Raw genomic sequence first — 230,686 nt, 5'->3', positions numbered from 1 at the left:
GCGGCCTGCACAACGGCTTCAAGGAAACGCTCTACGCTTCGGTCTTCTATCACCTTTCGAAGCGCACCGAGCTGTATCTGGCCGGCGACTACATGAAGCTGCACGGCGGCTACACGGTCGGCTCGACGTTTGGCGCGTCCAATCAGCTCGAACTGACCACGGGCGTGCGCACGCGCTTCTAAGGCAGTCTGATTCCACGCTTGGCCCGGCCGCGCGCCGGGCTTTTTTCTATTTCTTCATGTCATTGCACCGGCTTCGGTCTGCGCAATTAGTCCGCATTCACGCACGCGACGGCAGGCGCGGTGTAGTCCGATGGGTAATCCGAATACGGCCCGCTGAGCAGCCGCAGGCGCTGCGTCGCCAGCACCTCGGCCTGGTCCTGCTCGCGGCGCGTCAACACCGCCGGTTCGCCGGCGGGCCGCGCTTCGTTCACGCTGCACAGCAAGTGTTTTCCGCTCGCTAGCTGGACCGTGGTCTGGTAAGCCGCGCCGGGCAGGGTCGCCACGCCGCAAATGCTCCATAACGCAGCGGCTATGCCGGCTGCGTACCTGAGTGGCACGAATTTCATGGCGCGCTCCTCAATGGCAATGGCCTATGTTCTGCCAAAGCCACCGCGCGCGCCAGCGCAAATGGCACGACCCGCAGCGCGACCTGCGTTTTCGCCGGATGGAGCGAGATATCAGTAGAAAGACCAATTGTTGACGTGAAATGGCGTGCGATGCATGGTTTTTGACACTATCTAACATTATACTTTCATATTAAATGTTAAACTTGCCCCCATATCTCAACAAGGCAAAGGACAAGTCAATGCTGAAGAAGCTTGCAGGAACGACGGCGATTGCTGCTGCGATGGCCGTGGCGTCGCTGCCCGCCGTAGCGGGTGACATGAACAATGCCGTGGGCGGCGCGCTTGGCGGCGTGGCCGGTGCGGCGGTGGGCAACGCCGTGGGCGGCAGCACGGGCGCGGTGATCGGCGGCGCCGTGGGCGGCGGCGCGGGCGCAGCGGTAACGTCGAACCATCGCGAGCGCACGGGCGCCGTGGTGGGCGGCGCGCTGGGCGGCGGCGCAGGCGCGGCAGCGGGCAACGCGATGGGCGGTACGACGGGCGCGCTCGTGGGCGCGGCGGCGGGTGGCGCCGGTGGCGCTGCGCTGGGGGGCAACATCTCGCGCAACAACTCGTACTCCAACGACTACCATCACGACAACAGCTACAAGCACAAGAACAAGAAGCACAAGAAGCATTACGACTAATCGGTGCTTCGCCCTTGCGCGGCGGGGGCTTCTCCCAGGCCTTCCGGCCTTACCCTTCCCGCCGCGTCCTGATCCGCTGCAGCGTCACGTTCTGCGGGCTCCCCGCCCACACCGCCAGCGCGGAATAATTATCGGCATTCGATGCGCTGCCCGAATGGCGCATCGCCTCGTGCTCGATCAGCAGCGCCCAGTCGTCGACGCTATGGACGATGCGCAGCCGGTCTTCGAGCGCATCCTCCGCGACGGTCTGCCAGAGGCCATCGGTGCATAGCAGAAACACGTCGCCGTCTTCCAGCGCATGCGGCTCGCTGATCGCGGGCGCCATCGGCCCGCGCATGCCCAGTGCCATATGCAGCCATCCAGGATTGACGCCGTCGCTCGGCAGCCCCGCGTCCAGCAACTGCTGTCGCACGCTGTGGTCGCGCGTGCGCTCGATCAGCGCGCCGCGCGCGAAGCGGTATAGCCGGCTGTCGCCAAGGTGCGCCCATTGGGCGAGGTTGCGCCGCCGGTCGATGAGCAGCACGATCACCGTCGCGCTCATGCGGCCGCGTTCGTGCTCGCGCTGCTGGCCCGCGCGGATCGCGCCGTGCGCGTCCTCGATGCAGGCATGCAGGATGTGCGCGAGCGTGGGCGTGCGAGTGGAATCGCTGTGTTGTGCACGCTCCAGAATGCGCTCGACCGCGCAGCGCGCGGCAATCTCGCTGCCGGGCTCGCCCGAGACGCCGTCGCTCACGACGAAGCACGCGTAGTCGTCGGAGATCGTATAGCCGAGTGCGTCCTGATTGCTTTCGCGCGAGCCCGCGCGCGAGAACTGGGCGCACGAGAGGTTCATGCGTCGCTCGCGCGAGCCGGGCGGCGTCGCGCGTGATAGCTCCTTACTTCCTCGTCGTAGGCGCGCAGGAAGGACCGGCCGAACACCGCGCTGAAGTCGTCCTCGACGGCGAGCATGGTCTCGTGATGCAGGCGTTCGTAACGGTTCCACAAACGTAGCTTGCGCAGCACCGGCAGGAACGCTTCGTAGCGGCTCGGCGCATTGCGAGCGGCCAGGCGTTCGGGCGAGAAGCGCAGCAGCACGTCATTGAGCGCGGCGCGCATGCCCGCGACCATGGCGATCTGGTGCGCCTGCAAGTCGTGGAACGCGTCTTCGACGGCGCCAGGCGGCGTCATGAAGCCGGGAAACGGCAGGCCGAACATCTGGCGCAGCGCCGCGCTGCCATCGGGCAGCAGCTTGAGCGGGTTGTTTTCGCGGTCGAGCAATACGGTCATGTCGGCCTTCACTTCGCGCTTGAGAATGCTGCGCGAGGAGAGCAGTTCGACCGTGCCGTTCGCGAACAGCGCCAGCAATTGCCCGGCCGTATACAACTGCTCGGTTTGCCAGTCGCAAGTGGCCTTGTCGAGGCCCGCGCCGCGCAGGAAAGCGGAAAGCAGCGCATCGGCGGAATCGGGTGCGGCCGAAGGCGTGGGCGCACCGGCGCGGGTTGTGGTGCTTGCTGCCTGGGTTGGCGCGGATGCCGGGTCGTATGCGCGTGTCAGCGGTGGCCGTAGCGGGAATTCGCGCTCCGGCTCGCTCTCTGAAGATTTAGTTGCGTGCGCATCTATATTGAGGGTGTGCGCGGCTGCTTGTTCTCGGGCCGGCGTTGGCGCGGATTTTTGCGTCGATGTCGGGGGCGGCGTAGGTGCCAGTGTTTGTGCCGATGCGTGGCCCGTTTCGTCACGGCTCGGTCGCGCGAACAGCGCGAGCGGATCGGTCGGGATCGGCGCGTTTTCCCTGACGTTTTCCTTGACGTTTCCGTTGAGTGGCGCGCGGCCTTCGCTTTCCCGCTCGCGCGAGGGCGTTGCAATGCGTCGCTCGACCGGCGCCGGCGGCGCGGTCTGCGCCACGTCCTCCACGCCGGCTTCGCCATCATGGGCGCGCAGCACATAAGGCCCGATGCGGATCGCATCGCCGGACGCCAGCGCATGTTCCTCGGTGTACTCGAGCGGCGTGTCGTTGATCTCCACCACCGAGACGCTGCTCAAGTTCTTCAGCACGCAATGCTCGCCGTCGATCTGCAGCAGCGCTTGCAGCCGCGAGACCTGGCGCGTTTCATCGGGCAGCACCATCTGGTTATCGGCATTGCGTCCGATCGTGCCGCCCGGCGCATGAAACATCACGCTGGTCTCGGTGCGGACCGGCTCCCCTGCATATTCGATGACGGTCAATTGCATGATGCTGACTGACTCACTCAATAACGGACAAAAGATGCTTGCGGCGCGCCGCTGTGTCACGGCAGCCTGTCACGATGGCGCGACCTTGCGGCGAGCCGCATCGAAGGCGGGGCCCCAGACGGGATGACCCTTCTCCGCGGCGGACAGCTCGAAGTGCGGGTCGATGCGCAAGATGGCCTCGAACTCGGCGCGGCACTGCGCGACGCGGTTCGTCACGCAATAGCTGAATGCCATCAGCTTGTGCGCTTCAATCTGGGTGGCGCGGTCGCCGTCCTCCACAGCGTTGCTGTTGCGCAGCAGCTGGATGGTGCGCGAGTAGTCGCCCGCGAGATACGCATCGTTTGCGGACGCAACGGTATTCGCGGCGGCCCGTTGCGCGGGCGAGAGGCTGCTGCAGCCGCCCGTTGCAACAAGCATTGCAGCAAGCGCCAGTAAAAATACGCCGCCAAGGGCGGCCGGCGTGCCATTCGCACGTAATAAATTCCAGCGTATCGGCCAATTCATCGTCGGCAGTCCGGTATTTAATTCTGGATTCAAGCGCGCAGTGTAAATACTACGGCATGAAAAATTTATTTGTAGAGCGCGTATTCGGAGATCGTTGCGGTAAGGAATCGTACGAACTATAGTCTAGTCACCTGATTTTTCCTCATATGAATTATTACTCGTGAGACAGCGTCGGCGATAGATTAATTTAATTCCGCGAAACAGCAAAAGGCATGGCGTCGTGGCCCCGTGGCTCGTTATCCGGCACGCATGGGTCAGGGTGGGTATTCCTGGAGCAGCACTCTTAGCCCCTGTTTGCAGGCATGAACCGGGGACGGGGCGTGTTCGTGCCTGTGCATGAGCAACGTGTTTTCGCGCTGAATCAGAGGACTGGCACGGTATGTACGGAGCGCAAATTAAGCGCGTGCTTCAACCGCGCGCGGGGATTTATTTTGCCTTTTTATTATTATGGGGGTGTGCATCGACCGAGAAGGATTTGCCGGTTCCCTATTCGGTCACGTTTCAGGTGGCGGCCGACGTCAATCGCGATTCTCAAAATCGCCCCGCGCCTATCGCGCTGCAAACTTTTCAGCTGAAATCCGGTAATAATTTCGGCCGAGCCGATTATTTCTCGCTGCAAAGCAAACCCGAAGACGCGCTCGGCGCGGAACTGGCGGGCACGGACCGCATCGTTCTGCGTCCGGGGGAGTCGCGCACGATTCACTACCCGGGCGGCGAAGCAGTGCGGGCGCTCGGCGTGGTGGCGGGCTACCGCAAGCTGGAGAAGCGCCGCTGGAAGGTCGTGGTGGCGTTGCCGCCGCCCGCGAGCACCAACCTGTTCAAGTTCTGGCAGGGCAAGCCCTCCGAAATGCGTTACGTGATCGCGGTGCAGGGCGACGGACTCGTCGCCACACCCCATTCCGGTGAGGCTCCATGAACGACCGCATGAATGCTCCTGTTGTGCCCGTCGCGGGCGGCGCCGGCCAGCGCGACCGCGTGGTGTGGTCCGAGGGCATGTTCCTGCGGCCCCAGCATTTCCAGCAACTCGAACGCTACTTCGAGCGCTACGTGCACCTGCGCTGCGCGCCGCTGCAGTGCTATTCATGGGGCTTCGCGTCGCTGCGCATCGACGAGGAGGCGCTCGCGCACGGCAAGGTGATGCTGCGCGCCGCGAGCGGCATGCTGCCCGATGGCACGCCGTTCGATTTTTCGCATCTCGACGAGGCGCCCGAGGCGCTGGAAGTGGGCGCCGACGTGCGCGATACCACGGTCGTGCTGGCGCTGCCGGCGCCGCGCAGCAGCAGCGCGCAGGTGACGTTCGGCGGCGGTGCGGCGGCGCTCGCGCGCTATGTAGCCCATGAGGCCGAGATCGCCGACGTCAACGAGGTGTGCCTCGAACCCGCGCTCGTGCAATTAGGACGCCTGAAGCTCAAGCTCGCGCTCGCGAGCAGCGTGGACGACGACTGGCACGCGATGGGCGTGCTGCTTGTGATCGAGCGGCGCGCCGACCGCCAACTGGTGATCGACGAGACCTATATTCCGCCGCTGCTCGACGCGCACGCGCATCCGCAGCTAGCTGGCTATGTGCAGGAGCTCGACCGGCTGCTCGCGCAGCGCAGCGAGCTGCTTGCCGGGCGGCTCGCGCAGGCTGGGCGCGGCGGCGTTTCCGAGGTCGCCGACTTCCTGCTGCTGCAACTCGTGAATCGCTATCTGGCGGTGACTTCGCACACCGCGCAAACGCCAGGCGTTCACCCCGAGCTGCTATTTCGCGACTGGCTCAAGCTCGCCTGCGACTTCGCGACGTTTACGGCGGCCTCGCGCCGGCCCGAGGTGCTGCCGGCCTATCGTCACGACGACTTGCGCGCGAGCTTCGGCGAGTTGTTCGCCGAACTGCGGCGCTCGCTCGCCACCGTGCTCGACCAGAACGCCGTGCAGATCGCGCTCACCGACGCGGGCAACGGCGTGCAGGTGGCCGTGATTGCCGACACCTCGCTGCTGCGCGACGCGGGCTTCGTGCTGGCGGTGCGCGCCGATGTGCCCGCCGAAAGCGTGCGCACGCGCTTTCCCGCCCAGGTCAAGCTCGGGCCGGTCGAGCGCATCCGCGATCTGGTTCAGTTGCAGTTGCCGGGCATTCCGGTGCGCGCGCTGCCGGTCGCGCCGCATGAGATTCCGTATCACGCCGGCCATAGCTACTTCGAGATCGACAAGGGCGGCGACCTGTGGCGGCAACTCGAACGCTCGGGTGGTCTCGCGCTGCATCTGGCCGGCGAGTTTCCGGGCCTCGCGATGGAGTTCTGGGCGATCCGTGGCGTGCGCACAGGCGGCGTGCGCATGGGCGAGATGCGCGCAGGTGACACGCGATGAATCCGCTCAACGATCCCTTCGCCGCGCAACGCGAGGCCGGCCATGGCGCCTTCATGGCCGCGCCGCCGGATCTCGCCCGGGCAACCGGCGACGAGCCGTGGCGCGCCGACGCGCCGGCCGGCGAGGCGCGCGGGTTCGCGGGCGACGCACTGGCGGCCTCCGCCGCATCGGCGGCCTCTGCCGAGGGCGGCAATCCGCTCGTGGCCGCCGCCAACGCATTGCTGAACCTGATTCCGCAGATTCGCTACACCGTGCACCATCCGAACCCGGCCTGGCTGCGCGAACATCTCGCCAACGAGATCCGCCAGTTCGAAGAGCGTGCGCGCGACGCGGGGGCGTCGCCGGAGCAGATCGGCGCGGCGCGTTACTGCCTGTGCACGGCGCTCGACGAGGCGGCGGCGCTCACGCCGTGGGGCGGGGCCGGCGACTGGTCGTCGAACAGTTTGCTCGTGGCGTTTCACAACGAGACGTGGGGCGGAGAAAAATTCTTCGAACTCCTGAACCGTTTGATGCAGCAGCCGCGCGAGCAGCTGAATCTGCTCGAACTGCTTTATTACTGCCTCGTGCTGGGCTTCGAAGGGCGCTATCGCGTGCTCGACAATGGCCGCGCCCAGCTCGACGATCTGCGTCACTCGCTCGCGCGCACGATCCGCAGCGTGCGCGGCGACTATGACGCCGCGCTTTCGGCGCACTGGCGCGACGAGATCGCGCGCGAGGACCCGCATCGCTTCGCCGTGCCGCTCTGGGCCTGCGCCGCGCTCGCCTTGCTGGTGGGCTTCGGCGTCTACCTCGGGCTCGATCTCGCGCTGGCGGGGCGCTCCGACAAGGCGTTCGCGATGATCGGCCGGCTGCAGATCCCGAGCGTGCGCCTGCAAGCCGCCGAGCCCGCGGCGGTCCACCCGATGCCGCCGCCGCGCCTCGCGGGCTTCCTTGCGCCGGAGATTACCGAGGGGCTCGTGGAAGTGCGCGACGCCGCCGACCGCAGCGTGATCGTGCTGCGCGGCGACGGGCTGTTCGAATCGGGCTCCGCCACCGTGATCGACCGCTACCAGCCGACGCTCGCGCGCGTGGCGGCCGCGTTGGCGCGCGTTCCGGGCGCGATTGTCGTGGCCGGCTATACCGACAACGTGCCGGTGCACAGCGCGCGTTTTCCGTCGAACTGGAACCTCTCGGTCGAGCGCGCCCAGGCCGTGGCGGCCATTCTTGCCGCGCGACTTGGCGATGCCGCCCGCGTGCGCGCCGAAGGACGCGGCGCCGCCGATCCCGTCGCGCCGAACGACAGCGCCGCGAACCGCGCCCGCAATCGGCGCGTGGAAATTACCTTGCTCACCGCGCCGCCGAAGCTCGCGACGCCGGACATGGGCGTTGCGGGAGGTGCGCCATGAGCGGCGTCGGGCGTTCGGCATGGCACGCGCTGCGCGCGCTCCTGAGTGCGCGCGTGTGGGCCGTCATCGGCCTGGTGGCGTTCGCGGCGCTGATCTGGCTCGTGGGGCCGCTGATCTCGGTGGGCACGTATCGCCCGCTCGACAGCGCGCTCGCACGCGTGCTCTTCATCGCGCTGATCTTCGCGGTGTGGGCCGCGCGCGTGGGGTATCGGCATTGGCGCGCCGCGCAGCTGAATGCGCAATTGCTGAGCCAGTTGCGCGAGCCCGTTGAAAGCCGCCACGCGCGCGAAGAGGAAGCGCCGCATGCGCAGGAGTTGCGCAGCCGCTTCGACGAGGCCGCCAGGCTCTTGCGCAGCGCGCGCCTCGGGAGCGCGCAGAAGGGCGCACTGCAGGGTGCGCAGTCGGGCGCGCAGAACGTTCAAGGTTTGCGCGGCCGCATCGGCCGCTGGTTCGAAGGCCTCACGCGCCAGTATCTTTATCAGTTGCCGTGGTACGTCTTCATCGGCGCGCCCGGCTCGGGCAAGACCACGGCGCTGGTGAACTCGGGCCTCACGTTTCCGCTCGCCGAGCAGTTCGGCAAGGCGGCCATCCGCGGCGTGGGCGGCACGCGCCATTGCGACTGGTGGTTCACCAACGAAGCCGTCCTGATCGATACGGCGGGCCGCTACGCTACGCACGAAAGCAATCGCGCGCTCGATCAGGACGAATGGTCGGGTTTTCTCGCGCTGCTCAAGAAGTACCGCGTGCGCCAGCCGCTGAACGGTGCGCTGCTGACCATCAGCGTATCGGATCTGCTGGGCGCCTCCGAGGTCGAGCGCACCGGACATGCGATGGCGCTGCGCAAGCGCCTGCAGGAGTTGCGCACCGAACTGGGCATCCAGTTCCCCGTGTACGTGCTCGTGACCAAGGCGGACCTGCTCTCGGGCTTCACCGACTACTTCGCGCGCCTGAACCGCACCGAGCGCGCGCAGGTGTGGGGCTTCACGATCCCGCTGGCCGAGACCGAAGCGCGAGACTTCAGCCTGCGCCCCGTGTTCGACCGCGAATACCGGCTGCTGCACCGCCGCCTGAACGACGCGCTGCCCGAGCTCTTCACCGCCGAGCCCGATGCGCGCCGGCGCGAGCTCATCTATTCGCTGCCGCAGCAATTCATCGGCTTGCACGAAGTGCTCGGGCAATTCGTCGAGCAGGTGTTCTCGACCTCGCGCTTCGACGCCATGCCGCTCCTGCGCGGCGTCTATTTCACGAGCGGCACGCAAGAGGGGACCGTGTTCGACCGCGTGATGGGCGGCATCAAGCGCTTTCTCAAGATCGACGGCGCGCCGCCCGCGCCGCATGTGGCCGGGTCGGCGGCGAGCGGGCGCAGCTTCTTCCTCAAGGACCTGCTTCAGGAATTGATCTTCAAGGAAGCGCGCCTCGCCGGCACCGATATGCGCTGGTATCAGCGCCAGCGAATGTTTGCGCTCGCCGCCTACGCGGCGCTCGCGCTGCTGCTGGCCGGCGCGCTGGCGGCGTGGGTGGGCAGCTACGCGCGCAATCGTGCGTATCTGGCGTCGGTCGAGGCGCGCGTGCCGCAAATCGACCGCGCGCTGCAAGGCGTGACGATCACCGACGCCGACAACATCGCGCGTGTGCTGCCGATGCTAGACGCGATGCGCAACATCGGGCACGTGGAAGGCGTCGACCCGGCCAACGCGCCGCTTGCGTATCGCTGGGGGCTGTTCCAGGGCGACAAGGTGCAGTCGGCCGCCGAGAACGTCTATCACCGCGCGCTCGACGAGCTGCTGCTGCCGCTGGCCGCGCGGCGGCTCGAAACGGCGGTGCACGACGCGCCGCCCGACGACCCCGCCTATGTGTACGCGGCGCTCAAGGCGTATCTGATGCTCTACGACAGCGCCCATTACGATCCCGACTTCGTGCAGGCGGTGCTGGACCTGGAGATTGCCTCCGCGCCCGGCGTTCAGCTGACGCCCGCGCAGCGCAACGACCTGCGCGCGCACATGGCGGCGCTGTTCTCGGGCCGCGTGGTGGTCTCGCCGTTCGCGCAGAACGAGCAGATGGTGGCCGCCGCGCGCGACAAGCTGTTGCGGCTCACCTTCGCGCAGCGTCTGTACGCCCAGCTTGCGCGCACGCTGCGCCCGGCGGCGGCTGCTTACGACGTGAACGTGACGCAGATGGCGGGCCCCTCGGGCGCCTTGGTGTTCAGGCGCGCGAGCGGCGCGAGCCTGAACGAGGGCGTGCCGGGTCTTTATACCTGGGACGGCTACTGGAAGGTGTTCGACAAGCGGCTCGCGGCGGCGGTGGAAGCGTTTGGCCGCGACGAAACCTGGGTGCTCGGGCTGCGCGCCCAGGAGGCCGCGACGCCCGCTGCCGCAAGCGCCCAGGCGAAGGACGTGCGCGCGCTCTATCTCGACGACTACATGCGTCGCTGGGACGCCTTGCTTGGCGATCTGCGCCTGCAGGGCACGGCGTCAATCGCGCAGGTCACGCAGATTGCGCGCGTGCTGTCCGCGCCGGACTCGCCGCTCACGCGTCTGGCCAACGCCGCCGCGCGGCAGACCACGCTCACGCAAAGCGCCAGCGGGCCAGGCGGGCTCGCGGCGGGCGCACAGGACAAGGTGAACCAGGCGCGCGAATCGCTCGCGCAGATCTTCGGCCAGCCGCAGGGCGGCAGCGATGCATCGGGCGCGGACGCGCGGCCCGAAGCGGTGGTCGATGCACACTTCGCGGGCCTGCGCGAGTTCGGCGGCGCGGGCAGCGGCAGCGAAGGCAGCGGTGGCGGCAGCGGCGGCGCGAATCCCGCGATGGCCGCGGTGCTCAAGTCGATCGACAACCTCTATACGTGGCTCACCGCCGCCGATGCCGCGCTGCGCGGTGGCGGGACGCCGCCTCAATCGGACAGTGCCGACCAGATCCGCGCCGAGGCCGGCCGCATGCCCGCGCCGTTCCGGCAGATGCTGGGCGACCTCGCAAACGCCGCGCAGGGCACCGTCACGCACAACGTCGACCAGAACCTCGCGCAGAGCGCGTCCGTCAACATCGGTGACTTCTGCCGCCAGGCCATCGCGGGGCGCTATCCGTTCGCGCGGGGCTCGTCGCGCGACGTCGCGCCCGGCGACTTCGCGCGCCTGTTCGCGCAGGGCGGCATGATGGACGAGTTCTTCCAGAAGAACCTGCAAAACCGCGTGGATACGAGCGTGCAGCCGTGGCGCTTCATCGGCGGTGCGGGGGCATCGGGCGTTTCGGGAGATAGCGCGCTGCTTGCCTCGTTCGAAAAAGCTGCCGTGATACGCGATGCGTTTTTCGCGGGCGGCGCGCGCACGCCCACCATCAAGCTGGAAATCAAGCCGCTCGACATGGACCCCGACATCTCCGAATGGACGCTCGATGTGGACGGCCAGCAGGTGCGCTATGCGCACGGTCCGCAGGCGCCCGTGACGGTGCAGTGGCCGGGGCCGCGCGGCATGAACCAGGTGCGGCTGCAGGTCGTCGATCAGTCGGGCGCGACCGACGGCATCGTGACCGAGGGGCCGTGGGCGCTCATGAGATTGTTCGATGGGGCCGCCTCAGGTCGCGCCGCGCCGGGACGCGGCCAGGGCCCCGAGCAGATGGTGGCCGGTTTCAACGTCGATCATCACGCGCTCGCCATGCAGGTGAGCGCGGACAGCGTGCGCAATCCCTTGCGTCTCGCGCAACTGGAGTCGTTTTCGTGTCCGGGGAAATCATGAACGGCGCGCTCCTTGGCGCTGAATTCGCGTTGCCCGCCTGGTACGGCAAGCTGCCGGGCGCAGGCGACTTCGTGGGCCGCCGCATGCAGGGCGCGCTCGCACGCACATGGGAGCAATGGCTTTCGCAGGGGATGGCGGCGGGCGGCGCCACGCTCGATGCGCACGCGCCGCTCTGGAGCTTCGCCATTCCCGCCGGCAGCGGCGAGGGCTGGGTGCAGCTCGGCTGCGTCGCGCCGAGTCGCGACCGCGTCGGGCGGCGCTATCCGCTCGTGGTCGCGCAGCCGTTCGCGCCGCAGCGGTATGGGCGCGAGAGCGGCGAGCGCGAGCGCGCCGATCTGCGCATCCGCTTGATGGGGGCGATCGTGCGCGACGCGATACGCGGCGCGTTGGGGCCGGAGGACTTCGATCTGGCGTTGGCCCAGGGCCTGCGCGACGACGCAGCGCTCGCAGGCAGCGATGCGCCGGGCGTTGAAGGCGGCTGGCCGAATTTGTGGGAATACTTCGACCCGCACGGCATGACGAGCTTCTGGTGGACCGCTGCCGATGGCGGCGCGCCGCGCACCGACGTCCACACGGGCGGGCTCGATGCCGCGCTGTTTCAGCGGCTCTTCGGCGAGCCGCAGGGAGGACTGGCATGACCGACCCGCACTACGCCGAAGCCGCGCCGAACGCCGCGCGCGCGGGCTCGCAAGGCAGCTCAAAAAACGGTTCGAAAAGCGGTTCGCACGGGGGCGCGCAAGCGGGCTCGGCGCCCGGCAGCGACGGCGTGCGGCCCTTGCCGAACGGCCATCGGCTGGCCGGCTTCGAGCTCGACTCGGTGCTGGGCACGGGCGGCTTCGGCATCGTCTATCGCGCGTTCGATCGCACCTTGCAGCGCGCGGTCGCGGTCAAGGAGTACATGCCCGCGATGCTCGCGTCGCGCGCGGGCGACTTCACGGTCGCGCTGCGCGCCGCGCGCTTCTCGCAGGCCTTCGATGCAGGGCGCGCCGCGTTCCTGAACGAAGCGCGCCTGCTCGCGCAATTCGATCACCCGGGCCTCGTGAAGGTGCTGCACTTCTGGGAAAGCCACGGCACCGCTTACATGGTGATGCCGTACTACGAGGGCCAGACGCTCGAACAGTTGCATCAGCGCGGCCAGCGCATGAGCGAGCCCGCGCTGCTGCGCATGCTGGCGGCGGTGCTGGGTGCGCTCGACGTGCTGCATCGCGCGCAGTGCTTTCATCGAGACATCTCGCTCGACAACATTCTCATCCTGCCCAACGGCAACCCGGTGCTGCTCGACTTCGGCGCGGCGCGCAAGCTGATCGGCGACATGGTCGACGAGACCGCGATGATGCTCAAGCCAGGCTACGCGCCGATCGAGCAATACACCGACGACCCCGCGTTCCGGCAGGGGCCCTGGACCGATATCTATGCGCTGGGCGCGCTCGCGCATGTGCTGATGACGGGGGAGCTGCCGCCGGCGGCGGTGGTGCGCAGCATTCAGGACCAGTATCGGCCGCTGGCGGGGCGCGCGGCGGCCAACGAAGGCGAACACGAACAGGAGCACTACAGCGAACGCGTGCGGGCCGCCATCGACCATGCGCTCGCGCTGCGGATCGAAGACCGGCCCGAGTCGGTGGCGGCGTTTGCCCAGTCGCTTGGCCTGCACGAGCCTACGCCGGGAGTGTTCGTGCCTGCCGGGTATGAAGCGATGCAGCGCGCGGCGACGCCCGATCTGCCGGCGCCCGCCGCCGAAAAGCCCGCGCAAACCGTGGCGAATGCGCAGCCAGAGGCGAGGGTGGTAGAGCAACGCGATGACGTGGAGGCACCGGTGGCGGCACCGGTGCCGGAGGCAAGCCCGCGCGTAGTCGAACCGGACAAGCCACGGCCGCCATCCGCCGATAACGCTACTGCTTCGGCTGCCGCGCAACCAGACGATTCGGCATCCGAATCGTTAGCGCCGCGTTTTGCATGGCGGTCGATGCGCATCCCCGCGCTTGTCTTGCTGCTCGTTTTGGCGGTGGGCATTCTGGCGCTGCGCTATGCGATTCACACGCCGCAAGACTCGACGCAGACGGCAGCGACCTCCAGCGCGCCTGCGGTTCCAGTTGCACCGGCGAGCCACCCGGCTACCCTCGCGCGGGCGGCCCCCGCCGCCAACCCGCCCGCGCAGGCGCAACCCGGCGCGGCAGTTTCCGCAGCGGCCGCAGCGGCCACGCCAGCTTCCGTCATGCCGCCCGCCGCGCCGGCCCTGACTACGGACACCACGGTGGTGGAGGTTCACGCCGGCAAGGACAAGCCCGCCAATGCCACGGATAACACCGTCGACAACGCCACCAGTCAATCCGCCGCCGCATCCTCGCAAACGGCTCAAGCCGCGGACTCCACGCAGGCCGCGCCTTCGGAGCCGCAGGTCGCCCAGGTGCCGTCGCGGCCAGCCATTGCGCCCACCGTGCGCACACCTGCGCCGATGCGCCCCGTGCGCGTGCACTTCCAGGTCCTGCCGTGGGGCGAGGTCTATGTCGATGGGGTGAGGCGCGGCGTGAGCCCGCCGTTCCATACAGCAAGCCTTTCGCCGGGCACGCATCGCATCGAGATCCGCAACGGCTCGCTCGCGCCCTACGTGCGGACCGTGACGCTCGACGCGGGCAGCCCGCCGCTCGAAATCAGCTACAAGTTCGAGTAATGCGTCAAGGAGACCGAACGATGATCGACACCCTGCTCGCACCGATCAGCGCCGACGCGCCGTGCGGACCGGACCTCGAATACGACGCGGACTTTCTGGAGCTGCAGCGTTGCGCCACGGCGAAGCCCGAAGAGCAGTACGGCGACGTGGTCATCGCTGCGCAGTCGCCTGCGTGGCGCGAGGTGGAGCGCCTCGCGCTCGCGCTGCTGGCGCGCACGAAGGACTTGCGCATCGTCGTGCCGCTCACCTGGGCGTGGATCGACAGCCGCGGCCTGCAAGGCTATGCGGATGGATTGCGGCTTGCGTCGGCGCTGCTCGACGCGTACTGGGAGCCGCTGCATCCGGCGCTGCGTTTCGACGACGAGGCCGATCCGCTGCCGCGCTTCAATGCGCTGGCGGAACTGGCCGGCCCACAGGGCTGCGTGCGCGCGGCGCGCGAGCAGTCGCTCATCGGGACGCTGAGCGTGAGCGCGGCGGCAGAACTGTTGCAGCAAGGCGAAGGTGTGATGTCCAGCGAAAGCGGCAGCGATGCCGGCAACGGCGTGGGTAGCTACGCCGGTGGACGCGCCCGCCTTCTGCGCGAATTGCGCGAGGCGCACGCTGCGGACAGCCCCGCGCTGCTGGCCGCGCTCGCGGTGCGGGAGCAACTGGAGGGCTTGCGGCGCAGGACGAGCGAGAGGCTCGGCGAGGCGTGGGCGATCGACAGGAGCGCATTCGAACGGCAGCTAGCCGCGCTGGCTGCCGAGCTGCCTCAGGCCATGGCGGAAGCCGCGGGGCAAGGCACGCCCGTAAACGTGGGGCAAAACGCGGAGCAAAACGCAGAGCAAAGCGTACTACCGCAGCAGCGCGCAGCGGGACCACCCGCCGCGAATGGCACGAATGGCACGAATGGCACGAATGGCACGAATGGCACGGCATGGCGCGACGCCGAGATTTCGAGCCGCGCCGACATCGATTTCGGCCTCGAAAAAATGTGCCGCTACCTCGAGTTGCACGAGCCGAGCCACCCGGCGCCCATTTTTCTGCGCCGGGCGCAGCGCCTGCTCTCGCTGAACTTCTACGAGATCTTTCGCGACATTGCGCCGGAAAGCGTGCGGGAGCTCGACCACCTGAGCGGGAACCGCAATGAATCGCCGCAGTGAAGCGCCCGGTTCAATCGTATTGCTGGATTGTGGATTAAAGCGCACGGATTGCGCGGGAGTTGACTCACATGTCTCGTAACAAGTCATTGGACGGCGGCCAGAAGTTCATCGCGCGCAATCGCGCGCCGCGCGTGCAGATCGAATACGACGTCGAGCTTTACGGCGCGGAGCAGAAGGTGCAGTTGCCCTTCGTGATGGGCGTGCTGGCCGACCTCGCGGGCAACCGCAGCGAGGCGCTGCCAGATCTCGCCGAGCGCCGCTTCATGGAGATCGACGTCGACAACTTCGACGACCGCATGAAGTCGATCGCGCCAGCGCTCGCGTTTCAGGTGCCCAACACGCTCACGGGCGACGGCACGATGAGCGTCGAGCTGGCGTTTCGCAGCATCGACGACTTCGCGCCCGCCGCGCTCGCGCGCAACGTAGAGCCGCTGCGACGCTTGCTGGAAGCGCGCACTCAGCTTGCGAACCTGCTCTCGTACATGGACGGCAAGCGCGGCGCGGAGGAGTTGATCGCGCGGGCGCTGGGCGACCCGGCGCTGCTCGCTGAGCTGTCCGAGCCCAAGGCGCTCGGCGCGCCGCCGGCACGCAACGCCAGCGAGGAGGACGACCATGAGCCGAAGTGAAACGCAAGGCGCACTGTGCAGCGCCGCCACCACGCTGCCGGCGGCTACGCTGAGCGGCGGGGAGTTCTCGGTGCTGCTGGAGCGCGAGATCAGTCCCAAGACCGAGCTCGCGCGCGTGGCCGTGCAAACCGCGGTGCAGACGCTCGCGCGCGAGGCGCTCGAACAGAGCCGCACGGTGACTCTATCGTCGGATGCCTACGAAGGCGTGCGGCAGATGATTGCCGCGATCGACGAGAAGCTGTCCACGCAGATCAACGCGATGCTCCATCACCCCGATTTCCAGCGCCTGGAGTCCGCGTGGCGCGGGCTGCACTATCTCGTGAACAACACCGAAACCGACGAGATGCTCAAGATTCGCGTGCTGCCCGCGAGCAAGCAGGAAGTCGCGCGCATGCTCAAGCGCCACAAGGGCATTGCCTGGGACCAGAGCCCGCTCTTCAAGAAGGTTTATGAAGAGGAGTATGGACAATTGGGCGGCGAGCCGTTCGGCTGCCTCGTGGGCGATTACTACTTCGACCACAGCCCGCCCGATGTCGAAATGCTGCAATCGATCTCGAAGATCGCGGCGGCGGCGCATGCGCCGTTCATCGGCGGGGTGTCGTCGTCGCTGATGCAGATGGACTCGTGGCAGGAGCTTTCGAACCCGCGCGATCTCACGAAGATTTTCCAGAACACCGAGTACGCCGCGTGGCGCAGCCTGCGCGAATCGGACGATTCGCGCTACGTCGGGCTCGCGATGCCGCGTTTTCTCGCGCGCCTGCCCTATGGCGCGCGCACCGATCCCGTCGACGAATTCGAGTTCGAAGAAGAAACCGATGGCGCGCGCCACGACCATTACACATGGGCCAACGCGGCCTATGCGATGGCGGCCAACATCAACCGCTCGTTCAAGCTCTATGGCTGGTGCTCGGCAATACGCGGCGTGGAGTCGGGCGGGGCCGTGGAGAACCTGCCGTGTCACACGTTCCCCACCGACGATGGCGGCGTCGACCTGAAGTGCCCGACCGAGATCGCGATCAGCGACCGCCGCGAGGCGGAGCTCGCGAAGAACGGGCTGATTCCGCTCATTCATCGCAAGAACTCCGACGTGGCCGCTTTCATCGGTGTGCAGTCGCTGTATCAAAGTGCCGAGTATCACGACCCCGACGCCACCGCGAACGCGCGGCTTTCGGGCCGGCTGCCGTATCTGTTCGCGTGCAGCCGCTTCGCGCACTACCTCAAGTGCATCGTGCGCGACAAGGTGGGCTCGTTCCGCGAGCGCCCTGACATGGAGCGCTGGCTCAACGACTGGATCATGAACTATGTGGACGGCGACCCGGCGAACTCTTCGCAGGACACCAAGGCGCGCAAGCCGCTGGCCGAGGCGCGCGTGGTGGTGGACGCCGTGGCTGACAACCCCGGCTATTACTCCGCGCGGTTTTTCCTGCGGCCGCATTATCAGTTGGAGGGCTTGACGGTGTCGCTGCGGCTGGTGTCCCGATTGCCGGCCTTGCAGGTATCGGGCAGTTGATGAGGATGGTTGATCAATCCGCGAGAGCAAACAGGAGAAACACAATGGGCGTGGCGATGTTCATGAAGGTGGATGGCGCAACGGGCGAATCCGCCGACAAGCAGCATGGCGGCTGGAGTGACATCCAGTCGTTTTCCTGGGGCGCGACGCAACCGGCGGCCATGGCCACGGGCGGGGGCGGCAATGCGGGCAAGGCGAACTTCGACGACCTCGTGGTGATGGCCTTCATGGACAAGGCCACGCCCGCCATCATCAAGCATTGCGCGAGCGGCAAGCATTTATCGAAGGTGGAGATATCGTCGTGCAAGACCGGCGGCGAGCAGATCGAGTTCTCGCGCGTCACGCTGGAGGAGGTGATCGTGACCACGGCGCGCGTGGTGGGCGCGGAAACGAACGACGCCACCGACCGGCTGATGATGCAATACGGCTTTCAGGCCGCGCGCGTGAAAAAGCAGTACTGGGAGCAGAACGCGAACGGCGGCAAGGGGCCCGAAGTGACGATGGGCTGGGACATCAAGAAGAACACGGAAATGTGAGGCCCGCATGGCGAGTGATTCCGCTTATCGGGACTTCGTGCGCGAAGCCCGCGCGGGCCATGCGGTCGAACCCCGGCGCACGGCGCGGCCCATGCTGTTCGACCGCTTGCGCGACGACGGCCACGGCACAGGCGCGCTGCTCGAAGCGGTGCTGCGCGACCTGTCGTGGCTTTTGAACACGGCCTGCGCCCTCGACGAGCACGATGCGCGCCGTTACGCCGAAGCGGGCCGCTCGGTGCTCAACTTCGGCGTGCCGGCATTCGCGGGCACGCCGCTTTCGGGCATCGATACGCAGTACCTGGAAAATGCGCTGCGTGAGGCCATCGTGTGCTTCGAGCCGCGCCTGCAAAGCGAGAGCGTCGAGGTGCGGTGTGTGAGCGACCCACGGCGCGCGAGCCGGCACAACGTGCTGACCTTCGAGATCGCGGGGCGGCTCGCGTGCGTGGAGCCGCCGATTGCGATGCTGCTGCAAACCGAGCTGGATCTGGATTCGGGCTTCGCGCTGCTGCGCCCGCTGAACCGGTCCGGCGATGCAGACTCCACCAGCGGCCGCGCGCGGCGCTGAACCAACGTCACGCTATGGACGCACGCTTTCTTGACTACTACAACCGCGAGCTGGCTTATATGCGCGAACTGGGAGCGGAGTTCGCGCGCCAGTATCCGAAGGTTGCGGGCGGACTCGGCATGCACGGCATCGACGTCGCGGACCCGTTCGTCGAGCGCCTGCTCGAGGGCTTCTGCTTTCTCACCGCGCGCGTGCAGTTGAAGATGGACGCCGAGTTTCCGCGCTTTTCCGAGCGGCTGCTCGATGTCGTGTATCCCGATCATCTCGCGCCCACGCCCGCGATGGCGATCGTCCAGTTCGAGGCCGATCCGGCCCAGGGCACGCTGGGCCAGGGCTTCACCGTGCCGGCGGGGACCAGCCTCATGGCGGCCGCGCCGCGCGGCATGGGTACGGCCTGCGAGTTTCGCACCGCGCAGCCAGTCACGCTGTGGCCGCTCGTGCTGCGCGCCGTCGATCTGATGCCGGTGCCGGCGGGCGCTGGCGAGGGCAGGGGCGCGAGACGCGCCTTGCGCGTCGTGCTGGGCGCGCAAGGCGGGGCGAGTCTGAATCGCTTGCCCGTCGACCAGCTGACGTTTTTCCTTGGCGGACCCGAGCGGCAGGCCATGCGGCTGCTCGAACTCGTGTGCGCGCGCACGCTCGGCGTCGTGCTGCGCGATGGCGCCAATCCTGCTGAATCCGCTGAATCCGATCGTGGCGCGGAAAGCCGTCGGCTCGCCTCGCTCGGGCCAGAGGCCGTTGTTCACGAAGGCTTCGACGCGGACCAGGCGCTCTTTCCACCCGGCTCGCGCGGCTTCGAGGGCTACCGGATCCTGCGCGAGCACTTCGCGTTTGGCGCGCGCAATCTATTTTTCAGCGTGCGCGGCCTGCGCCAGGCGTTCGAGGCCTCGCGTGGCGAGTGCATCGAGATGCTCTTGCTCATCGACGGCGACGACGCCGATCTCGAACGCAGCATCGACGCCACCCATCTCGCCCTCAACTGCACGCCGGCGATCAATCTGTTTCCGAAGCGCACGGAGCGCATACCTGTGACGCCCGGCGCGAGCGAATACCGGCTGATGGTCGACCGCACGCGCGCGCTCGACTACGAAATTTTCTCGGTGAAGCGCGTGATCGGTCATCGTGCCGGCGAGGGCAGCAATGGAAACGCCCAGGGAGAGACTGCGTTTCTTCCGCTCTACATGGCGAATGCCAGCGATGCCGAGGAATCTGGGGCGTACTTTTCCGTGCGGCGCGAAACGCGGCTTGTGGGTACTCAGGCGCGGCGCGGCGGCATGCGTTCGAACTATGCGGGCACGGACGTTTACGTGTCGCTCGTCGACCGCAGGCACGCGCCGTTCGACGAGCGCATCGAACTGCTTTCCGCCGACACGCTGTGTACGAACCGCGACTTGCCGCTGCACCTCGCGGCCGCGGGCGTGACCGATCTCACGCTGAAAATATCCGCACCGGTGAGCCGCGTGCACATCGTGCGCGGCCCTTCGACGCCGCGCCCGCCGCTCGCGCAAGATGAGGCCAACTGGCGGCTGATCGCGCATCTGGGGCTCAACTACCAGCCGCTCGCCGATATCGACGACGAGGCCGGCGCACAGCGGCTGCGCGAGCAACTGGAGATCTACGCGGACCCGGCGGATGCGCCGCTCGCGCGCCGCATCCGCGGCATCCGGCGGCTCGCGTGCGAACCGGTATTCAGGCGCTTGCCGGTGGCCGGGCCGCTCGTCTATGGGCGCGGCGTGCGCGTGGAGATGACGGTGGACGACCACGCCTTCGCAGGCGACAGTCCTTACGCGCTTGGCGCGGCGCTGGAGCAATTCTTCGCGCGGCATGCGTCGATTAACGCGTTCGTCGAGTTCGCGCTGTATTCGGCGCAGCGCGGGGAAATCGCCGAATGGCCCGCGCGCGTGGGACGCAGGCCTGCGATATGAACGATCGATCAGGATATCAAAATATGGGCCGCGAGAATGACCGCGCCCGCTACCTGGCGTTCTGGCGCCGGCTGCGCGCCGCGCCGGCGGAGCACGACCTGTTTCACCTGCTGCGCTGGATCGATGCGCTCGCGAGCGCGCCCGCGCGGCTCGGCGCGGCGCAACACCCCGGCGCGGAGCCGGTGCGGCTCGGGCAGATTCCTTCGCTTGCCTTCGCGCCTTCGATGGTGTCCGGCATTGCCGATGCGCCAGGCGAGACGGCGCCGCCGCGCGTGCTCGTCCAGGGCTTCGGGCTGTTCGGTCCCAATGGCGCGCTGCCGCAGCACGTGACCGAGTACGCATTCGAGCGTGCGCACAGCGTGGGCGATGCATCGATGAGCGCATTCGCCGACGTCTTTCATCATCGCCTGCTCGTGCTGTTCTATCGCGCCTGGGCCGATGCGCAGCCGGTCGTCGGTCTGGACTGGCCCGGTGCCTCGCGCTTCGACGGCTATGTCGCGAGCCTGATCGGCGCGCGTGCCACGGAGCCCGCGTTGCCAGCGCGCGAAGCGCCTGGCCGTCATGCGAAGTACTTCCACGCGGGCCACTGGGTGCGCCAGACGCGCAATCCCGAGGGGCTCGCGCAGATGCTGCACCACGACTTCGGCGTGCCGGTGCGCATTGTCGAGCATGTCGTTCGCTGGGTCGCGCTCGACGCACGGCAACGTAGCGCGATCGGTGCGCGAGGCACGCCGGGCGCATCCGGTACGCCAGGCGCAACCGGTACGCCAGGCGCAACCGGCATGCGCGGCGTGGCGCAGGGCGGGCGGCGGGGGCGCGGCGCGCGCGCGGCGCTCGGCGAAGGTGCGGTGCTCGGGCGCGCAGTGCGCGACGCGCAAGGCAGCTTTCGCATCGTGCTCGGGCCGCTGCCGCTCGCGCGCTACCAGTCGTTCCTGCCCGGCGGTGCGGATGCCGCGAGACTCGTGCATTGGGTGCGCGAGTACGTGGGCGCCGAGTTCGACTGGGACCTGCAACTCGAACTGGCCGCGCCCGAGGTGCCGCGCGCAGCGCCCGGCGGAGCGGGGCGGCTCGGCTTCTCGACCTGGCTCGGACAGCGGCTGAGCGAGGAACCCGCGCGCGAGCTCGTGATCGATCTGGCCGCGCGCGCTGTGGATGCTGCGCGCACTGACACCCGTGAGCCGCCCGTCTTCGCGCGCGCGCAAGGAGGCTGACGCGTGGCGCGCATCTTTACGCTCGACAGCCCGCTCGGCGACGAGCTCAAGTTCTATCGCCTGAGTGGCCAGGAGGAACTCGGGCATCCGTTCGAATGGCGCATCGAGGCTCTGGCCGCGAGCCATAGCGTGTCGCTGCGCGATCTGCTCGGCAAGCCGGTGACGGTGCGCGTCGAGTTGGCGGAGGGCGGGCAACGCTATCTGAACGGCATCGTCGCGCGCGCCACGCTGATCGGGCGGCACGCCGAGCGCTACTACGCATACGAACTGATCGTGCGGCCCTGGCTGTGGCTCGCGAGCCGCAGCGCCGACTGCCGCATCTTCCAGGAAAAGAGTGTGCCGCAGATCGTGCAGCAGGTGCTCGCACCCTATGGCTATCCCATCGAAAGCCTGCTCACCGAGACCTACGCGCCGCGCGAGTACTGCGTCCAGTACAACGAGACCGACCTCGACTTCGTGTCGCGGCTGATGGAGACGGAGGGCATCTACTATTTCTTCCGGCACGAGGCCGGCACGCATACGCTGGTGCTCTGCGATGCAACGGCCTCACATGGCGACCTGCCCGGCTTCGCGACGATTCCGTTCATCGCCAGCGACCGTGCCGCGATTGCCGACGAAGAGCATATCGACCGCTGGCAGCCCGTGCAGGAAGTGAGCGCGGGACGCCGCGAGGCGAGCGACTACGACTACACGAAGCCGCTTGCCGATCTGGGCGTGCAGCGCGCTCAACCGCGCGGCCACGATCACGACCACTATGCCGTATTCGAGTGGCCGGGCGGCTACCGCGACGATGCGCACGGCGAGCATCGCAACCGCGTGCGGCTGGAGGAACTGCAGGGCGTCTACGACCGCGCGCAGGCGCATACCGACGTGCGCGCATGTGCGCCGGGCTATCTGTTCGAGCTTGCACGCTGCCCGCGCGCGGATCAGAACCGCAAGTATCTGATCGTCCGTTGCGCCTGGCGCTTTCAGGAGAACCCCTACGCGAGCCATACGGGCAACGAGCCCGTTCTGCACGAGACGGATTTGCTCGCGCAGCCCGACAGCCTGCCATACCGCTCGCCGTGCGCCACGCCGCGGCCTCACACGAACGGGCCGCAAACGGCGGTCGTGGTCGGGCCGCCCGGCGAGGAAATCTGGACCGACCAGTACGGCCGCGTGAAGCTGCAATTCCACTGGGACCGCTACGGGAAGAATGATCAGGATTCCTCATGCTGGGTGCGCGTGTCGAGCCCATGGGCCGGCGGCGGCTTTGGCGGTGTGCAGATTCCGCGTGTGGGCGACGAGGTGATCGTCGATTTTCTGAACGGCGACCCCGATTATCCAATCGTGACCGGGCGCTGCTACAACGCCGCGCGCATGCCGCCCTGGGGCCTGCCGATGAGCGCGACGCAAAGCGGGTTGCTCTCGCGTTCTACGCCGGGCGGCACAATCGAGCATGCGAACGCGCTGCGCTTCGAGGATCGCAAGGGCTCGGAGCAACTGTGGATGCACGCGGAGCGCAATCTCGACATGGAGGCGGAGGTCGATCATTCCGTTTCGGTGGGCCGCGACCGCACCCGCAGTGTGGGGCGCGACGAGACGGTGCAGGTGAGCAACAACCGCAACAAGCAGATCGGCAACAACGAGACCGTGGGCGTCAAGCAGCACCGCACGGCGCAGATCGGCGGCAACGAAACCACGAGCGTGGGCGGCGACCATAGCGTGACCGTGACGGGCAACAGCACGCATGCCGTCACCAATGGCAATCACAGCTTCACCGTGGCCACCGGCACTCACACCGTAGTGGTGCAGCAGACCAGCGCGCATACGGTGGCGGCAGGCTCGCGCATTGTGAATGTGAATACCGGCGACTACAGCGCGACCGCCGCAAAGGCGGTGCGACTGCATGCGATAGGCGAGGGCATGCACATTACCGGCGACACCGGCGGCGTCGCGATCAAGGGCAGCGATTCGGGCGTGGACGTGAACGGACTCGAAAACGGTGTCGGCATCACGGGCGATGGCGCGGGCCGGGGAGTGAACATCACCGGGACCGGCAAGGGCGTCATCATCACCGGCGCGCCTTTCACGGCAGTCTATGGCATCACCAACGTGGATGTCTCGGCGCCGACGATCAACGTGGGCGACGCGGACGTCAAGCAGGTCAATATCAACGCGAAGACGATCGTGATCTCGACGGACGGCGCGAGCATCACGCTCGACTCGTCCGGCATCACGATTCAGGGGACCATCGCGCACATCAACTAGTTGCGGTTCGCCTCGTAGATGCAACTAACTGTCAAGCGCCGCCGCCGACTGCAACGCGATAAGGGTGGTGCTGCACTAGCTGCATCGCTCCGCGAAGGCAGGCAAGCAGAGAAACGGAGAGGATCTCATGGATATTCAAGAAAATTACGCAGATCACGCCGAAGACGCGGCGGCAACGGAAGCCGTGCAAATCGACCCGGACACCATCGACACCGCCACGCGCTCGAAGCTGCGCGCCTTGTTCGAAGCGGGCATGGCGCCCGCTCCGGCAGCGCCCGCGCGAGCGCCTGCCGCGCAGGGCTTGCTCGTCGGCGAGGTGATCGATACGCATCACCCGGATTGTCCGGGCCGGGTGCGCGTGCGCTGGTTCGATGCGCACGGCGAGATGGTGGAGTGCTGGCTTGCCTGCCTGCGTGGACAACGGCCGCGCAGGGGCGATCGTGTACTGGTGGAGCAGCCGGTGAACTGGGCCGAGCCGCTCGTGACGGGTGTTTTCGCACCGGGCGCGGCGGAGCCCGTCACGCCGGCTTTGGAGGAGGACCAGGACACGCACGCGAGCCACGCCATCCAACTCGCGCCCGACCAATGCGTGCAGATCGACGATGTCCAGGGCAAGCCGCTCGTTCGGATTCTCGCTTCGGGCGCGGGGCCGGTGGTGCGGCTCATGAGCCCGGACATCAACCTGGAGGCCGCGGGCAAACTCAGCCTGCGCGCGCAGACGCTGGAACTGGAAGCCGGGCGCGGCGGCGTCGACATCCGCACCGAGTCCGATACGGTCGTGCGAAGCCGCTTTATCCGGCTGAACTGACGCGCGAGCACGCCAGCAATGCAGCGCGAATTTGCCGCCACGGACGCCGCGCTCGGGGACTTCATCGAGCAGCCCGACTATCCGACGCTCGTGCTCGGCGCAACCGATCTCGACATCGTGCTCGCGTTCAAGATGCTTCAGGAGCGCGACCGGCGCGACGCGCAGCGCATCTATCTGCTGTTTCCGTTCGCATGCGATGCGCCAGGCCGCTATTTGCAGCAGTGCATGGATTCGCTTGCCGCGCAGATCGCCGCAGAGAACGACGCGCGCGTGAAAGCGGGCGAGCCGCCTTGGGGCGCACTCCCGCTGCTTTGCACCGACCCGGGCCAGCCCCACGCGAGCCGCCTCAAGGCGGCGGTGGAGCATGTGCGCGGGCTGGTGGAGGTGGGCGTCGATATCGTTTGGGCACTCATGCCGTCGACAGTTGCGGACGCAACCAGTTATCGGGAAGCAGTTTGGCCGCTGCTTGCGCTCGATGGCTTCGAAGCGTGGATGGAAGGGCATCGATTCTGCTTGCGCGAGGATCCTGCGCGGCGCTTTCTTCTGACGCCTGAGCAGGGCGAGAAGGCTCGTCATGTGCTTGCGCTCGACCTCGACTTCTCGCCGGAAAAAACCGCCGATACGCTGGTGGGCGCGCTCAACGATGCGGCCCGTCCGCTCGCGGAGCGGATGCAGGCGGCCATGCAACTGGCCGCGCTCGATCTCGCGCATGGCCGCCTCGACCAGGCGCTCGAGAAATATCGCTTGCTGCATGGCTGGCATCGCGAGCAGCGCAATCCGCTCGGGCAGGCGCTGGCGCTGGGGGGAATCGGCGATGTCGCGACACGCAGCGGCCAGCATGCCGATGCGAGCCGCTGGTATGCGCACGCACTCGACGCCGCGGCCGATAGCGGCAACCTGAGTGTCGCGCTGAATTTGCTCATGGCGTCCGGACAATCGCGGCTGAGCCTGAAACAGCCCGCGCACGCGGTCGAGTATTTCGAGCTCGCGAGCCGCACGGCGGACAAGCTGATGTTCCCGCATGCAGCCGTCGATGCGTTGGAGAAACTCGGCGTGGCGTTGCTGGGCGCGCGCAAGACCGTCGAGGCCGCGCGTGCGTGGACCGATGCGAAGGCGTTGTGCGAGCGTTTCGGCTGCGAGCATCAGCGCCATTCGGTGCTCGAGCGGCTGGCTGCGTTATACGCGCAGGCTGGGTTGAAGACGCAAGCCATGGCATACGAAATGGAAAAAGATCGGATTCCTGTGCATCGGGAGATGGAGCGGGAGGGACGGCGCTAGATGAGCACCCCGCCAGGCAATCCGAGCAATCCGACCAGAGCGGCCAGAGCGGCCAGTGCTGCAACCGAGGCCAGCGCACCGCCCGCGCCACCCGGCCCGCTGATCGCCCCGACCGGCAACACTTCGGTCGATGCACTCGCGAGTGCGGTCAATAGCGGTGCACAGCCGTTTCAGGATCTCGGTAATCCCCAGGCGAGCACGCTGGACCGCATATCGGATGTCGTAAACGGCGCGGTGGGCAGCCTTGGCGCGTTCGATCAGCTGCTCAATACCGGCATGGCGCTGATTCCGGGCGCGAATCTGATGCCGGGCATGCCTGCGGCGTTCATCGGCGTGCCTCATTTGGGCGTGCCGCATGCGCACGCGCATCCTCCGAGCAATGGCGTGCCGCTGCCTAGCGTCGGCGAGACCATCGGCAGCGGTTGCCTGAGCGTGCTGTATGGCGGCATGCCCGCCGCACGCGTGCTGGACGTGGGGATGGCGCCCACCTGCGGCGGCTTCGCACCGGTGTTCGAGATCAGCACCGGTTCGAGCAACACCTTCATTGGCGGCGCGCGCGCGGCACGCATGGCAATCGATCTCACGCGCCACTGCAATCCGCTCGGGATGAGCGGCAAGGGGCATGTTGCCGAGGAGGCGGGGAAGGCGAGCGGGTTCAGGCGCGCAATGAATATTGCCGGAACGGCGGCGCCCGTAGTGGCAGGCGGGGCGACGGCGGCGGACCAGGCAATCGGCGGCCGCACGGTGGACGCTGCGGTGACCGCGGCCCAGACGGCGGCGGATGCCATGGCGATGGCGTTGAGCAATCTGATGGGCAAGGACCCTGGCGTGGAGCCGGGAATGGGCACGCTGCTCCTCGGCGACGGGAGCGTGCTGATCGGCGGCTTTCCAATGCCCGACGCGCTGGCGATGCTGATGCTGGGATGGGGGCTGCGCAAGAAAACCAAGCCGAAGGACGAAGGCGAAGGGCCGAAGAGAACGCACGAAGAACCGTGCAAGGATGGTCACCCGGTCGATGTCGTCACGGGCGCGGCGGAAAACGAGTTCGTCGACTACAGCACGCGCGTCGCACCCACGTTCAAATGGGAGCGCTATTACTGCAGCGCCTGGAGCGATCAGGACGGCGCCCTCGGCTACGGCTTTCGTCACGTCTTCCAGCATGAGCTGCGCCTGCGGCGCACGCGTGCGGTGTACGTGGATAGTCTTTATCGGCAATATCCGATTCGCCGCGACGACATGGGGCGCTACGCGGGCGTGTTCGCTGGCTGCGAACTGGAGCAGCAGAGCGCGAACCGCTTCGTGATGCGGCATGGCGCATCGGGCGAATTCACGTTCGAACGCGCGGACGAATCGCAACGTTCGGCGCGGCTCGTGCGTCATGTCAACGAGGGAGTCGAGAGCACGCTTCGCTATGCGAGCGATGGGGCATTGCGTCAAATCGAGCTGGCAGCGCAGCGCGGCGGGCAACGCAGATTGATCGACTTCGTTTATGACGCGCACAACCATGTCACCGAGGTGAACATGATCGACGCCCAGGGCGCCGTGTCATGCATTGCCCGGTATCGCTACGATCGCTCCGGATGCCTCGTGGCATCCACCAATGCGCCTGGCGCAACGATGACGCACGACTACGACAGCGGGCGCCGGATGATCCGGGAAACGGACGCGAATGGTTATGCGTTTTCCTACCGCTACGACGATCGTGGGCGTTGCGTCGAGAGTGCGGGGCAGGATGGGTTGTGGCGCGTCCTGCTCGATTATCAGCCGGGCCGCACCATCGTCACGCGGGCCGACGGCGGGAAATGGACGTTCCTGTACAACGCGGCACAAACGGTGACGCGCATTCTGGATCCGTACGGGGGCGTAACCGAGCGTGTGCTGGGCGACGATGGGCGAGTCGCTTGCGAGGTCGATTCGGGCGGGCGCGTCATGAGCTGGCTCTATGACAGGCGAGGGGCCAACACGGGGCGTCTGGATCAGTGGGCGAACCGATGGCCGACGCGACAAGATGCGCCCGCGCTGCCCAATGCGAGAGCGCTTGAAGTACCGGTGACGCCGTTGGGGCAGCAGTGGGGGCAGGACAATCCCGAGGACATGCCGGACCGGATGCTGTTGCCGCCGGAAATCGAGGCGCTCGCGGTTGCCGTTGCCGCGCCGGCCCGCTCCCTTGGCATACCGAAAGATCAGCATGACGCAGTAGGTCGCGTGGTCGAGCGCACGGACGAGCTTGGGAACGCCGAACACCTCCACCGTGACGCTGCGGGCAATCTGGTGCGGCTGCGCGACAAGGATGGGCGCGACTACCACTACACCATTGCGTCGTGGAACTTGCGCGAGAGCGAGACGGACCCGATGGGCCATACCGTCCGATACCGGTATACGGCCAAAGCGGGGATTGCCGCCATCATCGACGCGAATGGCAATGAGAGCGCATACACCTACGACCTGAAAGGCAGGGTCGCCAGTGTAGCGAGACACGGTCGGCTGCGTGAGACGTATCAGTACGACGCCGGCGACCGGCTAATCGAGAAGCACGACGGGCAAGGCAATCTGCTGCTTCAATTCGAAGTCGGCGAGCAGGGCCTGCATAGCAAGCGAATGCTCGCGAGTGGCGAGACGCACTTTTACGAATACGACGCCCGTGGAAATTTCACGAAGGCATCGACCGACAAGTTCGATATCTTGATCGATTACGACGAAGACGGACGGCGCACCGCGGACAAGCGCGATGGATCAGGCGTCGATCATGAGTACTTCGAAGACAGGTTGGCTAGTACGACGTGGTTTGATCGCTTCGTGGTTCGCTACGACCTGGTTGCTCTCGGCGAAACGCTGATCCGCACGCCGGAGGGCGGCAGGCACCGGCTTCTGCGCTCGAACGACGGCCGGATCTATTTGAGTCTTGGAAACGGCTTGAACCTGTTGTGCAGCTTCGATGCTGCGGGCCGCTGCACGGGGCGGCTCGTATGGCGCGATGGTCCGGGCGCGGCGGCGCGCGGGGCGCGGGGCGTGCGCTATCAGTACAGCGCGGCGGGCGAACTGCAACGCGTGATCGATACCGAAGCGGGGACAACCGAGTATCAATACGACGCGGCTCATCGCCTGATTGGAGAGACGCGCGAAGGATGGCCAGTACGCCGCTATCAATATGACGCCGCAGGCAATTTGCTACTGGCTCCAGACGGCTCGTCGATGCGCCATGCCGAAGGCAACCGGCTTTCGGATACGTCGTCCGCGGTGTTTCACTATAACGAGCGCAATCACCTCGCGCACGAGATTGCAGCGGATGGCCGCCGCACCACCTGGCGCTATAACAGTCTGGACTTGCTGGTGCAGGTCGAATGGAGCGATCGACCGGAGCTGTGGACCGCCGAGTATGACGGCTTGAGCCGGCGCACCGCCACGAGAATGGGCGACGCGTGTACGCAATACTATTGGGACGGCGACCGGCCAGGCGCGGAAGTGGGACCGGACGGGCGGGTTCGCCTTTATCTATACGTGAACGAAACCGCGCTGCTGCCGTTCATGTTCATCGACTATGCCGGCCTGGACGCCGATCCGAAATCCGGCAGTGCCTATTTCGTGCTGTGCAATCAGGCGGGATTGCCGGAGCGGATCGTCGATTGCGATGGGCAAACGGCATGGCTTGCGGCGGATATCGATCCCTACGGGATGAGCCGGGTTGCGGCGGGAAATTCCATCGACTACGCGCTGCGATGGCCCGGACACTATTACGACCGGGACACGTCGCTGCACGACAACCGGTTCCGCTCCTATCATCCGGGGCTGGGACGGTACTTGCAGTCCGACCCGGCCGGGCAGTCGGGCGGAATCAATCTCTACGCGTATGTGGCGAATCCTCTGGTTCAGGTCGACGTGCTGGGGCTGCGTTGTGTCAACGCGGATCATCCGAACGATTGCGATGGAAAGGGACCTGATCATGAGTATGTGGGGCACCCGGGAGAGTATCCGGCGGACATCAAGCCGGTCGTGGACCCGAGATCGAACGAGCCCGTGGACGTGGAATGGCCGAAAATTCCGTGTTTCCATCCATTCGACAAAGATGCTTACAAAGGCTTGTCCGAAAGCGCCCAGCGCAAGTACCTGGAAAACTATGCGAAGCAATTAAGCGGCCAGGAGCGCGGAATCAACGGCATGACGGCGGATGAATTCAAGGCCGCGCGCGATGCATTCGAAGCAACATTCCAGGCGCAGAAGGCAGCCGGCAAAAAGAAGCCAAGCGGAAGAAATCCTAAAGGCAAAGCAGCGCAACGGGCCTACCGGAAGTTATACGAAGCTCCGATTCAGGCCAGCCTTCTTGAAGACATAATGAAGAAAAACCCGAGCCTCACCGAAGCACAAGCCTTGAAGCAAGCAAAGGCACGCACCAGAGAAATCATGGACACGCTTGCGGCGCTACATAATCCCGACATGGTCGCCGGAGGGTGGCACCACTACGAGCCGGTAGGCATGGGTGACTCTCCCGTGAACTCGTCGATTGGATCGGGCTGGAACAGCGACGGTCGCGCGGATGCCCTTGAACAGTGGGCGCAGACCGCAATTGATATCGGGAGGGGCGGCTATCTCATGAACATTAAACTGAAACTATGCCGTGGCCTGGGAAAAAAATGATAGGGTTGTAACGACATGACAGACGAGCTATTTGACGCATTTATCCAGACGTTCGGCCGCGGGAAGACTCGCCAGCAGGTTCCCGAGTCCGCATTGAGCCGGTACCGGGGCGTACTGCCCGACCGTTTGCTGGAGATCTGGCGCGAAGAAGGGTGGTCCTCGTATGGAGACGGTCTGGTCTGGATCGTCGACCCGCAAGCATACGAGGGCATCGTCGATATGTGGCTGCGCAATACGCCGGTTGCAGGCATCGACAAATACCACGTCATTGCGAGAACTGCATTTGGCGATCTTTTTCTGTGGGGCGAGGTCACGGGACCCACGATCACTCTTTCATGTCCGCTGCACATGCTGGTTTTCCTGCCGGGCAGAGTCGAAAAAAGGGTTGAGAACCCCGATCGGGCATTGCGTATTTTCTTCGCAACGCTTTCGCGAGCAGGCTGCGACCGGGACAATTTGTTCAAGCGCGCGCTCAAGCGTTTGGGGCCGCTGGGACCGGAGGAGATGTATGGCTTCGAGCCCGCTCTGATCGTGGGTGGAGAGATATCCATCGATCATCTCGTGAAGGTCGATTTGAACGTTCATCTGTCGATACTTCGGCAACTCGGCGCACCGCGGGTCGGGGGTTTTTGATTTTCCGGAAAACGAACGATGCTGCCTGATGCCACCCGTGCCCCACGCATTGCCATTCCGCGTGCAATCCGGATGCTCGGGTTTGTCAGCCTTTTCATGGATCTTTCCTCCGAACTGATTCATGCGCTGCTGCCGATATTTCTCGTCACCACGATGGGCATGAGCGTCAGCGCGCTAGGCGTGCTCGAAGGGGCCGCCGAGGCGAGCGCGATGATCGTCAAGATCTTTTCGGGGCCGATAAGCGACTGGCTGGGCAAACGCAAGGCGCTGCTGTTGCTTGGCTACGGGATGGCCGCGTTGTCCAAGCCGCTTTTCCCGCTCGCCAGCACGCCATTGATGGTCGCGACCGCGCGGATCATCGACCGCGTGGGTAAAGGCATTCGCGGCGCGCCGCGTGACGCGCTCATTGCCGATATCGCACCGCCGGAGATTCGCGGCGCCTGCTTTGGGTTAAGGCAGTCGATGGACACGGTCGGCGCGTTTGCCGGGCCGCTTGCCGCCATTGTCCTGATGTTCTGGTTCTCCGATCACATTCGCACGGTTCTCTGGTTTGCCGTATTGCCGGCGTTTGTCTCGGTGGGATTGATCGCATTCGGCATCGAGGAGCCGGCGGGCGAGGGCGCCGCCCATGCGTTCCGGTCTCCATTGCACTGGCGCGCACTGCAAGCGTTTTCCGGACGCTACTGGTTCGTGGTAGCACTCGGCGCCGCTTTCACGCTGCCGCGCTTCAGCGAAGCGTTCCTGGTGCTGCGCGCGCAGCAGACAGGGTTGAATATCGCATGGATTCCCGGTGTGATGGTCATCATGAGCCTGACCTATTCGCTTTCAGCGTACCCCGTGGGAGCGCTATCGGATCGCATCGACCGGCGGGTTCTGCTGGCCTGCGGGCTCGTGCTCTTGATTGCGGCGGATCTGATCCTCGGTATGAGCGCGTCGATTGTCACGGTGCTCATCGGGGTTGCCCTATGGGGGCTGCACATGGGATTCACGCAAGGCATTCTCGCCGCGATGGTCGCGGAAACGGCGCCGCCGGCGCTGCGCGGCAGCGCTTTCGGCGTGTTCAATCTCGTGAGTGGTGTCTGCTTGCTGCTCGCGAGTGTCATTGCCGGATGGCTGTGGGACCGGCACGGCGCTACGGCCACATTTTGGGGCGGCGCGGCTCTTGCGGTCGTCCCCGTGGTGATGTGCCGCTTCGCGCCACGTCTTGGGAGGCACGATCGCTAGGTCTGTTTCCAATGTGAACAGACCCTGTGCCATGGCCGCCGCCGCGCACGCTGACTCCGCCCGTTCCATTGCACCGCGTTTCGCGGTGATGTCGTCCCCCGCCTGGATTGCGAAAGGCGCGCCATTGAACGCGGCAGCCCGCCGCTTGCGAACGAAGATTAGTATACCCCCCCATACTATTTTGCTAATATGCACACGTCGCATAACTGGAGCAAAGGCATGAGCCCGATCCGCGAGAAGCAGAAACTCCTTAATCGGGTGCGCCGCATCAAGGGGCAGATGGAGGCCATCGAGCGCGCGCTGGAGGAAGAGCGCGGGTGCATGGACGTGCTGCAACTGATCACGAGCAGCCGGGGCGCGATGAACGGGCTTCTCGCCGTGGTGCTGGAGGACCATATCCGCACTCACCTGGTCGACGCGGAGCCCGATGACGAACACGGCAGCGGTAAGGAGCAGCTAATCGAAGTGGTACACAGCTACTTCAAGTGAGACAACCATGAGCAATTTTGAAGACGCCGCATTCGGGGCGGGGCACGACCATATCTTTCTGGGCGCCGCTCACAAGGACAACGAGCGCAGAACCTGGATGGTGATCGCGCTATGCAGCGCGATGATGGTGGCGGAGATCGTCGGCGGCAGCATGTTCGGCTCGCTGGCGCTCGTTGCCGATGGCCTGCATATGTCGACGCATGCGGGTGCGATGCTGATTGCAGCGCTGGCGTACACCTATGCACGCAGGCACGCGAGCGATGACCGTTTCGTGTTCGGCACCGGCAAGCTGGGCGACCTCGCGGGCTTTACCAGCGCCATCGTGCTCGCCATGATCGCGCTGCTAATTGGATACGAAGCCATTTCGCGTTTTCTCGCGCCCGTGCCGATTCAGTTCGGCCAGGCGATTCCTATTGCGGTGCTGGGGTTGCTGGTCAATCTGGCGAGCGTCTGGCTGCTGAGCGGCGATCATCATGGCCATAGCCACGGTCACGGCCATGGTCATAGCCATGGCCACGGTCACGACGATGGACACGATCATGAAGAAGAGGGGCATCGCATCGTCGGTGGCGCAGGGGCATTCGCCGTGTCGATCTTCGAAGACGGCGTGCCGCCTGTATTCCGGATTACGCTGGAAGCCTCGGCTGCGAAGCTGACTGCCGATGCGGTTTCGGTCACGACGATTCGCCCCGACGGCGTGCGCCAGACCTTTGCATTCGCGGACCGTGGCGCTTATCTGGAATCGGTGGACGACATTCCCGAGCCGCATGCATTCGTGGCCGTTGTCGGTCTGCCCGATGGCGAGCACCGGATCGAGTTCGAAGAACACGAGCACGGGCACGACGAGGCCCACGCCGCGTTGCATCGCGATCACAACATTCGCTCGGCCTACATTCACGTCATTGCGGATGCTGCGGTTTCGGTGCTGGCGATCGTCGGCCTGCTGCTGGCCCGCACTTTCGGCTGGGTCTGGATGGATCCGCTTGCGGGCGTGATTGGCGCACTCGTGATTGCGAACTGGTCATGGGGCTTGATGCGCGATACGGGAGCCATTCTGCTCGACATGAACGCGGACCGGCGCCTGGCTGAAAACGTTCGCGGCGTCGTGGAGAAGCATGGCGACGCCGTGCTCGATCTTCACGTCTGGCGCGTGGGTCCGGGGCACATGAGCGCGGTGATATCGGTGGCTACCGGTGATGCGCAGCGCAGTCCGGGTTTTTATCGTGCGGCGCTAAAGCGTTTCAAAGGTCTTTCACACATTACGGTCGAGATCAATCAGGTTCGGTCGGTGTCGTGAGCGAGGGCGGTCGGCGCGCTCGACCGCCAGAAATGCTCATGCCGCATTCAACGCACCACCATCGACATGAACGCGCTCGCCGATCGCGAACTGTGGCGGCGTCGAGTAGGTGAAGTTCCGGTAGCTGCCATCGGCCATGCGCACCTGAACCTGGTACGTGGTGGCCTTGCGCACCTCGTGTTCGATGCCGTTGCCTGCGAGCCCGCCGCCAATCGCGCCCGCGATGGTGGCAATCGTGCGGCCGCGTCCCCCGCCGATCTGGTTGCCTAGCAGCCCGCCCGCGACGGCCCCGCCCACCGCGCCGATTCCCGTAGTGGGCTCGGGCGCCTGAATCGCATTGATGGCAACGACCGAGCCTGAGTTCGGATCCACGGCCTCGCTTCTGGGTTCGCTTCTGGGTTCGCTTCTCACCGGGTAGGCGTTGGCATTTGCATAGTGAGGCGCGGCCGGGGCGGCGTGGTAATGATGAACGGGCTCGCGCCGCACGGGCTCTTGCGCGATGGCCGGCTGATTAACGGGCTGATGGGTGATCGTCTGCACGCCGCCCGACGCCGCGGTGCCGGCTTGCGCGGCAACGGCGGGCGCGGCAACGGGTGCCGTGCTCGCATGCGTGGTGGGCAGCCATCCCGTCATGGCGGCGATGCCGGTGGCGCTCGCGAGAATCACAGCGACGGCTGCCCCCGCGACGAGAGGATGAATGCGGGCGCGCGGCGACGTATCAGGACCCGGGATCGTGTTCATGTGCAAGCTCCGTTGAGCATGGGGTGCAAGGGGTGGCGGCACGCTCGTGTGCCGCCTGCATCCTCAACGGCGCAATGAACGGCGCGGATTACGCAACACTTGTGAGTTATGCAAGCAAATGTTGCGGATGCGAGCGACGAGCGCGATGGGCAATGATTCCAGAGGCCCGGATAGATCCTGAACGGCGCCGGAATATGCCGCCAACGGCACACGTTTACACCACGTATCGTGTGCCGCTCAACGCAGTCATGCCATCGCGCAGGCAGGGGTATTCGCGCGCCTGCGAAATGTGAAGCGCGCATGGCAATGGCGCGATGTCCGGCAAGCGCGAGGTCTCGACGCAAGGGAGGCGGCCGTGCATGCCACTCACAGAATTGCCATCATCGCCATCGTGGTCGCGTCCGGCATGACACCGCACGCGAGTTGGGCCCAGCAAACCGTCAACGCAACCCTGCTATCGGATTCGATCCAGCTCGAAACGCACAGCGTGAAGGCAGGGCGCCTCACGCTCGATATCAGGAATGACGCCAGCAACACCATGGCGCACGAACTCGTCGTGCTCAAGACGAATCTCCCGGACGATGCGCTGCCCGTCGGCATGGGGCAGGTGCTGGAGCACAAGCTGAAAAAGATCGGGGAAGTCGAGGATATCGCGCCGGGCAAGAGCAAGCGCGCGTCGCTCACGCTTGCGCCTGGCCATTACGCGCTGATTTGCAACAAGCCAGGGCACTATGCAATGGGGATGCATACGGCGCTTGTCGTGACGCCGTGAATCTCCCGGCGAATCTCAATGATTTCGTGTCAGGAGTGCAATCATGAAACAGGCTGATGTGCCGCTCGGCGCGCTGTTGGCGGCTGTGGTGCTGGCGAGCGTTGCAGCGTGTGGAGGTTCATCCCACAGCATGCAATCGATGCAGTATCAGGTTAGCGCACTGGTTTCCGATGGCGCCGTCGCGGCGGCGCACGTAGACGCCAACCTGAAAAATCCGTGGGGCGTCGCCTTCAATCCCAAGGGCTTTGCCTGGGTCGCCGATAACGGTACCCAGCGCGCGACACTCTACGACGGCAATGGCGTGCCGCAGTCTCTCGTGGTCACGATTCCCGCTGGCAAGAGCGGCGACGCCGATCCAACGGGCATCGTGTTCAATGGAACGACGGACTTCGTGGTGACCCAAGGGGCAAAATCGGGCCCTGCGGCGTTTATCTTCGTGGGCGAGGGCGGGACCATGACGGCGTGGTCGCCCACGGTGAACCCGACATCGGCTATCACGGTGTTCGACAGCGGCGGCAGCGCAGTCTACAAGGGGCTCGCCATGGCCAGCAATAACGGCGCGAACTTCTTGTACGCCACCGACTTTCACAACAACAGGATCGACGTGTTCGACCGGACCTTCACGAAGGTCACGCTGGCCGGCACATTTCAGGATCCCACATTACCGGCTGGATTCGCGCCATTTGGCATCCAGGTGATCGATTCGAAGCTGTTCGTTTCGTACGCGAAGCAGGATGCAGCCGCGCACGACGACGTTGCGGGCGCGGGCATGGGCTTGATCGACGTGTTCAGCCCGTCGGGGCAATTCATTCAGCGCTTCGCTACCGGTGGGGTGCTGAATGCGCCGTGGGGCATGGCATTGTCGCCCGGGGATTTCGGCCGCTTCAGTCATGCCGTTTTGATCGGCAACTTTGGTGACGGCATGATTCATGCGTTCGACCCGACCACTGGAGTCATGCTCGGGTCCCTGGAGCAGCATGAAGGTACGCCGATCGTCGAGCCGGGGCTGTGGGGCATGGCATTCGGCAATGGCCTCGACAGTCAACCCGCCAACACGCTGTTTTTCGCGGCCGGACTCAACGACGAAGCCGACGGACTCTACGGCCGCATCGATGTCGGCAAGTGAACGCCGTCGCCGGACAAGCTTGCCTGCTCCAGCATCGGGCGCTGGAGCAGGCAAGCTTGCAGTGCGTTCGCTCAATCCATGACCAGCCGTCCTTGCGGATTGGTAACGAGCAGCGAGCCTCGTCCGTTCACGTTAGCCCAGCACATACCGCGCGCCGCACGAAACGCGATGCGCGCACCTTTCATGCGCCCGCCGAACCCCATGTATGAATCGAATGCAGACAACAAACGCGAGGTTTCTATTTGACACCTCCTTCATGCACGCGTGGTGTCGGCCGCCAGAGCGAATCGCGCCGGCATCGAGCCTGCATGACCTCGCGCGCCTCGCGTGCTGCGTAAACGAAACGAGGTGTCGAATATTCCGCGCGCAACCGGCGTTGCGCCATTGAAACCGGAATGGAAACAAATGTAATCATCTGTTAGCGGCCCTCGCAAACTGCTGTTTTAGCGTCAGTGCCCCGTTTTCGCTTTGGTACGATCCCGCCTTTCGTTTATCGCGCCGATCTTCGCGCAGTTCTTCATTCAGTCACCGTGAATCCCCCGCCTGGATCGTTTTTTCGTGACCTCTGCGCGCGATGGCTCAAGCGTGGTCAGTCGCTTGCCGCTCGCGCCGGCGTAAAAGCTCGCGGCGTGTTTGCCGCCGCGTTGCACGGCCTGCGCCACCCGACGCGCCGTGGCGTTGTGCTGGCGCTCGCCGCCGTGCCTTTGCTGCTGCTCGCGTATGTGCTCGCGCTCATCCCGCTCACGCCGAACATCGGCGATATTCGCAAGGCCCGCGTCGATCGTCCCGCACTGATCGTGTCCGCCGATGGCGATCGCCTCGCCGAGTTCAAGCCCGTCAATCGCGAATGGGTGACGCTCGCGCAAATCTCGCCATACGTGGTGCAGGCGCTGATCGCGACCGAGGACCGCCGTTTCTATCAGCATCACGGCATTGACATCCTGCGTGTGGCGCCTGCGGCGCTGCATACGTTCTCCGGCACGCGGCAGGGCGGCTCGACCATCACGCAGCAGCTCGCGCGCAATCTGTACCCCGATGAAGTGGGCCGCGCGCCCACCTTGACGCGCAAGCTCAAGGAAGCCATTACCGCGCTCAAGATCGAATCCGTCTACAGCAAGGACCAGATTCTCGAGACGTACCTGAACACCGTGCCATTTCTCTACAACGCCTATGGCGTGGAAATGGCCGCACGCACGTACTTCGGCAAGTCTGCCGCACAGCTCAATATTCTGGAAAGCGCAACACTGGTTGGCATGCTGAAGGCCAATAGCGCCTATAACCCGGTGCTCAATCCCGAGCGCGCGCTGGAGCGGCGCAATACGGTGCTCGGGCAGATGGTGAAGTTCGGCAAGCTCAAGCCGTCCGACTGCGCATGGCTCAAGCGTCAGCCGCTTGGTGTGAACTTCGAAATCCAGTCTGAACCCACGGGCGCCGCGCCGCATTTCGCGGCGCAATTGCGCCGCTGGCTGATCGGCTGGGCCGACCGCAACGGCTACGATATTTACTCCGATGGGCTAGTTGTGCGGACAACCATCGATTCACGGCTTCAGGACATGGCCAACCAGGCGCTTGCCTGGCAGACGAGCCAGTTGCAATCGATCGCCAACGCCGCCTGGAATACGCGCACGGGATGCTGGCCGGGCAATGGCCTGTTCCAGTCGTTCATCAGGCAGACCCCGGAATACCGCAGTGCGCGCGACGCGGGGCTCTCCGATCCGGCGGCGATCAGAAAGCTCGCGATGGACGGCCCGTTCGTCGATGCGTTGTGCCACAGCAAGACGCAGATTCAGGCCGGGTTTCTAGCGATTGACCCGCGCAACGGCGACATCAAGGCGTGGGTCGGGAGCCGCGACTTCCGCGACGAGCCGTTCGATCACGTGCAGCAGGCGCGGCGTCAACCGGGCTCGACGTTCAAGCCGTTTGTCTACGGCGCGGCGTTTGCCGATGGCGCGCAGCCGGGCGACACGATCGTCGATCGCAATGTGACCATTGCGTCGAAGGGCAATGCGGTGTGGCGGCCGACCGACGCCGAGCCGCCCACCGGCCGGCCGATGTCGCTGCGCGACGCGCTGGCTTTGTCGCGCAACCGCGTAACGGCGCAGCTCATGCAGCGCGAAGGCCCTGCGAAGGTCGTGGCGTTGGCGCGCGCGATGGGCGTGCGCGAAAGCCCGCTCGATGCGGTGCCGTCGCTTGCGCTGGGCACGAGCCCGGTCACGCTCAAGGAAATGGTGTCGGCGTACTGCACGATCGAAAATCGTGGCGCGTATATCGAGCCGCGCATGGTGACGCGCATCGAGGACCGCGAGGGCAACGTGCTCGCCGATTTCCCGGCAGCGCGGCCGGAGCGGGCGCTGCCCGCCAGCGCGGCACTGAAGCTCGTGGATGTGATGCGCGATGTCGTGGACCGAGGCACCGGTACCGATATTCGGAGCCACTTCGGCATTCGCGCGGACGTGGCCGGCAAGACCGGCACCACCCAGGACAATACGGATAGCTGGTTCATCCTGATCCATCCCGAACTGGTTGCGGGAGCATGGGTGGGATTCGACGACGCGCGCGTGACGCTGCGCAACGATTATTGGGGTGAAGGCGCGCATAGCGCGTTGCCGATGGTGGGGGCGTTCTACGACATGGCGCTACGTGCGCAGGTGGTCGATTCGCACGCGCAGCTTGCGCCGCCGCGCAAGGTAGCGCGCGAGAGCAGGCCACGGCCGCGACATCATTTCCTGTTCTGGAGTTTCTGAGGTTCTTCGCGCGACCAACGCGCCTTCACCGACTCCAGCAGCCATTGCGCGAGCCGCTGTGCGCCCTCCGGCACCGATTCGAGGCGGTTGAGCTGACACCGGATGCGCCTCGGCTGTGCGATGACGATCATTTTGTGGAATGTCAGAGGAGGGAGACATTTCACGGGCATTTACGCGCCCTGAGTTTTAGTTCGGCCGATTTTCGGATTTTTCGTGTTCCAGGCGAAAAATAGCTCGTAAAGGATAAGCGTCTGCCGACAACGCAAGTTGCCGCCATTCCTTGTCCTTTGGAGGCCGGAGCCGATGAGAGACGCAACAACGGGGCGCGATGTCGCGCGCCTGGGCGATACCACAGACCACGGCGGCGAAGTCATTCAGGCCGCGCCCAACCTCACACACCAGGGCATACCCGTCGCGCTCGACGGCCACCTTGTGCGCTGCCCGAAGTGCGGTGGCGACTTTGCAATTGTCGCGACGGGCGGGCGCACGCACGGCGGCGTACCGGTGGCGTTCATCGGTGACACCACAACGTGCGGCGCGACATTGCAGAAGGGAACCTGAGCATGTGGTTCCCCAGGAAGTACAACACCCCCGTACGCATGCACGGCCACGCATTGCCCGTACGGGAAATCACCCTGCAACACCGCAGGCGGGAACAGGATTACCGCGAGGATGTCCTGCTGCCGCGACGCATTACAGGCCATGAAGCTATCGGCCAGCTTTTCGAATATCGCATCGAAGCGGTCAGATCCGTTCCCCACCCGGAGTGGTTTGCAACCGACGAATTCGAAGTCGATCTCGATGCCATCAAGGGCTCGGCCATCACGCTGACGTTCAAGGATGTTTTCACACGGACACGTGACTGGCGTGAGCCCCGTGACCGTGAACGCACGGGCCTGCGCGAAATCACCGGTATGGTCGCAGAGGCCGGAATTCTGGACATCGAAGGAAACGATGTCGTCTATGAATTCGTATTGCGCCCGCAATGGTGGTGCGCGACGCTGCGCAAGAACTCGCGCATCTTCATCCACACGGATATCACCAATATCCTCTGCACCATCCTTAAGTCGTACAGCCACGATATCGATTTTCGCTGCGGCGAGCACCCAACTCCCCGGCGCGATTTCATCCGGCAGGCATGGGAGACGGACTGGGACTTCTGCATGCGCCTGTGCGAGGAATTCGGCTATCTGATCTGGTTCGAACACCGTGAAGGCCGCCATTTCCTTGTCATTGCCGACAGTATCCGTGCCTGCAAGGCGCAGACCCCGCCCTACGCGACATTGTCTTACCGTCCCAAAGGCGGGCATCTCGACAGGGAATATGTCACGCATCTGTCCTGGCGCACGTCGGTTGCGCTTAACAGGGTCGTGGTCCACGACCACAGTTATATTTCGCCGCGACTGAGCGCGAACAGCGCGCCGTATCGCGAGCAGCACAGCATCAGGCATGGAGACGGACAAGAGTACGTCTTCGACTGTGAACGAATCGAATCCTACGAGCCGGCGGAGTACGCACAGCCGGAGACCACCCACTACCGCACAGAGCCGGTGGAAAGTCCGGGACCCCAGGAAGCGAAGGTTTGGCGCGAGGAAGCGCAGCATCTCGCCCGCGTGAAGCTCGAAGCCGCACGCTGCGGGCGCATGCGTGCGAAGGGCCGCGGCGCGCTGCGCGGCATCGAAGCCGGCAGGACGTTCACGTTGACGGATCACCCACACGCCGGAGCGAACGACACGTATTTCGTGCTGGATTGCCGGATCGATATCCGCAACACCCAGGGACGGTCGTCGAAGCTGGACGGCGCAGCAGCGAAGTATGAGTTTGAAGCGCAGTTCGAACTGCACCCGACGCGCGAGCCGTATCGCATGCCGCAGGTCACGCCGCGTCCACGCATCGACGGGTACGAACATGCGGTGATTGTCGGATGGGAACAGCATCCGATGACGGTCGATGCCTATAACCGTGTGCGCATCCAGTACGCGTGGGACCGCGAGGGCAACCATCACGGGAATACGTCCATCTGGGTGCGCCTCGCGCTGCCCTGGCAGGGGGACGGCATGGGCGTCGTCATGCACGGGCGGCCCGGTCAGGAAGTGCTGGTCGCGTACGTCAACGGCGATCCTGACCGCCCTGTCGTTGCGGCGTTCGTGCCGAATCAGGACAACATGCCGCCGTGGAAACTGCCGGATAATCGTGCGCTCACCGGCATCGTGAGCCGCACGCTCGGCAACGGCGGCGCATCAAACCATCTTGCACTGGACGACACGGACAATCGTCAGCAGGCGCAACTGGCATCGGATCATGGCAAGAGCAGCCTGAGTCTGGGCTATGTCACGCGCATCGCAGGCAATGAGGGGCGGCAGGATGCGCGCGGCGAAGGCTTCGAACTGCGCACGGACATGCGGGGCGCGGTGCGCGCAGGGTTGGGCCTGATTATCACAACCATCGCGAAGCTTGGCGCAGCGGGCAAGATACTGGACATGCGTGAGACCATCGCCCGCCTCACGCGTGCGCGCGACATTCACGAGCGCCTGGCGCAGCAGGCGCAGCGACATGGCGCGCAGGACGCTGGCAGCGATCAGTCCGGCGTGACTGCGAACATGCAGCGCGACAACGCCGAATTGCGCGGCAAGCCTTCGGTCAGCACGCGCCCGGGCGGGGACGATTTCCCCGAGTTCGAAGCGCCGCACCTGACGATTTCGAGCGGGGCGGGTATTCAGACAGCGGCGGCAGGCAGCACGCACATCGCGAGCGACGAAAACACCGCGCTCACCGCGGGCGGGCATGTTTCCATCGCCACGGGCAAATCGTTCTTTGCATCGGTGCGCGAGACCATCGCGTTCTACGCGCAGAAAGCCATATCGCTTGTCACGCCGGGGTCTGTGCGTATCACGTCACAGACCGACACCCTGGACATGATCGCCCGGAAGGTCATCACGATCCTGAGCGAGCAGGACGAAATCTGGCTTACAGCAAGACGCCTTGTGTTCAACGGTGGTGGCTCGCAACTAGTGATCGGCTCGGAAGGCGTAATCGGGAAGACGAATGGGGCATTTCTTGTTCATGCGGCTTCTCACGCTACGGATGATCCGCAGGACGTACCAGTCAAAACGCCGATTACGAATATCGCCGACGCAAAAGTCGTCGACCACTACGTCTTGCCTGACGATGGTTCCGGCCTGCCGATAGCGCACCAACGCTACCGGATCACGCTTCAGGATGGACAACTAATCGAAGGAACCTCCAGCGAGAAAGGCGAAACTCCATTGGTATTAGGCGATGAAATGCAGATCGCAGAAATTGAACTCTTGCGAAAGGATGGCTCGTTATTGTCGGCTTACCGTCCCATGCTGGCAAAGACAGTGAAGACCGCTTTTAATTCTTCAGGGAGCACACAGTCATGAGCAACGACCGCAACGCAGACAACGCGGTAGTTCAGAAAGTAGGTCCGTACACACTGGAAAAGGTGAAGCCAGGGGTAACTTCCGCCGGAATTGAACCGACCTATGCCACGTGCACGCCGGAAAGATGGGGCATGCGCTACTCCGACCGTGACCCTGAGCGAAAGGGACAGCTTATGTATCCGCTCGCGCGCGACTACGCGAAAGCGATGCATTCCCTGCTGCTCAATCAAATTCAGTGGGGTGGCGCCTATTTCGGGCCGACCGATATAGCGCCTGCGCTTAAACTGACGTGGCCAATAGATAAAGAGCAATTCAAGAATTTCCACACCCTGATCAAACCTGTTATGACTGGCCCGCTGACTAATCCGGCTGGTGGATTTGGAATTCCATCTGAAACAGTACCACAAATTATTTCGTATCGACCTGAGAATTCTCTTGAGCGGGGTTCGTTCTCGCCTTCCGCGTGGACCATGCAATTAAATCTTTCATCACTGGAAGATACATTCAAGATAAAGCAGGTGGCGACCGATGTTGCGGGGCGCGTTAGCCAAACTAAAGAAATCGCTGAATTCGCTGATACGATTTACCACGAATCCCGCATTGTCAGCAAAATTTCTGGATTTACGCACTGATCGCCCGGCACCCTGATAACTTCGAGGATATTCCGAATATTTCAAAGTGGCCGGATCTTACGAGCGGAACGCAGGCGAAATCATCCGAACTCGCTCGCGCGGCCGTCCGCCTGGCGGCGCAGCAACCGGTACCGGAAGATACGGCAGCGCTCATTAGCCTCAAGCGGATGGCTGTTGGCATGTATCTGCAAACGTTGGTGTTATGGCGAAAGACGCCCTATATTCCGCCCTATCTTGCGGACATGGCTGCTTTGGAAGCTGAATACCAGCGTGCGCGCACGGTGGCCAAGAATCTTTTGCAACACGTAGGTTTGGGAGGAACTCCAATTGATATCGATGCAATGGTGGAAACGCCGTCTGGCTGCCGACGCGACTACAGCGGGAGACCCTGGGAGAATGATGCATTCTTCTGTGGCGACATGGCTACAGCCTACTGGAAAGCGAAGATGGGTTTGCTTCTCAAGACTTTCCCGGAAGACCAGTGTAGCCGCGCTTACGAGTTTGATTATGGCCACAGTGACCGCTGCGAGTTTTCCTCCAGTCGCACGAGCGGAGGTCAATAACATGACGTATTCACAACAAAAACCGATGACACCGGAGCAACAGGAAGCGCTTCTCCGGTATACAAAAATTGGGCTTCGTTGGGTTCGTGGAGAAATCTCGCTTGATAATGTCATCAAAAATATGGGGATTCCCCAATTTCACTCCGACCAAGATGGAAAAATAGAATACGCGTGGTTTCCAGAAAAAGTAATGTCGGTGAGCTTTATATTTGATACGCGAAATTCTACGGATGGAACGCCATGCGTGAGCGAATTCAACATCCAAATTGAGGATGACGTCTCAACGAATATTCTCTACCAGAACTTCGATGAGATAGGAATGAAACGTATTGAGCGTGGAGAGCGCATCGATAATTTTCGCGTCGAACAAAGCGATTTCGTTGGATATCCATATCTTTTCGACATCTTTGGCGGCACGCCGATTAATACGGTTGTTTTTGGCTATCGCCTGCCATTGGCGGATGACTCCCCCTACGATATTGAGGCCAACATTCGATATCTTGCCGAACTAGCAAGTGAAAAAGGACCGTGGGATATACGCAATGTTCGCAGGGCAGTGGATTTGCGCGAGGTCGAAATCTTTCGTCACTATCTAACGCTTGAGGAGCTGGATAATCGCAAAAGCGCAAGTCCGTGGACCACGCAATGACAAAACGGTTGGAGCCGGTTGGAACATAAAATCGAACGTATTCGCCCCGTACGTCATTCATGCGTTTGCGTTTCATGCTCGCGTATCCATACCTGGCAGGGCGGGCGCGTCGTTACGCTTTCCGCGTAGGGGATGCACCATAACGCAATCCGCATCAATAGCGCGGATCAATCCGTCCACGGCCGCGACATCATTTCCTCTTCTTGAGCTTCTGAGGTCTTTTGGCGCGATTAACGCGCCTTCACCGACTCCAGCAGCCATTGCGCGAGCCGCTGTGCGCCGTCCGGCATTTCGGCATCGGCGCGCCAGCAGAGGTAGTAGTGCCGACCATCGTCGAGTTCGTGGTCGAACAGCTTGCGCAACGCACCCGACGCAAGCTCGCGCGAGACCAGCGGCGCGCGCATGAGCGCCGCGCCCAGATCGGCGAGCGTGGCACTCAAGGTCAGCTGGCCGTCTTCGAAGAGCGGTCCCTCGGTGCGCGCGACGTGGCGCACGCCCATGCTTTGCAGCCAGTTCGCCCACGTGCTGCGGTCCTCATCGTGAACGAGCGGCACGCCCGCGAGATCGGCGGGCTTGCGCAGCGGTCCATAGCGCTGCAAAAAGCGCGGCGTGCAGACCGGCACAACCGCGCCCGACATGAGCGGCGTGCTCGTATAACCGATCCAGTCGCCAGTGCCGAAGCGGATCGATAAATCGGCGGCGTCGCTGCGGTAATTGCGGTGATTCGCGTAGAGCACTGTCACGTCCACGTCTTCATTCGCCGCGAGAAAGTCATGCAGCCGGGGAATGAACCAGCCCATGCCAAAGAGCGGAATCAGACTGATCGTGATCTGCCGCCGCGACGAGCGCTCGCGCACGAAGCCCGTGGCGCTGCGCAGCACCGAAAACGCCGCACTGATCGAGCGATAGTAGTCGCGGCCTTCGTCGGTGAGCACGAGCGCGCGGCCACGGCGAATCGTCAGCGGCGTTTGCACGAACGATTCGAGCAATTGCAGTTGATGGCTCACCGCCGAGGCCGTGATGTCGAGCTCGCGCGCGGCGGCCGCGACCGAGCCATGACGCGCGAACGACTCGAATGCGCGCACCGCCCGCAGCGGCGGATCATCGGCAATTCGCTGAATTTTATTCATGTGTCGAATTATATCGAAAGGTGCGCGGAACGGATGGAATCCAGTTTACCGTTGTAAAACAGGGATTTAATCGAAGTTATAGGGCGCCGGCATATTGATCGAACCAAACGTAATTTAGACCACGGAACACAACAGACTAATCTTTTTCACTATTCAAGGTTGCGCGCCATAGACCCCGGGATGGGCAGGCATGCGCCTCAATAGCGCCTCAACACACGGGCTTATCAGGATCGGTCGACATGAAAAAGAAAGCTATGCTGTTGCCGGCCGCCGCGCTTGCGGCGTCGCTTTTCACGGGCGTCGCGCACGCCCAGGACGAACAGGTGGTGCTGATCGGGCTTGCCGCGCCGCTGACCGGCGCGTCGGCGCGCATCGGCAGGGATCTGGAAAACGGCGCGCAGCTCGCCGTCGACGACGCCAATGCGAAACATCCGACCATTGCGGGCAAGTCCGTGGTCTACAAGCTCGTGAGCGCCGACGATCAGTCGGACCCGCGCACGGCTGTCACGGTCGCGCAGCAACTCGTCGACCGCCACGTGGTTGGCGTGGTCGGCCACTGGAACACCGGCTGCAGCGTGCCGGCCGCGCGCGTCTATCACGATGCGGGCATCGCGCAGATCGCGCCAGCCTCGACGGGCCATCAATACACGCAGCAAGGCTTCGATACCGCGTTTCGCATCATGGGCCACGACGACGATGGCGGCGCGTACACCGGCGCGTATGCCGTGAAAACGCTGAAGGCGCAGCGCGTTGCCGTGATCGACGATCAGACCGCATTTGGCGCAGGGCTCGCGAACCAGTTCATCAAGGGTGTGCAGGCCAACGGTGGCACGGTGGTCGATCATCAGTATGTGACCGACAAGACGCTCGATTTCAGCGGCGTGCTCACGGCCATCAAGGCGAAGCGTCCCGACCTGATCTTCTTCGGCGGCCTCGATGCCCAGGCTGCGCCGCTCGCGCGCCGCATGCGCCAGTTGCATATCCAGGCGCCGCTGCTCGGCGCGGGCGGCTTCGTGAGCCAGACCTTCCTCACGCTGTCCGGGCCCGCGGGCGACGGCGTGACGGCGCTGGAGCCGGGCCGTCCGCTCGATCGCATGCCGGGCGGCGCGGCGTTCGATGCGCAATACCGTGCGCGCTGGCACGCGCCGATCGAACTGCACGCACCGTTCGCCTATGACGCGGCGGCGACGCTGATCGCCGCTACCCAGCAGGCCAATTCTGTTGCACCGAAAAAGATTGTCGCGGCGCTGCATGCGATTCATCGTGATGGCGTGACCGGCACGATTGGCTTCGATGCGCAAGGCAATCTCGTGGATCCCGCCTATACGATCTATCAGGTGAAGAATGGCAAATGGGCCGTGGTGGATGTGCTTGGCGGCGGCGCGGCCACGAAGACGCTCGCGAAGGCCGCTGCCCGCTGAACGCGATGATGTGACGATGTGACGACGTAACGAGGAGACAAAGATGACACAGCAACAACGCGAAAGCGTCGCGGACGAGACTGGCGTGAACGGCGAGACACTCGGCATTCTTGCGCGCCGGCGCATCGAAGCGGAAATCATCAAGCCGATCTACGAGATCCTCAAGCGCGATTTCGGTATCGAGCGCGCCCAGGCCGTGATTGCCGAAGCCGTGCGCGGCGCGGCGATCGATGCGGGCCGCCAGTTCGCGGCGCGCGAACCGAACGGCACGAGCATCGCGTCGTTCGTCACGCTGCAGGTGCTCTGGGAAAAGGACGATGCGCTCGAAGTGGAAACCCTGCGCGCCGACGACGAAGCCTACGATTACAACGTGCATCGCTGCGCCTACGCGGAGATGTATCACGCGATGGGCCTCGGCGAGATCGGCCACCTGCTGAGCTGCGCGCGCGATGCCGAATTCATCTCGGGCTACGATCCGCGCGTCGAACTCACGCGCACGAGCACCATCATGCAGGGCGGCAAGCGCTGCGATTTCCGCTACCGCATGCACGATGCGAAGCCGGCCGAAGCCGCTCAATCCGCCAGTTCGGCCGAGGAGCGTTCCGATGACTGAACGCTCGCAACATAGGGCATCGGAGCTGGGCGCGTTGCGTGTGAATGGCGCGCGGCTGTGGGATTCGCTCGAACGCATGGCGCAAATTGGCGCGACGCAGAAGGGCGGCGTGTGCCGCCTTGCGCTCACCGGGCTCGACCGCGAAGGGCGCGACCTGTTCGTGCAGTGGGCGCGCGAGGCGGGCTGCACGATTCGCGTCGACAAGATGGGCAACGTGTTCGCGCGCCGCGCGGGCCGCAATCCCGATGCCGCGCCCGTGCTGACCGGCTCGCATGCCGACACCCAGCCGACCGGCGGCCGCTACGACGGCATCTATGGCGTGCTGGGCGGGCTCGAAGTGATCCGTGCGCTCAACGACGCCGGCGTGCAGACCGAGTACCCCATCGAAGCGGTGATCTGGACCAACGAGGAAGGCTCGCGCTTTGCGCCGGCGATGATCGCGTCGGGCGTCTATGCGGGCGTGTATGCGCTCGAATACGGGCTCTCGCGCACCGACGCATCGGGTACGACGATAGGCGAGGCGCTCGAGCAGATCGGTTATGCGGGCGATGAGCCGGTGGGCGGCACGCCGGTGCACGCCGCGTATGAACTGCATATCGAGCAGGGCGCGATTCTCGAGCGCAGCGGCACGACCATTGGCGTCGTGACGGCCGGCCAGGGGCAGCGCTGGTACGAGATCGAACTCGTGGGCGTGGACGCGCACGCGGGCACTACGCCGATGGACCTGCGCCGCGACGCGCTGGCCGGGGCGGCGCGCATGATCACGTTCGTCGAGTCGCTGGGGCGCAAGTATGCGCCGTATGGGCGCGCCACGGTCGGCATGATCGAGGCGAAGCCCAACTCGCGCAACACGGTGCCGGGGCGCTGCTTTTTCACGGTGGAGTTTCGTCATCCGGACTCGGGCGTGCTAGCCGAGCTCGATGCGCAATTGCGCGCCGAGCTTGCGCGCGTGGCGCAGGAAGCACAGCTTGGCCACACGATCACGCAGATCTTCGACTACGCGCCGGTACCGTTCGCACCCGCGTGCATCGACGCCGTTCGGCGTGCGGCGGTGACGCTGGGTTTGCCGCATGCCGATATCGTCTCGGGCGCGGGCCACGATGCGTGCTATCTCGCGCGCGTCGCGCCCACGGGCATGATCTTCGTGCCGTGCATCGACGGACTCAGTCACAACGAAGGCGAGGCGATCACGCCTGAATGGGCCGAGGCCGGCGCGAACGTGCTGCTGCAGGTGGTGATGGAGAGTGCGTTGGCGGGCGGTTGAGTGGTTGCTCGCGCGGGCGGGGTAGCAGGCTGTCGCGTGCGCGCTTACGCGATTGATGTCATCAGTGCGTGCCATCTTTGCGGTGTTTTGCGGAGCGCTGCATATTCAACGTTCTCGCCACCTGCATGGACCATCCTGCCGGGGGGAAGCCCCCCGGCAGGATAAGGTTAGCAAGGGGTTTAAGGCTTCACGATATGCCAAATACCCTTGACCCCGTCACCGTTCATTTGACCAGGTTGCTTGTCGTTTGCAAAGCGATACAGCGGGCGTCCCTTGTAGGTCCACTGATGCTTGCCCGAGCCGGAGTCGATGAACCCCCAGTCGCCGCCCGGTTTGTCGTATGAATCCGCAACGGCTGCCGGCCACAGCGAGGCGCAGGCACCCACGCAGGCGCTCTTGCCCGGCACCGTATCCTTGTCGAATGCGTAGAGCGTCATCCCGTTGTCGTCGACCACCATCCCGTTCGAAATTTTTGGCGTCTCGGCGTATGTCGACACAACCGGCAAAGTACAAGCCAGGATGCACAACAGAGTTTTGTTCATGTTTTTACTCCTTTTATAGGCGCGGCGCGCGGCATCACCGCGCGACCACGCAGTATGAAAGCCGCAAGCGGGGCACTGCTGCAAGAGAAGGTTCCTCCCTGACTGCGGCAAGTGATAAACGGTTGCCGGCGCGAACTATTCCATGCATCGGGCGAATCTTTTTCGCGGCTGGCAAAAGACGATCACCCGCTCGACGATGACCCGCTCGCCACTGGGCGGCCTTTTCCGAACCCATCGAAATCATTCATACCTCGCATGAAGGAATAGCGTTGGCTGCGGCTTTTTGAAGCCACTACCGTTCTCCCACGGCGCATGCATCGCGCGACCTCGATGGGAGAACAACAGATGGCCATTGAATCGTCCGTTCTGGACGAGTGGTATCCGGTAGCGGTAATAGAGGATGTCGAACCCGGCGTCACGTACCCGACGCGCCTGCTCGGCACGCCGGTCAACTACGCGCTCGACGACATGGGCGCCGTGCGCGCAACGCGCACGGACACGGGCAGCCCTTGCCAGGTACGCCAGCGGCTGCATACCGTGTGGCTCTCGCTGGGCGAACCGCCAGCGGACACGTTTGCGCTCCCCGAATTCGACGAACCCGGCCGGCGCATTCTGGGCGCAGGCTCGTTCGCCGTACATGCGTCCGGGCTGCGCGTGATCGAGAATTTTCTCGACATGGCGCATTTTCCCTATGTGCACACGGGACTGCTGGGCGAAGAGCCGCATACCGAGGTCGCGCCTTACCGCGTCGAACACGAAAGCGGCGAACTATTCGCGCGCGACTGCCGCTTTTATCAGCCGATGAGCGCGGCTTCCGCGCAAACGGGCATCGACGCTCACTATGTGTACCGCGTCGCGCGTCCGTTCACGGCGATGCTGTACAAGACCAGCCCGCAGCAGCCTGCGCGGCGCGACGTCATTTGCCTGTTCGTGCAGCCGGTCGACGAGAGCCGCTGCATCGCCCATACGGTGCTGGTCTATCTCGACGACTCCACCTCGGACAGCGGCCTGAGGCTCTTTCAGCAAACCATCTTCGGGCAGGACCTGATGATCCTGTCCAATCACGTGCCGCGCACGCTGCCGCTCGATCTCGCGTTCGAAATGCCCACGCGCGCCGATGCCATGTCGGTCGCCTACCGGCGCTGGCTGCGCGAGCGCGGTGTTGCTTACGGCACGTTCAGCGCGACCGGCGCTTTGGGCATCTCTTCATCCGCTGGGCATTGAACTTCGATCATGGATCAAACGATAACCTTGCTCCCGCGCGGCTGGCACATGGTGGGCCGCGCCGCCGACGTGCCGTTGCGGCACGTCTTTCACACCCAGTTGCACGGCGTGGAGCTTGCGCTCTGGCGTGCCGACAACGGCACGCTCAACGCCTGGGAAAACCGCTGTCCCCATCGCAGCGTGCGCTTCACGCTGGGCACGAACACCGGCGCGACCTTGCGCTGCCAATACCACGGCTGGCAATACCGCGCGGGCGACGGGCGCTGCACGCATATTCCCGCATCCTTGCAGGGGCAGCCTCCGGCGAGCCTGTGCGCGCGCACGTTCGCCGTTGCGGAGAAAGACAACGGGCTATGGGTCAACTTCGATCCAGCAGCGAAAGACGTCGTGACCGATAGCCTCGATCATGTCGCCGCGCGTGGCGCTGCGCAGCCTGCCGTTCAATGCGCCGCTCCAGGCCGTGGCGGACGCGCTCGCCGCCTACGCGCTTGCGGATGGTGAAGCCGTGCACGCGAGCGTTTCCGTGCGCCGGAGCGGCGAGCGCGTCGGCATTGCGTGGCAGAACGCCGATGGTGCGCATTCGGTCCAGTTCTGGCTGCAACTGGCCAGCGATGCGCGAACGATCGTGCACGGCAACGCGGCTTTCACCGCAACGGCGCAGATCGATCTACCGCGCTTTCACAACCGTTTGCTGAATGCGCTGCGCCGCACGGTGGAGCGCAACACGCACGCGACGGCATCGTTGCGCGAGCAACGTGTTATTCCGATCACGGTGCGTGCGGGCGCGCGGGGTGCTGTAAAGCGCCGGCTGAGCGCAACGGTGCTGAGGCGCGAGGTAACCGCGCAGGACATCGTCGCGTTCGAGTTGAGCGTGCCCGATATCGCCTCGTTGCCGATGGAGCCCGGCGCGCACATCGACGTACAGACGCCCGCGGGCTGCGTGCGCCAATACTCGCTCGTCAACGCACCGGGCGAGCGCGACCGCTTCGTGATCGGCGTGAAGCGCGAACCCGTCTCTCGCGGCGGATCGCGCTCGCTGCACGATGTGCTGGAGGTGGGCGCGCAGATTCTCGTTTCGCCGCCCAAGGCGTATTTCCGCCTCGTGGGGGGAACGCCTGCCGTGCTGATAGCGGGCGGCATCGGCATCACGCCGATTCTCGCTATGGCGGGCGCATTGCAGCATGCGGGTGTGCCGTACCGGCTGCACGATTTCGTGCGTAGCCGCGAGCACATGGCGTTTGCGAGCCGGCTTGCCGAACTGACTGCGCGGCGCATCGTCGGCAATCTGCCGCTGCAGGTGCTCCAGCCGCCCGTGGAAATGGCGCCGTTCATCGTATCGGCGGTCTGGCACGCGCGCCGCCATACGTCGGGCGCGCATCGATGGCTGCGCGGGGAAATCGCGGCGGCAGCCGGACAATTGACTCAGCAATTGGCCGCCGCCGCATGAAGCCTGGGCCCGCCGCTCACCACAACGCCATGCGTTGCACCACGCGATCGCGAATCACGAAGCGATGCAGCAGCGCGGCCGCGACATGCAGGCAGATCAGCGCGAACAAGGCCCACGCGAGAACGCTGTGAACGTCGCCCATGGCATGCCCGAAGGACGACCCCGCAGGCGAGAGCGCGGGCAGCGGCGCCACGCCGAACAGCGTCAGCGGCCAGGCCCGCGACGACGCATTGATCCAGCCGAGCACCGGCACGGCCACCAGCAACGCGTAAAGTGCAATATGCGTGAGCGTGGAAATGGTGCGCAGCGGCTGCGAGAGTTCGCTTGCGGGCGGGGGCGGGCGATGCGTGGCGCGCCAGAGGATACGCAGCGCCATGGCGGCGACCAGCGTGGTGCCGACGATCAGGTGCGCCGCAATCAGACCGACCGGCTGGGTATCGCGGTGAACGTCGGGCATCGTCCAGCCCAGCACGAACTGTGCGCCCACGAGCGCCACGACGAGCCAGTGAAGAAGACGCGCGGGCGCATCGTATCGTAATGGGGTATGCATGGAGACCTCGACGCAAGAGAGTGAATTCGAGCACGGATTGTAGCCGCCGACCGTTAACTAAAGATTAAGAGGGGACGAACCGTTAGTAAGAAGTTAATCTTTTCGTCAGAAAACACTGCTACGCTCGGTTAACCGGCGAATGGCGAACGAACCGCGGACGAACCAGATGGGCACTCGAAGGGGCATGTAATGTTTTTGCAACCCTGGTTTTTGCAACCTTGGCTTTTGCAGCTTTGCCTTTCTGCCGGGCGACGGCGCGCCTGGGAGGCGTCATGGTAGCGGCCGCCGCTTCTGTCGATATCGCTTCGGTTGCGCTTCTGCCGGGGCATGTCGCGCTGCTGACCATTACTCACATGGTTGCGCAATGCCTTGCGATCCTGTGCGGCCTTGGCGCCATCTTCGGCATTGTCTATACGGTGGTGGCAAGCTGGCTGATAGGCCGCTTTTTTGCGCGCGACGTGGCTGCGCCGCAGCGCTTTCCCGCCGTCACCATCGTCAAGCCGCTGCACGGCGACGAATGGCAACTCGAAGCGCATCTCGCCAGTTTCTTCGAGCAGGATTATCCGGGGCCGGTGCAGTATCTTTTTGGCGTTCATGATGCGCACGATGCAGCGCTCCTGGCCGTCGAAAGGCTGCGGGTTCGCTATCCCGGCGCGCATATCACCGTGGTGGCCGATGCGCGCCTGTACGGGCCCAACCGAAAGATCGCGAATCTCGTGAACATGCTCGAAAAGGCCGAGCACGAGGTGCTGTGTTTCGCCGACAGCGATGTCTGCGTCGAGCGGAATTATTTGCGCCATATCGTCGGGACGCTGCAGCAACCGGGCGTGGGGCTCGTGACGACGGTTTATCGCGGCCGCCATGCGACGGGATTCTGGCCGCGCCTTGCCGCCGCGCTGACCAATTATCATTTTCTGCCTGGCGTGGTCACGGGGCTCGCGCTCGGGCGCGCCCGGCCGTGTTTCGGCCAGTCCATCGCCATGACTCGCGAGATGCTCGCGCGCATTGGCGGACTGGCCCAGTTCGCGCATCACCTTGCGGAGGACCATGCGGTGGGCGAGGCCGTGCGGCGCGCGGGCGCCACCGTCGCCATTCCGCCCATTGTGGTGGAGCACGCTTGCGCGGAGAATACGTTTTCCAGGGTGTTCGCGCACGAATTGCGCTGGAGCCGCACCATCCGAGCGGCGGACCGCTCGGGGCATCTGGGCGCGGTGCTCATGCATCCGTTGCCGCTCGCGCTGCTTGCGGTGGCGATGTCGGGCGGCGCGATCCCCGCCTGGGCGCTGGCCGGTGTTGCGTTGTGCGCCCGCGCGCTGCTGGTCTGGAGGACCGATCGCGCCACCGGGAAAAAGTGCAGCGGGCTGTTGTGCCTGCCGCTTTGGGATGCGGCCCAGTTCGCGATTTATGCGGCGAGCTTTTGCTCGTCGGGCGTGGTGTGGCGCGGGACGCGTTTTCGCGTCGACGCGAACGGGATGCTGTCACCCGTTCAAGACAAATGAGTAGATCAACGATATCAGCGGATGAAACACCTTGGGCGTATTGCTGCGCTGTGCGGTCTCGCGGTTGCCGCGTGGCTCGTATGGCGCGACCATCCCGCAGCCGTGCTGCAACTCCTGCAAGGCGCAGGCATGGGCCTCGTGCTGGCCGCCTTGCTGCATATCGTGCCGATGGCCGCGAACGCCTGGGACTGGCGCACCCTGATTCGCAGGGCGCAGCGACCGTCGTTCGCGACCATGCTTCGGTTCGTGTGGATTCGCGAGTCCATCAACAATCTATTGCCAGTCGCGCGCATCGGCGGGGAAATCGTCTCGTTCCGCCTGCTCGGGCGCGCCGGCGTGCGTCCCGCGACGGCGGCGGCGAGCCTCGTCGTCGACATGCAGCTCACCTTGATCAGCCAGCTCGTCTTTGGGCTGATCGCCGCCGGCTATCTGCTCGAACATTCGAATTCCGATGCCGCGCGCGTGGCAGGGCGGCTGGCGTGGGGCATCGCCGTAATCGCGCCGGTGCTGGTGCTGTTCGCACTCGTTCAGCATGCGCGGCCATTCGAGCGGGCCGCTCACGTCATCAACCGGGTCACGAGCGGCAAGGTGGTCGATCTGGTGGGCAAGTCGGTGCGCGTCGACCAGTCGGTCAAGCTGATCTGGCGGCAGACGGGTGTGGTCGTCGGCTATCTGCTCATCTGGCAGACGCTGCAGTGCGCGGGCTACGCACTTGAGATCTGGGGCGCGCTGCACGTGCTCGGCGCGCAGGCGAGCTTTGCTCAGGCGTTCGTGATCGAGGCGCTGATTCAGCTTGTCAGTAGTGCTGCGTTTCTGGTGCCGGGCGGCCTGGGGGTGCAGGAGGGCGGCTTCGTGCTGATTGGCGGGCTGCTTGGTTTCGACGCGCCCACGTGTCTCGCGCTCGCCGGCGCGCGGCGCGTGCGCGATCTGCTGTTTTATGTGCCTGGTTTGCTCGCCTGGCAGGCCGCGGAGTATGCGCTGCCATCGCGCCGGGCAGAGGGCGTGCAGTAATCAGCAAACCCTGGGGCGGGAATACGCATCCGATCTCGCGCGTATGTGCGCTATCCCACGCCCACGCCCGCCAGCGCCACGATCTGGCGAATCGACACCGCGCCGTAGCCTGCCGCCGTTGCGATTGCGCCAGGCGTGGGCGGCCTGACGTTTTTCAAACCGGACACTCCCGCGAGCATTCCTCCCTACACTGTTATGTGTATCCCGCGTCGGCCGCTGGCAGGGCAATTCGCGTGCCAGTGGGTATCGGCGCAAGATAATGGAACAGGAAAGGGACATTGCGATATGAACTGGACAACCCACGAAGTCACGAATGTCGTGCCGGAACTGAAAAATTACAACCTCTACAGCACCGATATCGCGCTGCAGGAGGCGGTCCAGCGCGGCGGCGGCGCAGCCTATGAAGAGGAATTGACACGCCATGGCGCGCTGCTCGGCAGCGAAGAAATGGTGCAAATGGCTGATGACGCCAACCACTTCAAACCCGAACTCCATACCTTCGATCGCCAGGGTAATCGCATCGACCGTGTGGAATTCCACCCCGCCTGGCACGGCTTCATGAAAATGGCGCGCGAGTATGACCTGGTCTCGCGGCCATTCAGCGATTTGCGGCCGGGCGCATGGGCGGCGTATGCGGCGGGATTTTCGATGCATGGCCAGATCGAGGCGGGATCGCAATGCCCGAACTCGATGACTTTCGCATGCATTCCGGTGCTTCAGAAGGAGCCCGAACTATTCGTTCAGCTTGCGCCGAAGCTCTATTCGCGCAGCTACGACGCCCGCGATATTCCGTTCGAGCAAAAATCGTCGATGCTGGTCGGCATGGGCATGACGGAGAAGCAGGGCGGCTCCGACTTGCGCGCCAATAGCACGCGCGCCACGCCGCTGCGCGGCCAGGGGCGCGGCGCGGAGTACGAGATTACGGGCCACAAGTGGTTCTTCTCCGCGCCCATGTGCGATGCGCACCTCGTGCTCGCGCGCACGGAGAACGGCCTTTCGTGCTTCTTCGTGCCGCGCTGGCGTCCTGACGGCAGCAAGAACGCCATTCATATCCAGCGCTTGAAGGAAAAGGTCGGCAACCGCTCGAACTCCAGCAGCGAGGTCGAATTCCTGGGGGCCTGGGGGCGCATGGTTGGCGAGGAAGGGCGCGGCATCCCGACCATCATCGAAATGGCGTCCTATACGCGCCTGAATTGCGTCATGGGCAGCACCGGCACGATCCGCCAGGCGCTCGTGCAGTCGATTCACCATGCACGCGGTCGCCAGGCATTCGGCAAATACCTCGTCGACCAGCCGCTGATGCGCAACGTGCTGGCCGACCTGGCGCTGGAAAGCGAGGCCGCGACGCAATTGATGATGCGCCTCACCGAAGCGTTCGCGCGCGCGGAAGACTCGCCGCTTCAGCGCGCCTACAAGCGGATCGTGACGCCGGCGTCCAAGTACTGGATTGCCAAGCGCAGCATCGAGCTGACCGGTGAAGCGATGGAAGTGTTCGGCGGCAATGGCTATATGGACGAAGGTCCGATGGGGCGCCTGTATCGCGAGGCGCCGGTCATCTCGATCTGGGAGGGATCCGGCAACGTGATGGCGCTCGACATGCTGCGTGCGATCGGCCGCGAGCCGGACGCGCTCGAAGCGCTGATGGGCGATCTGGCCTCGGTGTGCAGCGGCGACGCGCGTTTGCGCCCGAGCCTCGAAGCCATTGCGCGCGCGTTCCGGCAAGACGGCGATACGCTCGAATTCCTCGCACGGCGCGAGGCGCAACGTCTGATTCTGCTGGTGCAGGCGCGTTTGCTGCGCGAATTCGCGCCCGCTCCGGTGGCGGACGCGTTCATCGCCAGCCGCTTCGACGACCAGTGGGGCCGCGTGTTCGGCACGCTGCCCGCCGGCGTGGAGGTGGACGCGATTCTGGAGCGCGCGCTTCCGCTCGCGTGACCGCTCGGGTTGCACCAGTTGGCCGATGCGTTTTCGCCGAGCGCATCGGCACCCTGCGCGTCGCGGTGATGGCGCCAGGGCGGGCCGCTGCCATTGGCGCGCCGGCCCGCCGGTTCGCGTCTACGAACTGACCCGTTCAGCGCCGGAAGCCGCCGTGAAAGCCGCCGCCGAATCGGCCGCCCATGCCGCCTCCACTCCATCCCCCGCGCGAGCCGAAACCGCCGCCGAAGCGCTGCTCGCCGAGCGAGCGCGCGCCTTGCTGGCGATTGAGGTCGTTGCCCAGGTCGCCGCCCGGTTGTGCCGATTGCCAGCCGTTTGACGTGTGCTGTTGCCAGCCGTTGTCGGCGGTGTGCCGGTAAACGTTGCCGTCGTGGCCCGCATAAACGTCACCGTTGTTCCAGGCGACTGAGTTGCCGTTGTTGTGGTTCGTCACGTAACCCCGGCTTCCTGCCTCATGCTGGCCGGTTTGGATATTGCCCGCCACGCCGAACTCCGCGGCGCCCGAACGCCCGGTGTTCGGGTTGTAGCCCCCGACCTCGCGCCCGCCCGCGTAGTTGCCGTTGTACTGATTGCCGACGACGCCGCCCCGGCCCGCTGCCTGGCGCCCGGTCACCGGGTTGCCGTAAGCGCCCTGGTGCCCCGCCGCGTAATTGCCCGAGTACGGATTGAACGCGCCGCCCGCGGCACCCCGATAGTGGGCGCCGGTTACCGGGTTGTAGCCCGCGCCTGCTGCGCCGCGCCACTGCGTGCCGGTCCAGCCGTTCCATCCCGACGCATGGGTCACGGTGCCTTGCCCCCAGCGGCCGTAGAAGTTCGTCTGGTTGATATTGACGCTGCCCCAGCCCCCGCCGCCCCAGTAGCCGCCCCAATACGGCCCCCAGTAAGGCGATGCGCAGCCCCAGATCGCGCCGGCGGCGAAGCCGAATGCGAATCCTTCCGCTGCGCCCAGCGCGAAGCCGGCGCCGTAGCCATAGGTGGCGGGATAGCCGTAGTAGACGTCGCCCACATACGCCGGATAGACATAGCCGGTGCCGTAAACCACAGTGCCGTCCGGGCTGATCACCACCCCCATGTAACCAGGTGTGTAGCCCACCACGACCGTATCGGGCGTGTACGAATAGATCTGCACGTACGTCACATAATGAATCGGACTGCTGACCGGTATCGTGTAGATGACGCCCGGCACCGAAGTCGCAACCGTCCAGGGCCCGAGCGCCGAGCCCGAAACGAACCACACGCCATTGGACACGGCGTAGAAGTTCGACGCATCGACTTCGATCACGGGCGTGGCCGTGTTGACGGCGTAGTTAAGCGAGGTGCCCGATACCGGCTGGAAGCGGGGCGCGCCGTCGTAATTCACTGTCAGCCTGGCCTGCGAACGCGATACCGTTGCTGTCTGCGGAATCGTCGCGGCTATTTCGGCCTCTTTCGCTTCCGGGGTGTTGGGCACGGAGACCAGCACGTTGGCCTTCGGGTCGTGCGTCGATATCTTCGCGAAGTCGGGTGGCAGGTCGCTGCCGGCCACCCAGCGCCATGGACCGCTCGTGGAGGCCGCGCGGAACCAGCGGCCCGAAATCAGCAGGTAATACGTATTCGTGGACGGATAGACGAAGACGGCGTGATCGGTATTGGTGATCGTCAGCAGGTTGGTTCCCGCGACCGGCGAGATCTGCGCGGCGCCCTGGGTCACGACCAGCTCGGTGGGCTGCGTGGCGAGCATCAAGGCCGGCGCCGGCACGACCGGCTTGCCGTCCGACGGCAGCATGGCGTCGGCGGCCGTGTGTTTTTCGCTCGTTTGCGCCGCCGCAAGCAGCGCCTGCTGCGGACCAGCCACTTGCTGCCATGGCCCGCTCAGGCCCTGCGCCGTGTACCAGTAACCCGCGGCATGCACGTAGACCGCGCCGTTTGCATCGCGCATCAGCAACGCGCGGCTGTTGATCGCGCGCGAGAAGCCGGTGCCGGCGATCGGGCGCCAGGCCGGTGCGCCATCGACGAGGACCAGCACCGTAGGCGTGTCCTTGAAGACGATCTGCGGCACGTCGTTCTTGACCGCAATGCGCATGGAGCGATCGAGCCCTTGCGACGCGGCGTAGCTCGTTTGCAGCTGGTCGAGCGAAACGGTCATGCCGCTGGAGGGAATGTGGGCGACCAGGGCACCCTTGACGCGCCCGGCCAGGCTCGTGTCCGTCGGCACCTCGACCGAGGCGATCTGGATTTGCGTCAACTGCACAAGACCGGCGGCCTTGTCGATATCGGCCTGCGCCGAGAAGTGGGCGATGCCGTAGGTGGGGGTGCCGTTCGACGCGCCAACGGCAATCGCCGCGCGGCCTGCGATGCGGTTGCCGGTCCATTGCTCGATTTGCGGCTGGAACATCTCGACGCGTTCGGTGCCGTTCTCCAGCATGCGCGGCCAGCCGCGCTGATCGGCGGATTGCGCCTGGGTTGCCGGCGCGTCGGCCGCACGGGCGGCAGGCGCATTCCACATCAGCGCAGTGATCGACAGCATCGCGGCCACAACTGTGGCGCATGCGGGTTTTACACGGTGTGGCTCAACTACTCGACTCGCTCGTGGTGACATCAACGGGTGCTCCTGAGCTGGCATCGCAATAGCGGCAGGGGCAAGCGCAACTGCCGATTGTCGTTGGGTTGTGAGACGTGGCGGCGGCCGGGTTGCCGCCTCCACGTCGGGCGGGAGGTAACGGCGGGTCAACGCTTAGAAGCGATGGCGGATCCCCGTGGTCACCACAACCTGGCTGCGGCTCGTGGAAGGCGCGCCGGTACCGTTGATTTGCGCCGCATTCGTGCCTTCCGCATTGTTGGCGCCGATCTGGAAGACGCTCTGCGCGTAGAGGTCCGTGCGCTTGGACAGCGAGTAGTCAGCCTGAAGACCGAACTGGTTCCAATGCGCCGAGCGATTGTCCGAGGCGCCGCTTCCCGGCGTGTTGCGCAGACCTTGCGTATAGGTATAGGCCGCGCCCACGTAGAAGGCCGGCGTCAGGTTGTAGCGAGCGTTGACTTCATAATTGTTGTAGCGCACCGACGCATCCGCGAGCTTGTCCTGCAAGCGGGTCTGCGTGAACACGGTGCCGACGATCATCGGGCCGAACGCATAGCTCGCGCCGAGACCCCAGGTGCGCTGATTCTGGACGCCGGGCAGATTGGCCGTCGTGAACGCCGGCAGATTCTGCACCGCGCCGTTAGCGTTACTGGAGTCGAGGCCCTGAAGCTGCAGGTAGGCCGCGCCCAGACGCAAGCCGCCATTGGCGTAACCCATGCCCGCGCTATAGGCGCGGTTGTCGGCAAAGCCCGCACTGTTGGAGAAGCCATACAGGGCGCTCGCCGAGAAGCCAGCGTAGTTCGCACTCTGATACTTGATCGTATTGCTGAGGCTGAACGAGCCATTGAGGTTGTCGTCGTCGCCCGGGTGAGCGAAGTAGGTGCCGCCCCACGTACCGGTTGCCGACATCGGCGCGACGTAATCGACCATGGAATCGTACTGGCGGCCCAGTGTCACCGTGCCGTATTGGCTCGAAAGGCCGACATAGGCCTGGCGGTTGAACAGCGAGCTGTTCACGGTGCTGCCGTTCGTCACGTTGAAGCCGCTTTCGAGGTTGAAGACCGTCTTCAGGCCGCCGCCGAGATCCTCGACGCCACGCAGGCCCCAGCGGCTTTGCTGGATGTTACCGCCAGTCATGCCGAACACGGCTTTGCCACCGGTCAGGCCGTTCGGCGACATCGGCGAGGAAGTGCTCGCCTCGTTGCTCACGTAAGTCAAACCTGCATCGATGAGGCCGTATAGCGTGACGTTGCTTTGAGCATGGGCGCTGCCAGCGGCTGCGGCGACTGTGGCGGCAAGAATATAGGTCTTTTTCATGGATCGCTCTTATCTGAACTACGACTGACGAATGGGAAATAAGCACATAGCGCGTTTGTGCGGGAACGGACTATACATATCCCTTGAAATGACAGCCACGGAGCGTCGATGATTTTTTCTCTGCGCTAATTTAAAGAGATGAATATTGGTGATAGGCACATCCGGAGGGGCTGACGTAGCAGCGCACAGACATCTAATTCTAAAAGACATTTTTTCAAAACGAGCGCGTCTGCCGGGAGTGCGCTCTCAACGCCTTTACCTCAAGATTGAGAATCGATGCTTGAGGGTTTTGACTTAAATCACTACCTGTAATGTGTTTGCATGATTCTGATTTTTTGCGGCACCTGATTCCGGCTAATTCGATGAATGAAATACGAATTCCTGTCAAAGATTCCGGAAAATATTTATATATCTAGCAACAAACGGCCGCCCGGTTGACTCGCGTTGATGTGCGCTGCCGGGACGGCCGTGGCGGCTGCGCATGTCTTGCACAGGCGTTGCGGACGCTCACTGCTCCTGTATGGCTTGAGGCGTGTTGCGGAAGCTGATCGCCATGCGGTTGTAGGTGTTCATCAGGCCGATGGCGATCGTGAGGTCCACGAGCTCGCGCTCCTCGAATACCGCGCGAACTTCCTCGTATGCCGCGTCCGGAACGCCGGTCTGGGCGACGAGCGTGACCGACTCGGCCCAGGCAAGCGCCGCGCGCTCGCGCGGATCGAATAGATGGCCGGCTTCCCTCCAGGTCTGCACCAGCGCCAGCTTTTCCACTTTCACACCTTTTTTCAGCAGGTCGCGTGTGTGCATGTCGAGGCAATAGGCGCAGTTGTTGATCTGCGAGATGCGCAAGTACACCAGATCGACGAGAACGGGCGAGAGCCCGCTTTGCATGAGGTAGCCATAGACGCCGCCAAGCGCCTTGGCGCCTGCGGGCGCGATCTGGTTGTAATCGAGACGTTTGCTCATGAGTGTTCTCCTGTGTTTGCTGGGCTGGCTTACTTGACCGGCGTGGTCAGAACCTTGTCTCCGGTATCGACGACGAACACTGCAAGCAGCTTCGCTGGGGCGGTCGTGCTCGCATTGCGGCTGACGCGGTGAATGGCGCCCGGTGTTTCGAAGAAGTTTTCGCCGGCGTGATAGACGCGCTTGGGGCCGTCGTCCACTTGCGACTCGATCGCGCCCGAAACGACATACGCATAAATAAATGCCGACCTGGCATGCTCGTGCGGCGGCGAGGCGCCGCCAGGGGCATAGTCGACCACCACGGCCGTCAACGACTTGCCGGGCAGGTTGGGAAGGGCGTGCTCGAAATTGGGCGTGACGGCTGCACCGCCGTCATGCGCGATGGCGGGCGCGGCGACGCTGAGGGCAAGCGCCGCGCAGGCCGCGCCGAGTGCGATTCGAATCTTCATGACAGGTTTTCTCCTTGTGACCAGAGCTATTGTGGCGGGATGCTGGGCCACAAGAAAGCACCAGAAATGAACATTCTTTATGTACCATGAGCGCATGTCCCAGCCGCTCAAAATCGAACTCGACCGGTCTGCGAAGACGCCTTTGGCCGAGCAGATCCGCACCGCAATCAGTGCTGCCATCGAGGGCGGCGTGCTCGCGCCCGGCGCCCGTCTGCCTTCGTGGCTCGATCTTGCCGCGCAGCTGGGCGTGGCGCGGGGCACGGTGCGCCTCGCCTACGAGCGGCTCTCCGACGCTCAACTGATCGTCGCTTCCCGGGCCGCTGGAACGCGCGTGGCGGACCGGCCGCCCGCCGCGCCAGTCGTGCACGAGCGCAGCGATCCGGGCTCGTTCATGGAAATGTATCGGGAACTCACCTCCGGCCCGGCTATCTTCCAGATGGGCGTGCCTGCCCAGGAAACGCTTCCCGCGCGGCTCTTCACCAAGGTACGCTCGTTCGCGCTGCGCGCGGAGTCGAGCGCCTCGGTTGGCTATCCCGACCCGCGTGGCGAGCCGGAATTGCGGCGGGAAATCGCCGCGTATCTGGCCATTGCGCGCGGCATGACCTGTTCGCCCGCGCAGATCATCGTCACGAGCGGGTTCAGCGGTGGTCTCGGGCTGGCGCTGCGCGGGCTCGCCCTCGATGGACATAAAGCCTGGTTCGAAGACCCCGGTTTTCCGTTCACGCGGCATGGCCTGGAACTCGCGAGGCTCGAGCTTGCCCCGGTGCCGGTGGACATGGAAGGCATCGACGTCGATTACGGCATGAGGCATGCATCCGACGCGGCGCTTGCCGTCGTGACACCTGGGCAGCAGGCGCCGCTCGGGCCCACGCTGTCTCTGGCAAGACGGCTGCAACTGCTCGATTGGGCAGCGAAGCAGGGCGCATGGATCGTTGAGGATGACTATCTAAGTGAACTGCAACTGAATGCGCGCGCGGCGCCCGCGCTCGCGTCGCTCGATCGCAGCCAGCACGTCATCCATATCGGCTCCTTCAGCAAGACGCTCAGCCCGGCCTTGCGGCTGGGATTCGTCGTCGCGCCCATGCTGCTCGCGTCGCGGTTCGCGGAGGTGGCGGCCTGTCTCGCGCCGGCACCGTGGCCCTCGGTGCAGCTCGCAACGGCGCAGTACATGCGCGAGGGCCACTACTTGCGCCATCTGCGCCGCCTGAAGCGGCTCTATTGCACGCAGCGCGATAGCTTGCTCGCATGCCTCGAAGAACGCGGCTTCGAGACCCGGGCTGCGGGCCTCGCGGTGCTCGTGCGTCTGCCCGACGGCGCGCCTGATGTGTCCATCTTCAGAGAATCGCTGGCTTTCGGATTGGGTCCCGCACCGTTGTCGCCCTGGTATATGTCGCCGGCGAGTGCGCGATCCGGCCTGCTGCTGGGTATTGCGACATCGCCGGAGCGCAACCTCGCCCGAAACTGCGATCGGCTGCTGGACGTGATCCGACGGCACGCGTGAGTGGCAGCGTAGACGCCATTGGCCGGTGTGCCGTGCTACTCTGCGCGCATATTTTTGTAAGCCGTCCGCAGGGCGATGCATTTTTTATTGCAAGGAATTCATGGAGTCCACGTTGATGAAACCCTTCGAGTCGATCGATGGGAACCGGCCGCGCATGCACCAACGCGCACGCATGGCGTGTCCTGCTGCGTCGATAGCGCTCGCGTTTGCCTGGCTGGCCCTTCCGACCCAGGCGCAAGCGCAGGAATTCTCACTGTTTGGCGGCGGTTCGCGTGCCAGCGACATCAATACCTATACGTGGGCCTTCAACTATCAAGAGGGGCTCGGCAAGTACTTCGCGGCAAGCTTCACGTGGCTCAACGAAGGACACATCCGAATCACCATCGCGATGGCCAACTGGTTCAGCTCTGGGCGCGGATGCCGGTCGGCAGCCCGCAGTTCGTGGTGCAGGCCGGCATTGGGCCGTATCGCTACTTCGATACGACTACCGCCGACCAGGGCGGCAGCTATTCGGACGTGCACGGCTGGGGCGTGGTGTACAGCCTGCGCGGGTCCTGGTACGCATCCAACCGATGGGTCACGCAATTGCAGTTGAACCGTGTGCACGTGCAGCGCGGCCCGGACTCCACCGGCGTGATGCTCGGTGTCGGTTATCAGCTCGACGCGCCCGATACGCCGGGGCCGCGCGACTGGGCGGTCGGCTCGACAAAGAAAACGACCCATAACGAAGTTGCCGTGTACCTCGGCAAAACCATCGTCAACTCGACCAGCTCGCCGGGCGCATTTGGCGGTGCCATCGAATATCGGCGGGGCCTCGCAAAGTATGTGGACTGGACGGTCGGCTACATCCACGAAGGCAGCAGCGCGGTCGCCCGCCGCGACGGCATTGCCAGCCAGCTTTGGCTCACGCGTGCGTTCCTCAACGACGCCGTGACGCTGGGTGTGGGCGCAGGTGCGTACTATGCGATCGATGAGCACGAGAACAGCCGCTCGCCGGGGCCGGGCGCGGGGACATTCTCTGGGATCGTCACGATTGCCGGCTCGTATCGTTTCAGCCAGCACTGGGATGCGCGGCTGGAGTGGAATCGCGTGGTGACGAGCTATAACCGCGACACCGACATCATTTTGGGCGGTATCGGCTATCGGTGGTGACCCTGTGGGCCGACACGGGCTGTCTGGCTCGTTGCGGCCCGAATTACCGGTTCAACGATGCGCCTTTAAATAACTTTCATCGTTTATACAACATGTTCGTTAGTGCACTCACTGCTTTCATTCGACTCTGTTAGCCTTTTCTGCAGGACCAATTCGGGCTGATCCGCGCCCCGAAACGCGCGATTGTCGAATCGAAGACAGGAGGGCTTATCCATGTTGCACTGGCTTTCAAACTTGATCGCCCATCATGCCGCAACGCCGGAGAAGCAGGCCGAACGGGCGCTGGGCGAATTGCGCATGGCGCTGTTTCAGGCCGAGCAGAGGGTATTGGATGCGCAATTGCAGGCCGAATATTATCGTTTGCGCATTGCGTTCTGCGAAGAGGTCTTGAAGACGGGGATCGAACAGGTTTCGGATCACCGCAAGGGACAACATGAGTCCGTCACGCAGGAATTGCGGCCGAATTTAAAGCTGACGACCTCCCAGCAGGCATAAACGAACGAATATCCTTTTCCGACTTTACCAGTCTCCCGGGGCAATGCCACTGTAAAAAAATTCATACTTACCCTGGCCGCCTCGGCGGCCGCTTGCGCCGTCTGGTCCGCCACCGTCCATCCAAACGACCGGGAACTGGTCGTGGCATCGAGCGCCACGGACACTCCGTTCGCGTTTGAAAACAAGGACAAGCAGAGTGTTGACTTCGACATCGACATTATCGATGTGATCGCCAGGCAGCAGCATTTGAAACTGCGTATTGTAAATACGCAGTTCACCAGCATCTTCGCGTCGACCGACGATGACGGCATGAATTTCGTCCATCTCCGGCGTCATGATCAGCGATAAGCGCAAACAGAGTCGAATCTAGGGGGCGGCGCTCACCCTGAACAATGTGATTTCGTTGCTCAAGGATACGCCGGTGATCTCGGCGATCGGTTCTGGGCGAGATGATCTATGCCGCGCGAACCGATCACGTCGCGCCCTGAAGCACACTTGACTATCTTTGACTCTCTTCCGGAACCGTCCTTGATACGATCTCGAATTGACGAGACTCGTGAGCCACGAGTTCGATTCGAAGGGGATGGAACGATGAAGCGGTTCGCGATGACAATCCTGCTGACCATTGCGGTCATACTACTCGTGACGCTCATGGTCGTGCTCAAGACCGCGCCACCTCATGACATTCCGACTGTCGGCAGCACGTCGGTGCCAAGTGATTTGATATGCTAATCATCTGCGCCGCTCAATTGAGCTGATACGAGAACGTCGCATTCACGCGCGGGCTGCGCGACGCGCTTTCTACGGGCGCATCGGCCAGCGCCTTCGCCACCGAGAGATCGAGGCTGTAGTACTTGCCGTCCGTGATCCGGAACCCCGCCGAAGCCGATGAAAGCCGCGAAGGCGAGGGCGTGCCCGCATGCAGGTACACGCGCGCCATGTCGAACGAAACATACGGCGTGATCGACTGCAGCCATACCTTGCCCAGCCTGAATGGATGATTGAGCTCGAGCACGAAGGCCCAGCCCGAATCACCCGATGCCTCGCCGGGCTGATAGCCCGCCGCGAAGCGCTGCGCGCCGAACGAGATCTGCTCGGAAGTCGGCAGCGTGTTCGGGCTGTATTGCCCGGTTGCGGCGACGGACGTGCCAAAGCCCATCGGCCAGTCGTTGCTCTGCGAATACGAGGCATCGGTGCGCACGAAATTCAGCGACACCGGATTTTGCAGCGAGAGACCGGGAATATTCGTTTGGGCCGACTTCGACGCGCCGAGAATGTCGAAGGCCTTCGCCACCACGAGGCTCGCCTTGCGCACCTGGCCCGGCTTCACCTCGGTGTAATCGGCTTGCAGCTGCAGCACGCGCACCTGTGAACTCAGGTCGTATTGCAGTCCGTTGAGGGTGTTGCGGTAGCGGTCCTCGTCGTGTGCTGCGTAGGCGCTCGCGGTGCCGATGAGGCTGCGTGTATTGCCCAGCAGCAGCGGATACGAGAGCGAGCCCGTGAGCTTGTCGCTGATGACGGTGCGCTCCACGTAAGCCGGCAGGCCCGGGTTGTCGACCGGGTTGCCGCGATAGTGCGAGGCGTCGAGCTTCGCGGCGAGGCCATCGCTCGCGATCGGCACGGCCGCGTGTGCGGCGAGGTACGTGACGTTGTCGCGTCCTTTGGGCAACAGTGCGGAGAAGCTCAACTGCTCGCCAAACGGCGTGAGGCCGTTTTCGGTGAGCGTGAGGAGGCCCTGCACGCCGGGGTGATTGAAGTCGATGCCGGTGCTCACGTCCCAGGGCTTTTGCGTGGCGTCGAGTTCGAGCGTGGTGGCGCCGTCGGTGGTCGTGGGCGGTGGCACGTTCGCCTTCACCTTGAGGCCCGGCAGCATGCCGAGCACGTTGATGTGGCGCTGGAACGTGGCGGTGCGCAGCGGCCGGTCTTCGGCGATGTGCGCAGCGATCGCGCGCATCCTGCCCTCGAGCGCGCCGGGCTTGCCTGTGATCTTCACGTCTTTCACGTAGCCTTCCACGACCGTGATGCGCACCACGCCGCCCGCGAAGTCCTGCGCGGGCACGAATGCGAACGAGAGCGCATAGCCCCGGTCCTGATAGAGCTTCGTCACGCCATTGGCGGTTTCGATGAGCTGGCCGATCGTGATGTCGTGATTCGCGAGCGGCGCGAAGCGGCGGGCGACCTCGTCGAACGGAATCGATTTCACGCCCTCGACCTTGGCGCGTTGATTTGGGGCAGGGCATCCAGGGGATTGCCGCCCTGCAAACCACCCGCCGATACCGGCCGGTTCTGCTGTGCGAGCGCGACTCTCGTCAAGCCCGCGCTCGCGATGATCCCCGCCGTGGCGAGCACGGCCCATGGTGCGCCTTTCATTGAACTACCCTCGACTTGTCGGGCGGCGCACGCCGGTTGCCTCGGTCCTCCGGCGTGTCCGTCTCTTTATGCCGCCTTTGTGGCGGTCTTTATGCGGCTCCTGATTGCCTGTATTTTTTATTACGGCATGCAAACGACAATATGAAGCCGGCGGGGAAGATTATTTTTTCGCGCCGAGCAGGCTGCCAGTAAGTGACGTGAGGCTATTGAGCGGGGCGGCCGTATTGCTGCCGGAGCTGTCGTCCGTCAACGAAATGAGTGAAAGGCCCGGCGCGGCGCCACCTGTGCTCGATGTGCCGGAAGTGCTCGCGGTCCTGACGCCGGCGCCGACACCCACGCCTGCTCCAACGCCGACGGCCGCGCTGCCGCCATTGGTTCCGCCCGTTCCACCTGTCGCGCCGCTCAGGATGCCCGTGACCGCTGCGAGCGGTGAACCTGCGCCGTTCGTGCTGCCGCCGGACAGCAGATTCCCGGCGCTGGCGACGGTCTTGCCCGTGTCGGCGACGAGGTTGCCTGCGCCCGCCGTGACCGGATTCGCGCCGCCGGTTTGCGCCACCAGTGCGCCACTTTTCTGTAGCTCACCGCCGAGTGTTTGCAGCAGACCCGAAGTTGGTGCACCAACGCCTGTTGTATTCCCTACCGTTTGCGTGGTGGCAGCAAGTGTCGAGGTGATGGGCGTGATGGTCGCGCTCATTTGTGCCGTGGATTGCTGCACCGGGCCCTGCGTGAATGTGTTCGTGAGCGAGTTGCCCGTGCCGGTGACGGTGGTGCCAACCGTACCGACCGTGCCGCCGACGGGCGTGGTAACGGCGGCGAGGGGCGCAAGCGGGCCGCTGCCGACGCTCGTAACGAGCTGGCCTGTGCTGGTGACGGCCTTGCCTGCATCGCTCACGACACCGCCGGTGCTAGCGAGCGTGGTGCCTGCCGGGTTGCTGCTCGCACCGATCTGGCCAAGCCCCTGGGATATGCCGTCGCCGAGTGTGGAGATCGCGCCGCCCACATTCTGAACGACACCGCCTGCGGCCTGAGTGGTTTGCGGGTTCGTGCCGGGCAGCGTTTGCGCAGCGATGGTGCTGCCGACGCCCGAGACAGTCGAGCCGGCGTCGCTAACGACGTTGCCCACTGGCTGCACGAGCTGGCCCACGGCATTGGCAGCGACGGCCTGGCCGCCGTTGTTTCCACCATTGTTGCTGGCGCTATTGCCGTTGCCGCCCACGCCGCCATTGTCCCCGGTGGTCGTGCCACCGCTGCCTGACGAGGTGCCCGCTGAAGTGCCTCCATCCGACCCGCCGCCGTTGGTGCCTCCGCCCGCGCCACCCGTCGTCTGCAAGGCGCCGCCGCTGCCGGTTCCGCTGCTGAGCGAGCCCGAGCCGCCGCATGCGCTCAGCGACAGCAGAGCGGCGGTGGTCGCGGCTATGGCCGTCAAGCGGGCGGCTTGTGCAATGCGCTTTTGGTCCATGGTGTGTCCTCCTCTCCGATAGGTATGGCCCCGATCTGTGCGCTGTTGTTTAGCGCGGCACGCATGGCAATTGCCGCGATTCAATTAACGTATTTTTATCGAGCGCTCATGTTGCGTTTTTATAGTTCACCGAAGCACAACTCTCAATAAATAATCGGCGATTTGACAATATTTAAAAATAACCGCTATCGAGTGCCAAATTAGAAAGGATCTGGAAAGAAGTCCGGCCATTAAAAAGCTGGAGGGGAATTGATTGAACGATATTTTTCAGCCGTTCCAATAGCGGCTGGAATCGCATTCCGGAATTAAACGGCCTTTTACGACTGAACAGTCAAAAGCTCATAGCGCCGGCTATTGCGCCGTTCTCACTTCTTGTCACGCTCGTTCCAGTTCATCCGATGTCGCTCCACAGTCTCGCGATGGCGTTCATCGTCTTCGGCATGCAGATAAAGGCTGGTGGTGTTGAGCGATACATGGCCGAGATTGTCGCGGATCGTGCGCAGGTCCACGCCGCCGTCCGCCTGGTGCGAACCGGCGGTGTGCCTGAGCCAGTGCGCCGAGGCGCGGTCGAGTTCGTCGGCGCGATCGGAGAATTCCGGGCCCTTGTCGCGCAGCCACCCGGCAGCGCCCCCGAAAATGCCCTTGATGGCGTCGTGAACCGCCGAGCGCGACAGGCAGCGAGCCGTGCCCTTGAACGGAAGAATGAGCGGCAGTTCCTCGGCGCGCGTGGGCAGCGCAGACAGCCCATTCGCGACCCGGTACCTACGCAGCTCGGCAATCAATTCGGGCGAAGCGGGGACGATGCGCGCCTTGTCGCCTTTGCCCACGGTTTCCAGCCACCACTGCTCCTGGCCGTCGGCGCCGAGGCGCCGGAAGAAGTCGCCCATCCGCCCACCCGCGACTTCCGAAATGCGCATGCCCTGGAGATAGAACAGCGTAGTGAGCCAGCGGCAGCGCGCGTGATATTTGCGTTCGGCTTCGGACTCCAGCGGCAGTTGCTCGACCCACACCTTGACTTCGTCCCACAGCGATGTGGACAGATAGCGCGTCACACGTGGCGCCGAACGCTTCGCGCGCTGCCGCAGCAGCGCCATGGGATTGCCGCGCAGGTAGCCCGCGTTGACGAGCCAGGTGAACATCGCGTTGAGGATGATGAGCGCCTGACGCTGGCTGGCCGGCGAAAGCGGGCCGTTGAACGGACGCCAGCGTTCGTCGCTGCGCGCATATTTGCCGCCGTTCGCAGAAACCCAGCGGCTGGCCGGCTGCGGGTCGGCGAGGAACGTCTTGTATAGCAGCAGATCCTCGTGCGTGAGCGAGGAAAACGGCTTGCCCAGCTGCACGACGGCCCAAAGCAGCAAACGCTCGGCTTCCTTGCGATAGTTGTCGAACGTGGTTTTGGTATCCGCATAGTTCGAGAGCCACGCGCGCAAGGCATCCAGATCGTTGTCCGCCGAAAGCTGGCTGTTTCCGGCAACGCCACGGTTGCTGCCGTCGCGGCCATCGAGCGCGGACGGCACAATGAGCGATTCGACAGGCTGAATGGTGGCGAGATCGGTGTTTTTCACGGCTGGAAGGCTCCGGCTGGGTATGCGCAGGCTGCTAATTTGGCTGATACTACTATACACGACATTATAGTACTAATGTCGTGTATAGTGCTAAAGTAGCAAAATATATAGCGTATTACGTTGTAAATTTAACGACCCTGGCCAAACTGAGCCTTTCTGCCATTCCGGAACGCGTTCTCGCGCGATCTGATGCGGCGGCTCCGGGCGGTCCCGTCAGACCGGCTGGCGATGCCGCGATCGTGGTATCGCCAGCGCCACCAGTGTGGCACCCCCTGCGGTCTGGGGCGGCCCCGAACAGGTGGGCATACGCCCGCGCCGCACCCCAGGCCACGCCAAGCTCCCAGAGGGTCGCGCCACCGGGAACGACGAACCGTCGCCCCGTATGTGCTATCATTTTTTGATAGCACATGGATATCACTTTTTGCTATCATTGGGCATGAAGACGAAACACGCCCGCACCCTCGCCGCGATCTATACAAAACCGACCCCGGGTGGCATCGTGTTTTCGGACATTGAAGCGCTCGTCGTCGCCCTGGGCGGCGAAATCCACGAAGGCGCGGGGTCGCGCGTCGCCTTCGCGCTGAACGGCCAGCGCCGCTACCATCACCGCCCGCACCCGGGCAAAGAGGCGAAGCGGTATCAGGTGGAAGACTTGCGCGACTGGTTCAGCGAAATGGGGATCAAGCCATGAGCAATGCAATGACCTACAAGGGCTATTTCGCCCGCATCGACTTCGACGGGCGCGACAACATTTTCGTCGGACATGTCCTCGGCGTGGACGACCGGATCAGCTTTCACGGCTCGACCGTTGACGAGCTCACCGTCGATTTTCATGCGGCGGTCGATCATTACCTGACGGACTGCGAGCAGGCCGGCCGCAAGCCGCAAAAACCCGCGTCGGGCAAACTCATGCTCCGCATTGATCCTGACGTGCATGCCCGCGTGGGCATTGCGGCGGCTGTCTCCGGCGAGAGCGTCAACCAGTGGTCAGAGGAAGTGCTGGGCCGCGCCGCGCGCGAAGTGCTGGAGCGCGCCGCGCACGCCTGAAATCCGGTTCGCCCTGACGAAACGGCTGGCGCCGTGCGCGCCCAGGCAGTTGGGCGCGGCCCCTGCGGAGGTCGGCGTACGCCGGACACTCACCGGGCGCGCGTGGCTGATCTGGCCCGCGGGCGCGCCTTGGGCTGGGGCGCCACCGTGGCCGCAGTCGGGAGCGGCTCAAAGAGCGCCTCCAGATCGTCTTCCGAGAACTTGACGGCCCCCGCGGCATCCTCGGACAGGATCGCGTCGGCGAGCGCGGCCTTCCGTTCCTGCATGGCGACGATTTTTTCTTCCACGCTGCCGGCCGTGATCAGCTTGCAGACGAACACGGGCTTGTCCTGTCCGAGACGGTGTGCGCGGTCGGTGGCCTGGTTCTCGACGGCGGGATTCCACCACGGATCGTAGTGAATCACGGTGTCGGCCGCAGTCAGGTTCAGGCCAACGCCTCCAGCCTTGAGGCTGATCAGGAAGAGCGGGACTTCGCCCCGCTGGAAGCGCGTGACCGGGGTGACGCGATCGGTGGTGTCACCCGTCAGCATCACATAGGGAATGCCGGCCTCGTTGAGCGTGGCGGTGATCAGATCCAGCATGCCGGTGAACTGCGAAAACAGCAGGATGCGCCGCCCTTCCTCGATCAGTTCGGGCAACATCCCGAGCAGCAGTTCCAGTTTGGCCGATTCGCGGATCTGGCCTGCCTGGCCGAGCTTGACGAGCCGCGGGTCGCAGCAGACCTGGCGCAGCTTCAGGAGTGCCTCCAGCACGATGATGTGGCTACGGGCGAGGCCCTTTGCGGTGACGGCCGCGCGGACCTTTTCCTGCATCGCGGCGCGCACGGTTTCATAGAGGTCGCGCTGCGCGCCGTCGAGTTCGACGGTGCGCACGATCGTGGTTTTGGGCGGCAGTTCGGTGGCCACCTCGTCCTTGCGACGGCGCAGCATGAACGGGCGAATACGCCGCGCAAGCAGGTCGCGGCGCACGTGGTCACCGCTTTTCTCGATCGGAGTACGCCAGCGGCGCGTAAAGTCCTGGCGGGTGCCCAGGAAACCGGGCAGCAGGAAATCGAACTGGGCCCATAGCTCGCCAAGGTGATTTTCAAGCGGCGTGCCGGTGAGGCACAGCCGGTGCCGGGCCTGCAGCGCGCGGATCGTGGTGGCGGCTCTCGTCGCAGCGTTCTTCACGTACTGCGCTTCGTCGAGAATCAGCAGGTGCCAGGCGTGCTGCACGAGCATCGCCTGGTCGCGCCACAGCAGCGCATAGGTGGTAAGAATCAGGTCGTGCTGGCCAATTTCATCGAAGCGCTCATGGCGCTGGGGACCGTGGAGGTCGAGCACGCGCAGGTCCGGCGTGAAACGCCGCGCTTCCTCGCACCAGTTGTGCCTGAGCGTGGTGGGCACGACGATCAATGCGGGCCGGTCAAGCCGGCCGGCTTCCTTTTCGGCGAGGATGTGTGCGAGTGTCTGGATCGTCTTGCCAAGGCCCATGTCGTCGGCAAGGACACCCGACAGGTTGTGTTCGCGCAGAAACTGCATCCAGCTGAGCCCCTGGCGCTGGTAGGTGCGCAGTTCGGCCTGCAGCCCGCGCGGCACGCGTGCATCACCCACACCGGGCCCCGCCATCAGGCGCCGGGCAAGTTGCCGGACCGACGCGTCGCCATGGAATTGCCATCGCCCGGTCTGCTCCAGTGCGTCGAGCCTGGCCGCGTCCCATTCCGACAGGCGCAGGCCGCCCTCGCCGACGTGATCGAACAGATCGATCAGCACGCGCACGACAGGCTTCAGGCGCTCTGCGCGCAGGCGCAAGCGCTCGTTCCGTTCGGTCTTCAGCTCGACCGCTTCATCGTCGGCGATGGCATCGAGCCCGCCAGAAAGCCACCGCGGATCGCGCCGGAACAGGTCAGCCAGCAGCGGTTCAAGGCGCACCGTCCGGTCGTTGACAGTGATCCCCATCTCGACATCGAACCAGCCGTCGCCCGCCTGCCGCAGGCTGCCGTCGATGGTCTCGATCTCGATGACATTGAACCGGAACGCCTCGGTCATCGTCACCTGCCAGCCGTTCCTGCGTAGCGCGGGGACGATGAGCCGGGTGAAGGCGGACCAGTCATCGGCATCCTGCAGTCCCAGCACGCCGTCCGGAAACGGCCGCGGACCGTGGGCGCGGGTGGCCGGAATCTTTCTAAGCCCAGCCCTGTGCAGTTCCTTCAGGCGCTGCTGCTCGATCTCGAGCTGACGTTTGAGCTGGAGCACTTCGCCATCCGCGGTGCGTACGAGCGTGGTGTTGCTCTGGGCGTCAATGCGCTCACCTGCGTAAGCAAACCTGACGGTCGCAAAATCCAGTGCGTTCTGCGCACCCGGCGATGACCAGCCCGAACTCCAGGTCGAGAGCGTATCAAGCGACAGCATGGGGACCGGCACGGTGTCGATCACGCGCAAGGTTGACGCGCCCTGTCCGGGCGGCAGCGGCAGATCCGGCGACACCTCGCGCAGCACCTCGCTGACGACGGCGGCCTCATCGAGCGTGATGGAGGGCATCGAGAGGTACTCGTTGAGCTGCCCGGCCGGCCAGGGCACGTCAACGGGGCCGGCTTCCCCCGAATGCGCGTCCAGATACCAGCACGGCTGGGTTGCGCTCAGGAGCACGGTCGCGGACGGCTCGGTCTGCAGTACCGGCCGCACACGCATATCCGGCTGGGTGCGCCACGCAATGTCTCCGGTACGCGACGGGCCAGGGCGCAAGGCACACGGTTCGCCGGAATGCATGGCATTCGCCGCCGGCGAGACGAATGCGCGGCCCGTCGCGACGAGCTTTTCCATGACCGCGGCGCCGGTGGTGCCCTCCAGCCCGAAGCTGCCCGTGTAGTTGCGCGAGCGGCCCAGCCACAACCCGCGCAGGATCGGCAGATCCTCCTCGCTCACAAACTTCGGTGGCTGGACCAGCGCTTTTTCTACGTTCTGCCATGCGTCGTCGAGCGCACGGATCGAGCCATCGGTGCTGACGCGGGCCTTGTAGAGAAAAATCTCCGGGCTTCCGCGATACGATCCGGCAATCACATAGGCCAGCGCATGCGTGGATCGGGTGGCCGCGGGCTTTTTGCCACTGGCGGGCGTCGCGGAGTGTCTGGTTCGAAAGCCTTCGAGCCAGCGCAGCAGCTCGGGGCGCACGCCGGTGGCGGCCTGCTTCGGCAGATGCGCAAGACCGGCGATCAGGAGCGCTGCCACATGCTTGCAGCCGACTTCGACCGGACAGGTACATTCCCCTTCAACCCACATGTCTTCGCCGACATCGTGGAAATAGACGCGCACGTCATACGGCCGGCTGCGTGTGCCCTGCACCAGACCACCCAGGGTATCGTCGGCAATCCAGCGCAGTTCCGAGATGGCATTCGCGTAGTCCCGCGCCTTGGACACGGTGTAGGGATCCAGCCATGCCGTGATTTGCTTGCGATCGTAGAAGACAGACATCGGCCGTAGGTGTCAGGTTAACAACGCAGGCCGCATTTTACGCGGAGCGCTCGCCGCACGGCGCTGCCCGGCGCCCGCAGCGTCGAGAATCCGGATCAGGACTGCCCCTGCTGCCGCACATCGCGGAGCGGCGTCTTGGGCCCTTCACGCGCGGGGTCCCGCGGCGCCGGACGAGACGCCTCCATGAGCAACGCGCGCAGCGTGCGCGCCGGTGGCTGCCGCATGGCGCACGGGCATTCTGGAGAGCGACCTGGGGCATTCGATGGCTCGAATCCCGGGATACGTTCTCAACGCACCGCGGCCGGGGCATTTCATATTTTCGTTACCGCCCGGCGCTAAGCTCAGCCTGCGCAAGTGAGACACATTCTTCGTCCGTCATCACGTGAATCCGTGGCGGTTGCAATCAGCTCAAAAGCTGTATAAATTTACAGTGTATTTTTATACAGTATGATCGGGAGGCGACAATGGAGCATCTGGTCAGGGTCTACAACGAAAAGGACCGGCAAACGCTCGAATGGCTGCGCCGGCACGTCGGAGACGCAGCGCTTGCTGCCGCCGTCGAACGATGTGCGGGGTCGGGCAAACCGTACCTGTCCGCTGTCTGCAGACAACTGGGCGTCAAGACGCCCGAATTTCATTTGGCGCGGCGGGAGAGCACGAGTCCGGTGGCAGAGCAATGCCTGGCGACCATCCGGAGCATTCTCGCCGCGCGCATGGCTTTGACGGTCGCACGCCCGGTCGTTTCAGGCTAGCGACAACTCCGCTTCGACTGGCGGGATCGGAGTCTCCATCTGTCGGAAGCGCCGTCGTTCTGTCGACGGCTCAATCAACGGCGAAAAAGGTGATCGCTGGCGTTCGGGCGGCCGCCATTTCATCGAATTGCCTGTTGCCGGTTATGCCGGCTTCGTATCGATTTCGTATGCCGTGCCGGACGAAAACGCCCACTCCTGCAGAAGCGACGCGCTTGAATCGCTTGAACGCCCTGCTGGGATGGAGCGCGGGCTCGGGCAGGCACGCGCATCGCGCGACAATGCTATTGAACCTACTGATGTCGGCATTGCTTCGATGGATGAATAGCACTCCTACACAAAATTGATCAATAGAATTATATAAAATTTAGGTTTCCAGCGCAGACAGCGACTAGGCCGTCTCACATGTCAATTCCGAGCAACTCAGCCGGACGGATGCATGGATGGATCGTTCGCAATCGCAAGGAAGTTTGCGACTTTTGCGGTCGTTGCGTCCTTGCGCGAAGCGAGTGCGAGGCGGATCGAAATGTTTCCACCGAGAACGTCAGCATAGACAACACCCTCAACGCGAATCTGACATACCGATGCTGGTACCAGTGATACACCGAATTCAGCCGCGACCAGATTGACGACAGACGAGAGTTGCGGGGCTTGTTGACCCATTAGTGGAGTGAAGCCAGCGTCCCCGCACGCTCCAACGATCACGTCATGCAAAGTTGGACTTGCTTCGCGAGGAAGTAGAACAAAAGAGTCCTGAGCAAGTGCAATAAGCGGAATTTTTCGTTTCTTCGCCAGGGGATGAGTAGTTGGCAAGACGAGCTTCATGGGCTCAACCGCAATGTGATGGAACGCAACTCCAGCTGGCGATTGATTTCCAAGGCGCACGAAGGTGACATCGAGCCGGCCATCGTCCAGATATGAAAGTAGCTGTGCCGTATTCCCTTCTACCAGTGTCAGTGAAACAGCAGGATAGGTCTGGCGGAACTTACGGATCAGCATCGCCACGACCGGATTGAACGCCGCAGATCCAGTAAAGCCGATGTTCAGTTGTCCCACCTCGCCGCGTCCTGCGCTCTGTGCGTTCTTGATCGCTTGCTGTGCGTTATCTAGCAAACGCTTCGCGTCGGTTGCGAACGCTTCGCCGGCTTCCGTAAGAACTACTCCATGACCGGTACGACGAAACAGCCGGACGCCCAGTTCGTCCTCCAGCGCATGAATCTGCTGACTTAAAGGTGGCTGGCCAATGCCCAGCTTCTCGGCGGCGCGCGTGACGTTGCGCTCGTCTGCTACTGCCATGAAATAACGGATGTGCCGGAGTTCCATTGTGATATCTGTAAAACGTATTTCAGAAAGACGAGATAGATATTGGACAGAATATCATCATTGGATGAAGATGATGTAAAACCGCCGGCGCATCGAGCGCCGGCAGTCATCTGCGCTGTGCCGTGCTCCTTTCCCCAGTGGCTCGCAACAATGCGGGCGGCCCATTCACCTTGGCGCCAGATCACGGCAGTGGATGTGTTCTGTTGTCTAATCAGTGAAGGGGTCTAGCATGGCTGAAGCCACAAAAAAACCGAGGCCGGAATACCGGAACATCGGGCTTGGGCAAATATTGTTCGCATACCGCCTGCCACTCGCGGGGCGCGTGTCGATCGGCCACCGCGTGAGCGGTGCGCTGCTGTTCCTGTTCTTGCCTTTCCTGCTGTTCCTGTTTGACCAGAGCCTCACTTCGGAGCTCAGCTTCGAGGTCTTCAAGGGCTTCCTCTCCAACATCGTCGTCAAGCTCATCGTGCTGGTCCTCGGATGGGCGTTCCTGTTTCACTTCTGCGCCGGCGTACGCCATCTGTTCATGGACTTCAGCCATGACCTCGTGAGCAAGGAAAAGGGCAAGTCGACCTCGCTCGTGGTCGTTGTCATCTCCACGGTTCTCACGATCGCCTTCGCGGCCAAACTCTTCGGAGCGTTCTAATAATGTCGGCTAAAAACGGTATCGGTCCGAAGCGTCTCGTCGTGGGCGCTCACTACGGCCTGCGCGACTGGATTGCCCAGCGCGCCACCGCCGTGATCATGGCGATCTACACGGTCGTGCTGCTCGCGCTGTTCTTCGGCGCACACGATTTTTCGTACGACGGCTGGGCCTCGATCTTCTCCGCGCAGTGGATGAAGCTCGCCACGTTCGTCACGCTGCTCGCGCTGTTCTATCACGCCTGGGTTGGCGTGCGCGACATCTGGATGGACTACATCAAGCCGGTCGGCCTGCGCATCACGCTGAACGTCCTCACGATCGCATGGCTGCTGGGCAGCCTCGGCTACGCCGCTCAGATTCTCTGGAGAGTGTAAAAGAATGGCTGCAATCAAGAATTCTCTGCCGCGTCGCAAATTCGACGTGGTCATCGTCGGCGCGGGCGGTTCGGGGATGCGCGCTTCGCTGCAACTGGCGCGTGCTGGCCTCTCGGTCTGCGTGCTCTCGAAGGTGTTCCCGACGCGTTCGCACACGGTTGCGGCGCAAGGCGGCATCGGCGCTTCGCTCGGCAACATGAGCGAAGACAACTGGCACTATCACTTCTACGACACGATCAAGGGTTCCGACTGGCTCGGCGACCAGGACGCGATCGAGTTCATGTGCCGTGAAGCACCGAACGCCGTCTACGAACTCGAACATATGGGCATGCCGTTCGACCGCAATGCGGACGGCACGATCTACCAGCGTCCGTTCGGCGGCCACACGGCCAACTACGGCGAAAAGCCGGTGCAACGCGCTTGCGCGGCCGCTGACCGTACCGGTCATGCGCTGCTGCACACGCTGTACCAGCAGAACGTTGCAGCGAAGACCACGTTCTTCGTCGAATGGATGGCGCTGGATCTGATCCGCGACGCCGAAGGCGACGTGCTCGGCGTGACCGCGCTCGAAATGGAAACGGGCGACGTCTACATCCTCGAAGGCAAGACCACGCTGTTCGCCACGGGCGGCGCGGGCCGTATCTTCGCAGCTTCCACGAACGCGTTCATCAATACCGGTGACGGCCTCGGCATGGCGGCCCGCTCGGGCATCGCGCTGCAGGACATGGAGTTCTGGCAGTTCCACCCGACCGGCGTGGCCGGCGCGGGCGTGCTGATCACCGAGGGCGTGCGCGGCGAAGGCGGCATTCTGCGCAACTCGAACGGCGAGCGCTTCATGGAGCGCTATGCGCCCACGCTCAAGGACCTCGCGCCGCGTGACTTCGTCTCGCGCTCGATGGACCAGGAAATCAAGGAAGGCCGCGGTGTCGGCGCGCACAAGGACCACGTGCTGCTCGACCTCTCGCACATCGGCGCCGAGACGATCATGAAGCGTCTGCCGTCGATCCGCGAAATCGCGCTCAAGTTCGCGAACGTGGACTGCATCAAGGAACCGATCCCGGTCGTTCCGACGATTCACTACCAGATGGGCGGCATCCCGACCAACATCAATGGTCAGGTCGTCGGCACGCCGAAGGGCCACGAAGAAGTCGTCAACGGCTTCTACGCCGTGGGCGAATGCTCGTGCGTCTCGGTGCACGGTGCAAACCGTCTGGGCACGAACTCGCTGCTCGACCTCGTGGTGTTCGGCCGCGCTGCCGGCAACCACATCGTCAAGCACGTGAAGGAGCTCAAGGAGCACAAGCCGTTGCCGGCAGATGCCGCCGACTTCTCGCTCGCGCGCCTCGCGAAGCTCGACAACTCGACCTCGGGCGAGTACGCGCAGTCCGTCGCGAACCAGATCCGCGGCTCGATGCAGAAGCACGCTGGCGTGTTCCGTACCTCGGCGCTGCTTGCGGAAGGTGTCAAGGACATCGCGCAGGTTACCGAGCAGGCGAAGCATATCCACCTGAAGGACAAGTCGAAGGTGTTCAACACCGCGCGCGTCGAAGCGCTCGAAGTGGCGAACCTCGTAGAAGTTGCGCAAGCAACGATGGTGTCGGCGGAAGCCCGCAAGGAAAGCCGCGGCGCGCATGCACAAAGCGACTACGAACACCGCGACGACGAAAACTGGCTGCGCCATACGCTGTGGTTCAGCGAAGGCAACCGTCTTGAATACAAGCCGGTTCACATGAAGCCGCTGACCGTCGAGTCCGTGCCGCCGAAGGCGCGTACGTTCTAAGGCACACGCCAGTCAAAAGGAATTTGGAAATGGCCAAACGTATTTTTGAAGTCTACCGCTACGACCCGGACAAGGACGCGGCGCCGCGCATGCAGTCGTACGAGCTGGAAATCACGCACGAGCGCATGCTGCTCGACGCGCTGGTCAAGCTCAAGGAACTGGACGAGACGCTGTCGTTCCGCCGCTCGTGCCGCGAAGGCGTGTGTGGTTCGGACGCCATGAACATCAACGGCAAGAACGGACTGGCGTGCCTCACGAACCTGAACGAGCTGCCGCAGAAGATCGTGCTGCGTCCGCTGCCGGGCCTGCCCGTCGTGCGCGACCTGATCGTCGACATGACGCACTTCTTCAACCAGTACCACTCGATCAAGCCGTACCTGATCAACGACACGCCGCCGCCCGAGAAGGAGCGTCTGCAGTCGCCCGAACAGCGCGACGAGCTCGACGGCGTGTACGAGTGTATTCTGTGTGCGAGCTGCTCGACGTCGTGCCCGAGCTTCTGGTGGAATCCGGACAAGTTCGTCGGCCCGGCAGGTCTGCTGCAGGCTTACCGCTTCATCGCGGACAGCCGCGACGAAGCCACTGGCGAGCGTCTCGACAACCTCGAAGACCCGTACCGCCTGTTCCGTTGCCACACGATCATGAACTGCGTCGACGTTTGCCCGAAGGGGCTGAACCCGACGAAGGCGATCGGCAAGATCAAGGAACTGATGGTTCGCCGCGCGGTTTGACGCTGCGTACCTGAAATAAGCGAAATGGAATCGCATCAGTCTGACCCCCATCGCCGCGCGCGCCTTCGCTGGCGCGCACGGCGCGGTCTGCTCGAAAACGATCTGATTTTCGAGCGTTTTTTCGACCGCTACGAGCATGACCTCAGCGACGCCGACGTGGGTGCTCTCACACGCCTGCTCGAGCTGAGCGATAACGACCTGATGGACTTGCTGCTTGCGCGCAAGGAACCAGAAGGCGACCTTGCCGAGGTTTTGTCGCAATAAGGCGAGCTGCTCTGCTGGCAGCGTAAAGGCAAACGCTTTGCTCGATGAAACCGAACCTGAATCCGGCCGTTGCAAAGGTGCTCAAGCGCCTGCACTACCCGCTCGACGTCTACCTGCTGTGTGTGCGGTGGTACGTGGCGTATCCGTCGAGCCTGCGTCATCTTGAACAGATGATGTCCGAGCGGGGCATTGCGGTTGATCATTCGACCGTGCACCGCTGGGCCATGAAGCTGTTGGATCCCAACGGGTGCTCATGACTTTCGCCTCGCATACGCCCGGTTCTCGTGTCCGAAGACTGCCGTCAAGTGTAGTGGTGATTTTCTCGACACCCGTTCCGAATTGACCGACCGGCGCCACGACGATATCAGTGGATATCTCGAGCGAGCACCAACTCCGCGCGGTGATCGGCGAGGTCGAGGACTTTAATGCGTGGGCCGAGTCCAAGCTCTCTTCGCTCGATGACCTGCTGGCCAAAGCGTGAAATCAACGTTCAGAAACATCCATAAAATGTGATGAATTGGCCAAACTCCGACCGCGCGCTTGCTAACTGAGGAGTTTAGCGGCCGTCCGCACGATTTCCGCGACGAACACTTTGACCATTGGATGGTTTCGTTCGCCGCGGCGATAAGCGACGTAGATTTTTCGGCGAAGCTCCGGCCTCAGCTTTACCCAAGCGACGCCGGGAGGTGAGCGTAGCTTCCTGAGTCCGGGGACGATTGACACGGAGCAGCCGGAGGCCACCATCGCTTCGATCATCTCCGATCCACGGCATGTGGCGTTGGTCCGAGGCTGGTACCCGGCGCGGCGGCACAAATCGGCGACGAAGCTGCCAAAGGGTCCACCGCTTGATTCGATCGCCCACGTTTCGTCCCTGAGATCGGCCAGGCTGAGCGACGGCTTTTTGCCCAGCGGATGGTCAGTCGACAGTGTCACGTACCAGACATCCTCGGCCAGCGGCACAATCGCAATGTTTTCCCGATTCTCGCCCGCCACGATTGAGAGATCGTCGATCAAGGCGATGTCTGTCCTCCAGGACCGCAGTGCCGCGACCCCATCAATTGCCTCCAATTCTTCGATTGCGATCGCCAGACGCGGATACGCGTGCTGCAGCGTCTTGACCGTGTCAGGGAGGACAACCGAGGCGATCGACTGAAACGCGGCGACGCGCAGCTCGCCGGCGATCTCACGCCGAAGCTCTGCCATCTCCGAGCGAGCTTCGTCCAGCACAACCATCAGCCGCTCGGCGTAGCCCACCAGTGCGTGGCCCGCGGGCGTAAGCCTGACCCTGCGGCCGATGCGCTCCGTGAGCGTGACGCCCGCCTCATCTTCAAGTTGTGCGATCTGCTGTGAAACCGCTGAGGGCGTCAGGAACAGAGCCTCAGCGGCGGCGGCAATCGTGCCACATCGCGCCAGTTCCAAGAGCGCCCGCATTCGACCGAGCTCCAAGGCAGGTACCTCCCGAACGAACAGACCGATTCAACAGAATGGTTAATGTATTACGTCAAAATCGATAAGTATACGTAAGCATACTAGCCGCCTAAGATTGAATCGTCGAGCGGCGCAAGAGAACGCGCCGCAAGGCACATGCGTAGTGTCGAGTCCGACCAGCGTCACTGGTGAACAACTTTCTGGAGATTATTATGTTTGCCTTCCTCCTTACACGGATTAGCCGCTGGTTCGAGCGCGCTGAACAAAGCCGCAATGACGAGTACCTTGCAGGTGCACGAGACATTGCCGAGCTCGAACACCGGATGCGCTCGCTGGAAAGCGGCCGCTAACTGATGTCAGGCTTGCGCTAAATCGTGTGGTTGGCTGGCGCGCTCACACGTCGATATTCGACTCGATGCTCCCACACGCGCCTTGAGAGCGGTCCTCGGACGCTGACTGCGAAGGTAGCGAAGCACGATTTCACTGGACTACGCTTGGCGATGGGCTGACGCACCGGTCCGCGGTCCGATGTCGGCCCGATCTCTGTCGGGATGCCCAGGATCAATCGTTACAATGCCTCGACGAGTTCCCTTCCACAGCATCAAATGCGAAATATCCTGACCTCCATTTTCTGGAGCGGCGACGCCATCCGCAGTCGACGCGTGAGTGACGTCGTTTTATCCGGAACGCTCGATCTGCCCGCGCCTTCTGCGGCCGTGCTTGCGGATTGGCAAATAGAGACGGCGGCGCGGCTCGCCCTTGAACCTGGGGATGTCGAGGCGATGCATCTGCCGCGCACGCAAATACGCTGGCCAGACTACAGGCGCTGCGTGCAGGCCATGTCCGACTGGACGGACGCCCTCGGACTGCCCGCGGTCCTTGCCGACAGCAACATGGCGCTGATGGCCTGTCGTGGCGCGAGGTATCACCACGATGGCGAACAATACGGCGGTATGGCTTTCTGCAATCTCTTCGTGAGTGAAGACAAGGGTCTGGACTTGCACTTTCCCTTTACAGGCCAACGCATTCCATTGAAGCGGGGAACTGCAGTGATTTTCGATCCGGTTCAGCCCCACGGCGTCATTCAGCGCGGCAGCGACAGTTTTTCTGCGACCGATTTCGCCCCGGACCGGGACTTCGACCAGATTTTCCTGACGTGGGAACTCCCCATCGAAGACGCCAATATTGGAAGCGCGCTAAAGGTCGTCTTCGATATCGCCCCCTCGACGTCTCAGCATCTCGAGAAAGAGCAAGTCTGGTTCAACGGTTCACCCGCCGCCGTGTGCCCGGAATCTGGTCGCTGGCTCCACGTTAGCTGATATCGACGTCACGGCCTGTGTTGACGGCGGCCTTCAGATCGTGCTTCTACCGGTTTCTCTCGAGCAAAGCCACACACGCTTTTCCACCGAGTCCCTGCTTCGGCTGGTAGTCAACCTGAAGGCGCCGCGCGAGCAGCGCCTCTCCTTCGCGGCGGATCAGAGACGTCTTGATGTGACGAAAATGTGCTCAGCATGGATGACATGTGCACTGTCACGGCTCAAGAAGCTAAACACGAAACACCTTCGCAATCCTTATTTAAAGTTCGACCATTAAATTTATGTGAAACTATTGGTTCACACAAGCAACCACCTCGGGACTGGAACCCGTTGTGGCTTGTCAGCGCGCGTCGCGCGTTTGATATTCGTGCCTTTGCTTTGGCCGAAAGCGCACTCAGTCACGTATCGAACATCCGACAAGGCCATCGATCCGGGGGTTCAAATTATCGCCTCCGTCATCAGTCGGCTACAAGCGATTCCCAGCAGGTCACCGGGAATCCCCAGAAAGGCGAGCAGACCTTGCAGCCGGAACCGCCGCAAGCGCAGTGGTTTCGCGCCAGTAAAACGTTATGGAGCAAAAATTCTGCTATTCGGCACCTCCGCAGGTTTCTGGCTTCAATCAGCATCGGTTGTGTGAGCATCGTCACGTACAAATGGATGCGTCGCGCTTTCGGCAAAAACACAGGATACGTACCTGCCCTTGAACTCGCGGGACCTATTCGCAACTACACCGGCAGCTAAAAATAAAAAGATGCCCCTCATGAAGTGCTAACCCTTGATGTCCTGTCCATGAGAGATGGTTTCAAAGGCACTCGCACACCTTCGATGTGCGGAATGCCGAAAGTCACGGAAAGATAGAAGAGTCAATCTTCACAACCCGACGTTTCGGCGGAGCTGTTAGCTAGATTCTGCATCTGCAACCTGACCGGCACCCTCGGCATGCCCTCGCGAGGATCCGCGTTTCACGACAAATGCCGATTCCAACAAAACCGAAGCCGTCAACGACGCTCGGTCTCGTCTTACTGTCTCCAGGATGAGGCGCGGATATACGCCGCAGAATATGTCTGCCGAATGCCATACCCTTGCGGTGATTTCATCAACGGGAATGTTCACCGACTCGCGCAATCAATATAACCAACAAAATTGAAATTTCAGAAGCGGGGACTGATGCGCCGGCACCGTATTACATAACAGCATGCTTCGCCACATTTTGGGCGATCTCTCGCGCGGCACGCTGAACCAGCGTCGGGGTAGCGGCGTTGTACAAGCGTCTGCTTGACACCGATGTCATTCATGCGTGCCTCTACTCACATTCCGACGCACTTGCCTCTTCCTTTCCCTCCCAGCGTTGCCAACAATCATTGCTGGTCCGGCTATCGTCCATGATTTATAACAATGATTGTTTGCGTATGAAAACAATCAATTAAGTCCAGGCATCTTTCCCGCAGGCAGGGGCCTCCGTACACTGAGTACCAGTTACCAGTGTTCAACCTATTGAGGAGATGAGATGCAGACCTACACTGATATTGCAGACGTGGTCCACTTCATTGGCGGCGAGACCGAGCGCGGCACGGGCGACCGTACCCAGCCGGTGTTCAATCCGGCCACGGGCGCCACCGCGCGCCGCCTGGTGCTGGGCGAAGCCGCCGACGTCGACGCCGCCGTGGCCAGCGCGAAAGCCGCGTTCCCGGCCTGGCGCGACACGCCGCCGATTCGCCGCGCGCGCGTCATGCTGCGCTTTCTCGAACTGATGAACCGTCACGCCGACGAACTCGCGGCGATCATTACGGCCGAGCACGGCAAGGTCTTTACCGATGCGCAGGGCGAAGTCGCTCGCGGTATCGACGTCATCGAATTCGCTTGTGGCATCCCGCAACTCCTCAAGGGCGATTACACGGAGCAGGTCTCCACCGGCATGGACAACTGGACCGTGCGCCAGCCGCTGGGCGTCGTGGCCGGGATCACGCCGTTCAACTTCCCGTGCATGGTGCCGTGCTGGATGTTCCCGGTCGCGCTGGCCGCGGGCTGCACGTTCGTGCTCAAGCCGAGCGAGCGCGACCCTTCGGCGTCGCTGTTCATGGCACGCCTGCTCAAGGAAGCCGGTCTGCCGGACGGCGTGTTCAACGTCGTGCAGGGAGACAAGGTCGTAGTTGACGCGCTGCTCGCGCATCGCGACGTGAAGGCCGTGAGCTTCGTGGGCTCCACGCCTATCGCGAACTATATCTACGAGACGGGGGCAAAACACGGCAAGCGCGTGCAGGCATTGGGCGGCGCGAAGAACCACATGGTCGTGATGCCCGATGCCGACATCGAGAAGACCGTAGACGCGCTGATCGGCGCCGGTTACGGCTCGGCGGGCGAACGCTGCATGGCAATCTCGGTCGCAGTGCTGGTGGGCGACGTGGCCGACAAGGTCGTGCCGTTGCTGGCCGAGCGCGCGAAGCGCCTCGTCATCAAGAACGGCATGGAAGCCGATGCCGAAATGGGCCCGATCGTCACGCGCCAGGCGCTGGAGCGCATCGAAGGCTATATCGCGAGCGGCGTCGAAGAAGGCGCGACGCTGGTGGTGGACGGCCGCGGCCACAAGGTGCCGGGTCACGAAAACGGCTTCTTCACCGGCGGCACACTGTTCGACCACGTCACGCCCGAGATGCGCATCTACAAGGAAGAAATCTTCGGTCCGGTGCTGGCCTGCGTGCGCGTGAAGGACTTCGCCGAAGCGGTGCAACTGATCAACGATCACGAATTCGGCAACGGCGTGGCCTGCTTCACGCGCGACGGCAACGTGGCACGCGAGTTCGGCCGCCAGATCGAAGTGGGCATGGTGGGCATCAACGTGCCGATTCCGGTGCCGATGGCATGGCACGGCTTCGGCGGCTGGAAGCGCAGCCTGTTCGGCGACATGCACGCGTACGGCGAAGAAGGCGTGCGCTTCTACACGAAGCAGAAGTCGATCATGCAGCGCTGGCCGGAAAGCACCGAAAAGGGTGCGAAATTCACGATGCCCGTGGCCAGGTAATTTGCATCAGGATATAAAAAGAGACTGCACCCCAGCTACGCTTTCACACCGGCAGGGGTGCAATTGCGTCCTGCGACCTCATGGCGGTGGCTAGCCCTGGGGCTGGCTCTTTATCTTCAGATCAGACGACAGCAGGTGATCGGCATCGTGGAACCTGGTCGATATAAGCGAAATCAGCCGATGCACTTGGCGCCCGGGTGCGTGCAACCGCCCGGGCACAACGCGTAAATGTGCCAACCAACGTGGCGCCTCTCTGTTGTTCGGCTAGTTTGCATCCCGCGTCGCGTTGTCACAACGATGCCGGTTATTCGATAAATTCGCGGAGAGCGGGATCACGGCGCGGTCCCATGAGAACACCCTTACCCCATGGCGTCAGAAGCACAGTGCAGCGGTCGCTATGCACTGGCCGTGCCTTCAAACCAGGATCCATATAAGAATCGGAGATGGTCACCCGCGCCGCACGAATGCCATTGTGCGGAACTAGCGCCGTTGCAACCCTCACGCAGCCGTCGTTTGAAAGATGCGGGCGCATTTCAATTAGAGCACCTCTCATCAAGTTGTCGTCAACGACGTTGAGGATCTCATCCCGGCTGGAATCGCAGGCACGCAATTCAACACGCATCCCGGCTGCTACGCGAGCGTGGCAATCGAGATAACCTGGCCGCCCCGCAAGAACAATCTGCGGCAAGAAACGAGGTCCTTGGTAGTCCAGCATTTTATCTTGACGCGAACTGCCCGTGCTCTAGCTACGAGTTTGGCGCTCCGACTCGAAACATGCCCGACCGAGACCGTAGAGCTCGAACGGTCAATTAGGCGATCAGTACGCCGGCGGCGAAATTACCCAGACCACGACTGCTTCCGTGTCGCCATGGTTTGCCCAACGGAACGGCTCGTGTGCGATACGGAAGCTATCGCCCGCAGCCAGTTTGAACGCATTGTCCCCAATCCAGACTTCGAGCTCACCCTTTACCAGATACCCTTCTTCCTCGGTATCGCGCAATGTCGCTTCCGCGAGGACGGCGCCAGGTTCAAAGGTGCCCAGAAACATCTCAAAGGCGCCACCGATATTCGGCGACAGCAGTTCCTCAACAAGTCCGTCGGTTACCGTTCCGAGTCGACGACCGCTATCCGGATCGACGGCCTTTGACAATGCCACAAATCACTCTATTCCCCGACTCATCCTCCACCTTGATCCAGATCAAGCTCTCGGCTGCGGCTATCGCTGTTATTCGACGATATCTGAACAGGGCACTTCATGCCTCGCATTGTCGTTCGCCCCCATAGGTTCCGATCGCGCAGACAGGACCGCCGACGTAATGCAGCTCTCTACCGGAATCAATGCAAGCGGCTGTCCCGTAGCCTTGATGCACGTCAATTTACCATCGCAAACGAACCGTATGCTCGATCCATAGCGACACGAATCACGTGCTAGAGGAAATACGTTGAGGAACACCGCACTCCTTGGTCTCTTGATGCGGCCGGGCGAGCTACTCATTCCCGGCCCAGTCTGTCTTCGTCCACGCCTTCGCAAGAGGAGAACGTCTGCCGGGCTGGATGGACACACGTAGTCTTTAAGTGCGCAGATCTCGTTGTCCGCGCGTCTGCCCCAATCCGGTAAAGGCTCGATCGACCATGAACTGCCCCAACGCAGTGGACATCCCCTCCTGCGAGCCGCCTGTCACAGCTATCGATGCGAGAAGCGTTCGAACCTTGCCGGAAATGTTCGAGGCGGCATGCACGCGTTACGCTGGACGCCCCGCATTCAGCTCGTTCAGGCACACTCTCGAATACCGGGACATCGCCCATTATGTACACCGCTTTTCCGCCTTCCTGGTCAACGAACTGAAGCTCGAGTCCCTCGATCGCGTGGCACTCATCCTGCCGAACGGCCTACCCTATGTCGTGGCCTTCTATGGCGTGCTCGACGCTGGGCTCGTTGTCGTCAACGTCAACCCGCTGGCCACAGCCCGTGAGATTCAAATCCAGCTCGACACGGCGGCGGTTTCAGCGATCGTCGTATTAGAGAATTTTGCCTGCAAACTGGACGAAATCCTTGATGCGAAGCTCGCGAAAGCGGTCATATCCGTCGCGGCGGGCGATCTGCTACCGCTGCACACGCGCACCGCGATCGACTTTCTGCAGCGCGTTGTACGTCACTCGATTCCACCGACTAAAAGGCAATACCGGACATTCAGAGCCACTCTTTCGCGCCGTGACTCGAACGAGCGACATCTCCCCCCGGCCGGCCTCGACGATGTTGCACTGCTGCAATACACCGGAGGAACGACGGGCACGCCGAAGTGCGCAATGCTCACGCACCGCAACCTCAGTTCGAACGTTGCGCAGATTTGCGCATGGCTTGGTGAGTCGTTCTGTTCCGCGCATCAGATCATTCTCACGCCGCTACCGCTCTTTCATATATTCGCGTTGACCGCCAGCCTGCTGACGTTTGTCGAAATCGGCGCGCACAATGTTCTCATAACCGATCCGCACGATCTCGCCGGGCTCATAAGAACGCTGCGCCGCACGCGGCCCACCGCCCTGTTAGGTGTAAATACGCTCTTCAATGCCCTTCTCGCCGCACCACGTTTCAAGACGGTGGACTGGTCTCGCCTCACCCTCGTGATCGGCGGCGGCTCACCGATTCAGGCTGGCGTCGCAGCTCGATGGCAGACAGCAACGGGAGTACCGCTCATCGAAGGGTATGGGCTGACCGAAGCATCGCCGGTCGTCTGTGCCAATCCGATCAATGCGAAGCACTTCTCGGGATCAGTGGGTTATCCGTTGCCTTTAACCGAACTCAGCATCCGCGATGACGCCAATGCGCCGGTCGACGCGGGTGTGATCGGGGAAGTGTGGGTCCGAGGTCCTCAGGTCATGCGCGGCTACTGGATGAACCCCGCGGAGACCGACGAGGTCATCTCGACTGATGGCTGGCTTCGCACGGGGGACGTTGGGTACCTCACACCCGCCCACACGCTCGTGCTGGTCGATCGCAAGAAAGACGTGGTGATCGTGTCCGGTTTCAAGGTCTATCCCTCGGAAGTCGAGGCCGTGGTGTCCGCGCTTCCGGGCGTCAGCGCCGCAGCGGTAGTCGGAGTGCCGGACGAACGGACCGGACAGGCCGTGAAGCTGTTCGTCGTCCCAACCTCGAAGGATATGACTGCCGAAATCGTCCTGCAGCACTGCCGGGCCAATTTGAGCGCCTACAAGATCCCCCGGTTCATCGAGTTCCGCGGCACCCTGCCTCTGAACCAGCTCGGCAAGGTACTCCGACGCGCGCTGACTTGAAGGACCTGAAGTGTTCTTCTCGCTCTCGCGCCCCTGCTGGCATCCCGACACTGAAGCGGTCAAGTGATATGAGTGATGACCTCACACGCCGTTCATCGGTCCACGCGCAGCAGTTGCTCGAGATAGTCGGCGCTTTCGCCGCGGAGATGAGTCCAGCGGGACACAAGCCACGGGACGTCACGTTGAGGAGCCAGTTCGAACGAGATCTTGGCCTGGACAGTCTTGCGCGTGCAGAACTGCTGACCCGCATCGAGGACACGCTCGACGTGCATTTTCCGCTTGCATCATTCGGGCAGGCGACGACGCCCGCCGATTTACTGCGTGCACTCGAAGGAGAAGTATCCGGGCGATCCGAGGGCGCTATCGGCACGGTCGAGCTTCCAGCGCCGGGCGATGCGCTGGACCTGCCGATTGACGCACAAACCTTGGTCGACGCACTGCAGTGGCACGTGTCCCGACGACCCGAGCACACTCACATCGTGTTTCTCGACGAAGTCGCGTCGTCACATACGATGACGTATGCGGGGCTGTACGAGGCCGCCCTGCGGGTATCGCGCGGGCTGCGCCGGCTCGGCGTCAATCCCGGAGATACCGTCGCACTGATGCTGCCCACAGGCAGCGACTATTTCGCGTGCTTTGCGGGCATCATGCTGATCGGCGCAATCGTCGTGCCGGTGTATCCGCCAGTGCAGTCGGCGCGGATCGACGATCACTTGAGGCGCCACGCGGCCATTCTCTCGGATGCGCGTGCGCGCGTGATGATCGTGCCCTCCCATGCGCTCGGAGCAAGCCTTCTGGCCAAGGCCCGGATTCCGGTGTTACGTGAGATCGTCGCAATGCATCAACTCATGGGCGAATCGGACAATGAACGGTACGTCTCGCTCCCGGAAGACGTCGCGTTGCTTCAGTACACTTCCGGCAGTACTGGCGCGCCAAAAGGCGTGGTGCTCACCCACGCCAACCTGCTCGCCAATATCCGGGCAATGGGACAGACTGCCAGGATCGAGGCACACGACGTCTTCGCAAGCTGGCTCCCCCTGTACCACGACATGGGCTTGATCGGAGCATGGTTCGGTACGCTCTACTTTGGCATCCCGCTGATTCTGATGTCCCCGCTGACGTTCCTCGCACGCCCAGCGCGCTGGTTGCAGGCGATCGGCCGTTACCATGCCACCATTACGGCAGCGCCCAACTTCGCCTACGAGCGATGCACGCGCCGGATCGACGACGCCGACCTCGAAGGCGTCGATCTGTCTTCGCTGCGCCTCGCATTCTGCGGCGCGGAACCCGTCAGCGCGTCAACCATGCGAGCATTCGCGTCACGCTTCGCCGGCCATGGTTTCAGGGAGAACGCACTGAACCCCGTCTACGGTCTGGCGGAAAACACGCTTGGACTGACGTTTTCGGAGCCCGGCCGAGGGGTACGGACAGACAATATCAGTCGTGGCCGGCTGGCGGACTCGCAGCGTGCAGCACAAGCGGAGTCGCCCGATGACGTACTCGAACTGGTTTCATGCGGACACGCGTTACCCGGCAACCAGATCCGTATCGTTGACGCCGGGGGCAATGAGGTATCCGAAAGAACGATTGGCAGAATTGAATTCCGAAGTCCGTCCGCGACCGGTGGGTATTTTCAGAACCCGGCGCTGACCGCGCGGTTGATTCATGACGGCTGGCTCGATACCGGCGATCTAGGATACATGAACGACGAAGATCTGTTCATCACGGGCCGCGTGAAGGATCTGGTGATTCGGGCTGGCCGTCACTTCTTCCCGTATGAACTGGAAGCCGCGGTCGGGCATCTGCCTCACGTGCGCAACGGTTGTGTCGCAGTGTGTGGAACGCCTGACGTCGAGACGGGCACCGACCGCCTGATCGTGATTGCGGAGACTCGCGAAACCGCACCCGAGGAACTCGCGGCAATACGCACTGGCATTAACGAAGCCTCCGTGGCCCTGCTGGGCGCTCCGCCAGAAGAAGTCGCTCTGGTCCCGCCGCATAGCATTCTTAAGACGTCGAGTGGCAAGATTCGCCACGCGGCCACACTGGATTTGTACCTGCGCAATCGCGGCAATCTCCTGCCGCGCCCCGCGTGGCTTCAGTGGCTCGACATCGGCGTGAACACCGTATGGCCGATTGCCCGACGAATTCGGGCCGCCGCCACGCACGCCGCCTACGGCGCATGGTGCTGGTTGATCGTAATTCTGATTGCCATACCGACAACGTTGATGATCCTGTGTCATCCGGACACCGGGCGAAACTGGACGATTGCATCGCGCGCAGCACGCCTCGCCCTGAAGCTCGCAGGTATTCGCATGACGGTACGCGGAGTCGATCTCATCGACAGAGCGCGGCCGGCCATCTTCGTTGCGAATCACGCGAGCTATCTTGACGGCCTGGTGCTGCTGGCGGCCATCCCCATGCCGATCGGCATGGTCGCGAAACGTGAGCTGGCCGACGGATGGCTGATGGGTCCCCTCCTTCGTGCAATCGGCACGCGCTTCGTCGAGCGCGTCGACTATCAGCGCATGACCGAGGACGAGCGCGAACTGGTGAAGCACGCGACGTCTGGAACCTCGCTGCTGCTCTTTCCAGAAGGAACATTCGTCAGATCCGCGGGGCTGCGGCAGTTTCGTCTCGGCGCCTTCGTGGTGGCCTGTGCATCGCACTGCCCGGTCGTGCCGGTCGCAATCGCAGGCGCCCGTGTTGTGCTTCCGGATGGACAGTGGTTGCCAACGCGAGCCGACGTGACGGTCACCGTGCTCCCCGCTCTGCAGCCATCAGGAGAAGACATGAAAGCGGCTGCGGTCCTACGCGACGCCGCACGCGACGCAATAGCTGGTCATTGCGGGGAACGGGCGCTCAGTGAGATTTCCCCGCTGGACGTCCCCACTCGTCACGCCACCATTTGAGCCAGCGGTATTCCAGAACTAACGATCCGCAACACCATGTCTTGCGACGGAGACTTCGACACGGGCATTGTCCATAAGCGTACTTGGTGGATAAAGAACGACCACCGCTTGATCCGATAGCCCATTGAGAAGCTCCGCCTCTTCCGCGTTTCGCGGCCCATTTTCCACTTGCCGAAGCCTGGCTCGACCGTGTTCGATCGCGAACACCGTCCACTTCCCTTCTGTCCGGAATAGCGCGCTGACCGGCAACTTCAATGTGTCGGCTCGCTCCCATATGACGATTCTTCCTTCCACACGATAGCCGTCTGTCAACGATTCCGGTCTTCGGCTCAGGTCCGCAACGATATTCACGCGCTGTTCTTCTACCCCCCAAGGCCGAAATCTTCGTGAAAGCGCCCGGTTCAACTGTGCGGACGGTAGCCTCGATCGCGCCTGCTCCACCCCAGTTCTGCACCAAGGTTCTGGTGCAAATAAGGGCCGGCGAATGGGTTAGAGTTGTCGGAACAAAACGAACTGATGCCCCGCGATGAGCAAGCTGAAGAGTCTGGAGGGGTTGTTCGGTGGACGCCATTTTGATCGGGAGATCATCGTTCTGTGTGTTCGCTGGTACCTGCGCTACAAGTTCAGCCTGCGCGATCTGGTCGAGATGATGGCCGAGCGGGGTTTGTCGCTGGCTCACACCACGATCATGCGCTGGGTGAGGCGTTATACGCCCGAGTTCGTCAAACGCTGGAACCGCTTCGCAATCCCTGCGGGTCGCTCATGGCGCGTCGATGAGACCTACCTGAAGATTCGAGGCAGGTGGGTCTACCTGTACCGGGCGGTCGATCGGGCTGGCCAGACGGTGGACTTCATGCTCAGGGCGAGGCGCGACGTGGACGCCGCCAAAGCCTTTTTCAGCAAGGCGATCAGGCGTCAGGGCCAATCGCCAGAGACCATCACGCTCGATGGCTGATATGACTCCCCGTGTCAACAAGAGATCGTTTTTTCGCTTTCGCTAAAGACATGTTGTTCGAGTTTCCTGAGGGCGACGTAGCAGTAAGTCTCGACGGTGAATCACGCTGATATCCGCGGGTTGGGTACCGCATTCCAGTGGTCCGTCCAATGAGCCTGCCGCTATCTATGACCGCAAGTCCGATGAGATCGATTGCTTAACCATCTCGCGGGTTGTGCCGGGCTACGCCGCCTTCAGGAAACTCGTGTTCCCCTCCGTCGTTATTGGTTGCTCACGTGCGTGTCATGCTGTTGACACCTCGCGTGGCATGGCCAGCGACATCGCGAGCTGGCTGATGTCCCAGATGAACCCCGCCAGTTCGCGGGCGATCGCGACCACGGCGATGTTCTTCTCCTTGCCCCTTGCGACGAGCCTCCGGTAGCGCTGGCACAGGCGCACTTGCGCGTCCCAGGCCCGATCGACAATGGGCTTCGGGATGCCCTCGTGCCGGCGCTGGATCTCGCGGCTCACACGGGCCGGGTGCTGGTAGCTCCAGGCCGCTTCGACGAGCAGCTTTCGCGCATAGCTGTTGCCGTTCTTCGTGATGCTGCCCAGCCGGCGCTTCCCGCCCGACGAGTGTTCGGAGGGCGTCACCCCCAGCCAGGCCATCAGCTGGCGTGGGTGCACGAAGCGTGAGAGATCTCCCAGTTCGGCGATCATGGCCACGGCAGTGGTGAACTGTACGCCGCGCATTGCCTGAAGGCCCAGGACGACCGGATAGAAGCGCCAGTTGCCGACCGCCTCACGCAGCGCGAATTCCAGCCGGTCACATTGCGCGAGCCGGTTCTCGATCGCGCGCCGCTGTTCCTCGAACACCAATTGCTGCCACGCACTCTCGAAAGCATGTGTGCTCAGCCAGCGCCGGTGCGCCGGGCCCCAGTCAGCGCAGCCGGTATAGCGCACGCCATGCGAGAGGAGAAAGGCCTTCAGCCGTTGTCGGGCACGCTTGAGATCGTCCTTGGCGCTGACCCACGCGCGGGCCAGATCGCGGAAGGCTTCGTCCTCCACGCCGGGCACATATACCGCCGAGAGATCCCTGGCGCGTAGCGCGCGCACGAGCTTGATCGCATCGCGGCGGTCGGTCTTGACACGCTCACCGGGCTTTTTGGGAATCAGCGACGGCGCGCACACCATGCAGTCGAATCCCTTCTGCAGGAGCTGACGGTAAAGTCCGTAGCCGCACGGACCCGCCTCATAGACGATGGAGATACGTCGCGCCTTCGATTGCAGGCGCCTGCACAGGCGATCGATATCCGCCTTCGTCGTCCCGATCTTGCCTAACAGTTCGACGTCGCCCATTCCGATCGCGTAAGCGACCGTGATCGACTCCTTGTGCACATCCAGTCCGGCGTATACCGTGCTATCGTTTTCCATGCTGGCCTCCGCCTCGGAAACCGCCGGGTGTGGCCCTGTCCACACCATGCGGCTCTGGCAGTCATGCTAGCCCGTGTTTGATTCCTTCGCGGCAGGCCAGCCTCTCCGCCCCACGGGGAGTCATATTGACTATGCTATGCTGCCTCGCACCGCGCGGTGCGCGAAATGAAGACCGATGGTCTGTTGCCTGAAGACACGAAGGTCCGCTCCTCAAAATATCTGAACAACCTGATCGAGCAGGACCATCGCCACATCAAATCCAGAACGAACGTGATGCTTGGATTCAAGCGATTCAGGAGCGCCGCGACCACGATTTCAGGCATCGAGTTGACGCATCGCATTCGCAAGGGGCAGTTCGATCTCGCGAAGCTCGATCTCAAGGATGCCGCTGCGCCCGCCGTATGGACTGCGGTCGTGTCCGATAGATAAGGTATCCTGCCAATATGGCTTTTCTCAACCCGCTTACCTATTTGCACCAGAACCGGCGAATCAACTCGACGCAACCGCACTCAGGAGCGCGTCTTTGTCCTCGAAATGACGATAAGCCGCATTTGCTGACACCCCGACGTTTCGGGCCGCCTCGCGTAAGGAGAACGCCTCAACCCCATATGCCTGGCCGATGTGCGGCGTGCCGTATCTGCTGTGGCGTCCGGTCGACTGCGGTCGTCCAATGTCTGGGCAACGCGAAAATGCAGCCGGATTGGGTCGAAGGATGAGAGAAATACCTGTGTGCGCTTCGGAACTCATTGGCCAGACCGTCAATTCTCACTCGCCAGCAGTCAAGAATCACCCCGTGTACCTCTTACGCTAAACTCTTCCTCGACAAAGGCGACGAACTGCCTTGCCTCACTCCAGCCCGTCGCGAAAAATCGTTACCCAATCACAATCGCAGTATCATCGAAAGATTGATCCCTGGCCTGAAGAAGAAAGCAAGCCCAGCATGAAAACCAGCCTGAAGGCATTGGCCAGTTCTCTAGGCCTCTCAAAGACAACGGTAAGCCGCGCGCTCAATGGTTATGACGATGTTAGCGAAGCCACCCGTGCACGGGTCGTCGCAGCCGCCCGGGCGATGAGCTATCAAGCGGATGCAACGGCCCGAAAGCTCGCAACGGGACGTGCCAACGCAGTCGGTATCGTCTACCCGTTCTCCGCTGGAGATCTCGGCGACCCGCGCTTTTGCGAAGTGATCGCCGGCATTACAGAGGGACTGGGCGACCTGGACCTCGTCATCGTGTCTGCCCGCGCTAACGCTGAACTCGAGACTTACCGCAGGCTTGTCGACAACCGTCAGGTCGATGGCTTCATAATCGCACGGACGCTTGTTGAGGATTCGCGCATCGCGTTTTTGCATGAACGTGACTTCCCGTTTGTCGCCTACGGACGCACGAGCACGGAGCGTCCTTACTTCTGGTTTGACTTTGACAATGAAGCTGGCGCCTACGCTGCTACGCAACGACTCATTGATTTCGGTCATCGGCGTATTGCCCTCGTAGGCGCGCCGCTATCACTGACCTTTGCGTCCCAACGCCGCGCAGGCTATCTCGCCGCTTTGCGCAAGGCGGGAATCAAGCCGTTGCGCGCGCTCATGAAGGAAAATGCTTTCGAGCGCAATAGCGGCTATGAGGCTGTGCGCACGTTGCTATCGAGCGCCAATCCGCCCACCGCCATTCTGGTTGACAACAATCTCGCCGGTGTGGGCGCGTTGCGTGCGCTGTTGGATAGTGGGCACAAACCAGGCAAAGATGTCTCCTTGATTGTCTACGATGGGGTGCCCGCCGATATCGCCGCTCCATTCACTGTCACATCAGTTACGCAGCCTACCGGCCAAGAATCGGGCCATGCCCTCGCCGAACTAATCGCCGCCGCGATCGATGGGCAGAAACCGCCAGCGCATCGGCTGTGTTCGCCACACCTGGAACCTGGTGACACGGACGGTCCCTTGGGGGGCTAATCTGTACATTCACATCCGCAACGCCATACAACGCAAGACCGGGCGGCAATGTCGCCTCGGCGCGTGCCTCTTGTACACAGAAGCGTATCTCCAGCAATGTCCCGCAAACATGGCGAAGTGGTTCTAGCGCTCAACGAACTTAAGCATATAGTGCCGCCAACGCGGGCTCGTCGCATGGGCGAGCGGCAACCTATGGCCGGCCAATGGCTCAACACGATAACGTTGGTCAAGTTTGCAGAGCCAATCCCAGCGGGCACAAAGAAGTCTTCCAGCCGCTCTGACTGGTTCGCAGCGAGTTCTCTGTCCTCGGTCGGACCCTCACGGAGTGGATAACCTGTCCTCTCCTGGAAATGCTGACTATCCAGCACGTGGAGTATCAGCGTCACTTTCTGCGCGCACTGGGATCCGCTTGACATCGCATATCGCCTCCAATCTCACGGCCAGCGAACGAATCAGAGGATAGTCCCAGACAATCAACGGGTCGGCTGCATAACGGCGACTTAATCAAAGCCCAGAAAGCAATGCGCGACACACCAGGTCCCGCGCAAAACAGGCCTTAGTGCGAGTGCGAAAGATCGGTCACGACAATATCTCTAAACGTAGCGTCGCCGCCTTCGGCAAAGAGGCTCAGCCGGTTGTCCGTAGGCGCAGGGAAGATGGCGTCCGTGACGACATACCGACCATGATCGACGAATACTTCAACCGACGCACGATCGACCATGATATGCAGGTACAACCTGCCGTCATGCAGAGGCAAGTTCACGATGTGCTGCGCGCTGTAGGCGCGCGAAAACGACGTGTCGCCCGAGTGCGAACGGTCAACCGTGAGCGTTTGCGCACGTGTATCGTAGATAATCCGCGTGCCCGTCTCGCCCTCCGCCGAGCCGCGAACGACCAGACCGGCACGGCTGGCGTCGCCTGGCTCGATTGTGAGTTTGATATCCTGAATAACTCCGTTCGTTGTTGCGGGTAAGGCCCTAGTCGACCATACAACATCGATGGTTCCGAGACGCGTCGCCGGGCTCTGCTCCACTAGCGATGCATACGATCGGACAGGCGCGAAAACCAGTTGCGGATGGCCGTCGACTGTCGCCAGCGAGAGTTCTCGCGGCAGCGCCATGGCCCCGCGCCACGGCGAAGTCGGCACATCGTTCGCGTAGTCCCAGTTGCTCATCCATCCGACCCCCACGGTCTTGCCGCCCGGTGCATTCGAGAAAGTCCCAGCAGCGTAATAGTCCGCGCCGTGATCGAGCCACTGGAAGCGAGCCGGGTCGGAGCCCGCCGGCGCGACGTTCACAGGTACAAAGCGCGTGCCGTCGAAATCGCCGACGAAGTACATCGCCCCCGAACCGCCAGCGATCGACCAAGGATTCACATTGACCAGCATGACCCATTTCTCGTTCGCGGGGTTACCGTCTAGTGCCAAGGGGAACAGGTCCGGCATCTCCCACAACGCGCCGCTATGCGGAATGTCCGGGAGAGTGAAGTCGCTGAGAAACGTCCAATCGATCAAGTTGTTTGAGCGGTAAAACTTTACGACATTCGCGTCAGCAACGACGGCGCACATCAACCAGTAGCCGCCGGGTGCGTACCAAAACACCTTCGGGTCGCGGAAATGGCTCGACTCCGGGTCGAGTGTGAGCACCGGATTGTGTGCATAGCGTTGCCAGGTCTCGCCTGCGTCGGTGCTCCAGGCAAGCGATTGCGCCTGCACGCCCGGCTTATGGCCGGACCCTGCCTTGTACGCCGACGTATAGAGCGCAACGAGCGGTGGCTTCGCCGCCGTGCCGAGGTCGGACGTGTTGTCGGTATCGAGCACGATGGAGCCAGAGAACACCTCCTCCGTATGGTTCGCGTCGAGCGCGACCGGCTGCTCCGTCCAATGAAGCAGGTCGCGGCTGGTTGCATGACCCCACGACATGTTGCCCCAGACATTCCCGTTCGGGTTGTACTGATAGAACAGGTGATAGATCCCCTTGTAGTAGACAAGGCCGTTTGGATCGTTCATCCAGTTGCGTTGCGGCGAGTAGTGCAGCGCGGGACGCCACTGTGGTGTGCCCTGCACCGCCCCCGCTGCGCAAAGCGGCACAGCTGTCACCACTGTGGCGACAAGAGCGCCGAAAAACCAACGCAACCACACGCGCAGAGTGCGGCCACACAATTCATCGATGTCCACGAAGGTAAGCATCAAGTTCGCTCCTTGGTAAGTGAGCACTACGCGCAGTGTGCACGCGCACCACCGTGCTACAACGAACGAAGGCAGCCACTGAAATTGACCGTGTTCCGGTCGTGGTCCGCTCTAAGCGGCCTCTTGTGTACTGAAAGTTAATCTCCCCGCCGCCCATCGCATGTTCGCGCTGTTGGTTGGCCTCTTCGAGCGCAACGGCGTGGCATCGCTTTGCTGGTTCAGGGTGGTCTCCCCGCGATTACGCAGCATGCAACATTGTTCTCGCGCGCCGCAGTGATGCGATATGCGAAACGCGGCGCGCTGCTTAGGGCGAACGTGCTAGAACGACGGTGCCCCTGCGGGTAGCGCCGGCCGTGAGTCCGCGACGAGCGGTCTCGCGCATGGCACGGTTGACCGTATTCACATGTAGACCGAGAAAATCCGCGAGCAGGCGTTGCGACGGTAGACGGCTTCCGCTCTTGAGGGCCCCGTCGCGAATAGCCTTTTCGATTTCATCGGCTATTGCGAGATATGAAGGCCCGAGGTGTGTGGACAATTTCGCTATCCAGTAGACCATTGTTGCGCTCCCAATGTTGGGCTTGAGCGGTTGCTCAGCCCTGGCGGATGGCGGCAGCACAGCCCGCAGATCGTTGGATGCATGCTGCCGCCTTGTGGCCTCAATGATTCGAGTTGCCGTCTTCACCGTGGCCATCGCCCACAGCAGGCATGTCCGCCGGGATATCTCCGTAGCCGCCTAGACCACCCGTGCCGTACGAGCGATCGACTGCCGTCGAAGTGCCGCTGATGTTCACCTTCACAGTCGGAGCGAGCGTGCCGCCACGGCGTGCCCCAATGGCGTCGATGAACGATTCGACAAGGCCGCCTGGCATCACGTAGTGCGAGTAAGACTGGAATGCACGCGGATTCTGGTTCGGATCCTCGGCATAGGGTGCGCCCACCGGTGCGCTAAAGTCGGTCGGGTTGCCGAGGACAAGGCCACTGCCCTTGTTTAGCGGCTCGAAGTCGCTGCGGATACCGTTGCCGACGAATCCATACACGCCGTCCGGTCCGTCCACTCCAGCCGCCATGGTCGCACGATGGCTGATCGTGAACAGATAGTATTTGCCGTCCTTCATGTAGATCTGCGGCCGCTCGGTCTGGTCGTCCCCACAGTTCGCCGAGAGGATTGGCGGAAGGAACTTCCACTCGGTTAGCTGCTTGTCGGTCGCGACCGCGAGGCCCACGTTTGCCTTCTGGTAAACGGCGCCCCTGTTCATCACCGTGTTCAGGTCTTCGCCGTACGGGTCGTTGGGCGCGTAACCAAGATCAGCTTGAGTACAGGTGCGCGCGCCACGTGGGCCGCCCGTGTTGCCTTCAAACACCATATACGTCTTGCCTGGATGTGCCGGATCGGTGAAGACGAACGGATCGCGGAAGGAGAAGTAGTCATTCTGCTGGCCGGTCTGGTACATCACCCCATCGGGCTGCAGCAGTGGCTTGTGATCGTCAAACCCGGTGAACCAGACGTGCTTGTCGTCTGCATGTATGTGGCCATCCGCTCGGGTGATGATCGCGATCGGCGGCGTAATGTCCGATCCACCGGGTGCCGAGCGATTGAAGGACAGCGCCGTGTAGTAAAGGCTCACGTTGTCGCCCCCAGTAAAGCGCGCAGACCCCGACCATTCAGCGTTGTTGGTCATAGGCGCCGTGCCGAATACTTTCGCGCTCGCACCGTCCGGAAACAGATGGCCGCCCCAGATCCATCCTCCGTTTGCTGGTCGTTGCGACGCGGGTATGCCTGCGCGGCGATAGAAGAAGCCGATGCGCGCATGTACATGCCGGTCGTCGAAGGTATAACCGGCATGAGGGTCCGCAGTTAGCGAGTAGATTACTTCCCAGCCCTTGTAACTCAACTGGTGCGCGTGAACGTCCGCAAGCGGCCACGTATCCCACACCCATACGTTCGGGTTGATCAACGGGAAGTCCTGCGCAATATCAGGCATCGTCAGCGCCTGCGGCAGCGAATTCTTGTCCACGGCCGTCGCAGTATGGGACTGTGCGAGGATCTGCCGGATGTCCGCTCGCGTCCAGCGCATCGTGAAGTTGGCCTCGGGATCGTAGGCCTGCTGTGTATGCGCAGTTGGAGCGGGGAAACCCGATCCCGCTGACGAAGTTTGTGCATGAACCGGCAAGGCGCCGACTGCACAAACCGCAGCGAGCCCAGCCGTCAAACGTTTGCGCATAAATCGTGAACGAGAGAAATTTAAATTTTGCATTCGAACCCCATGTCACAGTGAGTGTGGGAAAGGTAGGAGTAGCACTTCCAAACCGGTTTGGATTCTAGTCCAAAACCGGTTTGGAAACAAATGATGCTTTCGTGACGGAGAATTGCACTTGCATTACGGCCACGACCGATTCTGATGCCCACTCGGCTTCGTCCAGTGCGCTGCACGGTCCGCAAATGGACGGTCGTGACGGTGCGCCTGGAGGCGCATTCCCTCTTTGAGCCAGAATCCAGGTCCGCGAGCACGCTTCATCTGTCCTTTCTCGATCATGTGCATCACTTCAATGCCGGCCAGAGAGGATCCGGGCGCACCGAAAAGTCTTGAACTCCAGCATGGGACGCGTGCGTCGCTTGATCGCGCGATGGTCCTGGTCGATGATGGGTTTCAAGGATTTCCGATGTGCGCGTATCATCCTCTCCGGTATCGAGATCATGCACATGATCCGCAAAGGTCAGGTGAAGGGAGATAATAGTCGCAGCGTCGCTGAGCAATTTTACTCGCTTGCAAAATAAAGAATCCTGATTAACTAGATCATTATTCGCCCACTCCGCTATCGAGAAACAACCGCACCGCGTACGTGAATCGATGGTGCGGGACCGTACGAGAACGATCAACCAGATGCATGGGGATCTGGTGCAAATAGATGGCAAGTCTGCGATCCATCGTATAAATATGGATACCTTATCGAGTGAAAAGGACAGCACTCCAGACAGAGGAAGCAGTGATGTCCTCACGCGCGATAGCGGATAGGTCGAATTGCCCCTTGCGAATGCGATGCATCAACTCGATGCCTGAAATCGTGGTCGCTGCACTTCTGAATCGTTTGAACCCGAGCATCACGTTCGTTCTGGACTTGATGTGGCGATGGTCCTGTTCGATCAGATTGTTGAGGTACTTCGAGGAGCGCACCTTCGTGTCCTCGGGAAGCAGGCCGTCAATTTTCATCTCACGCACGGCTCGATGCGACGCGGCATACCCATCGAGCGTGAGCGTCTCCGGTGGCCGCCTCTGATGCTTGATAGCCTTGCTGAAAAAGGCTTTTGCCGCAGCCACATCGCGCTTTGCCCTGAGCATGAAGTCTACCGTCTGGCCGCTCCGATCCACCGCTCGATATAGATAAACCCATTCACCCCCGGATCTTGAGATACGTCTCGTCAACCCGCCAAGACCGCCCCGCAGACATGGCGAAGTGGTTCCAGCGCTTGACGAACTCGGGCGTATAGCGCCGCACCCAACGCAGGATCGTCGTGTGAGCAAGCGACAACCCTCGCTCAGCCATCATCTCGACGAAATCGCGCAGGCTGAGTTTGTAGCGCAGATACCAGCGCACGCAAAGAATGATCACGTCACGGTCAAAGTGACGGCCAGCGAACAGCCCGTCCAGATTCTTCAGTTTGCTCATCGCGGGCCCTCAAATTGGTCAGCCCGCCACTCTAACCGAATCGTCGATCGCTATTTTCACCACAACCGTCTGATGCACTCAACGAAATCGGCGTTTTAGCGGGCCTGGCAAATGACAGGATCACAGCGAATCGCGTCGCGGCATGGGCTTACGCTGCCGCAAATGCCACTGGTGGGCGCGCCTGGCTGTCCGCGTCGAACTATGAACCCGTAACGCCCCGCTATCTTCGCCTCCTGGAGGCCGAGTATTGAGCGAGCACGTGTTTCGACCAAGGGTAACGTCGATAGCAAAAGACGCTTTGACGATCTAGCCGCATCTTGTTCCGCGGATAGCTGGGGAGGAGCAAGACAGCCGGTGCTTTCGTCGAACAAACGTCCATAGCTGCCGTTCAGCGAGCGGGAAACTTCAGCTGGAACGGCAGCAATACTCCGCAACCAGAAGGAGATGCTGCGCCCACAATCGGCCATTGCTGACGCTCAGGTGTCGCCCTTTATGAGGCAGCTTAAGGTCGTACTCCCGTCGATCGAACCTCAACGACCGCGAATGTCGGGTCTCACTGGCAGCAGATGCGTACGAACCTGTCCGCATTTTTGTGGGCGAGGCGGTTAAAGGAATCGTTACCCGCGCGCCTGCGTGAATCGATCACCAAACAGAATAGCAAACTGGTTCATGGCCGACTTCCAGTCGAAGGCAGCGCGAACAGATTTTGCCAGGACTTTGCGTAGCGCCAGCCCAAGGAGTGTCGCTGGCGTACGCATCTTCTACATGCGAACGCCAGTTGACCAGCCGATGCTTAAGCCAGCCACTGCTTGATGTTGGCCGCCATGACATTTGTCGAAATACCATAGCGGTCGTGGAGCGTCGGCAGTGCACCTGCATCGAGAAACTCGTCGGGCAGCGCTACCTGTTTGAACGTACACGAAACGCCGGCGCTCAAGAGCGTGGTTGCGACAGCTTCACCCAAACCGCCGATAACCGTATGGTTCTCAGCGACGACGACCATGCGCCCCGTCCGCTTTGCCTCGCGGATGATGGTCTCTGTATCGAGCGGCTTGATGGTCGGAACATGCAACACCGCGACGTCCACCTTGTCGGACGCCAGCACTTTCGCAGTTTCCAGCGCCCTCATGGTCATGAGGCCGGACGCGATGATGAGAACGTCGTTGCCATCGCGCAGCATTTTTGCTTTGCCGAGTTCGAACTGATAGTTGTACTCGTCGAGCACCGCGGGAACGTTGCCACGCAGAAGGCGTGCATAGACCGGACCCTTATGCGCCGCGATGGCTGGTACCATCTGTTCAATATCGAGCGCATCGCACGGGTCAATTACCGTCATGTTCGGCATTGCGCGCATGAGCGCGAGGTCTTCAGCGGCCTGGTGGCTTGGCCCATAGCCGGTCGTCAGGCCCGGGAGGGCGCAAACGATTTTGACATCGAGGTTGTCCTCAGCGATGGTCTGATGAATGAAGTCGTACGCCCGCCGCGTCGCGAACACTGCATAGGTGGTGACGAACGGCTGCGCTCCTTCGTGGGCGAAGCCAGCAGCGGCGCCCATCAGAAGTTGCTCTGCCATGCCCATCTGGTAGTACCGCTCTGGAAATTCCTTCGAGAAGATATGAAGGTCGGTGTACTTGCCAAGGTCGGCCGTCATGCCAATGACATTGGTCTTCGCTCGAGCCAATTCGACGAGTGCATGTCCGAACGGAGCGGAGCGGGTTACCTGACCTTCGCCGGCGATGGACGCAATCATTGCGGAGGTCTTCAGGCGCGGCTTTTTATCGACTACCGGGTTCATGCTTTGATCCCTGCAAAAGTTTCATCAAGTGCATCCAGCGCCAGCTTCCATTCATGAGCGTCCACCCGGATGAAGTGGTTCTTTTCCCGTTGCTCGAGGAAAGGCACGCCACAGCCCATCTTCGTGTCGCACACGATGATTCGGGGCTTCGGCTCCTTCAGGTTGCGGGCGTTGTCGAAGGCCGTCTTCACGGCATCGATGTCGTTTCCGTTCACGCGTTGCACGTACCAGCCGAACGCTTCGAGCTTCGGAACGAGCGGCTCGAAGGCCATGATTTGCGTCGACGGGCCGTCGGCCTGCTGGTTATTGACGTCGACCATCGCAATCAGGTTGTCCAGCGTCCAGTGTGCCGCTGAGAGAAGACCTTCCCAGATGGCGCCTTCGTCGAGTTCGCCGTCCGAGAAGAGCGTGTACACGAACGACCTGGAGCCTTTGCGCTTGAGTCCGAGACACCGGCCCACAGCAATCGTTAGCCCCTGGCCGAGCGACCCGCCGGACATCTCCATCCCCGGTGTGTAGCTCGCCATCCCGGACATCGGCAGACGGCTGTCGTCGCTGCCGTAGGTCTCAAGCTCCTCTTCGGGAAGGATACCGGCTTCGAACAGTGCGGCGTATAGCGCGATAGCGTAGTGACCGTTCGACAACAGGAAGCGGTCCCGGTCCTCCCAGTCTGGCTCGGCCGCGCGGTAATTCATGGCGCTGAAATACGAAACAGCGAGAACGTCAGCGATGTCGAGCGCCTGTCCGATATAACCTTGGCCCTGTACTTCGCCCATCAGCAGGGCGTTGCGGCGGATGCGGTATGCGCGCTCGGCGAGCGACACATCCTCGATGACGGTTGTACTCATTTACTCGTCTCCTTGAAAGAGTTCGTTCAGCGATTGACCGTCTTTGCGGGCACGAAGAACACCAGCACCGCGCCCAGCACGACGGCCGTCGAAATGAAGATGAGGCCTGCTGTCGCCTTGCCGGTGAGGTCATTCAGCCACCCGACGATGGCGGGCGAGAAAAAGCCGGCCAGATTGGCGAAGCAGTTCACCGCAGCGATTCCGGCCGCGGCGGACATGCCGCTGAGAACGGCCGTGGGAAGCGCCCAGAACAATGACGACGAGGCGAGGATGCCGGCAGCAGCGATGCTCACGCAGATAATCGATGCACCCACGCTTCCCAGCGTCGGCAGCGTTGCGAATGCCGCGGCAGAAACCAGCATCGGAATCGCGAGATGCAAACGGCGTTCGCGGCGCTTATCGGCGCTGCTTCCGAGCAAGGGCAACGCGACGATGGCGCAAATGTACGGAATCGCGGTCAGGACACCCACCCACAGCGGGTCGGCGACACCAGTGCGGCGGATGATTGTCGGCAGCCAGAACGTAAGGCCGTATTGACCGAGAACGACACAAAAGTAAATTCCAGCCATCAGCCAGAGACGGCGGTCGCGGACGAAGGCACGGATCGACACGTGTTCGGTGGTCGCTGTACGGTCGCTTTCCACGTTGCGCTTGAGGAGCGCCTTTTCGTCGTCTGAGAGCCATTTGGCGCTGGCGATGCCATTGTCGAGATACAGAAAAATTGCGACACCCAGGAGCAACGACGGCAGTGCCTCCAGCATGAAAAGCCACTTCCATCCTGCAAGTCCGTGGGCGCCCTGGAAGGAATGCATAATCCAGCCGGAAAGCGGGCCGCCGAGGATGCCAGCCATCGGAATAGCCATGAAAAACATCGAGAGCGCTTTTGCGCGTCGGGCGGCCGGGAACCAGTAGGTCAGGTACAGAATCACGCCCGGGGCGAAGCCCGCTTCCGCAACGCCGAGCAGAAAGCGCAGAACATAAAACGTGGTTGGCGTCTTCACGAACACAAAGCTCGCGGAAATAACCGCCCAGGTCAGCATGATTCGCGCGAGCCAATTTCGCGCGCCGACTTTGTGCAGAATGAGATTGCTTGGGACTTCGAAGAGGAAGTAACCCAGGAAGAAAATTCCTGCACCGATGCCATAAATGGTTTCGGAGAAGTGCAGGTCGTTGAGCATCTGCAGCTTTGCGAAGCCCACGTTCACCCGGTCGAGATACGCGCCGAGGTAACAAAGCATCAGAAAGGGAATGAGGCGACGAGCGACTCTTGCGTAGGTTCGCGCTTCGAAGTCTGATGAGTCGCTCGAAGCCGAGAGGTCTGCACCGATTCCCGGTGTGGCCAGTCTGGATTTCATGGGGTGTCTCCTGTCATCTGAGCCCGTCACGGCGACGGGCACAGTGCCATGTCTCTGTGCCGCTTTGGCTGCAAGACGCCGCGGCTGGTCCAAGTGCGTCGTATGTTATGCAATGTCGGAAGCGAACGCGGGCACGTCACTTCAATGAATCAGCATGCCGCCGTTGACGTCAAGCGTAATGCCAGTCAGGTACGACGAGAGGTCGCTTGCCAGGAACAGGCAGGCATTGGCGATGTCGTTTGCCTCGCCGAGGCGCCCGAGCGGAATGCCCTTGATAATGTCCGCACGCATCTCGGGCGTCAGCTTGTCACCCGTGATGTCCGTCTGGATGAGACCCGGCGTAATGGAATTGACGCGGATATGATCGCCGCCGAATTCACGGGCCATAGCTTTCGCGAGGCCGAGAACGCCTGCCTTTGCGGCGCTGTAGTGCGGGCCGCCAAAGATGCCGCCGCCGCGTTGCGCGGAAACGGATGACATGCACACGATGCTGCCCCGTTGCTGCTTTTTCATGTGGGGAATGACCGCCTGCGACATGTACAGGGTGCCCAGAAGGCTGACGCCGACAACCGCGTCGAAGTTATTCTTGGAGATTTCGAGTGTCTTGATGGGCTGCGTAATTCCCGCGTTGTTTATCAACGCGTCGATTCGGCCGTATTTAGCAGCGACTGCATCTGCTGCGGCGACGCAGGCTTCCTTGTCGGTAACGTCGCACGCCAGACCAAGATGACCTTCCCCTAGGTCACGCGCAGCGCTTTCCGCGTCCGCCAGGTTCAGGTCCAGAATGGCGATGCGCGCTCCTTGCGCTGCCATCGCCTTTGCTGTCGCTTTACCGATGCCGCGCGCCGATGCCGCGCCCGTGACGATAACGACTTGATTCTCGAGCAACATGTGGGTGTCTCCGTTGATGAACTAGGTGTAGGCGAAGTTTGTCCGCCGGCGCGCCTTGCATCAACGCAGTTCCTTTCAACCGTAGCTGAGAAATTTTCAGCCCCCAGGGTTATCCCTGTGTACGCGGCTTGCAGCGCTCGATTTCTTCTTCAATCCAGGACAAAAACTTTGCAACCCGAGACAATTCAGCGTTCTGGCTCGGGTAAACGATGTGATGCGCCCCAACCTCGACCGAATGACTATCGTCGAAGACCTGCACGAGGGCGCCGTCCTTTATTTTCTGCGAAGCCATCATTACGCTTTCCAGTGCAATTCCGAGCCCTAACGAAGCTGTCTCAATGGACATGTACGAGCGGTCGAATGAAAAATCGAACGTCTTGTTCGCACCGGCAACCCCGACCCGTCCGAACCATTGCCGCCACTGAACGAGCGGCGTCTCCGAATAGATGAGCCGCTGCGCCAGAAGGTCTTCCGGCGTCTTCACCGGATGCCGCTCGAGGTAGGCCGGCGACGCCAGCGGGGCAATGAATTCACCCCGGACCGTACGTACTTCAAGGTTGCTCCATTCTCCATAGCCGTGACGAATGTCGATGTCGTAATACCCGTTCGAAAACGAAACGTTCTCGTACGAACAGGCGACGTTCAGCTGAACGTCACCATTTGCTTCCTGAAACGAGGATAGCCGGGGCAATAGCCACATCAGGCCGAAACTCGGGCTCGAGTGCACGCGCAGGATGTCGACTTCTTTCTGGCTTGAGGCTCGCTCGGTTGCCCGACTGAGGTCTGCCAGCGACCCCGTGACATCCGCCAGATAGCGCTCACCGGTTGGCGTCAGGACGAGACCACGCCCAGTCCGTTGAAACAGCGATTGGCCAATCATCGATTCGAGGTTGCTTAGCTGATGGCTGACTGCCGAAGCCGTGAGGTCGAGCTCTTCTGCTGCTCGATTCACACTCTTCGTGCGTGCAATGCACTCGAACGCAATGATGGCCTTCAACGGAGGAATTCGCATGATCAAATTTTTTTCAGTCGCGATTGAACAAAACTGCATTGCCTTCGGACGGTGCTCGCTGCCATCCTCGACGTCAAGCGATACGGACACGAAAACAGACGAAATGTTACCCCGTGTCAGGCCGCCTGGTGGCCTAAAGTCTTGCCTCATATAAAGATTGCGCGGTGCAGCAACCGCACAGGAGACATTGATGGATAACCTGACCTCCCCTTCCCGCAAACAATCCACCCGTCGCTACAAGGTCGTCCAGCGCTAAGGCGACCGGCCGTCACCGGATTCGGCGCGTCGTATTTGCTGCCACCCGGTTAAGCCTTCGGAAAATGTGACACGCCGCAGGCGGCTCTTGTGGCCTGCGGTTGGAGACGTTCGTTCGCAGTTTTCGCGACGGAGATTTGCTATGTCTGAACAACCTGCGTTGTTGCTCGCGAAGTCAATCGTCAAAAGTTTCGGTGCTACCAGCGTCCTCAAGGGCTTCGACCTGTCTGTCCGTCCGGGAGAGGTTCACGCGTTCCTTGGTGGCAATGGAGCCGGGAAGTCGACGTTCATCAAGATTATCTCTGGCCAGCATCAACGGGACGGGGGCACGCTTCAGTTTGCCGGACGGGACCTCGGTGGCTCCTCAGCATCACCCGCTGACACAGGAGAGATTGCGGTTGTGAACCAGGAGCTGGCACTGTTGCCTCATCTGTCGGTCGCGGAAAATATCGCAATACCCCGGATGCATCGCGCGCTCGGGACCTATAGCGAGCGGGCATCACGTGCGCTCGCGATTGACGCTCTATCGTTGATTGACTCGCAGTTCGCCCGGGAATCGGTTAGTCGTCTGGTGGGCGAGCTATCGCTTCACGAGCGGCAGCTCGTGGAAATCGCTCGAGCACTCCGCTCTGGCGCGAGGCTGCTACTGCTTGACGAGCCGACAGCGAATCTCACTGCTGCCGAGACCGGGCGTCTGTTTGCGGTCATTCGAAGGCTGGTCGCGGAGACAAGTCTCGCCGTCCTGTTCGTATCCCATCGCATGCGCGAGATACGTCAGATTGCTGACGTCTGCACCATCATTCGCGACGGGAAAACAGCCATCGACCGTGCGCCGCTCAATGCCATCACGGACCGCGAAATCGTCGACTATATGGGGCAATCCGTCGAGCCAGACCAGCAACCCGAGGTCAGCCTGGAAGCTGCATCGGATTTGCGGGAAGGTCACGACGCGCGTCACGACAACGGTAGCACCGCGGAAAAGCCTATCGTTGTCCGCCTCGACGATATCGAGCTCGAAATACGTCCGGGGGCCATTATCGGACTCGCGGGCGCACCGACCGGCCCTCTGGCTCTCATTGAGGCACTCACGGGACTCGGGACAAAATCTCGATGGAATATCGAGCGCGCCGGGGTGCAGGTCAAGCATCGCGGTCCGTCAGGCGCAGCTCGCGCCGGGGTCGGCTACATATCTGGCGACCGTGCAAACAAAGGCATTCTTGCAACGCTTCCCATCATCGACAACCTGATGGCGGCGCGGCGCATCGTCGAGCGAAAAAAGATAGCTCGTGACGAAGAGCTTCGGCATGGGCAAGCCCTCCTCGACGCGCTCAAGATACGTGCCGGTTCCCTATGGCACCTCCCCTCAACTTTGAGCGGTGGTACGCAGCAGAAAATTCTAGTTGCGCGCTGGCTGAATCTGAGACCGCAACTGCTGGTGCTCGAAGAACCCACGCGCGGCGTCGACATTCGGACAAAGCGGGAAATCTACGCGCTCATTCGCAAGCTCGCCAGGCAGGGTACGGCAGTCGTCTGGTGGTCGACCGAGTACGTGGAACTGGTCGAACTCTGTGACACGGTGCTCGCATTTGACCTTTCCGGGCGGCCGACCGGCATTCTTCGTCACTCAGACGTTAATGAGGAGAGCCTTGCCAGCGCTACAGGGATGGCCGCCTGAAACGCATGACGTTTCGGAAATCGAAGATTAAGCCAGGAGACAGAGCATGAAAGCAGCGACGCACTCAATACAGAGCAGCTCGAAGGAGTCAGGCGGTGGTATTCGACGCCTGCTGTCAACGTATCGTACCGAAATTGCAATCGCTATTGCGATTGTCGTCATCGAACTCGCCGTCGGAATGGTCGTTCCCGCTGCGCTGTCGATTGGAAATCTCGCGAACGTTACCCAGGCCGCCGCGCCGCTGGTCATCATGGCGTTCGGTGTACTACTCGTGATTATTACGGGTGGAATCGATCTGTCAGTCGGCTCAGTCTTTTCCCTGACTGGCATGGTGACTGGACTCGCTATGTCGCATGGTTATGGCGCCATTGTGAGCAGTCTCGCCGGCCTGGCTATCGGTTTCATCATCGGTTCGATTAATGGTGCGCTGGTGACGTTCGTAGGTCTCGCGCCATTCGTCGTGACCCTCAGTACATATGCCATTGCTGGAAGTCTGTCGTTCATCGTCACCGACGGCCACTCACTTCCTGTCAACGACCCGAACTATTGGCTTCTCAACTCCGGAACGCTGATTCCCGGTGTCATCAACTACGTGCTCTGGTGCGTGCTGCTTCTGATTGTCATCGAGTTCTGTCTGCGCAAAGTCGTGGCCGGCAGATGGCTGTACGCGGTGGGCAGCAGCAGCTCTTCGGCTCGTGTCATCGGCATCCCCGTCAACAGCGTTCGTTTAACCGCTTATGTCATTTCGGGATTACTCGCGTCATTCGCCGGCATCGTAAGCATCTCGTACATCAGCAACGCAGAAGCAACGGCCGGCTCGAGCTTGATGCTGCAAGCAATCGCGGCGGTGGTTATCGGCGGCGCAAGCCTCTTCGGTGGAACCGGCTCGGCCATCGGTGCGCTGCTCGGCGCACTGATGATAACGATTATCCAGAACGGCGCAAACCTCATTGGCGTGAACAGTTTCTGGCAAGGCACCGTGACAGGTGTCGTGATTCTCATCGCGGTCCTTGTCGACCGCGTCACCAAAGCACGGCGATAAGCCGGCATTACAACACCCAGCATGGAGACAATGATGAACGCTTTTCGATTCGCCAAATTCCGCCGCCGTGGAACGCCGTTGACCACGATGGCCGTGTGTAGCGCGCTGGCTTGCGTCGCCATGGTCTCACAGCCGGCACTCGCGCAGGCGAAGCAGACGGTTGCCTATATCGCGCCGTCGCTGGACATCTCGTACTGGCAATGGGTTGCGTACGGGGTCAAGGAACGCGCAAAAGAACTGGGCATGAACTACGTGGAATTCACCTCCGAGAATTCTCCCGCGAAGCAGATGGACAATGTGAAGACGGCACTGACGCGAGGCGTCTCTGCCATCGTCATGGGGCCTGTCAGCTCGACGAGCACGCCTCCTGTATTGAGGCTGCTCAAGGATAAATCTGTTCCTATCGCGTTTGCTGGTATCGGTCCGCAGGCGGGGCAGACAGACTACACATCGGCGGTCACGGCCAACAATTACGAAACCGGCAAGGCGCAGGGCACATATGTCTGCAAGCTTGCAAAGGAGCGCGGTGGTAACAAGATTGCGATGCTGTCACTTCCGCAGGACCGGGAGAACGCGCAAAAATATATGAAAGGCGCGAAAGAGTCGTTCGCTGCGAACGGTTGTGACCTGGTTCAGGTTCTCGAGACCCACGGTCTGACTGTCAATGAGGCTGTTTCGCAGGCAAACGACATCCTGACCGCCCACCCGGACGTCAAGGCCATCTACGGCATGTACGATGAAGCTGCTACGGGCGCAGCCAAAGCGCTTCAGACACGCGGCCTCACCGGGAAGGTTGCCGTTGTGACTGCTGATGGAAGCCCGACCACCATCAAACTGCTGCGTGACGGCGCGATTCAGGGCATTTTCCTGCAGGAAGCCGTCGGCCAGGGAATCGACGCGACAACACAAGTGAACAATGCATTGAACAAAAAGCCGACGACTCAGGAGTTGGCGCTCAAAGAGCCGCTCGTGACGAAGGAAACGATTGACCAGCCCGAGACTCAGGGTATCGTGAAGCGCGTGTATCCGCCGTCGGCAGGCAGCTACTAAGCTCAATCGCGCGCGCCAAGGCCGCCTGCAGATGCGCCGGCGGCCTGGTGCTTCAACTTGAAAGCATCCGGAGACATCGTGGAAAAGCTCCCTATCATTGACCCTCACCACCACCTCTATGACCTGAAGGACGGCAACTATCCGTGGCTTCAGGGGCCCATGCTTGAGCGAGTTTTCGGTGATTACTCGGCGATACGCGAAGACTATCTGATTGAAAACTTCCTGGCGGACATAAGGAACCAGAATGTCGTCAAGACGGTTCATCTTCAGGTTGAATATGATCACAATGACCCAGTTGCGGAAACGCGTTGGCTACAGAGCGTTGCGGACAAGCATGGGTACCCGCATGGAATTGTCGGCTTTGCGGACCTGTCATCACCGAAGGTGCAGGAGGTATTGGAAGCACACCTCGAGTATCCTAACGTACGTGGAATTCGCCAGTGTCTTAACTTCCATCGGGACCCCGTCAAGACGTTCATTGACAATCCGCATCTCATGAGCGACCCGCAATGGCGATCAGGCTACTCCCTTCTCCGGCGGTACGACCTGTCTTTCGACTTACAACTGTACTGCACCCAGATGGAAGAAGCGACGGCGCTGGCCCAGGCTTATCCCGATACTCCTGTCATTCTCAACCATACTGGCATGCCGGTGGATCGCACGCCTGCCGAAATAGAAGGTTGGAGAAAAGGAATGAAACTACTGGCCTCTGCCCCAAATGTTTCATGCAAGATTTCAGGTCTTGGCATGGCGGACTGGAAATGGACGGTCGACAGCATTCGGCCGTTCGTACTCGATGCAATCGATGCATTCGGCGTCGGACGATGCATGTTCGCCAGTAATTTCCCGGTGGACAAGTTGTTCAGCACTTACGACGCAATCTTCGACGCGTTCAAGGCAATTACGAAGGAGTTCACCGGATCTGAGCGTCGTGCGCTATTCCATGACAATGCGGAGCGCGTCTACAGGCTTTGATGCTCGAACGCTAATGGTATCTCCCGGTCGGGAGCGTCGAGTAGGCGCATTCTTGTGGAAGAAAAAGACGTTCCGGCGCTTTCTTATAGGCACGTTGATGGATTATGTGCTGCAGCCTACCGTCGTGCCAAGGATCTGCAGAATATGCACACGCAACTGCCGGTGCAGCATACTCGATTTCACGCCTCACAACGCCCCCCGTCGCCGATAAATCCGAACGGCTAAGATTCCTGCGGCAGTGGGCTGGCAACAGTATGACCGCTTTGCGCTCGCGGGATAGGGGTAGGAAACGGCGATCGCCGTCCCCTCCCTCCGAACCCGGTGTGCAGTTTTCCCACGACGGGCTCTCCAGTCAGTTGTTTCCACATCGGGATTGGCGCGCCAATCGAAGGGCCTCGGACATTGTGAACAGCCCAAGATTAGCGAAGAAGGCATTTGGCCAGCGTGTGTGATCGCGAAAGCATCGACCCTGACCCGGACGGTGAAGCTGTCGGCGCAGGATCGCTCGCAGACGGCGACGAACAAATCCGTCGACCGACGAGAAGGTGTATCGGTGGGCATGCTGGAAATAGCCGAACCAGCCACGCAGGATCGCGTTGATCGAGGCAATGATGCCCTCAATCGAATCGCCCCTGTTGCGTCTGGTCAGGGTGCGGATTTTGTCTCGCAGCCCCATAAGACTCTTCTTGCGCACCCAACGCTCACCGGCTTCGAACCGGTAGCCCAGAAACTCGAACCCTTGACCCTCCAACCGGCAATCCCCAACGTGGGTTTTATCCGGATGCAGCTTCAAGCCGTTCGCATCCACCCAGGCCCGCAAGCGAGTGAGCGCAGCTTCCGCCTCCTCACGTGTGCGGCATAACACCACGGCGTCATCCGCGTAGCGCACCATGACCAGCCCTGCCTGGCGCATTTCCACGTCAAGCTCGTGCAGGTACAGATTTGCCAACAGGGGGCTGACAACCGCCCCTTGAGGACTGCCGGAAGTCGGCGTCCAACGCATCATGTCTTCCATGATGTCTTGCTTGAGAAAGGACTGGATGAGTTCCAGGACTCGGCCGTCCGCAATCCGCCCGGCCACTTTCGCAAGAAGGGGGAGGTGTGGAATCGAGTCGAAATAGCTTTGCAGGTCGGCGTCGACCACCCAGCAGTAGCCCGCTTTCACATGCCGGTCAACTTCCCTCAGCGCATCCTTGCAACCCAAACCCGGGCGGAAGCCGTAGCTTCTCGGCTCAAACTCATGCTCAAAGATCGGCTCGATGACCAGCTTGAGCGCTGCCTGGACGACGCGGTCTTTGACAGCGGGTATGCCGAGCGGGCGACGTCCTTTACCTTTCGGTATGTAGACGCGCCGCACCGGCTGTGGGCGATAACTACCATCCTGCAATGCATGCGCCAGTTCAGCGAGATATCGGTCCCGCGCTTGCGCGAATCGCTTCACGCTCATGCGGTCCACTCCCGCCGCCCCGGCGTTCTTCTCGACCTGAGCCCATCCCTGCGCGAGCGTGTCCAGGCGAAACACCTTGTCGATCAAGCTGAACCACTTACCTCCTTTAACTCCGTTTTGTAGAGCAGCCAACATAGCGTCCGTCCAGATTGCGGCTGGCGCGAATTTCCGCTGCACGCAGCTTCCCAGCGCGTCTGCATCTCGTCTAGTCGTTACCGACACTGGCGATGCTTCGATCTTCATCTTTGCCTCGTTCCGGTCTTTTGCTATCAACTTTCCTGCCCCGCTTCCCTAGTGCGCCTTTTGCTCTGACGCAGGTCTTCACGGCTTGACGCTGCCATGTGCAGTACTATCGGGACTCTGACTCCTGCCAGCGTTCACCTCGCCGGCAGGTCTCCCCGCTTGCTTCGTGCCACCGTCCCATCGTTCCGTCCTCAACCACGTGGTACGCCACCGCACCGCTTTATCCGCCACGACAGCGTGCTGTGTTGCTTCCAGGCTTCGCCACTTTAGTGCAGGCTCGCCGCCATACCCCGCCGAAACAGGTTCGTTAACCTACGGACCGACAGTTCGCTTCCGGTTACTCCCCACCCCGCCTCACGACGACGCAGTTACCTTCAGCTACGGAGCTGTGGCCAACTCCGGCAGGGACTTTCACCCTGCAGATGGCACGCCATCACGGGCGTACACTAAACCGCTCGCGCGGTAGGGGCTACGGTCCGACGCTGGAGATCAGGGAGAGGCCGGTCACGCGGCTTTATGTTGGCGAATGAGGCAATCCGCCTCGTTCTTCAACAGGAGCCGAATCATGACCTCCTCACCAGCAAACGCCAGCCCGCTGCGCCAGCGCATGATCGACGACATGCGCATGCGCCAGCTTGCCCCGAAGACGCAGGAGAGCTATCTGCGCATCGTGCGCGAGTTCGCCCGGTTTCTCGAGCGCTCGCCCGACATGGCTACCGTCGAGGACCTGCGGCGCTACCAGCTGTATCTGGTCGATCACGGCACCTCGCCCGTCTCACTGAACCGCGCGATCACCGGCCTGAAGTTCTTCTTCACCGTCACGCTCGACCGGCCCGAACTGATGGTCAGGATGCAGCCGGTGCGCGTGCCCCGCATATTGCCCGTCGTGCTTAGTCCCGATGAGGTGCGGCGCCTCATCGAGGCAGCCGGCAACCTGAAGCACCAGACCGCGCTGTCGGTCGCCTACGGTGCCGGGCTGCGCGCGAGCGAAGTGGTGGCGCTGAAGGTCACCGACGTCGACAGCCAGCGCATGACACTGCGTATCGAGCAGGGCAAGGGCCGCCGCGACCGCTACGCAATGCTCTCACCGGTTCTGCTTGAGCGTCTGCGTGTGTGGTGGCGCGTGGCCCGTGCGCAGGGCAAGATGCTCGACGGCGGGTGGCTGTTTCCCGGGCTCGATCCGGTCGATGCGCTGAGCACGCGGCAACTGAACCGCGCCATTCACGCCGCCGCCGAGGCCGCGCACATCGACAAGCGCGTGTCCATGCACACGCTTCGACACAGTTTCGCGACACACCTCCTTGAACAGAAGGTGGACATCCGCGTGATCCAGGTCCTGCTTGGCCATGCGAAGCTGGAGAACACCGCGCTTTACGTCCAGGTCGCCACCGACCTGCTGCAGGAGGTCACCAGCCCGCTGGACCGGCTGCCTACCGAGTAAGCCCGCAGCCGCAACGCCTCATGCTGGAGGTTGCGGAGATCTTCCGCAGCCACGGGCCAGCGTGGCGAGCCACGACACACCTGAGCCTGGGGCAGCTGAAGGTCATGTCGGCCATCGAACGGTGCCGCACGGCGGCACTGGGCGGACATGTGCTGCGCTGTTCAGGCTGCGCAAGGACGGAAGTGTCCTTCAACTCGTGCCGGGACCGCCATTGCCCGAAGTGCCAGGCCAGCGCCGCACACCGCTGGCTGGAGGCGCGCCAGGCCGACCTGCTACCCGTCGAGTACTTCCACGTCGTCTTCACGCTTCCCGCACCCATCAGCGCGATCGCCTGGTACAACAAACGGATCATCTACGGCCTGCTGCTCGACATCGCCGCCGACACGCTGCGCACGATCGCTGCCGATCCCAGGCATCTCGGCGCGCAGATCGGAGCCACGCTCGTACTGCACACCTGGGGCTCAGCCCTTACGCATCATCCACACGCGCACGGCATCGTACCCGGCGGCGGACTCTCGCCCGATGGCGAGCGCTGGATTGCGTGCCGGCCCGGCTTCTTCCTGCCGGTGCGCGTGCTCTCACGCCTGTTCCGCCGGCGCTTCCTCGAAGCGCTCGAACTGGCCCACCGGAATCGCCAGCTGCAGTTCTTCGGCGAGTACACCGGGCTCGCTGATCCCGCCACCTTTGCCCACTGGCTTGCGCCGCTGCGTACCTGCGAATGGGTGGTCTACGCCAAGCGCCCGTTCGCCGGACCGAAGGCGGTGCTCGAGTACCTCTCACGCTACACGCACCGCGTTGCCATCTCCAACCAGCGTCTGGTCGCCTTCGATGAGCGCGGTGTGACGTTCCGCTGGAAGGACTACCGCGCGAAGGGACACACCCGCTACAAGACCATGACCCTCGAAACCGGCGAATTCATACGCCGCTTCCTGCTCCATGTGCTGCCCGGCGGTTTCCATCGCATCCGTCACTACGGACTGCTCGCCAACCCGGTACGCCGCGCCAGGCTCGCCAGGGTGCGCGATCTGCTACACGTCGCACCAGGGATCAGCCCGTCACCGGACGACGCCACCCTCGAAACCCGGCCCGTCTTCATCTGCCGGCACTGCGGCGCACCGATGATCGTCGTCGACATCCTCGCGCGCAGCGCCCCGATCCGCGCACCGCCAATGCGCCGGGAGCAGACATGAACTCCACGGTTCCCCGATATCTGAACCGACCGTCGGCTTTGCGGCAACGCGGCCCACGAGCGGACATTTGCGCGTGTCGCTTCTCGAAGCGCCTCCCAAGCCCGCGTCATCATCGCGATTGCACCTCAGTACCGCTTCGCCATCGCGTCAGTGCCCGTCCGGCATCCCGCCTGAACGCGCCGCATCCGGCACCGCTGAGCATCCCGGCCTATCAATCGCCATAGCCGCGAAGACTTCAAGCGCTTCGGGGCACTCCGCGGTTTCCTCCATCGAGGCTTATTCGACGCCTGCCGACACGCGCGCAGGCACCGTCACATTCCTGTGGCCGATGGCAGGCATCGAATAACCCTTAACGGGTACAGCCGACCGCGTCGGTCGGCAGACGGCCACTTTCGGACAATGGTCAGCGCCACCACAGAGACGTTCGAACGTCAGCTTCATCCAGAATACCGCTCATCCCCGGCTGGCCGGCGGGCCCCTTGACTTGCGTCAACCGCACGTGGCCAGGCCGCGGCAGTATAAATGCAGGACCTGCTCGTCGCTGCCCGCCTGCCAAACGCATCTCCGCTTTTGCGAGGACGCGGCGATGCGAATAACCTGCCTGCAGCCATGCCATGCGCAACGATACCGCTCCCAGCGAACGCCTGAAGCAGTATGCCTATCGGTTGCACGCCGCCGTCATGGCGCTCGCGCTGTCGCTGTCCGCTTGCCTGTCGCTTGCGCCGCAATATGAACGCCCCGCATTGCCGGTCGCACCCTCGTGGCCGACCGACGCGCCGGACGCGGGCCAGTCAACTGCCCCCGACGTGACTTGGCGCGACTACTTTCCCGACCCGCAGCTTCAGGCCCTGATCGCGCAGGCACTCGAGAATAACCGCGACCTGCGCATTGCGGTGCAGCGTGTCGAAGAAGCGCGCGCGGCATACGGCGTACGCCGCTCCGATCAATTCCCTACCGTCGAAGCGGGGGCGTCGTACGTCCGCTTCCGGACGCCGGGCGGCATCCTGGGCAGCCAGCCGATCGACGGCGCGGGCTATAGCGTGAGTCTGACGGAGAGCAACTGGGAGCTCGACTTCTGGGGACGCGTGCGCAACCTGAAGGATGCCGCGCTCGAAAACTTTCTGGCCAGCGACGCATCGCGGCGCGCCACCACCCTTGCGCTGATCACGCAGGTCGCCGACAGCTACCTTTTGCTACGCGAGTTCGACGAGCGCATTGCAATCGCGCACCAGACGATTGCGACCCGCACGGAATCCTTACGCATCTTCCGGCGGCGCTACGAGGTCGGCGCGACGTCGAGGCTCGACCTGACGCAGTCGCAGATTCTGCTTGAACAAGCGCTTACTCTCGCGGCACAGCTACAGCAGCAGCGCGCCACGGATGCTCATGCGCTCGACGTGCTCGTCGGCTCGCCGGTGGCGCAGTCGCAGGCGCAACTGGACGACGACAGCGTTCGCGCCGATCTCGCCGCGGGCCTGCCGTCGCAACTGCTGGAAAATCGCCCCGACATCGTGGCCGCCGAACATCAGCTGCGCGCAGCCGACGCGAACATCGGCGCGGCGCGCGCGGCATTCTTCCCGCGCATCACGCTTACCGGCGCACTCGGCAGCGGCAGCACCGCGCTCCAGGACCTGTTCTCGTCAAACACCGGCGCGTGGATCTTTCTGCCGAACGTGTCTTTGCCGATCTTCGACGCAGGACGTAATCGCAGCAATCTGCATCTCGAAGAAGCGCGACAGAAAGAGGCGGTTGCGCAGTACGAGAAAAGCATCCAATCCGCATTCCGCGACGTGGCCGATGCGTTGTCGGCGCGCGAGTGGCTGGCCGACCAGGTTCAATCCGCACGCGCGACCCTCGATGCGCAGACCGAACGTGCGCGGCTGGCGCGGCTGCGTTACGACAGCGGGGCGACGCCGTTCCTCGAGGTGCTCGATGCGCAGCGCGATCTGCTCGACGCACAGCAGGCGCTCGTGCAGACCCGCAGGGCGCTGCTGTCGAGCCGGGTCACGCTTTACGCAGCGCTAGGCGGCAATGTGGAGCACGAGGCGCGAGCCGGCCAGCCGCCTCCGATAGCTGGACATTCGCCACCACAGGACTCGTCGCAATGAACGTTGCAACTACAACAAAAAGGCTAATCGCCGTTGCAGTGCTGCTGATCGCCGCCGCTGCCGGCTACTATGCGTGGACACGACTGCACACGGATGGCCTGGGCGACGCGTTTGCGAGCGGCAACGGCCGTGTCGAGGCGACCGAGATCGACGTCGCGACAAAGCTCGCCGGCCGCGTCAATAGCATCTACGTCGATGAAGGCGACTTCGTGAAAGCGGGTCAGCCGCTCGCCAAAATGCAGGTGACCGTGCTCGAGGCGCAACTCGACGAAGCGCGTGCGCAGCATCAGCAGGCCATCAACAACGCGGCGAGCGTCGAGGCGCAGGTCGCACAGCGGGTGAGCGACAAGGCCGCGGCTCAGGCGCTCGTGATGCAGCGCGAAGCCGAACTCGACGCTGCGCGGCGCAAGCTCGCGCGCTCCGAGACGCTGTCGCGCGAAGGCGCTTCGTCGATGCAGGAACTCGACGACGACCGCGCCCGGATGCGCAGCACCGAGGCAGCGGTGAACGCCGCCACCGCCCAAGTCGCGACCGCGGCCGCCGCGATCGATGCAGCCCGCGCGCAACTTGTCGCTGCGCGTTCGATGGTGGTGGCCGCTCAGGCCACCGTCGCACGGGTCAATGCCGATATCGTCGACAGCGAACTCACCGCGCCGCGCGACGGCCGCGTGCAGTACCGCGTCGCGGAGCCGGGTGAAGTGCTCGCAGCGGGCGGAACGGTCCTCAACATGATCGACCTCTCCGACGTTTACATGACCTTCTTCTTGCCCGAGACGGTAGCGGGCAAAGTTGCGCTCGGCGCCGAAGTGCGCGTGGTCCTCGATGCCGCGCCCAACTATGTGATCCCGGCCGCGGTCACGTTCGTTGCCAGCACCGCGCAGTTCACGCCGAAAACCGTCGAAACCGCGAACGAGCGCCAGAAACTGATGTTTCGCGTCAAGGCGCGGATCAGCCGCGAGTTGCTGCTCCAGCATCTGAAGCTCGTCAAGACGGGACTGCCGGGTGTCGCGTGGGTGCGTGTCGATTCGCGGGTCCCGTGGCCCGCGAAGCTGTCCATCCGGGTGCCGCAGTGAGCGCGACGTCGCCCATCCTCGCAGACGACCTGCGCACCGGTGGCGCAAGCCGCGCGCCGGTCGTGCGTCTGAAGCGCGTAAGCCTGCGCTACCGCAAGACGGTCGCGCTCGATGACGTCACGCTCGACATTCCGGCGAGCTGCATGGTGGGCCTGATCGGTCCGGACGGCGTCGGCAAGTCGAGCCTGCTTGCGTTGGCGGCGGGCGCGCGCAAGGTGCAGCACGGCACTGTCGAGGCGCTTGGCGGCGACATGGCGTCGGCACCTCACCGCAACCGCGTCTGCCCGCGCATCGCGTACATGCCGCAGGGCCTGGGGAAGAATCTGTACCCGACGCTGTCGGTCGAAGAAAACCTGCAGTTCTTCGCGCGGCTATTCGACCACGACGCAGCCGAACGCCGCCGTCGCGTCCACGACCTGACGCGCAGCACCGGGCTTTATCCGTTTCTGTCGCGCCCGGCGGGCAAGCTTTCCGGCGGCATGAAGCAGAAGCTCGCGCTGTGCTGCGCACTGATTCACGACCCGGATCTGCTGATTCTCGACGAGCCGACCACGGGCGTCGACCCGCTTGCGCGCGTGCAGTTCTGGAGCCTGATCGCGCGCATTCGCGAAACGCATCCGGCGATGAGCGTGATCGTCGCCACCGCCTATATGGACGAAGCACAGCGCTTCGACTGGCTCGTCGCGCTCGATGCCGGGCGCGTGCTCGCGACCGGCACGCCGGCCGCGCTTCTCGAGCAAACGAACGGCAAGACGCTCGAAGCAGCGTTCATTGCGCTTCTGCCCGAGGCAAGACGACGCGGACACCGCGCTATCCAGATTGCTCCGCTGCCGGCGGTCGACGAGGCGGAGATCGCTATCGAGGCCCATGACCTGACGATGCGTTTTGGCGACTTCGTCGCGGTCGACCACGTGAACTTCCGCATCCGCAAGGGCGAAATCTTTGGCTTCCTCGGCTCCAATGGCTGCGGCAAGTCGACGACGATGAAAATACTGACGGGCCTGCTGCCGGCAACGGGAGGCTCCGCTACGCTGTTCGGCCGCGCAGTGGATCCAGACGACATCGACACGCGCAGGCGCGTCGGCTACATGTCACAAGCGTTCTCGCTGTATGGCGAGCTCACCGTGCGACAAAACCTCGTGCTTCACGCGCGGCTCTTTCATGTGAACGAGCATGAGGTTCCCGCGCGCGTCGACGAAATGGTGAAGCGCTTCGGCCTCGCGGACGTGCTCGACGCGCTGCCCGTGAGCCTGCCGCTTGGTGTCAGGCAGCGCCTGTCGCTCGCCGTCGCGATAGTACACAAACCGGAACTGCTGATTCTTGACGAACCGACCTCGGGCGTGGATCCGATCGCGCGCGACAGCTTCTGGCAACTGATGCTCGATCTGGCTCGCCACGACCGCGTGACGATCTTCATCTCGACGCACTTCATGAATGAAGCCGAGCGTTGCGATCGCATATCGCTTATGCACGCCGGCAAGGTGCTCGCGAGCGATGCGCCGGCCGCGCTCGTGCACTCGCGCCGCGCGGCGACGCTCGAAGCGGCGTTCATCGGCTATCTGGTCGATGCGGGCGGCGAGCCGGCCATCGATTCCGCGTCGTCGCTCGCGACAATCGCCGCGCCGCGCGAAGCGCCCGCCCGCGTGCCCCGCCACCGCCCGTTCAGCCCGGCGCGGATGCTCAGTTATATGTGGCGTGAAGCGCTGGAGCTGCGGCGCGACCCCGTGCGCGCGACGCTCGCGCTGCTGGGCTCGCTCGTGCTGATGTGCGTGATGGGCTTCGGTATCAATATGGACGTCGAAAACCTGAGTTTCGCTGTACTCGATCGCGACCAGACCGAACTGAGCCGCGACTACGCGCTGAACATCTCGGGATCGCGCTACTTCATCGAGCAGCAGGAGCCGCTCGCCGACTATGATGACCTCGACAGGCGCATGCGCAGCGGCCGTCTCTCGCTTGCCGTCGAAATCCCCCCGAACTTCGCACGCGACCTGCAGCGCGGCAGACAGGTCGAGATCGGCGCGTGGATCGACGGCGCGATGCCGCAACGAGGCGAAACGATACGCGGCTACGTGCTAGGCATGCACGCGGCCTGGCTCGCCGATCAGGCGCAGCACCGGCTCGGCGCGGCACCCGCCGCCCGGCTCGACATCGAAACGCGCTTTCGCTACAACCCCGACGTGAGGAGCCTCCCCGCGATGGTGCCGGCGATCATTCCGATGCTGCTGCTGATGCTGCCCGCGATGCTGACCGCGCTTGCGGTCGTGCGCGAACGCGAACTGGGTTCGATCGTAAACCTGTACGTCACGCCGGTCACGCGCGCGGAATTTCTGCTCGGCAAACAGGTGCCGTATGTGCTGCTCGCGCTCCTCAACTTCCTGCTGATGACATTGATGGCGCAATTCGCGTTCGGCGTCCCTGTAAAGGGCAGCTTCATGACGCTGCTTGCGGCCGTTCTTGTCTTCAGTATCGTGGCCACCGCCCTTGGGCTCCTCGCGTCCACGTTCACGCGTAGCCAGATTTCCGCCATTTTTCTCACCATCATCGGCACCATGGTGCCGACGATCCAGTTCGCGGGGCTGATCAATCCGCTTTCTTCGATGGAAGGCAGCGGCCGGTTGATCGGGCAGATCTATCCCGCCGGCTACATGTTCACGATCAGCCGCGGTGTATTCAACAAGGCGCTCGGCTTCAACGAACTGCGGACACAGTTCTGGCCGCTGCTCGTCACGATACCGGTGGTGATGCTGGTGACGATGGCGATGCTGCGCAAGCAGGAGACGTGACGATGATACGCAGGCTCTCGAACATCTACCGGCTCGGCATCAAGGAACTGTGGAGCCTGCGGCGCGATCCGATCATGCTCGTGCTGATCATCTACACGTTCACCGTATCGATCTACTCGGCCGCGACAGCGCAGCCCGATACGCTGCACAAGGCGCCGATCGCGGTGGTCGACGAGGACGCGTCGCCGCTTTCGGCGCGGATTGTCGAGGCGTTTTTTCCGCCGCAGTTCGACACGCCCGCACTCATTTCGGCATCCGCCGTCGACCGGGGGCTCGACACTGGCACATACACTTTCGCGCTCGACATCCCGCCGAATTTCCAGCGCGACATCCTCGCGGGCCGTCGCGCCGTCATCCAGCTGAACGTCGACGCGACCCGGATGAGTCAGGCGTTCACCGGCAGCGGCTACGTGCAGCAGATCGTGAGCGGCGAGGTCGATACGTTCGCGCGACGCTATCGCGCGAACGCGGTGCTACCTGTCGATATTGCCATACACATGCGTTTCAACCCGAACCTCGAACATGTGCGATTCGGCGCATTAATGGAGATAATCAACAGCGTCACGATGCTGTCGATCATTCTCACTGGCGCGGCGCTCATCCGGGAGCGCGAGCACGGCACCATCGAACACTTGCTGGTCATGCCCGTGACGCCGGGGGAAATTATGCTCTCGAAGGTCTGGGCGATGGGGCTCGTCGTCCTCGTTGCCGCCGCGTTCTCGCTGACGTTCGTCGTACGTGGGGCGCTGCACGTGCCGGTCGAAGGATCGGTGGCGCTATTCATGCTGGGCGCCGCGCTGCACCTGTTCGCGACGACGTCGATGGGGATTTTCCTCGCGACGCTCGCCCGCAGCATGCCGCAGTTCGGCATGCTGATCGTGCTCGTGCTGCTGCCGTTGCAGATGCTGTCGGGCAGCATCACTCCACGGGAGAGCATGCCGCAAATCGTTCAGGACATCATGCTCGCGGCACCCACAACGCACTTCGTCGAACTGGGTCAGGCGATACTTTACCGGGGCGCGGGCATCGACGTGGTGTGGCGGCCGTTCTGCGCATTGATCGCGATCGGAGCCACGCTGTTCGCGCTATCGCTGCGCAGGTTTCGGAAAACCATCAGCCAGATGGCCTAGCCAGGCAATTGCAGATAGCTCGCATCGAATTAGTCCGCCCCGTTCGTTCTCGCCTTCGCGTCAACCTTCCGACAAAGGTCGCTCAGTAACCATCGCGCGGCCTTTTCCGGGCGATCCATTCCGTAAGTTGCGAACTTGATTATCGATAACGGCGATGTTCATCCTGATACTGAAAAGGCCAACGCCCCCGGTAGACCTCAGAGTCCGTCGGCGGCACTTCGGATAGCCCAGCTACAAGGATCCTTTTCACAATGCGTACGGGCCGGCCCGGTATTGCGCTGGCCCGAACATCGATCCAGTCAGCCTGAAATCATTTTCCATCCCGAAATATGCGTGATACTGCTGATATCCTTGACATGGTCAGTCCAGGGCACGCTCGCCACCGCAATGGGCTTCGCTCGACATAAACATCCAAAACCAGCAGACCAGCGCATCTCGAAGGATGCTGTTCCGGAAAACTTGCACTCGCGCCGGCAGATATTGCATGGTATTCAGGGCCAGGTGACTGACGGATCGTGAGGGAGCGCCGGCTCATTTTCACAGCATGCAGGGCATCGATAGTCGAGGCTCATCACCCCACACCAGCAACAATTCCTCTCGATTGGCGGGTCCCGAATTGCCATCGATTGCATCCACTGCAATACGCACCGTCTCCGCAAGCTCGTATGATTGACGCCGAGATTTGCGTGAGCCTGCCACATGCCGACCTCACCGTCGAACCAGCGGCGTGGGAACTCGCATACCGGATCGCCACCGCGTCGCCAGCTGGCTCGGTTCCGCGTCGGCGGCAACACGAATCGGTTCGCCGGTCAGTCTGCTCGCGCACAACGCGCACCTCGCCCAGATCATCGCGGACGCCGATCCGTGTCGCGCTTGCGCGATCGAAAGAAGCTGCCGCAGGCGCTGGCACCAAGCGTAGCACGCGGCCCGGACGCCGCCTGATTGCGAAAAGTGGAGCAGGTGCCCTCTCAATCGGCGATCGCTAAGGATCGGCGCATCATTGACGCCGAACTCCCCCTGCGCGTGCAAGCACGCGGCACAAGATCGCGGCCCCCAGCTTCCTGGCCAGGCGCGTGGTTCCGTCCAATAATCCACCCCCTATCCCTTTGCGCCTTCCTCATGACCCACGTCAAAAGAAAGTAGCTCGCTGCGCTTCAGGATAACTATGCGAAAAGAAGAAAGAGCTGCCTGAACATCGTGGCGCACCGTCATGAGAATCTCGCTCCGAGGCCTCCTGACAGTCATGCGTGGCATGGACTTCGGGGCGCTTCTGATGCTCGCCTTCCCCAAGGAGCCGGTATTTGGCGCAGCGCCAGCATGAACGCGTGCCTGCAGGCATACCGGGCCCGCGACCGAGACCATGACAGTGTCGGGCCTGACGCCCAACGGCGTCGCCTTTGTGCCTCGGAGCGAACCCCATACATTAGGAAACTGGCCATGCTCAACGAGCCTGGCGCATGCGCCGCCAGAGGTAGCGCACACGAGGACGGGCAGAAGTTCGCCGTGCGCTTCGCCTTGCGCCGCGCGACGCTCGCGCCGTCGAGCTACAACAGCCAACCGTGGCATTTCATACTCGGCACGGATCGCATACTGCTATGCGCGGACCGGCTGCGCGCGCTGCCTGTCGTCGATCCGTACGACCGCGAGCTCATCATCAGTTGTGGCGCTGCGCTCTTCAATCTGCGTGTAGCGCTTGCAAGCCTCGGCATGGGCTACGCGATCACGCTCTTCCCGTCGAGCGCGGATCCCGATCTGCTCGCCGACGTGCACCTGCTGCGTGAGCGCACTGCCGGGGCCGAACTCGCCGGGCTCGTGAGCGCGATTTCCGAGCGGGTCACCACGCGACATCCGTTCTCCGCAGAGCCCGTCGAGATAGCCATCGGACAGCACCTGATGGAGGCCGCACATGCCGAGGGGGTCGATGTCGCATGCGTGAGCGCGACCGAGTCGCGCAATGCGATCGCCGACCTCGTTGCAAAGGCCGACTTGCAGCAGTTCGCCAACCCGCGGTTCAGGCGGGAACTCGCGAGATGGATCCACCCTCGACACACGAACGACGGCATGCCGCCCGGCGCAGCCGGGCTCGGCCCTCGCCTCGAATTTGCCAGACCACTTGTGGCCCCGGCTATCCGGGCGTTCGATTTTGGCGCCGGCATAGCCGCGATGCATCGCAACCTGGCGGCGGGCTCGCCGCTCCTGCTGTGCCTCGCGACCGGCATCGACGATGTGCAGGCCTGGATCGCCACGGGCCAGGCCCTCGAACGGGTGTTGTTGGTCGCTACCCTGAATGGCCTGTGCACCTCGTATCTGAACCAGCCGATCGAGATCCAGGAGTTGCGCTCCCAACTCGGCATGCTGACCGGGTTGCCGGATGCGTCCTGGCCGCAGTTTCTGCTGCTCATAGGTCACGGAATACCCGACGCGGCAACGCTGCGGCGCCCGCTCCACGAGGTCATCTCGTAAGTAGCAGGGTGCACCACAAAGTCCCTGGCACTCCCGGGAACATCACCTCACCCCGGGTACCAGCGTCGCCGCAGTTGCCAAAAAAAGAAGCCGCGCTCAGGCGCAGGCCGTTTACACAGGTCAGGTGCTCGAGCGCACATCGACAAAGGAAGACGCAGTTCTCAGTAAAGTACCGGGGAGGGGATGTTGATGGCTAATGGCCAGCTTTGTCGGCATTGATTCCAGATGTGGAGATGATTCCCGTACCGACTGTTGATGAAAATCAAATGGCGCGAGGTTGACATGCTGATAATTATTCAAATGGCGGTACGGTGAGCATCGTCGCTGCTCACCGCGTCCCGTAACACCTCATGACAAGGAGCGCAGGATGCAAACCTCACGCCGTTACTTCTTGATCGTCGCCGCATCGCTCGCGTCAACGGCTGTGCTCCAAACCGGGGCACGCGCCGTTGCCCCGGAGCTCTCCGAGAGCGACCCCACGGCACAGGCTCTCGGCTACAAATCCGACGGCGCGAACGTGGACACCGCCAAGTATCCGAAACATCAGGCCGGGCAAGTTTGCTCGAATTGCCAGTTCTACCAGGGCAAGGCGGGGGATACGTCTGGAGCTTGTACGGTGTTTTCCGGAAAACTGGTCAGCGCCAGGGGGTGGTGCAGCGCTTACATGAAGAAGCCCTGAACGGAACTTTCAGCGTTACCTCTTGACCAGGCGCAGCCTGGGGAGTTTCTGACCAGGTCGCGGGCAAGCAAAACCCGTTGGCGAGTTCAACGCTGAGGCAGATGCGTCAGGCCTCCTCTCTGATGGTCGAGCTACTGGCGACGCCGCCGTGGGGCGCTCCCGCGAAAACAATGCCGCGTTCGATCTGAGATTTCCGGCTTTTGAAGCCAGTGAGCAGAACGAATTGAATTCGGCCGAACTATCGCGACAGGAGGCAGCGCAGTCCGCAATGCTGCGCAGCCAAGGCATGCGGCGCGGAATCCGCCCAAGCTGCACGTTCCTCGCGGTCGCGTTATCCTGGGTGCAATCTGGCCGGCTTTGCGCAGACCTCCGCGCTCCGCATTTCCCTATGTGTCATCCTGCATCTGACCTTGGGCATCAAGAGCGATCTTCCTGCGTAACGCGACGAAGCGTTCCACTACATTGTCACCGAACAGGGGATCAAGGCTCGGCACTGCCGCCGCGACCGCAGCCCAGTCTTCTTCGGTCAACACCCGCGCGGCGCGGGGCATCACTTCCCGCTCCTCTGTCGAAAGGTGGTGACGATAGTACACAAGATATGTAGCGGTGGCTGCCTCGAGAGCCGCCCGCGGTACGAGGGCATCTCCCGCAGCTTCGTTCAAGCGATTGAAGAGTTCTTCTCCGGCCGTGGCAATCACGCGATGCTCCTGCAGAAGCCGGTTCACTACCAGTTGAATTTCGGGATCCCGTTTTAAAAGCTGCGCATATGCAATGTCTTCCGGAGGAAATGATCCGAATAGAGGGTTGAAGCAGGTCGATGCTGCACCTGAAATTCGAGAAATGCATTCCGTAGTCGTAGATCCACCTGCCCACCCGATGAATCTCGTACAGCAACAGGAGGATGGGAAACACGTAGCTGACGACGTAGGTCGGAACGGTTGCATGCCGCAGCTCAACATAGAAATGATGGGTGGCTTGCATGATTACTCCCCTACTCGTCTCGCTGTCACAAATCCTGTCCCGGTTGCCTTCGGGACTTCGGGAACGAGACAAAACCGCAATTCGCCGGCTCGAATGCGAGTCAACCTTGGATACACCATGTGCCTGGTTGCACGCCGACACATTGATTTGGATCAAAGTGAGAGCAATTTGCGACATCCGTGCAACAGTGGCCGGCTCTCCAGAAATGCTGGGGCACGGCGCAAGCGCGGCAACGCCGCAACCGGGTCGGATTGGCGCCGACATCTCGAATTTCCATATGCATGAACAGGTTCGCCTGAATAGCGGATGTTATGCACCATCAACAAATCATCACCCGTGTACCCGTTGCTGATGTGAATAATAGTCAGCCGGAGACGCAATCGCGGCATCGTCGAGCTGCGAAGCGATAGCCACACAGGCCCGCGCATCAGTCTCCCCGCGCGCGTGCTCGCGGAAATTCCTGAGCTGCGCCATCGGATACCTCAGATACCGCGGCGTTTGCGCGCTCAGCTGTTCCACGCCTCACGGGTTTGTTCGGTCTTCATGGCAGCCCCCAGACGAACGATGGGAGTTCGATATTGTTACCGCACTTCGTGCGCCCGCTTACGATCAATTCTCCGGAGGCTTGCAGCCAACTAACTCCCGCCATTGTCCCTGCTCTTCCATCGGAGATTCGAGCGTCGATTCCCCACCGGATCGTGTATCTTGGTGCGCCAAACACGGCGGGGGGCTATGCAGTCGCAACTTCACCTCATGCAAGTACCGCTTGACGCTGCCGCTTGTCCCGAACTCGTCAAGGCCACGTTGTTTAGCACCGCGCGACGTGCGGGAGCAAAACCTCTATTACCAGGAAGCAGCCCACAAGTATAGAAACAGCGTGTCGTTGGAACTTGCGTTGCGCCCGTTACCATCGTAGTTGCTGCTCGCGCCAAGATATTTGGTGAAATGCGTATACTGTAAGCCGATGCGAAGGTATTGCACCGGGATCCAAAAAATCTCAGGCGTCCAGCCTTGCGTATTGGGGGAGAAATTCGCGCTGCCGGCGTAGGCGACGCTATCAGAACTACCCGTCGTATTGAAGAATGAAAGGCTTATACCGTATTTGTTCTGGTAGACGTATGACGCCTTAAGCCGCAGGCTGTTCAGATTCCCCGACGTGCTGTCGCCCAGAACGAAATTGTTCGGGTCGTGGATATTCTCTTTGACATAGAGCGCCTGGGCGGTAATCGTATGCGGGTCGAGGATGTATTCATACTGCGCGTCCGCGCCAATATCCCGATAGCGGGTTACGCCCTGCACGAATATCGGGAAATCGTTTGCATCGTTGGGATAGACGTTCACGTTAAACCCGAACGCGCCTAGCATGACACTATGTGGACCCCAGTCACGGGTAAAGGCGATTCGCGCGTATGGGTTGTACCCGCGCAGATAGATCTGCGGGTGAGCTGGGTCGCCCGCACTGTTTCCATGGCTCAGGAACGACCAGATGCCATCTGCCGTGCTGTACGCCGTCAATTCCGCGTAAATCGTCTTGTTCCAATACATATAGGCGCCCGTGCCTACGACCTGTTGGGCCAGTGCCCCGTCGATAATTGGCAGGTTCTCAATGCGGGCAACCGGGCTAATCGTTGAGGAAATGTAGGGGTAGCTCCACGCCGGCGCGCTATTCCACACGTCCTGCACGGTGGGATTGTTGTGCACGGTCAGGCCGAGTATCAGGTCGCTGGTGTCCCCGATGATACTGTCCACAAAACGGAAGTCGGTGTTGTCCGACCCCCAGCGGCCCTGCCACCGGCCGTCACCGTTCTGGTGATCGTAATTCGAGTATGTGAACTGAGCGAATCCGCCAATATGATCGGTAATTTTCCCGGCGAGGAAGATGCTGGCCGAATCGAACATTGGAAGGCCGTTTTTGGGATTGATGGGCATCCCGTTAGAGTCGAGGTTATTGCGTGTGTTACTCAGATCGGCAGTGGCCATTGCTGCTAGCGGAATCGTGCGCTTGCCGATGGTGTAGCCATTTAACTTGAACCACCGCCCGTAGGGAGTCAGTTCAGGAAATTGCCCGCCGGCGTGACACGCCACGCAACTTTGCCCCGTCTGTCGTGCGAATATGGGCAATGCATGGGCTGCAGAAGCCTGGAGCAGGCAAAGTGCCGCCACTACAGCAATCCAGGCGCGGCGAAGCAGGTAGCAGCATGTTCGGTCGCGGGCAAGAGCGGACGTCGTGATCATTTTTCCCCCTGCGGTGTCGCCGCCTTGCACTCTTCCTTGACGGCATCGGTAGCGAAGGCGAATCATTTAGCCATGAGTGAATCTCGCTGTGCCGTGGCAACGGCGCATTGATCAAGATCATCTGGCATACGGAATAACTTGTTCAGAGTCCGCCGCCCCGTCATGCGGGGAATATCTTATTTGGATTGCAGGTAGGTCACCACGGCCTTAGCCTGTTCGTCATTCAAGGTATGCGCCACTGCGCTCATTACTGGCGCATTGCCACGCGTACCGTTTTTGAAAACCTCGATCTGATGCAACAGATACTCCTTGTGTTGCCCGGCCAGCCGTGGGAATGTGCCGGCTCCCTGGGCCTGCGCGCCGTGACATGTTGCGCAAGCCGGCACGCCCTTATCCGGCACCCCACGTTCGAAGATTTCCTGTCCCCTGGCCGTCAAGGCGGCATCTCCACTCGCGCCTCGCGTTGCCGGCTGGTGCGAGAAATAGTCGGCCAGCGACTGGACAGCGGCGTCGTCCAGCAGTGCGGCAATGCCCCACATGTAATCGCGGGCAGTGTTTTCACCACGCGCGTGCTCGCGGAATCCTTTCAACTGGGCTTCGATGTATTCGGGGGTCTGCGCATTGAGCTTCGGAAACATCGGCGATTCGCTACGCCCGCCTACACCATGGCAGCCGGAACAAATCTGCATGGCAATGCGGGCGCCATCCTCGCTCTGTGCGAGGGCTGGTGTAAAGGTGAGGCCAGCTGCAGCAAGCAGCGCAATTACGGGCAATCGTGGACCGAGGATCATTTTTTATCTACGTTGTCTTCAAGTCGAACGGATGGAAGATGTCAACCCGTTCGGGCAGCGTAGGATATTTTTGAACTCAACACAAAGGGAAAGTTGAAGGCGGACGTGTTGTCCCACACACGCGACGTGTCCGGCTTTCTTGTCACAAGCGACGGCACTACAGTGGCGAGTCCCGAGTGTCTCGATCACGATCGGGCCGGTGCGTGAAGCGCTTTGGCATGGCACTCCCCACCAAACGGGCTCAGCTTGTTCGTTTTCGGGGCGCAACGAAATTTGCCCGACCGTCTCATGTGTGCTCAACGGACGGCCGCAAACGCCGGCTGAATCTCCCTCGTGGGTCCGGGCACTAGCAGAGTGCTTCCACGGAAGCAGTCATTTGCCGAGATGCCATGCAGTGCCCCGCGATCGACCGCAGCGGCCAGACGTTAGCCGGCTGGTGGTGGGGAGCAAATGGCCGTAGTTCCTTTGGAACCCACCGGTCGACCTGCGCCCGGTCGAAGGGCAGTTCAGGGTCGCAAGTCCGCATCCGCTGCCAGTGAGACCCGACATTCGCGGTCGTTGAGGTTCGATTGACGGGAGTACAACCTTAAGCTGCCTCACAAAGGGCGACACCTGAGCGTCAGCAATGGCCGATTACTTGCCGGCGGAGACGCCGCACGAATGGCCGTTCCAGTTTGCAACCTGCCATAGCCCTCGTATTGGGTCGAAAAAGCCTCAGTGAGTGAGCGCCCGAGACATCTCAGCAATCGGCATTGCGCGTATTGAGTTCAGCAGGCGCATCTCTCCCGCGTCTGGCGTCGCAATGTTCACGACCGCGTTGAATGTCTCATCCACGCGCGCACGGAACACTTCTAGCATCCCGTCAAGGAGGCGTTCGGCGCCCCTTCCTGGGAGCCCGAGTTCATCCGCCAGCTTCAACATGTTCTGTCTTGAGATGTCAGCAAAATGCCTGGCGTCGCCTACCTGCATGATCAATTCACAGTTCGGCCACTGGTCTGCGCGCTCCTGCTGATATGTTCTGGTGTGGTACACGGCCGTGCTGACGATGTCGTAGAACGGTGCCAGCGTATAGCCGAGCGGCGTCACGAAAAACGAAAGATTCTTCAGGTGCGCGTCGCCGTTACCGACAAGCACGTTGAAGACGACCCACCGGAAAATCTCCAGTCGGGTATTTGCCCGGGTACTTGTTCTGTCTATGGCCTCTCGCAGCCGCTGCGCGTTGGCGCCGTCGTATTTGTAGTCCTTCGAGAAGTTGAGCAACTGCGCTGCATCAATGAGGTGCAGTCGGCGCGTTGGCTGCGCCGTCGTATCCCGGTCAAATCGGTCGATGTAGCACGGTGTCGGGACGCGTACGAAGTGCGTCGCGGGTACGGGCAGTGCCACGGCTCGCGCAAGTCGCATACAGAAGAACTCGTTTATCGCAGAGTGGGGATAGCCTACCGCGCGTGCGTCCGGCTTGAGCAGTTGCATCGAGGGCTCACTGCCTTCCGGTTCAAAGAGCTCGCAGACGGGCGGCTCGCCGCGCATCGTTACGAGGAGCTTGGGCTGTGCCCCTGCCGCCGACATGCGTTTGGGCGCGTCAGCGGTCAAAGGCCGTTGCGGCATCGCGATAATCCGCGCCTCAAGATCGGCAAACGACAGCGGCCGCAATGCGCCAGGAGGCTCTTTTTCGTCGGGCGCGAGCAGTGTGAGCGCGCCAGCCGATTCCCGACCGTAGTAACCGAGGAGGCCCCAGGCATCGCTCCCATCAATTTTCGCCTCGCGTGCGAGCGCTTGGCGCAGGCCCTCCTCGGGAAGCAGGTTATCGAAGAACCATTGCACAGGACGATTGCTTGAGCCGTCGATAAAGGGCTCCTGCCGCAACGGGAACGCCGGCGACAGTGGGAAGGCGCTTTTGGCAGCGAGCCATTGTGGGACGTACGTGAACGACCAGATGTCGTCGTTGTCCGCGACGACCCCCATGCGCTCGCCATTGGCCCACGCTACGAGTTCCCTATTCGGCATTCGGGCTCCTACGCTTGCGGCGGGCCTGCTCCGCTGTCTTGGCCGAAATAGCGACGGATGTCTGAGCACGGAGCATGATGCCCAGCTCGGAGAGCAAGACGAAAACCTTGCCTATCTGGGCTGTCGGCTTTCCAGACTCCACATGTGTAATGAATTTGGGCGACAGCCCCGTGACGTTGACCAGGTCATCACGCGTGAGCCCCTGCGCGATGCGTGCAGCGCGAACAATGTTGCCAAGCTCCTCAACGTCCGTTATGGGGAAATCCGATTGATCCACAATGGCCCTTCTGTTCGTACCCGGCCGGGTACATCATAGCAGCAAGGCGGCTGATGCCTACAGAAAAAGTTCCGCTCGGGTACGAAGGATAATCTAGTCGGCGTGCTCCGAGTAACTCGTATCCGACCGGGTACGAATCTCAGTCCAAGATCACTGGGTAAGGGCGGTTGGCATCCGTTTGGGTACCAAGCAAGTCTCCCTCGATTTCGATCGGAGAAATAAAGCGACCTGGAGGGCGCCGATCGCACCTTACCTGCAGCGGAGAATCCGCACAATGTCGATGTCGCTGCTGGTTTTCCTACTAGTGGTCGCGAAGGTCCGACAAGGACTCTCAACAGGTCGATATGACCGATACGATGTCCGGCCAAATAGCCGTCCCCGCCGGCCCACGCATCACTTCATGGACTGCCACGATGCGGCAATCTGTTCGCCCACCGAATCTTGACATTACCCTTTTACAAAATTCGGGCTGGATTCAAGATGGCTTGGACAGTGGCGAGTGAGGTGCGGATATTGCTGAGTCTGCGTGGTAGCCAGAGGCAACCCAACTTCCCATGGAAACCGCCCTCATCACGCCCCGCCCCCTGGACCATGCTCGCAGTACCCGACGACCTCAACGGCCGCAATGGCGTGAACCGCGCCACCGGACGCCGCCAGATCGCCGCCGATGACGACCTCGATGCCGTGCGCGCCTGGCTTGCACACGCGGCCGGCACGCAAACCACATTCGAAAACTACCGCAAAGAGGCCGAACGACTACTGCTTTGGTCAATCGTCCAGCTCCGCAAGCCTCTGTCATCGCTTACGCACGGGGACCTGCTCCTGTACCAGCGCTTTCTCGCCGATCCGCAACCGTGCGGGCGCCGGGTCGCGGGCGAGCGCAAGATCCCACGGCGCGATCCACGCTGCTGGCGTCCGTTCCACCGGCCGCGCGCCGCGACGAGCCAACGCCAGGCCCTGGTGATCATCAACACCCTGTTTTCGTGGCTCGTCGGCGCGGGCTACCTCGCCGGCAACCCGCTGTCGCTCTCACGGCAGCGCACGCGGTGCGCATCGCCGCGGCTGACGCGCTTCCTCGGGCGCGACCTGTGGCAGGAAGTCAAGATCTACATCAACTCGTTACCCCGTCAAACGAACCGCGAGCGCGAACGCTACTGGCGCGTGCGCTGGCTCTTTACCCTGCTTTACCTGGGCGGCCTGCGCATCTCCGAGGTCAGCGGCAACACCATGTGCCGCTTCTTTTGCCGGCGCGACGCCGATGGACACCAGCGCTGGTGGATCGAGATCACCGGCAAGGGCGACAAGGAGCGGTTGGTGCCCGCATCTGACGAGATGATGGTGGAACTGGGGCGTTAGCGGAGCGCGCGCGGCCTACCCCTGTTGCCCGCTGCGTGCGAGGACACGCCGCTCGCGCTGCCGCTAGGCCACTCCATGAAGCCACTCACGCGCGCAGCGCTGCACATCATTATCAAGGCCATCTTCTATTCACTTGTTATGTAGCGATCCTAATCATATTGAGACTTGCTCACCCTGCCATCCTTATCGCGACAGAACCCAAAAAATTGCCCCGTTTCAGGTCGACCATCGACTACGAATCCGGACCCTGACCAGCGGTGAGCGCTATGCGATCGAGGATGGTACTACCCGGGCGCTCGAGTTGTCGTACCTTCTGCTATTCCCGTTCTCAACCCACAAACTCCGCGAGGCTGATTTGTGGAGCATTCCCGCAAACGCTCACCTTCGCTTCGCGGTGATGCGCGGCAGCCAGCGAAAGGCCGAACTCGATATCTCATTCCGAAGCCAGAAACCGGTCACGGTCTTTGGTCCTTGATCCAGTTGGGCGCCCGCCCCCTCGCCGACCACGTTGCTCCCCTCTTGGGATCGCGATATTTTGCGGGCGACAGACTTTTCGCAGTTTGACTTCTACCGCGACGACGGCCAAAAATCTCCTGCTCCGTGAAGCCGTCCTCTGCAACCTTGGCCTGAACATCTTCGAGAACCATCTGAAACTCTGCCTGACGGGCGGCTGTCTGCTGAACTGAAGTTCTGCCAACTGCGCCTTGAGTTCCCTGTAAGTTGCCACGGCTCTCTGACTTCTGCAAGGCCTACGGTTTGAACGGCGCGCTCGCTGTTCAAGCCCGCGGTCCGATTCCGACCGCCAAAGTCCACCCCATTTATCTCGATGGACGTAAGCTGATGGATAACCTCGGCTTCAGGAACTTCGCCGATAAGCTGGTGAGCCAGCAGCCCCCCGCATCGGTATACTTTCGATGACTTCAACGAATTGAAGTGACCCAATGTCGAATCTCGCCATCAGTTCGCTTCCGCAGGTACAGGCGCGTGCGCATCTCATCGCCGACCGGATTGAACTCAAGAACTTCAAAATCACCGATTCACTCGCCACAACGCCGCTAACGGTAACGGTAGGGGGGGCTGACGGCATCGCCGTTCTTTTCAGGTACGGCGTCGTTGTGCTTTTTGGTGTGTCGCTTGGTGATGAACAACGGTTTCTCTCGTCGTTAGCTCAGTTGCTGGTCAACGCCTACGGGCGACCTCAGCTCGAAGAAATCACCATCCAGAGCGGCAAGACGAACGTTGGGGTACAAGGCGGTGCAGTCTGGTTCGATGCGCTGACGTTGGAAAAGGCTCAGGTGATAGCGGACAGCCTCAGCAAAAGCCTTGTGCTGTCGATGTACGAAGACAAGACCGCGAGCGAGTTCGATAGCATCATTCCGTTGGCATCGGAACTGGCAAGAACAGGAAAGGTGAGCGCGGACGCCAAAACGCTACTCTCAAAAATTGGCGGGATGCTCCTAATCGAACACCGTATGGTCGGCCGGGCTGAAATCGGTGACAAGCCGGAGACCCTTTGGGAACACCCGGAGCTCGGCGGCCTCTATGCACTATTGGAGGACGAATACGAACTGCACGAGCGACAGGCCGCGCTTGAACGCAAGCTGCAGCTAATTTCAGGAACTGCGCAAACATTGGCAGAAATCGCGGAGACCAAGCACGTTCACCGCCTCGAATGGTATGTCATAGGGCTTATTGCCCTTGAAATCGTGATTGGTTTGACGGACCTGGCGCGTAAATTCTTTTTCTGAGTGCTTTCGCGTGGCCGGCCGTCGCGCTGCCCGCAAAATCCTTGCGCCCGGCAAATGCGAAGACGTCCGGACCTCGCCGGCACTCGCAATTGAAATTAACCCGGCATACTTGATTGACGAGCGGGTCACCGTCGTGCGCCGCACGCAAGGTGGAGGCGTCGAACAACGAGCGCACCGGCGCCGCGCTCCGCTGGCTATCCGCGCTCGAAGCGTGCACTGCGCGTTGACCTGGACTGTAACCCACCTGAGCGTCGAGCGCCGGGTGTCGAATTCCGAGTACTTGCGCAACCGATCGGGCCTCAACCAGGCGATTCCTGGCAAACGACGCCCGGGCGACGAGTACTCGACCGTGAGCGCAGCGGCGGTAGGCACCACGCCACCTAACCCGAGGCCCCCCACGACCCGAGCCACGACAAGCCACGTGGGCGTGGGCGCGAGTGCGGCGGCGGCCGTCATCGCTGAGAACAGCGCGACGCTGCCGAGTAGCATCCGGCGCCGGCCGACCATGTCGCTCAACGTACCGGCGCCCATCGCGCCAATCATCATGCCCGCGAGCGAGCAACTTGCAATCGCGCCCAGCTGGAGCTGCAACAAGGACCAGTCGGTTCCGTGTGTGAGCATGGGGAGCACGGCGCCATAGATCGCGACGTCATAGCCTTCTGCGAGAATCATCGCGAGGCAGATTGCGACGACACGCATCGTCAAACGACCCCGTATCACGACATTGTCGGTCCCAGTCCCGTTTCCAATCGCCCTTTCGATGCGATCGGCCGTGCGTTCAGCGTCTTTTGACGACCATGTATTCACGGCGGCGTGCCCCCTTTGAGTCAAACATACCGACGATCAAACCGCCATGCACAGGTATTTGATGACCAGATAATCATCAATGCCGTAGTGCGAACCTTCGCGGCCCAGACCCGACTGCTTCACGCCACCGAAAGGCGCGACCTCGTTCGAAATGAGGCCCGTATTGATGCCCACCATGCCGTATTCAAGCTGCTCGGCCACGCGCCAGACGCGCCCGATATCGCGGCTGTAGAAGTAAGCGGCGAGTCCGAACTCCGTGTCGTTGGCGAGCTTCACCACCTCTTCGTCGCTCGTGAAGCGGAACAGCGGCGCCAGCGGTCCGAACGTCTCTTCTCTCGCCACGTCCATTTGCGCGGTCAGATTCGTGAGAACCGTGGGCTCAAAGAAACCGTTGCCGAGCGCGTGCCGCTTCCCCCCGGTGACGAGCGTCGCGCCTTTGTCGAGTGCGTCGGCGATATGCGCCTCGACCTTCCCGACGGCCGCCTCGTTGATGAGCGGCCCCAGCGTCACGCCGGATTCCGTTCCATGTCCCACCTTCAGGCCCTTTACGGCCGTGGCCAGCTTGGCGGCGAACGCGTCATAAACCCGCTCATGCACGTAGAAGCGATTGGTGCAGACGCACGTCTGTCCGTTATTGCGGTACTTCGAAGCGATTGCGCCCTCCACCGCGGCGTCGAGATCGGCATCGTCGAACACGATGAAGGGCGCATTGCCGCCGAGTTCGAGCGTCACCTTCTTCACCGTGGGCGCGCTTTGCGCCATCAGCAGCCGGCCCACGCCCGTCGAACCGGTGAACGACAGTTTGCGCACAACGGGGCTGCTGGTCATGGCGTGGCCAATCGCCTTCGCGTCGCCGGTGACGATGTTGAGCACGCCTTTGGGCACGCCGGCGCGCTCCGCGAGCACTGCAAGCGCGAGCGCCGAGAACGGCGTGGCTTCGGCAGGCTTCACGACGATGGGACAGCCTGCTGCGAGCGCCGGCCCCACCTTGCGGGTGATCATAGCGTTAGGGAAATTCCAGGGCGTGATTGCGGCGCACACGCCCACGGGCTCCTTGATCACCACGAGGCGCTTGTCCGACGCAGGTGTAGCGAGCGTGTCGCCAGCCACGCGCTTGCCCTCTTCGGCGAACCATTCGATGAACGAGGCACCATAGACGATTTCGCCTTTTGCCTCGGCAAGCGGCTTGCCCTGTTCGGCTGTGAGGATCAGTGCGAGGTCGTCGGCGTTTTCGATCACGAGTTCGTACCAGCGGCGCAGGACCTGCGCACGCTCCTTCGCCGTGCGGGCACGCCACGCGGGCCACGCGGCACTCCCGGCAGCAATCGCTCGCGACGTTTCGGCCTCTCCCATCAACGGAACGCTGCCAAGCATTGCGCCCGTTGCCGGGTCGAGCACGTCGAAGCTCGCACCCGAGTCGGCCTGGCACCATTGTCCATCGATATAAGCCTGATCGCGCAAGAGCGCCGCGTCCTTCAACAGGGTTTTCAATTCCACGATTGTTCCTTGAGGGGATGAAAATGCATCTATCGGCCCGAACAGAAGCCGGACCGTAAAGCTTCAAACGAAAGTCGACGCGACGTTGCACCCGAGGTGCAGGGTCGCCGCTCTATCAGAACTGGTGGTACATGCCCACTCGCAGCGCGAGCTGGTGATTGTTCGACGACGCGGACCCCACGGCGCCGTCGAAGATGTCGGCGTTCGTTGCCGCACCGGCCGCCTTCTGCCAGACGCCCATCGCATAGAGCGCCGTGCGTTTGGACAGCGAGTACGACGTCGTGAGCCCCACCTGGTGATAGATGGGAATCGCCTGGCTGTAGCCGATTTGGCCGTGCGTATAGACATATTGCGCACCGACGTACCACGACGGCGTCAGGTTGTAGCGGCCCCATGCCTCGTAATTGGTGAAGATCACCGTGCCGTTCGTACCGTTCGCGTCATTGAACTTCGTGTTCGTATAGTCGAGGCCGAGCGTGGCGGAGCCGAGCGCGTAGTTGGCCCCCACGCCGAAAACCTGCTCGTTCTGGGGATTACCGACGTAGCTGAACGGGCCGTTCGCGCCGATCGCGGTGCCGGTCGTATTGCTCACGTAGTTCCCGTCGGTCAGCAGCAGGGCCGGGTTCTTTGCGTACAGATATGCACCAGCAATGCTAAGCGGGCCGAACGAGTAACTTGCGCCGAGGCTCCAGAGCCCCGTCGTGCCGCGGCCCGGTGCATTGGTATTGGTGAACGAGTACAGGCCGCCGAAGGTCAGCCCGCCGATCTTGGGGCTCGCGTACTTGATCGCGTTGTTCACGCGGAACGAATTGTCCGTGTTGTCGATGTCGCCCGCGTGTACGAGCGGACCGCCGAGTTGCCCCGGCGCGGTGACCGGTTGCAGATAGTCCACCACCGAGTCGTACTGGCGGCCCAGCGTGACGGTGCCCCAACGCGTATCGGAAAGGCCCACGTAGGCCTGGCGGCCGAACAGCAGCCCGCCCTGGCGGCTCTGTCCATTTTCCGTGCTGAAGCCCGATTCGAGTTTGAACAACGCGCTCAGTCCTCCGCCAAGGTCTTCCGTACCTTTCAAGCCCCAGCGGCTGCCATAGACCCCATCGTACGTGCCATCGCGCATCCGCCACAGCGAATGACCGCCGCTGTTGCTGACATAGTCGATGCCTTCGTCGATCACGCCGTAAAGGGTGACCGAGGATTGGGCGTGGGCGTTCGCCACAATGAATGAACTCCCCAACAGCGCGTAAGCCAGATTTCTCTTGAAGTCACTGCGTTTCACGCTTTTCTTCTCCAGTTTTTGGTTGATGTATTTTCTAATTCGCATAGCTAATTAACAGGATCGCAGAAGCATTCAGATCGATACAACTCACAGCCCTTACGTATCGAGATGCGCGGCGCGTTACCCTGCCTGACGCCAGGAAGCGTTCTCGTGCCCCTGGGCCAGCAGCTTGCGCGCGATTTCGGCCACCCTGTCGACGTGCGCGATGGCTGCCTCGCGTGCGCCGGCTCCGTTTCCCGTCTCGATGGCCGCGAGAATCTGGCGCATCTCGTCGACGGCCTGGTGCCCACGGTCATCGGATGCAATCGTCAGCGCGCGCAAGCGGTTGATGCGTGCGGTCAACGATTGCACGATCTCCCACGCCACGTGCTTTTTCCCGGCGATGAACATGCGCTCATAGAAGGCCGTGGTGAGCGCCTTCACCGCCTGATGATCCTGTGCTTCGAAAGCGTGCTGGATCTGGTCGATACAGGCCGCCAGTTCCACGACGACAGGCGCGTCGACGTGTTGGGCGCAGGCCATGGCGGCCTCGCCCTCCAGCAACGCGCGTATTTCGTAGATCTCGGCCGCCGTCTCGAAGTCGAGCACGGCAACGATCGGCCCATGGTTCGGCAACGAAGCGACCAATCCTTCCGTTTCCAGATGCCGCAAGACCTCGCGCACGACCGTGCGGCTCACACCCAGGATCTCGCATAGCGAGCGCTCGACCAGACGCTCGCCCGGCTGGAAATGCGCCTCCAGGATGGCCGTGCGCATTTTCTCAAGCGCGAGTTCCCGCAGGGTGACCGTGGGGCGCTGGACCTTCAGCGAAGACAGTGCTTTGCTCATGGCGGTCGCCGTCAAGCCTGGGCGAAGACACGCACGTCGCGTGCGTCCCAGTCGACTAGTGCCTCCGTGCCGATCGCAATGCCGCTGTCGAGGCGATGCGCCGCCGGCATGCGAATCGAAATCTCCTGCTGCCAGGGCGTCGCCACCGCGTAGTGCATGGCGTCGCCAAGATACGTGACGTCGCGCACGGTCACGGGCAAGCCCTCTGCGCCGCGTATGCTGTTTGCGCTTTGCAGCGAGCTGATGCGCATCTGCTCCGGGCGAATCATCAGCGCGCCTTCGTCGCCGACGGCGAGTGTCGGATGGAGGACATCCGAAGCCATTTCAAGGCCGTTGGGGAACACGCCGTTCATGCGGCCATCGCTGTTCTTCGTTACCTTCACCGGCAGGAAATTCGAATTGCCAATAAAGCTCGCGACAAAGCGCGAGGCCGGGTTCGCATAGAGCTCCTCACCGGTTCCGACCTGCTCGATGCGACCCTTGTTGAACACAGCGATACGATCGGAAAGACGCAGCGCCTCCTCCTGATCGTGCGTGACATAGAGGATCGTCACGCCGGTCTCCTGATGAATGCGGCGCAATTCGAGCTGGATTTCCTCGCGCAGCTTCTTGTCGAGTGCGGAAAGCGGCTCGTCCATCAACAGCACGGGCGGATCGTAGGCCAGCGCGCGCGCAATGGCGACACGCTGCTGCTGCCCGCCCGAGAGCTGTGCCGGCATGCGGTCTCGGCACTCGGACAGATGCACCAGCTTGAGCATCTTTTCCACTTTCGCCTTGATTTCGGCGTCGGGGCGAGCACGCACGCGCAGCGGGAATGCAACGTTCTCGCCCACCGTGAGATGCGGAAACAGCGTATAGCGCTGAAATACCATGCCGATGTTGCGCTTGTTCGGCGCCACCGAAAGCAGCGGTTTGCCGTCGAGCAACACGCGCCCTTCGGTCGGCTCCTGAAAGCCCGCGACGATATAGAGCGTCGTGCTCTTGCCCGAGCCCGATGGCCCGAGGAAAGTCATGAATTCGCCTTTGCGCACATCGAGCGAAACCTGGTCGATGGCGACGACGTCGTCGTAAGTCTTGCGCAGACGCTGGATTTGCAGGAATGCAGTCATGGCTTGTTTACCTCAGTTAGCACGCGCGCGGCGCAGCACCGCACCCGCCAGCATCAATACGGTTGTCAATCCGACGAGCAGCGAAGACGCCGCCGCCACGACGGGCGTCAGGTCCTGCCGCAGCGTCGACCAGATACGCACAGGCAGCGTTTGCAGTGTCGGGCTCGACATGAAGATCGACACCACGACTTCATCCCACGACGCGAGGAACGCGAATATCGCGGCGGCAAAGAGTCCCAGCCGGATTGCGGGAAGCGTGACGCGCAGCTTCACCGTGAGCGGCGACGCGCCACAGATGAGCGCTGCATCCTCGAGTGCCGTGTCGAAGCTCACGAGTGAGTTGCTGATCGAAATGATCGAGAACGGCAATGCAATGATCAGATGACCGATCACGAACCCGGCCATCGTGCCGTTCAGGCCGATGCGCAGGAAAAACGCATAGAGCGCGACGGCGAGCACGACGACGGGCAGCACCATCGGCGTGAGGAAGAAGCCCCGCACCGCCTCGCGGCCGCGAAACTTGCCGCGCACGAGCGCAAGCGAGGCGAGAAAGCCAATCGCGACGGAAAGCACGGTGACGATCACCGCGAGCTTCGCGCTCGTGAGCAGCGAGTCTATCCAGCCCGGGTCCGTGAAAAGCTGCCGGTACCACTCGAGCGTCCACCCCGGCGGCGGAAAAATCAGCCACTGCGAATCGCCGAACGAGAGCGCGACGATAAAGAAGATCGGCAGCAGGAGAAAGAGCGCGACGGCTGCGCCCACGGCCACCAGCACCCAGCGCAGCGCGCCAAGGCGATCGAAATCGAGCAACATGTCAACGGCCTCCCGTAGTCGCACGCGCACTGCCCGTGAAGCGCAGCTGCAACGCATAGAGCGCGAGCGTCACGGCCAGCAGCACGAACGCCGCGGCACCTGCAAGGCCCCAGTTCAGCAGTTCCTGCACCAGCTGCGCGATGAGCTCGGCGAGCATCATGTAAGATGGGCCGCCCAGCAGCGCCGGCGTGACGAAGTAGCCCAGCGCCATCACGAACACCATCAGCGCGCCCGAGGCCACGCCGGGCATGGCGAGCGGCACGAGGATGCGCCAGAACGCCTGCCAGCGGCTCGCGCCACAGACCGCTGCGGCGCGCAGCGTCGAAGGATCGATGCCACGCAGCGTCGCGTGCAGCGGCATCACGAGGAACGGCAGCATGATGTACGTCATGCCGATCGTCACGCCGGTGAGATTGTTCACGAGCGAGAGCGGCTCATGAATCACACCGAGCGCCATCAACGCGCGGTTAATCGGCCCCGTTTCCTGCAGCAGCACCATCCACGCAAAAGTCCGTGCGAGCAGGTTGGTCCACATCGAGAGCAGCAGGATCGCGAACAGCACCGAGCTGAGCTTGCGCGGGGCGATGGCGAGCAGCCACGCCATGGGAAAGCCCACCAGCAGCGTGACGAGCGTCACGACCGTCGCCACGAGGAACGTATTGCCGAATACGCGCAGATACGTCGTCGAACCGAGCAGTTGCTGGTAGTTATGCAGACCCGGCGTGGGCTCGAGCACGCTGCGCAGCAGCAGCGAAAGCACCGGCAGTAGAAAGAAGATCACGAGGAGCAGCATGGCCGGCGTCAGCAGCCGGATGCTGCGCCAGTCGCGCCGCTTGCGCGCGGCCGTCACGGGCGGGTGCGCGACGGTACTCATTACGTTGGGCATGGTGTCTCCTGTGCGCTTTGCGGGCTTGCTTACTTCGATTGCCACGCGTACCAGCGCTTCGCAATCGCGTCGCGGTTCTCGGCCCAGTACTTCATGTCGAGGTTGATCTGCGAGGCCTTGTACTGGTCGGGCAGCGTCTTCGCGATGGCGGGCGGCATGAGCCCGGCCGACTTCACGTTGATCGGCGCATAGCCCGTGTCGGTCGCGAATTTCGCCTGGGCCTGCGCACTCGTCGCTGCGGCGAGATACTTCATCGCTGCGTCGCGATGCTTGGCCCCCTTGGGAATCACGAGCATGTCGGCAGCGGTCAGGTTCTGGTTCCACGAAATGCCCACCGGCACGCCGGTTTGTGCGAGCGCATGCAAGCGGCCATTCCAGAACATGCCGATGGGCGCCTCACCCGAGGCCAGCAACTGCTGCGACTGCGCACCGCCGCTCCACCAGACAATGTCGCTCTTGATCGTGTCGAGCTTCTTGAACGCGCGATCGAGGTCGAGCGGATAGAGCTTGTTAGCCGGCACGCCATCAGCGAGCAGCGCGATCTCCAGCACGCCCGGCGCCGACCACTTATAGAACGTGCGCTTGCCAGGAAAACGCTTCGTGTCGAAGAGGTCGGCCCAGGTCTGCGGCTGCGCGCCCGTGTACTTCGCCTTGTTGTAGCCGAGCACGAACGAGTAATAGAAGCTGCCCACCGCGTTGGGCGTCGTGAAGCGCGGGTCCAGGTCGGTCTTCTTCACCACGGCGTAATCGATCGGCTCGATCAGGCCGTCCTTTTGCGCGGCATAGGCAAAGTCGCCTTCCACATCGACCACGTCCCAGCTCACGTTGCCGCTGTCCACCATCGCCTTGAGCTTGCCGTAGTCGGTCGGGCCGTCCATCAGCACGTTGATGCCGCTCGCCTGCGTGAACGGCTGCGCCCAGTCCTTCTGTTGCGACGATTGCGTTGTGCCGCCCCAACTCGTGAACACGATCGGATCCGCGGCCCGTGCCGGTGCTGGCGCGAGCGTGGTCGCGCAAAGTACTGCCAACGGTGCAACAAGCGCCAAACGCGACGCTGCAAAACACGGAATGTCTCTGCTGCTCATGTCTCTCTCCAGGGGGAAATGGTTGTATTCAGTGTGTCAGGGCGAGCGGCTGCACGGTCCCCGCTTCCGTATCCCCGACATAGATGCCGAAAGCGTCCTGCCTGCGTTCGCGCACGTAGCGTTCGAGCATCGAGCGAACGGCGTCGTCGCAGATTTCGTCCCACGGAATCTGCGAGAGCGGCACGATGCGGATGCTGCTGTCGAACCAGGGCGAACCGTTGTGAATCACGCGGCCCCGGTAATAGATATGCACCCCGCACTCGGGCTCGCCGTTCCCTTCGAACACGGCGAAGAGGAAGTCGAGGTGCGCCTGCAGACCGAGCTTCGCGAGTACGCCACGCAGGCTCGCGGGGTCGCTGGCCGGTTCGAGCTTGATGCCGGTCGGCAAGCGAACGCCCTGCGCGGTGTCCACGAGCACGAGTCCATCGCGATGCTCCAGGATCGCGCCCACCTGCGCGCGCGTGCCGGTGGCGGCCAGCGCATCCTGAGAAAGACTGAAATTCACGTACGCGCCGCGGCAATAGCCGAGCGGCGATGCACTCGTATGAACGAAGTCGGCCACGCGTCCAATCAGGATGATGTGATCGCCCGCGTCCACGACCTCATGCGTCAGGCAGTCGAAGCTCGCCGACGCGCCGTCCATAACGGGAGCGCCGGTCTTGCGCGTGCTCCAGGGCACTTGCGCGAATTTGTCGGCGGCCTTCGAGGCGAAGATGCCGGAGACGGGCTTCTGGTCTTCGGCGAGCACGCTAACGGCGAAGTGGCGCGTCTCGGAGAACACCGCATAGCTCGACGCCGTCTTCGCGATGCACACGAGAATCAGCGGCGGATCGAGGGACACCGAGGTGAACGAGTTCGCCGTGAAGCCGCGCGGCGAGCCGTCGGGCTGGATCGTCGTGACCACGGTCACGCCTGTGAGGAACGCGCCGAGCGCGCGGCGAAATTCGACGGTGTCGAATGCCTCGAATGCCTCTTGCGTGGTGTGTCCGGTGATTAGCTCAGCCATGGCGCTCTCCGTGGTCGCTGCATTGCTTTATGAGATTATGGTATACCATCTTATGGTCCACGCAAGTGCTTTGCGTATTATGGAATACCATGATGCGGCAGGCAGGTCGGCCTGGCACGGTTTCGACGCGCTTTCGGCGTTCAGGTGGCCAATGCACGGTGGCGCTTTGTCTGCGGGAATCCGCAGACAAAGCCGCAGACAAAACTGCGGGCAAACAAAAGGCCGCCGGCATTTAAGTGCCGGCGGCCTTGGGTGTCCAACCGCGAATCGCTTGAGGGTGAGCTGCGAACGCGTCAGCTATCGCCCTGTGCCTCGTTCTGCTGGGCAAGCACCGACAACGCCAACTCGGAAGTCCGCTTGATATGCGCGAACGACGCCGCGGAAGCCGCGTCGCCGTCACGCCGTTCGATGGCGTCGAGCAGCAGGTTCATCTCGCGGTTCGAGTCGCCGCCGCGCCCCGGCGTGGCGATGGTCAACGCGCGCAACCGGTTGATGCGCGCGTTGAGCGTCTTCACCACCGTCAGCGACACATGCTTTCCAGCGGCTTCGAACAGGGTTTCGTAGAAGCGCTCCGTGTACTCGAGCACACGCGGCAGCTCTCTCTTTTCGAACGCCGCTTCGATAATCGCGCGGATCTCGCGCAGTTGCTGCACGACTTCGGGGGGAGCGTCCTCGGCGCACGCGCGTGCAGCATTGGCTTCGAGGAGGCCGCGCAGCTCGTAGATCTCACCCACTTGCGCGGGATCGAGCCTCGCCACGACTGGCCCTTGTCGCGCAACGATCTCGACCAGCCCTTCGGTCTCCAGATGCCGCAGCACCTCGCGCACCACCGTGCGACTCACGCCGAGCTCGTCGCACAGCGTGCGCTCGACGAGCCGCGCGCCCGGCCGGAAATACCCCTGGACGATCGCGGTGCGCAGTTTGTCGAGCGTCAGTTCACGCAGGGTCTTGGTATTGCGGTCGATTTTGAGGTCTTGCATGGGCAGCGGTCTGAAGGCAGGCGACGGCCTGCGCTCGAACACAAATCAGGCACAGGCATGGAATGCCATATTATGCCTAACTGACATCCAGCTTTCCATGCCGGTGCCGTTATGGCGCCATCAGGTTTCCAGGCCCTCGACGATCGCCACTTGCGCAATGCAATTCCCCTCCCGCTTGGACTTGGCCGCCTGATATTCGGGCGAGTGATAGCAGGCGAGCGCCGTTTGCATATCCGGAAACTGGATCACCACATGGCGCTCGAACGACTCCCCCTCCAACACCTGCGACGCGCCTCCACGCGCGAGAAAAACCGCGCCGAACTTCTTGAACGCCTGTGGGGCGATGTCCGTGTAGTCCTTGTATTTCGCGGGGTCCAAAACCTTTACATGGGCAATCCAGTACGCAGTCATTTTTCCACCTTCACTTCGAAAATTATCGGTCGGGAATTCATCGAGGGTTAACACTCATGGCATGCCGTAACATGGTATACCAAAATGCACCTCACATTCAACGCACGAAAGGAAGGTGCCATGAGCCTCATACGCAAGACCATCCTCCATGTCGAGACCGTCTATGTAGATGGCGACAAGGCCGCTGCAAAGCCGCTGAAGATGATCGGGGCGGCTGCTGTGATCAAGAATCCGTGGGCCGGACGCGGTTATGTCGAAGACCTCTCGCCGGAGATTCGCGCACTCGGACCGCAGCTGAGCGAGCACCTGACGAAGCTGATCATCGCCGAAGCCGGTTCGGGCGAAGCCGTCGAGGCGTTCGGCAAGAGCGCGATCGTCGGTCTGGACGGTGAGATCGAGCACGCGTCCGCGCTGATCCACACCCTGCACTTCGGCAACATCTATCGCTCGGCCGTTGGCGCCAAGTCGTACCTCGCCTTCAACAACACGCGCGGCCCGGCCAATGCGCCGCTCCTCATCCCGATGATGGACAAGAACGACGAGGGCCGCCGCTCGCACTACCTGACGCTTCAGTTCGCGATTCCCGACGCGCCGGCGGCCGACGAACTGGTCATTGCCATTGGCGCCTCCACCGCTGGCCGCCCGCATCACCGCATTGGCGATCGCTACAAAGACCTCGCAGAGCTCGGAAATGACGTCAAGAACCCTGCAGCTGTCCAATAACCGCGTTGCTCACTGGCTTGAGCAAGGCACCGGCGAACCGCTGGTCCTGATCCACGGTGTGGGCATGCAGGCGAGTGCTTGGTATCCGCAAATCGAAGCGCTGTCGGCGGAGTTCCGCGTGATCTCGGTCGATATGCCGGGCCACGGCATGAGCGACGCGCTCGAGGCGAATGCAGACCTGCGGCAGTTCGTGCAGTGGGCGATCGAGTTCATCGAGGCGCTTCACGCCGGCCCCGTCAATCTGGCCGGCCATTCGATGGGTTCGCTGATTGCCGCTGGCGTTGCCGTCACCCGGCCCGATCTGGTCAAACGCGTGGCAGTCCTCAACGGTGTCTACCGTCGCACAGAGGAGGCTCGCGAAGCCGTCCTGCAACGCGCCGCCGAACTGCGCTCGGGGACCATTGACGTGGAGACGCCGCTGCGGCGCTGGTTCAATGCCGAGGAAGCGCAGCAAGTCGCCGCGCAAAAGGTCGAATCCTGGCTTCAGTCCGTCGACCTCGCGGGCTACGCCACGGCCTACACGGCGTTCGCGAAGGGCGACGAAGTGTACGCCGACGGCTGGCACAGGATTACCTGCCCTGCTCTCGTGCTCACCGGATCGGACGACCCGAATTCGACACCGGAGATGGCCGTGCAGATGGCGCAAGCTGCACATGACGGCAAGGCCGTCGTGATCGAAAACGAGCGCCACATGGTGAACCTGACCGCGCCCGAGGAAGTCAATCGCGCCCTGCGCGCCTGGTTGCGGACCGCGCCGCAGGCGCAAGCCCTGAACGCAGGCGCAAATCCTGAAGCCGGAAAAGTCGGGAGCATGATATGAGCCAGGCAACAAGCCACGAAGCCGCCACGATCAACACCCGGGAGTTGCGCGACGCGTTCGGCGCGTTCATGACCGGCGTGACGATCGTCACCACCGCTCGCGAGGATGGTCAGCCGTTTGGCTTCACCGCGAATTCGTTCTCGTCCGTGTCATTGGACCCCGCGTTGCTGCTGGTGAGCATTGCGAAGACGTCGAGCAATTACCAGACGTTTTCCACCACGGGCCACTTCGCGATCAACATTCTCGCCGAGGGGCAAAAGGAGCTGTCCAACACCTTCGCCCGACCCAGCGACGACCGCTTCGCCAAGGTGGACTGGCGTCTGAGCAGCAACCGCAACCCGCTCATTAACGACGTCAGCGCGTGGTTCGACTGCACGACGCACGCGGTGATCGACGCGGGCGACCACGCGCTCATGATCGGCAAGGTCGAGGCGTTCCATTCCGCAGGTTATGCGGGGCTGGGCTACTACCGCGGCGGCTATTTCACGCCGGCCCGGCTGTCGGCCGAGGTCATCGCCGGTCCGAAGGTCGTCGTGAGCGCCATCATCACGCGCGACGACAGCGTCCTCATGGTCAAGACAGCCGACAACAAATGGGGACTGCCTTCGAAAGAGATCGGCAAGGAAGGTGCCGACAAGGCACTCGCCGATATCTTCAGGCAGTACCAGCCGGACGCATCGGCAAACTTTATTTATTCGGTCTACAACAATACCGAAACGAATTACCAGTACATCTCGTTCCTCTGCAGCGCGCCGGACGAGCTCGCCGTCGCGGGTGACGCTTCTGGCCATTTCGTGAGCCTCGACGATATCGAGACCGAAACGTTCCAGGACAGCGCACTGGCCAGCATGCTCGAACGCTACCGCAAGGAGAGCCAATTGAAGAGCTACGGCCTGTACTTCGGCGACCATAGCACCGGCACCGTCCGCCCGCTTCTTTCCTGAAAGGTCACATCATGCGTTTTTCGCTTTTTGTTCACATGGAGCGCGTCTCCGATCAGACCAGCCAGAAGCAGCTCTACGAGGAGATGGTCGAGCTGTGCCAGATCGCCGATCGCGGTGGTATGCACGCCGTCTGGACCGGCGAGCACCACGGCATGGACTTCACGATCGCGCCGAATCCGTTCATCAACCTCGTCGATCTCGCCAACAAGACCACACGCGTGCGCCTGGGCACGGGCACAGTGATCGCGCCGTTCTGGCACCCGATCAAGCTCGCCGGCGAAGCCGCGATGACCGATATCATCACGGGCGGACGTCTCGAACTCGGCATCGCACGCGGCGCATACTCTTTCGAATATGAGCGTCTGATGCCGGGGCTCGATGCCTGGGGTGCCGGACAGCGCATGCGCGAGCTCATTCCCGCAGTAAAAAAGCTCTGGGAAGGCGATTACGCACATGAAGGCGAGTTCTGGAAATTCCCCTCGACGACCTCGTCGCCGCTGCCGCTGCAACAACCGCATCCGCCGATCTGGGTGGCCGCGCGCGACCCGAACAGCCACGAATTCGCCGTGTCCAACGGCTGCAACGTCCAGGTCACGCCGTTGCACCTGGGCGACGAAGAGGTCGAAAAACTCGTGAGCCACTTCAATGCCGCGTGCGAGAAGTTCAGCAACGTGCCGCGCCCGGAAATCATGCTGCTGCGCCACACTTACGTGGCGAGCAGCGAGGACGACGCGCAAGTGGCCGCTGAGGAAGTGAACGTGTTCTACAACTACTTCGGCGCGTGGTTCAAGAACGAGCGGCCGGTCAGCCGCGGCATGATCAAGACGCTGACCCGGGAAGAAATGGCTGCTCACCCGTTCTACACGCCGCAAGCCATGCGCAAGAACAACGTGATCGGCACGCCGGCAGAGGTGATTGCCCGTCTTAAGGCCTACGAAGCACTGGGCTTCGACGAGTATTCGTTCTGGATCGACACCGGCATGAGCTTCGAGCGCAAGAAGGCTTCACTCGAGCGCATGATCCGCGACGTGATGCCCGCGTTCCAATGAGGTTCTGACGCCATGAATGTTCATTTTCAGCTCTATATCGACGGCCGCTTCGAGCCCGGCGCGGCCACGTTCGGCAGCGTGAATCCCGCAACCGGCACCGTGTGGGCACAGATGCCGGAAGCGCGCACCGACGAGGTCAACCGGGCCGTGGCGGCCGCCGGCCGCGCGTTGACCGATCCCCAATGGGCGGGTCTCTCCGCATCGGCGCGGGGAAAGCTGCTGTACAAGCTCGCCGATCTCGTCGAAAAGGCTGCGCCGCGACTGGCTGAAATTGAAACCAACGACACCGGCAAGATCATCCGGGAAACCTCGAGCCAGATTGCCTATGTGGCGGAGTACTACCGGTACTACGCAGGCATTGCCGACAAGATCGAAGGGAGCAACATCCCCGTCGACAAGCCGGACATGCAGGTCTGGCTCGAGCGGCAGCCCGTGGGCGTGGTCGCCGCGATCGTGCCATGGAATAGCCAGCTATTTCTTTCCGCCGTCAAGGTCGGGCCGGCGCTTGCCGCCGGCTGCACCGTGGTGCTCAAGGCCTCCGAGGAAGCGCCCGGCCCCTTGCTCGAGTTTGCGCGCCTCGTGCACGAAGCAGGATTTCCGGCGGGCGTCGTCAACGTCATTACCGGCTTCGGACCGGAATGCGGCGCGGTGCTGAGCGGCCACCCCGGCGTGGACAAGGTCGCCTTCACCGGCGGCCCCGAGACCGCGCGCCACATCGTCAGGAACACGGCCAACAACCTCGCCAAAGTCTCGCTGGAACTGGGCGGCAAGTCGCCGTTCATCGTCTTTGCCGATACCGATATCCAGAGCGCCGTGAACGCGCAGGTCGCGGCCATTTTCGCCGCGAGCGGCCAAAGCTGCGTGGCAGGTTCACGCCTGCTGATCGAGGCGTCGGTGAAGGAGCAGTTCCTGGCGTTGCTGGTCGAACGCGTTTCGCGCATTCGTGTGGGCTCGCCCAACGAGATGGAGACGGAATACGGACCGCTGTGCACGGAGCGGCAGCTTCGCAATATCGAGTCGGTCGTCGCGAGTTCCGTGCATCAAGGTGCCAAAGTGCTCGCCGGCGCGAAGAGACTGGAACGTGACGGCTATTACTACGCACCCACGATTCTGGATTGCAGCGGCGTCGAGAACGCCGACAGCATCACGACCGAACTGTTCGGCCCGGTGCTCTCGGTAGACACGTTCACGACGGAACAGGAAGCGATAGAAAAAGCCAACAGCACGGTTTATGGTCTCGCGGCGGGTATTTTCACGACCAATCTCACGCGCGCTCACCGCGTGTCGAAGCGCGTACGCTCAGGCATCGTCTGGATCAACACCTATCGCGCGGTTTCCCCGCTCGTGCCGTTCGGCGGCTTCGGACTTTCCGGGCACGGCCGCGAAGGCGGCTTGAGCGCAGCGCTCGAGTACACGACGACGAAGTCCGTGTGGCTTCGCACGTCGGACGAGGCGATCAGCGATCCGTTCGTGATGCGCTAACCGTGGGCGAGGGGTCACGGCCTCTCGCCCGCCGCATTGATCCAAAGCCGCAGAGGCTACGCCAATGCCGCGCCCCGGCGCAGCCCGGCAATCAAGATGGAGACACGATGAAACACCCGGAGAACGATAACAGCGTTCTGACCATCGAAAGCAACTCGATCGAGTATGTTGCCCCGGAAGCGCGGCACGGCAAGCCGGCCGATCTCTTCACCTTGTGGTTCTGCACGAATGTCGCGCCGCTTGCCGTGATTTCCGGCGCCACCTCCGTGCTGGTTTTCCACCTCGATCTGGTGAGCGCGATTCTTGCCATCGCAGCCGGGCAGTGCTTTGGCGCCATTTTCCATGCGCTCACCTCTGCGCAAGGGCCGCTCGTTGGCGTACCGCAGATGATTCAAAGCCGCGCGCAATTCGGCCGATATGGGTCGCTGCTCGTGGTCGGTTTCACGATCCTGATCTATTTAGGGTTCTTTGTCTCGAACATCATTCTCGCGGGCAAAACGCTGCACACCGCGGCGCCCGCGGTATCCGTGCCGCTGGCAACGGTCCTGGGCGCGGTTCTCGCGACGCTGGTCGGCGTGATCGGCTGTGACTTCATTCATCGCTTCAACAAGGTTGGCGCCTGGTTCATGGGCAGCGCGCTGCTGGTCGGCATCGCGCTGATAGCGCCGCAGCTCAACGCCCGGATTTTCCAGCAAGGCCATTTCGAGCTTGCCAACTGGTTTGCCATGTTCGGACTGTGCGCCGTCTGGCAGATCAGCTTTGCGCCTTATACGTCCGATTATTCCCGCTACCTGCCGACCTCGGCTGGGTTCGCGAAGACCTTCGCGTATACCTACTTCGGCACGTCGCTCGGCACGATCTTCGCGTTCCTGTTCGGTGTGCTCGCGGTCAGCACCGGCCACTCCACGGACGCGATGCAGGCCGTCCGGACCCAGACCGGCATGTTCGGCTATGTGCTGATCTTCCTTTTTCTGGTCAATATCATCGGGCACAACGGGATGAACCTGTATGGCGGTGTGCTATCCATCATCACCGCCGCACAAACCTTCCGACCGCATTGGGCGCCGGGCCGAGGCATCCGGGTCGTCGTATCGACCATCCTGCTGGTTGCGTCGACCGCAACTGCGCTGTGGGCATCGAGCAACTTCATCGCGATCTTCCTCACGGCGATCTTCGCGATGCGCATCGTGCTGGCACCCTGGATTGCGATCAATCTGATCGACTTCTATCTCATCAACGACAGGCATTACCGGGTCGTGGAAATCATCAGCAGCAACGGCGGCGTGTACGGATCGTTCAATTTCAGGACCATCGCCATTTACGTTTTTGGCATCGCGATCCAGGTGCCGTTCATGGAGGAAAGCTTCTTTCATGGTCCCTGGGCTTCGATTGCGGGCGGTGCGGATGTCTCCTGGATGGTGGGCCTTGTCGCGACCGCTCTGACCTACCGCCTGTTCGCATCGAAAGTTGGCTTGTGTTCCGCGCTCAGGTCACCAGCGGCCGCCCCGGCTTCCGAGTGAATGGCATGGCTGCTTGCCGGTGACATCCAGCGCGCCCCTGGCGGCGCGCCGCTCCCGGGTTCTACCGGCCATCCCGAATCCGTCGCTTTTCGTATTCCATTTTGCTATCTATCGCAGTTCAAACGCATTGTGTCTCCTTCATTACTTATCGTTCAGGTCGGTACGGCCCCAGACGAAGTTCGGGCTCGCTTCGGCGATCTGCCGGACTGGTTTTGCCGCGCGCTCGAAAGGCCGCGGGAATCTGTAGAGGTCGTACGCGTCTTCGAAGGCGAAACGCTTCCCCGCCCCGATGCCCAGTGTGTCGGGATCATCACCGGCTCGTGGTCGATGGTCACCGACCGTCATCCCTGGAGCGAGGCAACAGCCCAGTGGATTCGCGATGCGATGGAAATTCAGATGCCGCTCCTTGGCGTGTGCTATGGACACCAGCTCATGGCGCATGCTCTGGGTGGGACAGTCGACTATCATCCGCGCGGACGCGAAGTTGGCCGCCATCCGGTGACACTTTCGCCAGAAGCGTTGCGGGATCCCCTTCTTCAGGACTGGCCGCCGACCTTCACTGCACACCTCACCCACGAGCAAAGCATCATTGAATTGCCAGCCTGTGCGCAAGCACTGGGGTACTCGGCACACGACAGGCATCAGATTGTCCGCTATGGTCCCAGCGCGATTTCAACACAATTCCATCCGGAATTTACGCCTGAGATTGCTGGCGCTTGCATTGAGCAAAGTGCAGCAGCTTTGAGCGCTGAAGGTGCCGATCCCGCAGCATTGCTACGGACGCTGGGGGAAACAGATCACGCCACTCGTCTGCTCAGGCAATTTGTTGAGTCGGTTTCCCTTGAAGGGGTCGAACAGTAGCATCCATACAGCACAGTACAGTGCGCGAATTCGGCTCACTGCTGTGACCGCAACGTTGCCCATGTTGCAGTCGAGAACGCAATCGTTCTCGTTTGATATTAGGTAGATGAATGGGAGTTCCAGTTCGCGACTCAGCTGCACGATCGACAAGCCTGCTGCCACCGTTTGCACGAGCTTGTGATGTCCACGTTGGCGTTTCGTCAAACCAGGGAAATTTTCATACGCTCTTGCGTCAACAGAGGAGTCCAATCATGAAAGAAGATGATGCGCTGTTCCAGAAAGGATTACCGATTCGCCGGGAAGTTCTCGGCGCGGAATATGTCGATGCCTCAATGGAAAAGGCCGACGCCTTCATGATGTCGTTCCAGCGCGCAACCACTGCATGGGCTTGGGGGTGGGCATGGGGTGACGACACGCTCGATCGCAAGACGCGCAGCCTGCTCAACCTTGGCATGCTGACTGTTGCGGGTCACACTAACGAACTCAAGCTGCACGTCAAGGGCGCACTCAACAACGGTGTGAGCGTCGATGAAATCAAAGCGGTGCTTCTGCACGCAACCGCTTACTCGGGCATCCCGCACGGCCTCAACGCGTTCAAGGCGGCGCACGAAGTGCTCGTGGCCGAAGGCGCGCTGAAGTAAGCGCCGATGGATGAAAGAAGGTTGCACGAGCTGGCGTTGGCGACATGGGTGGCCGAGTAGCGCTTCGCTACTTCCGGGCGTTCTCCGTGCGGGCTATCTGACGGAACTGCCCGACCAGTGATTCCGTGTGTTGCCGGATCCGCGTCCCAACGTGATCTCAATGTTGCGGTGGAATCCAGCAGTGAGATTAAGCGTCAGCCGCCTGCGCGTCTGCTCGGTGTGTGCGCGGCTGGAGATTCCGGGCAACCAGGTCCAGCGGCTCCTGGAATATTTCGAAGAGGGCTATCCTGCAGTATCGGTGGAGGCTCTCGTGCAGGACCCATGCTCCGGATTCAGGCCCCCGAGCGTACCATTGCGGCGCTGCTGCACGAGGCCGATCTAGTCGTCGGATAACCGGGTACGGATCGACAGTTTGAAGCGGCGCGGGAGCGAGCGCGCCGCTTGGGTGCGCGTGCAAACAGAAACGACGCCGCGTCACTGGGCAGAAAAAAGCAAGCGGCGGAAGCGATGGAGATGATCGAACGCGCATGGGCCGGAAAAAAGCGACTGTGGAACGCGTGGTGGCGGACGTGAGGTTCGCTGGGGGCGGCCCTCTTATACCGGTTCGCTAGTCAGCAATCGAGTCAATTGCGGGCGACTTGAAGCCCAAGTCGATGTAAATAAACATTCCGAATATTTAATATGGAATCCTACATTATAATGCAAAAAATCGATCAATAAGATTATGTCAAATTTGATGCCAGATTCACCCGATCCAGCATTGAGAATCGGGAAAACGCCTGCTTCGGCCGTCGTGGGTATTGCTTTCGCGCTTGACACCGGGCTGCTACTGCTAACGCGGTGTTCCCGACATGGTTCTGGGCTGCCATCTGCCAGTGCCTGAGGAACAATATCGTGCAAATAAACGCGCGGGCCCGGGTCGGGTTCACATCGTGGCTGCTCAGCTCCGTCCTGTAACGGTTAGGGCGATGTGATGATACCCGGTTACCCCCGGATCTACCCCCACGGAACGGCGGAACAGAATGGACTTGATGCGCGAAAAACGATGGTCCAATGCCCCGCTCTTGCCCCCGTGGTAATCCTGCGGCGACGTTGCGGGCTGGCAACACTCGCAGCAACACGATCTCGCGATGATCTTAGCCCTTCAGCGCCCCAAAGACCTCGTTCAGCATCGTTTTCGCATCGCCGAACAGCATCCGGTTGTTGTCCTTGTAGAAGAGCGGGTTGTCCACGCCGGCATAGCCCGAGGCCATGCTCCGCTTCATCACGATCGAGGTCTTCGCCTTCCACACCTCCAGCACCGGCATGCCGGCGATGGGGCTGGCCGGATCTTCCTGCGCCGCCGGGTTCACGATATCGTTCGCGCCAATCACCATCGACACGTCGGCCTCGTGGAAATCCGCGTTGATCTCGTCCATCTCCATCACGATGTCGTAAGGCACCTTCGCTTCGGCGAGCAGCACGTTCATGTGGCCCGGCATCCGGCCGGCCACCGGATGGATCGCGAAGCGCACGTCGACTCCCTTCTCGCGCAGCACCTTGGTGAGTTCATGCACGGTATGCTGGGCTTGCGCCACGGCCATCCCATACCCGGGCACGATAATCACGCTCCTGGCCTCGCGCAGCATCTCGGCCGTTTCGCGCGCGCTCACTGCTACCACTTCGCCGGTGGGCTGAACACCGCCACCGGCTGGCGCGGACGCACCGCTGCCGGTGCCGAAGCCGCCGGCAATCACGCTGATGAAGTTGCGGTTCATCGCGCGGCACATGATGTACGAAAGAATCGCGCCCGACGAGCCCACCAATGCGCCGATCACGATCAGCAGGTCGTTGCCGAGCATGAAGCCAGTGGCCGCCGCCGCCCAGCCCGAGTAGCTGTTAAGCATCGACACCACGACGGGCATGTCCGCGCCTCCGATCGCCATCACCATATGCACGCCGAACAGCAGCGACACCACCGTCATCACGATGAGCGGCGTCATGCCGGCCTGAATCGTTTCCGCATGAAGGAACGCTCGGCCGAACACCATCACCACCGCCAGCGCAGCCAGATTGAGCCAGTGCCGCGCCGGCAGCAGCAGCGGCTTGCCGCCGATCTTGCCAGACAGCTTGCCGAACGCAATGACCGAGCCCGCAAAGGTCACGGCGCCGATCAGGATGCCGACATAGATCTCAACTTCGTGGATGGCCTTCTCGCTGCCCGTGAACTGCACCGACGTGTCGATGTAGCTGGCAAAGCCCACAAGGCAGGCGGCCAGACCGACCAGGCTGTGCATCAGCGCAACCAGTTCGGGCATCTGCGTCATTTGCACCTTCTTCGCGGCGAACAGGCCGACCGCGCCGCCGACGGCCAGTGCGGCAACGACATATGGAATACCTTCGGCCGACACGCGCGGGCCCAGTACCGTGGCGAGCACGGCGATGAGCATGCCGATCATCCCGAGCAGGTTGCCGCGGCGCGCGGTTTCGGGATTGGCCAGCCCGCCGAGGCTGAGGATGAAGAGGATGGCCGCGCCGATGTAGGAGACGGTAGTCAGATTGGAAGTCATGGTTGTCGTCCCCTTCTTATTTGCGGAACATGGCCAGCATGCGCCGCGTCACCGCGAAGCCGCCGAACATGTTGACGCCCGTGAGCGTCAGCGCGCCCACCGCCAGGCCCAGGATCAGCCCCGCTGGCCGGTCGCCCGCCGCGCGCCCGCCCAAAGGCGGCGCGACCTGCACCAGCGCGCCGATCGCGATGATCGACGAGATCGCATTGGTGACGCTCATCAGCGGCGTATGCAGCGACGGCGTGACGTTCCAGATCACCATGTAGCCGACGAAGCAGGCCAGCACGAACACCGTGAAGTGCGAGAGGAATGTGGCCGGCGCGAACTGGCCGACCAGCAGGAAAGCCAATGCGCCCAGGCCGAACACAATCGCGAGCGCCCTGGCCGACATCGGTTCGTCGCTGCTGTGGCCATGGCGTTTGGAAGCAGGCGCGGCGGCCGGCGGCGGCGGGGGCTTCGGTGCTGCTGCCGGCTGCTTGAGCGGCGGCGGCGGCCAGGTAACGCTGCCTTCCTTGATGACCGTGAGACCACGGATCGCGTCGTCGTCGAAGTCGACGTTGATCGTGCCGTCCTTGTTCTTGCACAACTCCTCGACCACGCGCAGCAGGTTGGTCGCATACAGCGTGGACGACTGCCTCGCCAGACGCGATGCGAGATCCGTGTAGCCGATGATGGTCACGCCGTGGCGCACCACCGCCTCGCCGGGCACCGTGAGCTCGCAGTTACCACCTTGCTCGGCCGCCATGTCGACGATCACGCTGCCCGACTTCATCGACTGCACCATCTCCGCCGTGATGAGCTTCGGCGCCGGCTTGCCCGGAATCAGCGCGGTGGTGATGATGATGTCCGCGTCCTTCGCCTGCTGCGCGTACATCGCGCGCTGCGCCTGCTGGAAGCCCTCGCTCATCACCTTGGCGTAGCCACCGCCGCCCGAGCCCTCTTCCTCGTAGTCGACCTTGACGAATTCGCCGCCCAGCGACTTGACCTGGTCGGCAACCTCGGAGCGCGTGTCGTTGGCGCGCACGATCGCACCCAGGCCCGCGGCCGTGCCGATGGCCGCGAGACCTGCCACGCCCGCGCCGGCGATAAAGACCTTGGCCGGCGGCACCTTGCCGGCCGCCGTGATCTGGCCGTTGAAGTAGCGGCCGAACGCATTGGCCGCCTCGATGACGGCGCGGTAGCCGCTCACGCCGGCCATCGACGTGAGCGCGTCCATCTTCTGCGCGCGCGACAGCGTGCGCGGCAGCGAATCGATGGCCAGCACCGTGGCCCGCTTCGCGGCCAGCTGCTGCATCAGTTCCGGATTCTGGGCCGGCCAGACGAAACCGATCAGCTTGCCGCCTTCGCACATCAGCGCCACTTCTTCGCTGCCCGGCGGACGCACCTTGAAAACGATATCGCTGCGGCCCCACAGATCGGCAGCGGAAGCCACCACCTCGGCACCGGCCGCGCGATAGTCGTCGTCGCTGAAGTTCGCGCCTGCGCCAGCGCCGCTTTGCACGGCCACCGGAAACCCCAGCTTGATCAGCTTCTCGACCACGTCAGGCACGGTTGCTACGCGCCGCTCCTGTGTGGCCGTCTCGAGAGGAACTCCAATCAGTAATGTCATAGGTGAATTACCAGTAGCGACCGTCGCAACTAGTCTGGCCTGCGTTTCAAGTCATCAGACTCAATCAGGTGTGAGCGCTGTTCCGCGAGCAGCTTCGCACGTTGGATATCCGTCGCGCGCCTCAAATAGATAAGAACTGCAAATCATATCGAATTCCGTAGCCTTTCCGAAATTTATATTTTGAATCGAGGGGTATTCGATTCATGAATCCCCTTCACAGCGGGCAGCACCACGCCCGACCGCAGCGTGCCTTTGCCGCCCGTCGCCGTAGACGTTCAGTCGGTCCCGCCACCGGTCGACGCCAACTGCCCCACCCGCCAAACGCTGGCTCGGGGTTACTTTGGCGACAACGCCAAATTTCGCCCTCCTTCTGAATCGAATCCTCGTTATGTCCGCAATGACTCCCTCTTCAAGGACGAGATGGCCAAGCCAGATCCGGACGAGCCGGAAAATTCCAATTCAGGACGGCCCTGATTCCGGGTCAGCCTCAACTGGCCTCTAAACTAACTGCAGGCCGGACTAAAACCGGGGGCAGGTCATCTGCACAATATTATCCAGTAGCTCGAATGGATCCGACTGCGGATCGCCGAGAATCTGGAAACGGAAGCCTGACCAGCCCTCCGCTTAAGAGGTTGGCTCGAACAGAATCGCTACTCCGGCGTAGTTTCCGTATCCGGGTCTAACATCGGCGCCAGTTCCTCAATGAAGCGATCAATCGCCCTAGAATCGGCTTTATCGGCATCATAGAACATTGAGATCTGTGTATCCCTTAATCCGCAGAATCCGAACACACCCTCGATGATCTGAGTCTGAATGGCTTGCGTATAGCCATGCCTATCGAAGCTCCCCTTGTCAGCTGCGCCGGTCGCAATGAGTCGCACGGGGATGTCGCGCATGTTCCCTACGATGCGTCCGCTCGCGTCTGTCTTAAACGCCCACCCTCCTGTAAAGACGCGCTCGACCCATCCTTTGAGCACGGCGGGAACCGACCACCAATACACTGGAAATACCACGACCAGCATGTCAGCGCCATCAATCCTTGCTTGCTCTGCTGCAACATCGGAAGGAAGCTCGCCATAACCGCGGTAATGGTTCACGTCTTCAATAGACATGGCGGGGGAGAACTGCTCTTGATGTATGTCTGCTACCTGAGGGCTGATACCTTTGCTGGATAGACTCCCGGCGATACGTTCAGCTAACGTATGAGAGAGTGAGTTGCTGAGCGGATGCGCCACTACGATTAGTGCGCTTTGAACTTTGCTGGTGTCAGCCATGTAACCTCCACTGTGTTTGCTCGAGAGTGCTTCTGCGGTAAAGAGTTTCATTTCAGGCTCGGCCGAGCGCCACATAGCGTTCCAGATGGTGATCTTCGTCGCCGAACTGGTGACCTACCATCACCAATCGCTTGGCATAGCGAGCGGCAGCTCCCAGGTCATGCCAATGCCACCATGCAACTGGATCGATTCCTCGGCGACAAGCGTACCGACGCGGCCGATCGTGAACTTGGCAGCCGAGAGTGCGCGCCCGCGCTTCACCCGTCGCGCCGCTGTGGGAGCGGGCCGTTCAGGCCGCCTTGCATGCCCGTCACATGGGACATCGGCAGCACCCAGAGCGCGACTGTGTCCGGCGTGCCGCCGAGCCACTGGAGTCCGCCGACCGCCGTGCACATCACGCTGCGATGGGTATGCATACAGCCTTTCGGCTTACCGGTCGTGCCGGACGTGTACGACGCGAAACGCGGATAAAGCTCCTGTGCGACAAACACGGTGCGCGCGCCGCTGCCCTCCGCGTAGTGATGCAGTTCGTCCGTCAAGTTCATTGGATTGACCGGCACGACGACCGCGTTCGCGCGCAAGATCCCGTAGTACGCGATCATCCATTGCGGGCTGTTCTGCATATACAGCAGCACGCGGTCGCCGGCCTTCACGCCGCAGCGCTGCTGGGGAAAGCCCGCCACACGCTCGGCCTCGTCCTTGAACTGCGTGAACGTGACCGGCGTGGCGTAGAACACGATAAACGGCTTGTGCAGATAGCGCATTGCCGAGACTTCGGCGTTAGAGAACAGGTTCGTCGCCGGAAGCGTCAGATGCGGCGGCAGATGAGCGGGCCAGACTGGCGACCGAGTTTCAGACATGGATTCACTCAGTCGTTCTTGATCGGGCATCGCGGGTTAAAGGTAGGGGCCGAGTTCCATCTTCGCGATCGCATTTCGGTGCACTTCGTCAGGACCATCGGCAAGACGCAGCGTGCGAGCCCCCGCAAATGCGCGCGCGAGGAAGAAGTCTTCACTGACGCCGCCCGCGCCATGCGCCTGGATCGCCCAGTCGATTACCTGGCAGGCCATCGCGGGCGCGGCGACCTTGATCATCGCGATCTCCTTGCGCGCCGCCTTGTTGCCGAGCACGTCCATCTTCCATGCGGCGTGCAGGACCAGGAAGCGTGCCTGATCGATCATGATCCGCGCCTCGGCAACCCGCTCGCGCGTCACGCCCTGATCGGCGATTCTTCGACCGAACGCAACACGCGAACCCGTACGCCGGCACATCGCCTCGAGCGCGCGCTCCGCCTGCCCGATCAGCCGCATGCAGTGGTGAATCCGGCCTGGCCCGAGGCGCCCCTGGGCAATCTCGAAACCGCGACCCTCGCCAAGCAACGCGTTGCGGACCGGCACGCGCACGTTTTCGAACAGCACCTCCGCGTGGCCATGCGGCGCGTCGTCGTAGCCGAACACCGGCAGATGACGCAGCACGGTGACGCCCGGTGTATCCATCGGCACGAGAATCATCGACTGGCGGCGGTGCGCGTCCGGATGATCAGGCTCGGTCTTGCCCATGAAGATCAGGATCTTGCAGCGAGGATCGTTTGCGCCCGACGTCCACCATTTGCGCGCGTTGATCACGTAGTGATCGCCGTCACGCTCGATATGCGCCGCAATATTCGTCGCATCCGACGATGCCACCCCCGGCTCGGTCATCGCGAAGCCCGACCGGATCGTCCCATTGAGCAGCGGGAGCAGCCACTGCTGCTGCTGAGCTTCGCTGCCGTAGCGCACCAGCGTCTCCATGTTGCCGGTGTCCGGAGCCGAGCAATTGAACGGCTCAGAGCCGATCGACGAACGGCCCATGATTTCGCACAGCGGCGCGTATTCCAGGTTCGTCAGCCCCGCGCCGAACTGCGACTCGGGCAGGAACAGATTCCACAGCCCGGCCGCTTTCGCCCGCTCCTTGAGCACTTCCATCACGGGTGCGCATTGCCACGCGTTGCCCGACTTGCGTGCCGCGTCCATTTCCGCCTCGAATTGCGCCTCAGCCGGATAGACATATTCGTCCATGAACGCTCTCACACGTTTCTGGAGATCGTTTACCCTGCTCGAATATTCGAAATTCATCCGCTGTCTCCTTCCATCATTGGCCGGCCTGTGCGCGTCGCACGCCAGCCGTTATCGAATCGCATTGCTCAGCGTAGTGCGTCGATCCGCTGAGCAAGGCTCCATGCGTCTTCGGCGAGCGGTCGAGTACGCTTGCCCACCTCGAGCGCCATCGCACTCGAAGCGTTGCGCTGCAACGCGCGCGCGTACACGCCCTGCAGAATCCCGACGAGCCGGAACAGGTTGAACACGAGGTAATAGCCCCAATTCGCATCCGATACCGTATCGGTCGAAGCCCGTGACACGCGCTGCAAATAGCGCTGCAGGTAGATCGCCTCGTCGGGAATACCGAGTGCGTCGAGATCGATGCCGGCAAGCCCGCGCCCCTGATGCTCGGGCATGCGCCACGTCATGCAGTGGTAGGCAAAGTCGGCGAGCGGATGGCCGAGCGTCGAAAGTTCCCAGTCGAGCACGGCGACAATCCGGGGTTCGGTCGGATGAAAAATCACGTTGTCGAGCCGGTAATCGCCGTGCACGATCCGACTTTCGTCGCCCGCCGGAATATGCCGCGGCAGCCAGTCGATCAGGCAGTCGACCGCTTCTATGCGCCCGGTCTCCGCAGCGCGATACTGTTTCGTCCAGCGCGCAATCTGACGCTCGATGTAATTGCCGGGCTTGCCGTAGTTGGCGAGCCCGACCGCGCCTGGATCGACCGAATGGAGCGCCGCGATCACGCGGTTCATCTCGTCGTACAGCGCGCCACGCTCCCCACTCGACAGCCCCGGAAGCGAGCTGCCCCAAAAGATCCGCCCCTCGACGTACTCCATGATGTAGAACGCCGCCCCTATGACTTCGACATCCTCACAGAGCGCGTACGCGTGCGCGACTGGCACGTCTGTATCGGCCAGTGCGCGGATCACGCGGAACTCGCGGTCGACCGCGTGCGCAGACGGCAGCAGCACGCCAGGCGGCTTGCGGCGCATCACGTAGCGTTGGCCGCCGGCTTCGAGACGAAAAGTCGGATTCGACTGTCCGCCCTTGAATTGTTCGATGTGCAATTCGCCTGAAAACCCGTCGACTTGCTCGCGCATATAGTCGCGCAGCCGCCTGATGTCGAACGCATGCGCATCCGCAACCGGACGCGTGCCGCTGAAGAGGCGTTGTACATCGTCCGACGTCATGCCGAGACCCCGCCATCGATCGCCAGATACCGGCCCGTGACGTGTCGCGAAGCATCGCTTGCGAAGTAAACGAGCGCGCCCTTCAGATCCTCGTCGCCGCCGAGACGCCGCAACGGCGTGCGCTCGATCATCTGCTCGCCGGCGCGGTCGAGATGGCCCGCCGTCATCTTCGTCGGCAAGAAGCCTGGGCAGATTGCGTTTACGTTGATCCCGTGACGCCCCCACTCGGTTGCAAGCGCGCGCGTGAGATTGATCATCGCCGCCTTTGATGTGTTGTACGCGATCCTCGTTATGCCCTCCAGCGATCCCCTCAGCCCCGCAATCGACGCGATGTTGATGATCTTGCCGCTCCTGCGCGGAATCATGCTGCGGCGCGCAATCTCACGCGTCAGGGAAAAGGGGGCGCTCACGTTCAGGTTCATCACCTTGTGCCACGCCTCATCCGGATACTCCTCGGCGGGCGCGCCCCAGGTCGCGCCCGCGTTGTTCACCAGGACGTCGACGCAGCCATGCGTGGACAGCACCTCGTCGACAAGCGCCGGAATCCGGTCGAACTTCTGCAGGTCGAAAACGACTGCCCTTGCATCAATACCCCGCGCCCTCAGCTGCGTTTCGGCCGCAGCGAGTTCATCGGCCTTGCGCGCCGACATCACCACCATGCAACCCATATCGCCGAGCGCCTCGGCCATCTGAAGGCCGAGACCGCGCGAGCCGCCCGTCACCAGCGCGACGCGCCCGTCGAGCTGTAACAGTTTCTTCACCACCATTTCGCTTTCCTTTCGATTAACAGACCTCGAACAGCCCGGCCGCGCCCTGGCCGCCACCTATGCACATCGTGACCACGACGTACTTGACGCCGCGCTGCTTGCCTTCGATCAGCGCATGACCCACGAGACGCCCGCCGCTGACCCCAAACGGATTCCCCACTACGATGACCTCGCCATCCACGTTCAGACGATAGTATGGAATGCCAAGCTTATCGCGGCAGTACAGCACCTGCACCGAGAACGCCTTGTTCAGCTCCCACAGGCCAACTTCATCAAGCTTCACGCTCGCACGTTCGAGCAGGCGAGGCACGGCAAACACCGCCCCCCCATCTCGTCGGGCTCTCAGCCAGCAATCGCGAAGCCGCGATAGATCCCGAGCGGCTGCAATCCGCGCTGCTCCGCGAGCTTGCCGTTCATCACGACGCAGACCGACGCGCCGTCCGATGACTTGCTTGCGTTGCCCGCAGTAATCACGCCGTCCTGCAGTGCAGGGCGGATCTTCGATACCGCTTCGAGCGTCGTGTCCGCGCGGATCCCTTCGTCGGCCGCGATGGTCACGTCCTTCGGCGCGGTCGAGCTGCGCGACGATTGTCGCGCGCAACGCGAACCCCAGCCCGTTGGATCTTGAATTTCATAACATTACGATCGTTACGCAAAAAGGCTACCTTGAGTGAGACTTTATGCATAGCCCAATGCGACTATCGTAAACACCTACCCATCCAGTAACCCTTTGGCTTTGCGGACAATCGCCGACCGCCAAATAATTACATATGTTACGTATAATACGATCCGGCGCTTGATCATTCGGCAATGCGGACGCTCAAACTCAGCCATTCAACCTCTCTGGTACGACCATGACCAAGTCGACCATCATTCACCGGCGCGATGGCTGTGGTGCAATTAGCGCTCGACGAATCGATTAGAGTGGGGAGCCAATCACTTTGAGAGCCCGCAATGAGCGAGCTGAAGAATCTGGACGGACTGTTCGCGCCCCGGCCCCTTTGACCGCGACGTGATCATTCTCTGCGTGTGCTGGTATCTGCGCTATAAACTCAGCCTGCGCGATCTCGTCGAGATGATGGCTGAGCGAGGGTTGTCGCTTGCTCACACGACGATCCTGCGTTGTGTTCGGCGCTATAGCCCCAAGTTCGTCAAGCGCTGGAACCACTTCGCAGCGCCTGCGGGACGGTCCTGGCGGGTTGACGAGACGTATCTCAAGATCCGGGGAAAGTGGGCTTATCTGGTATCGGGCGGTGGATAGATGCGACCAGACGGTAGACTTCGTACTCAGGGCAAACCGCGATGTGGCTGCAGTGAAGGCTTTTTTCAGCAAGGCAACCAGGCATCAGGGCCGGCCACCGGAGACGGTCACGCTCGATGGGTATGCCGCGTCGCATCGGGCCGTGCGTGAGATGAAAATAGATGGCCTGCTTCCCGAGGAAACGAAGGTGCGCTCCTCGAAGTACCTCAACAACATGATCGAAAAGGACCATCGAAACATCAAGTCCAGAGCGAACGTGGTGCTCGGGTTCAAACGGTTCAGAAGTGCCTCGACCACGATTTCAGGCATCGAGTTGATGCATCGAATTCGCAAGGGACAGTTCGACCTATCCGCTCGCTGGGACGTCACGGCTCTCTCTGTCTGGAATACTTTTCTTTTCAATCGATAAGATATCCATATCTATTAACGATATCGCGCACACGTCATCTATTTGCGCCAGATTCGGTCTGGGGACCGACACATGGCCGCCGGACCTGCTGCACAACATGCAGCTTGCATCGTGTGTCTCGGTTGGGGTTGCCGCCGTTGTTGGTCTTCCGTTCTTCAGTGATGCAGCCGCATCCGCAGCGCATGCGGACACAGCCACTCTCTCCCACCAGGCGATGCCGGTATCAGCGCAGCTGCGTGCACCACGCGGCGCGAAACGGCTCACCTGGCGTCAGCGACGGATCGTTGAGCCCGCTGATGTCGTAGAGGTAGTTATCCCCCCCCAGCCGGCAGGGGGCGGTAGAACAGCTTGTCGCCGAAGAACCGGTAGACGAGAGTGTGCCGGTCCGGGCAGTCTGGGGTCACGGGAGCACCACCGTGCAGCGAGCCGGAGTGGAACACTAGCGCGTCGCCCAACTCCAGATCCCAGGAAAGGACATCCCACGACGCCGGATCCTTCGCTCGCTCGCCCTCGATGTCTGGGAGATTGGGCCAGTCGGTGTTGGTCCACAACGGCGTAGTGTGATTGCCCGCATCTGCGTAAGAGGTGCCGTTGTACTGAATGCCGAGGTGCGAGCCGCGGACGACTTCGAGCACGTTCTTGCGAGGTATCTTTTCAAAACAGGTCCAGATGTTGAGCATCTGCGGCCCGCTCACCGGCGTGTACGAGTTGTCCTGGTGCCACGGCGATCGCCCAGCCCTCCCCCCCTTCTTAATGAAGATCTCCTCGCCTTTGAACCACACATGCTCGGAATCCCATAGCGACGCCACGAATTCATCGAGCGCCAGCGCCTTGATCGTCGCGATGTGCACATCGCGATTGGCGATGTTGCCGTAGTCGTTGAAATGCTCATCCGGCGTACCTTTGAAGACGTAGCCGTGCTTCGGGCTCGGGTGGGCGATCCCGTAGTCGAAAGCCTCGCGCATCCGCCTGAGCCGTTCGGGCGAAAACAAGCCTCGGGCGACGATGGCGCCGTCACGCGCCAAGTCCAGTTTCATCTGCTCAGTCACCTGCATATGAATTCCCTTTTCCTGTCGATCACGATAGTTGTGAATAGAAGTTTGTGGCGGAGCCGAGTGTCGGGCCCGTTCTCAACAACCTCTCATTCCTGCAATACGCCGGCTCCGCGAGAAAGTCCATCTTCATTCGCACTACCCAGTTCCTCCTTCGTCACCAATTCGAGCGAGCGATTCGTGGTGCGCGGCCCGAACACGACGACAGGAATAGTAAAGATGATGTAGCAGGCCCCCGCGACCAGCATCACGCTCTTCATGCCCCCAGAGGAAAAAAGCGCCGCCCCCAGAACGCCGGATACCGCCCCGCCGAATCGGCCGCCGGAAATCACCACGCCGCTGCCCAACGCACGCAACTGGGTGGGAATCGTCTCGGGGATATAGGTGAAGTACGCGTTGAGGACGATGCCTGTGATGATGGAGACGGCGCTACCCGTGGCCATCACGGCCCAGTGACTGGTCGAGGCACCCAACAAGGCGAGCGACAGCGCGCTGAAGACCGCTGCACCGAGAATCATTGACTTTCGCTCGCACCGGTCGAGCATGTACATGGTGAGCAACGGCGTGACGACATAGACCACGTTCCAGATGAACATCGCGTAGTACGCGTCTTCCTCGGAGTACTTGAGGCCCTGAACCATTGCGTACGTGACCCAGTTCCCCCAAAGGTAGAAACCCAGGTAAGCACCGAAATAGCCAAACGCGAGGACAGCGATGGTGCGCCGCACACTGGTGTTCTTCAACAGTTCGCGCAAGGTCGGCTGCTTGCCGGCTTCCAGCGCGGCGCTCACCTGCGGCTCGGCGAGCGGACCTTGTCGCAGTGCGCGCATTTCAAGTTTTTCCAACACCTTTTCGGCGCATGCGAACCGTCCCTTCGAGGCATACCAGCGCACCGACTCCGGAAGGGTGAAACGCGCGATCGGCGCTATCACCAGACCAATACTGCCGGCGAGCATCAGATGACGCCAGCCATTGGGGCCGCTATGCGGGAGCAGGTACATCGTCAGCGCCGCAGCGCCAACGCCAGAGACGACATACCCAGTCGATACGATCGAAGCAAAGCGCCCGCGAGTATGGCTAGGAAACATTTCGGCGACATAGACCAACAGCACAGAGGTGGCCGCCTGCACGCCGAGTCCCGTGACCACGCGAGCGACGAGTATGGTCTCGTAGCCGGGTGCGAATGCCGTCGCCAATGCACCCACCGAATACAGCGCAGTGGACCAGACGAGCACCGAGCGACGCCCCAGTCTGTCCGAAAGCATGCCGCCCACGAGCGCGCCGGCGATCATGCCGACGAAGAAAGCGCTCGTGACGTAGCCAATTTGCTCCAGCGTCAGATTGGTATGCGTTTTGATCGTGGGAATTGCATAGGCGAAGATGGCATTGTCGTAGTACTCCAGCATCAGGTTGGCCGCGAGCAGCCCAGCCCAGATGTAGTGCGAGAGCATCACCGGCAGCCGTTCCAGGCGTGCTAGCAAGTTGTTTCTGACCACAGCATCAGAGCGATTCATGTTTTGTCTCCGTTAACTTTTTCTAGTGCTTTTTTTATACTGAGGGTGCCATGGCCTGCCGGCCATGGCAATCAGACATCAACCGGCGCCGCAATGGGCTACCGCGACAGCGCGGATTTCGACCAGGTAATCCGGGTTCACCAAATGGGTCACGCCCACTGCGGTCCACGCGGGGTAGCGGTCGGGAACATATTCGTCCTTGATTTTGACGAACGCCTGAATGTCGCTGCCGTGCATGTCGAGATGAAAAGTCACGATTTCGACGATGTCGGCCATCGTGGCGCCCGCCGCCGCGAGAACGGTTTTCAGGTTCTCGAAAGCCAGCCTTGACTGCGCTTCCATGCCCTGACCAAGCGTATGGGTTGCCGGGTCGAGTCCCACCTGGCCGGATACCCAGATCATGTCGCCCACGCGGGTCGCGGCTGAATAATGAAACCGGTCGTACGTTTCCCGGTTCTGCGGCGGGTTGATCATTTGCCGTTTCATGGCTGTGTCCTTTGAAAATAACGCGTTATGCGATCTGGCGGAAAACTCGCGAGCGAAACGCGTCACCTTCGTTGAGCCGGGCCATCTCTTCGTCGAAGAGCGCGCCATGGCGCACGTACTGCGGGTTCCACGTCGATGTCGGCAGAAGGCGGAACCTCGCGTCGTCACCGAAGAGAAAAGCGTCTCGTTGGGCCTGCGTGACAAGCATGGTGATCTCCTTGGTAAGTAAATCTGAAGGAATCCTTATCAAATGAGCGCAGATTGGTGATCAGAACGAATGCCGCAGGCCGATGCGCACGTCCGCCTGGTTAGTGCTCGAAGACGGTGTGAAGCTATAACCGATCACGGCATTCACACCCTGCGAAGCCTTCAGCCAGTCGCCAGAGATGTAGACGTCCGTGCTTTTCGAAAGCAGGTAGTGCACGCCCGCCGAAAGCTGGTTCCAGTGGAGGTTATCGAAGTGATCGTACTGGTAACCGCCAATCAGGCTCAAAGCCGGCGTAAGCATCCAGTTCGCACCAACTTCGGCAACCTGCATGTGCCGGCTCTCGCCGAACGCCTTAAGCTGCGTGTACGTGAATGCGCCCATCAGCGTGACGGTGCCGATCGTATAGCTCGCGCCAACACCGAACGCCCCCTGCTTATCTACCGGAAACGGCCTGTTCGCGTAGAGGTCGGTGATCGCCCCGGTGGTGGGATCGACGCTCACGGTCGGCCGGCCGAAGAACGTGCGCGCGCCAATCATAGCGTACGGGTCGAATGCGTAAATGCCCGACGGATTGTTCAGTTGCGTGTAGGCTGTCCCAATCGAGAACGCGCCGCGCTTATACTCCGCACCCACGCTCCACGCACTGCCCGTGTGGAAATCGCCGGCCTTATTGCTGAACGAGTACATGCCGCCAAACCGGAAGCCGCCGTACGGGTTCGACATGAACTTCACGGCATTCGGTAGATGGTCACCGTTCATGCGATCGAAGTCGCCCTGGTTGATGGCGTAGCCGCTCGCCCACGCCGAAGCGTTGTACATATAGACCATTTCCTTGGTCATATCGATCTGGTTGCCGAACGTGAGCGCGCCCCAATCGTTCTGCAAACCGACATAGGCGGCCCGGCCGAACAGCGCACCGCCGTTCGTGATCTGTCCGTTTGCCAGGGAAAAGCCGCTCTCCAGCTTGAAGACGGCCTTCAGACCGCCGCCCAGATCCTCGGTGCCCATGATCCCCCAGCGATTTCCATAGGCAATGCCGTCGTCGAACTTCGCCTGGTACGATCCGCCTGCGTTGGTGACATAGGTAATGCCTGCATCGAGGATCCCGTACAGCGCCACGCTGCTTTGGGCGTGGCTGGGGATCGAGAGCGAGGTAATTGCAAATGCGATGCCGGTCAGTGCTGTCGTCTTCACGATTCTCATAGCATGTGTTTCGGTTGATTATTTCAAGGTTAAATCCCTGTCCACGGAGTGCACGTTTCGCACCTCCATGCGCGTCACCGTTTAGTACACCGATGTAATTTATCGAGTGTCCGGCAAACTCTTCATACCGGCTGATGGTGATGCGTCTGTTGACGGAGTGAGGAACACTCCGGTAACCCTCGAACTGAATAGACGCGCGATATTTCAATCAAACGAGATGCGTGCGGCGTCCCTGTCAGGAACACCTCGAACGGCGTCTTCTCCGGGACGGCGACCACATTTCGAACGCCACGCACAGCAATTACAATAACAGTTGTTATATGAAAAATAAAACAGGGTATTCCCTGTCCTGCCGATGGCAGGCCCCACGCCGGCTTTTAAGCGCTCACACCATTTTGCACAGGCGCCCTTGACGCTTCCTGCTCCCCAACTTCGGCAGCGACTCCACGGATTCGGCAATGCGCGGCGCCCTGTACGAGGACATGCGCTCGCGCGCCCACGCCACGATGTCCTCCGGCGGGCCGCTCAGGCACCAGTTCGTCGGCTTGCGCTCAGAGATCAACACCCTGCAACCCATCTCGCCGAGCGCCTCGGCCATCTGCAGCGCGAGGCCGCCCGAGCTCCCGTCACCAGCGCGACGCGTCCGTCGAGCTGGAACAGTTTTTTCACAACAATTTTGCATTCCTTCATATCAACAAGCTTCTGACGCACATATAACATTATACTTGTAACGTAAAATGTTGCCGCGCGTGCATCTGCATGCATATCCAATGCAACTAGCGTAAACACCTACCAATCCAGTAACCCTTTGTATTTGCGGGCAATCGATCTCGGATATATGATTACACGTGTTATCTATAATGCAGCATGATCTTGAGCAATGCGGATGTTCAAATTCGACCATTCAACCTCTCCCGAACGACCCTATCCAAATCGATGGTCATTCATCGCCGCGGTTTCGAATTCCGGACGTGCGAGTCCTTGCGCGCATCCAGCGACGCCGCCCGGATCGCCGCGAGCGACGACTATGACGCGGGTGGCATGCAATTGCCGGAGCTCGTATTGCAGACATGCCGATGATTCTTCCACCGCTAGTTGCCGCCTCCATGCACATCATGCGTTACTGCGCCGTCTGTCTCGACAATACGACACTGAGCATGGAGCGCGACTGGTTTTTAAAGTCTATTTTTTTACAGAGGAAAAAGATGGCACAACTGACAACAATTTCCGGCCTGACGGCCACCACAGAAGACGTCATCGCCGTACTCGAGCGTGACGGCGGCGTCATCATCGAGGACTTCCTCACGAGCGGGGACCTGGCCGGCATCAAGTCGGACCTGCTACCTCTCATCGACAAGCAATCCACCGGACGGGACAATTTTTCCGGTGGCCACACGCGGCGGCTGTCGCGCCTGTTCGCCCATACCCGTCACCTCGCGACCGTGGCCACCCATCCGCTGTACCTCCCGGTGGCAGAACACTTCCTATGCAGGCCGCGCGAAGTCTGGGTTGGCGACAAGCGCCTTACGCTGACCGCGGGCGTGCGCATCGGCTTCACGCAGGCGATCCAGATCGGGCCAGGGCAGGCAGCCCAGCCATTGCACCGCGACGATAGCGTGTTCCTGTGGCGCCATCCAACGGGAGGCCGCGAGGGGCGCGTGCAGATCATCTGTGCCGCCACGGACTTCACTGCCGAGAATGGCGGCACGCTCGTCATTCCCGGCAGCCATCTTTGGGATGACGAACGAAAGCCCGATCTGTCCGAAACGTGCCCCGTCGTCATGAAGGCTGGCTCGGCGCTGATCTTCCTTGGATCGACGTTTCATGCGGGCGGTGCCAACACCACAACGGCGGAATATCGCACCGCGATAAGCATGTCGCTGGACGCCGCCAACGTGAGGCAGGAAGAAAACATGTACCTCTCGCTCACCTCGGCGCAAGTGGCGAGCTACCCGGAACAGATCCAGCGGCTTCTGGGCTGGTCCGCAGGCGACAACCATATGGGATGGGTCGAGGTCGACGGGCAGATGATCGATCCCATCAAGCTGCTGGGCGATGTGGACCACGCGTCGCTCAGGAGCGTGGGCGCCAACCGCTATTAAAAGCCGGCGGGATTGGAGAGGAAGGCCTCAGGGCCTTCCGGGCCGATAGACTCCCTCCTCGTCGAGCGTGACGCGCCCGTCCGCAACCAGTTCGGCCAGGTGCTGCGAAATCGTGCGCGCTTCGGCGGAAATCACCCAGGGACTCTCGAAGCCTTGCGGATACAACAGCCTGCGCTCGACCAACTGCGACAGCGTCGCGGGAGCTTCGTTCAAGAACGCCAGCAGGCGCTGTTCGCGCTCGTCGAGCTTGGCCGTGAAGGCGGCGAGATCGCGTAGAAAGTGCGCCCGCTCGGTATAGACACCGCGATGGTGCGAGGTCACCCATATCTTCGCCGGAATATCCGGCAGCCGCTCGAGACTCAGCCGGAAATCGCGCAAGCTTGAACAGCCATCGCCATAGTAAGGTCCGAATCCCGTCAAATCGATGTCGCCGATAAAGGCCACGCCCTCCGGCTCGACGAGCAGAACACAGTGACTAACTGCGTGGCCCGGCATATGAAACGCACGGATGCGTGACTTGCCCAACTCCCACGATGTGCCATCCGCATAGCCTCGTGCGTCGGGTCGGGGCGCGTAAAAGAAGTCGCGTTCCAGCATGGCCCGTATGGCCGGGGCATCCAGGTTTGCATGGCCGAACGCGGCGAACATGCCGTCCCAGTTCCGGATCGCCGGCAAGTCGGCTTCGTGCACGTAGACACTGGCGTGAGGGATGCGGTGCAGCCCGGCCATATGGTCTTCATGCACGTGACCCATGACGACCAGGTCGGTCGCATCGAATTCGGAGCCGATGTGGTTCGAGACAAGCGGCATATCGAAAGCCACGCGCGTATCGGTTCCGCGCACGAGCACCTGATTGCCGTCGGGGTATTTTCCGTTCTTCTCTCCGAACAGGACCGACACGCAGCCGAAGTCGACGCGTGCGATGGGCACATGGGATGTACCTGTGCCAGAAATGTGGGTCATGTCGAACAATTCCTTTAGATTGTCTGCCAGCCGTCGACGACAATGCTCTCGCCGTTCGGATTGGCTTTTTGAATCGGTTGAGGCCCCTCGCATGGGCGCCTGCTGGGCCTTGCCTGAGCGCTACCAATAAAGCATGACCGAAAGTTCACGCCATCGATTGATTAGATATCCATATTGATTCGCAGCCATCCCGTGCGCAATGACTCACCCCTTTCGATTCTTCTCCCCTCCAGGCGTCCTGCATGATGCTTCTATCCAAGTTTGCAATATCGCATAAGCAAATATTTTACACAATGATCGTTATTATAACTTAACCCCTGACAAACCCCGGATCGGATCCCGACTGCTCCTCAGATTGGAAAACGGACCTCCTGGCTCTCGCGTCGCTCGGTCCGGATGGTCCGTTCCGCGCCCCCCCGTGTTCCACCATGTCGCCTGAAAACCGGTTCGAGATCGTTTCAACCCGAGAATGCAGATGGCCATGGAAATTCGCTACCCATTTAAGTGCATTACAATACGGTGAATTGAAGTGCCGTAAGGCATGCATCGCTGCTCAAACCATTCGACTTCTCTTCCATGGCCCGAACCCCTTCCTCCTCCACTCGACGCGAGCGCACGGCCGGCACCGGCGAGGCCCCAACCGTAGGTCGCAGAGGGCGGCCTGTCGGAGACCACAAGATCAAACGCGACAACCTGTTGAGGGCCGCAGGCGTGGTGATCGCGCGCGAGGGCTACGCCGGCACGTCATTGCGAAAGATCGCCGTGGAGGCCGGCTGCACCACGGGAGCCTTGAGCTACTACTTCGAGGACAAGGACGCAATCATCAAGGCACTCGTGGAAAACTCATTCGACTTGTTCGACACCGCTCTGGATTCGGGCGACACGCCGATCGGCGTCAAAACGATGCTCGAACGATGGATGAGTTGGCATACGACAAAGGATATGGATCCGCGGCTGGTGCAGTTTCAGCTACTGGGCCAAGCAAGATACGAGCCGGTGGTCGCGGCTGTCATTCATCGACGCTATAGTCAGTATCGAGCCCGACTGGCCGAGATCGTCTCGAATGACCAGAAGCAGGGCCTGATTCGTGACGACATTCCCGCGGATCTGATCGCGGATCAAGTCTGTGCGCTTGGCGACGGCTGGACAATGATGCTTCCGGTCGAGCCGGAGCGATTCAAGGCCCGCCGGTTCAAGGCGCTTTTGGCAGCCGTCGTCACGTTGTATAGCCCGCCTCAACCGGACGCGGCAGCCGCAGCGGAGCCCGCCCGGGCGGCACGTCGGCCCAGATAAGCCGAATCGGCGTCGGTCTCGCCGGGCGTGCGCTCGCCCGGCAAACGGCTCTACTTCGATCGCCACGGCCGGAAAAAGAACTAGCCCTTACATGCGGATAATTTGGCCGGCCACCACCTTCCGACGCGGCCCAGAGTCAAGTCGAGCATTCACGCACTGGTATTGCCTTGCGCAACGGCTTTCACCGCTTCCTGCTCCTGCAATTGCCGCCACATGATCTTTCCGCTCCCCGACTTCGGCAGCGACTCCACGAATTCGGCAATGCGCGGCGCCTTGTATGAGGCCATGCGCTCGCGCGCCCACGCCACGATGTCCTCCGGCGTAACCTCCGTCGCGCGCCCCGGCTTGAGCACCACCACGGCCTTGACCGTCTCGCCGCGATGCGCATCCTGTGTGCCGATCACGCACACCTCCTGAATGGCCGGATGGTGGTACATCATCGCTTCGACCTCCGCCGGCCACACCTTGTAGCCCGAAGCATTGATCATTCGCTTCAACCGGTCAGCCATGAAGAAGTAGCCGTCCTCGTCCATCCATCCGAGATCGCCAGTGCGCAGGAAACGCTTGCCCTCGATATCGACGAAGCTTTCGCGCGTTGCGTCCGGATTGCGCCAGTAGCCCTGCATTACCTGCGGTCCATGCACGATGATCTCGCCCGTCTCACCGCACGGCACCGGCTCCAGCGTCAACGGATCGACCACCCGCGCGTCGACGTCGAAAATCGGAATCCCCAGACACTGCAGCTTCGGACGCAGCAGCGGATTGATATGCGTCGAGGCGGTCGTCTCCGACAAGCCATATCCCTCGGTATAGTCAACGCCAGTGAGCGCCTTGAGCCTGCGCGCGACAGCTTCTGGCATGGTCGCACCGCCCCCGCCCATCCAGAGCAGGCTCGACAGATCGTACTGGCCAATCTCCGGGTTCGATACGAAGTCCACCACCATGGTCGAAATCGACTGCCAGAAAGTCACGCGATGATGCGCAATCATGCGAGCGGCCACGGTACGGTCCCAGCGCGGCAGCACGACCACAGTTGTGCCGCTGTAGAGCGGACCGTTCAGCCCCCCCTGCATGCCGGTCACATGGAACATCGGCAGCACCGAGAGCGCAACCGTGTCCGGCGTGCCGCCGAGCCAGTGGAATAAGCCGACGGCTGTGCACATGACGCTGCGATGGGTGTGCATGCAACCTTTTGGCTTGCCGGTCGTGCCGGACGTGTACGGCATCACGCAAAGGTCGTCAGGCCCGGCAGTCAGCGGCCCGGGACGCAACTGCAGGTCGAGCGCATCGGACCAGTGAACTACCTTCGGACCTTCGACATGGCGCGCGTCAGCGACGAAATCGGGCGGCGCGATGGCGGACGGCTGTTTCAGGTAGTCGCTATAGGTCGCGACGACGACGTGCGCGAGTTCGCCATCGGCATCGCTGACAAGCGGCGCAACTCGCGGATAGAGATCCTGCGCGACGAACACGGTGCGCGCACCGCTGTCCTCCACGTAATGACGCAGTTCGTCCGTCATGTTCATCGGATTGACCGGCACGACGACCGCGTTCGCGCGCAAGATCCCGTAGTACGCGATCATCCATTGCGGGCTGTTCTGCATATACAGCAGCACGCGGTCGCCTGCCTTCACGCCGCAGCGCTGCTGGAGGAAGCCCGCCACACGTTCGGCCTCGTCCTTGAACTGCGTGAACGTGACCGGCGTGTCGTAGAACACGATAAACGGCTTGTCCGGATAGCGGGCTGCCGAGACTTCGGCGTTATAGAACAGGTTGGTCGCCGGAAGCGTTAGATGCAGCGGCAGATGAGCGGGCCAGACAGGCGGCCGGGTTGCAGTCATGGATTCACTCCGTCGTTCTTGATCGGACATCGCGGGTTAAACCTGGGTTAAAGGTAGGTGCCGAGTTCCATCTTCGCGATCGTGTTGCATCTCGGCCGCGCGATACTGCTTTGTCCAGCCCGCAACTTGGCGCTCGATAAAGTTGCCCGGCTTCCCATATTCGGTAAGCCCCGACCGAGCCGGGATCAACGACGGGCACGTCGGTGCCGGCCAGCGCGCGGATCACGCGAAACTCGCGGTCGACCGCGTGCGCGGACGGCAGCAGCACACCGGGCGGCTTACGGCGCATCACATGGCGGCGCCCCCAGGCTTCAAGCCGGAAAGTCGGATTCGCCTGGCCGCCCTTGAACTGCCCGGCGCGCAACTCGCCCGAGAATCCCTCGGCATGTCCGCGCATGAATTCGCCCAGCCGACCGACGTCGAACGCGTGCGCATCCGCGATCGGACGCGTCCCGCTGAACTGGCTTTGTGCATCGTCCGTCATAGTGCCGAGACTCCGCCGTCGATTGCCAGATACTGGCCCGTCACATACCGCGAGGCGTCACTCGCAAAATAGACGAGCGCGCCCTTCAGGTCCTCGTCGCCGCCCAGACGCCGCAACGGCGTGCGTGCGATCATCTGCTCGCCTGCCTTGTCCAGATATCCGGCCGTCATCTTCGTCGGGAAGAAGCCCGGGCAGATCGCGTTCACGTTGATCCCGTGACGCCCCCACTCGGTCGCAAGCGCGCGCGTGAAATTGATCATCGCGGCCTTCGACGTGTTGTACGCGATCGTCGGCATGCCTTCCGGCGAGCCCTTCAGCCCCGCGGTCGACGCGATGTTGACGATCTTGCCGCTCCTGCGCGGAATCATGCTCCGGCGGCCAATCTCACGCGTCAGAAAGAACGGCGCGCTCACGTTCAGGTTCATCACCTTGTGCCACGCCTCATCGGGATACTCCACCGCCGGCGCGGACCATATCGCGCCCGCGTTGTTCACGAGGATGTCGACGCAACCATGCGTGGATAGGACCTCGTCGACGAGCGCCGGAATGCGGTCGAACTTCTGCAGGTCGCAAACGACCGCCCGTGCCTCAATACCCCGCGCTTGAAGGTACGTTTCGGCATCGGCCAGTTCGTCCGCCTTGCGGGCCGAGATCACCACCTTGCAGCCCATCTCCCCAAGCGCCTCGGCCATCTGCAGACCCAGGCCGCGCGAGCCGCCCGTCACCAGCGCGACGCGCCCGTCGAGCTGGAACAGTTTCTTCACAACCATTTCGTATTCCTTTCCATTAATACAATTCAAACAGCCCGGCCGCGCCCTGGCGGCCGCCGATGCACATCGTGACCACGACACATTTCACGCCGCGCCGCTAACGCCCGTGCGTCGCGTCATAGGTCATGTTGAACGCGCCTCCCAGCCCTTCGCCAGCACGGTGCGCGCGGTGGAAACGATTGCTGCATCGGCCATGTCGGTGTCCCCATCAATTGAAAGTGCAGCCTTCTGCAAGTTTCGCGAGTAGCGACACGGTCTGCCACGCGGCCTCGGCACTGGGACTCTGCCGGCGTTGGCGAGATCTACCGTAACCGCGTAAAGCATCGGCCCGCCGCGATGGCGCGCGAAGCGATAGCCTGCGAGGTACACGACGTCGATATCGGATGCCCGCGCGGTGACGCCGTCCTCGACAATCCGCGCCCCTCCGTTGACGAGAGCGTAGATGTGGCGCGGAACTGCCTCCCGCCGCCGGTCAGTACGATCGCGTCAATCTTCGTATCAGCGATACCAGATATAACATTACACATGTGATGCAAAAATGTTACAGTGCGAGCGTCCGTATGCATAGTCCAATGCGACTAGCGTAAACACCTACCCATCCTGAGCCAGGCGATCGCGGCATCCTGCGCGCTCCGGGAAAGCCGGCTCGGCGCTGATCTTCCTCGGATCGACTTTTCACGCAGGCGGCGCCAACAGAACGACGTCGGATTATCGGACGGCGGTAGGCATGGCGCTCGACGCCGCGAACCTCAGGCAGGAAGAGAACATGTACCTCTCGCTCACCTCGGCAGAGGTCGCGAGCTACCCCGAGCAGATCCAGCGGCTTCGTGGCTGGTCTGCTGGCGATAATCACATGGGGTGGGTCGAGGTCGATGGGCAGATGATCGATCCCATCAAGCTGCTGGGCGATCTGGACAATGCGGCGCTCAAGGGGGGCGGCGCCAACCGCCATTGAAATCCGGCGGGATTTAAGAGGAAGGCCTCACCGCCTTCCGATCCGATAGTCCCCTTCCTCGTCGAGCTTGACCACGTGCAGCAAGTTATGCGGCGATCGATCTGGCCTCGTGGTCGACATCCGGCACGCTTGCTTTTTAGAATGTCAAATAATAGTCTTACAGACCCAGATGGTTAGCCAGTTCTTCGTAGTTGTTCTGCCAGAGCCCCGGTGATCCACCGGCCGGATACACGGATCTGAATCCGATGATTCGCTGAGCTCGTGCACTCAACGTTTTGACAATGTCCATGCTGATCAAGAAGGGATAGGCCTCTTCCGGCGTCAGGTACCCAGGCTGCATTGGCATCGTCAAGCCGCGGCGGCGTTCGTTCGACGTGACGTTCGCACCGCCACCGTGCAAGACTTTTCCGCTGAGCAGCAATGCGTCGCCTGCGCTCATCTCTGCCGGAATCGTCATTGCAGGTTCGCCCTTATGGATATTGTCCCCGTAGTCCTCGTCCCAATGGTTGCTGCCCGGAATGATACGGGTCGCCCCGTTTTCTTCGGTGAAAGGCGTCAGCGCGATCATGAGGTTCGTGATTGCGGTCGGACTACGCTTCCCCATCTCGAGGAACACGGGCCAGTTGCCGAGGTCTCGATGGAGTGGTTGCGCCTTATTTCCCGGCCCAATTTCGATCAGCTGACCGGTGGTCAGCCACCACGTACCACTCTCCTCAGAGTACAACGCGTCTCCAACGCGATGCATAACGTCGTCGTCCAGCAATTCCCGGTAGGTCGGAGACAGCGTCGCCAGGTTCGTAAGTCGCTTTGTTTTCGATCCGTGAAAATCCTGCACTACTTCACTGTCGTGTTTCGAACCTTCGTACAACGAAGCGAGCGGCTCGTCTAGCTCCGCATTGATATTCTCCAACTGGCTTCGCGTCAAATAGTCTTTGATAACCACACCACCGAACTGCTCCAGCTTCGAGAGAATCTCAGCTGTTTCGGTGTCGCGGGGCACAGTGGGAAGCGTCTTTATATCAAGCGGAGTAAAGGACATTTCAGTTCCAAATTTCCTGGGTGAAGGGAAGCCTTGATCAATCGGCCGAAGCGCTGTAATCAACGGGTGTTGCGTGCCATCCACTCCAACGCTTTTCCCAATACATGTTGTGAAGTTGCTCAGTGATGGGGCCCGCGCCTGGCTTGGTGCCGATCTGCTTATCGTCAACGGTTCCGATCGGCATGATCCCGCCTGCCGACGTGCAGGTGAACGCTTCATCAGCGGTTACGAGCTCCTCCGGTGTAACTGTTGACAGGTTCGCTTTGACTCCCAACTCAGTGGCCAACTCCAGGACGCTCCTTCTTGTGATGCCTTCGAGACAGCCCTCTGCAGGTGTATAAAGCTCTCCGTTCTTAACAATGAAAATGTTTGCGCCCGGCGCTTCCGCGAGATTTCCGTCGGTACCGGCGAGAACCGCCCAATCCTTGCCCGCAGCACCAGCTTCGTAAAGCGCAAGCTTCATGTCCATCCAGTGAAAATTCTTCGCCGTAGGATCAACAGACTTTGACGGAATGCGGCGATAGCGCTTGCTGATCAGCAAATTAAATCCGCGATTGCGAATTTCATCTGGTGCCTGAAAAAAATAGGGCGCAACAAATGCGTACATCGCGTTGTCGTACCGTGTCGGGTCAACACGCCTTCCAGACGGACGTGCGACCGCCCCACGGGTGACCGACCACCAGACGTATGCGTCCTTCATCCCGGATCTGGCCACCAGTTTGTTGAGAATCTCCCTCATCTGATCACGACTATAGGGGTTGGACAGAAGAAATCGCTCGCATGATTGCTCCATGCGCGACAAATGGTCTTCAAGTCGAAAGAAGTTGCCACGGGAAACAGTTACAACGTCGTACGCGGCGTCAGCGTGAAGAAAACCCGGATCACTAATCGGCACAGTTCCCTGGTCGATCGGCACGTAGCGTCCGTTGCAAAATGCACTCCCATGTTCGTAGTCCGGCTCGTACGGTGCGCGTGCGTGCTGCGCGTGTTCGCGCATGATCGACTCAACTTGAATGATTGACATGTTGCACTCCATAGAAAATTGAAAGCTCGAAACGACAAGCGGCTGCAGTCAGGCGCCCGCTACCTGGCGGAACATGGGCAAGCGGAACGGGTCGCCATGGTTGAGTTGGGCCATCTCCTCGCGAAACAGCATGCCGACGCGGGCATAGTCCGGCCTGCAGGTGGGCAGATCGCGGAAGGTGGCGTCGTCGCCGAAGAAGCGCATCACCAGCGTGTGGCGAGTCGGACAGTCGGCGTCGACCGGAGCGCCCCCGTGCAGCGCGCGCGGGTGCAGCAAGACAACGTCGCCAGGGTCGATGTCGAAGGAGACGACATCCCAGGACTTGGGATCGCGCGCCAGGTCCTTGTCGATGTTCGGCAGGCGCGGGTAGCTGCCGTCGCCGTAGAGAGGGTCGGTCGGGTCGTCCGCGCTCTGGAAGCTGGCGCCGTCGTACTGGATGCCCAGGTGCGAGCCGCGCACGATCTCCAGCGAGTTCTTCCTGGGCAGCTTCTGGAAGGTGATCCAGGCGTTGCCCCAATGACGGCCCGCCCAGGGCAGGTTGGCCGTGTCCTGGTGCCAGGGGCCGCGGCCGCTCTTGCCGCCTTCCTTGGCGAAGATTTCCTCGGCGAAGTACCAGACACTTTCAGAGCCCCACAGCTCCTGGAAGATCTGGCCGAAGGGCAGCGAGGCCGCCATGTCGTCCAGCCTGGACTTGGCCTGGGGGTTCGCGTTGTCGATGTGGGTCTCCAGCATGGTGCCGATGAGGCGGCCCTGATAGACGTTCGGGCCAGGGTTGGCCATGTCCCACTTGAAGGCGTCGTAGCATTTGGCCAGTTGGGTTTCGTTGAGGCAGTTCCTGAAGATGGTGGCGCCGTCGTTGCGGAACTGGTCGCGCATCTCGGGGGTGGTCAGCATAGTGACGCTCCTTGGTAGTCTGGTCGGCAGTCACCTGTCTGCCTGAGACGATTCACTGTAGTCACCAATCCAATTTATAACAACAGTTGTTTTGTTAATGAAATTCCATATTTACATAACGATTGTTTCGTGATATTGGTGACCACTTAGCAGTGCGGCCCGATGCGAATTGAACCATCATCGACACTTCAACCCGCGACCGGTCTGCCGGTAGCATTCAGTATCCTGATGTCCCTGATAATTGCTGCCTCGGAGAAACTTCTACTGGGTCAGTTTCAAATCGGCGTTGACACGCATTGACAGGTGACCTTTTACGGATCTCGACGACAAGATCGTCGCGATGTACGCCCGTGACATGACCGTGCACGAGATTCGGAGCTTCCTGCAAGGGCAATACGCGACTGCGGTCTCACCCGAGTTCATCAGCTCGGTCACCGACGAGGTCATGAGCGAAGTCCCCGCCTGGCAGGCCCGGCCACTCGAACCGATGTATCCGGTTGTGTTCTTCGACGCGCTGCGCGTGAAGATTCGCGAAGACGCCGTCGTGCGCAACAAGGCCGTCTATCTGGCGGTGGGCATCCTGCCCGATAGCACGCGCGACCTCCTGGGCCTGTGGATCGAGAATACCGAGGGCACCAAGTTCTGGATGAGGGTGTTCAACGATCCGAAAACGCGCGGTGTGGGCGACATCCTGATTGCCGTGACCTATGGCCTCAAGAGCATGCCCGAAGCGCTGGCCGCAGTGTTTCCGGCCACGACGCTGCAAACCTGTATCGTGCATCTGATCCGCAACAGCCTCGATTACGCGAGCTGGAAAGACCGCAAATTGCTGGCCGCCGCGATTCGCCCGATCTACACCGCGCCGAGAGCGGTGGCCGCGCAGGCCGAACTGAATGAGTTTGCCGAAGGTCCGTGGGGGCAGAAATTCCCGCCGATCAGTGCTGCGTGGCGCAACACATGGGATCGCGTGAGTCCGTTCTTTGCGTTCCCGCCGGGTGTGCGCAAGGTGATATACACGACGGATGAAATCGACAAGCTCCCACGCGATCTTTTTATGAGGTCCGTGTTCCTGGCCACAGCAGTGGTGAGTCGTGCCCCTTGGGATGTGCCTGCTTCCATCTGGAGAACAGCCGGTGATAGGTGCGCTCGGCCTGCTCGGCGACGGCCCGTTCCAGCGGCCAGTGATTCTGCATCGACGTCGATCGCGAGCAATGTGAAGCGACCGGCAACGGCTCCGTCGCTGGCATCACCGTCACGCGCACTGTGATGGCCGCGTTGCGGACCGCTACCTTGTTGCCGATCCAGCGCATGTCGGTGCCGATCACGGCTTGGCCAAAATCCGGACATTCTTCGAATAGAGCGCAATCGACGGATGCGCCGCTCAAAACGAGCATGGCGTGCAAGACGCGAAGGGGTCCAGCGCGACTGCGGGGCGGCTTTCGAGCGTCCACGGATTCAAGTTCGCTCGCACAAGCAAAGTTGTTATCGTACTCACTGTTGCCTGCATCCCCCCTCACCATGAAACGCCGTCCACCCGCGGTCCGGTGTGGCCCAGTCCAGCTCTGCGGTACCCGAGCGCCTACTACGTGCCGCCCTCCGGCCACCGCGACAGCGTCAATGAGAAGGCCCCCCCTAATCGCGGCTCCAGTCCGCTTTCGATCATTTGAGTGAGACGCAAGCGGAATCGATCCACATCTCCCGCTTCAATGCCAGCCAAGTTCGTTGCAGTACCATTCGCTTCTTCCACGCCGAGCAGAAGCCAACCGCCTTGCGCATTCGCGAAGGCACAGACATCGTCGATCGGTCCCCGACGGTGATCAGCGTTCTCCGGATTGAACTCAGATTTGAAGTCGAGTTCAGTTGATTCTCGGGCCTCCCCGTCGATCAGTGATTGCAATACGTTATTGTCAAGTCTAGCGAGCATTGCGCTTTCCTCAATTATTGGTCAGCATCCGATCGACGGGTAAACCGGTTTCCTAAGCCAATCGCACGTTGTTAAGGATGACCATCCCAGCATCGTCCGTGACGACGAACCGCTCCGTCAGCAACCCTTGATCAACTTTGATCAGTTTCCCGCCAAGGGCCGTCACCAGCTTCCCCATTGCGGCCATATTTTCTGTTGCCTTGACATAAAAGGCATATGATCGAATTTTTTTAAAAGGTTTGCTAACGTCATGACTGTCAGGCCGCCATGTGACCACAGCGGCAACGCACCCGGTCCACGCGGCATATGGGCCCGCAGCTCGCTCAATCCCGCCCATGACATGCTCACAGATATTGAATTGAATCGCCATTGCGACAGTTATTGTGTCATTGTGCGGTGGCGGCCAAACTGGGCCCGTCAATCAGCGCTGTCACGCTGCTGTCTGCCCGCTGCCCGTTCGAGGCAACGTTCACAGCCCGCTTGCTTACCGACAGCCGGATCTCGGGTTACAGGGTTTGCCGCGTAGCCGCCGCGAAAGAGGCCGCGAGGCAAACGCCGAACGAACCGCCATTTCCGCACGAAATGCTCGCAGACGCGCGCCGCGCAATGGCATCTGCCGATAAGATCAACCAGAGCCGATCTCGGGTGCCGTGCTGGCGCCACCGTCTGGCCCGGCGTACCTAGGCGCAATCGCATCGCGCAGCCCGTCGAGGTCGCGATGCAGCGATACGATCTCGGTGCGCAACGCCCTGATATCGCGATGCATCTCGACGCGCAACCGCCGCTCTTCACTGCCGATGAAATACGCTGCAATACCGGCAAAGGCCAGCGACAGCACGCCGTAGCCGAGCAGCACGACGAATACTGCGAAGATGCGGGATGCGGGTGTCGTCGGTGCAAAGTCGCCATAGCCAACTGTGGCGCTACTTTCGAACGCCAGCCAAAGCCCTTCGGCGTAGCTGTGTACTCGCGGCTCCAACACGTAGAAGCCCGCACCGCCAAGCAGCAGCATGATCGTGCCCGCAAGCGGCAGCAGCGCGAGCCTACCTGGCTCGAAATACGCGCGCAGTGCAACAACGATCCGCACCGCGGTGACTCCCATCAGCAAGAGCCGTAGCGCCCACTCAAGCGTAGGCCATGGGGTCTGGCCGCCGATCATACTGAGCAGCGCGCCGCAGGCAATCGCCACGTCGTACGCATTGCGACGCAGAAAACGCGCGGGTCTGCGGCTCGCATGGGCGGTCCACGCAATGGCACCGGCGCAGGCCACAGCCATGCAGCCGTAGAGCGCCCTCGCGGCCATGACCCCTGCGTTCGACGTTGCAAGCAACCCGAGATAGAAAGCCGGAATCGCAAGCAGGCAGCCCGCGAGCACGATCCAGCGTGCGCGAGCCCATGCATGCGACGCCGCTGCACCGTCGTGCGAATCAATGCCGCCCAGTCCCGCTTTGTCCCAGTTGACACTCATCTGCCACATCCGTCATCACGGTGGATTTATCGGCTGCGCGCCTCTTTAAATTTTCAATCGGCTCGCGCAACGAGCCCAAGCCGGGTGTCACGCTTCAATTCAACGTGGCAATGGAGTTTGCTCGTCGTATCTTCAGGCAAGTAGATGGGGAACAGCGTCCCACGCCTGAACCAGTCAATCATGATGCAGATCAAATCAGCTCGACGCGTGGACGAAGACAAACTGCCGGACCTCGCGTGGACGGCCTGCACTGGGCGGCGTGTCCGCTTGCGACGGCCGGCGCAAGTGCGTGATTTGAATCAAGCGATTTTCTGACGCCCTGAGCGTGAGTTGCGCATAGGGCCACCGTGTTCGCACGCTGGGCCTACATCCCGTCGACAACGACGCGGTATGCCGCTCACAAGAGGTGATTGATGACCATCATCGCCGCATTCATCGCAACTGTCTTTCTGTACGGTCTGTTATCCGGGCGTCTCGAACGAACGGTCCTCACTGCCCCGATCGTGTTTGCCGCTTCAGGCGCGCTGATGCACTTCTCTCGCGAAGCGCTTCACGAACTCACGATCGACCGCCACGATCTGCTGATGATGGCCAAGCTGGGCCTCGTAATGATCTTGTTCACCGCCGCTTCACGGGTTCGCCCTTCGATGCTCGAGGGCGAGAACCAATCTGCCTTCGCGCCTGCTCAGCGTGGGGACCCGCTCACCATCGCGCCAGGCTTGCTTTGCGCCAAGCTCGTCTTTCCGGCGCTGACCTGGCCGGAGACAGGCATCCTCGCTTCGATCCTCGCGCCGACCGATGCAGGCCTCGGTCAGATCATCGTGAACAACCCGCAGGTTCCCGCGCGAATCCGCCAGGCTTTGAACGTGGAAGCGGGACTCAACGACGGACTCTCCGTACCATTCCTCATGCTTTTTCATCGTGGTGGCCGAGGCGAGCGAAATGGGTCGAAGCGGCACGGTCCTCGCACGCTTTATGCTTAAGCAGTTAGGATATGGCGCGTTCATCGGTCGTGCCCCAGTTCGGCTTCGCGTTCGTGGGCTACGGCGTGCTAATCCTCACGTTGATCAGCATTGAAGCCGGTGACCATCGCGCTGCGAGGCACACACTAGAGCCGGCCGACCACCTTGTTCATGGGCCGGTTCGGCCCGCGAAGGCTCGCGTCCATCGTTCTCGAGCTCTCCTATCTGGAAGGCGAGACGGGCTTGCCTTGCGAGTCGACCATCAAACTCACGCTCATGGCCACTGTCCTTCTCAGCACCGTCGCTCACGGGCTGTCGGCGCTCCCACCAATTAGCAGGGGTGCGAAACCTATCACCGCCCTCTGATATCATGCGCCGGAGCATGCGAGCCCCGAAGCGGACCGGGTGAGCAGCGACGGCGGAGCGCAATATCTTTGCGATCAACGATCTCGACGAGACGCCGCCCGCGCCCTGGGAGTGAGACCTTAAGCGCCTTGCCGCGAGCTTTTGGGAACGAGGAAAACCCGCAACTCGCCGACTTCAATACGAGTCGGCGTTTAATTCACCATCTTCCTGTTCGCGTGCCGACGCATTGAGTTGGATCAAAATCAGATCCCGATCGAGATCCGATACAGACTAACGGCAGATTGCACGGCCGGCGTTGCAGCGCGACGGCGTGGCCGCTTACCTGAGCATAGCGGCCGCTTGAACGACCGATTGATGCAGTCGCCGAGTGAGAGTTCATGACGGGAACGGACTCAATGATCGGTGGCCAAGTTCGATCCAAGCGAAGTCACATCGGCGGCTCCGACGAAACCTCGGGCCGAGCCACCCGCTGAAATTGACAAAGATCAAATCCCCCCTCCGTACGGCGCGCATATTGAAACTAGCGGCCGCCCTTGAGGTGCCGTCCCAGCGTACCCCATCGCCCTGCCCTTTACCTGGCCGGCCGCCCTTGTCACGGAGCCTAGCGTGGAACATGCCACTCGACGCAGTGCGATACAAGTGATGTTGAGCGAACACAGTCGCCTTACGAGCATTGTCAGCGGCATGCTCCGCGTGGTCGATGACATGGCATGCAGTGCCAGCTCGCCCAGCGCAATGCTCATGCGCGCGATGCTCTACTACATACAGGAATTTCCCGACCAGATTCACCATCCGAAGGAGGAGCAATACCTGTTTGGGGGACTTCGCGAGCGTACCGACGAGTGTAATGGCGTCATCGGGGAACTCGAGCGTCAGCATGAAGAAGGTGGCCAGCGCATTTGCGCACTCGAACGTGCGCTCACACGCTACGAGCTGGCAGGCGCCGACATGCTACCTGCCTTGCGTGAGGAAGTCATGAACTATGCAGACTTCTACGCCCGACACCGCCATCTTGAGGAGTCCGTGATCCTGCCCGCCGCGCAGCGCTATCTGACTGCCGCCGACTGGCTGGAAATTGATGAGGCGTTCGGCGCAAATCGCGATCCGCTCGAGAGTCTCGAAAGCGAGAGCAATCTCGATGATCTTTATGCGCTGATCGTTCAAACGATGCCCAATACACAACCCCGAGCATGATTTTCTCTGTTTGCAGACATCTTGTCGTTACTACTTCAGAGTTCCATTTGCCGCGGCGGCAAAGCAAGAGTCGGGGGGCTGCGGAGCAACGCTGGAGACCATTCGACGCCCCCACCGGGCTTATGGGTTTGGCTGCCGGTTTCAACGATCACCGTAGACCTGGCACATCGCAGGTACCCTCCCCCTCGGCGGGAACACGCACCATGAACCGTCATCGTGACGAAAGAAGACGATCGTGACAAACCCCACGGATGTTTGCCCCTCAAAGCGGACGAATCGGGAGCGCGACGCCTGAGTGCGACCGATCTGCACGAGGTGGGCGGGCGTCCGCTGAGTCGGCGCAAGCCACTTGTCGACGAGGGAGCGCAGAGAGTAAGCGGTGGTGCCCATAACACATTCCTCACGATCCATTTCCGATGACGTTGCTGCAATAGCGTAGCGTCAATTCCAGTATGGTTCGTGCATCGAGCAGCCGGTATCAGCCCAGACTGGAAATCATGTAGTCGGCTGCCCGCCGCCGTAGGCGCAAGACTACGTAGCCCGACCCAGTCGACCGGCCGAACTGGTGAGCGCCCAATAAGGCAGGCTCGTTGCGCCCGGCTTTGTCGTAAGCGTCGGGGCATCATACGCCCTGACAACAGGAAGGATTGGACACTTGATGACGACTCTGAAGCCGGAGCAGGCGAATGGAGGCTTTGTCGCAATAAGGGACCCGCTATGCTGAAGTCAATAAATTCGTTCGCCCTCTTTCCCTTACCGCGACAAAACCACTTTCGCCGCACCATGCTCGAAGCGGTGTTAGATACATGGGCCCCGCGCATGGCGACTAGATCTGCGAATCTCCCGGCCACCCTAGATTGACTCCCGCAGTTGCAACTGTACCCTGCCGTCACGAATCGGCATCACGTCAGGACTGTCTTCGCCCACTTCGCGATCCATCGTCTCATTGAGCTTGTCATTCAACGAGAGAAGCAATTCGCCGTTTCGCTTGCGATCGACGGCAAGGTTGTGCATTTCGCCCGGATCGTTCTCAAGGTCGTAGACCTCAACGTCGTTTTTCGCAAACAGCGTTTCGAGCGAGGTGGGTCGATTGAACTCGAGAGGAGAGAAATAGCGGCTGAAACGATAACGGCCATCAAACACGCTGCGGATTGTGCCGCGCAACCGGAAATCCGGCTGCTGCGCAAGCGCGCGGCGGCGGATTTCCTCCTCCGGCACGCCTTTTTCGTGCAGCGTCTTGAACTCCTTGATCATCCACTCGCTGTCGTAGTAGAGCAGCATCGCGTAGTTGAAAAGCGCCGTCGACCGGACTGCGTCGACTCGGACTTGCTCGGGCCTGGCAAGCAGTTGCGCGAGATTGTGGCCCTTCAGCGCGTTGCCGCCAATCGGCTGTAGACGTGCTGAATCGAGACCAGTTAGACCGAGCAGCGTCGGCGTGATATCGACGTGCGAAGTCAACGCATTGCAGCGCTTGCCACCCGGGTAGGCCGGGTGACGGATCACGAGCGGTACGTGATTCTGCTGCGCATAGGTGGTCGCGCCCTTGTCGACAAGCTGGTGCGCACCGGCATGGTCGCCGTGGTCGGCCGTCATGACGACGATCGTCTTTTCGTCGAGGCCGAGCGACTGAAGCGTCTGCATGAGCCGCACGACGTGCGTATCGCAATCGCGGATGCAGTTGAAGTAGTTGTTTTGATAGACGCGGACACGCTCGTCTGTAAACGGGAAGCGCCCGACCAGATGCACGTGCGCATTGTTGTACATGCCGTGCGCGGGTGGACGGCCCGGCTCGTCATACGGCTGACGGCGCGAAGCGGCCAGAGGCACGTTATTCCAGCCCTGCTGATACAGATCGTCTTCGGGCGGCGGCGCATTGCCGATAATCATCGTGTTGGCGCGCTGCAAATCCGAGCCGGGTGGATCGGTGTTCACGAACATCACGTCATGAGGATTGACGAGGTTGACCGCAAGAAACCACGGCTTGCCTTCCTTCGCGAGTTGCGGTGCGCGCGTGCGCATCCAGCTCACCGCCGACTCGGTCGTGATGCCGTCGTAGTTGTACCCGCCGCGCACTTCGCCGATCAGGTCGCCTACACCGAAATAGTCGTCGAAACCGTATTCCTTGATCTTCTTGTGGTAGTCCGAAACCGGTGCGCTGTACGGACTATTCGTTTCGTGCAGGCTGCCGCTCAGATGCCATTTACCGAGGTACGCGGCGTAGTAGCCGGCGTCGTGCATCATGTGGCCAATCGTGCGGATGTCCGTCGACATGTCGGTCTGCCAGGGCACCCCTGCGTTATCGAGCACGCCTGTGCGCTGGGTATGCTGGCCCGTATAGATCGTCGAGCGCGACGGCGAACAGACACAGGACGCGATCTGATGTCGCGTGAAGGTTATGCCGTCGCGGCGCAGCCCTTCGCGGCCGGGCACCGGGAACGGCCATGAGTCGAAGTAGCGTTCCTGATCGGTCAGGATGAACAGGATGTTGTAGCCGGACGGTACGCTTTCCGGTGCGACGCGGGCTGCATGCGCCGCATTTGAAGCGTTCGCGGCTCTGGCCGCGCTTTCCGGCTGCTGCGTTGCGCTCTCCGCGGCCCGCGCGATGCCTGTCGCCGCAATAGCCGCGCTCGCACCCGCAACCTTGAGGAAGTGTCGCCGGCCGTCGTTCACGGGAAGGTCTGCGACCTGGCCATCCGCTTTCGTTCGATCGTTCATACAATTGTCTCCATATTTTTGTCCGCTATCCGCAGGCGCTCATCCGGATACCTGATTCATTGTGAAGCAATATGCGGTACGATTCGATGAAAGATAGAAGCAGATCGATAACCGCGCAGTAATGAATTAAACTCCCGATGGTTGCCACGAAAAGACCCTCCGTATTGCTTCCTGTCGTGGTACCGCCGGGCGCGGACCGCGGCCGCATCGAACATTTGCCGCACGTGTTGCGCAAGCTGCGCATACGCGATCTGGAGACGCTGGACTGGCTCGGGCGTTACCGCAGCTTCGCGCGGACGGCCGAGGAAGCGTCGATCACGCAGCCAGCGCTATCGAAATGGCTGCGTGAACTGGAGGACACACTGGGCCTGCCGCTCTTCGAGCGCACGTCGCGGCGGGTTGCGCCGACCGCGTACGGCGAAGCGATGCTCGAGTGTGTCGCGCGCATCCTCACCGATTTGCGCACCGTCCAGCCGGCGTTCGACGCATTGAAGCGCGGCACGAGCGTGCCCCTGAAGATCGGCATGCTGCCGTACATCTCCATGCGCCTGCTGCCAGGTGTGATCGAGCATCTCGCGAGACATGCACCTGCACAGCAGATCAACTTCTCAGAGAACACCCTCGACTTTCTGCTGCCGCTGATGCAGCGTCGCGAACTCGACATCATCGTGTGCCGCCTTGAATCGCCCGCGCTGACCTCGGGCTTCACTGTCACGGAGCTTTATAGTGACGAGATACTGGTGGTCGCGCCCAAGAATCATCCTCTGCATCGGCGAAGTCGTATCACGTGGCGCGACGCAGCCGCCTGGCCGTGGATCATGCCATCGATGGGCTCGCCAATGCGAACCGCGCTCGAAGTCGAGTTCGCGACGGCGGGCGTTGCCGCGCCGCAGGTGTTGATGGAATCGACGTCGCACTTGACCAATTGCGCCGTGGCGCGGCGCGTACCATGCCTGTTCGTATCGACCCGTTTGCGGCGCGGCGAAACGGATTTGAATGGCGAACTGCGGCAATTGCCGTTGAAGGTGTCAACGGCGGTGCAGCGCGTCGGCGCGTTGACGGCTGAACCTCAAAGCACGGCGGTGTCGCTAGTGGTTGCCGCGCTGGGAGCGGCGAGCTCCGAGTCGTTGCCGCCATCGTGAGGACGACGCTGGTTGACTTGCGACTCCGAGAGTCGGGGGGTTCTGGTGCAAATAGGTAAGCGGGTTGAGAAAGGCCATATAGGTATGGATACCTTATTTATTGGACAAGACCGCAGTCCATACGGCGGGCGCAGCGGCATCCTTGAGATCGAGCTTCGCGAGATCGAACTGCCCCTTGCGAATGCGATGCGTCAACTCGATGCCTGAAATCGTGGTCGCGGCGCTCCTGAATCGCTTGAATCCAAGCATCACGTTCGTTCTGGATTTGATGTGGCGATGGTCCTGCTCGATCAGGTTGTTCAGATATTTTGAGGAGCGGACCTTCGTGTCTTCAGGCAACAGACCATCGGTCTTCATTTCGCGCACCGCGCGGTGCGAGGCAGCATAGCATAGTCAATATGACTCCCCGTGGGGCGGAGAGGCTGGCCTGCCGCGAAGGAATCAAACACGGGCTAGCATGACTGCCAGAGCCGCATGGTGTGGACAGGGCCACACCCGGCGGTTTCCGAGGCGGAGGCCAGCATGGAAAACGATAGCACGGTATACGCCGGACTGGATGTGCACAAGGAGTCGATCACGGTCGCTTACGCGATCGGAATGGGCGACGTCGAACTGTTAGGCAAGATCGGGACGACGAAGGCGGATATCGATCGCCTGTGCAGGCGCCTGCAATCGAAGGCGCGACGTATCTCCATCGTCTATGAGGCGGGTCCGTGCGGCTACGGACTTTACCGTCAGCTCCTGCAGAAGGGATTCGACTGCATGGTGTGCGCGCCGTCGCTGATTCCCAAAAAGCCCGGTGAGCGTGTCAAGACCGACCGCCGCGATGCGATCAAGCTCGTGCGCGCGCTACGCGCCAGGGATCTCTCGGCGGTATATGTGCCCGGCGTGGAGGACGAAGCCTTCCGCGATCTGGCCCGCGCGTGGGTCAGCGCCAAGGACGATCTCAAGCGTGCCCGACAACGGCTGAAGGCCTTTCTCCTCTCGCATGGCGTGCGCTATACCGGCTGCGCTGACTGGGGCCCGGCGCACCGGCGCTGGCTGAGCACACATGCTTTCGAGAGTGCGTGGCAGCAATTGGTGTTCGAGGAACAGCGGCGCGCGATCGAGAACCGGCTCGCGCAATGTGACCGGCTGGAATTCGCGCTGCGTGAGGCGGTCGGCAACTGGCGCTTCTATCCGGTCGTCCTGGGCCTTCAGGCAATGCGCGGCGTACAGTTCACCACTGCCGTGGGCATGATCGCCGAACTGGGAGATCTCTCACGCTTCGTGCACCCACGCCAGCTGATGGCCTGGCTGGGGGTGACGCCCTCCGAACACTCGTCGGGCGGGAAGCGCCGGCTGGGCAGCATCACGAAGAACGGCAACAGCTATGCGCGAAAGCTGCTCGTCGAAGCGGCCTGGAGCTACCAGCACCCGGCCCGTGTGAGCCGCGAGATCCAGCGCCGGCACGAGGGCATCCCGAAGCCCATTGTCGATCGGGCCTGGGACGCGCAAGTGCGCCTGTGCCAGCGCTACCGGAGGCTCGTCGCAAGGGGCAAGGAGAAGAACATCGCCGTGGTCGCGATCGCCCGCGAACTGGCGGGGTTCATCTGGGACATCAGCCAGCTCGCGATGTCGCTGGCCATGCCACGCGAGGTGTCAACAGCATGACACGCACGTGAGCAACCAATAACGACGGAGGGGAACACGAGTTTCCTGAAGGCGGCGTAGCCCGGCACAACCCGCGAGATGGTTAAGCAATCGATCTCATCGGACTTGCGGTCATAGATAGCGGCAGGCTCATTGGACGGACCACTGGAATGCGGTACCCAACCCGCGGATATCAGCGTGATTCACCGTCGAGACTTACTGCTACGTCGCCCTCAGGAAACTCGAACAACATGTCTTTAGCGAAAGCGAAAAAACGATCTCTTGTTGACACGGGGAGTCATATCAGCCATCGAGCGTGATGGTCTCTGGCGATTGGCCCTGACGCCTGATCGCCTTGCTGAAAAAGGCTTTGGCGGCGTCCACGTCGCGCCTCGCCCTGAGCATGAAGTCCACCGTCTGGCCAGCCCGATCGACCGCCCGGTACAGGTAGACCCACCTGCCTCGAATCTTCAGGTAGGTCTCATCGACGCGCCATGAGCGACCCGCAGGGATTGCGAAGCGGTTCCAGCGTTTGACGAACTCGGGCGTATAACGCCTCACCCAGCGCATGATCGTGGTGTGAGCCAGCGACAAACCCCGCTCGGCCATCATCTCGACCAGATCGCGCAGGCTGAACTTGTAGCGCAGGTACCAGCGAACACACAGAACGATGATCTCCCGATCAAAATGGCGTCCACCGAACAACCCCTCCCGATTCTTCAGCCTGCTCATCGCGGGTCACAGTTCGTTATTCCCCGACAACTCTAACCGATTCGCCGCCCCTATTTGCACCGGAACCTTTCGCGGCAAGTCCGATACCACTGACGCCGAAAGCGCTGCACGCGCTGTTCTCTCGGGCAAGGCCGCAGCGATCCCAAAGGACAAATTGGGCGCCGCGGAGGCCATGCGAGCTGTCACCGTCGCACGGCGAAGTGCTGTTAAGGCTAACACCCAAGCCATCAATCAGCTGAGAAGCCTACTCGTCAGCCCGCCGCAAGACATCCGCGAACGCCTTTCGAGCACGAAGATGGCCGAATGCGTTGCGAACTGCGCTCGAGTTCGGTCCCTGGGGAACACTCCCATGTTGCAGACTCTGGCCGCCACGCTTCGCCTGCTGGAAAAACGGTGGATAGCTCTTGAGGAAGAACTGAGGGCTCTTGATGCAATGCTGGAGAAGCTTACCAGCCAGTACGCCCCTCGGCTTAGAGAGCGCTTCGGTGTCGGACCTCACACTGCCGCGATACTGGTTACGGTTGCCGGTGACAACCCTGAACGCCTCAAAAATGAGGCTTCTCTCGCAGCGCTTTGTGGAACAAGTCCTCTCCAGGCTCCATCTGGGAAAACAGTACGGCATCGATTGAATCGCGGGGGAAACCGTTCCGCGAACAACGCGCTATGGACCATAGCGATAGTGCGCATGCGTAGTGATCCGAGGACGAAAGCGTATGTGCAGCGTCGAAGCCATGAAGGTATGTCGAACAAGGAGATTCATCGCTGCTTGAAACGGTACATAGTGCGAGAACTTTACCCTCTCATTCTCGCCGATCTAGCTGAATCCAAAGCCTTCGCTTGACATAGGAGCGTCAACGCCTTGGCTGAAACGATCAACGGCTTGTACAAGGCTGGACTGATTCATCACCGCGCCTGGAAAACGCGGGAATCCGTTGAGCTGGCAACGTTGGAGTGGGTGGCCTGGTTCAATCATCATCGATTGATGGAACCCCTCGGCTATATCCCGCCCGCCGAAGCTGAGGCAAACTACTATCGGCAACTTGAAACAGCTGCCGCTGAACCCGCATTAACTTAAACCAACCAGCCTCCACGATTCCCGGGGAGGTTCAGTGCTCAACATAGACCGGCAGACTACGACTCGGCATGGTCGGCTTTATCCGGCAGGATCAGCGCCTGAGGCACGTTCGCTTTACTGCCCGTGAAGGAATAAATCACCGCTGGAACAACTAGACCAACGATCCAAGATATATCGACTCCGCCGAGCGCCCCCACCCACGCACCGGTATAGAAGCTGGTCGCAATGAAGGGCATTTGCACCGCTACACCCACCACATAGACTGTCATACCCTTAGCATTCCACCGACCATAGCGGCCGTGCGGGTTGAAGAGCGCTGGCACGTCGTAGCGCTCCTTGGTGACAAAGTAGTAGTCAACCAGGTTGATCGCGCTCCAAGGGGTAAGGAAAGCAAGTAGGAACAATAGGAAAGAGGAGAATTTCTTAAGAAAGTCATGCTCCCCAGCCGCCAAAGCGAGCGCCGTAGAAAACCCCACCATGACTACTACGAAAAAGAATTTTGTACGGCCTGAGATGGTCCGCTGACCGCCAAGTCCGGTTAGGATGGCGGCGACCGACATGACGCTTCCATAAGCATTCAACGTTGTGATCGTGAGTTTGCCCAAGACGATCGTCAAATAGAGCAAAACCGCGGCTACCCCAGTTGCGCCCAGGTCTACGATAAAGCTCACCTCATGTCCGGCGAACTGGTTGCCCGCCAACGCAGCGGCAAAGACACCGAAAACCATTGAGATCTGCGAACCCAGCACTGAACCAATGCCCACCGCGAGGAATGTCTTCAACGCCGAGGTGGAGCGAGGCAGATAGCGCGAGTAGTCGGCCACATATGGCCCGTAAGCAATCTGCCATGACGCGGAAAGGGAAACGGCCAACAGGAAGTGACCCACGTCGAAGCTGCGATTCTGAAGTAGCGCACCAAGGTCATGTCCGTGTAGTAGACTCGCGAACAAGTAAAGGAAAGCCACAATTCCAATCACACTGGAGACTCGCCCCATGAAATGGATGGTGCGATAGCCGAAAGTAGCGAGCATGATCACCAGACCTGAGAACAGCAAAATCGCGCTGGTGTTGTTGATACCCATCAGATGGCTGAGTGCTTGACCGGACAGAACCATGCCGCCCGCTGAGAAGCCGACATACATGATGGAAACGAGCACCAGGGGCAAAATGGCACCGTAAACTCCGAACTGGACTCGGCTGGAAATCATCTGTGGGAGCCCGAGCTGAGGCCCTTGCGCGCCATGTAGTGCCATCACGGCGCCACCCAGGGTCTGTCCAATCAGGAGGCCAATTAGGGACCAAAACACATCGCCACCAAGCACCACTGCCAGTGCACCAGTTACCACAGCGGTAATCTGGAGATTGGCGCCAAGCCATAGGGTAAACTGACTAGCCAGTTTGCCATGTCTTTCCGATTCTGGGATGAAGTCGATCGAGCGGCGCTCAATCAACCGAGCGGAAGTCGTGCTAGACGTTAGGCTTGGGGCTTGGCGCGGACTTGCGGGCGAAGTTGTGGAGGATTCCGCGCCGAATTTCGTAGTATCCAACTTTGTCTCCTGTGTAGATGGCTTACCTAGCTGTCGTCGACGGCTGGTAGTCCATTTCTTGTTCATATATTCGGGTGGTTAGCGACGCTTTTGCTTGCTGATGTTGTCAGCCAGGACGCACAGGATCTCGAACATCAACGTGGCAGCGACCAATACCGTATTGCCACTTGGGTCAAACGGCGGCGACACCTCGACGACATCACCTCCGATGAGATTAAGGCCCCGCAGTCCACGAATCATGGCCTGAACCTCGATCGTTTTCAGCCCACCGATTTCTGGCGTGCCGGTACCCGGCGCATACACGGGGGCTAGTGCATCAACATCCAATGTCACATAAGCTCGACCGCTGCCGACTACCCTCCTGGCTTCCAGGATTACGTTCTCAATACCCATTGATCGGAATTCATCGATGTCGATGACTCGAATACCCTGACGTACGCCCCAATCACTTTCACGGCCGTTGTACAACGCCCCGCGAATACAGAGTTGCACTATCCGATTTGGATCCAGTAAACCCTCCTCGATAGCACGACGAAATGGGGTGCCATGCGTGTAAACGTACAAGAGAAATTCGACGTCACGCTGAGCTTGGCTTCGATCGGTGGGATGCTCCTGTGTCCGAACCTCTTCATCTCGCGTGCCTGACCGTTCCAAGCCATTAACGCAACACAACCGACAAGACGGCCGCAGCTAAGCGTCGGGCCGTTTCAATGGGAAAGAAATTCGGAGTACTGAGGAGCTACGTTCTTCTCGAAATTCACCGACACCGACTGGATGCGCCCACTGGAGTTCAGCACCTTGGCTGTGTTGACGAGAGTCTTGTAGGTTGGCGAGTTCTTTACGCCGGTGCCTCGGCCCATGACCTTCGGCGTTGTCTGGTCGGCACCCGAGAACAGCTCGTAGCCGGCCAGTTCCCTCTGCGCGACAGGCACAGTCACACCCATGACGCGAGCCATGTCGGCAACCGCTTTGTCACGCTCCTTTATCGTCATCTGATAGCCCTGGTCCATGGCGACCACAAAGCCACGCACCAGCGCCGGATGTGCCTTCGCCCAGTCGGCGCTGGCGATGCACACGTTATAGCTCGAGGCTTCGCGCGGCAGGTCGCCGTCGGTCTTGATCACCTTCCCTCCGGCCTCCCGCAGAGTAGTGAACACCGGATCCCAGACGATCGCTGCGTCGATAGCGCCAGTCACCCACGAGGTACGCATCTGCGGCGGCGCCATGTTGATCTGCGTGACCGCCGAATACGGCACGTGCGCCTCGGCTAGGAAAGTGGCCAGTTCGAACGAGGCTTGCGAGCCCGCGACAATTGCAATCTTCTTGCCCTGCAGTCCGGAGACGTCCTTGATGCCGCTTTCGGGTTTGACGACGATACCGGCCGCGTCGATGTAGCGCTCCTGGTTGTACACGATGGTCATCGGCAGACCCTGCGCGATTGCCGTGACGACGGGTGGAATGCCGATGACGCACATGAATGACAGGCTGTTCGACGCCAAAGCGGTCATTGCCGCCGGCCCCGAGCTGAACATCTTGTACTGCACGTCGGCGTCCATGTTGCGCTCGAACATGTGCTCGGCCATCGACACCATGAACGGATCGATGGCCTCCTCATAGCCGATGATGACATGCGGCTTTTCCTCGGCATGCGTTACGCTCGAGGTGAAATAACTTGCAGCAAAGAGGGCTAGGAGAGCAGTAAGCGCCGATTGCGTCCCTTTCATTTTCCGTCTCCCCCGATTGAATTCGCCCAGTTGTAAGTCGAAGAAGGATCGCATCGCATTATCTCCTCGGGAAAAAACATAAAAAGGCCGACCGCTTTCCGGCCATACGGTATCGTCACGATCGATCGGCGGCACATGGACCGGTCGCCCAATTACCTGCGCCGCTTAATGCTATCGGCCAGGACGCAGAGTATTTCGAACATCAGAGTGGCGCCAACGAGAGCAGTATTGCCGCTCGGATCGAATGGCGGTGACACTTCGACCACGTCGCCTCCGACGAGGTGGAGACCGCGCAACCCCCGGATCATTTGTTGTGCCTCAAGAGTCGTCAGCCCGCCGATTTCCGGCGTACCGGTGCCGGGCGCGTAGACCGGGTCCAGCGCATCCACGTCAAACGTCACGTAGGTCGGGCCATCGCCCACGACGCGTCGAGCTTCCGCGATGACCGCATCGACACCCATGGCGCGGAATTCGTCGATGTCGATCACCCGAATACCTTGGCGTTCGCCCCAGTCGTTTTCGCTGTCGTTGTAGAGTGCCCCCCTAATACCGATCTGCACTGTGCGCTTCGGGTCCAGCAAGTCTTCCTCAACGGCGCGCCGAAACGGCGTGCCGTGCGTATAAGGGTTATCACCGAAATACCGATTCCATGTGTCCGTGTGCGCATCGAAGTGCACCATACCGATTGGCTGGCCTTTGGCCAGCGCACGCATGATCGGCAGCGTCACTAAGTGATCTCCACCCACCGAAAGAGGCACGATGCCGGCCTTGTAGACTTCGTTGTAAAACGCGGTAATGCGGTTGAGCGAATCATTCAGGTCGACCGGGTTGACGGGCGTGTCCCCGAGGTCGGCACAATTGCACAGTTCGAACGGATTGATGCCGCTCGCACGGTTGACGTTACGAACCATGGTGGACACGTCGCGTACCTGGCGCGGCCCGTGGCGTGCGCCGGGTCGGTTAGTCGTACCGCCGTCCCATGGCACGCCGATCAGGCCGATGTCCACTTCGCGGATATGCTCGTCCGTCAGAGGCGTATACGGCAGCCGCATCAAAGTGGCCAGGCCCGAATACCGGGGCATGACGGTGCCGGTGATCGGCGCGAATCGGTTTTCACTCATGGAAACTCCTTGCGGTCAGTGACGTGGGGGGTGTGGCATTATTGGCAGGCCCGCATCGCCGGTTGAATCCCATTCTTTCGAACTTTAGTTTTGGGTTTGCCGAACCATCATCATCTGATCGGCCGCCGCTTTTTCTCATCGAAACGCCAAGGAGCTTGCCCTGTGATTCAGGTCACCGACTTCGATTTGCGCCTGCTACGGATCTTCAAGACTGTGACGGATTGTGGAGGATTTTCCGCCGCCGAATCTGCGCTCAACATGAATCTGTCCACCATTAGCACGCACATGGCGGACCTCGAGGGGCGCATCGCGATTCGGCTGTGCGAGCGGGGCCGGCGTGGCTTTCAGTTGACCGATGGTGGACGCTCGCTGTATCAACTCGCCGAGAAACTGCTTGATTCCGTCGAAGATTTCCGGGCCGGGATTGGCGCGCTGCAGCAGCGTATCAGTGGTGAGCTGTCCATCGGCGTCGTCGACAATACGACAAGCGATTCGCACTCCCGCGTTGCCGCCGCGATCCTGGCAGTCAAGCAGCGGGGCGCCGACCTGCATATCAAGCTAAGAATAATGTCGCCTAGGGAAATCGAGGACGCCGTGCAGGAACGCAAGCTGCATGTGGGTATCGGGCCGTTTCGAAACAGGCTGCCCGGTTTAGACTACGAACGACTATATACCGAGGAACTCTGCCTGTATTGCGGCCAGGGGCATCCGCTTTTTGAGTCCGCCCCGTTGCAGGTCCAACTCGATGACCTGCGCGGGCTGGACTACGTGTCGCGTGGCTACATGCGCGAATCGAGGGAGCTTGGCGTGGCAACCGACTTCCGAATCGCGGCTACGGTCTACCACATGGAGGCTGTCGTGATTCTCGTGCTATCCGGAAAATTCCTGGGCTACCTGCCGCAGCACTACGCGGCGCAGTGGGTCGATCAGGGGAGAATCCGTCCGCTGCGTCCCGACCTGCTTAACCACCGTGCGGAGTTCAGTTTCGTCACTCGCAAAGACCGCGAGCTGACCATCGCGACCCAGGTGCTGATTGATGCTTTGCGGGTCGGTAGGTCGGCCAGTACCGCTGGCGCATAGCCTCGATGCTGTTAGAGCCCCATTGAAAATCGGTCCAGGATGTGGTTTCAATGTGGGATGTCGGATGTGGGAAAGAGACTAATGACTTTGCCCCTGTTTCACGAATCCCATAGCTGAATCCATCAGGCCGCTTGCCCTCGCTGAGCGGCCCGATTCTTCTCGAACTTCATGGGGATGACGTAGTTCAATGTCGAATGGAGTCGGCGGGCATTGTAGAAACCAAGCCAGTCGACGATTTCATTCATCGCAGCGCGCCGCGTCGCGAAGTGCCGACCCTGCAGTCGTGCGACCTTCAGCGAACCCAACAGGCTTTCGGTCGGCGCATCCCACCGATCGCCACGCCGGCTTCGGGGCGGCGCCGGAACCATGCCATACGCGTCCATGCGGCTGCATTGACCAGCGCACCACCTGCCGGCTGAACAGGTCGCTTAGGACGGCTATATACAGCAAGCCTTCGGCTGTCGCCACATACGTGATGTCGCTCGTCCAGACGTGATTCGGCGCTGTCTGTGGCGCGACAATCTGGATGAGACGCGCGACAAACAAGATGAGAATGTCACAGCGAGGTTGATGAAGCCGATGTTGATTGACGCTGGCAAGCGATTATTGGTTGACGCCCACTTGTTGATTGACGCTGTCGAGCGTCGGGTGCGCTGCGCGTCAATCAGGATAAGAACAGCGCGTCAGTCGGTGAGATCGATTGCGTAACGACGACATTCGGTTGTGAGCTGTTTGTCATTACTGTTCCTCCGTGCGCGGCTGTACGCCTACGTTGTTCGGTGTCGCGAAACTGGCCGGACGCCCCGGACCCTGCTGCTTGCGCTGCAGAGCGGTGCGCCGTCGATAGCTTTCGACGTTGAGCTCGAAGACGGTCGAGTGATGGACGAGCCGGCCGACGGCAACCACCGTCATGGTCGGGTCGGGGAAGACCTTGGTCCATTCGCCAAACGGCTGATTGGCAGTCAGGAGAACCGAACGCCGCTCGTACCGTGCGCTGATCAACTCGAACAGTACCGACGTCTCCGCCTGGTCCTTGCTGACGTACGCGAAATCGTCAAGGATAAGGAAATCGAAACGATCCATGCGGTTGATAGCAGATTCGAGAGCCAGCTCGCTCCGCGCAACCTGCAAGCGCTGCACGAGGTCGGTGGTGCGGGCGAACAGAACCTTCCAGCCCTTCTCAAGCAGGCTCAGTCCGATGGCCGACGATAAGAGCGACTTGCCCCCGCCGGGCGTCCCCATAAGAATCAGGTTTGCGCCGTTGCGCAGCCAGCCGTCGCCAGCGCAATGCGCCGAGACGTGCGCCCGGGACACCATCGGCACCGCATCGAAATCAAAGTTCTCCAGCGTCTTGCCCGGCAGCAGTCTGGCCTCCCTGAGGTGGCGTTCGACACGGCGTCGATCGCGCTCAGCGAGCTCGTGCTCGGCCAGCGCCATCAGCAGGCGTGCCACAGGCCAGCATTGCGTGCCGGAACGCTCGGCAAAGCCCGACCAGATCTGCTTGATGGCAGGCAGCCGCAAGTCATTGAGCAGCGGCGACAGGCGGGTGGCGTCGAAATCGGGGCTCATGCTGCCACCTCCGTTTCCACGTCAAGCAGGACTTCGTAGTCGCTCAGCGCAGCCAGCTGAACGTTTACCTTCGGCATGCTCGCGGGCTTCGCTTCAAAACGCGAACAAAGCGCGTCCAGATCAGGCAACTGGGCGTCGGCCACGCACTGCTCGAGCGCCTGTGCCAGCTGCGCCTCGCGGTTGCGCTCGTGGGCGAGGTTGAGCAGTTCGACCATGGTCTTGCATGCCTCGCGTTGCGTCAGCTGTTCGAGCAGACGATCGAAGGTCAATCGATAGGCTTCGCGCGGAAAAATCTGGTCGCGGTAGACCAGGTTGAGCAGCGCCATGGGCTTGCGGCGTAGCGCGTTCTGCTCTTTATCGGCGTAGCGCTAAACTATGCGGCACCTACGGAGGTTTTCAACTGGTTGAGCTCCATCTCCGCTTTTAGCTCCATCTGGACATGGGGAATTATCCTGCTGGCGCACATTGGCTTTCGCCGCAACGCTTCCCGCAAGGAAGTCCAAACGAGCGCAGTCCGGATGCCACTCTTTCCCATTTCGTCTTACGTCGCAGGCGCCTTCTTGATTGCGGTGCTGGTGGTTATGGCATTCAATCCTGGCATGCGCGTGGCACTCGTTGTCGGCCCGTCGTGGATTGGATTGCTCGTCGTCTTCTACTACGCGCGCATCGTCCGTCGACTTCCTTCCGAACAGACCGCGGGTTAACGACAGACGTCAAGTTACGGCCTGAACAAACATTTGTTCAGGCCACACCATTTTGTCTAAGAGGCCAGTTAAAAAATTCCTGTGAGATCCTATGAAGCATTCCGGCCATTGACAAGCTGACGCCTAAAATCAGCGTGCCGAGGTTTGCTCACGGGAGGGCATCATGCGTACCGAACGGGCATATACGGGCGGTCAGGAGCTGGTGGTGGCGGCGTAACTCAGGCTTGCTGCAGCGAAGTGAAAGGTGGCGCTGCACGATGGCTGGCGCGAGCAGCCGGCCGTTCACACAGTCGCGCAGCCACGAGCCGCCACGCGCCTGCAGGCGGTGCTCGATGTGATCGAACAACAGAGGCTGAAATGGTCGTTGCCGACCGGCGTGCGGCTCGTCGTCAGCTACGAAGCTGGCCAGGACGCGTTCTGGATCTGTCACGCGTGCAGGCATGCGCGAGTCTCGCTTCGAGATAGCGCACCAGCAATGCATATGCGTAAGGTCTGTCACGTGTTTGCCAACCGGACCGGATTTGCCCTGATCAATCAGGGCCGCCAACCTTGCATCCTGGGCTTGACCATACAACATGCTTCGATTCCCAAGTTGATTACGCGATGCGCTCGAGTTTTCCCGAGACTCCGACATGCAACGATGCGGTAATGATAAGTGTTCGTATCACATCAGCCTAGTACCGGAAAAAGTCCTTCGAGATCACTGCGTCATATATAGTATAACGAAACATTATGTGATTCGAAATTTTAGTCACCATTGGTTCTTTCCTGCTACCCGAAGACGCGACGGCTTCTGGTCAGCTGTTCTTCTCGCTTGAAGTACCGCAAACACCCGTGGATTCGAGCCGCCGCATTAATGTGCGGCGGCGTTTTTCCCTTACGGCCTGCTGCAACCGTCAGTTGCGTGTCAGCGCCGGGCGCCCACCGTACCGGCGGACAGACGGCATATATCCAATCATCGAAATGTCGAGCAATAGTTCGTTTGGGCAGATCAAATAACTGCATGCACCATAACCGTCAGAAGGTTTGCCGCATGCCGATGTTCGCGCCAGCCGTGGTGCCCCGAACACCATACAGCGCACCATTGAGCGAGAGACCGGTATCCATCGCACCGTGGTTATTAACGACCGCCACCTGCGCGTATAGCGCCGTACGTTTGGAAACAAAATACGTCGCCCCGACCGCGCCCATTAGCGAGTGATTCTCAGTGTAGTTTCGGTCGCTCGTGTACCAGACGCCACCGTTCACGTCCAACTGCGGCGCGGCATACCAGTCGAGACCACCGCTGTAGACATTGGAATTAAACGATTGCGCCACCTTGTAGTTTACGAACTGCACCTTCGCCGTAACCACGCCGAACTTCCAGGTCGCGCCGAACGTGCGCCCCCAGAATTCGACATTGGAAGGAACCGGCGTCTGAACCGCTCCACCTCCATTGCCGGAATAAACTGCGGCGTTGAGTAGCAGCGTGCCGTTCTCATACTCGAGTTTCGCTGAGTATTGCCGCCCCGCCTGAAAATCGCCGGACCTGCCGCCGAATGCAAATAGCGCACTCCCCTGGAACCCGTAAATCCGTGGGCTCGTATAAGCAATGCCGTTCGAATTGAATATTCCTGTGGCGAGCACGCCATCCGCATAATTGATGACACCACTTCCAAACTGGGAAAAGCCACGCGCGTCGGTCTCGTAAAGCGCAAGAAAAAACGGAGAGAACTGCAGGCCGATGGTGGCCTCGCCATACGGACCAGAAAGTGCGACGTACGCCTGACGTCCGAACAGGTTGCCGTTCGAATCGTTGAACGCTCCATTCATTACGCTCACGCCGCTTTCGAGCCTGAACTTCGCTTTGAGACCACCACCAAGGTCTTCGGTGCCATAGAGGCCAAACTGCGTCGGCTCCGCCCCTGAATCGATCGCCGAAAACTGGTGCCCTTCGTTCTGACCGCCCGCGCCAGCCGTCTTGCTGGTGTATAACAACCCGCCATCCATCAGACCATAGAGCGTGACGCCACTCTGCGCATGTACGACACCCATCGACAGTACGCTCGCCATACACAGGCTCAACCTGCAGACAATTTTCCCTTTCCAGCGCATCCTATGTCTCCTCTCATTTCCTGTAATTTCGGAATTCTAACGTTCTAGGTTGAATCTATGAAGAATACCCTCCGACTTCAATGACATCATTTACCTGGAGCTCGGTTCACACCCTCCGAGGGGAGGTTACCCAGTACTACTCCTGTAGGGATTTTCCTGTGTCAGCAGTTGTTGTAGTGCGGAAAATAGCGACTCGGTAGCATCAACCCGCGGTGGGAGTTCGTCGAGCAAGCCAATCGGCATCCCGGCTGCGTGATCGATTTGTGCATCCATATTCTCAGTATCCTGATTGTTGAATTGATCGATGTTGACTTTACAAATTTACAAATTACCGCAGTGTAAGTCCCACTTTTCGATAGGCTTCAGGGTCGTGGTTTCCCACCGCCCTGCTATCCAGGCTACGGGTCGCCTGACTTATTACCCCGGCAGGACTAACTCCTGCTGAACACACCAGCCCGAGCTGGGCGCACACATACATGGAGCGCTTTCGAAACTCGGCTACTCTCTTGTCTGCTGGAACATCTACAGGCGTACAGAGCGGGATTTTTGAGCCGGCTCTTATAAAAGACGCCTTTTTCGGCGACAAACAACTTCAATTCCCGCTTCGGGCTGTGCACAGCGCGATCCCGCTGGCGCACCCCATTGTTCATCGATATTCCGGAACCTCTGTCGGATTCCATGTGTTCGGGAAGCGTGCCGCAACAACAGGCTCAGATACCGCGGATCATTCGTCGAAGATCGCCACCGCGCGCGTCCATCCGGCCGAAGCACCCCGGATCTTCACCGGGAAACAGGCGATGCGAAAACCATGTGATGGCAGCGATTCGAGATCGTGCAGCTTCTCCAGATGGAAGTAACCGATATCGCGCCCCGCCTTGTGCCCTTCCCAAATCAGGCTCGCGTTGCCCGTCTCGCTGTATTTCCTGGCCGTATGAACGAAGGGTGCATCCCAGCTCCAGGCGTCGGTACCCGTCAGCCGCACACCGCGCTCGAGCAGGTACAGGGTCGCCTCATAACCCATCCCGCACCCGGAGGCGACGTAATCGTCCTCCCCATACCGCGCGCCTGCACGCGTGTTTACGACGACGATATCGAGCGGCTTGAGCGTGTATCCGATCCGTTCGATCTCAGCCTCCACTTCTGCAGCGCTGACGACATGCCCGTCCGGAAGATGCCTGAAGTCCAGTTTTACGCCCGGCCGGAAACACCAGTCGAGCGGCACCTCGTCGATCGTGGTGGCTCGCTCGCCCTTGTTCATGGTCGAATGAAAATGGTAAGGCGCGTCCAGGTGCGTGCCATTGTGCGTAACCAGTTCGACTTTCTCGATCGACCACGCTTCGCCATCGGGCAGATCGCGCTCAGTGAGGCCCGGAAAAAACGGCAGCAACTGCCCCGTGGTCGCGTGGTGATCGAAATACGTAATCCTGGGCGCGAACGCGGGCGGGTCAGACACCACGTCGTTTTCCAGAAAGATCGAAAGGTCGACTATCCTGTTCATGGCAGCTATCCGTCCTCTTTGTGTAAAGCGCAACACGCTCAGAATGCGACGGCGTGGGCACCCTTGAGCCCGAGCATGGCCCGTGCGTCCTCAGGTGTTGCAATGTCCAGCGACAATTCGTCGAGCACGCGCCGGATTTTGCGGACCTGATCGGCATTGCTCCTCGCCAGTTCGCCGCGCGCAAGGAACAGGCTGTCCTCGAGCCCAACGCGCACGTTCGCGCCCATGATCGCGCCGTATGTCGCCAGCGGCATCTGGTGACGTCCCGCGCCCAGCACCGACCAGTGATAGTCCCCGCCGAACAGGCGGTTCGCCGTTTGCCGCATATAGGCGACGTTGTCCGGCTCGGGCCCGATGCCACCGAGGATGCCGCAGATCGTCTGAATCAGGAATGGCGGCTTCACCAGGCCGGCGTCGACAAAGTGAGCCAGGTTGTACAGGTGGCCCACGTCGTAGCACTCGAATTCGAAGCGCGTCCCGCAGCCCTCGCCCAGTTCCTTCAGGATCCGCGCGATGTCCTTGAACGTGTTTCTGAAGATCGTGTCCTCGGTGCCCTCCACATAGGGCTTTTCCCAGTCGTACGTCCAGGTGTCGATCTTGCGCGCCGCCGTATGAATCGAGAAGTTCATCGACCCCATGTTCAGCGACGCCATCTCGGGTCTCGCCCTCAGCGGCGGCGCCAGGCGCTCTTCGAGGGTCATCTTCGTACTGCCGCCGGAAGTCAGGTTGATGATCGCGTTCGTGCGCGCCTTGATCTGCGGGAGAAACTGCATGAAAACGTCCGGGTCAGCGCTTGGGCGGCCGTCGGCCGGGTCGCGCGCGTGCAGGTGAAGAATGGCCGCGCCCGCCTCGGCCGCCTCGATGGCCTCCTGTGCGATCTGATCGGGCGTCAGGGGAAGATGCGGCGACATGCTCGGCGTATGCACAGCGCCGGTCACGGCACATGTGATGATGACTTTTCTGGACATTGAAAGAATTCCTCAACTTAATGGACTACTAATTGATTGGCGTACTCGCGTGAGCCACGATGCCGCACGCCGTTATGTGTTGACGCAGAGCGCCAGCGACATCAGGTCAGTCTTGCGTGTTCTCGAGAGAACGTACAGTTCGAACCAGTTGTTCCACTCGACGATCAGGTGATCGGAGTGGCCGCGTATGAGTTGCGCCGGCGCGCTCGACGGCCAATAAATCTCGAGCTTCGCGTCGAATCCTGCCGACGTGTCCCTGAACTGATGCAGCAAATATCCGAGGGTCTCGCCGTCTGCCGATTCAACACGCCCCATCATGCGATGCGGCATTCCGGAATCCAGCTCAATCGGGATGCCATTCCATTCATCGAGACGGCGCAGTCTCAGGAGCGCGGGCGACGTGGTATGGCCCGGCACTTCCAGAATGCCCACGCGGCCATCGGGCAGCAATAGCGCCCCCAGGTGCTCGGGGTGCGCGCGCAGCATGGCGAGGCCGTCCGGGCCGGCATACGCACTCCAGAACCAGTCGATGAACTCGGCGCCGTTTCCCGCCGCGATGTGCGCTTGCGCAACGGACTGCGTAAAACGGCCATCCGCGCGCAGCGCCCATTCCTTCGTTTCCGATTCGTGCGCGGCAATCTCCGGCGCGAACAATTCCGCCATGCCCTCGGCGCCCAGTTTCTCCATCAGCATGGCCATCATGTACCGCGCCCTTTTTACCTCGATCTGAAGAATCTCATGGCTGGCCACTTCGGTCCCGGAGCGGAAAAACGTCACTGATTTCATTGGAGCCTCCACAGGGCTATTGATCGAGTCGCTATGGTTCCTCATCCATCTCGTTAACGCAAGTATACTTGCATTAGCGTTTACCACGTACCTGCCCGGAACTCGTCGCCGGGGCAGCCCCTGATTCGAGATCGGCCCCGATGATCAGGCCGGCCGGCGCCGGTTCCGCGTGTAAAATCGGCCTATGCCAAAGTCAGTCGAACAAGAATCGCCGCCGCCGCGCCGCCGCCTGGGCGGCCGCAGTGCCCGCGTCCGTGATGCGGTGGTATCGGCCACGATTACCCAGTTGCAGGAGGTGGGTTTCGAGGGGCTCACCATTGCGGCAGTCGCCGAACTCGCCGGTGTGAACGAGACTTCGATCTACCGCCGCTGGAAGAGCAAGGAAGGGCTGATGATGGAGGCCGTCTTCGAGCTCTTCGCCGAGAACATCGCGATTCCCAATCGAGGCTCGCTACAGTCAGATCTCGTCGCACTCATGTCAGCGACTGCGCGCTACTTGCGCACGGGCGTGGGCAGGGCCGCCATTCAGTTCGTGCTAGCCACGTATGGCGACCCGGGCGTGACGGATGAATTGCGCAAGTTGTGGACGGACCGTTTCTCGTCGGTCCAGCCCGTTTTCGAACGCGCCACGCAACGAGGTGAATGGCCGCCGAGCGCGGATCCCATGCCGATGCTCCACTGCCTCATTGGTGCCGTCTATCTGCGAACGTTTATGCTGCGCGAACGCCTCACGACCCATCAGCTTCGGGAGCTGGCCGTCTGGCTACTTCGCGGGCGAGAAGTCTGAACGTGCGCCGGCATGGCCTTCGCGTTGTGCCACGCTACGTATCACGCAACCATACAAGCACGGCCGCGATGATGCAGTCGCAGCACGTAACGTCAACTTGAAAGGCGCCAAGCCGAGGTCATCGCCTTCATTCGCATGGGCAACAGCCCTTGCGTCGCCTGAAGACATCTTGGGTGTGCTGAGCACTTTAGACCGTTAGTTGCTTTCTGACGGCTGACCACGCCCCGAGGATCATTTGACAGAACCCCGCATAATTATCGAAGTTTATGAAATGTATCCTAACGTCGATTTGGTCGTACGACGAGCATATCCGCCCAGCGCCGGACGCGTCGTCAGATCAGATGACGTTAAGCCTCAGGCTATCTGCAAGTTGCAGCACCTTCGTCCGTAACGGATCGACAGCCATCGACTCGTCGCTGACGACAGTGAGGCGTGAGGATGGGAGCCGCTGGCCGAACAGCATCACGCAACGGCCCGAATCATCCCTGCGCGAGCCGTAGGCAATGGCCTGCGCGCCCGGGCACTGGTCGTATGCCGCCTGAGACCATTTCCGTGTCGAGTCGTAGACGGCCGGCAGGCTGTCTATCAGGTCCGCCCGTGTGAGGTCCAGGGCCGGAAGGTGTGGCGTGTGAAAACTGACGCACTGGATCGGATCCGGAATGGTGAGCCTCGCGAGCCGGAAGTGCTTCAGCCGGTCGAGGTCAAAGACGCCCGGCGGACGCAACGGCAAGTCATGGAACAGCGACTCCATGACAGCGCTGGCGAATGAGCTCGCCGCATAGTACGTATGGACCGGCGAGCCATCCGGACAGGAAATCGGCGCAAAGCGGGTATTGCCCCAGCCTTGCGCGAAGGTCGTCGCGGTCGTTGCATGGGGGTGCGTGCAGTACGCGTGATACCAGACCGGCACGTCTTCCCACGTGACGGACACGACGGTGAAGGCTTCCGCGCCGCCAGGCAAGTGCGGACCGGCCATCAGGCGACGTACCCGTGACTGGCGTGGCGCGCCGCCGCGTCGACCACCTCGTCGTGCCGGTCAAGGGCATCCCGTGGAGCCACAGGTTCAGCCTCCTGGTCGCCAGTGCCTGCGATCCATCCGTTCGGAAAATGAAACCAGGCCGCAATCTTCCAGCTGTCTGCGACCGGGCCCAGCGCCTCGAGGATGTCCTTGATAACGGGCAGCGGCTGGAACATCGCGTCGAACTGGTAGCCTGCGTAGTATTCCTTGCCGTTGAATGCCACGCTGAAGATCCGCCCCCGGCGCTTCCAGTCGCTCGCAGGCTGAGCCTTGTTGGTGGGCGGCGTTACCTGGAGCCGGTTGATTTCCTCCGCCGTCAGCCAGTCGCCTCGCGCAAAAACGTCGCGCATGGTCTTCTGGCGCCGGATGCGCTCCTCGATCAACGCGGGCGTCGGCGCTGCCAGGCCAGTGATCGCACGCGCAAGATCATCCGCGCGCAGGAACACCTGTGTCTCCCACTGGGGCGTGGCCAGAAGAACGGTCAGCAACTCCTGCATGCCCTTTTTAAGGGTGGAAGCGACGGCCGGATCGGTTCCCCGCGGGAGCGGCAAATTCAACACGACATCTGTGTTTGCGTCACCATGAACCTGAATCATGACCTCCTCCTGCAGCTTGCGAATCTGCCAACATTATAGACAATATCGGCAAAATCGCAATTTGTGGGCTCGGCCAGCCGCGAAACAATGGAGAGTCCTCCAGGGCAATATGTGGTCCCATTAACCTGCCACGGTCCCGTCGCATCGAGGCGCAGATGAGCGTCTCAGGCGGCACGGGCGAACCTGCCGTGCTCCAGGGTCTCGCGCCCCGCCACGCTCCCCTGCGGTGGACCTCCGCCCGAAGCACCGGGACGGGGCAAGCGCGGCCTCTGCGCTGCGCTTTGACCTCCCCAGTACGTGTGCAGATTGCGCCGGCGCGGGGGGCTGTCCGACTCTCCGCCGCGCCCGGCGACAACCTCGCCGCCATGTTCATCGGCGAGCGAGTCGCTACCGGCACGTCCAGGAGCCCCGTGTCACGCACGTATCGCTGGATTGCAACCCGGCTAGTGGGTGTCACAATGGCGGCAGGTCTCCCGGCTTTCACCCACGGCAACATGAATTCATAGCCGTCAGCGTGCGATGACCAGCTCCCGGCAACCTGATGGCATCATCTCCCCCGCGATCGCAGGAAGCACCGATACAGCAAACACGACATGGCACACGAGCGTTGCGAACAATGTGGCACCCTGACGCCGCCCTGGGACACGATACACTGCGGCTCCGGTGACGGCCGCTACGAGTTGCTTTGCAGCCCGCCATCATTTGTTCAAGATGGCGCAGGCTCAGCGGATACGCCACATACCACCGCACGCAGAGCAAGATGACGTCGAGCGGGTAGTGCAAGCGCTTGAGCACTTTTGCAACGGCCGGATTCAGGTTCCGTTTCATCGATCAAAGCGTTTGCCTTTACGCTGCCAGCATAACAGCTCGCCTTATCGCGACAAAACCGTGCTCGGCGTGGCTGTCTCGTATGCGTTGTTCCAGAGAAGCCCAATAGGCCGGCGACTCGCGGCGATGATTGCGGCGCCCCGCTCGCCGTCGCAGTCGGCTGAGTAGACGTCAACGTCAAGTCCTGCCACGAACGCCCGCTCCCGCCACGTGCTACTTCACGCGACACCGCTGCTGACGAACATAGCCCAAAGCAGCGAGTGCAGCTCCGGAGCCCAGCGTGGCAACAACTTCGCGACGATGATCCTGGCTACACATCATGACGGCAAACGCACCCGCAATCAGCGCCACCACAACGATTCCAAGGACCGGATGCAGCCACATTTTCACCTTCAGGCGGCCCTTGGCGGCGAGCATCTTGTGTAGCCGCAGTTGACTCACGGTAATGACAAGATAGACGAGCAACGCCATTGCGCCGGTGGTAGCCAGCAAGGCGTCGAAAACATACTTTGGCGCAAGGTAATTTGAAGCGCAGGCAAGAAAAGCGACGCAACTCGACACAATCACCGCATTGGCCGGCACACCGCTCGAAGTGGTCCGCGTCACCAAAGCCGGAGCCTGAACTCTTGTGCCAAGCGAGTACATCATTCTCGATGCCGTATAAAGCGCGGAATTCAGGTAGCTTCCGACTGCGACAAGAATGAGGCCGTCAGTGATAACGCGCGCATAGGGAACATGAAATACCCGAAGTACAGCTTGATAAGCGCCGAGACGCGTGAGATCAGGATCGTTCCACGGAATCACGCAAATGATAACCACGATGGAACCAATGTAGAAAAGCGAAATACGCCAGACGACGGAGGGGATCGCGCGTCCGATCTCCCTTGCGGGGTTTTCCGACTCTGCTGCCGCGATCGTCACCACTTCCGTGCCCAGGAAGGTAAACATCGTGGTGAGCAGCGCGCCAGCGATCGGTGCCATACCACGCGGGGCGAATCCTCCGTGTTCGGTAAGCGTGCGCCAGGGCGTAAGGTGCACGGACGGAATCCACCCAGACATCGCCGCGACCCCGCATCCAATGAACATCAGAATGCCCGTCACCTTGATAATGGCAAACCAGAATTCCAGCTCGCCGTAGTTTTTCACGCTAGCGAGATTCGCAACCGTGAGCACAGCGGTCACGAACAATGAAAGCTCCCAAATGGGGATCTGGGGGAGCCATCCGTTCAGGATATTGGCGGCGGCAGTCGCTTCGAGCGGGACGACGAGGACCCAGAACCACCAGTACATCCAGCCGATCGTAAAGCCGGCCCAAGGGCCAATGGCCTTGTCCGCGTAGGTTGAAAACGAGCCTGAATCGGGCATTGCGCAGGCCATCTCCCCAAGCATGCGCATGACCGTGACGACGAGCAGGCTCGCGAAGATATACGCAAGCACCGCGGCAGGCCCGGCTTCCGCGATGGCATGGCCCGAGCCAACGAACAGGCCCGCGCCAATGCTTCCGCCAATCGAGAGCGTGACTACGTGCCGTTGCTTCAGTCCGTCTGAGAGCTTGCGCGATCCGGTCGTGTTCATGGACAACCGTTTTCGCGAAGACAAACCTGCGCCCTACCGCATCGCAGGGCGCATGAGCAAACACTGGTGTGCGCGATGCGGCGGGCCCGCACCATCCGTTACGCGCAGCACGCGCGCAGCTCACGGAAACCCTCTCTGACTCAGGATTTCCCTGCCCACCCCGTGTGGGTGGTACCCGCCGTTTCCCGCCACCGTACCGTGATCGCATCCGGCCGTTCGAGCGGCAATCCCGGCGTTTTCCGCGCTATAACATCCGATGCCACCGAGGCTCTCGATGACCATTCACACTCGCTACAACCCGAAGTCCGCATGGATCATGACCGCGCTGCTGACCGCCCTCGCCATGATCAACTTCCTCGACAAGATCGTGATTGGCATGGTCGCCGTGCCATTGATCGCCGAATTGCATTTGTCTCCGGCGGAATTCGGTTTAGTGGCCGGCAGCTTCTTCTGGTTGTTCTCCGTATCGGCTATCCTGGTCGGCTTTCTCGCCAACCGTTTTCCCACGCGCTGGATTCTGCTTGCCATGGGCGTTAGCTGGGCCGTGCTGCAATTGCCCCAGGCATTCGCAAGCAGCGCCGTGGCGTTGCTTGTCTGCCGTGTGGTGCTGGGCGCTGCCGAGGGGCCGTCGTTTCCGACCTCGGTGCATGCGATCTTCAAGTGGTTCCCGGACCGGCACCGCAACCTGCCCGTGGCGATCATCAACCAGGGCGCGGCCATGGGCATGATCCTCGCGGGCCTGGCCATTCCGCTCATCACGAAACACTGGGGCTGGCGCATGAACTTCTTCCTGCTTACCGCCATCGGCGTGATGTGGAGTGTGCTATGGCTCTGCTTCGGGCGCGAAGGCACGCTCGACGACGCGCCGCGCGCGCCAGGCGCCGCAGCCGCCACAAAAGTCAAAACCAAAGCCGAAGCCGAAGCGGCCGGCGTGCCTGACGCGCAACGGCAGCCCTATCTCAGGATGCTCACCGATCGTTCCGTGCTGTGCGTCTTTCTGCTCTGCTTTGCGGCCTACTGGCTGCTGGGCCAGACCATCACGTGGCTTCCCACGTGGTTCGAAAAAGGGCTCGGCTTCAGTGGCGTTACGGCTGGCCGCTGCTTCGCGCTGGTGATCCTCGCCATTGCCATGGGCAATATCGGCTTGAGCTGGCTTTCGCAACGGATGCTCAATGGCGGCGCGACCTCGCGTCAGGCGCGCGTGCAACTGATCTGCGTAGCGATGATTGTCGCCGCACTGCTCCTGATCGCTCTCATGCTCGTCGATCTTTCCGCTGCGGCGAAGGTGGTGCTGTATGCCGTGGCCGGCGCGCTGCCCGCCGTCTGCCTCTCGGTTACGCCGGCTCTACTCGCGGAAATGGTGCCCACGGCTCAACGGGCTTCGATGGTGGCCATCAACACCGCCGTTGCGAGCCTTGGTGCAGCCATCAGCCCCGGTGTCATGGGACGCATCGTGCAGGCGTATGGCAGCGGGACCAGTCACGCCTATGAGATCGGTTTCGTCGTAGGCGCGGCCTTGATGATCGGGGTTTCGCTCTGCGCGCTCAGGTGGCTACACCCGGCGCGTGCGCAACACGCATTGAAGGACGCCGCGGCGGCTGTTACGGCTTGAGCCACAACCCGAGCGCCACGCATCAACTCATCGCCCCATAGAAATGGAGGGATGAACGTTCCCGTTCATCCCTCCATTCAGTTCACCTCACCACCGCTGAAACGCCCTTATATCGACGAGAGCGTAAGCGCATTCTTCACCTGCTTGACGCCCTGCACGCCTTCGGCCACCTTGGTCGCCAGCTCGGCCTGCGATTGCTCGGGCACCTGGCCTTCGAGCGTCACGATGCCGTTGCGCGCGCGCACCGAAATCGTGGATACACGCAGGCCTTTGGTCTTGCTCAGCGCGCGCATCACGGCCTTCTGCAACGCGCGGTCGGCAGCCTTTGCGGCCTTGGCATCGCTGACGGCCCCTGCTCCCGAAGCGGGCCCCGTCGCCGGGGACGCGGTGTCGCCGTCTTGCGCATTGGCGCCAATCGACGTCAGCGCGATTAAAAATCCCGCAACCAGATATTTCATATGATTTGTCTTCATTGTTGTCCTCCATTGTCGTTGGGTCCGGCAACGCGCATCTCGGCAGGTGGCGCGCGGCATCGCGTGAAGCATGCCGCGCGCGTCAGCCGCCGTATCAGAACCGGTGTGTCATGCCCATCAAGGCGAGCACCTGCTTCGAGCCGCTCGCGGCCGCGATCGTGGGCCAGCTCACATTCGCGATGCCGTTGTTCTTTATGTATCCGGCGCGCATGTACACGCTCGTGCGCTTGGACAAGAAGTGTTCCGCGCCGATCTCGAAGCCGGGCGTGTTGTCGTCCACGCCTCGCACGTTGCGGTAAATTCCGGCGATCTCGATCACGTCGACCGGCGTGGCCTGAATGGTCGCGCCCGCCTCCATGATGCTGTACGGATGGACCAGCGCGGCAAGCGGCGCGATCGTGCCCACGCCTGGCGCGGTGACGCGGGAGCCGGCCGGCGGATCGCTCGGGCTGTTGTAGCTGTAGTTGAACTGCAGGTTCACGATGCCGATGCGATACGCGATGGCTGCGGAATAGTGCGCGGTCGAGACGAGATCGAAGGTGCTCGCGGGCAGCGGCTGGCCGGCCAGCGGCGTGCCGGCCGGGAACGTCCCAAGCGAAGCGGTTTCCTGGCCGCCGTGCTGGAACTGGTAGCCAAGGCCGACGAAGAGCCCGTATCCGGAATACGTGGCCGCGAGGTCGAGCATGTTGCCGGTTCGCATCACAATCGGCTGCGTCACCGTGGTGGCGAGCCCGTACATGCCGTAGAAGCGCAACCCGCGCCAATCCGGCGACTGATAGACGATCGAATTGCTGGTGCGGCCCGTCACGTATTGCGTGGCGAGCGTCGCCCGGTCGCGCGCGCCAGCGAGGACGACGGCCGAGATCGGCGAAATGAGCTCGTTGGCGCGGAACGGATCAGACGGATAGATCGCGATGAAGCTCGGCTGATATTGCCGGCCGAACGTAAGCTGCCCCCAGGCGTCGTCCTTGAGCCCGATCCACGACTGACGATAGAACAGCGCTGTCGAGTCGGCAAAGAACGTCCCGTTGTTGACGTTGAAGCCATTTTCCACATCGAAGATGGCTTTCAGGCCGCCGCCGAGATCTTCGGTGCCTTTGAGCCCGAACATCGACAGGTTCTGGCCGCCGCTTCGCTCCGAGTATGTATGACTGCCCGGCACATAGGCCGTGCCGGGGCCGCCTTTGGTGCCGGAGCCGTTCATCGAGTACTGCACGAACGCATCGACGACGCCGTACAGCGTCACGCTCGACTGTGCCGATGCGCTGCCCGCCGCCAGTATCAGCGCAGCGCCGTAAATGCTCCTGGTTACAAACCGCATGCACGTCTCCTCATTATGTTTGCCGCATCCAGTGGACGCGGAATGTCAAACCTGGCCAGTGCAGCCCCCTCCCACGGCTCGTCGGCCTGTCCGAATGAATTGGTCGGTTTCCTCATGGTGCCGGTGACGGGCAGCGATACACCTCCCCACCCGGAGTGGGACGGGAATACCCCGATAAACGCGTGCGAAACGGCGTGCGTGCTTGATATGAAGGACCCCGCACCCTTCTCGGGCGCGCACTCCCCCCCTTGCGCGGGTGGTGCCTGGGCCGATTGAGAGTCTCTATTCTTGGCTCATGGGGTTCGAGCCGGGCAGGCAGGCGGCTGCGCCCCCGCGCGAACGAACGCTGGCCCAATCTTCAGGACATCCGCAATGCACATTACCCGTACCGTTTTTCGTGACGATCATGAAATGCTGCGCACCACTGCGCGCCGCTTTCTGGAAAAGGAATGCCTGCCGAAACAGGCTGAATGGGACAAGGCCGGCAAGGTCGACCGCGAAACGTGGCTGAAGGCCGGCCGCGAGGGCCTGCTGTGCCTGACGCTGCCCACCGAGTACGGCGGTGGCGGCGGCGACTACGGCCATGCCGCAGTCATGAACGAGGAAGTCAACCGGCTCAACCTCTCCGGGCTCGGCTTTGGCGTGCACTCGGACATCATCGCCCCGTACATCGCGCGCATCGGCAACGAGGAGCAGAAGCAGAAGTGGCTTCCCGGCTGTTGCAGCGGCGAAACCATTCTCGCGATCGCCATGACCGAGCCCGGCACTGGCAGTGACCTGAAAGCGGTCCGCACGACCGCGATCCGCGATGGCGACGAATACGTCATCAATGGCAGCAAGACCTTCATCAGCAACGGCCTGAACGCCGACCTGATCATCGTCGTTTGCAAGACCGATCCCAACGCCGGCGCGAAAGGTGTGAGCCTGATCGTGGTGGAAGGGAACCGCGCGGGCTTCCGCCGTGGACGCAAGCTCGAAAAGGTAGGCCAGCATGCGCAGGACACGGCCGAGCTCTTCTTCGATGACGTGCGCGTGCCGGTCTCGAACCGTCTCGGCGAAGAAGGCATGGGCTTCGCCTATCTGATGGGCGAGCTGCCGCAGGAGCGTCTGTCGATTGCGATCGGCGCGGCCGCGCGCCTCGAAGCGAGCCTCGAGCACACGATCCACTACGTGAAGGACCGTCGCGCGTTCAACCAGACCGTGTGGGACTTCCAGAACACCAAATTCAAGCTGGCCGACATCAAGGCCCAGGCCATCGCCGTGCGCCTCATGGTCGATCACTATCTGGCCGAGCATATGAGCCGCCGCCTCACCCTCGAAGAAGCAGCCGTGGCCAAGCTCTTTGCCACGGAAACGCTCGGCAAGGCGCTCGACGAGATGGTGCAGTTGCACGGCGGCTACGGCTACATGCTCGAATATCACGTGGCCCGCGCGTTCGCCGACGCCCGTGTCACCCGCATCTATGGCGGCACGAGCGAAGTGATGCGCGACCTCATCTCACGCAAGCTCTGATTCAAAATGTCTGCATAACTGATCAAGTAGGCAGCGCATGGGCCGGAATGTTTTCGTTGCCGGCGGGATGATTCCGTTCAGGAAGCCGGGCGCCAGCGAAACCAGCGACGCGATGGGCGCAGCAGCCGCTGGCCTATGCGGCGCTCAACATGCCCGGCATGATTGCGCACGGCATGCTCACGATGGCGTGGCCCTGCCGCGGAGGCACGACCGAGTCGAACGCCCTCCACGCACAGACGATTGCCGTGGCCGGCAACGTGCAGTAAAGTTTCGGCGCGCTTCCACGCCTTCTGGCGCGACGCGGTTCGCGACCCGTGGCGGTGAACCGGCCCGTGCAAGGATGTTCCCGCGTTCTTGCACGGGCCGTTCTCGTGATGTCTGCCGGCTTGTTGCGGGACGCTCCAGATCGATGCGCGTACAACCATCATGACCATGCGATGAACGACGATACCGCTTCGCCCACGGCGCCCGGCGCCCTCGTCTATCCGTTCGACGCTCCGCCCGCGCCGGGCGGCACGCTCGAAGTCGCGCCCGGCGTGCACTGGATCCGCATGCCGATGCCTTACGAGCTCGATCACATCAATGTCTGGGCGATCGCGGAGGATGGCGGGTGGGCCGTGGTCGACACCGGCTTGCGCACCGACCCCGCCGCTGCCATCTGGAACGAGTGGCTCCAGCGCAGCGGCGAGCGACGCCGTGTGACGCGTGTGTTCGTCACGCACATGCATCCTGACCACGTGGGCATGGCCGGGTGGCTCACGCGCACGAACGACTGCCGCCTCTGGATGACGCGCGGCGAGTACTACAACTGCAGAGTGACGATGGCCGACACAGGCCTCGAAGCGCCCGACGACGCGATCCGCTTTTATCGGCAAGCGGGATGGAGCAATCGCGCGATCGATCTCTATCGGGCGCGCTTTGGCCGCTTCGGCCAGCATGTTCACGCGCTGCCGGCGAGCTTCCGGCGCCTTCGCGACGGTGAGGAAATCAGAATCGGCGCGCATGTCTGGCGCGTGATCACGGGCTCAGGGCACTCGCCCGAACATGCGTGTTTTTACTGCCCCGAACTCAATCTCGTGATTTCGGGCGACCAGGTGTTGCCTCGCATTTCATCGAACGTTTCGGTATATCCCATCGAGCCGGACGCCGACCCGATGGCCGACTGGTTTGCGTCGATCGAAAAGTTCAAGGCGCACGTGCCTGACGATGTGCTGGTGCTGCCGGCGCATAACGACTGTTTTCGCGGCTTGCATGCGCGGCTCGATCGGCTGGAGCGTGGGCAGCAACGCAGTCTCGAACGGTTGCGGCGCAGCCTGACGGAGCCCAGGCGCGCGGTGGATGTCTTCCCGACGCTGTTCGCGCGGCCGATTGGCGAAGCGCAGATCGGCGAGATGGGCCTGGCAACGGGTGAGAGTTTTGCTTGCCTGAACTACTTGATGCACCGCGGGGAGGTGACGAGAGAGCTGCGCGACGATGGCGCGATGTGGTATGCGATGGCGGGGCGATAAAAATCCGGACTTCGGCGTTGCAAGTGGAACATCGCCCCCGTCCGCTAACGGCACGTCGTACGCAATCAGGACCGGACGCGCGCCTGAAACTTTCGACGCCGGCATGACATCCGCGCCGTCAATCAGGCGGCTGGCTGCATTTCCAGAAAGCAGCCGGTGCCGATTCCGCGAAACGCGTCGCCGTCGCGCACGATGAAGAACGCGTCGAGGTTGTGCCGCCGGGCAAAATCGCTTCCAGCCTCTATGCCCAGGACCATCAACGCCGTCGCATAAGCGTCCGCATCCATGCAAGTAGGCGCGATGACGGTGACCGACGCGATCTCGCCGCACAGCGGCAAGCCGGCGCGCGGGTCCATCGTATGCGAGACACGCGTGCCACCGACGTTTCTCCAATGCCGATAGTCGCCTGACGTCGCCACGGCCGCATCGCCCAGCTCGATCACGCTGAATATATCGCGCCGCTCGTCATCGGGCGCCTCCACGGCGATTGCCCACGCAGACCCGTCGGCCTTCCGGCCGCGGGAGCGCATCTCGCCATCTATACCGACGAGCCAGGCGCCGATACGATGCCGATCGAGCACGCGTGCGAGCTCGTCCACGCCGAATCCCTTAGCGATGCCACACAGATCGAACGCGACGCTCGCACGCTTTCGGGCATGGCCGTGCTGCACATCGACCTCGAGCAGATCGCCGACGGGAAGCAGTGGCGCTGCGCCACGGGCATCTCCATGGTCGGCGTGAAGCGGCGACGCCGGACCAAAGCCCCATGCCTGGACCAGTTCGCCTATGCCGATGTTGAATGCGTTATCCGTTTCACGACCGATTTCCAGCGCACGAACCAGCACTGCGGCGAGATTGGCCGAAACGGGCACCCAACAGCCCGGCTCTGCCCGATTCAGCCGCGACAGATTCGAGTCCGTCTTCCAGTTCGACATCTGCTCGTCCACTGCGCTGACTGCCGCATCGAGTTCTGCCGCGAGCGTTTTCAGGTCCGTGTGCAAGGGCGCGTAGAACTGCACATCATAGCGAGTCCCCATCGTCGCTCCGCTGACGCGGCATCGGTTCAGCAGCGAGCCCGGCGACCATTCAATAGACATCTTCGACATAGCGTCCCTGCTCTCTCAGTTGTGAAACGGACAAATCGGAACCGTCCAGAATTCGTTCCCACGCGTGTGCGACGCCCTGGGCCATCGCGCGCCCGCCGCACACCACGATCTGCGCGCCCTGGGCGATGAGATCAAGGAGATGCTGCGCGTCGTCGATGAGGCGGTCCTGCACGTATGCCCGCCGTTCCGCGCGCGAGAAGGCTGTCTTCAACGCGTACAGCCGCCGGTCGCGAATGAGACCGGGGAATTCGTCACGATAGAGGAAGCCGTCGTCCTCGTCGCGTGCGCCGAAGTACAGGTACATCGGACGGCAACGGGCGTTGTGGCGCGCAAAGCCGATCAGGGGGCCAATGCCGGTACCGGCGCCGATCAGGATCACGGGCGTGCTGCCCTCGCCTGGCCGAAACTGCGGGTGCGGGCGGAAAAATGCTTCGATCGTCTGCCCCGGGCTCAGACCGGTCAGATAGTTCGAGCACACGCCGTGGGGATGGCGTCGCACGCAGATCTCAACGACGGCGTCCGACGATGCGCTCGCAAGCGAGTAGTAGCGCGGCGCCGCTTCGCCCGGCGGCACGATGCCAAGAAGATCGCCCGTTTCGAATGTCGGTAGCCTGGGCCTCCCGAGCATCGCCCGCGGCATCGAGGTGCATGCCGGGCGCACAAAGCGCAGCACCGATGTCGCCGTTTGCGGGTCCATGCCGTAATCCTCGCGAGCAATCAGTTCGAGCAGTATCGTGCGCGGCAGCGAAGGCGTGTAGTGGATATCGAGGTCGACAGCGAGCGCGTCACCGAGACGCGCACACCACGAGCGAAACTCGGACTCGGATTGCCGGTCCACCATGCCCATCTCGAGCAGTTCATCGAGGCCCTTCGCAGCGAATGCGTCCTGAACCGTCCGCGCATATCCGCAGAATTGGGGAAACTGTCGATCGCCAAATCCAAGCACTGCAAACGAAATATCGTGCGTTCCGTAGAACTGCGAAAATTTTGACAGAAACTGCGCGGCACTCGCTGGCGCACCGCCATCGCCGTAGGTGGCCGTGAGCACGAGAAGGCGCTTTGCAGCGCGATAAGTATTCGACACGTCGTTCATCGCCGAAACGTGCACGCGCAATCCTGCTTGTGTCAATGCTCGATGCAAAGCCAGCGCAAAGCGCCATGTGCTGTTGCCTTCGCTACCGACCAGCAGCACGGTGTCCGCCTCCCGAGCCGACACGGCTCCGGCAAACCGGGGCATCGCACGCCGCCGGCGCGCCCAGAGCATGACGCCTGTCACCGCAAGCAGGGGTACAGACAGCGACGACGCGCCGAGAATGAGTCCGAGCCACCACAATCCCTGCCCCGTATGCAGCATCCGCACCAGCCCGTGCAGGCGTTGCCACCCATCCGCAGCGTGCCAGACGAGCCATTTACCCGAGAATCGATCGACCTGGCCCGCCCCTCGCGTCGTCGCGACTGCGATGGCGTCATCCGGTTCGGCTGGCGCAGCAAGCGTCAGTTCGCGCAGCGTGGACACGTCGATGGCCTTGAGCGCTGCGAGCCGCCCGAGTGACGGCGGCTGCGTGCCTACGATACGCGCCGGCGCGACGAGCCCGGGACTCGTCGAGCCCCCCTCGGGGATCACACCAAACGTAGTCAACGACAGCACGAGCCCGGTCAGGGACGAAAGCGTCAATCCCGCAAGGGCGACTCGCGCCGTTTCGTTGTGCAGGCGCTGCAAAGCATCGCCTCGAATCCGTCCACCCAGATGTTTCCATCCGCCCATTCGGCGCGCCAGCAGGGCGAGGCCAGACAACCCGACGAACAGCATCGCGGCGGATGCTACGCCCGTGGCAATCCGGCCGGCGTCACCGAGCAATAGCTTGCGATGCAGGTTCGTGAGCCAGCGGACTGCGGGCGACGGCTGGTAGGGGCCGATGGCGCGGCCCGTCGACGGGTCGATGACCGACGCTTGCGGCTCGCCGTCGAGTTCGTGATAGGCGACGAATTCTCCCGACGGCCGCCGCACGAGCCTGGTGAGCCCCTTCACGTGCGAGCTTGTGCGCTCGGCGAGTGTCGCCACATCCATTGGCGCATGTGCCGTGCCGGCGACGTTGGCACGCTCGAGCGCGGGAATCACCGACAGTGCCGCGCCCGTCAACGTGATCACCGTGAACAGCAGCGCCGCGATCAGACCGGGAATCGAATGAAGTTTGCGCAGCACCTTCTCTCTCCATCAGAGCGAATAGCGGAACGTCTTCACGTAGCCACGCCCTTTCGTTGCCGTGCCCGCCCCCGATCTGGTCAGCGGCACGATGACTTCGGACGGGTTGGCATTCATATCCTCGACCGCCGTGTCAATGCGAATCTGATAGCCGGCATCGAGCAGTGCGTCGGACAGGTCGAGTGTCGCGCGCAGCGTCTTGCCTGAGCCGACGCTGGCGCCCGTGATCCCGTCCAGGCGCGCTGTTCCTCCCGTGGCGCGATGCCAATCGCCGAGATGCCTGTAGTATTTGGCTTCGCGGCCCGCCATCCAGAGCGTTCCCTGATAGCGGCCCGCCTGGTCGGTGACGTACATCACGACATACGCACCGTCGCCGCCGTAGTTGGTGAGTTGGGTTTCGAACGTGACCTGGCGGGCGAACGCCGGCAACGGTGCGGCCAGCGCGCCTGCGAGCGCAGCAATCGGCAATGTCTGTTTCATTGGTGACCTCCTGGTTATGGCGGCGGTTGACATGAGTAAACGTCTTTCCGCAGCCTGTCCTGGCTTAACGAATTTGCACGTCGGGCTTCGATCCGGGCGTCAATAATCCGCCGCTTGGCGCACCAGCCGACGGCGGCGCTGCAACGGCACTGGCTGCACTGTCGGGTGTCTCGCGGCGCTGACGATGTTTGTCGTCGTCATGCCCTTTGCCCTCGTCGTCGTGATCGCCTTCGCGCTTGATGCGAACCACGTCAAGCGTGACGGGGTCGAGCTTCGCCTTGAATCGTCGACCGTCGGCGTCGGAGCCTTTGATCTGGTAGCAGCCGTCGTCGACCTTCAGCTTGTCGATGTGCCAGCGTTTTTGCCCTGCCATTGCGTAGACGGCATCGACCGGCTTCCAGTCGGCAAGCAGCTTGCTGCAACTTTCGCCTGCCGAAGCAGCGCCAATGCCGGCCGCGCTGCCAAGTACGAAAAATGCCAGGGCGCAGCGTTTCGCAAATCGGGAACGATTCATTGCATGACCTCTCTCGTTCGGGTAGTTGCGCTCTACGATGCCTGCTGAACCTGAAGTGAAGCTTGCAGACATGCAGAATTTCCGTCATGTTCGCTTCAGGTTGACGTGGCAAAATCGTCGAGGACGTTTACCAGGGCTATTCCATGAGAGTTCTGCTTGTCGAGGATGACCGGTGGCTCGGAGAAGCTGTACGCGACCAGATCGAAAAGGATGGTCACCCGACCGATTTCGTCGGCACGCTGGCCGACGCACGCCGCCATCTGGTGGCCGCGAACTACGACCTGGTCCTGCTCGATTTACTGCTTCCGGACGGCCGTGGGCTTGATTTTCTGCGCGAGCTGCGGGCGGCGGGCTCAACGGTGTCGGTCATCATCCTCACTGCGCTCGACCAGGTGGCGAATCGGATCGCCGGGCTTAACGCCGGCGCGGACGACTATCTCGTGAAGCCCTTCGATCTTGCCGAGCTGTCGGCTCGGGTGAATGCGGTCGCGCGCCGATACGCGGGCAATCCGAATCCGCTGGTGAAACTCGGCGACCTGCGCATCGATACGGCTACACGCAACGTGATGCGTGAAGGCGTGCGCATCGACCTGACCGCGAGCGAATGGGCAATACTGGAAGCACTGATCCAGCGTCGTGGCGTGATCGTGTCGAAATCGCAGCTCGAAGGAAGTCTGTATTCATTCAACGACGAAATCGGAAGCAACACGATCGAGGTACATATGAGCCGCTTGCGCAAGAAGCTCGGCGCCGAATTGATCGAGACCGTGCGCGGCCTCGGTTACCGCCTCAAGCAGGAATAGCGATGCTGAAAAGCCTTCAGGGCCGCCTCGCCTGCGCGCTCGTGACGGGGCTCGTCGGGTTGTCGCTTGCCGCTGCGGGCGCTGCGTTTCACGTGCTGAGCAAGGAAATCGACCGCATGTCGGACAGCGCGCTGCAGGAAACCGCACAACGTCTGCTGCCGCTCGCGGTCGTGGATATTCTCGGGCGCGACTCCGATGGCGACGAGAACCACCGCACCGCTGCGGTGCGCCCGCACGTCGAACTGCTCACTTACGTCGTGCGCGACGGAACGGGCAAGACACTGCTGCGCTCGCACGACGCAGACGAAACGGTTTTCCCTCCGAACCTGAAGGCCGGGTTCGTCTCGACCGCAACGCATCGCGTCTACGCGGAAACCGGGCTGCAGGGCACGATGTCGCTGCTGGTGGCCGAACCGCTCACGGCGCGACGTCACGCTCAAATCAAGGCCGCGCTGGCGGTCGGCAGAGCCGTTGCGGTATTCCTGCCGCTCGGCCTCATTGGCATCTGGCTGATCGTGCGCACGGGGCTCACACCGATACGCCGGTTCTGCCGCAGCATCGCGGCACGCGGCCAGAACGACTTGTCACCGCTCGACAGGCGTGCGCTGCCCACCGAGATCGTCCCGGTTGCAAGCGCTGTCAACGATCTGATGGCACGCCTCGAGCGCGCACTGGCCGCCGAACGCAGCATCACTGCGAACAGCGCGCATGAGCTTCGTACGCCGATTGCTGCCGCCCTCGCGCAGACTCAACGTTTGATCGCCGAAGCACCGTCGGCAGCGCTGCGTGAGCGCGCCCTCAATGTGGAAAGCGCGTTGCACGCCTTGTCGCGAATCAGCGAGAAGCTGATGCAGCTTGCAAGAGCCGAGGACGGGCGCGTGCTCGCGGACACGCCGCAGGACTTGCGGCCCATCGTCTCACTCGTCGTCGACGACTTTCGACGCGGCGTGCGGGCGAACGCAATCGTGCTCGACCTGCCGGTGCATCCGCTGCGCTCACGAATCGATCCGGACGCGTTCGCGATCGTCGCGCGCAATCTGATCGAGAACGCGCTGAAGTACGGCGCGCAGGAAGAATCCATACGGGTGTCGCTGTCGTCCGATGGCACGTTCAGCGTGGCGAATCGTGGACCTGTAATACAAGGCGACACGCTGGAACGTTTGACTACGCCCTTCGAGCGTGGCGCAGCGGTGGCGAAAGGCAGCGGGCTAGGGCTGGCGATCGTCGATGCCATTGTGAAAGCCGCAGGCGCGACGCTCACGCTGCGCTCGCCCGCACCGGAATGGCCAGACGGCTTTCAGGTGGAGATCAAAGGACTGACGCTCGGGCTAAGTTAGCGAGAGCGCTGCGCGACGATGGCGCGACGTGGCATGCAAAGGCAGGGCGATAAAAGCACAAGGCCGGCACGCCTGAAGAGCGCGCCGGCCAGTTTCACGAAGCCATTGCACGAAGCAGGCGGAACCTTATATCGCGGCGATCAACTCGGGCACCGCCGAGAAAAGATCGGCCTCGAGCCCATAATCAGCAACGCTAAATATCGGTGCTTCACCATCCTTGTTGATGGCGACGATCACCTTGGAATCCTTCATCCCCGCAAGGTGCTGGATCGCCCCCGAAATGCCGCATGCCACATAAAGCTCGGGCGCGACGATCTTGCCGGTCTGCCCGACCTGCCAGTCGTTCGGCGCAAAGCCCGCATCCACTGCCGCGCGCGATGCGCCAAGCGCCGCGCCCAGCTTGTCGGCAAGCGGAGTGAGCACTTCGTTGAACCGCTCGCTGCTGCCCATGGCGCGGCCGCCGCTCACGATGATGCGGGCATCGGCAAGCTCCGGACGGTCGCTCTTCGCAACCACGCGCCCGACAAAGCTCGCAAGGCCCGTATCCGCCACGGCAGCCACCTGCTCCACCGCTGCCGCGCCGCCTTGCGAGGCCGCGCTTTCGAATGCAGTCGCACGGACCGTCACGACCTTCACGGCATCGCTGCTTTGCACCGTAACAATCACGTTGCCCGCATAGATCGGCCGCTCGAAGGTATCGGCGCTCACGACGCGCGTGATGTCCGAGACCTGGGCGACGTCGAGCAGCGCGGCCACACGCGGAGCGACGTTCTTGCCCGTGCTCGTCGAAGCAAACAGGATGTGGCCGTAAGCCGGCGCGAGCGCCACCACCTGCGCCGCGAGATTCTCGGCGAGCGCCTCGGCCAGATGCGGCGCGTCAGCGTGCAGCACGCGCGCGACACCCGCGATGCCCGCAGCGGCCTGCACCGCGCCGCCGGCGTTGTGGCCGGCAACCAGCAGATGAACTTCGGCGCCGCATTGCCACGCGGCGGTCACAGCGTTGAGCGTTGCGTTCCTGATTGAAACGTGATCGTGTTCGGCCACGACCAGCACTTTGCCTTGCGCAGTCATTGCCGTTCCCTCAAATTACCTTGGCTTCGTTCTTCAGTTTTGCGATCAGCGTGGCCACGTCGGGCACCTTCACGCCCGCGCTGCGCCCGGCGGGCTCCGTGCTCTTGAGCGTCTTCAGGCGCGGCTCGACGTCCACGCCCAGTTGCTCGGGCGTTACCGTGTCCAGCGGCTTTTTCTTTGCCTTCATGATGTTCGGGAGCGTGGCATAGCGCGGATCGTTCAGGCGCAAATCGGTCGTGACGATGGCCGGCAGCGCGAGCTTGACAGTTTCGAGGCCGCCGTCGATTTCCCGCGTGACCACGGCCTGGCCGTCGGCGATCTCGACCTTGCTGGCGAACGTGGCCTGACCCGCACCCATCAGCGCGGCAAGCATCTGCCCGGTCTGGTTGCAATCGTCGTCGATTGCCTGCTTGCCGAGAATCACGAGCTGCGGCTGCTCCTTGTCGATCAATGCCTTGAGCAGCTTGGCCACGGCCAGCGGCTGCAACTCGGCATCCGATTCGATCAGCACGCCGCGGTCGGCGCCGATCGCCATGGCGGTTCTCAGCACTTCCTGGCAAGCGCTCGCGCCGCACGAAACGACAACGACCTCGGTCGCCACGCCCTTCTCTTTCAGGCGCACAGCTTCCTCAACGGCGATCTCGTCGAACGGATTGATGCTCATTTTGACGTTCGCGAGATCGACGCCCGTGCCATCCGATTTGACCCGGACCTTGACGTTGAAATCAACGACCCGTTTGACTGCTACCAACACCTTCATGTTTGTCTCCAAAAATTCATTTCCCGGTCCTTACTATCTAGCGAAGCGCCGGCGCTCAGGCGTTGCAGCCCAAGCCCTTCTCGCCCAGGCGCGCCACCGCATCGTCGTCGAAGCCCCAGGCGCGCAGCGCTTCGCGGCCGCCCTCGCCGCGCGCGGGCGCGGGTGCGGAAAGCTTCGACGGCGTGGCGGAAAAGCGCGGTGCGGGCGCGGGCTGGACCACGCCAGCCGACTCCACGAAGCTTCCGCGCGCACGGTGATGCGGGTGATGCGGCGCTTCCGAGAAGTCGAGAACCGGCGCGACGCACGCATCGCTGCCTTCGAAAACGGCGCTCCATTCGTCGCGCGTGCGGGTCAGGAACACGGCTGCGAAGCGCTCGCGCAGGATCGGCCAGCCACGGCGGTCATGCTGCTTCGGCAGGTCTTCGCCGGCGAGCCCGAGCTTGTCGAGCAACTGCGCGTAGAAGCGCGCCTCCACGGCGCCAACCGACATGTAGCGGCCGTCGAGCGTGCGGTAGCTGTCG

186 protein-coding genes and 24 pseudogenes (2 of these 210 running past the window's edge) are annotated in these 230,686 nt (G+C 61.9%); 107 read left to right on the top strand and 103 right to left on the bottom strand.

Annotated elements, in window-relative coordinates; all coding sequences use genetic code 11:
- A protein-coding gene (locus P5W99_RS26675; RefSeq protein WP_421028038.1) for a porin crosses the window boundary here: on the top strand, positions 1-182 show its 3' portion. Its footprint begins 919 nt before the window's first position; the window shows 182 of its 1,101 coding nt (coding positions 920-1,101); its start codon lies beyond the left edge, outside the window; it ends in the stop codon at positions 180-182.
- Positions 183-268: 86 nt separating this feature from the next.
- Here P5W99_RS26675 and P5W99_RS26670 read toward each other — a convergent pair whose 3' ends face one another.
- Positions 269-568 carry a hypothetical protein gene (locus P5W99_RS26670; RefSeq protein ID WP_421027793.1) on the bottom strand — a complete coding sequence of 100 codons (300 nt, stop codon included), beginning with the start codon at positions 566-568 and terminating at the stop codon, positions 269-271.
- A 239-nt stretch (positions 569-807) separates the two neighbouring features.
- Between P5W99_RS26670 and P5W99_RS26665 the strand changes: the two genes are divergently transcribed.
- Entirely contained in the window at positions 808-1,251 is a 444-nt protein-coding gene (locus tag P5W99_RS26665; protein WP_421027792.1) for a hypothetical protein, read from the top strand.
- A gap of 49 nt (positions 1,252-1,300) precedes the next feature.
- Here the strand turns inward: P5W99_RS26665 and P5W99_RS26660 are convergent, their stop codons facing one another.
- From P5W99_RS26660 to P5W99_RS26650, 3 genes are all read right to left on the bottom strand, one after another.
- Positions 1,301-2,083, bottom strand: coding sequence for a PP2C family protein-serine/threonine phosphatase (locus P5W99_RS26660; RefSeq protein WP_421027791.1), 783 nt, complete (start codon positions 2,081-2,083; stop codon positions 1,301-1,303).
- The gene (tagH, locus tag P5W99_RS26655; RefSeq protein WP_421027790.1) at positions 2,080-3,459 is read right to left on the bottom strand and encodes a type VI secretion system-associated FHA domain protein TagH; all 1,380 of its coding nucleotides are present in this window, start codon (positions 3,457-3,459) and stop codon (positions 2,080-2,082) included. Before tagH ends, P5W99_RS26660 begins: the two co-directional genes overlap by 4 nt.
- Before the next feature lie 69 nt (positions 3,460-3,528).
- Positions 3,529-3,876, bottom strand: a complete 348-nt coding sequence (locus tag P5W99_RS26650) for a TssQ family T6SS-associated lipoprotein (protein WP_434665158.1) — start codon at positions 3,874-3,876, stop codon at positions 3,529-3,531.
- A gap of 466 nt (positions 3,877-4,342) precedes the next feature.
- On the opposite strand from P5W99_RS26650, the gene tssJ reads away from it, so the two are divergent.
- The 22 genes and pseudogenes from tssJ (at position 4,343) to dmeF (ending at position 34,210) form a co-directional block, all read left to right on the top strand.
- Entirely contained in the window at positions 4,343-4,879 is a 537-nt protein-coding gene (gene tssJ / locus P5W99_RS26645; RefSeq protein WP_421027788.1) for a type VI secretion system lipoprotein TssJ, read from the top strand.
- Positions 4,880-4,887: 8 nt separating this feature from the next.
- Positions 4,888-6,306 (top strand): type VI secretion system baseplate subunit TssK, encoded by a 1,419-nt coding sequence (gene tssK / locus P5W99_RS26640; RefSeq protein ID WP_434665155.1) that lies wholly within the window; start codon positions 4,888-4,890, stop codon positions 6,304-6,306.
- Positions 6,303-7,691: a DotU family type VI secretion system protein gene (locus P5W99_RS26635; protein ID WP_421027786.1), complete on the top strand. Its 1,389-nt coding sequence runs from the start codon at positions 6,303-6,305 to the stop codon at positions 7,689-7,691. The genes tssK and P5W99_RS26635 overlap by 4 nt, the downstream gene beginning before the upstream one ends.
- A complete protein-coding gene (gene tssM / locus P5W99_RS26630; RefSeq protein WP_421027785.1) occupies positions 7,688-11,419 on the top strand; it encodes a type VI secretion system membrane subunit TssM in 3,732 nt (1,243 codons plus the stop codon). Before P5W99_RS26635 ends, tssM begins: the two co-directional genes overlap by 4 nt.
- Positions 11,401-12,057: a type VI secretion system-associated protein TagF gene (tagF, locus tag P5W99_RS26625; protein WP_421027784.1), complete on the top strand. Its 657-nt coding sequence runs from the start codon at positions 11,401-11,403 to the stop codon at positions 12,055-12,057. Before tssM ends, tagF begins: the two co-directional genes overlap by 19 nt.
- Positions 12,058-12,185: 128 nt before the next feature.
- Positions 12,186-13,379 (top strand): annotated as a pseudogene (locus P5W99_RS26620) (protein kinase domain-containing protein); the annotation flags it as partial.
- A 728-nt stretch (positions 13,380-14,107) separates the two neighbouring features.
- Positions 14,108-15,229 carry a type VI secretion system protein TssA gene (tssA, locus tag P5W99_RS26615; RefSeq protein ID WP_434665150.1) on the top strand — a complete coding sequence of 374 codons (1,122 nt, stop codon included), beginning with the start codon at positions 14,108-14,110 and terminating at the stop codon, positions 15,227-15,229.
- 68 nt (positions 15,230-15,297) lie between these two features.
- On the top strand, positions 15,298-15,855 hold the full coding sequence (gene tssB, locus P5W99_RS26610) for a type VI secretion system contractile sheath small subunit (RefSeq protein ID WP_421027782.1): 558 nt from the start codon (positions 15,298-15,300) through the stop codon (positions 15,853-15,855).
- Positions 15,842-17,365, top strand: a complete 1,524-nt coding sequence (gene tssC, locus P5W99_RS26605; protein ID WP_421027781.1) for a type VI secretion system contractile sheath large subunit — start codon at positions 15,842-15,844, stop codon at positions 17,363-17,365. The genes tssB and tssC overlap by 14 nt, the downstream gene beginning before the upstream one ends.
- A 44-nt stretch (positions 17,366-17,409) precedes the next feature.
- The gene (locus P5W99_RS26600) at positions 17,410-17,901 is read left to right on the top strand and encodes an Hcp family type VI secretion system effector (protein WP_421027780.1); all 492 of its coding nucleotides are present in this window, start codon (positions 17,410-17,412) and stop codon (positions 17,899-17,901) included.
- Positions 17,902-17,908: 7 nt separating this feature from the next.
- Positions 17,909-18,466, top strand: coding sequence for a type VI secretion system baseplate subunit TssE (gene tssE, locus P5W99_RS26595; protein WP_421027779.1), 558 nt, complete (start codon positions 17,909-17,911; stop codon positions 18,464-18,466).
- Between the two features lie 14 nt (positions 18,467-18,480).
- A complete protein-coding gene (gene tssF, locus P5W99_RS26590) occupies positions 18,481-20,388 on the top strand; it encodes a type VI secretion system baseplate subunit TssF (protein ID WP_421027778.1) in 1,908 nt (635 codons plus the stop codon).
- A gap of 23 nt (positions 20,389-20,411) precedes the next feature.
- Positions 20,412-21,599 carry a type VI secretion system baseplate subunit TssG gene (gene tssG / locus P5W99_RS26585; RefSeq protein ID WP_434665145.1) on the top strand — a complete coding sequence of 396 codons (1,188 nt, stop codon included), beginning with the start codon at positions 20,412-20,414 and terminating at the stop codon, positions 21,597-21,599.
- A gap of 3 nt (positions 21,600-21,602) precedes the next feature.
- The gene (locus P5W99_RS26580) at positions 21,603-23,849 is read left to right on the top strand and encodes a type VI secretion system Vgr family protein (RefSeq protein ID WP_434665142.1); all 2,247 of its coding nucleotides are present in this window, start codon (positions 21,603-21,605) and stop codon (positions 23,847-23,849) included.
- Between the two features lie 127 nt (positions 23,850-23,976).
- Positions 23,977-24,657, top strand: a complete 681-nt coding sequence (locus P5W99_RS26575) for a hypothetical protein (RefSeq protein WP_421027775.1) — start codon at positions 23,977-23,979, stop codon at positions 24,655-24,657.
- Between the two features lie 18 nt (positions 24,658-24,675).
- Positions 24,676-25,935, top strand: a complete 1,260-nt coding sequence (locus P5W99_RS26570) for a hypothetical protein (RefSeq protein ID WP_434665139.1) — start codon at positions 24,676-24,678, stop codon at positions 25,933-25,935.
- Positions 25,936-26,445 (top strand): annotated as a pseudogene (locus P5W99_RS26565) (PAAR domain-containing protein); the annotation flags it as partial.
- 96 nt (positions 26,446-26,541) lie between these two features.
- Positions 26,542-30,567, top strand: a complete 4,026-nt coding sequence (locus P5W99_RS26560) for a polymorphic toxin type 15 domain-containing protein (RefSeq protein ID WP_434665430.1) — start codon at positions 26,542-26,544, stop codon at positions 30,565-30,567.
- Positions 30,568-30,582: 15 nt separating this feature from the next.
- The gene (locus P5W99_RS26555) at positions 30,583-31,200 is read left to right on the top strand and encodes a GAD-like domain-containing protein (protein ID WP_421027773.1); all 618 of its coding nucleotides are present in this window, start codon (positions 30,583-30,585) and stop codon (positions 31,198-31,200) included.
- A gap of 18 nt (positions 31,201-31,218) precedes the next feature.
- Positions 31,219-32,424, top strand: coding sequence for an MFS transporter (locus tag P5W99_RS26550; protein ID WP_421027772.1), 1,206 nt, complete (start codon positions 31,219-31,221; stop codon positions 32,422-32,424).
- 219 nt (positions 32,425-32,643) lie between these two features.
- On the top strand, positions 32,644-32,913 hold the full coding sequence (locus P5W99_RS26545; RefSeq protein ID WP_434665135.1) for a metal/formaldehyde-sensitive transcriptional repressor: 270 nt from the start codon (positions 32,644-32,646) through the stop codon (positions 32,911-32,913).
- 7 nt (positions 32,914-32,920) lie between these two features.
- Positions 32,921-34,210 (top strand): CDF family Co(II)/Ni(II) efflux transporter DmeF, encoded by a 1,290-nt coding sequence (gene dmeF, locus P5W99_RS26540; protein ID WP_434665132.1) that lies wholly within the window; start codon positions 32,921-32,923, stop codon positions 34,208-34,210.
- A gap of 36 nt (positions 34,211-34,246) precedes the next feature.
- On the opposite strand, the gene P5W99_RS26535 is transcribed toward dmeF, so the two are convergent.
- Entirely contained in the window at positions 34,247-34,951 is a 705-nt protein-coding gene (locus P5W99_RS26535) for a glycine zipper 2TM domain-containing protein (RefSeq protein ID WP_421027769.1), read from the bottom strand.
- A 355-nt stretch (positions 34,952-35,306) separates the two neighbouring features.
- On the opposite strand from P5W99_RS26535, the gene P5W99_RS26530 reads away from it, so the two are divergent.
- The 8 genes from P5W99_RS26530 to P5W99_RS26495 all read left to right on the top strand — a co-directional run bounded on the left by P5W99_RS26530 (position 35,307) and on the right by P5W99_RS26495 (position 44,841).
- The gene (locus P5W99_RS26530) at positions 35,307-35,723 is read left to right on the top strand and encodes a cupredoxin domain-containing protein (RefSeq protein WP_421027768.1); all 417 of its coding nucleotides are present in this window, start codon (positions 35,307-35,309) and stop codon (positions 35,721-35,723) included.
- Positions 35,724-35,766: 43 nt separating this feature from the next.
- Positions 35,767-36,849 carry a TIGR03118 family protein gene (locus tag P5W99_RS26525; RefSeq protein WP_421027767.1) on the top strand — a complete coding sequence of 361 codons (1,083 nt, stop codon included), beginning with the start codon at positions 35,767-35,769 and terminating at the stop codon, positions 36,847-36,849.
- A gap of 530 nt (positions 36,850-37,379) precedes the next feature.
- Positions 37,380-39,593: a penicillin-binding protein 1A gene (locus P5W99_RS26520; protein ID WP_434665128.1), complete on the top strand. Its 2,214-nt coding sequence runs from the start codon at positions 37,380-37,382 to the stop codon at positions 39,591-39,593.
- Positions 39,594-39,896: 303 nt separating this feature from the next.
- Positions 39,897-40,154 (top strand): PAAR domain-containing protein, encoded by a 258-nt coding sequence (locus P5W99_RS26515; protein WP_421027765.1) that lies wholly within the window; start codon positions 39,897-39,899, stop codon positions 40,152-40,154.
- Positions 40,155-40,156: 2 nt separating this feature from the next.
- Complete coding sequence (locus tag P5W99_RS26510) at positions 40,157-42,997, top strand: type VI secretion system Vgr family protein (RefSeq protein ID WP_434665126.1); 2,841 nt, start codon at positions 40,157-40,159, stop codon at positions 42,995-42,997.
- Positions 42,994-43,629, top strand: coding sequence for a hypothetical protein (locus P5W99_RS26505; protein ID WP_434665124.1), 636 nt, complete (start codon positions 42,994-42,996; stop codon positions 43,627-43,629). Before P5W99_RS26510 ends, P5W99_RS26505 begins: the two co-directional genes overlap by 4 nt.
- A 179-nt stretch (positions 43,630-43,808) precedes the next feature.
- Complete coding sequence (locus P5W99_RS26500) at positions 43,809-44,192, top strand: hypothetical protein (protein ID WP_434665122.1); 384 nt, start codon at positions 43,809-43,811, stop codon at positions 44,190-44,192.
- A 1-nt stretch (position 44,193) separates the two neighbouring features.
- Positions 44,194-44,841: a hypothetical protein gene (locus tag P5W99_RS26495; RefSeq protein WP_434665119.1), complete on the top strand. Its 648-nt coding sequence runs from the start codon at positions 44,194-44,196 to the stop codon at positions 44,839-44,841.
- 230 nt (positions 44,842-45,071) lie between these two features.
- On the opposite strand, the gene P5W99_RS26490 is transcribed toward P5W99_RS26495, so the two are convergent.
- Positions 45,072-45,971, bottom strand: a complete 900-nt coding sequence (locus tag P5W99_RS26490; protein WP_421027761.1) for a LysR substrate-binding domain-containing protein — start codon at positions 45,969-45,971, stop codon at positions 45,072-45,074.
- Positions 45,972-46,210: 239 nt separating this feature from the next.
- On the opposite strand from P5W99_RS26490, the gene P5W99_RS26485 reads away from it, so the two are divergent.
- From P5W99_RS26485 to P5W99_RS26475, 3 genes are read left to right on the top strand one after another with little or no spacing between them, the layout of a single operon-like run.
- On the top strand, positions 46,211-47,392 hold the full coding sequence (locus P5W99_RS26485) for a branched-chain amino acid ABC transporter substrate-binding protein (protein WP_434665117.1): 1,182 nt from the start codon (positions 46,211-46,213) through the stop codon (positions 47,390-47,392).
- A gap of 43 nt (positions 47,393-47,435) precedes the next feature.
- Positions 47,436-48,005, top strand: a complete 570-nt coding sequence (locus tag P5W99_RS26480; RefSeq protein WP_434665115.1) for an L-2-amino-thiazoline-4-carboxylic acid hydrolase — start codon at positions 47,436-47,438, stop codon at positions 48,003-48,005.
- Entirely contained in the window at positions 47,998-49,269 is a 1,272-nt protein-coding gene (locus P5W99_RS26475; protein ID WP_434665113.1) for a Zn-dependent hydrolase, read from the top strand. Before P5W99_RS26480 ends, P5W99_RS26475 begins: the two co-directional genes overlap by 8 nt.
- A gap of 179 nt (positions 49,270-49,448) precedes the next feature.
- On the opposite strand, the gene P5W99_RS26470 is transcribed toward P5W99_RS26475, so the two are convergent.
- On the bottom strand, positions 49,449-49,811 hold the full coding sequence (locus P5W99_RS26470; protein ID WP_421027757.1) for a COG4315 family predicted lipoprotein: 363 nt from the start codon (positions 49,809-49,811) through the stop codon (positions 49,449-49,451).
- 345 nt (positions 49,812-50,156) lie between these two features.
- Between P5W99_RS26470 and P5W99_RS26465 the strand changes: the two genes are divergently transcribed.
- The 3 genes from P5W99_RS26465 to P5W99_RS26455 are packed head-to-tail and all read left to right on the top strand — an operon-like array spanning position 50,157 to position 52,482.
- Entirely contained in the window at positions 50,157-51,035 is an 879-nt protein-coding gene (locus P5W99_RS26465; protein ID WP_421027756.1) for an aromatic ring-hydroxylating dioxygenase subunit alpha, read from the top strand.
- A gap of 9 nt (positions 51,036-51,044) precedes the next feature.
- Positions 51,045-51,536, top strand: a complete 492-nt coding sequence (locus tag P5W99_RS26460) for a Rieske 2Fe-2S domain-containing protein (protein ID WP_421027755.1) — start codon at positions 51,045-51,047, stop codon at positions 51,534-51,536.
- Positions 51,442-52,482 carry a hypothetical protein gene (locus P5W99_RS26455; protein WP_434665110.1) on the top strand — a complete coding sequence of 347 codons (1,041 nt, stop codon included), beginning with the start codon at positions 51,442-51,444 and terminating at the stop codon, positions 52,480-52,482. Before P5W99_RS26460 ends, P5W99_RS26455 begins: the two co-directional genes overlap by 95 nt.
- 16 nt (positions 52,483-52,498) lie before the next feature.
- On the opposite strand, the gene P5W99_RS26450 is transcribed toward P5W99_RS26455, so the two are convergent.
- On the bottom strand, positions 52,499-53,032 hold the full coding sequence (locus tag P5W99_RS26450; protein WP_421027753.1) for a cytochrome b: 534 nt from the start codon (positions 53,030-53,032) through the stop codon (positions 52,499-52,501).
- A gap of 272 nt (positions 53,033-53,304) precedes the next feature.
- Here P5W99_RS26450 and hpnI point away from each other — a divergent pair, with 272 nt between their 5' ends.
- From hpnI to P5W99_RS26435, 3 genes are all read left to right on the top strand, one after another.
- The gene (hpnI, locus tag P5W99_RS26445) at positions 53,305-54,531 is read left to right on the top strand and encodes a bacteriohopanetetrol glucosamine biosynthesis glycosyltransferase HpnI (protein WP_421027752.1); all 1,227 of its coding nucleotides are present in this window, start codon (positions 53,305-53,307) and stop codon (positions 54,529-54,531) included.
- A 21-nt stretch (positions 54,532-54,552) separates the two neighbouring features.
- Complete coding sequence (locus tag P5W99_RS26440) at positions 54,553-55,542, top strand: lysylphosphatidylglycerol synthase domain-containing protein (RefSeq protein WP_421027751.1); 990 nt, start codon at positions 54,553-54,555, stop codon at positions 55,540-55,542.
- Positions 55,543-55,827: 285 nt separating this feature from the next.
- Entirely contained in the window at positions 55,828-57,477 is a 1,650-nt protein-coding gene (locus tag P5W99_RS26435; protein ID WP_434665107.1) for an acyl-CoA dehydrogenase family protein, read from the top strand.
- 136 nt (positions 57,478-57,613) lie between these two features.
- Here the strand turns inward: P5W99_RS26435 and P5W99_RS26430 are convergent, their stop codons facing one another.
- The 4 genes from P5W99_RS26430 to P5W99_RS26415 form a co-directional block, all read right to left on the bottom strand.
- Complete coding sequence (locus P5W99_RS26430) at positions 57,614-59,983, bottom strand: carbohydrate-binding family V/XII (RefSeq protein WP_434665106.1); 2,370 nt, start codon at positions 59,981-59,983, stop codon at positions 57,614-57,616.
- 207 nt (positions 59,984-60,190) lie between these two features.
- On the bottom strand, positions 60,191-61,351 hold the full coding sequence (locus P5W99_RS26425; protein ID WP_421027748.1) for a porin: 1,161 nt from the start codon (positions 61,349-61,351) through the stop codon (positions 60,191-60,193).
- A gap of 507 nt (positions 61,352-61,858) precedes the next feature.
- Positions 61,859-62,314 (bottom strand): carboxymuconolactone decarboxylase family protein, encoded by a 456-nt coding sequence (locus P5W99_RS26420; RefSeq protein ID WP_434665103.1) that lies wholly within the window; start codon positions 62,312-62,314, stop codon positions 61,859-61,861.
- 29 nt (positions 62,315-62,343) lie between these two features.
- On the bottom strand, positions 62,344-62,760 hold the full coding sequence (locus P5W99_RS26415) for a cupin domain-containing protein (RefSeq protein ID WP_421027746.1): 417 nt from the start codon (positions 62,758-62,760) through the stop codon (positions 62,344-62,346).
- Positions 62,761-62,854: 94 nt separating this feature from the next.
- On the opposite strand from P5W99_RS26415, the gene P5W99_RS26410 reads away from it, so the two are divergent.
- From P5W99_RS26410 to P5W99_RS26395, 4 genes and pseudogenes are all read left to right on the top strand, one after another.
- Entirely contained in the window at positions 62,855-64,261 is a 1,407-nt protein-coding gene (locus P5W99_RS26410; RefSeq protein ID WP_421027745.1) for a PLP-dependent aminotransferase family protein, read from the top strand.
- Between the two features lie 172 nt (positions 64,262-64,433).
- Positions 64,434-65,413 (top strand): annotated as a pseudogene (locus tag P5W99_RS26405) (hypothetical protein).
- Positions 65,414-65,626: 213 nt separating this feature from the next.
- The gene (locus P5W99_RS26400) at positions 65,627-65,908 is read left to right on the top strand and encodes a hypothetical protein (RefSeq protein ID WP_421027744.1); all 282 of its coding nucleotides are present in this window, start codon (positions 65,627-65,629) and stop codon (positions 65,906-65,908) included.
- Positions 65,909-66,049: 141 nt separating this feature from the next.
- Positions 66,050-66,256, top strand: a complete 207-nt coding sequence (locus P5W99_RS26395; protein ID WP_421027743.1) for a transporter substrate-binding domain-containing protein — start codon at positions 66,050-66,052, stop codon at positions 66,254-66,256.
- A 397-nt stretch (positions 66,257-66,653) separates the two neighbouring features.
- Here P5W99_RS26395 and P5W99_RS26390 read toward each other — a convergent pair.
- The 3 genes and pseudogenes from P5W99_RS26390 to P5W99_RS26380 form a co-directional block, all read right to left on the bottom strand.
- Positions 66,654-68,278: pseudogene (locus P5W99_RS26390) on the bottom strand (ShlB/FhaC/HecB family hemolysin secretion/activation protein).
- 160 nt (positions 68,279-68,438) lie between these two features.
- The gene (locus P5W99_RS26385; protein ID WP_421027742.1) at positions 68,439-69,737 is read right to left on the bottom strand and encodes a collagen-like triple helix repeat-containing protein; all 1,299 of its coding nucleotides are present in this window, start codon (positions 69,735-69,737) and stop codon (positions 68,439-68,441) included.
- Between the two features lie 365 nt (positions 69,738-70,102).
- Entirely contained in the window at positions 70,103-71,302 is a 1,200-nt protein-coding gene (locus tag P5W99_RS26380) for a tyrosine-type recombinase/integrase (protein WP_421027741.1), read from the bottom strand.
- A gap of 436 nt (positions 71,303-71,738) precedes the next feature.
- Between P5W99_RS26380 and P5W99_RS26375 the strand changes: the two genes are divergently transcribed.
- Positions 71,739-71,993, top strand: a complete 255-nt coding sequence (locus P5W99_RS26375) for a type II toxin-antitoxin system HicA family toxin (RefSeq protein WP_434665100.1) — start codon at positions 71,739-71,741, stop codon at positions 71,991-71,993.
- Positions 71,990-72,349 carry a type II toxin-antitoxin system HicB family antitoxin gene (locus tag P5W99_RS26370; RefSeq protein ID WP_134759963.1) on the top strand — a complete coding sequence of 120 codons (360 nt, stop codon included), beginning with the start codon at positions 71,990-71,992 and terminating at the stop codon, positions 72,347-72,349. Before P5W99_RS26375 ends, P5W99_RS26370 begins: the two co-directional genes overlap by 4 nt.
- A gap of 89 nt (positions 72,350-72,438) precedes the next feature.
- On the opposite strand, the gene P5W99_RS26365 is transcribed toward P5W99_RS26370, so the two are convergent.
- Positions 72,439-75,798: an SNF2-related protein gene (locus P5W99_RS26365; RefSeq protein WP_421027739.1), complete on the bottom strand. Its 3,360-nt coding sequence runs from the start codon at positions 75,796-75,798 to the stop codon at positions 72,439-72,441.
- Positions 75,799-76,262: 464 nt separating this feature from the next.
- Between P5W99_RS26365 and P5W99_RS26360 the strand changes: the two genes are divergently transcribed.
- A complete protein-coding gene (locus P5W99_RS26360) occupies positions 76,263-76,550 on the top strand; it encodes a hypothetical protein (RefSeq protein ID WP_421027738.1) in 288 nt (95 codons plus the stop codon).
- 420 nt (positions 76,551-76,970) lie between these two features.
- Here P5W99_RS26360 and P5W99_RS26355 read toward each other — a convergent pair whose 3' ends face one another.
- Positions 76,971-77,870, bottom strand: coding sequence for a LysR substrate-binding domain-containing protein (locus tag P5W99_RS26355; protein WP_421027737.1), 900 nt, complete (start codon positions 77,868-77,870; stop codon positions 76,971-76,973).
- A gap of 229 nt (positions 77,871-78,099) precedes the next feature.
- Between P5W99_RS26355 and sdhC the strand changes: the two genes are divergently transcribed.
- The 6 genes and pseudogenes from sdhC to P5W99_RS26325 all read left to right on the top strand — a co-directional run.
- Positions 78,100-78,516, top strand: a complete 417-nt coding sequence (gene sdhC / locus P5W99_RS26350; RefSeq protein ID WP_421026021.1) for a succinate dehydrogenase, cytochrome b556 subunit — start codon at positions 78,100-78,102, stop codon at positions 78,514-78,516.
- 2 nt (positions 78,517-78,518) lie between these two features.
- Complete coding sequence (gene sdhD, locus P5W99_RS26345; protein WP_434665094.1) at positions 78,519-78,887, top strand: succinate dehydrogenase, hydrophobic membrane anchor protein; 369 nt, start codon at positions 78,519-78,521, stop codon at positions 78,885-78,887.
- A gap of 4 nt (positions 78,888-78,891) precedes the next feature.
- A complete protein-coding gene (sdhA, locus tag P5W99_RS26340) occupies positions 78,892-80,667 on the top strand; it encodes a succinate dehydrogenase flavoprotein subunit (RefSeq protein WP_035531261.1) in 1,776 nt (591 codons plus the stop codon).
- A gap of 29 nt (positions 80,668-80,696) precedes the next feature.
- Complete coding sequence (locus P5W99_RS26335; protein ID WP_035531265.1) at positions 80,697-81,398, top strand: succinate dehydrogenase iron-sulfur subunit; 702 nt, start codon at positions 80,697-80,699, stop codon at positions 81,396-81,398.
- A gap of 24 nt (positions 81,399-81,422) precedes the next feature.
- Entirely contained in the window at positions 81,423-81,662 is a 240-nt protein-coding gene (locus tag P5W99_RS26330) for a succinate dehydrogenase assembly factor 2 (protein WP_421027736.1), read from the top strand.
- 44 nt (positions 81,663-81,706) lie between these two features.
- A pseudogene (locus P5W99_RS26325) lies at positions 81,707-81,898 on the top strand (IS6 family transposase); the annotation flags it as partial.
- Between the two features lie 307 nt (positions 81,899-82,205).
- On the opposite strand, the gene P5W99_RS26320 reads toward P5W99_RS26325, so the two are convergent.
- The gene (locus tag P5W99_RS26320; RefSeq protein ID WP_421027735.1) at positions 82,206-83,093 is read right to left on the bottom strand and encodes a LysR family transcriptional regulator; all 888 of its coding nucleotides are present in this window, start codon (positions 83,091-83,093) and stop codon (positions 82,206-82,208) included.
- Between the two features lie 185 nt (positions 83,094-83,278).
- Between P5W99_RS26320 and P5W99_RS26315 the strand changes: the two genes are divergently transcribed.
- The 4 genes from P5W99_RS26315 to P5W99_RS26300 all read left to right on the top strand — a co-directional run bounded on the left by P5W99_RS26315 (position 83,279) and on the right by P5W99_RS26300 (position 87,425).
- Positions 83,279-83,440: a DUF3563 family protein gene (locus tag P5W99_RS26315; RefSeq protein ID WP_421027734.1), complete on the top strand. Its 162-nt coding sequence runs from the start codon at positions 83,279-83,281 to the stop codon at positions 83,438-83,440.
- Between the two features lie 255 nt (positions 83,441-83,695).
- A complete protein-coding gene (locus tag P5W99_RS26310; protein ID WP_421027733.1) occupies positions 83,696-84,409 on the top strand; it encodes a hypothetical protein in 714 nt (237 codons plus the stop codon).
- Between the two features lie 192 nt (positions 84,410-84,601).
- Entirely contained in the window at positions 84,602-85,147 is a 546-nt protein-coding gene (locus tag P5W99_RS26305; RefSeq protein WP_421027732.1) for a hypothetical protein, read from the top strand.
- A 766-nt stretch (positions 85,148-85,913) separates the two neighbouring features.
- Entirely contained in the window at positions 85,914-87,425 is a 1,512-nt protein-coding gene (locus P5W99_RS26300) for a CoA-acylating methylmalonate-semialdehyde dehydrogenase (protein ID WP_421027731.1), read from the top strand.
- Between the two features lie 304 nt (positions 87,426-87,729).
- Here P5W99_RS26300 and P5W99_RS26295 read toward each other — a convergent pair whose 3' ends face one another.
- Together P5W99_RS26295 and P5W99_RS26290 are read right to left on the bottom strand one after the other, a co-directional pair.
- Positions 87,730-88,140 (bottom strand): hypothetical protein, encoded by a 411-nt coding sequence (locus P5W99_RS26295; protein ID WP_421027730.1) that lies wholly within the window; start codon positions 88,138-88,140, stop codon positions 87,730-87,732.
- Positions 88,141-88,242: 102 nt separating this feature from the next.
- Entirely contained in the window at positions 88,243-88,581 is a 339-nt protein-coding gene (locus tag P5W99_RS26290; protein ID WP_421027729.1) for a cupin domain-containing protein, read from the bottom strand.
- A 476-nt stretch (positions 88,582-89,057) separates the two neighbouring features.
- Between P5W99_RS26290 and P5W99_RS26285 the strand changes: the two genes are divergently transcribed.
- From P5W99_RS26285 to P5W99_RS26275, 3 genes and pseudogenes are all read left to right on the top strand, one after another.
- Positions 89,058-90,716: an AMP-binding protein gene (locus P5W99_RS26285; RefSeq protein ID WP_434665087.1), complete on the top strand. Its 1,659-nt coding sequence runs from the start codon at positions 89,058-89,060 to the stop codon at positions 90,714-90,716.
- A gap of 68 nt (positions 90,717-90,784) precedes the next feature.
- Positions 90,785-93,628, top strand: coding sequence for an AMP-binding protein (locus P5W99_RS26280; RefSeq protein ID WP_421027727.1), 2,844 nt, complete (start codon positions 90,785-90,787; stop codon positions 93,626-93,628).
- Positions 93,629-94,154: 526 nt separating this feature from the next.
- Positions 94,155-94,580, top strand: a pseudogene (locus tag P5W99_RS26275) (IS6 family transposase); the annotation flags it as partial.
- Between the two features lie 285 nt (positions 94,581-94,865).
- On the opposite strand, the gene P5W99_RS26270 reads toward P5W99_RS26275, so the two are convergent.
- Entirely contained in the window at positions 94,866-95,996 is a 1,131-nt protein-coding gene (locus P5W99_RS26270; RefSeq protein ID WP_434665083.1) for an IS110 family transposase, read from the bottom strand.
- Between the two features lie 198 nt (positions 95,997-96,194).
- Between P5W99_RS26270 and P5W99_RS26265 the strand changes: the two are divergent.
- Positions 96,195-96,425, top strand: a pseudogene (locus P5W99_RS26265) (DDE-type integrase/transposase/recombinase); the annotation flags it as partial.
- 60 nt (positions 96,426-96,485) lie between these two features.
- Here the strand turns inward: P5W99_RS26265 and P5W99_RS26260 are convergent.
- Positions 96,486-96,743, bottom strand: a complete 258-nt coding sequence (locus P5W99_RS26260; protein WP_421027724.1) for a TetR/AcrR family transcriptional regulator — start codon at positions 96,741-96,743, stop codon at positions 96,486-96,488.
- Positions 96,744-96,936: 193 nt separating this feature from the next.
- Between P5W99_RS26260 and P5W99_RS26255 the strand changes: the two genes are divergently transcribed.
- Positions 96,937-97,947 carry a substrate-binding domain-containing protein gene (locus tag P5W99_RS26255; RefSeq protein WP_421027723.1) on the top strand — a complete coding sequence of 337 codons (1,011 nt, stop codon included), beginning with the start codon at positions 96,937-96,939 and terminating at the stop codon, positions 97,945-97,947.
- Between the two features lie 556 nt (positions 97,948-98,503).
- On the opposite strand, the gene P5W99_RS26250 is transcribed toward P5W99_RS26255, so the two are convergent.
- The 4 genes and pseudogenes from P5W99_RS26250 to P5W99_RS26235 form a co-directional block, all read right to left on the bottom strand.
- The gene (locus P5W99_RS26250; protein WP_434665079.1) at positions 98,504-100,135 is read right to left on the bottom strand and encodes a glycoside hydrolase family 32 protein; all 1,632 of its coding nucleotides are present in this window, start codon (positions 100,133-100,135) and stop codon (positions 98,504-98,506) included.
- Between the two features lie 304 nt (positions 100,136-100,439).
- Positions 100,440-100,691, bottom strand: a complete 252-nt coding sequence (locus P5W99_RS26245) for a GntR family transcriptional regulator (protein ID WP_421027721.1) — start codon at positions 100,689-100,691, stop codon at positions 100,440-100,442.
- Between the two features lie 100 nt (positions 100,692-100,791).
- Positions 100,792-102,357 carry a glycoside hydrolase family 68 protein gene (locus tag P5W99_RS26240; RefSeq protein ID WP_421027720.1) on the bottom strand — a complete coding sequence of 522 codons (1,566 nt, stop codon included), beginning with the start codon at positions 102,355-102,357 and terminating at the stop codon, positions 100,792-100,794.
- Between the two features lie 288 nt (positions 102,358-102,645).
- Positions 102,646-102,778: pseudogene (locus tag P5W99_RS26235) on the bottom strand (DDE-type integrase/transposase/recombinase); the annotation flags it as partial.
- Here P5W99_RS26235 and P5W99_RS26230 point away from each other — a divergent pair.
- Positions 102,720-102,911: a hypothetical protein gene (locus P5W99_RS26230; RefSeq protein ID WP_421028058.1), complete on the top strand. Its 192-nt coding sequence runs from the start codon at positions 102,720-102,722 to the stop codon at positions 102,909-102,911. The pseudogene P5W99_RS26235 and the gene P5W99_RS26230 sit on opposite strands and share 59 nt — an antisense overlap.
- A 169-nt stretch (positions 102,912-103,080) precedes the next feature.
- Here the strand turns inward: P5W99_RS26230 and P5W99_RS26225 are convergent.
- The 6 genes from P5W99_RS26225 to P5W99_RS26200 all read right to left on the bottom strand — a co-directional run bounded on the left by P5W99_RS26225 (position 103,081) and on the right by P5W99_RS26200 (position 109,702).
- Positions 103,081-103,801 (bottom strand): IS6 family transposase gene (locus P5W99_RS26225; protein ID WP_421027719.1). Its coding sequence is split into 2 segments (ribosomal slippage): positions 103,081-103,533 and positions 103,535-103,801, totalling 720 coding nucleotides; the frame shifts between segments, so codons are not numbered across the junction.
- 793 nt (positions 103,802-104,594) lie between these two features.
- Positions 104,595-105,596 carry a transketolase family protein gene (locus tag P5W99_RS26220; protein WP_421027718.1) on the bottom strand — a complete coding sequence of 334 codons (1,002 nt, stop codon included), beginning with the start codon at positions 105,594-105,596 and terminating at the stop codon, positions 104,595-104,597.
- Complete coding sequence (locus P5W99_RS26215) at positions 105,593-106,444, bottom strand: transketolase (protein ID WP_421027717.1); 852 nt, start codon at positions 106,442-106,444, stop codon at positions 105,593-105,595. Before P5W99_RS26215 ends, P5W99_RS26220 begins: the two co-directional genes overlap by 4 nt.
- Positions 106,445-106,470: 26 nt before the next feature.
- Complete coding sequence (locus P5W99_RS26210) at positions 106,471-107,799, bottom strand: MFS transporter (protein WP_421027716.1); 1,329 nt, start codon at positions 107,797-107,799, stop codon at positions 106,471-106,473.
- A 141-nt stretch (positions 107,800-107,940) separates the two neighbouring features.
- Positions 107,941-108,690, bottom strand: coding sequence for an SDR family NAD(P)-dependent oxidoreductase (locus P5W99_RS26205; protein ID WP_421027715.1), 750 nt, complete (start codon positions 108,688-108,690; stop codon positions 107,941-107,943).
- A 109-nt stretch (positions 108,691-108,799) separates the two neighbouring features.
- Positions 108,800-109,702 carry a LysR substrate-binding domain-containing protein gene (locus P5W99_RS26200; RefSeq protein ID WP_434665428.1) on the bottom strand — a complete coding sequence of 301 codons (903 nt, stop codon included), beginning with the start codon at positions 109,700-109,702 and terminating at the stop codon, positions 108,800-108,802.
- Positions 109,703-110,099: 397 nt separating this feature from the next.
- Between P5W99_RS26200 and P5W99_RS26195 the strand changes: the two genes are divergently transcribed.
- From P5W99_RS26195 to P5W99_RS26180, 4 genes are all read left to right on the top strand, one after another.
- On the top strand, positions 110,100-111,632 hold the full coding sequence (locus P5W99_RS26195) for a sugar ABC transporter ATP-binding protein (protein ID WP_434665073.1): 1,533 nt from the start codon (positions 110,100-110,102) through the stop codon (positions 111,630-111,632).
- 46 nt (positions 111,633-111,678) lie between these two features.
- The gene (locus P5W99_RS26190) at positions 111,679-112,674 is read left to right on the top strand and encodes an ABC transporter permease (RefSeq protein ID WP_434665070.1); all 996 of its coding nucleotides are present in this window, start codon (positions 111,679-111,681) and stop codon (positions 112,672-112,674) included.
- 30 nt (positions 112,675-112,704) lie between these two features.
- A complete protein-coding gene (locus P5W99_RS26185) occupies positions 112,705-113,724 on the top strand; it encodes a substrate-binding domain-containing protein (protein ID WP_421073381.1) in 1,020 nt (339 codons plus the stop codon).
- Between the two features lie 78 nt (positions 113,725-113,802).
- Positions 113,803-114,699 (top strand): amidohydrolase family protein, encoded by an 897-nt coding sequence (locus tag P5W99_RS26180; protein WP_421027710.1) that lies wholly within the window; start codon positions 113,803-113,805, stop codon positions 114,697-114,699.
- Positions 114,700-115,051: 352 nt separating this feature from the next.
- On the opposite strand, the gene ltrA is transcribed toward P5W99_RS26180, so the two are convergent.
- Positions 115,052-116,389: a group II intron reverse transcriptase/maturase gene (ltrA, locus tag P5W99_RS26175; RefSeq protein WP_434665066.1), complete on the bottom strand. Its 1,338-nt coding sequence runs from the start codon at positions 116,387-116,389 to the stop codon at positions 115,052-115,054.
- 565 nt (positions 116,390-116,954) lie between these two features.
- On the opposite strand from ltrA, the gene P5W99_RS26170 reads away from it, so the two are divergent.
- From P5W99_RS26170 to P5W99_RS26135, 8 genes are all read left to right on the top strand, one after another.
- Entirely contained in the window at positions 116,955-117,830 is an 876-nt protein-coding gene (locus P5W99_RS26170; protein WP_434665064.1) for a tyrosine-type recombinase/integrase, read from the top strand.
- Between the two features lie 20 nt (positions 117,831-117,850).
- Entirely contained in the window at positions 117,851-119,020 is a 1,170-nt protein-coding gene (locus tag P5W99_RS26165; RefSeq protein WP_434664668.1) for an IS91 family transposase, read from the top strand.
- 614 nt (positions 119,021-119,634) lie between these two features.
- Positions 119,635-121,128: an efflux transporter outer membrane subunit gene (locus tag P5W99_RS26160; protein WP_434665061.1), complete on the top strand. Its 1,494-nt coding sequence runs from the start codon at positions 119,635-119,637 to the stop codon at positions 121,126-121,128.
- Positions 121,125-122,201: an HlyD family secretion protein gene (locus P5W99_RS26155; protein WP_434665058.1), complete on the top strand. Its 1,077-nt coding sequence runs from the start codon at positions 121,125-121,127 to the stop codon at positions 122,199-122,201. Before P5W99_RS26160 ends, P5W99_RS26155 begins: the two co-directional genes overlap by 4 nt.
- Positions 122,202-122,230: 29 nt before the next feature.
- A complete protein-coding gene (gene rbbA, locus P5W99_RS26150) occupies positions 122,231-124,987 on the top strand; it encodes a ribosome-associated ATPase/putative transporter RbbA (protein WP_434665426.1) in 2,757 nt (918 codons plus the stop codon).
- Between the two features lie 5 nt (positions 124,988-124,992).
- Complete coding sequence (locus P5W99_RS26145) at positions 124,993-126,117, top strand: ABC transporter permease (RefSeq protein WP_434665423.1); 1,125 nt, start codon at positions 124,993-124,995, stop codon at positions 126,115-126,117.
- Positions 126,118-127,554: 1,437 nt separating this feature from the next.
- Positions 127,555-128,580: an Acg family FMN-binding oxidoreductase gene (locus P5W99_RS26140; RefSeq protein WP_434665055.1), complete on the top strand. Its 1,026-nt coding sequence runs from the start codon at positions 127,555-127,557 to the stop codon at positions 128,578-128,580.
- 367 nt (positions 128,581-128,947) lie between these two features.
- A complete protein-coding gene (locus P5W99_RS26135) occupies positions 128,948-129,259 on the top strand; it encodes a high-potential iron-sulfur protein (protein WP_434665052.1) in 312 nt (103 codons plus the stop codon).
- A 386-nt stretch (positions 129,260-129,645) separates the two neighbouring features.
- Here the strand turns inward: P5W99_RS26135 and P5W99_RS26130 are convergent, their stop codons facing one another.
- The 5 genes from P5W99_RS26130 to P5W99_RS26110 form a co-directional block, all read right to left on the bottom strand.
- On the bottom strand, positions 129,646-130,203 hold the full coding sequence (locus P5W99_RS26130; protein ID WP_434665050.1) for a hemerythrin domain-containing protein: 558 nt from the start codon (positions 130,201-130,203) through the stop codon (positions 129,646-129,648).
- An 880-nt stretch (positions 130,204-131,083) separates the two neighbouring features.
- Positions 131,084-132,475 carry a cytochrome C gene (locus tag P5W99_RS26125; protein ID WP_421029092.1) on the bottom strand — a complete coding sequence of 464 codons (1,392 nt, stop codon included), beginning with the start codon at positions 132,473-132,475 and terminating at the stop codon, positions 131,084-131,086.
- Positions 132,476-132,651: 176 nt separating this feature from the next.
- Positions 132,652-133,266 carry a c-type cytochrome gene (locus P5W99_RS26120; RefSeq protein WP_434665048.1) on the bottom strand — a complete coding sequence of 205 codons (615 nt, stop codon included), beginning with the start codon at positions 133,264-133,266 and terminating at the stop codon, positions 132,652-132,654.
- Between the two features lie 714 nt (positions 133,267-133,980).
- Positions 133,981-135,270, bottom strand: a complete 1,290-nt coding sequence (locus P5W99_RS26115) for a HipA domain-containing protein (protein ID WP_434665046.1) — start codon at positions 135,268-135,270, stop codon at positions 133,981-133,983.
- Positions 135,260-135,547, bottom strand: a complete 288-nt coding sequence (locus P5W99_RS26110; protein ID WP_434665043.1) for a helix-turn-helix domain-containing protein — start codon at positions 135,545-135,547, stop codon at positions 135,260-135,262. The genes P5W99_RS26115 and P5W99_RS26110 overlap by 11 nt, the downstream gene beginning before the upstream one ends.
- Before the next feature lie 591 nt (positions 135,548-136,138).
- Here P5W99_RS26110 and P5W99_RS26105 point away from each other — a divergent pair.
- Positions 136,139-137,029: pseudogene (locus P5W99_RS26105) on the top strand (tyrosine-type recombinase/integrase); the annotation flags it as partial.
- A 307-nt stretch (positions 137,030-137,336) separates the two neighbouring features.
- Here P5W99_RS26105 and P5W99_RS26100 read toward each other — a convergent pair.
- A pseudogene (locus P5W99_RS26100) lies at positions 137,337-137,630 on the bottom strand (H-NS histone family protein).
- 214 nt (positions 137,631-137,844) lie between these two features.
- Between P5W99_RS26100 and P5W99_RS26095 the strand changes: the two are divergent.
- Positions 137,845-138,651, top strand: a complete 807-nt coding sequence (locus tag P5W99_RS26095; RefSeq protein WP_434665041.1) for an RMD1 family protein — start codon at positions 137,845-137,847, stop codon at positions 138,649-138,651.
- Between the two features lie 363 nt (positions 138,652-139,014).
- Here P5W99_RS26095 and P5W99_RS26090 read toward each other — a convergent pair.
- From P5W99_RS26090 to P5W99_RS26040, 11 genes and pseudogenes are all read right to left on the bottom strand, one after another.
- Positions 139,015-139,323: pseudogene (locus P5W99_RS26090) on the bottom strand (MFS transporter); the annotation flags it as partial.
- A 171-nt stretch (positions 139,324-139,494) separates the two neighbouring features.
- Complete coding sequence (locus P5W99_RS26085; RefSeq protein WP_434665039.1) at positions 139,495-140,955, bottom strand: NAD-dependent succinate-semialdehyde dehydrogenase; 1,461 nt, start codon at positions 140,953-140,955, stop codon at positions 139,495-139,497.
- A gap of 115 nt (positions 140,956-141,070) precedes the next feature.
- On the bottom strand, positions 141,071-142,204 hold the full coding sequence (locus P5W99_RS26080; RefSeq protein ID WP_434665421.1) for a porin: 1,134 nt from the start codon (positions 142,202-142,204) through the stop codon (positions 141,071-141,073).
- A 147-nt stretch (positions 142,205-142,351) separates the two neighbouring features.
- The gene (locus P5W99_RS26075; protein ID WP_434665037.1) at positions 142,352-143,059 is read right to left on the bottom strand and encodes a GntR family transcriptional regulator; all 708 of its coding nucleotides are present in this window, start codon (positions 143,057-143,059) and stop codon (positions 142,352-142,354) included.
- 11 nt (positions 143,060-143,070) lie between these two features.
- Positions 143,071-144,168, bottom strand: coding sequence for an ABC transporter ATP-binding protein (locus P5W99_RS26070; RefSeq protein WP_434665034.1), 1,098 nt, complete (start codon positions 144,166-144,168; stop codon positions 143,071-143,073).
- 12 nt (positions 144,169-144,180) lie between these two features.
- Positions 144,181-144,981, bottom strand: coding sequence for an ABC transporter permease (locus P5W99_RS26065; protein ID WP_434665031.1), 801 nt, complete (start codon positions 144,979-144,981; stop codon positions 144,181-144,183).
- Position 144,982: 1 nt separating this feature from the next.
- Complete coding sequence (locus P5W99_RS26060) at positions 144,983-145,867, bottom strand: ABC transporter permease (protein ID WP_434665028.1); 885 nt, start codon at positions 145,865-145,867, stop codon at positions 144,983-144,985.
- A 29-nt stretch (positions 145,868-145,896) separates the two neighbouring features.
- Positions 145,897-146,952, bottom strand: coding sequence for an ABC transporter substrate-binding protein (locus tag P5W99_RS26055; RefSeq protein WP_434665025.1), 1,056 nt, complete (start codon positions 146,950-146,952; stop codon positions 145,897-145,899).
- A gap of 28 nt (positions 146,953-146,980) precedes the next feature.
- Positions 146,981-147,958, bottom strand: a complete 978-nt coding sequence (locus tag P5W99_RS26050) for a flavin reductase (protein ID WP_434665022.1) — start codon at positions 147,956-147,958, stop codon at positions 146,981-146,983.
- Positions 147,959-148,251: 293 nt separating this feature from the next.
- The gene (locus tag P5W99_RS26045) at positions 148,252-148,938 is read right to left on the bottom strand and encodes a GntR family transcriptional regulator (RefSeq protein WP_434665019.1); all 687 of its coding nucleotides are present in this window, start codon (positions 148,936-148,938) and stop codon (positions 148,252-148,254) included.
- Between the two features lie 120 nt (positions 148,939-149,058).
- Positions 149,059-149,349, bottom strand: coding sequence for a DUF1330 domain-containing protein (locus P5W99_RS26040; protein WP_434665016.1), 291 nt, complete (start codon positions 149,347-149,349; stop codon positions 149,059-149,061).
- Between the two features lie 120 nt (positions 149,350-149,469).
- Here P5W99_RS26040 and P5W99_RS26035 point away from each other — a divergent pair, with 120 nt between their 5' ends.
- From P5W99_RS26035 to P5W99_RS26000, 8 genes are all read left to right on the top strand, one after another.
- Positions 149,470-150,072, top strand: coding sequence for an amino acid synthesis family protein (locus tag P5W99_RS26035; RefSeq protein ID WP_434665014.1), 603 nt, complete (start codon positions 149,470-149,472; stop codon positions 150,070-150,072).
- The gene (locus P5W99_RS26030; protein ID WP_434665011.1) at positions 150,041-150,892 is read left to right on the top strand and encodes an alpha/beta fold hydrolase; all 852 of its coding nucleotides are present in this window, start codon (positions 150,041-150,043) and stop codon (positions 150,890-150,892) included. The genes P5W99_RS26035 and P5W99_RS26030 overlap by 32 nt, the downstream gene beginning before the upstream one ends.
- Positions 150,889-151,836 (top strand): flavin reductase, encoded by a 948-nt coding sequence (locus P5W99_RS26025; protein WP_434665008.1) that lies wholly within the window; start codon positions 150,889-150,891, stop codon positions 151,834-151,836. The genes P5W99_RS26030 and P5W99_RS26025 overlap by 4 nt, the downstream gene beginning before the upstream one ends.
- 11 nt (positions 151,837-151,847) lie before the next feature.
- The gene (locus P5W99_RS26020; protein WP_434665005.1) at positions 151,848-152,885 is read left to right on the top strand and encodes an LLM class flavin-dependent oxidoreductase; all 1,038 of its coding nucleotides are present in this window, start codon (positions 151,848-151,850) and stop codon (positions 152,883-152,885) included.
- A gap of 12 nt (positions 152,886-152,897) precedes the next feature.
- Positions 152,898-154,367: an aldehyde dehydrogenase gene (locus P5W99_RS26015; RefSeq protein ID WP_434665002.1), complete on the top strand. Its 1,470-nt coding sequence runs from the start codon at positions 152,898-152,900 to the stop codon at positions 154,365-154,367.
- On the top strand, positions 154,316-155,887 hold the full coding sequence (locus tag P5W99_RS26010; protein ID WP_434665000.1) for a purine-cytosine permease family protein: 1,572 nt from the start codon (positions 154,316-154,318) through the stop codon (positions 155,885-155,887). The genes P5W99_RS26015 and P5W99_RS26010 overlap by 52 nt, the downstream gene beginning before the upstream one ends.
- Positions 155,888-156,748, top strand: a complete 861-nt coding sequence (locus tag P5W99_RS26005) for a glutamine amidotransferase (RefSeq protein ID WP_434664998.1) — start codon at positions 155,888-155,890, stop codon at positions 156,746-156,748.
- A gap of 251 nt (positions 156,749-156,999) precedes the next feature.
- On the top strand, positions 157,000-157,389 hold the full coding sequence (locus P5W99_RS26000; protein ID WP_434664995.1) for a carboxymuconolactone decarboxylase family protein: 390 nt from the start codon (positions 157,000-157,002) through the stop codon (positions 157,387-157,389).
- A 1,136-nt stretch (positions 157,390-158,525) separates the two neighbouring features.
- Here P5W99_RS26000 and pntB read toward each other — a convergent pair.
- The 9 genes and pseudogenes from pntB to P5W99_RS25955 form a co-directional block, all read right to left on the bottom strand.
- Positions 158,526-159,938 carry a Re/Si-specific NAD(P)(+) transhydrogenase subunit beta gene (pntB, locus tag P5W99_RS25995; protein ID WP_434664992.1) on the bottom strand — a complete coding sequence of 471 codons (1,413 nt, stop codon included), beginning with the start codon at positions 159,936-159,938 and terminating at the stop codon, positions 158,526-158,528.
- A gap of 16 nt (positions 159,939-159,954) precedes the next feature.
- A complete protein-coding gene (locus tag P5W99_RS25990) occupies positions 159,955-161,547 on the bottom strand; it encodes a Re/Si-specific NAD(P)(+) transhydrogenase subunit alpha (protein ID WP_434664989.1) in 1,593 nt (530 codons plus the stop codon).
- Between the two features lie 650 nt (positions 161,548-162,197).
- Positions 162,198-162,872: an NAD(P)H-dependent oxidoreductase gene (locus tag P5W99_RS25985; protein WP_434664987.1), complete on the bottom strand. Its 675-nt coding sequence runs from the start codon at positions 162,870-162,872 to the stop codon at positions 162,198-162,200.
- A gap of 1 nt (position 162,873) precedes the next feature.
- Positions 162,874-163,091, bottom strand: a pseudogene (locus P5W99_RS25980) (pimeloyl-CoA dehydrogenase small subunit); the annotation flags it as partial.
- An 8-nt stretch (positions 163,092-163,099) separates the two neighbouring features.
- Positions 163,100-163,681 (bottom strand): annotated as a pseudogene (locus P5W99_RS25975) (AMP-binding protein); the annotation flags it as partial.
- Positions 163,682-163,717: 36 nt separating this feature from the next.
- Entirely contained in the window at positions 163,718-164,935 is a 1,218-nt protein-coding gene (locus P5W99_RS25970; RefSeq protein WP_434664985.1) for an acyl-CoA dehydrogenase family protein, read from the bottom strand.
- A gap of 68 nt (positions 164,936-165,003) precedes the next feature.
- Positions 165,004-166,095, bottom strand: a complete 1,092-nt coding sequence (locus tag P5W99_RS25965) for a phosphotransferase (RefSeq protein WP_434664983.1) — start codon at positions 166,093-166,095, stop codon at positions 165,004-165,006.
- Positions 166,092-166,862, bottom strand: coding sequence for an SDR family oxidoreductase (locus tag P5W99_RS25960; RefSeq protein WP_434664981.1), 771 nt, complete (start codon positions 166,860-166,862; stop codon positions 166,092-166,094). The genes P5W99_RS25965 and P5W99_RS25960 overlap by 4 nt, the downstream gene beginning before the upstream one ends.
- A 16-nt stretch (positions 166,863-166,878) precedes the next feature.
- Positions 166,879-167,426: pseudogene (locus P5W99_RS25955) on the bottom strand (acetyl-CoA C-acyltransferase); the annotation flags it as partial.
- A 406-nt stretch (positions 167,427-167,832) separates the two neighbouring features.
- On the opposite strand from P5W99_RS25955, the gene P5W99_RS25950 reads away from it, so the two are divergent.
- A protein-coding gene (locus P5W99_RS25950; RefSeq protein ID WP_434665418.1) for an IS6 family transposase occupies positions 167,833-168,532 on the top strand; the annotation gives its coding sequence in 2 pieces (ribosomal slippage) (positions 167,833-168,105 and positions 168,107-168,532; 699 coding nt in all).
- Between the two features lie 311 nt (positions 168,533-168,843).
- On the opposite strand, the gene P5W99_RS25945 is transcribed toward P5W99_RS25950, so the two are convergent.
- From P5W99_RS25945 to P5W99_RS25920, 6 genes are all read right to left on the bottom strand, one after another.
- Positions 168,844-169,587: a phytanoyl-CoA dioxygenase family protein gene (locus P5W99_RS25945; RefSeq protein WP_434664980.1), complete on the bottom strand. Its 744-nt coding sequence runs from the start codon at positions 169,585-169,587 to the stop codon at positions 168,844-168,846.
- An 86-nt stretch (positions 169,588-169,673) separates the two neighbouring features.
- Entirely contained in the window at positions 169,674-171,098 is a 1,425-nt protein-coding gene (locus tag P5W99_RS25940; RefSeq protein WP_434664978.1) for an MFS transporter, read from the bottom strand.
- Between the two features lie 78 nt (positions 171,099-171,176).
- Entirely contained in the window at positions 171,177-171,572 is a 396-nt protein-coding gene (locus P5W99_RS25935) for a RidA family protein (protein ID WP_434664976.1), read from the bottom strand.
- A gap of 37 nt (positions 171,573-171,609) precedes the next feature.
- Positions 171,610-171,792 carry a hypothetical protein gene (locus tag P5W99_RS25930; RefSeq protein WP_434664974.1) on the bottom strand — a complete coding sequence of 61 codons (183 nt, stop codon included), beginning with the start codon at positions 171,790-171,792 and terminating at the stop codon, positions 171,610-171,612.
- Positions 171,793-171,852: 60 nt separating this feature from the next.
- Positions 171,853-172,995, bottom strand: a complete 1,143-nt coding sequence (locus P5W99_RS25925) for a porin (protein WP_434664972.1) — start codon at positions 172,993-172,995, stop codon at positions 171,853-171,855.
- 385 nt (positions 172,996-173,380) lie between these two features.
- Positions 173,381-173,593 carry a hypothetical protein gene (locus tag P5W99_RS25920; protein ID WP_434664970.1) on the bottom strand — a complete coding sequence of 71 codons (213 nt, stop codon included), beginning with the start codon at positions 173,591-173,593 and terminating at the stop codon, positions 173,381-173,383.
- 472 nt (positions 173,594-174,065) lie between these two features.
- Between P5W99_RS25920 and P5W99_RS25915 the strand changes: the two genes are divergently transcribed.
- The gene (locus tag P5W99_RS25915; RefSeq protein ID WP_434664968.1) at positions 174,066-175,097 is read left to right on the top strand and encodes a phytanoyl-CoA dioxygenase family protein; all 1,032 of its coding nucleotides are present in this window, start codon (positions 174,066-174,068) and stop codon (positions 175,095-175,097) included.
- Positions 175,098-175,124: 27 nt separating this feature from the next.
- On the opposite strand, the gene P5W99_RS25910 is transcribed toward P5W99_RS25915, so the two are convergent.
- Positions 175,125-176,060 (bottom strand): MBL fold metallo-hydrolase, encoded by a 936-nt coding sequence (locus tag P5W99_RS25910; protein WP_434665416.1) that lies wholly within the window; start codon positions 176,058-176,060, stop codon positions 175,125-175,127.
- A 576-nt stretch (positions 176,061-176,636) separates the two neighbouring features.
- Between P5W99_RS25910 and P5W99_RS25905 the strand changes: the two genes are divergently transcribed.
- Positions 176,637-177,353 carry a TetR/AcrR family transcriptional regulator gene (locus P5W99_RS25905; RefSeq protein WP_434664966.1) on the top strand — a complete coding sequence of 239 codons (717 nt, stop codon included), beginning with the start codon at positions 176,637-176,639 and terminating at the stop codon, positions 177,351-177,353.
- A gap of 149 nt (positions 177,354-177,502) precedes the next feature.
- Here P5W99_RS25905 and P5W99_RS25900 read toward each other — a convergent pair whose 3' ends face one another.
- The 4 genes and pseudogenes from P5W99_RS25900 to P5W99_RS25885 form a co-directional block, all read right to left on the bottom strand.
- Positions 177,503-179,194: a long-chain fatty acid--CoA ligase gene (locus P5W99_RS25900; RefSeq protein ID WP_434664964.1), complete on the bottom strand. Its 1,692-nt coding sequence runs from the start codon at positions 179,192-179,194 to the stop codon at positions 177,503-177,505.
- A gap of 4 nt (positions 179,195-179,198) precedes the next feature.
- Positions 179,199-179,678 carry a phosphotransferase gene (locus tag P5W99_RS25895; protein WP_434664963.1) on the bottom strand — a complete coding sequence of 160 codons (480 nt, stop codon included), beginning with the start codon at positions 179,676-179,678 and terminating at the stop codon, positions 179,199-179,201.
- The gene (locus tag P5W99_RS25890) at positions 179,675-180,448 is read right to left on the bottom strand and encodes an SDR family oxidoreductase (RefSeq protein ID WP_434664961.1); all 774 of its coding nucleotides are present in this window, start codon (positions 180,446-180,448) and stop codon (positions 179,675-179,677) included. Before P5W99_RS25890 ends, P5W99_RS25895 begins: the two co-directional genes overlap by 4 nt.
- A 16-nt stretch (positions 180,449-180,464) precedes the next feature.
- A pseudogene (locus tag P5W99_RS25885) lies at positions 180,465-180,545 on the bottom strand (acetyl-CoA acetyltransferase); the annotation flags it as partial.
- 630 nt (positions 180,546-181,175) lie between these two features.
- Here P5W99_RS25885 and P5W99_RS25880 point away from each other — a divergent pair.
- Entirely contained in the window at positions 181,176-181,403 is a 228-nt protein-coding gene (locus P5W99_RS25880; RefSeq protein ID WP_434664959.1) for a hypothetical protein, read from the top strand.
- Positions 181,404-181,560: 157 nt separating this feature from the next.
- Here P5W99_RS25880 and P5W99_RS25875 read toward each other — a convergent pair whose 3' ends face one another.
- From P5W99_RS25875 to P5W99_RS25865, 3 genes are read right to left on the bottom strand one after another with little or no spacing between them, the layout of a single operon-like run.
- A complete protein-coding gene (locus tag P5W99_RS25875) occupies positions 181,561-182,442 on the bottom strand; it encodes a phytanoyl-CoA dioxygenase family protein (protein ID WP_434664957.1) in 882 nt (293 codons plus the stop codon).
- A gap of 37 nt (positions 182,443-182,479) precedes the next feature.
- Complete coding sequence (locus tag P5W99_RS25870) at positions 182,480-183,466, bottom strand: aminotransferase class IV (protein ID WP_434664955.1); 987 nt, start codon at positions 183,464-183,466, stop codon at positions 182,480-182,482.
- Positions 183,467-183,514: 48 nt separating this feature from the next.
- Positions 183,515-184,360: a phytanoyl-CoA dioxygenase family protein gene (locus P5W99_RS25865; RefSeq protein ID WP_434664954.1), complete on the bottom strand. Its 846-nt coding sequence runs from the start codon at positions 184,358-184,360 to the stop codon at positions 183,515-183,517.
- 310 nt (positions 184,361-184,670) lie between these two features.
- On the opposite strand from P5W99_RS25865, the pseudogene P5W99_RS25860 reads away from it, so the two are divergent.
- Positions 184,671-185,627, top strand: a pseudogene (locus P5W99_RS25860) (IS256 family transposase); the annotation flags it as partial.
- 315 nt (positions 185,628-185,942) lie between these two features.
- Here the strand turns inward: P5W99_RS25860 and P5W99_RS25855 are convergent.
- The 3 genes from P5W99_RS25855 to P5W99_RS25845 all read right to left on the bottom strand — a co-directional run bounded on the left by P5W99_RS25855 (position 185,943) and on the right by P5W99_RS25845 (position 187,752).
- On the bottom strand, positions 185,943-186,284 hold the full coding sequence (locus P5W99_RS25855) for an AlbA family DNA-binding domain-containing protein (protein ID WP_434664952.1): 342 nt from the start codon (positions 186,282-186,284) through the stop codon (positions 185,943-185,945).
- Between the two features lie 52 nt (positions 186,285-186,336).
- Positions 186,337-186,654 carry a hypothetical protein gene (locus P5W99_RS25850; RefSeq protein ID WP_434664950.1) on the bottom strand — a complete coding sequence of 106 codons (318 nt, stop codon included), beginning with the start codon at positions 186,652-186,654 and terminating at the stop codon, positions 186,337-186,339.
- Positions 186,655-186,909: 255 nt separating this feature from the next.
- Positions 186,910-187,752, bottom strand: a complete 843-nt coding sequence (locus tag P5W99_RS25845; RefSeq protein ID WP_434664948.1) for a potassium channel family protein — start codon at positions 187,750-187,752, stop codon at positions 186,910-186,912.
- 413 nt (positions 187,753-188,165) lie between these two features.
- Between P5W99_RS25845 and P5W99_RS25840 the strand changes: the two genes are divergently transcribed.
- Together P5W99_RS25840 and P5W99_RS25835 are read left to right on the top strand one after the other, a co-directional pair.
- A complete protein-coding gene (locus P5W99_RS25840; RefSeq protein WP_434664944.1) occupies positions 188,166-188,735 on the top strand; it encodes a cation:proton antiporter domain-containing protein in 570 nt (189 codons plus the stop codon).
- 951 nt (positions 188,736-189,686) lie between these two features.
- Positions 189,687-190,274 carry a hemerythrin domain-containing protein gene (locus tag P5W99_RS25835; protein WP_434664943.1) on the top strand — a complete coding sequence of 196 codons (588 nt, stop codon included), beginning with the start codon at positions 189,687-189,689 and terminating at the stop codon, positions 190,272-190,274.
- An 852-nt stretch (positions 190,275-191,126) separates the two neighbouring features.
- Here the strand turns inward: P5W99_RS25835 and P5W99_RS25830 are convergent.
- Entirely contained in the window at positions 191,127-192,989 is a 1,863-nt protein-coding gene (locus tag P5W99_RS25830; RefSeq protein WP_434664942.1) for a sulfatase-like hydrolase/transferase, read from the bottom strand.
- A 164-nt stretch (positions 192,990-193,153) separates the two neighbouring features.
- On the opposite strand from P5W99_RS25830, the gene P5W99_RS25825 reads away from it, so the two are divergent.
- The gene (locus P5W99_RS25825) at positions 193,154-194,131 is read left to right on the top strand and encodes a LysR substrate-binding domain-containing protein (protein WP_434664940.1); all 978 of its coding nucleotides are present in this window, start codon (positions 193,154-193,156) and stop codon (positions 194,129-194,131) included.
- A gap of 93 nt (positions 194,132-194,224) precedes the next feature.
- Here P5W99_RS25825 and P5W99_RS25820 read toward each other — a convergent pair.
- Positions 194,225-194,455, bottom strand: a pseudogene (locus P5W99_RS25820) (DDE-type integrase/transposase/recombinase); the annotation flags it as partial.
- 198 nt (positions 194,456-194,653) lie between these two features.
- Between P5W99_RS25820 and P5W99_RS25815 the strand changes: the two are divergent.
- Positions 194,654-195,784: an IS110 family transposase gene (locus P5W99_RS25815; RefSeq protein WP_434665414.1), complete on the top strand. Its 1,131-nt coding sequence runs from the start codon at positions 194,654-194,656 to the stop codon at positions 195,782-195,784.
- A 285-nt stretch (positions 195,785-196,069) separates the two neighbouring features.
- On the opposite strand, the pseudogene P5W99_RS25810 reads toward P5W99_RS25815, so the two are convergent.
- Positions 196,070-196,495 (bottom strand): annotated as a pseudogene (locus P5W99_RS25810) (IS6 family transposase); the annotation flags it as partial.
- 70 nt (positions 196,496-196,565) lie between these two features.
- Here P5W99_RS25810 and P5W99_RS25805 point away from each other — a divergent pair.
- Positions 196,566-197,336 (top strand): annotated as a pseudogene (locus P5W99_RS25805) (transposase); the annotation flags it as partial.
- Between the two features lie 12 nt (positions 197,337-197,348).
- A pseudogene (locus P5W99_RS25800) lies at positions 197,349-197,570 on the top strand (integrase core domain-containing protein); the annotation flags it as partial.
- Positions 197,571-197,626: 56 nt separating this feature from the next.
- Here P5W99_RS25800 and P5W99_RS25795 read toward each other — a convergent pair.
- From P5W99_RS25795 to speB, 4 genes are all read right to left on the bottom strand, one after another.
- Positions 197,627-199,021 carry a purine-cytosine permease family protein gene (locus P5W99_RS25795; RefSeq protein ID WP_434665411.1) on the bottom strand — a complete coding sequence of 465 codons (1,395 nt, stop codon included), beginning with the start codon at positions 199,019-199,021 and terminating at the stop codon, positions 197,627-197,629.
- A gap of 174 nt (positions 199,022-199,195) precedes the next feature.
- Positions 199,196-199,681 carry an arginase family protein gene (locus P5W99_RS25790; protein WP_434664938.1) on the bottom strand — a complete coding sequence of 162 codons (486 nt, stop codon included), beginning with the start codon at positions 199,679-199,681 and terminating at the stop codon, positions 199,196-199,198.
- 143 nt (positions 199,682-199,824) lie between these two features.
- On the bottom strand, positions 199,825-200,841 hold the full coding sequence (locus tag P5W99_RS25785; RefSeq protein WP_434664937.1) for a taurine ABC transporter substrate-binding protein: 1,017 nt from the start codon (positions 200,839-200,841) through the stop codon (positions 199,825-199,827).
- Between the two features lie 152 nt (positions 200,842-200,993).
- Entirely contained in the window at positions 200,994-201,962 is a 969-nt protein-coding gene (speB, locus tag P5W99_RS25780; RefSeq protein WP_434664936.1) for an agmatinase, read from the bottom strand.
- A gap of 162 nt (positions 201,963-202,124) precedes the next feature.
- Between speB and P5W99_RS25775 the strand changes: the two genes are divergently transcribed.
- Entirely contained in the window at positions 202,125-203,042 is a 918-nt protein-coding gene (locus P5W99_RS25775) for a LysR family transcriptional regulator (RefSeq protein ID WP_434664934.1), read from the top strand.
- A 122-nt stretch (positions 203,043-203,164) separates the two neighbouring features.
- Here the strand turns inward: P5W99_RS25775 and P5W99_RS25770 are convergent.
- From P5W99_RS25770 to P5W99_RS25760, 3 genes and pseudogenes are all read right to left on the bottom strand, one after another.
- Positions 203,165-203,549: pseudogene (locus P5W99_RS25770) on the bottom strand (IS3 family transposase); the annotation flags it as partial.
- Between the two features lie 231 nt (positions 203,550-203,780).
- Positions 203,781-204,611, bottom strand: coding sequence for an IS21-like element helper ATPase IstB (istB, locus tag P5W99_RS25765; protein WP_434664932.1), 831 nt, complete (start codon positions 204,609-204,611; stop codon positions 203,781-203,783).
- Positions 204,608-204,937: a hypothetical protein gene (locus P5W99_RS25760; RefSeq protein WP_434664930.1), complete on the bottom strand. Its 330-nt coding sequence runs from the start codon at positions 204,935-204,937 to the stop codon at positions 204,608-204,610. Before P5W99_RS25760 ends, istB begins: the two co-directional genes overlap by 4 nt.
- Before the next feature lie 21 nt (positions 204,938-204,958).
- Between P5W99_RS25760 and P5W99_RS25755 the strand changes: the two genes are divergently transcribed.
- Positions 204,959-205,315: a hypothetical protein gene (locus tag P5W99_RS25755; RefSeq protein WP_434665409.1), complete on the top strand. Its 357-nt coding sequence runs from the start codon at positions 204,959-204,961 to the stop codon at positions 205,313-205,315.
- A gap of 163 nt (positions 205,316-205,478) precedes the next feature.
- Positions 205,479-205,754, top strand: a pseudogene (locus P5W99_RS25750) (IS110 family transposase); the annotation flags it as partial.
- Between the two features lie 578 nt (positions 205,755-206,332).
- Here the strand turns inward: P5W99_RS25750 and P5W99_RS25745 are convergent.
- From P5W99_RS25745 to P5W99_RS25730, 4 genes are all read right to left on the bottom strand, one after another.
- Complete coding sequence (locus P5W99_RS25745) at positions 206,333-207,367, bottom strand: porin (RefSeq protein ID WP_421027709.1); 1,035 nt, start codon at positions 207,365-207,367, stop codon at positions 206,333-206,335.
- 766 nt (positions 207,368-208,133) lie between these two features.
- Positions 208,134-208,907: a cyclase family protein gene (locus tag P5W99_RS25740; RefSeq protein ID WP_421027708.1), complete on the bottom strand. Its 774-nt coding sequence runs from the start codon at positions 208,905-208,907 to the stop codon at positions 208,134-208,136.
- A 38-nt stretch (positions 208,908-208,945) separates the two neighbouring features.
- On the bottom strand, positions 208,946-209,875 hold the full coding sequence (locus tag P5W99_RS25735) for a 3-keto-5-aminohexanoate cleavage protein (protein ID WP_434664928.1): 930 nt from the start codon (positions 209,873-209,875) through the stop codon (positions 208,946-208,948).
- 72 nt (positions 209,876-209,947) lie between these two features.
- The gene (locus tag P5W99_RS25730) at positions 209,948-210,661 is read right to left on the bottom strand and encodes a hypothetical protein (RefSeq protein WP_421027706.1); all 714 of its coding nucleotides are present in this window, start codon (positions 210,659-210,661) and stop codon (positions 209,948-209,950) included.
- Positions 210,662-210,845: 184 nt separating this feature from the next.
- Between P5W99_RS25730 and P5W99_RS25725 the strand changes: the two genes are divergently transcribed.
- Positions 210,846-211,448, top strand: coding sequence for a TetR/AcrR family transcriptional regulator (locus tag P5W99_RS25725; RefSeq protein WP_434664926.1), 603 nt, complete (start codon positions 210,846-210,848; stop codon positions 211,446-211,448).
- Positions 211,449-211,785: 337 nt separating this feature from the next.
- On the opposite strand, the gene P5W99_RS25720 is transcribed toward P5W99_RS25725, so the two are convergent.
- Together P5W99_RS25720 and P5W99_RS25715 are read right to left on the bottom strand one after the other, a co-directional pair.
- Entirely contained in the window at positions 211,786-212,424 is a 639-nt protein-coding gene (locus P5W99_RS25720) for an RES family NAD+ phosphorylase (RefSeq protein ID WP_421027704.1), read from the bottom strand.
- Positions 212,424-213,062 carry a hypothetical protein gene (locus tag P5W99_RS25715; protein WP_421027703.1) on the bottom strand — a complete coding sequence of 213 codons (639 nt, stop codon included), beginning with the start codon at positions 213,060-213,062 and terminating at the stop codon, positions 212,424-212,426. The genes P5W99_RS25720 and P5W99_RS25715 overlap by 1 nt, the downstream gene beginning before the upstream one ends.
- Before the next feature lie 593 nt (positions 213,063-213,655).
- Between P5W99_RS25715 and P5W99_RS25710 the strand changes: the two are divergent.
- Positions 213,656-213,715, top strand: a pseudogene (locus P5W99_RS25710) (hypothetical protein); the annotation flags it as partial.
- Between the two features lie 7 nt (positions 213,716-213,722).
- Here the strand turns inward: P5W99_RS25710 and P5W99_RS25705 are convergent.
- Both P5W99_RS25705 and P5W99_RS25700 read right to left on the bottom strand, forming a co-directional pair.
- A pseudogene (locus tag P5W99_RS25705) lies at positions 213,723-213,890 on the bottom strand (IS6 family transposase); the annotation flags it as partial.
- 213 nt (positions 213,891-214,103) lie between these two features.
- Positions 214,104-215,465 (bottom strand): amino acid permease, encoded by a 1,362-nt coding sequence (locus P5W99_RS25700; protein WP_434664924.1) that lies wholly within the window; start codon positions 215,463-215,465, stop codon positions 214,104-214,106.
- Positions 215,466-215,739: 274 nt separating this feature from the next.
- On the opposite strand from P5W99_RS25700, the gene P5W99_RS25695 reads away from it, so the two are divergent.
- Positions 215,740-217,077: an MFS transporter gene (locus P5W99_RS25695; protein WP_421027701.1), complete on the top strand. Its 1,338-nt coding sequence runs from the start codon at positions 215,740-215,742 to the stop codon at positions 217,075-217,077.
- 107 nt (positions 217,078-217,184) lie between these two features.
- Here the strand turns inward: P5W99_RS25695 and P5W99_RS25690 are convergent, their stop codons facing one another.
- Together P5W99_RS25690 and P5W99_RS25685 are read right to left on the bottom strand one after the other, a co-directional pair.
- Entirely contained in the window at positions 217,185-217,550 is a 366-nt protein-coding gene (locus P5W99_RS25690) for a BON domain-containing protein (protein WP_421027700.1), read from the bottom strand.
- Between the two features lie 94 nt (positions 217,551-217,644).
- On the bottom strand, positions 217,645-218,871 hold the full coding sequence (locus tag P5W99_RS25685; protein ID WP_421027699.1) for a porin: 1,227 nt from the start codon (positions 218,869-218,871) through the stop codon (positions 217,645-217,647).
- A gap of 372 nt (positions 218,872-219,243) precedes the next feature.
- Between P5W99_RS25685 and P5W99_RS25680 the strand changes: the two genes are divergently transcribed.
- A complete protein-coding gene (locus P5W99_RS25680; RefSeq protein ID WP_421027698.1) occupies positions 219,244-220,383 on the top strand; it encodes an acyl-CoA dehydrogenase family protein in 1,140 nt (379 codons plus the stop codon).
- Between the two features lie 437 nt (positions 220,384-220,820).
- Positions 220,821-221,891, top strand: a complete 1,071-nt coding sequence (locus tag P5W99_RS25675) for an MBL fold metallo-hydrolase (protein WP_421027697.1) — start codon at positions 220,821-220,823, stop codon at positions 221,889-221,891.
- A 122-nt stretch (positions 221,892-222,013) separates the two neighbouring features.
- Here P5W99_RS25675 and P5W99_RS25670 read toward each other — a convergent pair whose 3' ends face one another.
- The 4 genes from P5W99_RS25670 to P5W99_RS25655 form a co-directional block, all read right to left on the bottom strand.
- Positions 222,014-222,997: an FAD:protein FMN transferase gene (locus tag P5W99_RS25670; protein ID WP_421027696.1), complete on the bottom strand. Its 984-nt coding sequence runs from the start codon at positions 222,995-222,997 to the stop codon at positions 222,014-222,016.
- Complete coding sequence (locus P5W99_RS25665; RefSeq protein ID WP_434664920.1) at positions 222,978-225,200, bottom strand: PepSY domain-containing protein; 2,223 nt, start codon at positions 225,198-225,200, stop codon at positions 222,978-222,980. The genes P5W99_RS25670 and P5W99_RS25665 overlap by 20 nt, the downstream gene beginning before the upstream one ends.
- Before the next feature lie 12 nt (positions 225,201-225,212).
- Positions 225,213-225,680 carry a DUF2271 domain-containing protein gene (locus tag P5W99_RS25660; protein ID WP_421027694.1) on the bottom strand — a complete coding sequence of 156 codons (468 nt, stop codon included), beginning with the start codon at positions 225,678-225,680 and terminating at the stop codon, positions 225,213-225,215.
- A 64-nt stretch (positions 225,681-225,744) separates the two neighbouring features.
- The gene (locus P5W99_RS25655) at positions 225,745-226,194 is read right to left on the bottom strand and encodes a PepSY domain-containing protein (protein ID WP_421028035.1); all 450 of its coding nucleotides are present in this window, start codon (positions 226,192-226,194) and stop codon (positions 225,745-225,747) included.
- Between the two features lie 143 nt (positions 226,195-226,337).
- Between P5W99_RS25655 and P5W99_RS25650 the strand changes: the two genes are divergently transcribed.
- Positions 226,338-226,997: a response regulator gene (locus P5W99_RS25650; protein ID WP_421027693.1), complete on the top strand. Its 660-nt coding sequence runs from the start codon at positions 226,338-226,340 to the stop codon at positions 226,995-226,997.
- Between the two features lie 2 nt (positions 226,998-226,999).
- Positions 227,000-228,334 (top strand): sensor histidine kinase, encoded by a 1,335-nt coding sequence (locus P5W99_RS25645; protein ID WP_421027692.1) that lies wholly within the window; start codon positions 227,000-227,002, stop codon positions 228,332-228,334.
- A gap of 126 nt (positions 228,335-228,460) precedes the next feature.
- Here P5W99_RS25645 and P5W99_RS25640 read toward each other — a convergent pair whose 3' ends face one another.
- The 3 genes in view from P5W99_RS25640 to P5W99_RS25630 are tightly spaced (at most 55 nt apart) and all read right to left on the bottom strand, a layout consistent with a single transcriptional unit that may run on beyond the window.
- On the bottom strand, positions 228,461-229,405 hold the full coding sequence (locus P5W99_RS25640; protein WP_434664917.1) for an electron transfer flavoprotein subunit alpha/FixB family protein: 945 nt from the start codon (positions 229,403-229,405) through the stop codon (positions 228,461-228,463).
- 10 nt (positions 229,406-229,415) lie between these two features.
- Complete coding sequence (locus P5W99_RS25635) at positions 229,416-230,165, bottom strand: electron transfer flavoprotein subunit beta/FixA family protein (RefSeq protein ID WP_434664915.1); 750 nt, start codon at positions 230,163-230,165, stop codon at positions 229,416-229,418.
- A gap of 55 nt (positions 230,166-230,220) precedes the next feature.
- Positions 230,221-230,686: the 3' end of a CaiB/BaiF CoA transferase family protein gene (locus tag P5W99_RS25630; protein WP_434664913.1), read on the bottom strand. The gene runs 692 nt beyond the window's last position; only the last 466 of its 1,158 coding nucleotides appear in the window; its start codon lies off the right edge, out of view; its stop codon occupies positions 230,221-230,223.

Origin of the sequence: Paraburkholderia sp. A3BS-1L, from assembly GCF_051125215.1 — a bacterium.
GTDB lineage: Bacteria > Pseudomonadota > Gammaproteobacteria > Burkholderiales > Burkholderiaceae > Paraburkholderia.
Note: the sequence above shows the minus strand (reverse complement) of the source record. Positions and strands in the feature narration are given on the sequence as shown.

Coding starts and splice junctions, on each gene's coding strand:
- P5W99_RS26670 (WP_421027793.1), bottom strand. CDS start 568: ATGAAATTCGTGCCACTCAGGTACGCAGCCGGCATAGCCGCTGCGTTA.
- P5W99_RS26665 (WP_421027792.1), top strand. CDS start 808: ATGCTGAAGAAGCTTGCAGGAACGACGGCGATTGCTGCTGCGATGGCC.
- P5W99_RS26660 (WP_421027791.1), bottom strand. CDS start 2,083: ATGAACCTCTCGTGCGCCCAGTTCTCGCGCGCGGGCTCGCGCGAAAGC.
- tagH (WP_421027790.1), bottom strand. CDS start 3,459: ATGCAATTGACCGTCATCGAATATGCAGGGGAGCCGGTCCGCACCGAG.
- P5W99_RS26650 (WP_434665158.1), bottom strand. CDS start 3,876: ATGCTTGTTGCAACGGGCGGCTGCAGCAGCCTCTCGCCCGCGCAACGG.
- tssJ (WP_421027788.1), top strand. CDS start 4,343: ATGTACGGAGCGCAAATTAAGCGCGTGCTTCAACCGCGCGCGGGGATT.
- tssK (WP_434665155.1), top strand. CDS start 4,888: ATGAATGCTCCTGTTGTGCCCGTCGCGGGCGGCGCCGGCCAGCGCGAC.
- P5W99_RS26635 (WP_421027786.1), top strand. CDS start 6,303: ATGAATCCGCTCAACGATCCCTTCGCCGCGCAACGCGAGGCCGGCCAT.
- tssM (WP_421027785.1), top strand. CDS start 7,688: ATGAGCGGCGTCGGGCGTTCGGCATGGCACGCGCTGCGCGCGCTCCTG.
- tssA (WP_434665150.1), top strand. CDS start 14,108: ATGATCGACACCCTGCTCGCACCGATCAGCGCCGACGCGCCGTGCGGA.
- tssB (WP_421027782.1), top strand. CDS start 15,298: ATGTCTCGTAACAAGTCATTGGACGGCGGCCAGAAGTTCATCGCGCGC.
- tssC (WP_421027781.1), top strand. CDS start 15,842: ATGAGCCGAAGTGAAACGCAAGGCGCACTGTGCAGCGCCGCCACCACG.
- P5W99_RS26600 (WP_421027780.1), top strand. CDS start 17,410: ATGGGCGTGGCGATGTTCATGAAGGTGGATGGCGCAACGGGCGAATCC.
- tssE (WP_421027779.1), top strand. CDS start 17,909: ATGGCGAGTGATTCCGCTTATCGGGACTTCGTGCGCGAAGCCCGCGCG.
- tssF (WP_421027778.1), top strand. CDS start 18,481: ATGGACGCACGCTTTCTTGACTACTACAACCGCGAGCTGGCTTATATG.
- tssG (WP_434665145.1), top strand. CDS start 20,412: ATGGGCCGCGAGAATGACCGCGCCCGCTACCTGGCGTTCTGGCGCCGG.
- P5W99_RS26575 (WP_421027775.1), top strand. CDS start 23,977: ATGGATATTCAAGAAAATTACGCAGATCACGCCGAAGACGCGGCGGCA.
- P5W99_RS26570 (WP_434665139.1), top strand. CDS start 24,676: ATGCAGCGCGAATTTGCCGCCACGGACGCCGCGCTCGGGGACTTCATC.
- P5W99_RS26560 (WP_434665430.1), top strand. CDS start 26,542: ATGAGCGGCAAGGGGCATGTTGCCGAGGAGGCGGGGAAGGCGAGCGGG.
- P5W99_RS26555 (WP_421027773.1), top strand. CDS start 30,583: ATGACAGACGAGCTATTTGACGCATTTATCCAGACGTTCGGCCGCGGG.
- P5W99_RS26550 (WP_421027772.1), top strand. CDS start 31,219: ATGCTGCCTGATGCCACCCGTGCCCCACGCATTGCCATTCCGCGTGCA.
- P5W99_RS26545 (WP_434665135.1), top strand. CDS start 32,644: ATGAGCCCGATCCGCGAGAAGCAGAAACTCCTTAATCGGGTGCGCCGC.
- dmeF (WP_434665132.1), top strand. CDS start 32,921: ATGAGCAATTTTGAAGACGCCGCATTCGGGGCGGGGCACGACCATATC.
- P5W99_RS26535 (WP_421027769.1), bottom strand. CDS start 34,951: ATGAACACGATCCCGGGTCCTGATACGTCGCCGCGCGCCCGCATTCAT.
- P5W99_RS26525 (WP_421027767.1), top strand. CDS start 35,767: ATGAAACAGGCTGATGTGCCGCTCGGCGCGCTGTTGGCGGCTGTGGTG.
- P5W99_RS26515 (WP_421027765.1), top strand. CDS start 39,897: ATGAGAGACGCAACAACGGGGCGCGATGTCGCGCGCCTGGGCGATACC.
- P5W99_RS26510 (WP_434665126.1), top strand. CDS start 40,157: ATGTGGTTCCCCAGGAAGTACAACACCCCCGTACGCATGCACGGCCAC.
- P5W99_RS26505 (WP_434665124.1), top strand. CDS start 42,994: ATGAGCAACGACCGCAACGCAGACAACGCGGTAGTTCAGAAAGTAGGT.
- P5W99_RS26500 (WP_434665122.1), top strand. CDS start 43,809: ATGTATCTGCAAACGTTGGTGTTATGGCGAAAGACGCCCTATATTCCG.
- P5W99_RS26495 (WP_434665119.1), top strand. CDS start 44,194: ATGACGTATTCACAACAAAAACCGATGACACCGGAGCAACAGGAAGCG.
- P5W99_RS26490 (WP_421027761.1), bottom strand. CDS start 45,971: ATGAATAAAATTCAGCGAATTGCCGATGATCCGCCGCTGCGGGCGGTG.
- P5W99_RS26485 (WP_434665117.1), top strand. CDS start 46,211: ATGAAAAAGAAAGCTATGCTGTTGCCGGCCGCCGCGCTTGCGGCGTCG.
- P5W99_RS26480 (WP_434665115.1), top strand. CDS start 47,436: ATGACACAGCAACAACGCGAAAGCGTCGCGGACGAGACTGGCGTGAAC.
- P5W99_RS26475 (WP_434665113.1), top strand. CDS start 47,998: ATGACTGAACGCTCGCAACATAGGGCATCGGAGCTGGGCGCGTTGCGT.
- P5W99_RS26470 (WP_421027757.1), bottom strand. CDS start 49,811: ATGAACAAAACTCTGTTGTGCATCCTGGCTTGTACTTTGCCGGTTGTG.
- P5W99_RS26465 (WP_421027756.1), top strand. CDS start 50,157: ATGGCCATTGAATCGTCCGTTCTGGACGAGTGGTATCCGGTAGCGGTA.
- P5W99_RS26460 (WP_421027755.1), top strand. CDS start 51,045: ATGGATCAAACGATAACCTTGCTCCCGCGCGGCTGGCACATGGTGGGC.
- P5W99_RS26455 (WP_434665110.1), top strand. CDS start 51,442: ATGTCGCCGCGCGTGGCGCTGCGCAGCCTGCCGTTCAATGCGCCGCTC.
- P5W99_RS26450 (WP_421027753.1), bottom strand. CDS start 53,032: ATGCATACCCCATTACGATACGATGCGCCCGCGCGTCTTCTTCACTGG.
- hpnI (WP_421027752.1), top strand. CDS start 53,305: ATGGTAGCGGCCGCCGCTTCTGTCGATATCGCTTCGGTTGCGCTTCTG.
- P5W99_RS26440 (WP_421027751.1), top strand. CDS start 54,553: ATGAAACACCTTGGGCGTATTGCTGCGCTGTGCGGTCTCGCGGTTGCC.
- P5W99_RS26435 (WP_434665107.1), top strand. CDS start 55,828: ATGAACTGGACAACCCACGAAGTCACGAATGTCGTGCCGGAACTGAAA.
- P5W99_RS26430 (WP_434665106.1), bottom strand. CDS start 59,983: ATGCTGTCGATCACTGCGCTGATGTGGAATGCGCCTGCCGCCCGTGCG.
- P5W99_RS26425 (WP_421027748.1), bottom strand. CDS start 61,351: ATGAAAAAGACCTATATTCTTGCCGCCACAGTCGCCGCAGCCGCTGGC.
- P5W99_RS26420 (WP_434665103.1), bottom strand. CDS start 62,314: ATGAGCAAACGTCTCGATTACAACCAGATCGCGCCCGCAGGCGCCAAG.
- P5W99_RS26415 (WP_421027746.1), bottom strand. CDS start 62,760: ATGAAGATTCGAATCGCACTCGGCGCGGCCTGCGCGGCGCTTGCCCTC.
- P5W99_RS26410 (WP_421027745.1), top strand. CDS start 62,855: ATGTCCCAGCCGCTCAAAATCGAACTCGACCGGTCTGCGAAGACGCCT.
- P5W99_RS26400 (WP_421027744.1), top strand. CDS start 65,627: ATGTTGCACTGGCTTTCAAACTTGATCGCCCATCATGCCGCAACGCCG.
- P5W99_RS26385 (WP_421027742.1), bottom strand. CDS start 69,737: ATGGACCAAAAGCGCATTGCACAAGCCGCCCGCTTGACGGCCATAGCC.
- P5W99_RS26375 (WP_434665100.1), top strand. CDS start 71,739: ATGAAGACGAAACACGCCCGCACCCTCGCCGCGATCTATACAAAACCG.
- P5W99_RS26370 (WP_134759963.1), top strand. CDS start 71,990: ATGAGCAATGCAATGACCTACAAGGGCTATTTCGCCCGCATCGACTTC.
- P5W99_RS26365 (WP_421027739.1), bottom strand. CDS start 75,798: ATGTCTGTCTTCTACGATCGCAAGCAAATCACGGCATGGCTGGATCCC.
- P5W99_RS26360 (WP_421027738.1), top strand. CDS start 76,263: ATGGAGCATCTGGTCAGGGTCTACAACGAAAAGGACCGGCAAACGCTC.
- P5W99_RS26355 (WP_421027737.1), bottom strand. CDS start 77,870: ATGGAACTCCGGCACATCCGTTATTTCATGGCAGTAGCAGACGAGCGC.
- sdhC (WP_421026021.1), top strand. CDS start 78,100: ATGGCTGAAGCCACAAAAAAACCGAGGCCGGAATACCGGAACATCGGG.
- sdhD (WP_434665094.1), top strand. CDS start 78,519: ATGTCGGCTAAAAACGGTATCGGTCCGAAGCGTCTCGTCGTGGGCGCT.
- sdhA (WP_035531261.1), top strand. CDS start 78,892: ATGGCTGCAATCAAGAATTCTCTGCCGCGTCGCAAATTCGACGTGGTC.
- P5W99_RS26335 (WP_035531265.1), top strand. CDS start 80,697: ATGGCCAAACGTATTTTTGAAGTCTACCGCTACGACCCGGACAAGGAC.
- P5W99_RS26330 (WP_421027736.1), top strand. CDS start 81,423: ATGGAATCGCATCAGTCTGACCCCCATCGCCGCGCGCGCCTTCGCTGG.
- P5W99_RS26320 (WP_421027735.1), bottom strand. CDS start 83,093: ATGCGGGCGCTCTTGGAACTGGCGCGATGTGGCACGATTGCCGCCGCC.
- P5W99_RS26310 (WP_421027733.1), top strand. CDS start 83,696: ATGCGAAATATCCTGACCTCCATTTTCTGGAGCGGCGACGCCATCCGC.
- P5W99_RS26305 (WP_421027732.1), top strand. CDS start 84,602: ATGGATGACATGTGCACTGTCACGGCTCAAGAAGCTAAACACGAAACA.
- P5W99_RS26300 (WP_421027731.1), top strand. CDS start 85,914: ATGCAGACCTACACTGATATTGCAGACGTGGTCCACTTCATTGGCGGC.
- P5W99_RS26295 (WP_421027730.1), bottom strand. CDS start 88,140: ATGCTGGACTACCAAGGACCTCGTTTCTTGCCGCAGATTGTTCTTGCG.
- P5W99_RS26285 (WP_434665087.1), top strand. CDS start 89,058: ATGAACTGCCCCAACGCAGTGGACATCCCCTCCTGCGAGCCGCCTGTC.
- P5W99_RS26280 (WP_421027727.1), top strand. CDS start 90,785: ATGAGTGATGACCTCACACGCCGTTCATCGGTCCACGCGCAGCAGTTG.
- P5W99_RS26270 (WP_434665083.1), bottom strand. CDS start 95,996: ATGGAAAACGATAGCACGGTATACGCCGGACTGGATGTGCACAAGGAG.
- P5W99_RS26260 (WP_421027724.1), bottom strand. CDS start 96,743: ATGAGTTCCGAAGCGCACACAGGTATTTCTCTCATCCTTCGACCCAAT.
- P5W99_RS26255 (WP_421027723.1), top strand. CDS start 96,937: ATGAAAACCAGCCTGAAGGCATTGGCCAGTTCTCTAGGCCTCTCAAAG.
- P5W99_RS26250 (WP_434665079.1), bottom strand. CDS start 100,135: ATGCTTACCTTCGTGGACATCGATGAATTGTGTGGCCGCACTCTGCGC.
- P5W99_RS26245 (WP_421027721.1), bottom strand. CDS start 100,691: ATGGTCTACTGGATAGCGAAATTGTCCACACACCTCGGGCCTTCATAT.
- P5W99_RS26240 (WP_421027720.1), bottom strand. CDS start 102,357: ATGCGCAAACGTTTGACGGCTGGGCTCGCTGCGGTTTGTGCAGTCGGC.
- P5W99_RS26220 (WP_421027718.1), bottom strand. CDS start 105,596: ATGAACCCGGTAGTCGATAAAAAGCCGCGCCTGAAGACCTCCGCAATG.
- P5W99_RS26215 (WP_421027717.1), bottom strand. CDS start 106,444: ATGAGTACAACCGTCATCGAGGATGTGTCGCTCGCCGAGCGCGCATAC.
- P5W99_RS26210 (WP_421027716.1), bottom strand. CDS start 107,799: ATGAAATCCAGACTGGCCACACCGGGAATCGGTGCAGACCTCTCGGCT.
- P5W99_RS26205 (WP_421027715.1), bottom strand. CDS start 108,690: ATGTTGCTCGAGAATCAAGTCGTTATCGTCACGGGCGCGGCATCGGCG.
- P5W99_RS26200 (WP_434665428.1), bottom strand. CDS start 109,702: ATGCGAATTCCTCCGTTGAAGGCCATCATTGCGTTCGAGTGCATTGCA.
- P5W99_RS26195 (WP_434665073.1), top strand. CDS start 110,100: ATGTCTGAACAACCTGCGTTGTTGCTCGCGAAGTCAATCGTCAAAAGT.
- P5W99_RS26190 (WP_434665070.1), top strand. CDS start 111,679: ATGAAAGCAGCGACGCACTCAATACAGAGCAGCTCGAAGGAGTCAGGC.
- P5W99_RS26185 (WP_421073381.1), top strand. CDS start 112,705: ATGATGAACGCTTTTCGATTCGCCAAATTCCGCCGCCGTGGAACGCCG.
- ltrA (WP_434665066.1), bottom strand. CDS start 116,389: ATGAAGATCGAAGCATCGCCAGTGTCGGTAACGACTAGACGAGATGCA.
- P5W99_RS26170 (WP_434665064.1), top strand. CDS start 116,955: ATGACCTCCTCACCAGCAAACGCCAGCCCGCTGCGCCAGCGCATGATC.
- P5W99_RS26165 (WP_434664668.1), top strand. CDS start 117,851: ATGCTGGAGGTTGCGGAGATCTTCCGCAGCCACGGGCCAGCGTGGCGA.
- P5W99_RS26160 (WP_434665061.1), top strand. CDS start 119,635: ATGCGCAACGATACCGCTCCCAGCGAACGCCTGAAGCAGTATGCCTAT.
- P5W99_RS26155 (WP_434665058.1), top strand. CDS start 121,125: ATGAACGTTGCAACTACAACAAAAAGGCTAATCGCCGTTGCAGTGCTG.
- P5W99_RS26140 (WP_434665055.1), top strand. CDS start 127,555: ATGCTCAACGAGCCTGGCGCATGCGCCGCCAGAGGTAGCGCACACGAG.
- P5W99_RS26135 (WP_434665052.1), top strand. CDS start 128,948: ATGCAAACCTCACGCCGTTACTTCTTGATCGTCGCCGCATCGCTCGCG.
- P5W99_RS26130 (WP_434665050.1), bottom strand. CDS start 130,203: ATGCAACCGTTCCGACCTACGTCGTCAGCTACGTGTTTCCCATCCTCC.
- P5W99_RS26125 (WP_421029092.1), bottom strand. CDS start 132,475: ATGATCACGACGTCCGCTCTTGCCCGCGACCGAACATGCTGCTACCTG.
- P5W99_RS26120 (WP_434665048.1), bottom strand. CDS start 133,266: ATGATCCTCGGTCCACGATTGCCCGTAATTGCGCTGCTTGCTGCAGCT.
- P5W99_RS26115 (WP_434665046.1), bottom strand. CDS start 135,270: ATGCCGAATAGGGAACTCGTAGCGTGGGCCAATGGCGAGCGCATGGGG.
- P5W99_RS26095 (WP_434665041.1), top strand. CDS start 137,845: ATGTCGAATCTCGCCATCAGTTCGCTTCCGCAGGTACAGGCGCGTGCG.
- P5W99_RS26075 (WP_434665037.1), bottom strand. CDS start 143,059: ATGAGCAAAGCACTGTCTTCGCTGAAGGTCCAGCGCCCCACGGTCACC.
- P5W99_RS26070 (WP_434665034.1), bottom strand. CDS start 144,168: ATGACTGCATTCCTGCAAATCCAGCGTCTGCGCAAGACTTACGACGAC.
- P5W99_RS26065 (WP_434665031.1), bottom strand. CDS start 144,981: ATGTTGCTCGATTTCGATCGCCTTGGCGCGCTGCGCTGGGTGCTGGTG.
- P5W99_RS26060 (WP_434665028.1), bottom strand. CDS start 145,867: ATGCCCAACGTAATGAGTACCGTCGCGCACCCGCCCGTGACGGCCGCG.
- P5W99_RS26055 (WP_434665025.1), bottom strand. CDS start 146,952: ATGAGCAGCAGAGACATTCCGTGTTTTGCAGCGTCGCGTTTGGCGCTT.
- P5W99_RS26050 (WP_434665022.1), bottom strand. CDS start 147,958: ATGGCTGAGCTAATCACCGGACACACCACGCAAGAGGCATTCGAGGCA.
- P5W99_RS26045 (WP_434665019.1), bottom strand. CDS start 148,938: ATGCAAGACCTCAAAATCGACCGCAATACCAAGACCCTGCGTGAACTG.
- P5W99_RS26040 (WP_434665016.1), bottom strand. CDS start 149,349: ATGACTGCGTACTGGATTGCCCATGTAAAGGTTTTGGACCCCGCGAAA.
- P5W99_RS26035 (WP_434665014.1), top strand. CDS start 149,470: ATGAGCCTCATACGCAAGACCATCCTCCATGTCGAGACCGTCTATGTA.
- P5W99_RS26030 (WP_434665011.1), top strand. CDS start 150,041: ATGACGTCAAGAACCCTGCAGCTGTCCAATAACCGCGTTGCTCACTGG.
- P5W99_RS26025 (WP_434665008.1), top strand. CDS start 150,889: ATGAGCCAGGCAACAAGCCACGAAGCCGCCACGATCAACACCCGGGAG.
- P5W99_RS26020 (WP_434665005.1), top strand. CDS start 151,848: ATGCGTTTTTCGCTTTTTGTTCACATGGAGCGCGTCTCCGATCAGACC.
- P5W99_RS26015 (WP_434665002.1), top strand. CDS start 152,898: ATGAATGTTCATTTTCAGCTCTATATCGACGGCCGCTTCGAGCCCGGC.
- P5W99_RS26005 (WP_434664998.1), top strand. CDS start 155,888: ATGGCATGGCTGCTTGCCGGTGACATCCAGCGCGCCCCTGGCGGCGCG.
- P5W99_RS26000 (WP_434664995.1), top strand. CDS start 157,000: ATGAAAGAAGATGATGCGCTGTTCCAGAAAGGATTACCGATTCGCCGG.
- pntB (WP_434664992.1), bottom strand. CDS start 159,938: ATGACTTCCAATCTGACTACCGTCTCCTACATCGGCGCGGCCATCCTC.
- P5W99_RS25990 (WP_434664989.1), bottom strand. CDS start 161,547: ATGACATTACTGATTGGAGTTCCTCTCGAGACGGCCACACAGGAGCGG.
- P5W99_RS25985 (WP_434664987.1), bottom strand. CDS start 162,872: ATGAAACTCTTTACCGCAGAAGCACTCTCGAGCAAACACAGTGGAGGT.
- P5W99_RS25970 (WP_434664985.1), bottom strand. CDS start 164,935: ATGAATTTCGAATATTCGAGCAGGGTAAACGATCTCCAGAAACGTGTG.
- P5W99_RS25965 (WP_434664983.1), bottom strand. CDS start 166,095: ATGACGTCGGACGATGTACAACGCCTCTTCAGCGGCACGCGTCCGGTT.
- P5W99_RS25960 (WP_434664981.1), bottom strand. CDS start 166,862: ATGGTGGTGAAGAAACTGTTACAGCTCGACGGGCGCGTCGCGCTGGTG.
- P5W99_RS25945 (WP_434664980.1), bottom strand. CDS start 169,587: ATGCAGGTGACTGAGCAGATGAAACTGGACTTGGCGCGTGACGGCGCC.
- P5W99_RS25940 (WP_434664978.1), bottom strand. CDS start 171,098: ATGAATCGCTCTGATGCTGTGGTCAGAAACAACTTGCTAGCACGCCTG.
- P5W99_RS25935 (WP_434664976.1), bottom strand. CDS start 171,572: ATGATCAACCCGCCGCAGAACCGGGAAACGTACGACCGGTTTCATTAT.
- P5W99_RS25930 (WP_434664974.1), bottom strand. CDS start 171,792: ATGCTTGTCACGCAGGCCCAACGAGACGCTTTTCTCTTCGGTGACGAC.
- P5W99_RS25925 (WP_434664972.1), bottom strand. CDS start 172,995: ATGAGAATCGTGAAGACGACAGCACTGACCGGCATCGCATTTGCAATT.
- P5W99_RS25920 (WP_434664970.1), bottom strand. CDS start 173,593: ATGGCCGAGGCGCTCGGCGAGATGGGTTGCAGGGTGTTGATCTCTGAG.
- P5W99_RS25915 (WP_434664968.1), top strand. CDS start 174,066: ATGCCGATGATTCTTCCACCGCTAGTTGCCGCCTCCATGCACATCATG.
- P5W99_RS25910 (WP_434665416.1), bottom strand. CDS start 176,060: ATGACCCACATTTCTGGCACAGGTACATCCCATGTGCCCATCGCACGC.
- P5W99_RS25905 (WP_434664966.1), top strand. CDS start 176,637: ATGGCCCGAACCCCTTCCTCCTCCACTCGACGCGAGCGCACGGCCGGC.
- P5W99_RS25900 (WP_434664964.1), bottom strand. CDS start 179,194: ATGACTGCAACCCGGCCGCCTGTCTGGCCCGCTCATCTGCCGCTGCAT.
- P5W99_RS25895 (WP_434664963.1), bottom strand. CDS start 179,678: ATGACGGACGATGCACAAAGCCAGTTCAGCGGGACGCGTCCGATCGCG.
- P5W99_RS25890 (WP_434664961.1), bottom strand. CDS start 180,448: ATGGTTGTGAAGAAACTGTTCCAGCTCGACGGGCGCGTCGCGCTGGTG.
- P5W99_RS25880 (WP_434664959.1), top strand. CDS start 181,176: ATGGCGCTCGACGCCGCGAACCTCAGGCAGGAAGAGAACATGTACCTC.
- P5W99_RS25875 (WP_434664957.1), bottom strand. CDS start 182,442: ATGTCCTTTACTCCGCTTGATATAAAGACGCTTCCCACTGTGCCCCGC.
- P5W99_RS25870 (WP_434664955.1), bottom strand. CDS start 183,466: ATGTCAATCATTCAAGTTGAGTCGATCATGCGCGAACACGCGCAGCAC.
- P5W99_RS25865 (WP_434664954.1), bottom strand. CDS start 184,360: ATGCTGACCACCCCCGAGATGCGCGACCAGTTCCGCAACGACGGCGCC.
- P5W99_RS25855 (WP_434664952.1), bottom strand. CDS start 186,284: ATGCTCGCTAGACTTGACAATAACGTATTGCAATCACTGATCGACGGG.
- P5W99_RS25850 (WP_434664950.1), bottom strand. CDS start 186,654: ATGGCGATTCAATTCAATATCTGTGAGCATGTCATGGGCGGGATTGAG.
- P5W99_RS25845 (WP_434664948.1), bottom strand. CDS start 187,752: ATGAGTGTCAACTGGGACAAAGCGGGACTGGGCGGCATTGATTCGCAC.
- P5W99_RS25840 (WP_434664944.1), top strand. CDS start 188,166: ATGACCATCATCGCCGCATTCATCGCAACTGTCTTTCTGTACGGTCTG.
- P5W99_RS25830 (WP_434664942.1), bottom strand. CDS start 192,989: ATGAACGATCGAACGAAAGCGGATGGCCAGGTCGCAGACCTTCCCGTG.
- P5W99_RS25815 (WP_434665414.1), top strand. CDS start 194,654: ATGGAAAACGATAGCACGGTATACGCCGGACTGGATGTGCACAAGGAG.
- P5W99_RS25785 (WP_434664937.1), bottom strand. CDS start 200,841: ATGAAAGGGACGCAATCGGCGCTTACTGCTCTCCTAGCCCTCTTTGCT.
- speB (WP_434664936.1), bottom strand. CDS start 201,962: ATGAGTGAAAACCGATTCGCGCCGATCACCGGCACCGTCATGCCCCGG.
- istB (WP_434664932.1), bottom strand. CDS start 204,611: ATGAGCCCCGATTTCGACGCCACCCGCCTGTCGCCGCTGCTCAATGAC.
- P5W99_RS25760 (WP_434664930.1), bottom strand. CDS start 204,937: ATGGCGCTGCTCAACCTGGTCTACCGCGACCAGATTTTTCCGCGCGAA.
- P5W99_RS25745 (WP_421027709.1), bottom strand. CDS start 207,367: ATGGCGAGCGTACTGTCGATGGGTGTCGTACATGCGCAGAGTGGCGTC.
- P5W99_RS25740 (WP_421027708.1), bottom strand. CDS start 208,907: ATGAACAGGATAGTCGACCTTTCGATCTTTCTGGAAAACGACGTGGTG.
- P5W99_RS25735 (WP_434664928.1), bottom strand. CDS start 209,875: ATGTCCAGAAAAGTCATCATCACATGTGCCGTGACCGGCGCTGTGCAT.
- P5W99_RS25730 (WP_421027706.1), bottom strand. CDS start 210,661: ATGAAATCAGTGACGTTTTTCCGCTCCGGGACCGAAGTGGCCAGCCAT.
- P5W99_RS25725 (WP_434664926.1), top strand. CDS start 210,846: ATGCCAAAGTCAGTCGAACAAGAATCGCCGCCGCCGCGCCGCCGCCTG.
- P5W99_RS25720 (WP_421027704.1), bottom strand. CDS start 212,424: ATGGCCGGTCCGCACTTGCCTGGCGGCGCGGAAGCCTTCACCGTCGTG.
- P5W99_RS25715 (WP_421027703.1), bottom strand. CDS start 213,062: ATGATTCAGGTTCATGGTGACGCAAACACAGATGTCGTGTTGAATTTG.
- P5W99_RS25700 (WP_434664924.1), bottom strand. CDS start 215,465: ATGAACACGACCGGATCGCGCAAGCTCTCAGACGGACTGAAGCAACGG.
- P5W99_RS25695 (WP_421027701.1), top strand. CDS start 215,740: ATGACCATTCACACTCGCTACAACCCGAAGTCCGCATGGATCATGACC.
- P5W99_RS25690 (WP_421027700.1), bottom strand. CDS start 217,550: ATGAAGACAAATCATATGAAATATCTGGTTGCGGGATTTTTAATCGCG.
- P5W99_RS25685 (WP_421027699.1), bottom strand. CDS start 218,871: ATGCGGTTTGTAACCAGGAGCATTTACGGCGCTGCGCTGATACTGGCG.
- P5W99_RS25680 (WP_421027698.1), top strand. CDS start 219,244: ATGCACATTACCCGTACCGTTTTTCGTGACGATCATGAAATGCTGCGC.
- P5W99_RS25675 (WP_421027697.1), top strand. CDS start 220,821: ATGAACGACGATACCGCTTCGCCCACGGCGCCCGGCGCCCTCGTCTAT.
- P5W99_RS25670 (WP_421027696.1), bottom strand. CDS start 222,997: ATGTCGAAGATGTCTATTGAATGGTCGCCGGGCTCGCTGCTGAACCGA.
- P5W99_RS25660 (WP_421027694.1), bottom strand. CDS start 225,680: ATGAAACAGACATTGCCGATTGCTGCGCTCGCAGGCGCGCTGGCCGCA.
- P5W99_RS25655 (WP_421028035.1), bottom strand. CDS start 226,194: ATGAATCGTTCCCGATTTGCGAAACGCTGCGCCCTGGCATTTTTCGTA.
- P5W99_RS25650 (WP_421027693.1), top strand. CDS start 226,338: ATGAGAGTTCTGCTTGTCGAGGATGACCGGTGGCTCGGAGAAGCTGTA.
- P5W99_RS25645 (WP_421027692.1), top strand. CDS start 227,000: ATGCTGAAAAGCCTTCAGGGCCGCCTCGCCTGCGCGCTCGTGACGGGG.
- P5W99_RS25640 (WP_434664917.1), bottom strand. CDS start 229,405: ATGACTGCGCAAGGCAAAGTGCTGGTCGTGGCCGAACACGATCACGTT.
- P5W99_RS25635 (WP_434664915.1), bottom strand. CDS start 230,165: ATGAAGGTGTTGGTAGCAGTCAAACGGGTCGTTGATTTCAACGTCAAG.